The sequence below is a fragment of the Streptomyces sp. NPDC041068 genome, from assembly GCF_040647455.1.
Taxonomy (GTDB): domain Bacteria; phylum Actinomycetota; class Actinomycetes; order Streptomycetales; family Streptomycetaceae; genus Streptomyces.
Map to the genome: position 1 here is coordinate 113,362 of NZ_JBEZCG010000005.1, position 176,636 is coordinate 289,997.

154 protein-coding genes, 1 tRNA gene and 3 pseudogenes (1 of these 158 running past the window's edge) are annotated in these 176,636 nt (G+C 70.5%); 83 read left to right on the top strand and 75 right to left on the bottom strand.

What is annotated here, in order from left to right; all coding sequences use genetic code 11:
• Together AB0B50_RS12945 and AB0B50_RS12950 are read right to left on the bottom strand one after the other, a co-directional pair.
• Positions 1-312 carry the 5' portion of a PH domain-containing protein gene (locus AB0B50_RS12945; RefSeq protein ID WP_362329454.1) on the bottom strand. It extends 54 nt beyond the left edge of the window, so 312 of the gene's 366 nt are visible here — the first part of the coding sequence; its start codon is at positions 310-312; its stop codon lies beyond the left edge, outside the window.
• Positions 313-686: 374 nt separating this feature from the next.
• The gene (locus tag AB0B50_RS12950) at positions 687-3,848 is read right to left on the bottom strand and encodes a BTAD domain-containing putative transcriptional regulator (protein ID WP_362329456.1); all 3,162 of its coding nucleotides are present in this window, start codon (positions 3,846-3,848) and stop codon (positions 687-689) included.
• A 181-nt stretch (positions 3,849-4,029) separates the two neighbouring features.
• Here AB0B50_RS12950 and AB0B50_RS12955 point away from each other — a divergent pair, with 181 nt between their 5' ends.
• The 3 genes from AB0B50_RS12955 (at position 4,030) to AB0B50_RS12965 (ending at position 6,021) form a co-directional block, all read left to right on the top strand.
• Positions 4,030-4,512, top strand: a complete 483-nt coding sequence (locus AB0B50_RS12955) for an SDR family NAD(P)-dependent oxidoreductase (protein ID WP_362329459.1) — start codon at positions 4,030-4,032, stop codon at positions 4,510-4,512.
• Positions 4,513-4,517: 5 nt separating this feature from the next.
• The gene (locus tag AB0B50_RS12960; protein ID WP_362329462.1) at positions 4,518-5,756 is read left to right on the top strand and encodes an MFS transporter; all 1,239 of its coding nucleotides are present in this window, start codon (positions 4,518-4,520) and stop codon (positions 5,754-5,756) included.
• 61 nt (positions 5,757-5,817) lie between these two features.
• Positions 5,818-6,021, top strand: a complete 204-nt coding sequence (locus tag AB0B50_RS12965; protein ID WP_362329465.1) for a hypothetical protein — start codon at positions 5,818-5,820, stop codon at positions 6,019-6,021.
• A 92-nt stretch (positions 6,022-6,113) separates the two neighbouring features.
• Here the strand turns inward: AB0B50_RS12965 and AB0B50_RS12970 are convergent, their stop codons facing one another.
• The 4 genes from AB0B50_RS12970 to AB0B50_RS12985 form a co-directional block, all read right to left on the bottom strand.
• Entirely contained in the window at positions 6,114-6,488 is a 375-nt protein-coding gene (locus AB0B50_RS12970) for a hypothetical protein (protein ID WP_362329468.1), read from the bottom strand.
• A gap of 53 nt (positions 6,489-6,541) precedes the next feature.
• Positions 6,542-6,934 carry a roadblock/LC7 domain-containing protein gene (locus AB0B50_RS12975; RefSeq protein ID WP_362329471.1) on the bottom strand — a complete coding sequence of 131 codons (393 nt, stop codon included), beginning with the start codon at positions 6,932-6,934 and terminating at the stop codon, positions 6,542-6,544.
• Positions 6,935-7,016: 82 nt separating this feature from the next.
• A complete protein-coding gene (locus AB0B50_RS12980; RefSeq protein ID WP_362329474.1) occupies positions 7,017-7,862 on the bottom strand; it encodes a transcriptional regulator in 846 nt (281 codons plus the stop codon).
• Positions 7,859-8,272: a hypothetical protein gene (locus tag AB0B50_RS12985; protein ID WP_362329477.1), complete on the bottom strand. Its 414-nt coding sequence runs from the start codon at positions 8,270-8,272 to the stop codon at positions 7,859-7,861. The genes AB0B50_RS12980 and AB0B50_RS12985 overlap by 4 nt, the downstream gene beginning before the upstream one ends.
• 291 nt (positions 8,273-8,563) lie before the next feature.
• Between AB0B50_RS12985 and AB0B50_RS12990 the strand changes: the two genes are divergently transcribed.
• From AB0B50_RS12990 to AB0B50_RS13005, 4 genes are all read left to right on the top strand, one after another.
• On the top strand, positions 8,564-9,508 hold the full coding sequence (locus AB0B50_RS12990; RefSeq protein ID WP_362329480.1) for a MarR family transcriptional regulator: 945 nt from the start codon (positions 8,564-8,566) through the stop codon (positions 9,506-9,508).
• Positions 9,498-9,872: a roadblock/LC7 domain-containing protein gene (locus AB0B50_RS12995; RefSeq protein ID WP_362329483.1), complete on the top strand. Its 375-nt coding sequence runs from the start codon at positions 9,498-9,500 to the stop codon at positions 9,870-9,872. The genes AB0B50_RS12990 and AB0B50_RS12995 overlap by 11 nt, the downstream gene beginning before the upstream one ends.
• Before the next feature lie 108 nt (positions 9,873-9,980).
• Positions 9,981-10,901 carry a pirin family protein gene (locus AB0B50_RS13000; RefSeq protein WP_362329486.1) on the top strand — a complete coding sequence of 307 codons (921 nt, stop codon included), beginning with the start codon at positions 9,981-9,983 and terminating at the stop codon, positions 10,899-10,901.
• A 211-nt stretch (positions 10,902-11,112) separates the two neighbouring features.
• On the top strand, positions 11,113-18,243 hold the full coding sequence (locus AB0B50_RS13005; protein WP_362329489.1) for a GEVED domain-containing protein: 7,131 nt from the start codon (positions 11,113-11,115) through the stop codon (positions 18,241-18,243).
• Between the two features lie 86 nt (positions 18,244-18,329).
• On the opposite strand, the gene AB0B50_RS13010 is transcribed toward AB0B50_RS13005, so the two are convergent.
• Positions 18,330-19,166, bottom strand: coding sequence for an NAD(P)H-dependent oxidoreductase (locus AB0B50_RS13010; protein WP_362329492.1), 837 nt, complete (start codon positions 19,164-19,166; stop codon positions 18,330-18,332).
• A gap of 113 nt (positions 19,167-19,279) precedes the next feature.
• Here AB0B50_RS13010 and AB0B50_RS13015 point away from each other — a divergent pair, with 113 nt between their 5' ends.
• Positions 19,280-20,134 (top strand): helix-turn-helix transcriptional regulator, encoded by an 855-nt coding sequence (locus AB0B50_RS13015; protein WP_362329495.1) that lies wholly within the window; start codon positions 19,280-19,282, stop codon positions 20,132-20,134.
• A gap of 21 nt (positions 20,135-20,155) precedes the next feature.
• Here the strand turns inward: AB0B50_RS13015 and AB0B50_RS13020 are convergent, their stop codons facing one another.
• Positions 20,156-20,824, bottom strand: coding sequence for a DUF4232 domain-containing protein (locus tag AB0B50_RS13020; RefSeq protein ID WP_362329498.1), 669 nt, complete (start codon positions 20,822-20,824; stop codon positions 20,156-20,158).
• Between the two features lie 129 nt (positions 20,825-20,953).
• Positions 20,954-21,361 carry a MarR family transcriptional regulator gene (locus AB0B50_RS13025; RefSeq protein ID WP_362330391.1) on the bottom strand — a complete coding sequence of 136 codons (408 nt, stop codon included), beginning with the start codon at positions 21,359-21,361 and terminating at the stop codon, positions 20,954-20,956.
• Between the two features lie 186 nt (positions 21,362-21,547).
• Here AB0B50_RS13025 and AB0B50_RS13030 point away from each other — a divergent pair, with 186 nt between their 5' ends.
• Positions 21,548-23,059 carry an MFS transporter gene (locus tag AB0B50_RS13030; RefSeq protein ID WP_362329500.1) on the top strand — a complete coding sequence of 504 codons (1,512 nt, stop codon included), beginning with the start codon at positions 21,548-21,550 and terminating at the stop codon, positions 23,057-23,059.
• Here the strand turns inward: AB0B50_RS13030 and AB0B50_RS13035 are convergent.
• The gene (locus tag AB0B50_RS13035) at positions 23,042-24,061 is read right to left on the bottom strand and encodes a PaaX family transcriptional regulator C-terminal domain-containing protein (protein ID WP_362329503.1); all 1,020 of its coding nucleotides are present in this window, start codon (positions 24,059-24,061) and stop codon (positions 23,042-23,044) included. The genes AB0B50_RS13030 and AB0B50_RS13035 overlap by 18 nt on opposite strands.
• Positions 24,058-24,690, bottom strand: coding sequence for a GNAT family N-acetyltransferase (locus AB0B50_RS13040; protein ID WP_362329506.1), 633 nt, complete (start codon positions 24,688-24,690; stop codon positions 24,058-24,060). The genes AB0B50_RS13035 and AB0B50_RS13040 overlap by 4 nt, the downstream gene beginning before the upstream one ends.
• A 197-nt stretch (positions 24,691-24,887) precedes the next feature.
• On the opposite strand from AB0B50_RS13040, the gene AB0B50_RS13045 reads away from it, so the two are divergent.
• The 4 genes from AB0B50_RS13045 to AB0B50_RS13060 all read left to right on the top strand — a co-directional run bounded on the left by AB0B50_RS13045 (position 24,888) and on the right by AB0B50_RS13060 (position 37,452).
• The gene (locus tag AB0B50_RS13045; RefSeq protein ID WP_362329509.1) at positions 24,888-26,141 is read left to right on the top strand and encodes a DUF418 domain-containing protein; all 1,254 of its coding nucleotides are present in this window, start codon (positions 24,888-24,890) and stop codon (positions 26,139-26,141) included.
• Positions 26,142-26,272: 131 nt separating this feature from the next.
• Positions 26,273-26,887 (top strand): fasciclin domain-containing protein, encoded by a 615-nt coding sequence (locus tag AB0B50_RS13050; RefSeq protein ID WP_362329512.1) that lies wholly within the window; start codon positions 26,273-26,275, stop codon positions 26,885-26,887.
• A gap of 133 nt (positions 26,888-27,020) precedes the next feature.
• Positions 27,021-36,872: a glycine-rich protein gene (locus AB0B50_RS13055; protein ID WP_362329515.1), complete on the top strand. Its 9,852-nt coding sequence runs from the start codon at positions 27,021-27,023 to the stop codon at positions 36,870-36,872.
• Positions 36,873-36,978: 106 nt separating this feature from the next.
• On the top strand, positions 36,979-37,452 hold the full coding sequence (locus AB0B50_RS13060) for a carboxymuconolactone decarboxylase family protein (RefSeq protein ID WP_362329518.1): 474 nt from the start codon (positions 36,979-36,981) through the stop codon (positions 37,450-37,452).
• 120 nt (positions 37,453-37,572) lie between these two features.
• Here AB0B50_RS13060 and AB0B50_RS13065 read toward each other — a convergent pair whose 3' ends face one another.
• From AB0B50_RS13065 to AB0B50_RS13075, 3 genes are all read right to left on the bottom strand, one after another.
• A complete protein-coding gene (locus AB0B50_RS13065) occupies positions 37,573-38,562 on the bottom strand; it encodes a hypothetical protein (protein WP_362329521.1) in 990 nt (329 codons plus the stop codon).
• 103 nt (positions 38,563-38,665) lie between these two features.
• Positions 38,666-39,088: a PIN domain nuclease gene (locus tag AB0B50_RS13070; protein WP_362329524.1), complete on the bottom strand. Its 423-nt coding sequence runs from the start codon at positions 39,086-39,088 to the stop codon at positions 38,666-38,668.
• The gene (locus AB0B50_RS13075) at positions 39,085-39,300 is read right to left on the bottom strand and encodes a type II toxin-antitoxin system VapB family antitoxin (protein WP_362329527.1); all 216 of its coding nucleotides are present in this window, start codon (positions 39,298-39,300) and stop codon (positions 39,085-39,087) included. The genes AB0B50_RS13070 and AB0B50_RS13075 overlap by 4 nt, the downstream gene beginning before the upstream one ends.
• Before the next feature lie 376 nt (positions 39,301-39,676).
• Here AB0B50_RS13075 and AB0B50_RS13080 point away from each other — a divergent pair, with 376 nt between their 5' ends.
• The 6 genes from AB0B50_RS13080 to AB0B50_RS13105 all read left to right on the top strand — a co-directional run bounded on the left by AB0B50_RS13080 (position 39,677) and on the right by AB0B50_RS13105 (position 46,168).
• Positions 39,677-40,894 carry a helix-turn-helix transcriptional regulator gene (locus AB0B50_RS13080; protein ID WP_362330394.1) on the top strand — a complete coding sequence of 406 codons (1,218 nt, stop codon included), beginning with the start codon at positions 39,677-39,679 and terminating at the stop codon, positions 40,892-40,894.
• Positions 40,895-41,049: 155 nt separating this feature from the next.
• Positions 41,050-41,850, top strand: coding sequence for a toll/interleukin-1 receptor domain-containing protein (locus AB0B50_RS13085; protein WP_362329530.1), 801 nt, complete (start codon positions 41,050-41,052; stop codon positions 41,848-41,850).
• A 272-nt stretch (positions 41,851-42,122) separates the two neighbouring features.
• Positions 42,123-43,820 (top strand): hypothetical protein, encoded by a 1,698-nt coding sequence (locus AB0B50_RS13090; RefSeq protein WP_362329533.1) that lies wholly within the window; start codon positions 42,123-42,125, stop codon positions 43,818-43,820.
• Positions 43,817-45,124 (top strand): hypothetical protein, encoded by a 1,308-nt coding sequence (locus AB0B50_RS13095; protein ID WP_362329535.1) that lies wholly within the window; start codon positions 43,817-43,819, stop codon positions 45,122-45,124. The genes AB0B50_RS13090 and AB0B50_RS13095 overlap by 4 nt, the downstream gene beginning before the upstream one ends.
• Positions 45,124-45,906 (top strand): hypothetical protein, encoded by a 783-nt coding sequence (locus tag AB0B50_RS13100; protein WP_362329538.1) that lies wholly within the window; start codon positions 45,124-45,126, stop codon positions 45,904-45,906. Before AB0B50_RS13095 ends, AB0B50_RS13100 begins: the two co-directional genes overlap by 1 nt.
• Positions 45,887-46,168, top strand: a complete 282-nt coding sequence (locus tag AB0B50_RS13105; protein WP_362329541.1) for a hypothetical protein — start codon at positions 45,887-45,889, stop codon at positions 46,166-46,168. The genes AB0B50_RS13100 and AB0B50_RS13105 overlap by 20 nt, the downstream gene beginning before the upstream one ends.
• A 311-nt stretch (positions 46,169-46,479) precedes the next feature.
• Here the strand turns inward: AB0B50_RS13105 and AB0B50_RS13110 are convergent, their stop codons facing one another.
• Complete coding sequence (locus AB0B50_RS13110; RefSeq protein ID WP_362329544.1) at positions 46,480-46,953, bottom strand: Pycsar system effector family protein; 474 nt, start codon at positions 46,951-46,953, stop codon at positions 46,480-46,482.
• A gap of 436 nt (positions 46,954-47,389) precedes the next feature.
• Here AB0B50_RS13110 and AB0B50_RS13115 point away from each other — a divergent pair, with 436 nt between their 5' ends.
• Positions 47,390-47,908 (top strand): hypothetical protein, encoded by a 519-nt coding sequence (locus AB0B50_RS13115; protein ID WP_362329547.1) that lies wholly within the window; start codon positions 47,390-47,392, stop codon positions 47,906-47,908.
• Positions 47,909-48,152: 244 nt separating this feature from the next.
• Here AB0B50_RS13115 and AB0B50_RS13120 read toward each other — a convergent pair whose 3' ends face one another.
• The 5 genes from AB0B50_RS13120 to AB0B50_RS13140 form a co-directional block, all read right to left on the bottom strand.
• Positions 48,153-48,860, bottom strand: coding sequence for an MAE_28990/MAE_18760 family HEPN-like nuclease (locus AB0B50_RS13120; RefSeq protein ID WP_362329549.1), 708 nt, complete (start codon positions 48,858-48,860; stop codon positions 48,153-48,155).
• Entirely contained in the window at positions 48,861-49,985 is a 1,125-nt protein-coding gene (locus tag AB0B50_RS13125) for a DUF262 domain-containing protein (RefSeq protein ID WP_362329552.1), read from the bottom strand.
• Positions 49,986-50,411: 426 nt separating this feature from the next.
• Positions 50,412-50,795 carry a hypothetical protein gene (locus tag AB0B50_RS13130; RefSeq protein ID WP_362329555.1) on the bottom strand — a complete coding sequence of 128 codons (384 nt, stop codon included), beginning with the start codon at positions 50,793-50,795 and terminating at the stop codon, positions 50,412-50,414.
• Positions 50,789-51,217, bottom strand: a complete 429-nt coding sequence (locus AB0B50_RS13135; protein WP_362329558.1) for an ATP-binding protein — start codon at positions 51,215-51,217, stop codon at positions 50,789-50,791. The genes AB0B50_RS13130 and AB0B50_RS13135 overlap by 7 nt, the downstream gene beginning before the upstream one ends.
• Positions 51,218-51,263: 46 nt before the next feature.
• Entirely contained in the window at positions 51,264-51,671 is a 408-nt protein-coding gene (locus AB0B50_RS13140; protein ID WP_362330397.1) for an NUDIX hydrolase, read from the bottom strand.
• 107 nt (positions 51,672-51,778) lie between these two features.
• Here AB0B50_RS13140 and AB0B50_RS13145 point away from each other — a divergent pair, with 107 nt between their 5' ends.
• The 3 genes and pseudogenes from AB0B50_RS13145 to AB0B50_RS13155 all read left to right on the top strand — a co-directional run.
• Positions 51,779-52,564 (top strand): GntR family transcriptional regulator, encoded by a 786-nt coding sequence (locus AB0B50_RS13145; RefSeq protein WP_362329560.1) that lies wholly within the window; start codon positions 51,779-51,781, stop codon positions 52,562-52,564.
• Positions 52,565-52,649: 85 nt separating this feature from the next.
• Positions 52,650-53,005, top strand: a pseudogene (locus AB0B50_RS13150) (hypothetical protein).
• Positions 53,005-54,294 (top strand): annotated as a pseudogene (locus AB0B50_RS13155) (FtsK/SpoIIIE domain-containing protein); the annotation flags it as partial. The pseudogenes AB0B50_RS13150 and AB0B50_RS13155, both read left to right, overlap by 1 nt.
• 475 nt (positions 54,295-54,769) lie before the next feature.
• On the opposite strand, the gene AB0B50_RS13160 reads toward AB0B50_RS13155, so the two are convergent.
• Positions 54,770-54,843 (bottom strand) — tRNA-Gly (locus tag AB0B50_RS13160).
• A 561-nt stretch (positions 54,844-55,404) separates the two neighbouring features.
• On the opposite strand from AB0B50_RS13160, the gene dcd reads away from it, so the two are divergent.
• Entirely contained in the window at positions 55,405-55,980 is a 576-nt protein-coding gene (gene dcd, locus AB0B50_RS13165; RefSeq protein ID WP_362329563.1) for a dCTP deaminase, read from the top strand.
• Positions 55,981-55,988: 8 nt separating this feature from the next.
• Positions 55,989-56,486 carry a phosphoribosyltransferase gene (locus AB0B50_RS13170; RefSeq protein ID WP_362329565.1) on the top strand — a complete coding sequence of 166 codons (498 nt, stop codon included), beginning with the start codon at positions 55,989-55,991 and terminating at the stop codon, positions 56,484-56,486.
• 77 nt (positions 56,487-56,563) lie between these two features.
• On the opposite strand, the gene AB0B50_RS13175 is transcribed toward AB0B50_RS13170, so the two are convergent.
• From AB0B50_RS13175 to AB0B50_RS13265, 19 genes are all read right to left on the bottom strand, one after another.
• On the bottom strand, positions 56,564-57,580 hold the full coding sequence (locus AB0B50_RS13175) for a Yip1 family protein (RefSeq protein WP_362329568.1): 1,017 nt from the start codon (positions 57,578-57,580) through the stop codon (positions 56,564-56,566).
• 157 nt (positions 57,581-57,737) lie between these two features.
• Positions 57,738-59,222 (bottom strand): FG-GAP-like repeat-containing protein, encoded by a 1,485-nt coding sequence (locus tag AB0B50_RS13180; protein ID WP_362329571.1) that lies wholly within the window; start codon positions 59,220-59,222, stop codon positions 57,738-57,740.
• Between the two features lie 104 nt (positions 59,223-59,326).
• Complete coding sequence (locus AB0B50_RS13185) at positions 59,327-60,808, bottom strand: FG-GAP repeat protein (protein WP_362329574.1); 1,482 nt, start codon at positions 60,806-60,808, stop codon at positions 59,327-59,329.
• 103 nt (positions 60,809-60,911) lie between these two features.
• Entirely contained in the window at positions 60,912-62,366 is a 1,455-nt protein-coding gene (locus AB0B50_RS13190; protein ID WP_362329577.1) for an FG-GAP repeat protein, read from the bottom strand.
• 66 nt (positions 62,367-62,432) lie between these two features.
• Positions 62,433-63,818: an FG-GAP-like repeat-containing protein gene (locus tag AB0B50_RS13195; protein WP_362329580.1), complete on the bottom strand. Its 1,386-nt coding sequence runs from the start codon at positions 63,816-63,818 to the stop codon at positions 62,433-62,435.
• 215 nt (positions 63,819-64,033) lie between these two features.
• A complete protein-coding gene (locus tag AB0B50_RS13200; protein ID WP_362329583.1) occupies positions 64,034-64,342 on the bottom strand; it encodes a hypothetical protein in 309 nt (102 codons plus the stop codon).
• The gene (locus AB0B50_RS13205; RefSeq protein ID WP_362329586.1) at positions 64,323-65,804 is read right to left on the bottom strand and encodes a VCBS repeat-containing protein; all 1,482 of its coding nucleotides are present in this window, start codon (positions 65,802-65,804) and stop codon (positions 64,323-64,325) included. Before AB0B50_RS13205 ends, AB0B50_RS13200 begins: the two co-directional genes overlap by 20 nt.
• Before the next feature lie 23 nt (positions 65,805-65,827).
• Complete coding sequence (locus tag AB0B50_RS13210; RefSeq protein ID WP_362329589.1) at positions 65,828-67,168, bottom strand: VCBS repeat-containing protein; 1,341 nt, start codon at positions 67,166-67,168, stop codon at positions 65,828-65,830.
• Positions 67,169-67,377: 209 nt separating this feature from the next.
• Positions 67,378-68,316 carry an aromatase/cyclase gene (locus AB0B50_RS13215; protein WP_362329592.1) on the bottom strand — a complete coding sequence of 313 codons (939 nt, stop codon included), beginning with the start codon at positions 68,314-68,316 and terminating at the stop codon, positions 67,378-67,380.
• A gap of 391 nt (positions 68,317-68,707) precedes the next feature.
• On the bottom strand, positions 68,708-68,974 hold the full coding sequence (locus AB0B50_RS13220; protein ID WP_362329595.1) for an acyl carrier protein: 267 nt from the start codon (positions 68,972-68,974) through the stop codon (positions 68,708-68,710).
• Positions 68,975-69,012: 38 nt separating this feature from the next.
• Complete coding sequence (locus AB0B50_RS13225; RefSeq protein ID WP_362329598.1) at positions 69,013-70,251, bottom strand: ketosynthase chain-length factor; 1,239 nt, start codon at positions 70,249-70,251, stop codon at positions 69,013-69,015.
• Complete coding sequence (locus AB0B50_RS13230) at positions 70,248-71,516, bottom strand: beta-ketoacyl-[acyl-carrier-protein] synthase family protein (RefSeq protein ID WP_362329601.1); 1,269 nt, start codon at positions 71,514-71,516, stop codon at positions 70,248-70,250. The genes AB0B50_RS13225 and AB0B50_RS13230 overlap by 4 nt, the downstream gene beginning before the upstream one ends.
• Before the next feature lie 79 nt (positions 71,517-71,595).
• Complete coding sequence (locus AB0B50_RS13235; RefSeq protein ID WP_362329604.1) at positions 71,596-72,123, bottom strand: nuclear transport factor 2 family protein; 528 nt, start codon at positions 72,121-72,123, stop codon at positions 71,596-71,598.
• A complete protein-coding gene (locus AB0B50_RS13240) occupies positions 72,120-72,623 on the bottom strand; it encodes a hypothetical protein (RefSeq protein WP_362329606.1) in 504 nt (167 codons plus the stop codon). Before AB0B50_RS13240 ends, AB0B50_RS13235 begins: the two co-directional genes overlap by 4 nt.
• A 213-nt stretch (positions 72,624-72,836) precedes the next feature.
• Positions 72,837-73,748, bottom strand: coding sequence for an NmrA family NAD(P)-binding protein (locus AB0B50_RS13245; protein ID WP_362329607.1), 912 nt, complete (start codon positions 73,746-73,748; stop codon positions 72,837-72,839).
• 133 nt (positions 73,749-73,881) lie between these two features.
• Complete coding sequence (locus tag AB0B50_RS13250) at positions 73,882-74,865, bottom strand: zinc-binding dehydrogenase (protein ID WP_362329610.1); 984 nt, start codon at positions 74,863-74,865, stop codon at positions 73,882-73,884.
• Positions 74,866-74,984: 119 nt separating this feature from the next.
• Complete coding sequence (locus tag AB0B50_RS13255) at positions 74,985-76,661, bottom strand: CocE/NonD family hydrolase (RefSeq protein ID WP_362329613.1); 1,677 nt, start codon at positions 76,659-76,661, stop codon at positions 74,985-74,987.
• 106 nt (positions 76,662-76,767) lie between these two features.
• Positions 76,768-78,111: an MFS transporter gene (locus tag AB0B50_RS13260; RefSeq protein ID WP_362329616.1), complete on the bottom strand. Its 1,344-nt coding sequence runs from the start codon at positions 78,109-78,111 to the stop codon at positions 76,768-76,770.
• Between the two features lie 362 nt (positions 78,112-78,473).
• Positions 78,474-78,971 (bottom strand): MarR family transcriptional regulator, encoded by a 498-nt coding sequence (locus AB0B50_RS13265; RefSeq protein ID WP_362329619.1) that lies wholly within the window; start codon positions 78,969-78,971, stop codon positions 78,474-78,476.
• Positions 78,972-79,178: 207 nt separating this feature from the next.
• On the opposite strand from AB0B50_RS13265, the gene AB0B50_RS13270 reads away from it, so the two are divergent.
• From AB0B50_RS13270 to AB0B50_RS13280, 3 genes are read left to right on the top strand one after another with little or no spacing between them, the layout of a single operon-like run.
• A complete protein-coding gene (locus AB0B50_RS13270) occupies positions 79,179-80,234 on the top strand; it encodes an LLM class flavin-dependent oxidoreductase (RefSeq protein WP_362329622.1) in 1,056 nt (351 codons plus the stop codon).
• The gene (locus tag AB0B50_RS13275) at positions 80,231-81,196 is read left to right on the top strand and encodes a 3-hydroxyacyl-CoA dehydrogenase NAD-binding domain-containing protein (RefSeq protein WP_362329625.1); all 966 of its coding nucleotides are present in this window, start codon (positions 80,231-80,233) and stop codon (positions 81,194-81,196) included. The genes AB0B50_RS13270 and AB0B50_RS13275 overlap by 4 nt, the downstream gene beginning before the upstream one ends.
• Positions 81,193-81,726 (top strand): flavin reductase family protein, encoded by a 534-nt coding sequence (locus AB0B50_RS13280; RefSeq protein ID WP_362329627.1) that lies wholly within the window; start codon positions 81,193-81,195, stop codon positions 81,724-81,726. Before AB0B50_RS13275 ends, AB0B50_RS13280 begins: the two co-directional genes overlap by 4 nt.
• A 168-nt stretch (positions 81,727-81,894) precedes the next feature.
• Here AB0B50_RS13280 and AB0B50_RS13285 read toward each other — a convergent pair whose 3' ends face one another.
• On the bottom strand, positions 81,895-82,689 hold the full coding sequence (locus AB0B50_RS13285) for a 3-oxoacyl-ACP reductase (protein WP_362329630.1): 795 nt from the start codon (positions 82,687-82,689) through the stop codon (positions 81,895-81,897).
• Positions 82,690-82,985: 296 nt separating this feature from the next.
• Complete coding sequence (locus AB0B50_RS13290; protein WP_362329632.1) at positions 82,986-83,807, bottom strand: AfsR/SARP family transcriptional regulator; 822 nt, start codon at positions 83,805-83,807, stop codon at positions 82,986-82,988.
• A gap of 335 nt (positions 83,808-84,142) precedes the next feature.
• On the opposite strand from AB0B50_RS13290, the gene AB0B50_RS13295 reads away from it, so the two are divergent.
• A complete protein-coding gene (locus AB0B50_RS13295; protein ID WP_362329635.1) occupies positions 84,143-85,348 on the top strand; it encodes a histidine kinase in 1,206 nt (401 codons plus the stop codon).
• A 54-nt stretch (positions 85,349-85,402) separates the two neighbouring features.
• Here AB0B50_RS13295 and AB0B50_RS13300 read toward each other — a convergent pair whose 3' ends face one another.
• Positions 85,403-86,047: a response regulator transcription factor gene (locus AB0B50_RS13300; protein ID WP_362329638.1), complete on the bottom strand. Its 645-nt coding sequence runs from the start codon at positions 86,045-86,047 to the stop codon at positions 85,403-85,405.
• Between the two features lie 154 nt (positions 86,048-86,201).
• On the opposite strand from AB0B50_RS13300, the gene AB0B50_RS13305 reads away from it, so the two are divergent.
• Complete coding sequence (locus AB0B50_RS13305; protein ID WP_362330400.1) at positions 86,202-87,119, top strand: MBL fold metallo-hydrolase; 918 nt, start codon at positions 86,202-86,204, stop codon at positions 87,117-87,119.
• Between the two features lie 162 nt (positions 87,120-87,281).
• On the opposite strand, the gene AB0B50_RS13310 is transcribed toward AB0B50_RS13305, so the two are convergent.
• The gene (locus AB0B50_RS13310; protein WP_362329641.1) at positions 87,282-88,721 is read right to left on the bottom strand and encodes a VCBS repeat-containing protein; all 1,440 of its coding nucleotides are present in this window, start codon (positions 88,719-88,721) and stop codon (positions 87,282-87,284) included.
• Between the two features lie 102 nt (positions 88,722-88,823).
• The gene (locus tag AB0B50_RS13315; RefSeq protein ID WP_362329644.1) at positions 88,824-91,106 is read right to left on the bottom strand and encodes a (Fe-S)-binding protein; all 2,283 of its coding nucleotides are present in this window, start codon (positions 91,104-91,106) and stop codon (positions 88,824-88,826) included.
• Between the two features lie 355 nt (positions 91,107-91,461).
• Between AB0B50_RS13315 and dnaK the strand changes: the two genes are divergently transcribed.
• The 5 genes from dnaK to AB0B50_RS13340 all read left to right on the top strand — a co-directional run bounded on the left by dnaK (position 91,462) and on the right by AB0B50_RS13340 (position 96,348).
• Positions 91,462-93,333, top strand: coding sequence for a molecular chaperone DnaK (dnaK, locus tag AB0B50_RS13320; protein WP_362329647.1), 1,872 nt, complete (start codon positions 91,462-91,464; stop codon positions 93,331-93,333).
• On the top strand, positions 93,333-94,016 hold the full coding sequence (gene grpE, locus AB0B50_RS13325; protein ID WP_362329650.1) for a nucleotide exchange factor GrpE: 684 nt from the start codon (positions 93,333-93,335) through the stop codon (positions 94,014-94,016). Before dnaK ends, grpE begins: the two co-directional genes overlap by 1 nt.
• Positions 94,017-94,061: 45 nt before the next feature.
• Entirely contained in the window at positions 94,062-95,255 is a 1,194-nt protein-coding gene (dnaJ, locus tag AB0B50_RS13330; RefSeq protein WP_362329653.1) for a molecular chaperone DnaJ, read from the top strand.
• A 1-nt stretch (position 95,256) separates the two neighbouring features.
• Positions 95,257-95,706 carry a helix-turn-helix domain-containing protein gene (locus AB0B50_RS13335; protein WP_362329656.1) on the top strand — a complete coding sequence of 150 codons (450 nt, stop codon included), beginning with the start codon at positions 95,257-95,259 and terminating at the stop codon, positions 95,704-95,706.
• 126 nt (positions 95,707-95,832) lie between these two features.
• The gene (locus AB0B50_RS13340; protein ID WP_362329659.1) at positions 95,833-96,348 is read left to right on the top strand and encodes a hypothetical protein; all 516 of its coding nucleotides are present in this window, start codon (positions 95,833-95,835) and stop codon (positions 96,346-96,348) included.
• Between the two features lie 22 nt (positions 96,349-96,370).
• On the opposite strand, the gene AB0B50_RS13345 is transcribed toward AB0B50_RS13340, so the two are convergent.
• The 3 genes from AB0B50_RS13345 to AB0B50_RS13355 form a co-directional block, all read right to left on the bottom strand.
• Entirely contained in the window at positions 96,371-97,345 is a 975-nt protein-coding gene (locus AB0B50_RS13345; RefSeq protein ID WP_362329662.1) for a helix-turn-helix transcriptional regulator, read from the bottom strand.
• 271 nt (positions 97,346-97,616) lie between these two features.
• Positions 97,617-98,648 (bottom strand): helix-turn-helix transcriptional regulator, encoded by a 1,032-nt coding sequence (locus AB0B50_RS13350; protein ID WP_362329665.1) that lies wholly within the window; start codon positions 98,646-98,648, stop codon positions 97,617-97,619.
• Positions 98,645-99,634 (bottom strand): helix-turn-helix transcriptional regulator, encoded by a 990-nt coding sequence (locus tag AB0B50_RS13355; protein ID WP_362329668.1) that lies wholly within the window; start codon positions 99,632-99,634, stop codon positions 98,645-98,647. Before AB0B50_RS13355 ends, AB0B50_RS13350 begins: the two co-directional genes overlap by 4 nt.
• A 304-nt stretch (positions 99,635-99,938) precedes the next feature.
• Here AB0B50_RS13355 and AB0B50_RS13360 point away from each other — a divergent pair, with 304 nt between their 5' ends.
• Positions 99,939-100,295, top strand: a complete 357-nt coding sequence (locus AB0B50_RS13360) for a hypothetical protein (protein WP_362329670.1) — start codon at positions 99,939-99,941, stop codon at positions 100,293-100,295.
• 103 nt (positions 100,296-100,398) lie between these two features.
• Here the strand turns inward: AB0B50_RS13360 and AB0B50_RS13365 are convergent, their stop codons facing one another.
• Complete coding sequence (locus tag AB0B50_RS13365; protein WP_362329673.1) at positions 100,399-100,797, bottom strand: TIGR03618 family F420-dependent PPOX class oxidoreductase; 399 nt, start codon at positions 100,795-100,797, stop codon at positions 100,399-100,401.
• Positions 100,798-100,967: 170 nt separating this feature from the next.
• Between AB0B50_RS13365 and clpB the strand changes: the two genes are divergently transcribed.
• Together clpB and AB0B50_RS13375 are read left to right on the top strand one after the other, a co-directional pair.
• Positions 100,968-103,574: an ATP-dependent chaperone ClpB gene (gene clpB / locus AB0B50_RS13370; RefSeq protein ID WP_362329676.1), complete on the top strand. Its 2,607-nt coding sequence runs from the start codon at positions 100,968-100,970 to the stop codon at positions 103,572-103,574.
• 161 nt (positions 103,575-103,735) lie between these two features.
• Positions 103,736-104,278: a YbjN domain-containing protein gene (locus AB0B50_RS13375; RefSeq protein ID WP_362329679.1), complete on the top strand. Its 543-nt coding sequence runs from the start codon at positions 103,736-103,738 to the stop codon at positions 104,276-104,278.
• A gap of 28 nt (positions 104,279-104,306) precedes the next feature.
• Here AB0B50_RS13375 and AB0B50_RS13380 read toward each other — a convergent pair whose 3' ends face one another.
• Entirely contained in the window at positions 104,307-105,386 is a 1,080-nt protein-coding gene (locus tag AB0B50_RS13380) for a glycosyltransferase family 39 protein (protein ID WP_362330403.1), read from the bottom strand.
• Positions 105,387-105,568: 182 nt separating this feature from the next.
• On the bottom strand, positions 105,569-106,777 hold the full coding sequence (locus AB0B50_RS13385) for a pyridoxal phosphate-dependent aminotransferase (protein ID WP_362329682.1): 1,209 nt from the start codon (positions 106,775-106,777) through the stop codon (positions 105,569-105,571).
• A 129-nt stretch (positions 106,778-106,906) separates the two neighbouring features.
• On the opposite strand from AB0B50_RS13385, the gene AB0B50_RS13390 reads away from it, so the two are divergent.
• The 8 genes from AB0B50_RS13390 (at position 106,907) to AB0B50_RS13425 (ending at position 113,933) form a co-directional block, all read left to right on the top strand.
• Positions 106,907-107,200 carry a hypothetical protein gene (locus AB0B50_RS13390; RefSeq protein ID WP_362329685.1) on the top strand — a complete coding sequence of 98 codons (294 nt, stop codon included), beginning with the start codon at positions 106,907-106,909 and terminating at the stop codon, positions 107,198-107,200.
• A 386-nt stretch (positions 107,201-107,586) separates the two neighbouring features.
• The gene (locus tag AB0B50_RS13395; protein WP_362329688.1) at positions 107,587-108,111 is read left to right on the top strand and encodes a DUF2617 family protein; all 525 of its coding nucleotides are present in this window, start codon (positions 107,587-107,589) and stop codon (positions 108,109-108,111) included.
• Positions 108,112-108,236: 125 nt separating this feature from the next.
• Entirely contained in the window at positions 108,237-109,805 is a 1,569-nt protein-coding gene (locus tag AB0B50_RS13400) for a polyamine aminopropyltransferase (RefSeq protein ID WP_362329691.1), read from the top strand.
• 60 nt (positions 109,806-109,865) lie between these two features.
• Positions 109,866-110,702, top strand: coding sequence for an SRPBCC domain-containing protein (locus tag AB0B50_RS13405; RefSeq protein WP_362329694.1), 837 nt, complete (start codon positions 109,866-109,868; stop codon positions 110,700-110,702).
• 24 nt (positions 110,703-110,726) lie between these two features.
• A complete protein-coding gene (locus tag AB0B50_RS13410; protein ID WP_362329697.1) occupies positions 110,727-111,518 on the top strand; it encodes an aldose 1-epimerase in 792 nt (263 codons plus the stop codon).
• A gap of 45 nt (positions 111,519-111,563) precedes the next feature.
• Complete coding sequence (gene pyrE / locus AB0B50_RS13415; protein WP_362329699.1) at positions 111,564-112,115, top strand: orotate phosphoribosyltransferase; 552 nt, start codon at positions 111,564-111,566, stop codon at positions 112,113-112,115.
• A gap of 280 nt (positions 112,116-112,395) precedes the next feature.
• Entirely contained in the window at positions 112,396-113,418 is a 1,023-nt protein-coding gene (gene fbaA, locus AB0B50_RS13420; RefSeq protein ID WP_362329702.1) for a class II fructose-bisphosphate aldolase, read from the top strand.
• A gap of 101 nt (positions 113,419-113,519) precedes the next feature.
• Positions 113,520-113,933, top strand: a complete 414-nt coding sequence (locus AB0B50_RS13425; RefSeq protein WP_362329705.1) for a DUF3151 domain-containing protein — start codon at positions 113,520-113,522, stop codon at positions 113,931-113,933.
• A 132-nt stretch (positions 113,934-114,065) separates the two neighbouring features.
• Here AB0B50_RS13425 and AB0B50_RS13430 read toward each other — a convergent pair whose 3' ends face one another.
• Positions 114,066-115,193: an NADH:flavin oxidoreductase gene (locus AB0B50_RS13430; protein ID WP_362329708.1), complete on the bottom strand. Its 1,128-nt coding sequence runs from the start codon at positions 115,191-115,193 to the stop codon at positions 114,066-114,068.
• A gap of 174 nt (positions 115,194-115,367) precedes the next feature.
• Here AB0B50_RS13430 and AB0B50_RS13435 point away from each other — a divergent pair, with 174 nt between their 5' ends.
• From AB0B50_RS13435 to AB0B50_RS13485, 11 genes are all read left to right on the top strand, one after another.
• Positions 115,368-115,964, top strand: coding sequence for a CGNR zinc finger domain-containing protein (locus AB0B50_RS13435; RefSeq protein ID WP_362329711.1), 597 nt, complete (start codon positions 115,368-115,370; stop codon positions 115,962-115,964).
• Positions 115,965-116,114: 150 nt separating this feature from the next.
• Complete coding sequence (locus AB0B50_RS13440) at positions 116,115-116,987, top strand: tryptophan 2,3-dioxygenase family protein (protein WP_362329714.1); 873 nt, start codon at positions 116,115-116,117, stop codon at positions 116,985-116,987.
• Complete coding sequence (gene kynU / locus AB0B50_RS13445; RefSeq protein ID WP_362329716.1) at positions 116,980-118,221, top strand: kynureninase; 1,242 nt, start codon at positions 116,980-116,982, stop codon at positions 118,219-118,221. The genes AB0B50_RS13440 and kynU overlap by 8 nt, the downstream gene beginning before the upstream one ends.
• A gap of 90 nt (positions 118,222-118,311) precedes the next feature.
• Positions 118,312-119,214 (top strand): alpha/beta hydrolase, encoded by a 903-nt coding sequence (locus AB0B50_RS13450; protein ID WP_362329719.1) that lies wholly within the window; start codon positions 118,312-118,314, stop codon positions 119,212-119,214.
• Positions 119,215-119,426: 212 nt separating this feature from the next.
• Positions 119,427-120,380 carry an alpha/beta hydrolase gene (locus AB0B50_RS13455; protein WP_362329722.1) on the top strand — a complete coding sequence of 318 codons (954 nt, stop codon included), beginning with the start codon at positions 119,427-119,429 and terminating at the stop codon, positions 120,378-120,380.
• Positions 120,373-121,569: an acyltransferase gene (locus tag AB0B50_RS13460; protein WP_362329725.1), complete on the top strand. Its 1,197-nt coding sequence runs from the start codon at positions 120,373-120,375 to the stop codon at positions 121,567-121,569. Before AB0B50_RS13455 ends, AB0B50_RS13460 begins: the two co-directional genes overlap by 8 nt.
• 97 nt (positions 121,570-121,666) lie before the next feature.
• On the top strand, positions 121,667-123,193 hold the full coding sequence (locus AB0B50_RS13465; protein ID WP_362329728.1) for a sensor histidine kinase: 1,527 nt from the start codon (positions 121,667-121,669) through the stop codon (positions 123,191-123,193).
• The gene (locus AB0B50_RS13470; protein WP_362329730.1) at positions 123,190-123,858 is read left to right on the top strand and encodes a response regulator transcription factor; all 669 of its coding nucleotides are present in this window, start codon (positions 123,190-123,192) and stop codon (positions 123,856-123,858) included. Before AB0B50_RS13465 ends, AB0B50_RS13470 begins: the two co-directional genes overlap by 4 nt.
• A gap of 192 nt (positions 123,859-124,050) precedes the next feature.
• Positions 124,051-125,379 carry a histidine kinase gene (locus AB0B50_RS13475; RefSeq protein ID WP_362330406.1) on the top strand — a complete coding sequence of 443 codons (1,329 nt, stop codon included), beginning with the start codon at positions 124,051-124,053 and terminating at the stop codon, positions 125,377-125,379.
• Positions 125,376-126,044, top strand: coding sequence for a response regulator transcription factor (locus AB0B50_RS13480; RefSeq protein ID WP_362329733.1), 669 nt, complete (start codon positions 125,376-125,378; stop codon positions 126,042-126,044). Before AB0B50_RS13475 ends, AB0B50_RS13480 begins: the two co-directional genes overlap by 4 nt.
• Positions 126,045-126,161: 117 nt before the next feature.
• Positions 126,162-127,388 (top strand): cytochrome P450, encoded by a 1,227-nt coding sequence (locus AB0B50_RS13485; RefSeq protein WP_362329736.1) that lies wholly within the window; start codon positions 126,162-126,164, stop codon positions 127,386-127,388.
• A 13-nt stretch (positions 127,389-127,401) separates the two neighbouring features.
• On the opposite strand, the gene AB0B50_RS13490 is transcribed toward AB0B50_RS13485, so the two are convergent.
• Both AB0B50_RS13490 and AB0B50_RS13495 read right to left on the bottom strand, forming a co-directional pair.
• On the bottom strand, positions 127,402-129,006 hold the full coding sequence (locus AB0B50_RS13490) for an ABC transporter permease (protein WP_362329739.1): 1,605 nt from the start codon (positions 129,004-129,006) through the stop codon (positions 127,402-127,404).
• A complete protein-coding gene (locus AB0B50_RS13495; protein WP_362329742.1) occupies positions 129,003-129,911 on the bottom strand; it encodes an ABC transporter ATP-binding protein in 909 nt (302 codons plus the stop codon). The genes AB0B50_RS13490 and AB0B50_RS13495 overlap by 4 nt, the downstream gene beginning before the upstream one ends.
• Positions 129,912-130,016: 105 nt before the next feature.
• Here AB0B50_RS13495 and AB0B50_RS13500 point away from each other — a divergent pair, with 105 nt between their 5' ends.
• Complete coding sequence (locus AB0B50_RS13500; protein WP_362329745.1) at positions 130,017-130,535, top strand: MarR family transcriptional regulator; 519 nt, start codon at positions 130,017-130,019, stop codon at positions 130,533-130,535.
• A gap of 91 nt (positions 130,536-130,626) precedes the next feature.
• Here the strand turns inward: AB0B50_RS13500 and AB0B50_RS13505 are convergent, their stop codons facing one another.
• Positions 130,627-131,472, bottom strand: coding sequence for a diacylglycerol kinase family protein (locus tag AB0B50_RS13505; protein WP_362329748.1), 846 nt, complete (start codon positions 131,470-131,472; stop codon positions 130,627-130,629).
• A 175-nt stretch (positions 131,473-131,647) separates the two neighbouring features.
• Between AB0B50_RS13505 and AB0B50_RS13510 the strand changes: the two genes are divergently transcribed.
• A complete protein-coding gene (locus AB0B50_RS13510) occupies positions 131,648-132,931 on the top strand; it encodes an adenylosuccinate synthase (RefSeq protein ID WP_362329750.1) in 1,284 nt (427 codons plus the stop codon).
• A gap of 179 nt (positions 132,932-133,110) precedes the next feature.
• Positions 133,111-135,012: an NAD-binding lipoprotein gene (locus tag AB0B50_RS13515; protein WP_362329752.1), complete on the top strand. Its 1,902-nt coding sequence runs from the start codon at positions 133,111-133,113 to the stop codon at positions 135,010-135,012.
• Positions 135,013-135,302: 290 nt separating this feature from the next.
• Here the strand turns inward: AB0B50_RS13515 and AB0B50_RS13520 are convergent, their stop codons facing one another.
• The 3 genes from AB0B50_RS13520 to AB0B50_RS13530 all read right to left on the bottom strand — a co-directional run bounded on the left by AB0B50_RS13520 (position 135,303) and on the right by AB0B50_RS13530 (position 138,443).
• Positions 135,303-137,168 carry a serine/threonine-protein kinase gene (locus AB0B50_RS13520; RefSeq protein ID WP_362329755.1) on the bottom strand — a complete coding sequence of 622 codons (1,866 nt, stop codon included), beginning with the start codon at positions 137,166-137,168 and terminating at the stop codon, positions 135,303-135,305.
• A 79-nt stretch (positions 137,169-137,247) separates the two neighbouring features.
• Positions 137,248-137,832, bottom strand: coding sequence for a helix-turn-helix domain-containing protein (locus AB0B50_RS13525; RefSeq protein ID WP_362329758.1), 585 nt, complete (start codon positions 137,830-137,832; stop codon positions 137,248-137,250).
• A 14-nt stretch (positions 137,833-137,846) separates the two neighbouring features.
• Entirely contained in the window at positions 137,847-138,443 is a 597-nt protein-coding gene (locus tag AB0B50_RS13530; RefSeq protein ID WP_362329761.1) for a type 1 glutamine amidotransferase family protein, read from the bottom strand.
• A 221-nt stretch (positions 138,444-138,664) separates the two neighbouring features.
• On the opposite strand from AB0B50_RS13530, the gene AB0B50_RS13535 reads away from it, so the two are divergent.
• Positions 138,665-139,312 (top strand): DUF4956 domain-containing protein, encoded by a 648-nt coding sequence (locus AB0B50_RS13535; RefSeq protein WP_362329764.1) that lies wholly within the window; start codon positions 138,665-138,667, stop codon positions 139,310-139,312.
• The gene (locus AB0B50_RS13540; protein ID WP_362329767.1) at positions 139,309-140,103 is read left to right on the top strand and encodes a VTC domain-containing protein; all 795 of its coding nucleotides are present in this window, start codon (positions 139,309-139,311) and stop codon (positions 140,101-140,103) included. Before AB0B50_RS13535 ends, AB0B50_RS13540 begins: the two co-directional genes overlap by 4 nt.
• Here the strand turns inward: AB0B50_RS13540 and AB0B50_RS13545 are convergent.
• Positions 140,054-141,403 carry a HAMP domain-containing sensor histidine kinase gene (locus tag AB0B50_RS13545; RefSeq protein ID WP_362329770.1) on the bottom strand — a complete coding sequence of 450 codons (1,350 nt, stop codon included), beginning with the start codon at positions 141,401-141,403 and terminating at the stop codon, positions 140,054-140,056. The genes AB0B50_RS13540 and AB0B50_RS13545 overlap by 50 nt on opposite strands.
• 296 nt (positions 141,404-141,699) lie before the next feature.
• Positions 141,700-142,374 (bottom strand): annotated as a pseudogene (locus AB0B50_RS13550) (response regulator transcription factor); the annotation flags it as partial.
• An 83-nt stretch (positions 142,375-142,457) separates the two neighbouring features.
• On the opposite strand from AB0B50_RS13550, the gene AB0B50_RS13555 reads away from it, so the two are divergent.
• The 5 genes from AB0B50_RS13555 (at position 142,458) to AB0B50_RS13575 (ending at position 148,597) form a co-directional block, all read left to right on the top strand.
• Positions 142,458-143,015 (top strand): hypothetical protein, encoded by a 558-nt coding sequence (locus AB0B50_RS13555; RefSeq protein ID WP_362329773.1) that lies wholly within the window; start codon positions 142,458-142,460, stop codon positions 143,013-143,015.
• Positions 143,016-143,171: 156 nt separating this feature from the next.
• A complete protein-coding gene (locus AB0B50_RS13560) occupies positions 143,172-144,545 on the top strand; it encodes an aspartate aminotransferase family protein (RefSeq protein ID WP_362330409.1) in 1,374 nt (457 codons plus the stop codon).
• Positions 144,546-144,655: 110 nt separating this feature from the next.
• A complete protein-coding gene (locus AB0B50_RS13565) occupies positions 144,656-145,351 on the top strand; it encodes a GntR family transcriptional regulator (RefSeq protein WP_362329775.1) in 696 nt (231 codons plus the stop codon).
• Positions 145,348-147,807 carry a dolichyl-phosphate beta-glucosyltransferase gene (locus AB0B50_RS13570; RefSeq protein ID WP_362329778.1) on the top strand — a complete coding sequence of 820 codons (2,460 nt, stop codon included), beginning with the start codon at positions 145,348-145,350 and terminating at the stop codon, positions 147,805-147,807. The genes AB0B50_RS13565 and AB0B50_RS13570 overlap by 4 nt, the downstream gene beginning before the upstream one ends.
• A gap of 139 nt (positions 147,808-147,946) precedes the next feature.
• The gene (locus AB0B50_RS13575; protein ID WP_362330412.1) at positions 147,947-148,597 is read left to right on the top strand and encodes a hypothetical protein; all 651 of its coding nucleotides are present in this window, start codon (positions 147,947-147,949) and stop codon (positions 148,595-148,597) included.
• 264 nt (positions 148,598-148,861) lie between these two features.
• Here the strand turns inward: AB0B50_RS13575 and AB0B50_RS13580 are convergent, their stop codons facing one another.
• Positions 148,862-149,608, bottom strand: coding sequence for an SLATT domain-containing protein (locus tag AB0B50_RS13580; RefSeq protein ID WP_362329781.1), 747 nt, complete (start codon positions 149,606-149,608; stop codon positions 148,862-148,864).
• 321 nt (positions 149,609-149,929) lie between these two features.
• On the opposite strand from AB0B50_RS13580, the gene AB0B50_RS13585 reads away from it, so the two are divergent.
• From AB0B50_RS13585 to AB0B50_RS13595, 3 genes are all read left to right on the top strand, one after another.
• Positions 149,930-150,271: a YbaB/EbfC family nucleoid-associated protein gene (locus AB0B50_RS13585; protein WP_362330415.1), complete on the top strand. Its 342-nt coding sequence runs from the start codon at positions 149,930-149,932 to the stop codon at positions 150,269-150,271.
• A 109-nt stretch (positions 150,272-150,380) separates the two neighbouring features.
• On the top strand, positions 150,381-150,980 hold the full coding sequence (gene recR, locus AB0B50_RS13590; protein ID WP_362329784.1) for a recombination mediator RecR: 600 nt from the start codon (positions 150,381-150,383) through the stop codon (positions 150,978-150,980).
• On the top strand, positions 150,973-151,632 hold the full coding sequence (locus AB0B50_RS13595; protein WP_362329787.1) for a DUF5063 domain-containing protein: 660 nt from the start codon (positions 150,973-150,975) through the stop codon (positions 151,630-151,632). The genes recR and AB0B50_RS13595 overlap by 8 nt, the downstream gene beginning before the upstream one ends.
• A 7-nt stretch (positions 151,633-151,639) precedes the next feature.
• On the opposite strand, the gene AB0B50_RS13600 is transcribed toward AB0B50_RS13595, so the two are convergent.
• The gene (locus AB0B50_RS13600; RefSeq protein WP_362329790.1) at positions 151,640-152,152 is read right to left on the bottom strand and encodes a hypothetical protein; all 513 of its coding nucleotides are present in this window, start codon (positions 152,150-152,152) and stop codon (positions 151,640-151,642) included.
• 373 nt (positions 152,153-152,525) lie between these two features.
• On the opposite strand from AB0B50_RS13600, the gene AB0B50_RS13605 reads away from it, so the two are divergent.
• Entirely contained in the window at positions 152,526-152,951 is a 426-nt protein-coding gene (locus AB0B50_RS13605) for a hypothetical protein (protein ID WP_362329793.1), read from the top strand.
• Positions 152,952-153,300: 349 nt separating this feature from the next.
• Here the strand turns inward: AB0B50_RS13605 and AB0B50_RS13610 are convergent, their stop codons facing one another.
• The gene (locus tag AB0B50_RS13610; RefSeq protein WP_362329795.1) at positions 153,301-153,648 is read right to left on the bottom strand and encodes a hypothetical protein; all 348 of its coding nucleotides are present in this window, start codon (positions 153,646-153,648) and stop codon (positions 153,301-153,303) included.
• A gap of 140 nt (positions 153,649-153,788) precedes the next feature.
• Between AB0B50_RS13610 and AB0B50_RS13615 the strand changes: the two genes are divergently transcribed.
• Together AB0B50_RS13615 and AB0B50_RS13620 are read left to right on the top strand one after the other, a co-directional pair.
• Positions 153,789-154,583, top strand: a complete 795-nt coding sequence (locus AB0B50_RS13615; RefSeq protein ID WP_362329798.1) for a helix-turn-helix transcriptional regulator — start codon at positions 153,789-153,791, stop codon at positions 154,581-154,583.
• Positions 154,580-154,825 (top strand): DUF397 domain-containing protein, encoded by a 246-nt coding sequence (locus AB0B50_RS13620; RefSeq protein ID WP_362329801.1) that lies wholly within the window; start codon positions 154,580-154,582, stop codon positions 154,823-154,825. Before AB0B50_RS13615 ends, AB0B50_RS13620 begins: the two co-directional genes overlap by 4 nt.
• A 30-nt stretch (positions 154,826-154,855) precedes the next feature.
• Here AB0B50_RS13620 and AB0B50_RS13625 read toward each other — a convergent pair whose 3' ends face one another.
• Both AB0B50_RS13625 and cspC read right to left on the bottom strand, forming a co-directional pair.
• The gene (locus tag AB0B50_RS13625; protein WP_362329804.1) at positions 154,856-155,344 is read right to left on the bottom strand and encodes a hypothetical protein; all 489 of its coding nucleotides are present in this window, start codon (positions 155,342-155,344) and stop codon (positions 154,856-154,858) included.
• Positions 155,345-155,503: 159 nt separating this feature from the next.
• Complete coding sequence (cspC, locus tag AB0B50_RS13630) at positions 155,504-155,713, bottom strand: cold shock-like protein CspC (RefSeq protein WP_362329807.1); 210 nt, start codon at positions 155,711-155,713, stop codon at positions 155,504-155,506.
• Between the two features lie 373 nt (positions 155,714-156,086).
• Between cspC and AB0B50_RS13635 the strand changes: the two genes are divergently transcribed.
• The 6 genes from AB0B50_RS13635 (at position 156,087) to AB0B50_RS13660 (ending at position 162,391) form a co-directional block, all read left to right on the top strand.
• Positions 156,087-157,046 (top strand): hypothetical protein, encoded by a 960-nt coding sequence (locus AB0B50_RS13635; protein WP_362329810.1) that lies wholly within the window; start codon positions 156,087-156,089, stop codon positions 157,044-157,046.
• 50 nt (positions 157,047-157,096) lie between these two features.
• On the top strand, positions 157,097-157,702 hold the full coding sequence (locus AB0B50_RS13640; protein WP_362329813.1) for a Uma2 family endonuclease: 606 nt from the start codon (positions 157,097-157,099) through the stop codon (positions 157,700-157,702).
• Positions 157,703-157,928: 226 nt separating this feature from the next.
• Complete coding sequence (locus AB0B50_RS13645) at positions 157,929-159,203, top strand: aspartate kinase (RefSeq protein ID WP_362329816.1); 1,275 nt, start codon at positions 157,929-157,931, stop codon at positions 159,201-159,203.
• Positions 159,200-160,258, top strand: a complete 1,059-nt coding sequence (locus AB0B50_RS13650) for an aspartate-semialdehyde dehydrogenase (RefSeq protein WP_362329819.1) — start codon at positions 159,200-159,202, stop codon at positions 160,256-160,258. The genes AB0B50_RS13645 and AB0B50_RS13650 overlap by 4 nt, the downstream gene beginning before the upstream one ends.
• Before the next feature lie 394 nt (positions 160,259-160,652).
• Positions 160,653-161,315, top strand: a complete 663-nt coding sequence (locus AB0B50_RS13655) for a SigE family RNA polymerase sigma factor (protein ID WP_362329822.1) — start codon at positions 160,653-160,655, stop codon at positions 161,313-161,315.
• Positions 161,312-162,391, top strand: a complete 1,080-nt coding sequence (locus tag AB0B50_RS13660; protein ID WP_362329825.1) for a hypothetical protein — start codon at positions 161,312-161,314, stop codon at positions 162,389-162,391. Before AB0B50_RS13655 ends, AB0B50_RS13660 begins: the two co-directional genes overlap by 4 nt.
• 97 nt (positions 162,392-162,488) lie before the next feature.
• On the opposite strand, the gene AB0B50_RS13665 is transcribed toward AB0B50_RS13660, so the two are convergent.
• Together AB0B50_RS13665 and AB0B50_RS13670 are read right to left on the bottom strand one after the other, a co-directional pair.
• Positions 162,489-163,298 carry an SURF1 family protein gene (locus AB0B50_RS13665; protein ID WP_362329828.1) on the bottom strand — a complete coding sequence of 270 codons (810 nt, stop codon included), beginning with the start codon at positions 163,296-163,298 and terminating at the stop codon, positions 162,489-162,491.
• A gap of 104 nt (positions 163,299-163,402) precedes the next feature.
• Complete coding sequence (locus tag AB0B50_RS13670; protein ID WP_362329831.1) at positions 163,403-165,247, bottom strand: prolyl oligopeptidase family serine peptidase; 1,845 nt, start codon at positions 165,245-165,247, stop codon at positions 163,403-163,405.
• A gap of 71 nt (positions 165,248-165,318) precedes the next feature.
• On the opposite strand from AB0B50_RS13670, the gene AB0B50_RS13675 reads away from it, so the two are divergent.
• Together AB0B50_RS13675 and AB0B50_RS13680 are read left to right on the top strand one after the other, a co-directional pair.
• Complete coding sequence (locus tag AB0B50_RS13675) at positions 165,319-166,143, top strand: class I SAM-dependent methyltransferase (RefSeq protein ID WP_362329834.1); 825 nt, start codon at positions 165,319-165,321, stop codon at positions 166,141-166,143.
• 132 nt (positions 166,144-166,275) lie between these two features.
• Positions 166,276-166,437, top strand: coding sequence for a hypothetical protein (locus tag AB0B50_RS13680; protein WP_362329837.1), 162 nt, complete (start codon positions 166,276-166,278; stop codon positions 166,435-166,437).
• A gap of 50 nt (positions 166,438-166,487) precedes the next feature.
• Here AB0B50_RS13680 and AB0B50_RS13685 read toward each other — a convergent pair whose 3' ends face one another.
• The 4 genes from AB0B50_RS13685 to AB0B50_RS13700 all read right to left on the bottom strand — a co-directional run bounded on the left by AB0B50_RS13685 (position 166,488) and on the right by AB0B50_RS13700 (position 169,873).
• Positions 166,488-167,021: a hypothetical protein gene (locus AB0B50_RS13685; RefSeq protein WP_362329840.1), complete on the bottom strand. Its 534-nt coding sequence runs from the start codon at positions 167,019-167,021 to the stop codon at positions 166,488-166,490.
• 109 nt (positions 167,022-167,130) lie between these two features.
• Positions 167,131-167,655: a hypothetical protein gene (locus AB0B50_RS13690; protein WP_362329843.1), complete on the bottom strand. Its 525-nt coding sequence runs from the start codon at positions 167,653-167,655 to the stop codon at positions 167,131-167,133.
• Positions 167,652-169,118 carry an ATP-binding protein gene (locus tag AB0B50_RS13695; RefSeq protein ID WP_362329846.1) on the bottom strand — a complete coding sequence of 489 codons (1,467 nt, stop codon included), beginning with the start codon at positions 169,116-169,118 and terminating at the stop codon, positions 167,652-167,654. Before AB0B50_RS13695 ends, AB0B50_RS13690 begins: the two co-directional genes overlap by 4 nt.
• A gap of 50 nt (positions 169,119-169,168) precedes the next feature.
• Entirely contained in the window at positions 169,169-169,873 is a 705-nt protein-coding gene (locus tag AB0B50_RS13700; protein WP_362329849.1) for a response regulator transcription factor, read from the bottom strand.
• 178 nt (positions 169,874-170,051) lie between these two features.
• Here AB0B50_RS13700 and AB0B50_RS13705 point away from each other — a divergent pair, with 178 nt between their 5' ends.
• On the top strand, positions 170,052-171,371 hold the full coding sequence (locus tag AB0B50_RS13705; protein ID WP_362330417.1) for a glutamate decarboxylase: 1,320 nt from the start codon (positions 170,052-170,054) through the stop codon (positions 171,369-171,371).
• Positions 171,372-171,410: 39 nt separating this feature from the next.
• Here AB0B50_RS13705 and AB0B50_RS13710 read toward each other — a convergent pair whose 3' ends face one another.
• From AB0B50_RS13710 to AB0B50_RS13725, 4 genes are all read right to left on the bottom strand, one after another.
• Entirely contained in the window at positions 171,411-172,157 is a 747-nt protein-coding gene (locus tag AB0B50_RS13710; protein WP_362329852.1) for a GAF and ANTAR domain-containing protein, read from the bottom strand.
• Positions 172,158-172,162: 5 nt separating this feature from the next.
• On the bottom strand, positions 172,163-172,906 hold the full coding sequence (locus tag AB0B50_RS13715) for an ANTAR domain-containing protein (protein WP_362329855.1): 744 nt from the start codon (positions 172,904-172,906) through the stop codon (positions 172,163-172,165).
• 433 nt (positions 172,907-173,339) lie between these two features.
• Positions 173,340-174,314, bottom strand: coding sequence for a 2-oxoglutarate and iron-dependent oxygenase domain-containing protein (locus AB0B50_RS13720; protein ID WP_362329857.1), 975 nt, complete (start codon positions 174,312-174,314; stop codon positions 173,340-173,342).
• Positions 174,311-175,843: an MFS transporter gene (locus AB0B50_RS13725; RefSeq protein ID WP_362329859.1), complete on the bottom strand. Its 1,533-nt coding sequence runs from the start codon at positions 175,841-175,843 to the stop codon at positions 174,311-174,313. The genes AB0B50_RS13720 and AB0B50_RS13725 overlap by 4 nt, the downstream gene beginning before the upstream one ends.
• Positions 175,844-176,012: 169 nt before the next feature.
• Here AB0B50_RS13725 and AB0B50_RS13730 point away from each other — a divergent pair.
• A partial coding sequence (locus AB0B50_RS13730; RefSeq protein ID WP_362329861.1) for an AsnC family transcriptional regulator occupies positions 176,013-176,636 on the top strand: 624 nt, incomplete at its 3' end.

Consider the following 176,636-nt stretch of genomic DNA (forward strand, 5'->3'; position numbering starts at 1 on the left):
CTTGGTGAACGTCTTCTGCAGCGGCGTCGGGTTGCTGGAGATCCAGATCTTCAGTTCCGCGTCCAGGTCGAAGTGGCCCGCGGTCTCCACGGCGAAGTGGGTGATGCTGCGGTAGGGGATCGAGTGGTACTCGACCTTCTTGCCGGTGATGCCCTGCTTGTCGACCATGATCAGCCGACGGTCGGTGAACAGCATGGTGTCGCGTATCAGGGTGTACGCGGCGTGCACCTGCTCGCCGTGGCCGAGCAGGCGGGCGTACTCGTTCTGCGCCTTGCCCGGGTCGACGGTGTGTGCGTTGCCGAACAGTGCCATGTGCGTGGCCTCCCCCATGGAGATTCCGAATTCCTGTACGAACCCTAACCGGGTGCCGGCCGGGCCTGGGCCTCGTGGACGCGAAGGCGCCGGTGGAGCCCCGAAGCAGGCCCGGGGCGCGCCTCGTTCGCGAAGGGGGTCACGCCTTCAGGGAGACGCCGAACTCCGCTTCGACGACCTTGAACAGGACGTCCCAGGTCTTCCACGCGGTGTTGGTCTGGAGGGAGACGGTGTGGGCGCCGTCGGCGGTGCCCACCGTGTGGAACAGGCACCCCCAGTAGCTGCCGCCGACGCCGCGCAGGGCGCAGGGCCGCGCCCCTTCAGGAGTGCGGGACCCTGCGCGACAAGCCCCCGCCAACCCGCGCCCGAATCGCTTACGGCAAGTTCTCGGGAGGCAGGGCCGAGCCCTTCGTGAACGCCTCCGTGAACCCCGCCTCGCCCAACGCGGTCCTTGCCGAGGCAGTGATTCTGTCGACGTCCATGCGCTCGGCTCGTGGCAGCGGAGCCCCCACGCTTCGGCGGGCCGCGTCCGCCGCGCCCAGCAGCAGGGCCGCCTCCTCTGCCTCCCCGGACAACGCCGCCACCCCTGCCAGCCCTTCCAGGGCCAGGGCCAGCGCCCGCGGCTCCGCCAAGGACTTGGCCAGCTCAAGAGCGCGTACGTGATGGGACCTCGCCCCTTCCACGTCACCCCGCAACTCCGCCAGGAAGCCCAGCTCCGCCTGGAGCAGATGGTCACCCGTCGGTGAGGAGACCTCGGCATGGCGGTCGCGGATACGCAGGAGATACCTCTCCGCCGACTCCAGGTCACCCGCCCGCCGTGCCCCCAGCGCGAGGCCCATGTCCGAGTGGATCTCCCCGTACCTGTAGCCCTGCTCCACCGCCAACTCGCGTGCCTGTGTGTGGAGTTCGTCGGCCCTGTCCCACTCGCGCGTGAGCAGGGCCAGCCTTCCGAGCCCGGAGAGCCGTGCCGAGACCTCCGCCGCGAGCCCGAGCTCCCGGGCGATGCGGAGTCCTTCCTCCTGGCGGCGCACGGCCTCTGCGTACTCCCCCTTGATCTCCGCGAGCACGGCAAGCGGCGTGACGGTCTGCAACTCTCCCCAGCCGTCGCCCAGTTCACGGAACAGCTCCGCCCCGCGCCGCCCGTCCCGCCCGATCGTGTCGAGATCCCCCCGGATCAACGCGTGCATGGCCCGCAATGACAGCGCGGCCGCGACAGACCACCGATCGCCGGTTTCCTCGGCGAGGGCGAGGGCTTGTGAGTTCACCTCTTCGCTGGCGACAGGCTCCCCACAGCTGAACAGCGCGTACGCATACATCCAGAGGAAACGCGCCCCTTCAGGGGTGCGGGGAACTGCGCGAGCAACCGCAACGAACCCGCAGTCGTCAGCCGACCGCTCCCCCGTCAGCAACCCGAACGCATCCCGCAACAAACGAAGCTCCCCCGCCCCCGGCGAAGCCTCCTGCACCGCGGACAGCTCACGTCGCCCCTCCGCCAACCGCCCCCGCAGCAACCACCACCAGACCAAGGCGGAGCCGAGCCGCACGCCTTCGTCCGCCCCCCGGCCGAACGCCGACGCCGCCCGGAAGTTGGACGACTCCGCATCCAGCCGACGGAGCCAGTCCCGCTGCTCGCCCCCGCGAAGGAACGGCTCCGCACGCTCGGCCAGGGCCACGTAGTACCGCAGGTGACGTTCCTGGACGCCGCTGAGATCCTCCAACTCCCGCAGGCGTTCCCTCGCGTACGCCGCCACGGACTCAAGGAGGCGATACCGCGGCGCGACCCCCGCGGTCCCCGGCACCATGACGACCAGGGAACGTTCGACGAGGCGCGTCACCAGGTCGAGGACCTCCTCGCGGGCCACGCCGTCCCCCGCGCACACCTCCTCCGCCGCCTCCAGCGTGCAGCCGTCACGGTGCACGGCGAGTCGCCGCAGCACGATCCGCTCCGGCGCGCTGAGCAGCTCCCAGCTCCAGTCGATGACGGCCCGCAGGGTCTGCTGCCGGGCGGGGGCGCCGCGCCGCCCGGAGGTCAGCAGCCGGAATCGGTCGCCGAGCCGATCGGCCAACTCCCGTACCCCCAGGGCCCGTACACGCGTTGCGGCGAGTTCGAGGGCGAGCGGGATGCCGTCGAGGCGGCGGCAGATCTCCGCGACGGCCTCGGCGTCCGCCTCGCCGCCGAAACCGGGGGCCGCGGCGGCGGCGCGGGCGGTGAAGAGGCTGACCGCGTCATCGGGCCGCAGGGGCTCCACCACGAACACGGCCTCGCCCGTGAGGCAGAGCGGCTCCTGGCTGGTGGCGAGGACGCGTACGCCGGGCGCGGCACGCAGCAGGGTCTCCGCGAGCTCGGCGGCTTCGGCGACGACCTGCTCGCAGTTGTCGAGAACCAGCAGCGTGCGGCGGTCCCGCAGGGCGGCGGCGAGGCGGTCGGCGGGGGAGGACGGGGCGAGGCCGGGTACGCCCGCGGGCAGGTCGTCACGGAGCCCGAGGGCGGTGGAAACGGCCTGGGCGAGATCGTCGACCGTGCTCCCGCCCCGCTGCCCGGCGAACTCGACGAGCCGGACACCGTCGGGGAAGGAAGAGGCTTCCGCGGCCGCCTCCAAAGCGAGCCGCGTCTTGCCCACACCGCCGGGCCCCGTCAGCGTCACGAGCCGTGCGGAGACCAGGAGTCGACCGACCTCGGCCACGGCCGCCGCACGCCCGACGAGCGGGGTGAGCTGGGCGGGCAGATTGGTACGGGGGCCCGGTGTTCCGTCAGGGGCTGGAGCGGCAGGGGGAGACGGAGGCAGGGAGGACTCCGACAACTCCGGGTCCTGGCGGAGTATCGCCTCGTGCAGCGCCGTCAGCTCCGGGCCCGGGTCCAGACCCAACTCCTCCGCCAGCCGTTCTCGCAGCGCCCCGTACGAAGCGAGCGCCTCGCTCTGGCGGCCCGCCAGGTACAGCGCACGCAGCTGTACCGCCCGCAGGCGTTCCCGCAGGGGGTGCTGGGCCACCAGGCCCGCCAACTCGCCGGTCAGCAGCGTGTGGTCCCCCGCGGCGAGCCTCGCCTCGGCCCGTTCCTCAAGGACCGCGAGCCGTTGCTCGGCCAGGCGGCCGGCAGCAGTGCGTACGAACTCCTCGTCCGCGAAGTCCGCGTACGCGGGGCCCCGCCACAGATCCAGGGCCGTCGTCAGGAGGTCGGCACGGCGTCGCGGGTCCGCCTCGCGCCGCGCCTCCTCCACCAGAGCGCGGAAGCGGTCCGCGTCCACCTCGTCCCCGGCCGCCACGTCCACCCGCAGCCGGTAGCCCGGCGCCTGGTGCACCACGCGGTCGCGGCCCAGGGCGCGGCGCAGCTGGGAGACCTTGGACTGCAGGGCGTTGGCCGGATTGCCCGGAGGGGCCTCGCCCCAGAGGTCGTCGACGAGCCGGTCGGCGGAGACCGGCTTCCCCTCGTGCACCAGAAGGTCGGCGAGCAACGCCCTGACCTTCGCCTCGGGAACCTTGACGGACTCCCCCTCGCCGTCCCACACCGCCAGTGGACCGAGCACCCCGAACCGCATGCGGATCACCGTACACACCGGCCCGCGCAGGCCTCCCCGCAGACCGGCAGCGGGGCCACCTGCGGGGCCACCTGCGGGGCCATCAGCAGACCATCAGCGGTCCCGAAGCCCTCGCCCGCACAGTCGTCCCTGTCAGCAGCCGCACCACACACGGCGGACGCCGGAAGCAGGGGAGGGCCCGATGCCCAAGTACGCAGGCAGGAAAGCCGTGGTCGTCGGCGGCGCCACCGGCCTCGGCCTCGCCATCGCCAAGCGGCTGGTCGAGGGCGGCGCCGAGGTCCTGGTGACCGGAGGCCCCGGTGCCGACCTCGACGAGGCCGCCGTCGAGGTCGGCTCCCGCGCCCACGTCGTCGGCTCCGACCCGAAGGACCCCGCGGCCGTCGCCGCGCTGGCCCCCGCCGTCCGCGAGCGGCTCGGCGGCATCGACCTCCTCTTCGTCCACGCGGACTGCGGTCTGCCCGCACCGCCCGCGCCCGCCCTGCTCGGCCTCCTGCGCGATGACGGCTCGGTCGTCCTCACCGCCTCGTCCGCCGACCCGGCCGTCAACTCCCTTGCCCCGCTGGTCCGATGTCGCGCCTCCCCCGACGAGACCGCCCGCACCGCACTCCGCCTGGCCGCGGACATCCCCCGTACACAGCCCCGTACACGTACCGAAAGGATCTGACCGGCATGCGCACCGCAGAAGCCACCGAGACCACGGCAGCACACCGCACCGGGAACGGGAAGGCGGCAGCGAACGAGGGCGAGCCGCAGAAGCTTCCCCTTCTCGCCCTCCTCGCCCTCGCCACCGCCGTCTTCATCACCAGCCTCACCGAGACCCTGCCCGCGGGCCTGCTCCCCGCGATGAGCGCCGACCTGGGCGTCAGTGAATCCGCGACCGGCCAGACGGTCACCATCTACGCCATCGGCACCGCCCTCACCGCCATACCGCTCACCGCGGCCACCTCCGGGTGGCGCCGCAAGCGACTGCTCCTCGCGGCGATGGCGGGCTTCGCCGCCGCCAACACCGTCACGGCGGTCTCCGCCGACTACCCGGTCACCATGGTGGCCCGCTTCGTCGCCGGTGTCGCCGCGGGCCTCGCCTGGGCGCTCCTCGCCGGCTACGCCCGCCGCATGGCCCCCGCCCACCTCCAGGGCAAGGCCATCGCCATCGCCATGGCGGGCATCCCCGTCGCGCTGTCGCTCGGCGTCCCCGCGGGCACGTTCCTCGGCAAGGTGCTCAGCTGGCAGATCGCGTTCCTGATCATGACCGGCCTCACGGTGGGACTGCTGGCCTGGATCGCCGCGCTCGTCCCCGACCACCCCGGCCGGCCGCGCGGTGAGAAGATCCCCGTCCTGAGCACCCTGCGCGTACCCGGTGTGAGCCCGGTCCTCTTCGTGACCCTGGTCTTCGTCCTCGCGCACACGGTCCTCTACACGTACATCGCCACCTTCCTCGACGAGCTCGGCATGGGCGGCTCCACGGATCTCGTCCTGCTCGTCTTCGGTGCCGCCTCCCTCGCCGGCATCTGGATCGTGGGCGCCCTGATCCACCGCAGGCTGCGCGCCCTGACCCTGGCGAGCGTGCTCCTGGTGGGCGCGGCGGCGGCCGTCCTCGCCCTGTTCTCCGACAGCCCCGCGCCGGTCTACGCGGCCGTGACCCTGTGGGGCCTTGGCTGGGGCGGTGCGCCGACCCTCCTGCAGACCGCCGCGGGCGAGGCGGGCGGCGACGCGGCGGACGCGGCCCAGGCGATGCTCGTGACCCTGTGGAACGTGGCCATGGCGGGCGGCGGCGTCTTCGGCGGCATCCTCCTCGGCCTGGTCGGCTCCTCGTCCTTCCCGTGGACGATCCTGCTGCTCCTGATCCCGGTGCTGCTGGTGGTGGCCGCGGCCCGCAGGCACGGCTTCCCGGCACGAAGCCGCGTCTGAGAAAATCCCCTTCCGTGCGAAGAGGGCCTGCCGAAGGCTCGTACGAAGAAGGGGGAGGCCGATGATGATCGTGCTGCTCACCATGGGGGTGCTGGTCGCGGCGGCGGGCCTGGGCGCGGTCGTCTGGGCGGCCCGGGGCGGACCGCGCTGGGTCCACGGAGTGGCGAAGGTGACGACCACCTCGGCGGAACTGGTCATGGCCGTGAAGAAGAGCGGCCGGATCTACGGCGGCAACAACAGCAACTCATCGAGCTCGGACGGTTAGTTCACCGCGCCCTGCCCGAACGTCGGGAGGGCGCGGTGTTGTTGGCGCGCGTTGTCGTCGCGCGTTGTTGTCGGGTGTCGTTGTCGGGCGCGTCAGACGTCCAGTTCGGACTCGATCTTCTTGAGCTGATGCCGGGCCATCGCCAGATTCGCCTTGTCCTTGTCGAGGGCCAGATAGAGGAAGAGACCGCTGTTGTTACGGGACTTCAGCAGCCGGATCATGTGGTACTGATCGTTGAGCGTGATCAGGATGTCCTCGATCTCGCTCTTGAGGCCGAGCATCTCCATGGTGCGCACCTTGGCCCGCACCACGTCGGTGTTTCCCGCCGCGGCCACGTTCAGGTCGATTTCCTTGTTCCCTCCCAGGGTGCCGAGGGCCATGCCGCTGCTGTAGTCGACCAGCGCGGCGCCCAGGGTGCCGTCGATCGCGGTCATCGCTTCTTTCAGCGCGCTTTCCGTGTTGTACATGCTCGTACTTCCTTTTCGTCTGTTGGTTGAGCGGGCCGAGGGGGGAGTCATGGTCAGGTGTTCTCCAGTCGTTCGAGCGCACCGTCGAGCAGATCTCGGATACGGGCGCTGGACCGGCGTGCCTCCAGGTGGAGCCGGCCCACGTTGACGCGCGGTTCCGCCAGGAGGGTCAGGACGGCGGAAGGGCCTGCCGCGTAGGCCGCGACGTACCCCTTCTCGCCTTGGATCAGGAGCTCCGACGCCCGGCCCCGGCCGGCTGCGTCCGCCAGCCTCAGGGCGACGTCGAGGGCGCCCGCGGTGAGGCCGGCGATGTACTCGGCCTCGTCGTGCGTGGTGTCTCCGGCCAGCACCTTGCCGTCGGTGTCGGCCGCCAGAGCACCGGTGAGCTGGGGCACACAGGCCCGCAGCCGTCTGAGTTCGCGGAGCAATTCCGGTTCTGCCGCCATCAGTTGCCTCCTCCAGGCGCGGCGCTGCGCGATCCGCCTCATGACGGGGCACCCGCGGACCGGTGGTGGTCGGAACGGGGCTTCACAGGGCCTCCAGAGCGTCACGGACCCGGCGCAGGAGGGCGATGTCCGTCTCGGCGAAGCCGTCCGTACCGACGACGACGGGCGGGGAGGCACGGGTCGTCGGCCGGGCGGGTGCGGGTGGGGGTGGGGGAGCGGGGGGCTTCGGTGGCGGGGCCTGGCGCGGCACGTCGATCAGCCCCGCGACGGCGAGGCGCCGCACCTCGAGGAGGACGTGGAAGGCGGGCCTGCCGAGCAGCCGGGAGAGGTCCGCGGGAGTGCGCCTGCCGTCGGCGAGGTCGAGCAGCGCGCGCTGCCGCCCCGGCACGTACTGCCCGGCCACGGGCGGCAGGCGCACCACCGGGGCCGTGTCCATCTCGGGCCCCGGCCAGAGGCGGTCGAGCAGCTTCCTGCGGCGGCGCGACTCCCCCTCGACCAGCTCGGCGGGGACGGGGCGTGCCGCGCCGAGGCCGTGCGCGACGCCGTGCTGGAACCGGGTCGGGCCGCTGCCCGGGGCCAGGGCGAAGAGCGCGGCGTCGAACAGCGCGGTCAGCAGGCAGATCTCCAGCTCGCCGGGCCTCAAGTGGCCGCCGTCGACCAGGAGTCGGGCCACTCCCCGCTTCGGCCCCGCACGCCCGACGGCCTCGTCCCAGACCGCGCGCGGCAGCCGCCCGCCCGCCGTCAGGAGGACGTCGACGCCGGGCGCCGCCGAGCTCTCGGCGTGGACGACGCGGCCCTCGGCGAGATAGAGCGTCCCCGCGTCGCGCATCAGCGCCCCGGTGGCTCCCTCCATGGCGAGCCGTACGAGCATCGAGCACCGGGTCGGCAGGACGGGGTCCGGTGCGGGAGCGGGCGCGGCGGTCGTCATTCCAGGACCAGACGTCGGGCCACGTCCTGGAGCCGCAGGCGCGCGACGGCGAGGTTGCCCGTGTCGCGGTCGAGCCATATGTGCAGGAAGACGCTGCTGTCGAAGTCGGTCTCCACGAACCTGAGTACGTGGTACTCGGTCCGCGTGGTGACGATGAGGTCCTCGACGTCGGAGCGGCCGCCGGGGACCGCGTCCTCGATGCCGCCGGGCACACCGCCGGGCCGGAAGGCTCCGTACTCCACGGACATGCGGGCCAGATCCGCGGCCTCAGCGGCCGCCGACTCGGCCTCGCCGTGCGGCGGTTCACCGGCCGAGCCGAGCGAGAGACCACACGTCCAGTCCACGAGGGCCGCACCCCGAGCGCCCGGTACGGACATGACTTCCAGCAGGCAGATATCTATACCGGGCACTCGGAACTCCCCTCCCCAAACCGCACGCACACCTGTCTGGGTGCGCTGCGGTGACGCGGAGGTTATGCAGCGGAAAGGCCCGTGCGGAAGGCACTGGCACATTCCCACGGAACATGCTCGGGGCCGACAACTACGTACTTGTGGATGCACGTTCGGTGACGTAATTCGGCAATGTGATCGGTGCTTCCGGGCATCTTCCGTCACCTTGGACGGACCTCTGGGGAATGCCGTCGCCGGTTGGTAGACATGCGCGAAGTCCGGTGCGGTCAGAGCGTGTTTCAGGGGGTGTCGATGCCGGATCCGTGTGAACTCCTCGACCCGGTCGGGTATGCCCTGCTGTCCCGCGCCCTCGCCGACTGCGAGGCCTATGCGGTCACCGGCGGGCTGCGGGTCCTCGGCAGGCCCGGCGGTCTGTTCCGCCTCGCGCGGGGCCGCGTGGTCGCGGTGGAGAGCCCCGGCGCTCCGGGGCCCGAGGTGCTGCTGCGCGCGGGGTGGCCGAGCGATCGGACGGGCGACCGGCCTGGCGACCGGCGGCTCGTCGAGGCGCTCGCGACGCGGGACGCGGTGTTCGCGGTCCTTGCGGGGGAGGTGGGCGACTGCGTGATGGATGCGGGGGGCGGGGCGACGGCGACGGGCGGCGTGACGGTGGCCGTCCCGTCCGGGCGGGGCACGGTGGCCGTCCCGTGCGGCCGGGGCGAGGAACCCGGCCCGCTGCTGCGGGAGGCCGTCGGGAAGCTGACGGCGCTGGCCGCCCTTCCGTACGCCGTGCTGCCGCACCGGGACCGGCCGGTGCGGGCCCCGGCGGGCACCGGCCTCGCGGTGGGCCCCTGCCCTGCCGAGCGCCGGGAGATCCTGCGGCTCGCCGACGGGCGGCGCACCCCGCGCGACATCGCGTTCCTCCTCGGCAGGGGCGTCCACGCGGTGACGGTGGAGACCGCACTGATGCTCGGCGAGGGCCTGCTGCTGCGGGCCGTGGCGAAGCCCCGCGGCTCCGCCGGACCCGGCTCGCGCACGGCCGCCCCGCCCCTGTACCGCCGACAGCCCGGCGGTGAGGCACTCCCCGTGGAGACGGGCCGCTCCCCGGGACTTCCCCGCCGCAGCCCAGGGGCCAGCGGCAGGACCAGGACTCCCGCCGTGGACGATCCCGCGGTGGGCTGGCGAGGGTTCTTCCGAGGAGGGGAGAGACCTCGTGCACCGGTATGCGAGAACAAGGGGGGTCCACTGAATGGACCATGAAGCTCTGACCGCCGAAATGCAGGCGCTGCGCGAGCAGTTGGCGGGTATCACGGACACGGCGGTGGCAGCCATCGACGGCCTGCTCATCGAGGCCGACACGGACGACGGCATCGAGGTGAACGGCCTGGCGGCCCTCGCCGCGGCCACGCTCGGTCTGGCCCAGCGGATGGCACAGGCCACCGGCCGCGGCACACTGCGCGGCACGGTGGCGCACGGCAGCCGGGGCTGCACGGCGGTGTACGCGGTCGGGGACGCGGCGCTGCTGGTGGTCCTCGGCGACGAGGGCCTGGACCTGGACCGGCTGGACGAGGAGTGCCGGCCCGTGCTGCAGCGCGTCGACGCCATCCTGACCGACAAGTCCTGAGACCCGCCCTCACGAGTCCGCCGCTCCGGGTTGGCACGAACCGCGAGCCTGTTCGAAGCTGGTACGTGGAGCACGTGGCTGTACGCAGAGCACGTGGAGGAGACCCCCATGACCTCACCCGGTAGCGGCGGCCCGATGCCCGGCGTCGGCGACCCGATCACCACCCGCACCGTCGACCGCATCGAGCGCCGCCTGGTCGCGGGCCCCGACACCCAGGTCGACAACAAGGCCCTGGTGATCGCCCCCGGCGACTTCCGCCGCACGGACCCCTTCCTGCTGATGGCCGAGGACTGGTTCTCCCAGTCCGGCTTCGACTGGCATCCGCACCGGGGCCTGGAGACCGTGACGGTGGTCCTCGGCGGCGTACTGGAACACGGCGACAGCCTCGGCAACGCCGGCGCCCTGGAGGAGGGCGACACCCAGTGGATGACGGCGGGCCACGGCATCATCCACCGCGAACTCGCCTTCAGGAACGAGTACGTTCACACGCTCCAGCTCTGGCTGAACCTGCCCGCCACCAAGAAGCTGGTCGACACCCACTACCAGGACCTGTACGCGAAGACGTACGCCACGTACGCCGAACCCGGCGTCACGGTGAAGGTCGTCTCGGGCGAGACGGGCGGTGCCCGAGGCCCGGCCCAGAACCAGCACCCGGTCCTCGGCCTGCTCATCACCCTGGACCCGGAGACGGACTACACCCAGCTCATCGCCGCGCACGACCGTGCCTTCGCGTACGTCGTCACGGGCGAGGTCACGGTCTGCGGGCGCCGCACGGCCGAGGGCGAGACGGCCTGGTCGGACCCGGTGGCGGGCGCGAACGGAGGCGTCAGCGCCCTGAGGCTCACCACCGGCCGGAGCGACGTGCCGAGCAAGGTGATGCTCTTCGCGGGCGAGCCGATCCGCGAACCGGTGGTGGCCGGTGGCCCGTTCGTCATGAACAGCGAGGCCGAGATCTACCAGGCCTACCGGGACTACGAACACGGCAAGTTCGGCCCGGTGCCGCGCCTCGGACGGCTTCAGGCGCGCTGACCCACCCCCTGGCGGAACCACAGCACGGCGGGACCGAACGGTCCCGCCGTGCTGCTGTGCGGGCCTACCATCCCTGACCAAGCCGTCTGATGGGTGGTCAGATGCGGCCGCCCGAGTGACAGTTCGAGAGTGCCATAAAGTATTTCCTCGTACTTTTCATCAAATGTGCCTTGACGATTCGGTCGGTCCGAGATGGCGTGAGGTTAGGCACATGGAAGTGACCCGGGCGTTCGTCCAGCGCATGGCGCTGGGCGAGCGGTACAGACGGCGCGTACGCCGCACCATGCGTACGGCGCTCGTCATGGCGGTGGTGAGCGGTCAGCTGGTCGGGCTGGAAGCGGCGTGGTCGGTGGAGGACTCCGGCCCGTCGCCCAGCACCTCGGCGAGCGCACCGGCGACCACGGGTCCTGCCGCGGACCAGGCCTCTCCGAGTGCTTCGGCCTCGGCGTCGGCGTCGCGCGAGGCCGACGCCGAGACCGAGCCCGAAGCCGAGGAGCCGAAGGCCACCAAGGCTGAGCGGGAGCCCGAGGAGAAGCCCGAGTCCAAGTCCAAGTCCAAGGACAAGGCCGGGGCCAAGGGCAAAGGCAAGGACGAGGAGGCCAAGGCCAAGGGCAAGAAGAAGTCCGAGGACGAGAAGGAGTCCGAGGAGGGGAAGGAGTCCGAGGAGGGGAAGAAGCCCGAAGCCGACGAGCTCCCCCTGGACAACGGCACCCCACTGTCCGGCAAGCGCGCCCAGAAGGCGGGCAGTTACAGCGTCTCCGGCACCGGCGGCACCGGCACGCTGCCCAGTGGCACCACGGTCGCCATCACCTCGACCGGCGCGTTGCAGAACGCCTCCGCCAACGCCCTCGACGGCGGCACGGTCACGTCGCCCTCCGGCCTCACCGGCTCCGCGTCCGTCGGCGTCCTGTGGCCCACGGGCGGCAGCACCAGCTACACCGAGCGCGGCACGGTGACGTTCACCTTCAACCGCCCGGTGCGCAACCCGCGGCTGCACATCGCGGGCATGGGGGCCCAGCCCGGCGGCAACATGCGGCTCCGCCTCTCGGACAGCGCTCCCGCATCGGCATCGCCCACGCTGAGCAAGCTGGCGGGGTTCACGGACTGGACGGTCTCCGACACCGAGATCTCCAACACGTACAGCACCGCGAACGCCAGCTGCACCGCGGCCACCACGTCGACCATCGTCGCCTCGGGCTGCGGCACGGTCGGTGTCACCGGTACCGTCAGCAGCCTCACGCTCGCCGTGGACACCCGCAACAACGCGGGCAGCACGACCGGCGACGGCGTCCGCTTCATGGCCACCGTCGACGAGGACTTCTCCAACTCCGCCGATCTGCCCGCGGCCTCGCACACCCTCTCCGACCTGAAGCTCGGCGCCGCGTCCACCGGCGACAGCCCGGACACGGTGATCACCAACCCCGGGATCAAGGCGGACGACGACGCGGACGGCGTCGCCTCCTGGCCCGCTGTCGGCGCGAACAAGGCCGGTTCCTCGTACGCGGTCGACGTCGCGCTCACCTCGCCCTCGGCCTCGACGCTGTCCGGCTGGGTGGACTGGAACGGCAACGGCACCCTGGACGACGGCGAGCGCGCCTCTGCGGCTCCCGCCGCGGGCGCCACCACGGCCAAGCTGACCTGGACGGTGCCGAGCGATGTGAAGTCGGGGACCCACCCGGCCCGCATCCGCCTCGGGTACGACGCCACCGCGACCCAGAAGCCGGGCGGCTGGGCCGACTCCGGTGAGGTCGAGGACTACACGATGACGGTGGCCAAGGCCGCCAACCTGGAGATCTCCAAGACCGTGGACACCACGACGCCCCGCCTGGGCGACGAGGTCCTCTTCACGATCTCCGTGAAGAACACGGGCCCGGACGACACCACGGGAGTCAAGGTCGACGACAAGCTCCCGGACGGTCTGACGTATGTGTCGGACGACTCGGGCGGCACGTACAACTCCTCCACCGGCGTGTGGAGCGCGGGGGACCTGAAGAAGGACGAGACCAAGACCTTCAACCTGGTGGCGAAGACCACCAAGCAGGGTCAGGTCACCAACACGGCCTCGTCGGCGACGTCGGACGAGCTGACCGACGCGGTCACGAGCTCCTCGGTGACCCTGACCGTCGGCCCCGCCAGTGACTGCCCGAAGATCGCCGAGCTGACCAACGGCAGCTTCGAGTCGCCGGTGAACACCTCCAGCGTGCAGTTCTACGGCGACGCCGGCCAGCCCGCACCGAACGTGCCGGGCTGGCGCACCACCGCCACCGACCGCAAGATCGAGATCTGGCAGGGTCCGAACACCCCGGCGGGCAGCATCACCGCGGCCGACGGCCGGCAGTGGGCCGAGCTCAACGCCAACCAGGTCTCCACGCTCTACCAGGACCTGAGCACCACGCCAGGCCTGAAGATGAACTGGCGGATCTTCCACCGGGGCCGCCAGGGCAACGACACCATGCAGGTGAGGATCGGCCCGTCGGACGGCACCCTCGTCGCGCAGGTCCCGACCGGTGCGACCGGCGCCGACATCACCACCGGCACCGGCGCCTGGAAGGAGTACCGCGGCACGTACACGGTGCCCGCGGGCCAGCGCATCACGCGCTTCGCCTTCGCGTCGGTCAGGAGCGTCGGCGGCAACGCCATCGGCAACTTCCTCGACGGCGTCCGCTTCGGTACGCCGGGCTGTCTGACCACGAAGAAGTCGGTGACCAGGAACCCCGACCGGGACCCGTCGCAGCCGACGGACGTCCTGACGTACACCGTCGAGGCGAAGAACGAGGGCGGCGACGACGCGTTCGACGCCTTCCTGCGGGACCCGATCCCGGCCAACTCGGACTACGTCCCCGGTTCCATCAAGGTCGTCAAGCCCGACGGCTCCACGACGGCCGTCTCGGACGCCGACGGCTACGACAGCGCCAACAAGCGGGTCACGGCACCCATCGGCGCGGGCAGCAACCCGAGGAAGGTGGCACCCGGCGAGACCTGGAAGATGACGTACAAGGTCAAGATCGCCAGGGCGGCGGGCGGCAGCAAGGTCATCAACCAGGCCACCGCGGGCTGGAAGGAGACCCCGGACGGCTCGGACACCACCGAGCGCAAGACCAACACCACGACGACCAACATCGGCGAGACGGTCGACATCAAGGTCGACGTCAACGACCTGACCATCGCGCCGGGCTCCAGCGGCGACGTCACCCTGACCACCACCAACGACGGGCCCAACGACGCCAAGGGCGTCAAGACGGTCTACGATATCCCGCCGGGCACGACGGTCGACACGTCCTCGCTGCCGGCGGGCTGCACGGGCGGTGAGACCGGGCCCGTCACCTGCACCATCGGTGACCTGGGCGCGGGGCAGAACAAGAAGCACACCTTCAAGCTCAAGGTCCCGGCGGACGCCGCCCCGGGCACGAAGACCACGGGCACGGCGACCACCAGCACCACCTCGAACGAGCCCGACGAATGGAAGGCCAACAACAAGGACACCAACCAACTGACCGTCAGCGGCCGCAAGATCGCCCTGGAGGCCAAGAAGGAGGCGCGCCCCGACCCGCTCACGGTCGGCCAGCAGGTCACCTACACCGTCACCACCACCAACAAGGGCCCCTCGGACGCGCTCGGCGTCAAGATCGAGGACACCGTCCCCGCCAACTACACGGACGTGACCTGGCAGTGCACGGTCGATGGCACGACGGCCTGCGGCTCGGGCACGGGCAACTCGGTCAGCACGACGGTCGCCACCATCCCCGCGGGCAAGTCCGCGGTGATCACCATCACCGGGACCCTCAAGGCCGACCCGGGCAAGGACCCGGTCAAGAACACGGCCAAGGTCACCGGGCCCAGTGGCTCCGAGGACAGCAACTGCCCTGACAAGAAGGGCCCTTGTGTGCACGAGAGCGAGAACGAGCTCGGCACCAGGAGCCTGCGGATCACCAAGTCCGTCTCCACCACCAAGCCCCTGCCGGGCCAGGAGATCACGTACACGGTGAAGGTGGAGAACACCGGCTCGGTCACGTACACCGGAGCGAAGTTCGAGGACGACCTGACGGACGTCGTGGACGACGCGACGTACGTGGCGAACAGCGAGACGGCGGACATCGGCGCGGCCGCGTACGCGAAGCCGAAGCTGAGCTGGAGCGGTGACGTCCCGGCGGGCAGGACCGCGACCGTCACGTACAAGGTGAAGGTCGATTCGCCGCCGAAGGGCGACAAGAAGCTCAAGAACGTCGTCAGCTCCGATGTGCCGGGCACCAACTGCCCGCCCGGTTCCACGGATCCGAAGTGCTCCACCGGCGGTGGTGACGAGGGCGGCATCCCGAGCCTGAAGTTCAAGAAGGTGATGTCGCCGAAGAATCCGCTGCCGGGTCAGAAGGTCTCGTACACGGTGACGGTCGAGAACGACGGCGAAGCCGCCTATCCGGGTGTGAAGTTCACGGATGACCTGTCGGATGTCGTGGACGACGCGACGTACAACGGGGATGAGAAGGCGGTCTCGGGTGGCAGCGACCACGGCACGGTGAAGTACGCCGAGCCGAAGCTGACCTGGAGCGGTGACCTGGCCAAGGGGCAGGTCGTGACGGTGACGTACTCGGTGACCGTCGATTCGCCGCCGAAGGGCAACAAGTCCCTGAAGAACACGGTGACGTCGGATGTGGAGGGGTCGAACTGTCCGCCGGGTTCGAAGGATCCGGACTGTGGCAGTGGTGGTGAGGAGGGCGGTGGTCTGCCGAACCTCGTCTTCAAGAAGGTGATGTCGCCGAAGAATCCGCTGCCGGGTCAGAAGGTCACCTACACCGTCACCGTCGAGAACGACGGCAAGGGTGCCTATCCGGGTGTGAAGTTCACGGATGACCTGTCGGATGTCGTGGACGACGCGACGTACAACGGGGACGAGAAGGCGGTCTCGGGTGGCAGCGACCACGGCACCGTGGCGTACGCCGAGCCGAAGCTGACCTGGAACGGCGATCTCGCGGCCGGGCAGACCGTCACGGTGACGTACTCGGTGACCGTCGATTCGCCGCCGAAGGGGAACAAGATCCTGAAGAACACGGTGACGTCGGATGTGGAGGGGTCGAACTGTCCGCCGGGTTCGAAGGATCCGGACTGTGGCAGTGGTGGTGAGGAGGGCGGTGGTCTGCCGAACCTCGTCTTCAAGAAGGTGATGTCGCCGAAGAATCCGCTGCCGGGTCAGAAGGTCTCGTACACGGTGACGGTCGAGAACGACGGCGAAGGTGCCTATCCGGGTGTGAAGTTCACGGATGACCTGTCGGATGTCGTGGACGACGCGACGTACAACGGGGATGAGAAGGCGGTCTCGGGTGGCAGCGACCACGGCACGGTGAAGTACGCCGAGCCGAAGCTGACCTGGAGCGGTGACCTGGCCAAGGGGCAGAAGGTGACGCTCACGTACTCGGTGACCGTCGATTCGCCGCCGAAGGGCAACAAGTCCCTGAAGAACACGGTGACGTCGGATGTGGAGGGGTCGAACTGTCCGCCGGGTTCGAAGGATCCGGACTGTGGCAGTGGTGGTGAGGAGGGCGGTGGTCTGCCGAACCTCGTCTTCAAGAAGGTGATGTCGCCGAAGAATCCGCTGCCGGGTCAGAAGGTCACCTACACCGTGACCCTGAAGAACGACGGCAACGCCCCCTACCCCGGGGTGAAGTTCACCGACGACCTCTCGGACCTCATCGACGACGCCACGTACAACCAGGACGAGAAGGCGCTCCTGGAGGGCAGCGACCACGGCACCGTGAAGTACAAGGAGCCCGAACTGGCCTGGACCGGCGATGTGGCCGAGGGGAAGACCGTGACGCTCACCTACTCGGTGACCGTCCACGAGCCTCCGAAGGGCAACAAGTCCCTGAAGAACACGGTGACGTCGGGCGTCGAGGGGTCGAACTGTCCGCCGGGTTCGAAGGACCCGGACTGCACCACCGGCGAGAACGAAGGCGGTCTGCCGAACCTCGTCTACAAGAAGGTGATGTCGCCCAAGAACCCCGCCCCGGGGCAGAAGGTGACGTACACCGTCACCGTCGAGAACGACGGCAAGGGTGCCTACCCGGACGTGAAGTTCACCGACGACCTGACCGACGTGGTGGACGACGCGACGTACAACAACGACGCGGAGGCGGTGTCGGCGGGCAAGCCGCACGGCACGGTCGCGTACGCGGAGCCCAAGCTGACCTGGAGCGGTGATCTGGCCGCCGGGCAGAAGGTGACGGTGACGTACTCGGTGACCGTCGGCGCGCCGCCGAAGGGCAACAAGTCACTGAAGAACACGGTGACTTCGGACGTGCCGGGCTCCAACTGCCCGCCCGGCTCGAAGGACCCGGACTGCACCACCGGCGGCGGTGAGGAGGGCGGCATCCCCGTCATCCGCTTCGTCAAGACGGCCGACCCGAGCGGCGCGGCCACCGCGGGCGGCAAGGTCACCTACACCGTCAAGGTCCTCAACGAGGGCGAGAGCGTCTACCGGGGCGCCACGTTCTCCGACGACCTGAGCGGGGTGCTCGACGACGCCGCCTACAACGGCGACGCCGAGGCCACCTCGGGCGACGTCGGCTACGAACGGCCCACGCTGACGTGGACCGGCGACGTACCGGCGGGCGGGACCGTCACGGTGACCTACTCGATCACCGTCGACAACCCGGTCAAGGGAGACAAGAAGCTGACCAACTCCGTCACGTCGAGCACGCCCGGCACCAACTGCCCGCTGCCGATGCCCGCGAGGGCCGCCAGGGCGCTGCTGCTCGGGCCGATCGACCCGGACTGCTCGACGGGGCCGAGCCCCATCATGCAGCTGACGGTCAAGAAGCAGAGCGACGCCAAGGAAAAGGTCAGGCCGGGCGAGAAGATCACCTACACGGTGACCGTCACCAACACCGGCTCGGCGCCGTACGAGGGGGCCACGTTCAGCGACGACCTGAGCGATGTCCTCGACGACGCGACGTACAACGGCGACGCGGGTGGCAGCGCGGGCTCGACCCGTTTCGAGTCGCCGACGCTGATCTGGACCGGCGACCTGCAGCCCGGTGAGCGGGCGACGGTCACGTACTCGGTGACGGTCAAGCCGAAGGGCTCCGGCGACGGCAGGATCGCCAACCGGGTGATCACGCCGGACGGCACGGGCGGCAACTGCCCGGAGGGCTCGACCGACCCGGACTGCACCGGCGGTCCGGTGCCGCCGGAGGTCATCGACCCGATCAAGCCGCCGCCGGTGCTCCCGGAGACCGGTGACCGCGGCCGCACGCGGACGCTGCTCGCGGGTGGCGCGGCGATCGTCCTGGTGGGCGTGGGCGCGTGGATCGTGGCGGCGATGAGGAGGCGGAGGAACGAAGCCGCCTGATTCTCACGGCAGTTGAGGGGCGCCCTGGGCCTGCGCGGCCCGGGGCGCCCCTTTGTGCGGGAGTCAGCGGCACGGGTGCGCGCGGTTCAGCGGCCGCTCGGGTGGGTGTGCAGCGCGAGGCCGGTCGTGCCCGGCTCCTCGACGTCCGGGAGCAGCCGCATGTCGTGGTCGTAGTCGCCGCCGACGAGCGTGCGGTAGGGGACGGGCTCGTCGGTGAAGAGCCGGTCGAGCCGGGCCGCGTACGCCTGCCGGGCCTCCTCGAACCGCTCCTCGGGCAGGGCGTTGGTCTCGTACATCGCGAAGGGTTCGAGCGGTGCCATGCCGGTGAACCAGAACAGGCCGTGCTGCAACGGGTGGAGCACGTCGGTCAGTTCGCCGTGGATGCCGCGGTCCGAGAAGGCCCCCGCCCGCGCGCCCGCGGTCACCGACACCAGCGCCCGCTTCCCGGCGAGAGGGCCGTTGCTGTACGGCGGCGGGACCGCGGGGCCGTAGGCGAATCCGGCGGTGAACACCCGGTCGATCCAGCCCTTCAGGATCGCGGGGACCGAGAACCACCACAGCGGGAACTGCAGGACGATCGCGTCCGCCCAGCGCACCTTCTCCTGCTCCTCGGCGATGTCAGGGGAGAGCCGGCCGGCGAGCGTGGCGCGCTCTGACGCGGCCATCACGTGCAGGCGCCCCTGGTCGTCGGAGAACTCGGCGGAGGACTTGGCGGGGAAATCGGCGGAGGACTTGTCGGAGAACGCGCCGGGGAACTCGTCGGGGAAGTCATCGGCGTCGACCGTCGCCTTCCACTTCATTGCGTACAGGTCCGAGACCCGCACCTCGTGACCGGCCTCCCGCAGGTGGTCGACGGCGAAGCGGGCAAGGGAGGCGTTGAGGGAGCGGGGCTCGGGGTGGGCGCTGACGACGAGAATCTTCATGCCGTCAGGCTCTCCCGGGCGCGATCCGGCAGCCAGCACTCTGTTCGACCGAGGAAAGCCGTTCCTGGTACTGCGAGGCCCACTCTGGGGCGGGCCCATCCATACTTGATCGCATGGATGACAACGGGCGGGACCTCGGCGGATTCCTGCGTGCCCGGCGGGGCCGCGTCGCACCGGAGAGCGTGGGGCTCAGGACGGGCAATCGCCGCAGGGTGCGCGGCCTTCGGCGCGAAGAGCTGGCCCAGCTCGCCGGGATCAGTGTGGACTACTACGTACGCATCGAACAGGGCCGCGCCACCCAGCCGTCCCCCGAAGTGCTCGACGCCCTCGCCGAGGCGCTCGGTCTCGACACGGCCGAGCGCAGGCACCTCGCCACCCTGGCGGCCGCCGAGCGCGTGCCCACGCCGCGGGCCAGGATCAGCCCGCTGCTGCGCCAACTCCTCGACTCCGTACCGCACTTCCCGGCCTTCGCGACCAACCACCGCCTGGACGTGGTGGCGTGGAACGCACCGGGTGCCGAACTACTGGGTGGCCTGGGCGAGCGGCGCGACCCCAACAACGCGCGGTTCCTCTTCCTCGACCCCGCCGCCCGCGACGTGTACCCCGAGTGGGCGGACCGGGCGGCGGAGGCGGTGGGCCAGCTGCGGGTGGCCGCGGGCCGCTACCCCGACGACACCGAGCTGGCCGCGCTCGTCGCCGAACTCCGCGAGCGGAGCGCCGAGTTCCGTGGCTTCTGGGACAGCGGTGAGATCGTGATGTGCGCCGGGGGCAGCAAGCGGCTGCGGCACCCGGCGACGGGCCCGCTCACCCTCGACTACGAAACGCTCCACGTCCCGGCATCGCCCGGCGAGACGGGCCTGGTCGTGCACGTCTTCGGCGCGGAGGAGGGCACGGAAGAGGCCGCCGCGCTGGCCCGCCTCGCCTGGGGGGCGGCGGAGCGGGCACAGGATGCGGCGGCCTCGGTATAGGAGCCTCGGTGGAGAGGCCGATCAGAAGTCGTCGGCGCCGTTGCGCAGCTCGTACGTCCAGTAGCCGGTCAGCGCCTTCGCCGGGTCGACGGCGATGCCGCCCTTGCCCGGCGCCGTGACGGCTGCCATGCCGCCACCGCCCTGCAGCGTCACGGAGAAGGCGGAGACGGGCTCGTTGTTCTCGTCGACGCCGCCGTCCGACAGCTTGACCAGCGCGTACGCGGGGGCGCCCGCCTTGAGGACCACGGGGGACGCGGGCTTGCTCTTGGCGACGGCCGGGACGTTCTGCTTGTGGCTCTCCAGGAACTGGATCTCCGGGAAGCCGGTCATCGTGCAGGTCTTGCCCGAGGTGTTCTTCGCGGTCAGGACGATGTGGGTGTAGGGCGGGCCGTCCTGGCGGGCGGCGCTGAGGGAGACGTCCTTGGTGGTGCAGGCGGGCGCGGCAGCGGCGGCCTGCTTGCCGTCGGCGGAGGCCTTGGCGGCCTGCGCGCTGTCACCGTTCTTCGCGGTCGAGTCGGTCGAGTCGGAGGAGCCGGCGGCCTTGTCGGAGGAGACCGTGGTCTCGGTCGCCGTCGCCGTCCCCGCGGACTTCGCGCCGGAGTCGTCCCCGCCACAGGCGGTGAGGGACAGAGCCAGCACGGCGGCGCCTGCGGCGGCGAGGACAGTGGTGCGGCTGCGGAACGTACGCATGGGATTTCCCCCGTGAGTGAAGGGCGCGGCAATTGCCTGGTCTGTGACAACTGATCGGTGACGACCGCGCCTGACGTGCTGACACGCATCACTCTGGCGCGTGCCGCTCACGTTCCGCTGCTTTGCCGCTCACGTCCCGCTGACGTGGGCTTTTTCCGTGAAGGCGCGCTCCAGGAGTGCGTACAACGTTTCTTGATCCGCCTCGCTGAGGGAGGCGAGTCCGGCCAGCGTGGTGTGCATGTTGGCGCGGATGGTGTCGATGGCGTGCTCGCCCTCGGGGGTGAGCACGACGTTCTTGACGCGCCGGTCGCCGGGGCTGGGCTCGCGGCGCACGAGGCCGCGCTTCTCCAGGCGGTCGATGATGCCGGTCATGTTGGAGGCGTCACAGGAGAGCGTCTCGGCGAGCACCCGCATCGCGGCCGGGCCGCGGCGCAGCACGGTCAGGGTCTTGCCCTGGCTCGCGGTGAGGTTCTCGCGGGCGGCGGCGGCCGTGAAGTCGCCGTAATAGACGCCGAGCGACACCGAGAGCAGCTCCATGAGCTGGTCCGTGCCGACGCGTGGGGGCCGCCCTGCCATGTGATCCACCTTACGTCCAGAAACTTGACCATCTCAAATATTAGCGCTTAACGTAAAGGACTTACTTGATGTCTTCAAGTATCTACGTACTCAAGTACCGAACTCTTCAAGTACTGACGTTCTCAAGCAGCCGGAAAGAAGCACGACGTGTCCCACGCACAACAGAGAACGGCGCCCTCCGGGCCCTCCGGGCGGACGACGCTCGTCCTGGTCCTCGGCCTCGCCGCGATGGTCGTCTCGATGATGCAGACGCTGGTCGTCCCGATCCTCGGCATCATCCAGAGCGAACTGGACGCCACGACGGCGAACGTCAGCTGGGTGACCACGGCCACGCTGCTGTCCGCCGCGGTGTTCACGCCGCTCCTCGGCCGCTTCGGCGACCAGCACGGCAAGAAGCCGACGCTCGTCGGCGTGCTGCTCGTGATGATCGCGGGCTCGGTCCTCGCCGCCACCACGACCTCGCTGACGTGGCTCATCGTCGGCCGCGTGATGCAGGGCGCGGCGACCGCGATCTTCCCGCTCGCACTGTCCGTGCTGCGCGAGGAGATCAGGCCGGAGAAGCTGCACGGCGCGATGGCGCTGGTCAGCGGCACGCTGGCGTTCGGCAGCGGCCTCGCCCTGGTGGGCGCGGGCCTCCTGACCCAGGGCTCCGACCCGGACTACCACCGGGTGTTCTGGCTCGCGGTCGTCCTCGCCGTGGTGGCGCTGCTCGGTGTGCTGTACGTGGTGCCGAAGTCCCGTACGAAGACGGGCGGGCGGACCGACTGGCTGGGCGCGCTCACGCTGGCCCTGCTCCTCGTACTCCTCCTCCTGCCGATCTCGCAGGGCCACGAGTGGGGCTGGACCTCCGGCCGCACGCTCGGCAGCTTCGCGGGCGCGGTCGTGATGGCGGGGATCTGGGTCCTCACCGAGAGCCGTGTGCGTGAGCCCATGGTGGACATGAAGATGTTCGCGCACCGCCCGGTTCTCTTCACCAACCTGGCGGGCCTGCTGCTCGGCTTCGCGATGTTCGCCCAGTTCATCGGCGTCTCGTACCTGGTGCAGATGCCGGAGGGCCTGGCCGGGTACGGCTTCGGGGCCTCCGTGCTCGACGCCTCGGTGGTCTATCTCCTTCCGGCGACGCTGGTCTCGCTGGTGGGGGCGCCGTTCGGCGGCGTACTCGTACGTCGTGTCGGAGCGCGCGGCACGCTGGCCGCCGGAGCCTGTTTCGGTGTCATCGGCTTCGCCTGGCTGACCCTGGCGCACGACAACACGGCGTCGGTGATCGGCGCGGGCATGGTCATCGGCCTGGCGATCAGCTTCGGCTACGCCTCCATGCCGGCTCTGATCGTGGCGAGCGTCCCGCCGCACCAGACGGGCATAGCCAACGGCATCAACTCGATCTCGCGCTCGGTCGGCAGCGCGGTGGCGAGCGCGATGATCACGTCGCTCCTGGCCTCCAAGACGATCGAACTCCCGGCGGGAATGCCGAAGTTGCCCCAGGAGAGCCAGTTCACGCTGAGCTTCACCATTGCCGGGGCGGCGTTCCTGTTGGTGGTGGCGGTGGCGCTGCTGGGCCTTCGGAGGGCGCAGGGGCCGAGCGCGCCGACGTTGAGGAAGCCGGCGGAGTCGGAGGCACCGGAAGGTGCTGCCGCGGACGCTTCAGTGGCCGCCAGGTGACGTGATCGCACTGTCCGTGATCGCACTGTCCGTGACCGTACTGTCCGTGACCGTACTGTCCGTGATCGCCTCGCCTGTGATCGCATCCTCATAGAGGCGGAACAGGCGAGGCTGGGGCGACGGGGCGCGGGACGAGGGGGCGCCGCCCTGCGCGGGGAGGGCGCGGAGGGCGGCCCAGCACTCCTGGGCGAGCCTGCGGGCGCGGACGCCGGGCCAGGGCCGGGGGAGCAGTTCCGGCGGCAGGAGCGGGTCGGGGTCCATGGCGCGGGCGAACTCGGCGGCGAGCTCCACGGCGAGGGTGAGCCGCTCGACCTCCGGCAGACGTTCCGTGATCCGGTCGGCGCACGCGGCGGCGAACGCGGCGAGGCGCTCGTGCCGTTCGGCGATCTCGTCCAGCGGCCACATGGCGGCCGCAAGGCGGCGGGGCTCGTCGGTGTCGCCGATGCGCAGGTCCGTACTGGTGAGGAACGTGACGGCGTCGAGTACGCCGAGGTGCCGGGCCTGGGCCTCGACCAGCTCGGCGACGGGGTTGGCGCTGACGTAGAGACCGCCCTGGACCGGCGCGGCGCCCAGGTGCAGCAGGGTTTCCCGCAGGGAGTCGCGGGCGGCGCGGCGCGCTTCCGGCACGGCGAACGCGAACAGGTGCCAGGTGCCGTCCCAGGGCGCGAGCCCGTGGTCCTGGCGGTAGGCGTACCGGACGTGGTCGGCGTCGGGCGCGACGGCCCCGGTGGCGTCGGCCACGGCCCGCAGGACGGCCTTGCGCCCCCGCCCCTCCTGCGTGAACCGCCCCTCGGCGACGAGGCGTTTGACGCACAGCCGGACCTGCTGGTCGGTCATGCCGAGGAGTCCGGCGACGGCGTAGAGCTCACCGGCGTCGACGGTCCCGTCCTCGCGGACGAGGGCGTGCACGAGCAGCCGGGTGGGAATCTCCGGCCGCTTCGGCCCGGACTTCGTCGAGGGCTCCGGGCCGGACTTCGTCGAGGGCTCGGTGGGGGGCTTCATCGGGGGCTTCTTTCGTTCGGATCGGTACGGTGCACGCGCCGACGCATGGTCGTCACGGCCCCGAACCCCATCAACGTACGCAGAAACGGGGTCTGTCGAGTCCGCACGGCGATGAAGCCGTGGCGTTCGTACAGGGCCCTGGCGCGCGGGTTGACGTCGATGACGTCGAGCCGGATCCGGGAGCGGCCGTTCTCGGCGGCGACGGCGGCGACCTCGCGCAGCAGCAGACTCCCGATGCCGGAGCCGCGGTGCGCCGCGGCCACGCAGATGCCGTCCATGACGAGCTCGCCCTTGGCGGGGCGGCGCGTGAACAGGGCGAGCAGAGCGAGCCGGGGCAGTCCCTTCAGCGGGCCGTAGCAGGACAGGACGTCAAGCGGCGAGCCGCCGGTGAGCGCGCGCCCGGCGAGGTCGTACCCGGCGACGCCGACGACGCGGCCCTCGCCGTCGAGCGCGGTGACGGCGCGGTCGTGGTGCAGATGGGCCGCGAGGAAGGACCGCCCCTTGTCGGGCGGCCCGAGCGCGGCGCCGAGCTTGCGCCCGAAGGCCTCCCAGTACAGGGCGGCGACCTGCGGCTCGACGCCTTCGGGGATGCCGCGGTGGATGAGTACCTGGGTGAGTTCCTGGGGCATACGTACGCGCCTCCTTCTCGCATCTCCCTGACCAATCTTCGAACAACTATATTACGCTCGTTTTAGGAACGACCGTTTCGAGTTCGCTAGTTTCGGAGGGGGGCGTCATGAGGCTCGGTGTCACGAAGCTTGGTGTCACGAGAAGAGGCGTGGGTGGGGGTGAAGGTAGGGGCGAAGGCGGGGGCGAAGGCCGCCTGGTGCAGGTGGACGCCCTGCGGGGCTTCGCGCTGTTCGGCATCCTGATGGTCAACATCACCTACATGGCTTCGGCGTACCACGGCACGGGCCTGGAGGATCCGGGCCTGGGGGACACGGGGCCGGGAGGCGCGCTGAACGAGGCGGCCCGCGCGCTGGTGGCGGTCTTCTTCGAGGCCAAGTTCTTCCTGCTGTTCTCGTTCCTGTTCGGCTACAGCTTCACGCTGCAGCTCGCCTCGGCCGAGCGACGGGGAGCCCGCTTCGTACCCCGCTTCCTGCGGCGCCTGACGGGCCTGTTCGCGATCGGCGCCGTCCACGCGGTCGTGCTCTTCCCCGGCGACATCCTGACGCTGTACGCGGTCCTGGGCCTGGTCCTGCTCGCCCTGAGGGGGATACGCCCCCGCACGGCGGTGCGCGTGGCGGTCGCGCTGCTGGTGGTGACCGCGGCGGGATACGTACTTCTCGCGTCGGCCGTGGCCCAGGCGGGCGGGGGCGGCACGATCCCCGAGTCCACGGCGTCGGCGGCGGCACAGGCGACGGAGGCGCTGCGAGGCGGCCCGGCATCGGTGATCGGCGCACACGTGAGGGAACTGCCGAGCGTCGCGGTCCTGCTGCTCTTCTTCCAGGCCCCGTCGGCGCTGGCGGCGTTCCTGCTGGGCCTGGCGGCGGGGCGCCGCCAGGCGCTGGCGACGAACACGGACCGCCACCAAAAGCTCCTGCGCAGGCTGCAGTGGGCCGGTTTCACGGTGGGTCTCCTGGGCGGCGTCGTGTACGCGGACGCGAGCCTGAACCACCCCGAATCGGCGTACCAACTGGCGGCGATGGGCCTGGACGTGATCACTGCACCGCTGCTGGCGGCGGCGTACGCGGCAACGCTGCTGCGCCTGCCCCACGGCCACCCGGTGATCACGACCCTCGCCCCGGCGGGCCGTTTGTCGCTGACCGACTACATCGGCCAATCCCTGGTCTGCGCACTGCTGTTCACCGGTTTCGGGGCGGCTCTCATGGGCCGTGTCGAGCCCATCGGCCTCGTGGCGATCGCGCTGACGCTCTTCGCGGTCCAGACGGCGGCGAGCCGCTGGTGGCTGCGGCGCCACACCTACGGCCCGCTGGAGTGGCTGCTGCGCGCGTGGACGACGCTGTCGGTGCCGCGCACCTCCCCGGAGCGCCCGGAGCGCCGGGAGAGCCGGGGGCGCCGGGGGCGCTGGGAGCGCCGAGAACGCCGGGAGCGCCGAGGGTGCCGAGGGCGCAGGTGACGGGCGTCGTGCCGACCCCTGGGCGAGGGCAATCACCCATCCGTCGCACCTGACATACCACCAAAAGCCGGGCAGCGGTGCCATGTTGAGGAGCGGTCCCTGAGTCTCCCCCACGCACAACGGAGCTGCCCATGAACGCATCCATGCGCCGCCTGGCCCCCGCGGGCGCCCTGCTCGCGCTGTTCACCCTCGCCGGCTGTGCCGGGACGGGCGCCCGGTTCCCCGGCGGCGCGTACGAGGAGGGGCCGCGCCGCGACGACAAGGCGTTCGGCGAGTCCTGCCCCCAGGTGGCGCCCGGCACGGCCGACGCGGCGGCACTGGCCGAGTCCCGCGCGCTGGACGCGATCAGGCGCACGCCCCAACTGTCGGACTTCGCCGCCCTGGTGAAGACCGCCAAGGCCGACGACATGTTCGCCTCGATGCAGAACGTCACGGTCTTCGTCCCCACCGACGCCGCCTTCGAGGCGCTCCCCGCCGAGCGCCGCAAGGAGCTGGCCGACCCGAAGGCCGCGGGCGACACCATCCGCTCGCTGATCGTCGCCCAGGACCTGACCAAGGAGGACCTCGGCACCGGGCAGAGCCACCCGACGCTCCAGGAAGGCGTCCAGTTGCACACGCGGGCCGCGGCGGGCGGCGTCACGGTGGACGGCGCCGAGGTGGTGTGCGGAAGCGTCACCACCTCGGACGCCCGGCTCCACCTGCTGGGCGCGCTGCCGGGAGTCGGCGGGCGTGGGCCGGGCGGATGAATTGCCGTACCGGCCTCATGTCGGATTTAAGTGATCAGTTTTTCGTGTGGCTTTCTGTAACCGAACGTGATCAGGGTCGCGCTGAGTAGCCGTCAGTTCTCGGTGTGGCAGTCCGGTACGAAAGCGGGAGCCGATGACCGTCGCCCGACGACTGCCTGTCCTGGGCTTGGTGCTCGCGCTGCTCATGAGCCTCCCGTCGTGGGCCCAGGCGGGCGGTCTCGCGGAAGCGGCACACGGCTCCGCTGCCGTGCCGGGCCAGGGCAAGTACCCGATCGGTGCCGACGGCCTGCCCGTTGGGCGCGTACGGGCGGGCGACGCGGTCCGCTGGGTGGTCAACCTCCCCGACCTGAGGGAGGGGCAGACCGGGCTCACGGTCGCGGACCGGATCGACGAGAGCCTCGCGTACGAGAGCGGATCGCTGGTCACGCCACCGGGTGTCGCAGGTGAAGTGGCCGCGGGGACCGTCCGTCTGACGGGGCGATACCCGGACGGAGTCGAAGGGCCGGGCACGGTGTCCTCGGCCCCCTTCCAAGGCCGTGCGGCGAAGCTTCGGATCACCCCTGGGGACTTCTACGCGGACGGCCGCCCGGCCTGGGCGCACGTGCGCGGCTGGCGTGCGGCGCGGGTGGACGGCGCGGCCGACGGCGTGACGCTCACCGTGCGCGACGCGAACGGCAGGCCGGTCGAGGGGTACGCGGACCGGAAGCCGTCCGACGGCCTCCTCGACCTCACCGGCCTCGGCTATCCGGCGCACGGCAGGCACGACACCTCGCGCCTCACGGTCACGGCGAAGGGCGGCTCGGGCGCGGCCCGCCTGGTCGTCGCCTTCTCGGGAGACGCCCCGCAGGCCGCGTACACGACGAAGGTGGTCGGCGGCACGGACGGCGCCGAGGTCCAGGGGAGCGCGACGGGCGTGCTCGGCGGGGCGGAGCGGGTCGCGCTGCGGGTGGCGAAGGTGCGGGTGGAGGCGGAGCCGGAGAAGCCGAAGCTGCCGGAGCAGTCGAAGCAGTCGAAGCAGTCGAAGCAGTCGAAGCAGCCGGAGCAGCCGGAGCGATCGACGAAGCCAGTGCGTGAGAAGGAGAAGGGTGCCGCGGCCGGGGCGAAGAGTGCCCGGGAGGACTCTCCCGGCGATGGCGTACCGGCGCCGCGCACCGAGCGTGGTCCCACGGGACGTGGTCCCACCGGGCGCGGCCCCGGCGAGCGGGCGGCGACGGCGTGTAACCCGACTACCGGCTTCACCCACTGCACGCGCTACACGTACAGCGGGGCGGATCAGACGTTCACCGTGCCCGAAGGCGTCAGCAGCCTGAAGGTGCGGATGTGGGGCGCGGGGGGCGGCGGCACCAAGAGGGAGTACTACACGGCGCAGCGCGGTGGAGGCGGCGGTGGCTACACCACCGGCAACCTGGCCGTCACGCCCGGCCAGGTCGTCACGCTCGTCGTCGGCCAGGGCGGCGTCATGGACAGCCGGTCCCTCACGTACGGCAACGGCGGCGGCGGTGGCGCGGGCGGGACCAACGCGTCCGGGGCGAGCGGCGGCGGCGAGAGCTCCATCTGGACCGGGCAGACCGGCAGTTGGAACCTGCACATGGTGGCGGGCGGCGGCGGTGGCTCGTCGCCCGGTGCCGACGGCGGCAACCCGAGCGCCGGTGGCGGCGGCGGAGACAGCGGCGCGCAGGACAGCAGGGCGGACCTCTCGGGCCGGGGCGGCACCCAGGCCGCGGGCGGCGCCGCGGCCACCGACACCTCCAACTGCACCGCGACCGCCGGGGCCTACCGCAGGGGCGGCAACGGCGCGGGTACCGGCTCCTTCGAGGGCGGCGGCGGTGGCGGTGGCGGCTACTACGGCGGTGGCGGCGGCCGCTGCCAGGTCTCGGGAGGCAGCTCGCCGAACGGCATGGGCGGCGGCGGCTCCGGCTACATCGGCGGCAGCGGAGTCAGCGGCGCGTCCACCACGCAGGGCGGGACGAGCAGCTCGAACGCGACCGGCGGTACGGCGGCCGGTACCTCCGACCCGCTCTACAGCACCGGCATCGGCGCGGGCGGCGGCACGACCAACGGCGGCAACGGCGAAGCCACCCTGGAGTGGGTCACCAAGACCGGCCTCTCCATCACGAAGACCCCGGCCAGCGGCACGTACACGCCCGGCGGGCAGATCACCTACACCGTCACCGTCTCCAACGCCGGGCCCGCCCCGGCGATCGGCGCGGCCGTCCGCGACACCTTCCCCGCCGGGTACGGGAACGTGAGCTGGACCTGCGCGGCGGGGACAGGACAGCGCGGCGCCAACCGGTGCGGCGCGGCCTCCGGCACCGGCAACATCGACACCACGGTGGACATCGCCGCGGGTGGCAAGGTCACGTACACGATCGAGGGCACGACCAGGAGCGACAGCACGGGCACGGTCGACAACACGGCGACCGTCACGCGCCCCGCCGGCACGGTCGACGACAAATGCGCCCCCAGCTGCTCGGCCAACTCCACCCTGACGGCGGCCCCGCAGGCCGTCCTCGAGATCACCAAGGTCCTCGTGACCTCGCCGGTGGTGCCGGGCCAGGTGGTGGACTGGCGGGTCACGGTGAAGAACAACGGTCCTTCGCGGGCCCGGGACGTGGTCGTGAAGGACAGGATCCCGACCGGGGTCACGGGCGCGACGATGTCGGGAGCGTCGACCTGTACGGCTACGGGCGGCGAATTCACCTGCCCCGCGGTCGAGTTGGCGCCCGGCGCCACGGCGACCTGGACGCTGAGCGGCAGGCTCGGCCAGAGCGCCACGGTCACCCCCGAGAACACGGCCACCGTCACGGGCGGCCCCGACCCGAGCGCGGCCACCCGCACCGCGACCGCACCGGAGACGTCCGCCGCGCCGCAGGCGAATCTCCAGGTGTCCAAGGTGCTCATGACGTCGCCGGTGGTGCCGGGCGAGAAGATCGAGTGGCGGGTGACCGTCTTCAACAGCGGCCCTTCGCGGGCCCGTGACGTGGTGGTCGAGGACCAGGTGCCGACCGGGGTCACCAACCCCTCGATGGGCGGCGGTTCGACCTGCACGCTCACCTCGGGTACGTACACCTGCGAGGCGGTCGAGATCCAGGCGGGCCAGTCGAAGTCCTGGACCCTGTCGGGCACGCTCGACCCCGACGCGACGGTCACGCCCACCAACTCGGTCAAGGTGACGGGCGGCCCCGATCCGTCGGCGTCGGAGCACACGGCGGTGGCCTCACCGTCGTCGTCGCCGGAGTCCCGTGCGGCGCTGGAGGTCACCAAGGTCCTGGTCACCTCGCCGGTGGTGCCGGGCGAGGAGATCGAGTGGCGGGTGACGGTGAAGAACAACGGTCCTTCGCGGGCCCGGAACGTGGTCGTGAAGGACAAGGTCCCGGCCGGGATCACCAGCCCGGCGATGAGCGGTGATTCGGCGTGCACGCTCACGAGCGGCGAGTACTCCTGCGCGACCGTGGAGATCCCCGCGGGCGGCTCGAAGTCGTGGACGCTGTCCGGGACTCTGGACCCGGATGCAACGACCACGCCCACCAACTCGGTGAAGGTGACCGGCGGTCCCGACCCGTCCGCGTCCGAGCGCACGGCGATCGCCTCCCCCAGTGCCAGCCCCGAGGCACGCGCGGGCCTTGAGATCTCCAAGACCCTGCTGACCTCCCCGGTGGTCCCGGGCGAGCAGATCCAGTGGCGGGTGACCGTCAAGAACAACGGCCCGTCCCGCGCCCGGCAGGTCGTCGTGCGGGACCAGGTGCCGGCCTCGGTCACCCGGGCCAGGATGCGGGCCGACACGGACGGCACGGAGTGCCCGATCGCGAGCGCCGTCGCCACGTGCCCGGAGGCCGAACTGGCGCCGGGCGCCTCGAAGTCGTACACCTTGAGCGCGGTGCTCGACCCGGGCGCCACCACGGTCCCGGCGAACACGGCGACCGTGACGGGCGGCCCCGACCCGAGCGCCGCGACGCGCACCGCCACCGCGACGCCGTCCGCGTCGCCCGAGGGCCGGGCCTCCCTGGAGGTCACCAAGGTGCTGCTGACCACGCCCGTCGTGGCGGGCCAGTCCATCAGCTGGCGCATCACGGTGAAGAACAACGGCCCTTCGATCGCCCGTGACGTGGTGGTGCGCGACGCGATCCCTGCGGAGGTGCGCACCCCGGAGAAGTTCGCGGACAGCGACGGGGCTGAGTGCCCGATCGTCGCCCACGAGGCGGTGTGCGCCCCCTTCGACCTGGCGGTCGGTGCGACGAAGACGTACACGTTGACCGGTGTGCTCTCCTCGGACGCCACGACCGTGCCCACGAACTCGGCGCGGGTGACGGGCGGCCCGGATCCGAGTACGAGCGAGCACACGGCGGTCGCGTCACCGAGCGAGCCGATCTCCCACCGCGCCGATCTGACCCTGTCGAAGACGCTGCTGACCTCGCCGGTGGTGCCGGGCGAGAAGATCGAGTGGAGGGTGACGGTCACCAACAACGGCCCCTCGCGGGCCCGTGACGTGGTCGTCGACGACGACGTACCCGACGGCGTCTACGACGCGTCGATGGTGGCGGACAGCGACGGGGCGGAGTGCCCGATCGCGGACGGCGTGGCCATGTGCCCGGCCGTCGAACTGGCCAAGGGCGCCTCGAAGTCGTACACCATGACCGCGACCCTGGACGCGGACGCGACCACGACCCCCGTGAACACGGTGTTCGTGACGGGCGGCCCCGACCCCAGCAAGGGCAACAACACGGCGACCGCGATGCCGAGCGAGAGCCCGGCCGCCCACGCCCGCCTCGAACTGTCCAAGGTGCTGCTGACCGCCCCGGTGGTGCCGGGCGAGAAGGTCGAGTGGCGGGTGACGGTGAAGAACAACGGGCCTTCACGGGCCAGGAACGTGGTCGTCAAGGACAGGATCCCCGCCGGTGTCGTGGGCGCGACGCTGACCGACGACGTCAACGGCGTGCCGTGTCCCATCAGTTCGGGCGTCGCGGAGTGCGCGGCGGTCGAGCTGGCGGTGGGCGCGTCGAGGTCGTACACGCTCAGCGGCAAGCTTGCCCAGGACGCGACACAGGTCCCGTCGAACACGGCGACCGTGACCGGCGGCCCGGACCCGTCCGCGAGCGAGCACACGGCGGTGGCCTCACCGTCGGGCACGCTCGATCCGCGCGCGAACATCACCGTCTCCAAGGCGCTGATCACCTCGCCCGTCGTCCCCGGCGAGACGGTGGTGTGGCAGGTGGTGGTCACCAACAACGGCCCGTCCCGGGCACGGAACCTGGTCGTACGGGAGAAGATCCCGGCCGGGCTGAGCGACGTGGAGTTCCTCACCGAGACGGACGAGCCGTGCGACATCACGGACGGCGAGGCGGTGTGCCCCGCGTTCGACCTCGCGGTCGACGAATCGAAGTCGTTCTTCCTCGACGCGACCCTGGACGCGGACGCGACGGGCGCGCCGGAGAACACCGTGACGGTGACGGGCGGCCCCGACCCGTCGGCGCCGGACGGACGCACGGCGACGGCCGCCCCGTCCTCGGCGTCGTCGAAGGCCACTCTGGTGGTGACGAAGGTGCTCGTCACGTCGCCGGTGGTGCCGGGCGAGAAGGTCGAGTGGCGGGTGACGGTGAAGAACGACGGTCCCTCGCGCGCCCGTGACGTGGTCGTACGCGACAAGGTCCCGGCCGGGGTGACGGGCGCGTCGATGTCCGGAGACTCCAACTGCGCGGTGGCTGCCGGTGAGTTCACCTGTGATCCCGTGGAGATCGCGGTGGGTTCGTCGGCGTCGTGGACTCTGTCCGGGACTTTGGACGCGGACGCGACGAAGGCCCCGGCGAACGCCGTGACGGTGACCGGCGGTCCTGATCCGTCCGGGACCAGGTCGGCGGGAGCGTCGGAGTCCCCGGCGACGCCGCGCGCCGCACTGGTGGTGACGAAGGTCCTCGTGACCTCGCCGGTCGTGCCCGGCGAGGAGATCGAGTGGCGGGTGACGGTCAAGAACAACGGTCCCTCGCGGGCCCGCGACGTCGTCGTACGCGACAAGGTCCCCGCCTACGTCCAGAACCCGACCATGACCGGCGACTCGTCCTGCGCCCTCGCCGACGGCACGTACACCTGTGATCCGGTGGAACTCGCGCCGGGCGCGACGAAGACGTGGACGCTCAAGGGCAAGCTGTACCCGACGGCGACGACGGTCCCGACCAACACCGTGACGGTGACGGGTGGCCCCGATCCCTCCGCCTCCGTGCACACGGCCGTCGCCACCCCGACCGAGTCGGTGGAACCGCGCGCGAACCTGACCGTGACGAAGGTCCTGCTGACCTCTCCGGCGGTACCCGGAAAGAAGATCTCCTGGCGGGTGACCGTGACCAACAACGGTCCTTCCGAGGCGCACGACGTGGTCGTCAAGGACAAGGTCCCGGCGGGCGTGACGGGAGCGGCCATGACCGGCGTCACCGACTGCGCGCTGTCCGCGGGCGAGTTCACCTGCGCACCGGCGTCCATCCCGGTGCGGGGCACCATGGACTGGACCCTGACCGGCACGCTGTCGCCGGACGCGACGGCCGCCCCGGCGAACACCGCCGTGGTGACCGGCGGCCCCGACCCGTCGGCGCCGGACGGGCGTACCGCGGTGGCCTCGGAGTCCCCGGCCGATCCGCGGGCCGCGCTGGTGGTGACGAAGGTGCTCGTCACGTCGCCGGTGGTGCCGGGCGAGAAGGTCGAGTGGCGGGTGACGGTGAAGAACGACGGTCCCTCGCGCGCCCGTGACGTGGTCGTACGCGACAAGGTCCCGGCCGGAGTGGGCGGGGCGTCGATGTCCGGAGCCTCCGACTGCTCGGCTACCGCTGGTGAGTTCGCGTGCGGTGCCGTGGAGCTCGCGGCGGGCGCCTCGGCGTCGTGGACGCTGAGCGGCACGCTGGACGCGGACGCGACGGTCACGCCGAGCAACACGGTGAAGGTGACGGGTGGTCCCGATCCGTCGGCGTCGGAGCGCACGGCGGTGGCCTCGCCGTCGTCGTCGCCGGAGTCCCGTGCGGCGCTGGAGGTCGCCAAGGTCCTGGTCACGTCGCCGGTGGTGCCGGGCGAGAAGATCGAGTGGCGGGTGACGGTCAAGAACAACGGTCCCTCGCGCGCCCGTGAGGTCGTCGTACGCGACAAGATCCCGGCCGAAGTGAACAAGCCGGAGATGTCCGGGGCCTCCGAATGCGCGGTCGGCGGCGGCGAGTTCGTCTGCGCGGCCGTGGAGATCCCGGTCGGCGAGTCGCGGTCCTGGCTCCTCGCGGCGACGCTCGACTCCGACGCGACGGTCACGCCGGACAACACGGTGAAGGTGACGGGCGGCCCCGATCCGTCGGCGTCGGAGCGCACGGCGGTGGCTTCGCCGTCGTCGTCGCCGGAGTCCCGTGCTGCGCTGGAGGTCACCAAGGTCCTGGTCACCTCGCCCGTCGTGCCGGGCGAGCGGGTCCAGTGGAAGGTGACGGTGAAGAACAACGGTCCTTCGCGGGCCCGGAACGTGGTCGTGAAGGACAAGGTCCCGGCCGGGATCAGCGACGTACGTATGACGGGCGCGTCGGCGTGCACGCTGACCGGTGGCGAGTTCACCTGCGCCGGTGTGGAGGTGCGGGCCGGTGACAGCAAGTCCTGGACGCTGAGCGGCCTGCTCGACTCGGGCGCCGCCGACGCCCCCGTCAACACCGTGGTGGTGACCGGCGGCCCCGACCCGAGCGTCTCCGCGCACACCGCGTCCGCGTCGCCGACCGGCAGGCCCGTCCACCGCACGTCGCTGACGGTGTCGAAGGCCCTCGTCACCTCGCCGGTGCTGCCGGGCGGGCGGATCCAGTGGAAGGTGACCGTACGCAACGGCGGGCCTTCCGACGCGGCCTTCGTCAGCCTCCTCGACCCGGTGCCCACAGGGGTGCGGAACCCCACGATGACCGGCCCTTCGGACTGCGAACTCCTCGAGAGCGGCTCGTTCTTCTGCACCGACGGGCCGCTCGAGGCGGGCGGGAGCTTCACCTGGACGCTCACCGGCACCCTCGCCGCGAACGCCAAGGCGGCGCCCGAGAACGTCGTCACCCTGTGGGAAGGGCCCATCCCGCGCAATACGGTCGACGAACCGGGTACGGACGCCACCGCGCCCCCCGTACCCGCCCAGAGGCTGGAGCTCTCCAAGAAGGCCGACCGCACCGCTGTCGGCGCGGGCGACACCGTGAAGTACACGGTGACGATCGCCAACACCGGCGGCAACGACATCACCGGGGCGAAGGTCGAGGACGACCTCACCGACGTCCTGGACGAGGCGGACTACAACGGCGACGCGAAGGCCCCGACGGGCTCCGTGGCGTACACCGCGCCCAAGCTGACCTGGACCGGTGACATCCCGCGCGGCGAGAGCGTCCGGCTCACCTACACCGTCACGCTGCCGGATCGGCTGCGCGTCGGCGCCGACCGGGATTTGGTCAACGAGGTGAGCAGCGAGACCCCGGGGTCGAACTGCCCGGAGGCGGCGGCGGAAGCGGCGTGCACGACCAGGATTCCCGTCGCGAACGCGGCCATCACCAAGAGCGTGTCACCGGCCAATCCCCGGGCGGGCGAGAAGGTCACGTACACCCTCACCGTCCGGAACGGCGGGCAGGCCGACACGAAGGGCTTCGTGCTCCGTGACGACCTCGCCGAGGTCCTGGACGACGCGGCCTGGAACGGGGACGCCGCCGCCGACTCCGGCCCGGCTCCGGTCTTCGACCCGGCGGGCAGACAGCTGACCTGGACCGGGGACGTGGCGGCCGGGGCGACCGTGAAGATCACGTACTCGGTGACGGTCGGCAGCCCCCCGAAGGGCGACGGCCGCCTCGCCAACCGGGTCGTCTCGCCCACGCGGGGCAGCAACTGCCCGCCGAACGCGGCGAAGCCTGACCCGGACTGCTCCACCGGGACCACGGGTTCGGAGGGCGTCATCAAGCGCCTGAGGATCGAGCACGCCGTCGACAAGGCGGAGTCCCGGTCGGGGGAGACGCTGAACTACACGCTCACCGTCTCCAACCCCGGCAGGACGGTGTACGAACGGCCGTCCGCGGAGGTGGGCCTGGACGACGTCCTCGCGGGCGCGACGTACAACGGGGACGTGCGGGCGGACAAGGGCACGGTGTACGTCGGGGGCTTGCCGAGGGGGGCGGACCGGGCGAACCAGGCGGACCGGACGGACCAGGCGGACCAGGCGGACCGGACGGGCAGGGCGGACCGGGCGGACCGGGCGATGACCGCGTCGGTCACGTCCGCGCCCGGCTCCGCCCCGCACCGGACGAACGTCGTATGGCAGGCGGACGAGCTCGCGCCGGGCGAGCGGGCGGTGATCACCTACTCGGTGACGGTGAAGAAGCAGCGGACGTCCGTGGAGCTGACGTCGTACTCCTACACCCCCGGCCAGGCGTCCAACTGCCCGGTGGACGACGGCTCCCGCCCCGAGTGCCTGGCGCGCACCGTCGTCGCAGCCGCCTCGGCGATGAAGTACGTGAAGACGGTCCGGGCACCCAGGCCCTCCAAGCCCGGCGACACCGTCACGTACACAATCAGGGCCACGAACACCGGGGCCGGGCCGGAGAGCGACGCGGGCTTCAGCGACGACCTTTCCGGAGTCCTCGACGACGCCACCTACCTGCGTGACGCCGACGCCACCGGCGGCACGGTGACCTACCGGGAGCCGGTCCTGAGGTGGCGGGGGGAGATGGCGGCAGGGGCGAGCGTGGAGGTCACGTACTCGTTCCGGATCAAGCAGTCCAAGGAACTGGGCGGTAGCGACAAGACCCTGAACAACCGCATCACGTCCACCGGCGACGGCAACTGCGGCCCGTCGTCCACGGACCCGTCCTGCGAGGTCACCGGCATCAAGATCAAGCCGGACCCGGTCCTGCCTCCCACGGGAAACCGCGACCTGATCTACGGCGCGGCAGCGGCCCTGGCGGTGCTCCTCGGCCTCGGGCTCCTTGCGGCGGCGAGGATCCGCCGCCGTACGACGACGTGAGTGGCGTACGCCACACGCACCCGTGTCACATCTCATCGAGCAGCTCCGTCAGAGAGGTGAAGCACCAAGAAAGACACCACCAAGAGACACACCACGAGGAGTCACCATGGAAGCCCGCCTGAACCTCTTCGGCAGCCCGCTCGCGGCGAAGGTCCTGAAGCACGTCAACTCGGCGGGCAAGGTCATCTCGGACTCGCCGCTGCCGGCCGCGACGCAGGAACTGGTGAAGATCCGCGCGAGCCAGATCAACGGCTGCGGCTTCTGCACCGACATGCACACGAAGGACGCGGCCCACGCGGGCGAAACCGCCCAGCGCCTCCACCTGGTCGCGGCCTGGCGCGAGGCCAAGGTCTTCACCGACGCCGAGCGCGCGGCCCTGGAACTGACGGAACAGGGCACCCGCATCGCGGACGCGGCGGGCGGCGTGACGGACGAGGCGTGGGCGAACGCGGCGAAGCACTACGACGAGGAGCAGCTGGTGGCCCTGATCTCGCTGATCGCCCTGATCAACACGTACAACAGGGTCAACGTCATGGTGCAGATGCCGGCGGGGGACTACCAGCCGGGCCAGTTCGGCTGAGCGACGGAGAGCATCAAGGCCCGGGGCCTCAGGGCCCGGGGCCTCAGCCTCCAGCGCGCCCTGCGGCTACATGGTGAGGTCGTGATCGGTCCAGGGGAGAGGTTTGACCGGAACGAGGGGTCACGTCATATCTCTGTTCTCGGTGGGCCTTCGTGCCTCGGCGTCCTGCGCATACCGCGCGTGCCAGCAAACCTGTTCGCGGTGCAGCGCCTGACGGGACAGACGACCCACGGGCGGGAAACAGGAACCGATGACACGTGCGAGTGCCAGTGAGGCTTCAGCGTCGAAAGCTGCATGGCCGGGATGACAGTGCGGGATGCCGTACCACTCGGTGACGGCCTCAAGGGCCCGCCCGCCAGAGCGGAACGGGTCGGCATGGCGGTCAAGGACGAGTGGATCGCAGATCGGGGACAGGCCCTCTGGAACACGATCGCTCAGCGCGATGAGCCCGTGGCGCAGCAGTTCGGCTTCGAGGGTGGTCAGCACGAAGGGGGCGTTCCACACGACCATGGGGTCCTTGGTTATCAAGTGTCGGGCCAGCACGACCGCGATCTCATTCAGGGCATGTGCTGTCGGCACCCCATGGGCACAGGCATGCTCCACGGTGATGCCATGCTTCTTGTACGGCGCCATCATCAAAGGGCCCGGGCCTGGATCGATCAGCCATGACCTGGCTGATCCGTCGGCGGCGTACACCGCAGCGCCGACGATGCGATCGACTCCGTACCGGTTCCCGGTCGTCTCGATGTCCAAGGCTATGAGGCGGCGTTGGTGCCAGCCGGTATGAGGGCCGCGACGTGGTGGCGCCGGCTCGCGCAGGTGCTCGGGGTGGTACACCTGCCACCCGTCGAACCGGCTGCGTACCAGCACTCCGAGCCCCTCAGGTACGACGACATCGCAGACCTGACACGGCTCTTCCCGCTGATTCACTCGCATCGCAGAGGCATCAGACGTCCCCCCTTGCGCGTCCGCTTCCGGGGCATGCGTCGGATGGTAGACGACCGTGTATCCCCACTTGCTCAGCAGAAGCACGCCGGCTTCCGCGGCCACGGTATGGCCGCACCGGGCGCAGCGGCTCTCGTATCTGTTGGTGCGCAAGGAATCGGGCATGGCCCCACTCCCACCCCTACTTCGGCTGCGGCTCTGTCCCCGCATCGTGCGCGCACGGACCACAGCGCGCTACCTCCAGGCTGGAGTTGCTGTTGGTCCGGGCTCACTTGCCGAGGTCGGGTCCGTACCACTGGAGTGCCTGGCCGGTGACAGCGGCGATGCAGTTGAAGTCCCGGTCGCGGTGCAGCAGAGTCAATCCCTGCAGTTCAGCCGTGGCGGCCACCACGAGGTCGATGGCGCCGGCGCTGCGATGCTGTCCGCGTTGGGTGAGGATCTCCTGGACCTGCCAGGCGCGGTCGTAGGCGCGGTCATCGACTGGTACCCAGCCAAAGAGCAGGCGCATGTCCTCGATGCCCTGGGCGCGGTCAGCCGTGGAGCGTGCGCTGTAGAAGAACTCCAGCTCAGTGATGGGGCAGGTGGCGATGAGCCCAGCGGCTGCCGCCTGGTCCCATCCGTACTGCTCGGCATCGCCACGCAGTAGGCGGGCGAGCGCGCTGGTGTCGATCAGGAATTGCGCGGCGTTCACCGGCGGTAGTTCCCCTTGTCCTCGAAGAGGTCCAGGTCGAAGGCGCCGTCTTCCGCTGCGGCGCGCAGACGGGTGAGCGCCAGAGCGCGCCGTCGGTTCTCGAGTACTTCGCGCAGGGCGGTGTTGACCGTTTCCTTCTTGGTGCTGGTGCCGAGGGCCTTGGCTACGTCCGCCACGAGTTGGTCATCTAGGTCGATCACGGTCCGGCTCATGGGGTGCACTCCTCGTATATCAACATTGCTATCAAGTATATATCTACTTGTGCGCCAGCGGTGTGCCTTTCCCCGGTCGCCCAGCTTTGGCGAGGGCAGAACCCGCACTCTCTGCTCCCCCCCAGTCCCCCGGTGGCTGCTGATGCAGCCGCGCAGCAAGGGACGCGGGGGGGCGAGCTCCATCGCCCACGTCAAGCCGCGGCAGCTGGACCAGCTCGGCTTTGCTCGGTAAGAGGGATGTGCTGATGGAAAGAAGAGGAAACAGGAAACTTCTGATCGGCTATACGCGAGGCTGGCCTTGCATGCCACACTCGTTCTGGCCTTTGATCGGTCAAGGCGCACAACTGACGTGCATAGATTGGTTAGAGAGGTGGCGATGGACGTTCCTTTAGGTTTCGGTGCGGAGCTGCGTCGACTGAGGGAAGGCTCCGGCATGACGCTGGAGTACCTTTCCAGGAAGGTGAACTACAGCAAAGGGCACCTGAGCAAGGTCGAACGGGGAGACAAGAGACCTACTGAGGTACTGGCCCGCCGGTGTGACGCCCTCTTCCGTACCGGCGGGCGTCTCAGGCGTCTGCTTGACACTCCGAAGTCCACCGATGCCGGTCGCCTTCAGGGCCGTAGGGAAATGCTCGTGACGGGCGTCGGCTCCCTGGTGGCTGCCACGATGCCGGGTCGTGGCGGGTCACCCTGCGTCGACGATGCGAGACTGCCCCCGATCGCACTCCTCCAGGATCAGTTGCAGCAGATGCGGATGCTGGGCCAAACCAGCCCACCGACCGCACTCCTGGTCCCACTACGGGCACAAGTCGCCACCGTCACGCGCATGGCCGCCCATTCCTCGGGGAGCAACCGGGCCGGCTTGCTTGCACTTGTCGCCCGCTTCGCCGAGTACACCGGGTGGATGGCCCAGGAGGCCGGTGATGTCGCCGGCGCCCTGGGCTGGACAGCACAAGCGGTGGACCTTGCTCAGGCCGGTGGTGATGAGGACTTGGCGGACTACGCCTTGGTCCGGCGAGCCCTCATCGCTCTCTACAGCAATAAGGCACACGAGACGGTCGCGTTGGTCCAGCAGGCGCAGAAAGGCAGCGTGCCGCCCCGGATCCGCGGGTTGGCAACTCAACGGGCCGCGCAGGGGCACGCATTGGCCGGCGCCGAGAGGGCGTGCTTGAACGAGCTGGATCGCGCGCGAGAGCTTCTGGCTCACGACGACGCCCTGAGTCACGGTCCCATCCTCGGCCCCACGAATCTCGTCGATCCCGTTTCCATGGTGACTGGTTGGTGCCTTCATGACTTGGGCCGGCACCGTGAGGCCGCCGAACTCCTGGACCGCGAGTGCCTGCACATCCCGCGTCACGCGGTACGCACCCGAATCCGCTACGGGTTCCGCCGGGCCCTGGCCCACTCCGCCTCGGGAGAGATCGAGCGCTCATGTGAAGTGGCGCGGGAACTGCTGACCTTCGTCGACCTGGCTCCCTCTGCCACGGTCCGAGCAGATGTACGTCAACTCGACCGCGAACTGGGGCGATCCCGCTCCCACTCCGCAGTCCGCGAGCTGCGGCCGGCTCTGGCCCATGCCATGAGCAGCAGCTGAACGCCTTCCCCATTCCGTGACGGGCACGGCTACGACTGGTGCCGTGCTCCTTGACCGGCGGACACCGCGCCGTTACCCGGATGCCTCGCCGGGCGAGGCGGCGCGCCCGCGCCAGCTGCCGGCCCCTGCTGACCTTCACCGGAGGAGACTGCGCTGTGCCTGCAATTTTCGTGAATTACCGGACCGGTGACGAGGAGTTCACCGCCACGCTCGTGGAGAGGGAGCTGTCACGAGTGTTCGGCGACGGAGAGGTCTTCCGAGCCAGCAAGTCAATCAGTCCGGGAAGCAAGTTTCCGCGAGAGGTCGTTAACGCAGTGCGACGCTGCAGCGTTCTGCTCGCAGTGATAGGCCCTAGATGGCTGGTGGCTCAGTCCCCGAACGGGGGCCGAGCTCTTGAGGATCCGGGGGACTGGATCCGCCGGGAAATCCTCGAGGCATTCGAGAGCGGTGCCATCGTCATCCCTGTGCTGGTGGGTAGGAGTGCGAGGCTAGTGCGTGAGGAACTTCCCCCAGAACTTGAGGAGTTGGCTGACTGTCAGTACCGCAGGCTGAATCACCGAAACGCCGAATACGATCTGACGCACTTGATTGACGACCTTGTCCGCATCGTTCCCGAGTTGGGCCCAACTGCATCCTATGAAGGACGCCAGCGCCCTTCCCGAAAGGGGGAACGTCAGAGGGAGGACAAGGAATCTGGCAGGCCGGAGAAGGTGGTCAACCACCGCCAACGGGGCGGCATCGGGAACGTGAGGGGTGATTTCACGGGCACCTTCGTCAGCGAACCGAAGGGCCCAGTCCACACGGGCAGCGGGCACCTCTACCAGGTGGGAGAACAGCATCTGGCCCCGCAGCTGTCCGGTGATGGAATGCAGGTGGGGTACGTCGGGGACAACCACGGCACGGTGAACCAAAATCGGGAGCAGGGCGGCGCACGTCCCTCGGACGGCGAGCGGTGACCGGGGGCAGCACGACAGTCACAGCCCCACAAGCAGGAGTTCACACCGGCAGCGGACCCCAGTTCAATGTGACCTGGCTGTTGAGTGCGAACGAGCACCTCTACAGAGCGGGCACCACTCGACTGACGATCGTCCGCGAGCAGCGGCGCCGACTCGTCGGCTGTTTCGTACGGCCACGGCGATACGGTCAGGCAGCCGAACGGCTGAAGCAGCGCGGAGCAGTGGTACTGCTCGACGGTCCTCCGGGTCTTGGCAGACGCGCCGCTGCGACCATGTTGCTGGAAGAGGTTCCGGTCGCCGGCAAGCGTCTCGAGGAGCTCCCGGCAGTCTGGGAAGAAGGCGCCTTCGAGGTCTCGGCCGATGACCGTTATCTGCTGGATCTGTCGAGCGTCACCGACGCCGACTACCCCGCAGCGGAGCGCAGCCTGATCCACTACCGGTCCGTCGTAGAGCAGGGCGATGCCCGTTTGGTTGTCGTCCTTCCCATCGGCTTGGACTGGATGCTCCACGCGGACTTGTCGCCACTGGTTGTGACGTTGGAACGTCCTCGTGGCCGTGCAGTGTTCAGTCGGCATCTCCGGGTCCGAGGTGTGCCCTTCGAACCCGAGCAATTGGATACCGATGAACTACAGCACTTGTTCACCACTGCGCCCATGCGGGAGCTTGCGCGGCTGGCCGAACTGGTCGCCGAGGCACGAGACACCCGACGGTACGGCACGAACTTTGCCACCTGGCGGGATGAAGCCGTGGACGCAGCGACCAACTGGGCCGGAGAGGTCGCTCGCCAACTGCGCGAGCACCGCCGGGCGCAGGCGCGTGCGCTGCTACTCGCGGCGGCTATGGTCAGCGATGCCCCGGCAGAGGTGGCCCTGAGGAGTGCGCAACTGCTGCTTGAGGTCCTGCGACACGAGGCGGACGACTCAGTGGGACTCGCGCGGGCAGATCTGGGTGAGCAACTGACGGAGCTCGGCATAGAGCGGAGCAGCGACGGACGGGTCGTCTTTCGGCGTCTCGCCTATGACAGTGCTGTCAGACGGCATTTCTGGACCAACTTTCCCGATCTGCGACCTGATTTCCGGGACTGGGTGGAGCGGTGCATTGCCCTGCCGGAACTCAGGGCCGAGAGCCGTATGAACCTGATCGCGAGATTCGCGGAACAGGTCCTGTCCACGGGACGTCCCGATGATCTGTGCTCTCTCGTGGAAGCGTGGACAGATCATCAGAGGGGGCGATTCCGGGCCGAGGCGGCTGCAGCACTCGAACTCGGGCTCAGCCATGAACAGTACGGGTCTTACTTCCGCTCGCGTGTGTACTCCTGGGTGACGAGTCGGATCTCACCGGATCTGGCCCACGTCCTGACGGACGTCTGCCAGCAGGTGATCGCGGCGACCCATCCCGAGCAGGCTGCCGTCAGGCTTCGGTATCTGTCCTTCCGCCAGCAAGGCACGGCGCGTGTAGCAGCCCGTAAGGCCCTGCTGGATGTCGCGCGGGCCAACCGTCGTGTGTTCCGTCAGCTGACCGATCGGATCGCCAGCCTTCCTCTGACGGAAGACTCAGCCGAGTTGCTCCTCGAGTTGCTCGAGCCGGTTCCTCTACGCATTGAACCTCCCCAGCAGGAGTTCACCCTGGCATGGCGGGCGTTGTTGGTGGTGAGGCCGGTGGCGGAGTGGAAACCAGTGCTTCACCGCTGGCTGGACGCATTGGCCCGCCGCCCCCCGGATGACCGCATGGCCAGTGCACTGATCGTCGCCGCCGTGGGCGACTACTCCGTGTTGAACCGTCTCTACGTGGCTGTATGCCAGTGGCAGAACACGCCTTTGCCGTCGGAGTCGCCCGGCGTTGCACTCATCCGACCTGAGGTTCGCCGACGGATCAGTGACCATTTCTGCCGCGAAATCGACGTATTGCTTGGGATGGAATGTGGCGCACACACCGCCGCCAACTCACGTGAGACAGGAGAGTGCGTATGAAGTCCCGTTACACGCCGCGTCCGGTACTCATCAGCCTCATCGCCGGCGTCCTCGCCGTCACCGCGGTACTCGGCTGGCCCGCATGGATGTGGTTCCCTCTGGCGGCGGTAGTGGCCGGTGCACTGCTGCTCGACATGTTCGTACTGAACGTCGGTAGGAGAACGCCCGATACCGGACGGAGCATCGCCGAGGACGGCACGGAGTTCTACATCGAACCGCCCTATCTGGAGATGCCGGTCAATGAAGTCCCGGTCGCCAGTGGCCTTGACGGGTACCCGCTTCTCTTCTCCGCCACTGTCCGGTGGCGTACTGACACGGACCCCCTCAAGACATCGCACGGCAACCCGGGGGCCCTGGCCGTGACTTCGATCCTGCGTCGCGTCGAAGAGTGCACGGCGACCGAGCACCCCAGCCGTGTCGATTTCCTGTGCCACTGGCTGGAGGGGCAGCTCGGGCAACCCGTTCAGGACGAGTCGGGAACAGTGATGGCCTTCGCAACCGATGTACGACTTCACCTGCGCCACGAGGATCGGCGGCACCTGGACGAGCTTGAAGAACTGAGGAAAAGCATCGGTTCCTGGGAGCAGCAACGAGAGCATGAACGCAATCGACGGGAGTATCTCGGCGAAGACGTACTGCAGTCTCCGGGGAGCGCCGTCGTATGGTGGCTTGCCCGCCACGAGGACGAGATCGAGCGCGCGACGGACCTGATAGGTCCTCTGTCCTGTCTGTCAGCTGCCGCCAACGATCTGCAGATTCCGGACGCCTTTCGCCATCTCACCGACAGGCAGGGGGCACGGGCCTGGAGCGAGATGCCGAACGGCCTTGACCACCCAGAGGGCGTCGAGGCACCTGCAGAGCACCAGAACGAGCGGTCTCCGGACGGGCAGCCGGATACGCACAACGAGCCTGTTTCTGCCCTACTGGACAAGATGGGCCTGCCCAACGGGTCCGAGGAACGAGACGCTTTCGTTCACCGTCTCGCCCGCATGATGGAGGCGTCCGGACGTCCTCTGGCTGCAGAAGCCCTGCGGCACGATCTTGTCGACGGGCCCGACAACGCCCGCCACGGTGCCGCCGAGAATCCAGTGGCGGGGGAAGGGCAGTGGGCCGGAGAAGCAGAGCCGTACGAGGCTCAGCCGACCCATGTCGCGGTCGACCAGGTACCTCGGAAGCCGGATACCAAGCACGGCTTGGCTGCGGGTTGGTGGCAGACGGCGGTGCCAGATCCAGGCGTAGACGATCCTACGCAGACCGGACCGCACAAAGAGTCGCAGACGGACTCGGAGGAGAGGGAGCCGTGATGTCCGTCCTGCCCTTCTCCAACGTATTTGCCTGCTTGGCGCACTGGGTTGAGGCATGTTGCTCGGACGAACACCTGTGCCTTCATCACGGACGTTGTGCCGAGGCAACGGCCGGCTCGTGTCTGCCTCTCAGCGCACTGAGAGCCGTGATGCAGCAGGAGGATCTGGACGGTGTCCTGCGAACCGCGTTGTGGCAGGCCCTCGCTCGGAACTTGGAGCGCGAGACAGAACGCGGTCAGGAGCAGCGGTGGACACTCATCGCCCTGTGGCTCCTCACCCCTCGCTTGAAGGGGGCGGCACGGGCGATCGTCGGCCGCACCGGCGCCGAGCTCGGCGATGTCTTTTCGGCGGTACTTGCCGGGGCTGCCGAAGGGGCGGCGACTGCCGGAGCGGTGAATCCTGACCAGATCGAGCAGCATCTGATGGACTCGGCATTCGCCGCCGGCTGGAAGACAGGTCGTCGGGCACCGAACGAAGTGCTGGCGGCAGAAGTCGAGGATGGCCCACCCGTCCCCTTCTTCCCAGAGATTGCTCCGACTTTCATCGACGGTCAGGTAGTGCAGGCCAGCACGATGTCGATGGCGCTAGTGCAACAGGCGCACGGCGAGCGGCTCGGGGCCTTGGCTCAAGGCCTCGGACTGATGAGACATGTTCGTGAGGTTCGTAGGCTCCGGCGAGCCGGACTGGTTTCGAGCGAGAGGCCCGGCACAGGCACGGCCATGCAGCAACAGCAGGCACTGTTCGAGACCGGAGAGGATACAGATGGCACGGCATCGAGATGAATCCGTACCGTTCTCCGTCATCTTCGGTCTACCTGCAGAGGTGGGGATGAGGGTCGCGGCGAAGGCGCTGAATCTGAGTATGGCCACGGCGTACAAACGGGCCAAGCTTGGTGACTTCCCCTGCCGAGTGCGCAAAGAAGGGCGCGTCTATGTGGTGGGTCTCCATGACTTGATGCGTGGCCTAGGCATTCAGGATGTCCGGGTGCGCTACGACGACTTTGAAGCAGGAGCCCGACTTGCCGATGATGGAAGCGGCTTCTAGAGCAGCCGATGAAGGGCGAGGGTAGAGCCCTCCGCCCTGTGGTCGGCCTTCGCCTCACGCTGCCTGCCGGACGAGGCAACAAAGAACCCCCGGGTCCATGACCTGGGGGTTCGAACAAGAGCGGGTGACGAGAATCGAACTCGCACTCTCAGCTTGGGAAGCTGGGGCCCTCTACGGATGATTGCTGCGCTGACCAGCGGCGGAACTGCTATCGAGCCAGACCCGTCGGGAGCGCGCTCCCCTCCATTCCCCGTGGTTCCCCGCACGACCTGGCACGAGTCTGGCGCGGCGTTTCGTCCTCGATCTTGGCTCTACAGGACCAAGCTCAGCACAGTTGCTGCACATAGCAGGCTGACGCCAGTCAGGATGAGGTTGATCCCGAGACGGAGCCGACGGAACTTGATCACGACCATGCGGGAGAGGAATGAAACCCGCTCGGCTCGCAGATCCGCGCGCATGTGGTCCCGCAGCATCTCGGGTTCCAGAGTCGCCCAGCGAGACCAACCTTCGGCGGTCACAGTGTCGATGTGGACCGGTCGGACGGTGATGAGTAGAACCACGATGGCGATCACGAGGCACAGCGCGCCGACCGCGCCGACAGCCAGCACGGTCGCTGCCTGGTGTCCGGAGCTCTGTGTTGCTACGAAGCCAAGGCCCACGCCGGTCATCGCCAGCACGATGCTTGCTTTCGCATCAGCCCGTGCGAGTTCGCTGGTGAGTGTCCTGAGCGCGTCATCCAGGTTGTCGGACGAATGATCCGCACCACTGTTCAATCCCTGTGTCATGAGGCCTCCGTCCCCTGACACGGAGACGTTGACGGGCCGCTGCTGGTTCGTCCGCGAGCAAGGCCGAGGAGCTTGACCCACGGACTGCTTCGTCCCGAAGCAACTTGGTGTGGGCGCTGGCCTTGGGCTGCTGTGCTTGTCACCTGGGCTGATGGTCCGCTGACGTCCACGATTGTTCGCGGTTGTGCGCCGCGGTTGTCACGCAGTTAGACACTCAGTGTGCCTAGTACGTCCCTAGGGGCGGAGCGGGTTGGTGCCGCCCTCACTGTCGGTCGGCCGAGTATGTGTCAGTGGGTCGCTTTCTCACCTCAGCGACTCAGTATCCCGCCGGGTCCACTCCGTCGCGGAGAAAGGGGCCGATCGCCCGACCCAGGTGTTTGAGGTTGCTCCCATCACGGCCTGGGAACGGAGGAGCTAACGATGGGCATTGGGGGACGTGGTGGAGATTGCGGTCTTGGTGGTGTCGGTGATGGCGCTGGGTGTGTCCGGCCTCGTGTCCATGCGGCAGCTGCGGCTGACTGAACACACAAACACGCTGCCAGTCCTGGTGGATCTCTTCCGTGAGCATCGCAGCATGCGTATGGCCCGGGCCAGGGAGGTCGTGTTCGAGCAACTACCCGAATGGGATTTGTCCGCCGGAATGGAGGGACTGCCTGAGGCGGAGCGGAACCTCATACGCGAACTGGCCTGGTTCTACGACAACCTGGGCGCACTGGTCACACATGGGGTGGTCGACATCGAACCCGTCTCCGGCTACCTGGGCGGATCAGTGATCTCGGTGTGGGAACGAATGGAGCCGCTGGTGCGAGTAGAGCGCGCCAAGCGAGCGCACAACGCTCTTCCTGATCCAAGTCGCTGGCAAGAGTACTTCGAGAACCTTTACCACCTGGTGCGCAAGATGCCGCCGCCGCAAGCCCGAGCGCAGTCTCGACTCTGGCGGCTTCCCCGCTCCTGACAGCTACGGCTGGAAAGGGCGGGGACGTTCGGTCCCTCTCGCTGGCCGAGGGCAGTCGCTCCCGAATCCCGACCTTCTGATCCGTAGCTGCATGCGGATCGGTCGACAGCGGTCATCACGGTAATTTGGTAGTGGGGGCGCAGGACGCAACCCATGCTGCGGCTGCGGTACTCCGCTACTGAACGTCCGGCAGGTCACGCATCGAATTATTCACGCTCAACGCGTGACCGTGGGATAACCTGCGTCATCTAAGTGTGCACGCTTCATCAATCGCTTTTGCTACACAATTGGAGAACGCGTCACCAACCGCCATGAAGAACTGAATGTAATCTTCCAAGTCTGTCGAAGTCGGCTTGACCGAATAATCGCCGTGCGCAATCAGGTTTCTCTTGTTCACGATCTCGGCGAGCTTTATGCCAACCCGCACACTGAGCCCTGCGCTCTGAAGGTGTGATGTTGCATCATCGACAATATCGTCAATGCCAATCAACGCAAATGAATCACGCAAAACATCCGGCTTCAAGCTTGTCATTTGGCGCGCCAAGATTGTCGACGAAATCACTTGCGGATCAATGGATCGCTCTTGGTCCCACAGAGCCGAGAATGCCGTAAACAGCCTCCGTGTTCTATTGACTCGGTCAGCCCCTGGCGGCAGTGAGGAAATCTCTTGGATTCTATCCCGAGTAAATAGCTCGAGAAATGCGGGAGGCAGTTTACGCGCAGGGGGGCGTACGGCACAGACTTCGTCGACGTACTCGCTTAGTGCACCCTTTGCGAACCCCTCGAAGTGAGCCACCAAGAGGACGAGGCAAGCGCGGTGCACAGCATTTTCCAGCTGAATTGCCTCATCAGTTCTCTTAATTAGGGGAGAATGTGGGCGGACCGCCAATAGGTGATTGAGTTCGGCGGTGCTGTTGATGAAGTCATCGTATGCGGCGAGCTTGGTTGGCATTTATCGTGCTCTCTCAAGCTCTTCGTGCAGGGAGCAAGGAATTCCCCGCTCGGTCAAGCCGACCGAGAACCTGGAAACTCGATAATGCATGCGGGATCGGTCGGCGGTCGCACGACCGATTGAGAACAGAAAATCCTCGTCCTTCAGCAGCTCTTCCCGTAGTTCCCGGACATGCTGTGGCGCTGCACGAATGGCTGAACGGTCCGCGTGAGCGAAGGAGATCATAACTGCATCAAAGAGCGCCTTATTCATTCCAGGGGCAGGCCTCCCGTTGGGTGCCGGAAGCCTAAAAGCCGAGTCCCCGAAGACTTCAGCGACTGTGCGACAGACGTCCGCAAAAAGATCCATTTCCCCTTGCTTGGGGACGCCTGCTCGATTTTCTCGCATGTAGCCATTGAGTAGCTGACGGAGAGGGGGGCGATAGTCCACAACGGTGTTATGGAGGGCAAAGAATCGTAGGACGAGCTCTTCAAACTCCATTCGCCTATTTCGGATACCGCTGAGAATGCCTGTAAAGTAAGGAAGGTCGGCTGTGCGCCTCAGGAAGTCATTCAGGTCGCCTCTATAAATGCAGTTCCTGAGCTCTTGTGAGCCGAGGCGTGCAGAGCCAGTGTTCAGACGCTCGAATACATCGAACTTGATGTCAGGGTCAGAGTCCTCAGTGATCACGATGCAGCGAATAGTTCTACCGCTGAGACGCCGCTGATCGCGCACCTTTAGATCCGAGAAGAACTTCCCCTCTAGCTCGGACAGGACCGGAATCCCCTTGAGCTCAAATTTGCCCTCAAGGTAGTTGCTGATCGTCGTGATCCGTTGCAGTCCATCAATTACTTCGTATGCGCCGTCTTCATTCTCGGCGAAGTAGCATACGGGGACCGGGATATTGAGGAGTAAGCTTTCGATTAGCCTGCTTGCCTTGGCTCTATCCCATACATATTGGCGCTGGTATTCGATATTTAGAAGCAGACGGTCTTTCTTGATGTCGTCGACCAGGGTCCCGACGGAGAGATCGTATGGTTGCGTGACGAGGCGGCGTTCTCGGTTACCGAGATTCAGTGGTTCCCGTTGATCTCCCGTGACATCCTCTTCGGCGTCATCGTCAAACAAGGTCTGATCCTCGGCCATATCGCTCCTCGTTCCTGATCCGATACTTAGCGTAGCGTGACCTACGTGCCGCATCCATACGTTTGAGCGGGTCAGCTCGAGTGGGGTAGCCCTCTGAGGTCGGCGGAGCGGCTTTGGGCTGGAGCTGCTTTGGGGCGAGTGATCATGGCCCCGTAAGCTCATCGCGAGTCGGGCAGTCTGTGGATCTGCCCGTTAAAGCACGACGTTGGGGCCATGATCTTAGAGGCTCGCCCCAAAGTGGCTGCGTAAAGCCGTGGAGCCGACCGCCCCAGCCACGATGTACGCCTTCTCTGAGTTTCAGCTGGCCGCCAGCTCTTGTCGCGCGGCCTGGTGGAGCGGGGCGGAGGCAGGAGCGGCGGCCCGGGGAGCCGGGCCGCGCGCGGTGAGCGGAGCGAGCCGCCTTGAACCAGTAGAGAAAGTTGTAACTCAGTCGGTTGTGTGGGGCTTGAAGTCCTCTGTACAGGCTGGGGGTTCGGCCTCGTTGCGGTCCGCGAGTGGGAGGAAGAGTACTGGGCGGACCGTCCATGTGATGCGCGTGCCGGTGTAGGTGATGGATGCCGTGCAGGGCTCCGTGCGGAGGAGTGCTCGTCTCGTGGTGATGCGGTTCTCGTAGAGGCCGTCCCAAGTCTCCATAGGTGTCGTCGGGTTGAGTGCTGACCTCATGGTCTGCAGTGCCGTCGAGAGCCAGCTGTCCGCCTGGGCTGCCGAGTGGGCGCCGAAGGATGTCGTGAGCGTTGGCCGGCCTCTGGCGGTGAGGTCTTCCGTCCAGCATTCGCACCAGAAGCCGCGGGTGAGTTCGTCGCTCAGCATGGCGGCTCCCCAGGTGGTGCCTCCACGAAGAGTTCCGCCGTGACCGTGTGGCCACCGAGGGTGTCGTGGACTACCACCCGGTGCGCGATGAAGTCGACGATGCCCAAGCCTCTGCCGTGTGCCACTTCCCCGCTCGGGTGCTCGGTCTTCGGGGCCGTCTCCGTGCCGCCGTCGTCCGTGACCGACAGGGCGACCACCTGCGGTGAGACCGCTACCGCCAGGTGGAAGCTGCCCGACTTCTTGCCGCTCGCCGTGTGCAGGATCGCGTTCGCGCTCAGTTCGCTCACGATCAGTTCCGCGTCCTCGGCCAGCGGCGATCCCGCGAGGATGTCGCGGGTCCAGCGGCGGGCTCTGCTGACCTCTTCCGGGAAACCTGGGCAAGTGAGGCCCCAGACTCGGGCGGTGCTCGTATACTCGTGCATACAAGTTCCTTCGTGCTGGTAGGCCGCCATGTGCAGCGGGTTCGAGCTAGACGAGTTTGACGCCGTCGTGGGCGCGGATGGCCGGCGGGGATGCCGCGTCGAGTGCGTCCAGGACGCGGATCGCGTAGGCCTCGTCGGCGAGTTCGGTGACTTCTTCGCGGGTGGCCCAGCGCAGAGCGCGAGTCTCGGCGCCGGTCGTGGGCGTGCCGTCGGCGGCCTCGCAGCGGAAGACCATGGAGACGATCAAGCCCGTCATGTTCTTGTAGATGCCGGTGAGGGTCGCGGGAAGTGCGATCTTGATGCCGGTTTCTTCGAGAACCTCGCGCTGCAAGGCCTCGGGGATGGTTTCCTCGCGTTCAAGGATGCCGCCCGGAGGTTCCCACTTGCCGTTGTCACGGCGCTTGATCAGGAGGGCCCGGTCCTGGTCGTCGACGATGACTCCGGCAACGCTCACGGAGTGCGGACGGTCAGTGCTCACGGTCCTCGGCCCTCTCGGATGGCTAGGCTCTCCACCGTAGCAACAACACTTGCCCACTCGTCTAGATACCTAAAGGAGTACAGGTGACGTCACTCCCGAGCCTGCTCGGCGATGTCGACCCCACGAGCGATCGTGCGGTCTTTCGACAGATCGCCGATCAGTTGCGCGAGGCCATCGACCGTGGGCGATTCAAGGAGGGCGAGAAGCTGCCTTCCGAGGCTGAACTCGTCGAGCACTACGGGGTTTCCCGGATGACCGTCCGGAACTCCTTCTCCGTACTTCAGGGTGAAGGCCTGGTCCATGCCGAGCATGGCAAGGGCGTCTTCGTCAGGCCGCGGCCTCCTGTGCGGCGGCTCGCCTCCGACCGGTTCGCCCGGCGGCATCGCGAGCAGGGGAAGTCTGTGTTCATCGTCGAGGCCGATGCCGCTGGCAGTCATCCGCAGGTGGACAGCCTGGAGGTCAAGGAGGAGAAAGCCAGCCAGGACATCTCCACCCGGCTCGGCTCCGTGCGGCGGGTGCTCGCCCGACGGCGCCGGTATCTGCTCGACGGCCGCCCGGTCGAGTTCGCCACCTCCTACCTCCCACTCGACATCGCACGCGGTACGCAGATCGCCGAGCCCAACCCCGGACCCGGCGGCATCTACGCCCGCCTCGAAGAACTGGGCCACCACCTCGACCACTTCGAGGAAGAGATCCGCGCGCGGATGCCCTCGCCTGCTGAAGTGCGGACGCTGCGGCTCGCGTCCGGTGTGCCGGTGATCAGCCTGATCCGTACCGCGTACGACACCGAAGGGCGGGCCGTGGAAGTCTGCGACACCGTCATGGCCGCCGACGCCTACGTCCTGTCCTACCAACTCCCGGCCACCTGACCGCTGGTGCGCGAGACCGACTCTTCTTCGGACTCGTATGCCCCAACAGACCTACTTGTATAGACGAGTAGATGGGGAGTCTGTCTTGCGCACCATCCGTGTTGAGACCTCGGCCGCGACGATCCTGCTCACCGAGGCCCCGAGCCCAAGGTCCGCGACCGTCAGACCGGCGAGATCGCCAAGGACGCCAACACCGGCGAAGCCCTGATGACGATCGGCGTCGTCTACATCGAGGACGGAGAATCCTCCCTGGTGAAGGTCACCATCCCCGAGAGCGGTGTCGCCGAGGAACTGGCGCTCGGCTCGCCGGTCTCGCTTCCGGGGCTCCTGGCCCGGCCTTGGGAGAGCGTCTTCAACGGCCAGCAGCGACACGGCATCGCCTACCGCGCCGCCGCCGTCACTCCCGCCGCCTTCCCGAACTCGGCTCAGGCTGCGGCCTGATGAGTGACCTCGCGGCGCTCCTGGAGGTGGGTGGTCCCGTCGCCGCGCTCGGCGGTGGGGCTGCCTACACCCGGGCCCGTCACCCCCGCGTCCACTGGTCCACATTCGGCTTACCCATAACCACGGTCCGGCTGCTCGGCTCGTACGGCTCGGTCATGGAGGCCTGCGGTCTGACCGTGGCCCCGTCCCGGCTGCGGGTGCTGGCGGTTCGGGCCACCAGTAATCGCGAGATCCGTCCCGTGCCGCCGCGTCGGGGCCTCGTCCGGCCCACTTCGACCGGGCTGCGGTTACGTCTGCGGCTCGCTCCCGGGCAGGAGCCTGCCGATGTCGCCGCATCCGTCGAACGGCTGCGCCACGCATGGGGAGTTCACTCCGTGTACGTCAGAGCGGCCAAGCCCGGTGTAGTCGAGCTGCGGCTCGTCGGCTTCGATGTGCTGCGGCGGGTGCGGATGCCGCGCAAGGCCGTGGTGGAGTTCCTCAAGGTGCCCGTGGCGCTGCGAGAGGATGCCACTCCTTTCGTACGCGATTACCGGGCCGTTCCGCATCAACTCACCCTCGGTGCAACGCTGTCGGGTAAGTCCATGTACCTGCGGCACCTCATCGCCGGGCTGGCCCCGCAACCCGTCGCTCTCGTCGGCATCGACTGCAAGCGCGGGGTGGAGCTCGCGCCCTTCGTGTCCCGGCTCTCGGCGCTCGCCACCGATCCGGAGCAGGCCGCCGAACTGCTGCCCGCGCTCATCAAGGAGATGGAGGACCGATACGACCTGATCAAGGCAAGGCAGGGGATCACGCCCGGTACGCCGGACGAAGAGATCACCGCCGACGTCTGGGGGCTCCCGGAGAGTGAACGCCCTGTACCCGTCGTGCTGTTCGTCGACGAGGTGGCCGAACTCTTCCTCGTCGCCACGAAGAAGGATGAGGAACGGCGGGACGAGATGGTCACCCAACTCATCCGGCTCGCCCAGCTCGGCCGTGCCGCTGGGATCTACCTGGAGGTCTGCGGGCAGCGCTTCGGGGCTGAACTGGGCAAGGGAGCGACCATGCTGCGGGCCCAGTTGACCGGCCGCGTCTGCCACCGCGTCAACGACGAAGCCTCCGCGAAGATGGCCCTCGGTGACATCGCTCCCGAAGCGGTCTCCGCCGCTTGCGCCATCGCTCCCGAGATGCCCGGCCTGGCCGTGGCCGGTGACACCTCTGGGGGCTGGTCCCGTATCCGTACGCCGTACCTGTCCCTCAGCGATGCCGCCATGACCTGTGAGGAGTCGGCGGACCTGGTCCCCGACCTCCCTGAGTTCCTCCGTCGTGAGGCCGAGTGGCACCTCGACTGGTACACGGAGAAGGAGAAAGGGCCCGAGGGACTGCTCTTTGTGGGGGAGAAGGGAGCGCCCTTTCGACGTAACAGTTTCGGGCGCAAGTGGCGGCGCGCTCGCGCTGCGGTCGGTCTGCCCGACGACTTCCGGTTCTACGATCTCCGGCACACCGGGCACACCCTGACGACCCGCTCCGGTGCCACCCTCAAGGACACGATGGTCCGTGCCGGGCAGTCCTCCGAGAAGGCCGCCCTCGGCTACCAGCACTCCGATCATGAGCGGCAGCGCGAGGTGGCCAGCAGGCTCGACGAGATGGTGCGCGCCCAGCGTGCGAAGTCCCACAAGGAGACGCCCGAGCAGTCTTAGTGGTGCGGTTGTGGTGCGCGCACCGCCAATCCGCCCGGAGCGTCTGGGCAACAAAGAACCCCCGGGTCGATGACCTGGGGGTTTTCTATGGAGCGGGTGACGAGAATCGAACTCGCACTCTCAGCTTGGGAAGCTGATGTTCTACCACTAAACTACACCCGCGAAAGACCCCGCTGGAAGCGGTGTCGTAACGTCGCACACTCTACCTCATCCCGGGCCCCAGGCGCTCTCGCCATGGGGCCCGAGTGCTGTCCGGGACGTGGATGCGCCGTGCGGGCGGAGGGAGTTGGGGCGTACCGTTGAATGTGGTCGCGCCGCCTGGAGTGGCGTCCCTTTCGTATCGTAATGTGGCTTTCGTCGTCGGCTCGGGAGCGAGTCGGGGGCTGGTCAGTACGGGCACAGCACGGGCGCAGTACGGGCTCGCGTACAGGCTCATGTACGGCTCAATTACGGCTTTGGGGAAGGGACTCAAGGACTTGATGGACCGCACCGTCGTCCGATGTGCCGAAGGGCACGTGTTCAGCACCGCTTCGTTCCCGATGCAGCAGGCCGACCGGCTCGGTCCCGGCCGGCTCATCCGCTGTCCGCGCTGTGCCCGGCTCCGGCACGCCGTGCCGGTGACGATGCACAAGCGGTAGCGGCGCGGGTACGGGCGACAGACACCGAGGCGCGCGGGTTCCGTCCGATTGGGGACGGCCCGCGCGCTCTGCGTATCCTCGGTGCGTGCTTCTCTCAGACAAGGACATCCGGGCCGAGATCGACTCCGGACGGGTGCGGATCGACCCGTACGACGAATCCATGGTGCAGCCCTCGAGCATCGACGTGCGGCTGGACCGCTACTTCCGGGTGTTCGAGAATCACCGGTACCCCCACATCGACCCCTCCGTCGAGCAGGCCGACCTGACGCGGCTCGTGGAGCCCGAGGGCGACGAGCCGTTCATCCTCCACCCCGGGGAGTTCGTGCTCGCCTCCACGTACGAGGTCATCTCCCTGCCCGACGATCTTGCTAGTCGGCTCGAAGGCAAGTCCAGCCTCGGGCGGCTCGGGCTCGTCACCCACTCCACCGCCGGGTTCATCGACCCCGGTTTCTCGGGGCACGTGACGCTCGAGCTGTCGAACCTCGCGACCCTGCCGATCAAGCTCTGGCCGGGGATGAAGATCGGGCAGCTCTGCATGTTCCGGCTCACCTCGCCCGCCGAGTCGCCCTACGGGTCGGAGCGGTACGGGTCTCGTTATCAGGGCCAGCGCGGGCCGACCGCCTCCCGGTCCTTCCTCAACTTCCATCGGACACAGGTGTGAGCAGCGGTATGAGTGGCGTGCGCGAGAATCTTACGTACGAGAAGTTCGGTGGTGCCGTGCGCGAGCTCGCGCAGACCATCGCCGATGACGGGTATCAGCCGGACGTCGTGCTGTCGATCGCTCGCGGCGGTGTCTTCGTCGCCGGCGGGCTCGCCTACGCCCTCGACTGCAAGAACATCCACCTGGTGAACGTCGAGTTCTACACGGGTGTGGGCACCACGCTTGAAATGCCCGTCATGCTTGCGCCCGTCCCGAACGCCATCGACTTCACCGACAAGAAGGTGCTCATCGCTGACGATGTCGCCGACACCGGGAAGACGCTGAAGCTCGTCCACGACTTCTGCCTCGATCACGTGGCCGAGGTGCGGTCCGCCGTGATCTATGAGAAGTCGCACTCCCTCGTGAAGTGCGAGTACGTCTGGAAGCGGACCGACGAGTGGATCAACTTCCCCTGGAGCGTCGAGCCCCCCGTCGTGAAGCGTGACGGTCAGGTTCTCGACGCCTGAGCGAGCGACAGACCGTAGCAGGAAGGGCCCGGCGGACTTGTCCGCCGGGCCCTTCCCGTGTGTGTCGCGGCCGTGCGCTAGAACGTGCCCAGCTTCACGATCGCCAGGATCGCCAGGAGCTGGATCGACGCCGCTCCCAGTGCCTTCGGCCACGGCAGGTCGTGGGACTTGCTCACCATCGTGGTGAGCAGGGCGCCCGCCGCCAGCCACGTCGCCCAGCCGAGCAGCTGTACGAAGGGCTGGCCGCCGCCCAGGAACATCGCGACGATCACGCGGGGCGCGTCCGTCAGCGACATGATCAGCATGGAGAGGCCGACCGTCGGCTGCCAGGCGCCGTCGCCGCCGAGCTGGCGGGCGAGGGTGTGGGTGACCACGCCCAGGATGAAGGCGCTGATCGTGATCGCGACGCCGGTGGTGAGGACGTACGGGACCGCCGAGGAGAGGGTCGCGTTGATCGCGTCCTCGCGGGCGTCGTCGAAGCCGAAGATCGCCAGCAGGCCGTAGAGGAACGTGACGATGAGGGCCGGGGCCCACATGGCGTAGTCCCGCATCTGGAGGAAGGTCGGGGCCGGGCGGAGCACGACGCCGCGCAGCAGGTCCTTCCAGTGCAGACGCGGGCCGATGGGGGCGCTCGTCTGTCCCGCGCGGTAGGTGTCGCCCTGGTTGTAGGGGTCCTCGCCGATGGAGAAGGCCTGGGTGTGTCCGGGGTTGTTGGCCGCGTACGGGTCGTACCCGCCCTGGGGGCCGCGGCCGTGGTCGTCCGGGCCGCCGAAGTACTCCGGCTCGCCGTGGCCGCCCGCCGCCTGCGGCCACTGCTGACCGCCGCCGCCGTGCTGCGGGGCGCCCTGGGGGCCGCCGTGCCCGCCGCCGTGCGGACCGCTGCCGTGCGGACCGCTGCCGTGCGGACCACCGCCTCCGTACTGGGGGCCGCCTCCGCCGTACTGCTGCGGGTTCGGAGGCGCGGGTGGGTAGCCGTACGGCTGTCGGCCGCCCTGCGGGGCCTGCTGTCCGTACGGCTGCTGCCGCGGTTGTTGTTGCGGTTGCGGTTGCGGGGCGCGGTTGTCCCGGCCGCGTCCGATCCTGAATCCAGCCACGAATCGAACGTACCTGGTCTTCGGGGGTGGGGTCGTCCCTCCTCGGGAGGAGACGGCCTTTGCGGCCGACCTGTGACAACCCCTAGGGGAACCCGGACGGGTTTGCCACAGGTACGGCCATCGAATGGCCACAGATGTGGTCAGCAAACGGACAGTTCTAGCGGGCCAGTACCGAGCCGTACGCCAGCGCGTCCGAAGACGCGGGCAGGCCAAGGGAGTTCGGAGTGACGGCTGTGACGGGTGAGTCGTCCGTCGTCACCGAGGGCAGGTTCCACACGCCGCCCGCCGCCTTGTTCTCGCCGGGTGCGCCGACCGAGAGGTCCGGGCGGCCGTCGCCGTTGTGGTCGGCCGTGTCGAGGGCCGTGCCGAAGGCGTCGCCCGCCTCGGCCGTGCCCGGGATGCCGGGGGAGTTCTGCTGGTACGCGACCGCGCTCGCCGCCCCTTCGGCGTTCAGGATGCCCTGCGCGCCGCCCTTGAGGACGGTGACGCTGCCCGCGCGGGCAGCGCTGCCGATGGCCTCGCCGGGGGCTCCCGCGATCAGGTCGTCCTTGCCGTCGCCGTCGATGTCGGCGACCGCGAGGGCGTTGCCGAAGTCGTCACCCTTTTCGGCGACACCCGGGACACCCGGAGTGTCCTGGTTGAGGGTCTGGCCCTTCCATACGGGTTCGTCGCCGCCCCCGTAGTGGATGTGGATGCCGCCACCCTTGGCGATCTCCTCGGGGCCGCACGGGTCGTCGATGTTCTCGTCGGCGATCTCGCGGCAGTTGCCGAGGGCGAGGTCGTCGAGGCCGTCGCCGTTGAAGTCGCCCACGGCCAGCGCGTTCGCGGCGCTGTTGTCGCTGCTCCAGGTCAGGCCGAAGCGGTACTCGTCCTTCATGTAGCGGAAGAGCTGCACGTGGGACTGGGTGTAGGGCTGGTTCTGGGTGTAGTACGCGACGGCCAGCTCGGGCCGGCCGTCGGAGTTGAAGTCGCCGGTCGTCAGGACGGGGGCGCGGCCGCCCATGTGCGTGCCCATGAGGGGCTGGGTGGTGGCGACGAGCGGGTGGGCGTTGTAGACGACCTTGTCCTTGCCGCCGATCGCCAGGTCGACGTCCGTGTCGCCGGTGAAGTCGGCGGCCACCAGGGCATTTCCGTAGGCGGCGCCCGCCGCGTCGCCGCGTGCCGCCGTGTTGGCCGTGGCGAAGCCGTCTCCGGTGCCGTAGAGGACGGTGACCGAGCCCGCGTCCGCCTTGGCGTCGATGTCCTCGCCGGGGGCGCCGATGACGAGGTCCGCGTACCGGTCGTCGTCGATGTACGCGGTGGTGACCGCGGAGCCGAAGCGGTCACCGGTCTCCGGGGTGCCGGGGACCTCGACGGTGGCCTGCGTGATGCGGCGCACGTTGCTGGAGCCGGGGCCGCCCTCGCCGCCGAAGACGACGCTCACGTAGCCGGCCTTCGCCTTGCCGTCGACGGTTCCGCTGGGCACGCCGACGGCGAGGTCCGCATAGCCGTCGCCGTCGAAGTCGCTCTTCACGGGGGCGGGTTCGGTGGGTTCCGAGGCGTTCGCCGTGGCCGCGAGGGGCAGCGTGAGGCCGGTCGCGGCCAGGGCGGTGGCCGCGGCGAGGGCGAGGGTGCGTGAGCGTGTGCGGGTACGTGTGCGCACGGGGGCTCCAACTGGTCAGGGGGACGGGGGTGTTCTGGAAGCGGGTTCAGCGGCTGGGCCTCGGGGATGGTCCAGCCGCTGAAGTGAAGAGGCCGACCGGGGCGTCAGTCCGCGAAGTTCGCTCCGAAGCGGGGCGTGCCCGCGCCGGAGATGCCGACCGTCGACGTGTAGACGCCGGACGAGCCGGAGAGCGTGCCGTTCGCCCGGGAGTCCAGGAGGTACAGCGCGCCGTTGCCCGCGTTCTCGCCGGACGCGCCGATGGCGATGTCCCCGCGGCCGTCGTCGTTCAGGTCGTCGATGTGGACGTCGGAGCCGAAGAAGTCGTTCTTCTCATTGGAGTTGGGGACACCCGGGGTGTCCTGGCTCAGCATCACTGACCCCGCGGTGGACAGGCCCGAGCCGTCCGCGGCGCCGTAGACGACGGTGACCGAGCCCGCGTCGGCGAAGCCGTCCAGGTCCTCGCCGGGGGTGCCGACGACCAGGTCGAGGTTGCCGTCGCCGTTGATGTCGCCGAGGTCCAGCTCCGCGCCGAACGCGTCGCCGTTCTCGCTGCCGCCGGGCACACCTTCGGTGTCCTGGGTGATGACCTGGGTCCTGCCGTACGGGCCGTTGTCGGTGCCCTTGACGACGTAGACGGTGCCGCCCTTGTTCGCGCCGGCGATGCCCTCGTCCCAGGTCAGGCCGATGACGATGTCGTCGTGGCCGTCGCGGTCGGTGTCGGCGACATCGGTGATGTGGCCGGCGGGCAGCCGCTGCACCCCGGTGGTGGTGACGCCGCCCGCGCTGCCGGGCAGCCAGAGGTTGGCGTTGTAACCGTCGCCCGTGGAGAAGCCGTTGACGATCAGGTCGTCCTTGCCGTCGCCGTTGATGTCGCCGGAGTGCAGGTTGAGGGGGCCCTCGCCGGGGCCGTTCGTGATGGGCGGCAGGACGGTGTAGTGGCCGCCCGTGGAGCCCGCGCGGGTGATTCCGCCCTTGTACAGGTCGATGGTGGCCGCGCCCGATGACGAACCGATGGCCAGGTCGTCCTTGCCGTCGCCGTCGAAGTCGCCCGCCTGGACGGGGGCGCCGAAGAAATCGTGCTTGGTGGGGCGCGGGTCCTTGAGCGTCGTGCCGCCGGTCAGACCGTTCGCCGAGCCCCACAGGACCTGCACGGTGCCGCCGTCGATGTCGCTGCCGACGTCCTCGCCCGCGGCGCCGACCACGAGGTCGTCGTAGCCGTCGCGGTCGAAGTCGCCGTACGCGGTGTCGCCTCCGAAGAAGTCGCCCTTCTCCGCGGTGCCGGGTACGCCGGGGCTGTTCTGGCTGTACGTGACGTGGTGCCGCTCGGCGCCGCCGTACGTGACGGTGACCTGGCCCGCCTTGTCCTTGCCGCCCACGTCGGCCTGCGGCGCGGAGGTGGCGAGGTCGGCCGCGCCGTCGCCGTTGAAGTCGGCGTCGTCCGGCTGGGTGGCGGCCGGCGGCTCGGCGGCGGAGGCGGAGGCGACGGAGATGCTGAGAAGACCGCCGGTGAGCGCGGCGGCGGTCGCCGTCGCCGCCGCGAGGCGGGTGCGTCTGGAACTGGTGGTGGTGCGCTTGTGCTTGGCCATGCGGATCTCCTGAGGCGTGTGGGGCGCCCCGCGGGGGCCGCGGGACGCGTTGTGTGTACGAGTTCGGGGGCGCCGGACGGCGGCGAAGCCTCGGGGTGCCGAACTACCGGCCCAGCACAGCCCCGTACGCCTGGGAACCGGAGAGCCCCAACTTGCCCGGCGTCACCGACGTGACCGGCGGGTTCGGGCCGTCCTTCGGCGCCGGGGCGTACCAGACGCCACCCTTGCCGTCCTCGCCCGGCGCGCCCACCGCCAGGTCCGGGTAGGTGTCGCCGTTGTAGTCGCCGGTGGCGACGGCCGCGCCGAAGCGGTCGTCGGCCTCCGCCGTGCCCGCGACGCCCGCGGAGTTCTGGCTGAAGGCGGGGCCGGTGAAGGGCTTGCCCGCGCCGGGGGATGCCAGGACCCAGTAGCTGCCCGCGTTCTTCGCGGTGCCTACCGCCTCGGTGTCCGCGCCGACGACCAGTTCGTCGATGCCGTCGCGGTCGAGGTTGCCGACGGCGAGGTGCGCACCGAAGTTGTCCTCGGTCTCGGCGGTGCCGCCGACCTGCGCGTCGCTCTGGGTGGTGCAGGAGTCGCCGCCGTCGCCGAGCTTGCCGCCCTTCTTGCCGTAGACCGTGAGGATCGCGCCGCCGAGGCGGTCCTCGCAGTACGTGCCGTCGGCCTCGGGGTTGGGCTGGACGTTGCCGACGGCGAGGTCGGTGGTGCCGTCCCCGTCGAAGTCACCGGCGGCGAGGGCGTGGTTGGTGCTGTCGGCGGTGGCCCACACGGACTGCCACCTGCCCGAGGCGCGGCTCATCACGTCCGTGCCGCTGATCTCCATGCCGTCGTACGAGAACGCGAGGTCGTCGCCGCCGTCCCCGTCGAAGTCGCCGCTCTCCAGGACGGCAGGGCCCGCGAAGTGCCAGCCCGCGACCCGGAAGATCTCGTCCGAGGCGCCGGAGTTGAAGGGACCCTGGCGGGTCACCACCGAACTGCTCTCGTCGAAGTGGGAGTTGAAGGCGATGTCGTTGTTGCCGTCCTTGTCGAAGTCGCCGAGGGCGAGCAACGTGCCGTAACTCGCGTCGTCGACCCCTCCGTTGGCGGCCGTGAAGCCGCCCTTGAAGCCGCTCGCCGAACCCCAGACGACCGCGATGGTTCCCGCGCCCAGGCCGACGGAGGTCGCCTCGTCGGGGGCGCCGACGACCAGGTCGCTGTAGCCGTCGCCGTTCATGTCGTCCGACTCGACGGCGTACCCGAACTTGTCGCCCGCCTCGACGGTGCCGGGGACACCGGCGGTGGCCTGGCTGACGGTGGTCGAGCCGTGCTTGCCGAGGCCGTTCGCGCCGCCCCAGACGACGTTGACGTAACCGGCCTTGGCCTTGCCGTTCACGGTCGCGTTCGGCACGCCCACCGCGAGGTCCACATAGCCGTCGCCGTTGTAGTCGGCCCGGAGCTTCGAGGGCTCGGCGGCGGACGCGCCGCCCGCCGTCAGGCCGGTGACGCCGAGGACGGTGGCGGCGCAGAGCGCGCCCGCCGCGAGGAGCTTCCTCCGTGCGGGACTGTGCACGTACTTGGACACGTAGATGTCTCCAACTCGCTGATGGGAGAGAAGGGTTGCTCTCGGAGGGAAGAGGGCGGGACGGCTCTAGCGGAGCGTGCGGCCGAAGTTGGCGTTCTCGCCGCCGACGCCGAAGTCCCCGCCGTTGAAGGAAGCCGCGTACGACGAGGTCAGCCCCGTCGCCGTGCCGCGCAGGACCCACACGGCGCCGACGTCGCGCGTCGTGCCGATGTCCTCGCCGAGCGCGCCGACGGCCAGGTCCGCCCTGCCGTTCTTGTTGATGTCCTTCAGGCGGACCGAGGCGCCGAAGTCGTCGTGCGCCTCCCCGGCGCCGGGCACGCCGGCGGTCTCCTGGTGCCAGGCCTTGCCCGAAGTGAACGTACCGCCGGTGGACTTGAGGAGGGTGACGCTGCCGGCGCCGGGCGTCGCGTCGACCTCCTCGGTGGGTGCGCCGACCGCGAGGTCCGCGAGGCCGTCGCCCGTCACGTCGCCCGCCGCGACGGACCAGCCGAAGCTGTCGCCCTCCTCGTCGGCGCCCGGCACGCCCGCGCTGTCCTGGTCGTACGTCACCGGCGCTCCGAACCTGCCCTCGCCGCCGAGCCGCACGGTGACCGAACCGCCCTTGCCCGCCTCGGGGTTGCCGGTGATGAGGTCGGCGTAGCCGTCGCCGTTGACGTCGCCCGTGGTGGCCGCGTCGGGCGTGACGGTCGGGTCGTCGCCCTCGCCGATGACTTCGGCCTGGTAGCCGTAGTCGCCGACGCCGCCGTTCATGTGGGCGGTGTAGAGGCCGCCGTCGGCACGCCGGCCGTACAGGACGAAGCCGACGCCGTCCTTGCGCTTGAAGTTTCCGGCGATCATGCCGTCCAGGCGGACGCCCTTGGGCAGGAAGTGCTCCTCCAGGCCGAACGCCCGGTCGTCGCCGACGATGCTGGAGTAGAAGTACCAGTTGTCGCCGCTGATCACGGAGAGTTGGGGTGTGCCGTCGTAGTCGAGGTCGTTGAAGACGGCGGCCTCGCCGTAGCGGCCCGCTGTGTCGGAGGGGGCGTTCAGGACCCAGCCGCCGGTGGTGAAGGGCATCTTGCCGCCCCAGATGACGGTCATGGAGCCGGACGGCTTGCCCGTCACCTTCTCGCCGGGGGCGCCGACGACCAGGTCGGCGTAGCCGTCGAAGTTCACGTCGCCGGTGGTGACGTTCTCGCCGAACTCGTCCTCGGCCTCCAGCGCGCCGGGCACCCGGGGGGAGTCCTGCGTGACGGTCACGGCGCGGCCCGCGGAGACGCCCGATGCCGAACCGAACGTCACCGTGACGGAGTTGGTCTTCGGTGATCCGATCGCGAGGTCGCGGTAGCCGTCCCCGTTGAAGTCGTCCTTCGGAGTGGGAGCGGCGCTCGCCGAACCGGCCAGGGGCAGCGTCAGCCCCGCGGCCGCGAGGGCCGCGACGGTGGCGGTGACGGCCAGGTTTCTTACGCGCACGTGGAACTCCCTCTGAGCGGACCTTCGGTACGGCTTCCGGAACCTTCGGCTTGGAATCCTTGAATCCTTGGCTATGGGTTCCGGGTGTGTGACTCGCGGGGCGTACGAAGGGTTGTGCGACAGAGGCGGTGAGGTGGCCGGATGGTGAACGACCGTAAGCGGCCAAATCCCCCTATCTCAGGGCGTCGTGGGAACAATTCCCTGCAGGGCCTGGACTACTTCTTCCAGTCACGCAGCCCCTCCTCGGAGCCGTGGGCGACCGAAAGGGTCTGTGTGGTGCGGCCGTTGGACCGTACGTCGAGGCGTGTGCCCAGGATGGTCACGTAGTCGTCGTAGCCGTCGCCGTTGACGTCGTTCGGCGAGGCGTTCTTCGCGGCCTTGCCCGCGGGCGGCTTGCCGTGCGGCTTCGCGCCGTTGCCGTCTCTGCCCTCCCCGCCGAACACACCGCAGCCGGTGAGCAGTACGGCCGTGCAGCACAGGGTGACGGCGGTGCGCCGACTGACGTCATTCGAGGGTCGGTCCACCGCTCACATCCTCGGAGGTGAAGTACTGCACCTGTGCCGGATCCAGTCCGTCGGCCGTGCCGCGGAAGGCAAGGAACGCGGACATCCGCTCCTTGCTCCGCCTGCCGCTGCCCCGCTCGTGCTCCCGGGGCTCCCACTTGTCGGCGTACACGACGACGTCCTGCCGTCCGTCACCGTTGAGGTCGAGCATGGCGTTCGCGTCGAATCCCGACCACCTGTCGGGGCGGCCCGTTCTGCTGGGCAGGCCTTCGGCCGTCGGGTCGACGGTCTGCCGGTCGGCGATGCGGGGGCCCTCGTCGCCGCCGGGCAGCAGGGTGAGCTGCCCGCCGATCCGCCCGCGCGGGTCGGCATCGCCGACGAGCAGGTCCGGCCTCTCGTCGCCGGTGACGTCACCGACCTGGGGGCCGGAGCCCCACAAGGAGCTTGCGCGCGAGGGGAGTTGCAGCCTCGTCGCGGGCCGCCCTCTGCCGAGCCCGTTCCTCGAACCGTGGATCACGGTGACCTGCCCGGGGCTCTCGGCGCCGCCCGCGTAGCCGTCGTCGTCCACGCCGGAGGCGACCACGTCGCTGATGCCGTCGCCGTCCACGTCGGCGATCGTGCCGCCGCGGACCCCGTCGGCGGTCGCCATGGACTCGTACAGGTCCGGTCGCACCGCGGGCCCCGGCACCAGGCCCTTCGTGCGGTCTCCCCGCAGGTAGGCGATGGAGGTCAGGTCCTCAGGGGCCGTGTCGTCCTGCTCGACGTCGAAGTCGTAGAAGAGGAGCGCGTCGGTGCGCCGGTCGCCGTCGACGTCCCCGGTGACGGCCGTGCGGGGGCTGATGAAGCCGTGCTGCCCGAGGTCCAGGGGGATGCTGCGGGAAGGGCTGCCATCGCGGGTGAAGGGGCCGAGCAGGACGGCTGCCGGGTCCTGCTTCGGCTCCATCGCGGTGATGTCGCCGCTGCCGCCGCGCCCGCCGTCGATCAGGTCGGCGGCGCCGTCGCCGTCGAAGTCGCCGACCGCGAGAACCCGTGTCGCCGGGGACAGTTGGAGCGGCCGAGGCCCGGAGAGGCCGCGCGGGCCGCCGTGCATCACGAAGGTCTGCCAGTCGTCGGACTCCATGCGCGAGCCGATCAGGTCGGTGAATCCGTCGCCGTCCAGGTCGGCGCGGTGCAGCGCGGCGAAGAGCTCGTCGTCGCTGCGGCCCCGCAGGCGGTCGGCGGAGCCCGTGAGGAGCCCCTTCTTCGAGCCGTAGACGACGGTGAGCGTGGCCCTGCCGCGGTCGTCGTGCAGGCCGTCGGCGTCGAGCACGGCGGCGTAGTCGTCGTACCCGTCCCCGTTGAAGTCCCCCGGATCGGGCCGCTCGGCCGCCTTGCCGACGGCGGGGGACCCCTTCAGCGGCGGGTGAGGGCGGCTGCCCTGCTCGGCGCCCCCGTCGTCGGACCCGCATCCGGCCAGCAGCGCCGCCCCGCAGCACAGGGCCACGGCCGCGCGGGCCCGCCTGCTCGTCAGCCCTCGCTCAGAGATAGGAACTCCTCGGTGGAAAAAGTCAGTTGGGGCTTGTGTGAGACCAGCTCCCCGCTCTTGAGGCCCGGGTGGACGCCCACGACGTCCTGGCCGTCGCCGCGGTACGTCCGCAGGACCAGGTCGGCGCGCCTGTCGCCGTCGAAGTCCGCGACCTGGAGGACCTCCGTGGTGCCCTTGGCGGAGGGCACCACGGTCGCCGTGGCGTTGGCGGCGATCCCGGACGTACGTCCCCTGAAGACCCGCACCTCTCCCGCGCCGCCGCCGCTTCCGCTGCCCCCGCCGCTCATGACCAGCTCGCTCAGGCCGTCCCCGTCGAGGTCGCCCGCGTCCACGGCCACGTCCTTGGCCTCCAGGGTGCCGCGCAAGGTGCCCGGCACCTCGTAGCGCAGGGCGACGCCGCGCGGTGAGGCGATCGCCGCGTCCATGCCCTTGCCCTTGCCGAAGCGGCCGAACGCGATGTCCTTGCCCGCGGGGAAGAGCACCCCGGTCTCGTCGGGGCCCTTGGGGCCGCCGAGGACGAGGGCACCGGCGGCGGCGCCCGTGGCGCCCGCGGCCTTGCGCACGAGCACGTCGTCGTAGCCGTCGCCGTCCACGTCGGTGGCCCTGCCCGTGACGAGGGCGTCGCCGGGCGCGACGAGGGGCTTGCCCGCGGCCCGCGGGGCGCCGCCGCGCTTGAACGGGCCGCGCAGGAACGTCATGCGGGCCCCGCTGGCATGCAGCACGAGGTCGTTCGCGCCGTCCCCGTCGAAGTCGCCGCACACCGGCTGGTCCGGCCAGTCGTTGCCGAAACGTGCCTGCGCGGGGACCTTCAGCTGCACGGCCTTGCCGACGAGGCCCTTGGGCGAGCCGAAGAGGATCTGCAGCGGCACGGGCGGCTGGCCCTGGCCGTTGTAGGGCGGGTCGGTGGAGACCAGCAGGTCGGTGAAGCCGTCCTTGTCGAGGTCGCAGGCGGCCTCGGAGTCGAAGGCGGCGGGCAACTGGCCCTTCGTACGCGCTCCGTTGGCGTGGGCGCTCAGCAACTGCCGGGCGCCGGGGCGCAGTCCGGTGCGGGAGCCGTAGACGATGCCGATGCCCGCGTCGTCGCCGTGGTCGCGGTGCACGAGATCGTCGAGTACGAGATCACGGGCGCCGTCACCGTTGAAGTCGTCGTCGACCTTGCTGCCCTCGCCGCGCGGCACGGGCTGCTGTGCCGCGCCCTTGCCCGCCATGCCCACGGGGCGCTCGTCGCCGTTCTTCGCGCCGCCGCTGTCGCCGTCGTGGCTGCCGCAGCCCACGAGGAACAGCGCACAGCCGAGCGTGCCCGCGGCGAGGCGCATCGGCATGCCGCGCCGTCTTTCTCTCCGTATGCCCGTCATAACCCCGACCCGACCCGCCCCATAGACAACAGCCGACAACAGCCGACGACAACCAGCACATGATGCTCCTGCTGTGCGGAGCCGTTAAGTCCGGCGGGATGCCGCTTTGGTCACTTGTCGGTCACGCAGGCCGGACCCGGTCTCTCCGAGTCCGGCCCGACCGGGGCTCGGGCCGCTCAGACCCGTACCGCTGCCGCGTGCTGGAGGGTGGTGGCGCTGTTGCGGCCCAGGGCCTCGCGGATGTAGGTGCGGGCGTCGGCGAGGGTGGCGTCCGGGCCCAGTACGTCGGTGACGGCTTCGGGGGCCAGGGCCACGGTGTGGCGGGCGGTGGCGAGCGGCCCTTCGGGGCCCTCCGCGAAGGTCCACTCGCCGCTGTGCCCGGCGAGCAGGGCCGGGGTCAGGTGCTGCTTGTACGCGATCCAGCCCGGGGCCTCGGTGATGCGGGTGGAGCGGGTGGTGTGCGTGGAGCCGTCGGCGGTGGTGGTGTCCATCTCCAGGTGCTGGATGCCGGGCCGGGGCTCGGTGAGGTCGGCGCGCGCGACGTGCGGCAGGCGCTGGGCCCACAGGTCGGCGCGGTCGACGAAGGCGTAGGCGTCGACGGCGGGGCCGGTGAGCGGGACGGTGTCGGTGAAGGCGAAGACCACGTCGTCCACGGGGTGGCCGCTTTCGGCGACCCGGGCGAGTGCGGCCAGTTCGCGGGTGCTGTTGGCGTCCATGGCGCGGGTCATCGCGTCGAGCGCGGCCGGGTCGTCGTCGACGACCGAGAAGCGGTGCCGCAGCACGATCTCGGTGGTGCCGTCGGGCAGTTCGCGGAACAGCCAGCAGCCGGACATCGCGGTGACCGGGGGCCTGCTGTGCTCCTGGCGGAAGGAGATGTACCGGCGGGCCGGGTCGAGGGTGCGGCGGGAGGTCCAGTGGGCGACCTCTTCGCCCACCGTGGCCCAGATCTCGAAGCGCTCGGTGCGTTCGCCGCGCGCCAGGTGGCGTACGGCGACGGTGGGTTCGAAGACGGCGGGCCACCGGGTGACGTCGGCGACCAGGCCGTACAGGGCGGCGGCGGGGGCGGCGACGGTACGGGTGTGCTCGACCCGGTGCAGGGTGGCGGGACGGGGCATGGTGCTCTCCTGGATGGGCACGGCAGCGGGGCCCGCACGGCGCGGACCCCGCGGTGCGGGATGGTCGGAGGAACGGCGGCGAAGCCCTGCGGGCCGACGGGCGCCGGGGCGGACCGGGGCCGCCGCCCGGCTCCGGTGAGGGCTGGGTCGGGACGGCGGCCTGGTCGCGGCTCCGGTGAGGGCTGGGCCCGGTTGGCTGCCGGGTCCGGCGGTGGCCGGTCGGGGCCGGATGCCGGAACCGGTCCACGGCTGGGCCCGGATGCCGGAGCCGGTCCACGGCTGGGCCCGGACGGCGGCCCGGTTCCGGACGGGGACGGGCGGACGGTGGTCGGGCTCCGGCCGGGTGGAGACGGGCGGCAGTTGGGACCGGGCCGGCCCGTGGTGGTGCGGCTCAGGCGGCCGCGGCCGTGGCGGTGCTGTTGATCAGGGCGAGGAGGGCCCGGGGGGTGTCGGCCTCGGCTACGGCCTCGTCGGAGAGGGAGACGCCGGTCTCGCGCTCGATGGCGGCGGCGCTCTCCATCAGGGCGAGGGAGTCGTAGCCCAGGTCCTCGAAGGACACGTCCAGGATGTCGCCGCCGAGGTCGACGCCGTCGTCCTCGCCCGCGCTGGTGACCAGGACGCGGCGCAGATCGTCGAGGGTGAGGGGAAGCTGTGCCATGGGGTTTCTCCTAGGAGAGGGAAGAAGGGTGGGGCGGGTCAGGCGGCCGGTGCCGTCACCACGACGGCCGAGTTGAAGCCGTGGCGGCCGCGGGCCAGGATCAGGGCGGCGCGCAGGGCGGCCCGGCGGGGCTGGTCGAGGACCAGGTCCAGGCCGTACTCCTCGGGTACGGAGGCGGTGTGCGCGGTGTGCGGGACGACCTGGTCCCGCAGGGCGAGCAGCGCCGCGGCGAGGTCGGCGGGGCCACCACCCGCGGTGAGCCGCCCGGTGAGCGACTTGGGTGCGGTGACGGGGACGCCGTGCGCGCCGAACACCTCGCGCAGGGCCTGGGCCTCCGCCCGGTCCAGGTCGGGCAGCCCGGCGCCGTCGGCGAAGACGACGTCGATGTCAGAGGGGATCAACTCCGCGTCTGCCAGGGCCAGTTCGATGGCGCGGCGCAGCCCGGGAGGCCGTCCGCTGCCGGGAGCCGGGTCGAAGGTGGCGGTGTAGCCCGCGATCTCGCCGTAGATCCGCTCGGCGCCGCGCGCCCGTGCCGATGCGGCGTCCTCGGTGATCAGGACGGCGCCGCCCTCACCCGGTACGTATCCCGCGGCCCGGGAGTCGAAGGGCAGGTAAGCGAGAGCGGGGTCGGTGACGGTGCTGACCCGGCCGCCGGCGAGCTGCGCGGTGTAGCCCCAGGGGTCGAAGGCGGAGTCCACGCCGCCGGTGAGGACCAGGCGGGTGCCGCCGCGTACGGTGCGCCGGGCGTGCCCGATCGCGTCCAGGCCGCCGGCCTGTTCGGCGACCAGGGCGGCACTGGGGCCGCGCAGGCCGTGCCGGATGGAGATCTGGCCGGTGTTGACGGCGTAGAACCACGCGAAGGACTCGTACACGCTCACGAACTCCGGGCCCTTGCTCCAGAGTTTGTGGAACTCGCGGTGGGTGAAGTCGAAGCCGCCCTGGGCGGTGGAGGTGACCACGCCCATGTCGTAGTCGGCCAGCGTCTCGGCGGTGTCGGGGCCGATCCCGGCGTCCGCGAGGGCCCAGTCGGCGGCGGCCAGCGCGTAGCGCGTCGAGGTGTCGGTCTGCGGCAGGAGGCGGGAGGGCAGATGCTCCTTGGGCTCAAAGTCCCGTATCTCTCCCGCCAGTTGGGATGGATAGCCGGAGGCGTCGAAGCGGCTGATGCGGTCGATGCCGTTCTCGCCCGCGAGCAGCGCCTTCCAGTACTCCTCGCGCCCAAGGCCGTTGGGAGCGGCCACACCGATGCCGGTGACGACCGTGCGTGCGGTGCTGCTCATGCGGTGGTCACCTCCGGGCGGTGCAGGACCATGGCGCTCTGGAAGCCGCCGAAGCCACTGCCGACGGTCAGTACGGTGTCGGTGCGCTGTTCCCGGGCGGTGAGCGGGACGTAGTCCAGGTCGCACTCGGGGTCGGGCGTGTGCAGATTGGCCGTCGGGGGCACGGTGTTGTGCTCGATGGCCAGCAGCGAGGCGGCGATCTCCACGGAGCCGATGGCGCCCAGCGAGTGGCCGACCATGGACTTGATGGAGCTGATCGGCACGTCGTAGGCGTGCTCGCCGAGGCTGCGCTTGAAGGCGGCGGTCTCGTGCCGGTCGTTCTGCTTGGTGCCGGAGCCGTGCGCGTTGATGTAGTCGATCGCGGTGGCGTCCAGGCGGGCCTGGCCGAGCGCCGCGCGGATGGCCTCGGCCATCTCCCGGCCGTCCTTCTTCAGGCCGGTCATGTGGTACGCGTTGCAGCGCGTGGCGTACCCGCCGACCTCGGCGTAGATGTGCGCGCCGCGGGCCTTGGCCGCCTCGTACTCCTCGAGGACGAACATCGCCGCGCCCTCGGCGAGGACGAAGCCGTTGCGGCTGCCGTCGAAGGGCCGCGAGGCGTGCGCCGGGTCGTCGTTGCGCGTGGTGGTGGCCTTGATCGCGTCGAAACAGGCGACGACGATCGGCGAGATGGGGGTGTCGGTGGCGCCCGCGAAGACGACGTCCGCGCTGCCCTCGCGGATCAGGGACACCGCGTGGCCCACGGCGTCCAGGCCGGAGGTGCAGCCGTCGGAGACCATGGTGACCGGGCCCTGGGCGCCGACCTCCCAGGCCACCTCGGCGGGCATCACGCCGGGCGAGAGGTAGTCGAACATGTACGGCGAGAGGTGCGCGGGGTCCACCAGCCAGTCGCGGCCGGAGTCCGACATCACCAGATACTCGTTCTCCAGGCTGGTCGCCGAGGCCACCGCGCTGCCGAGGGTGACGGCGGTGCGGTAGGGGTCGAGACGCTCGCGGTCCAGGCCGCTGTCGGCCAGCGCCTCGCGGGTGCAGACCACGGCGAACTGGGTGGCCCGGTCCATCCGGCGGATCTGCTGCGGGCCCAGGCCCTCGGCCGCCGCGTCGAAGTCGACCTCGCCGGCCACCTGTGAGCGGAACGGCGCGGCGTCGAAGAAGCTGATCGAGCGGGTGGCGGTGCGGCCCTCGCTGAGCAGGCTCCAGAACTCCTTGGTCCCGGACCCGCCCGGCGCGCGCACGCCGATTCCGGTGATCACCACGCGTCGGGTCACGATGTGGCTCCTGCGGTGCGGTGCGGGGTGTGTGGGACTTGCACGTGCATGGTGGGGATGCGCTCCTCGTTTCGGGACATCAGTCGTAGGTCACATGCCGGGACTTCAGGTGGATGCCGTCCGGTCCTTCCACCACCACGTCGTTGACGACGCAGCTGGGCCACACCTCGGGGCGTTCGCCGGACCGGGTGCGCACGATCAGCGCGTAGACGGTGGAGCGGTAGGTGCCGTCGTCCTGCGGTTCGAGCAGGACCTGGCTGAAGTAGTGGCGGCGCTGTACGGGGTCGGCCTCGTACTTCTTGTTGAACTCGAGCAGTTCGGCGAGGATCCCGGCCCGGGTGCGGGCGGGCTCGGTGCCGGGGGTGTGCTGGAAGACGCCGTCCTCGGTGAAACTGTCGGCGTACTCCGGAAAGCGGCCGGCGTCCAGTGCCTGCATCTGGCGGGCGTAGAACTGGACGACTCGGGAGTGGAGGCGCTCGTCGACGGGCTGGTGGGCCCGGGTGTCCTGCGCCTGTGCCTGCTGCACGTCCTTGGCCTCCTGGGTGGAATGGCGGATGGCGGCCGTGGCCGTGTCCGGCTGCCCGAACACGGCCACGGGCCCGGTCACTTGGCGATGCGCTTGCCGGTGATGGTCACGTCGAAGGTCTCCAGGACATTGCCGTCCAGGTCGGTGCGGTGGGAGATGCCCGAGGTGGAGAAGGTGTCGCCCTTGAGCGTGCCGGTCTGGTCGGCGACGATCCGGAAGGTCTCCTTGCCGTCCACGTAGATGGGGTGCTCCAGGTGGAAGGTGAAGGTGCCGTCGTCCTTCAGCTGCCAGGTGCCGGTGCCGACGTAGGCGTTGTCCTCGGGGATCATCTTGAAGGTGCCGTCGGCGTAGAAGTAGTACACGGGCTCGACGACGTTGCCGTTGGCGACGCCCTTGACCTGCCAGGTGCCGACCGCCGTCTGGGCGGCGGACTTGGCGGCGGCCGTCGGGGCGGCGCTGTCGGCCGCCGAGGCGGCGGAGACACCGAGGCCGGCCAGGGCGGTCACGGCCACCGCCGCGATCGCGCCGGAGCGCAGGGCCACTCGACGGGTACGGGTCGCGCGGCGCACAGAATTCGTCACGGTAACTGCCTTTCCGAAAAAGGGAAGTCGTGGGAATCGGATGCGGCCGACCCCCGTCGTGACGGAGTCTTCTAAGACGCCCTGGAGTCCGGTTCAAGCCCTCCTGGAGCGGTACCGCGAGAAGCGGAAAAACGACCGGCGGACCCGGTGTGCCGGGCCCGCCGGTCGTGGCGAGTTCTCTTTACGAACGCAAAGGCGTCACCGCGGGAACAATCAGGCGCTGGGCGCCGTCGCGCGGACGAACTCCTCGGTGGAGGTCGGCTTGACCTCCGGGTAGCGGGCGTTGTCGAGGGTGTCGAACTTGGCCTTTCCGTTCACCATGCCCCACTGGTACTGCAGGGCCACGTACTCGAAGGGGTTCTCGGTCTTGGCGGCGCGGCGCTCGATCTCCGCGCGCAGCTCGTCCGCCGTACCCAGGGTCTTGAACTCCAGCTTGCGGCCCGTGGCGCGCTCGACGGCGGCGTGGAACTGACGCATCGAGACGACGTCACCGGCGAACCGCAGCGGGCCCGCGGGCAGCGACGCGTCGAGGGCGGCGGCCACGGTGTAGGCAGCGGTGTCCTTGACGGTGGTCAGGTCCTGCGGCTGGTCGGGGTCGCCCCAGTGGGAGAAGGTGTTCTTCTCCCAGTCCACGATCTGCATGAAGGTGGTCATCACCTCCAGGAAGGCGCCGTTGAGTACGGAGATCACCTTCAGCGAGGTGCCCTCGAAGCGCTGGGCGGCCCGCTTGCGCATGTCGATCATGAAGTTGTCGCCGATGTCGAGCTTGAAGATGTCGATGGCGAAGTCCGAGGGGATGAACCGGGTGGCCCCGGCCTTCTCGGCGGCGCGCAGCAGGTTGACCTGCCCGTCCTCGATGGTCTCCGGGCCGCCCTGGACGGCGGAGATGACGGTCTCGATGCCGTCGAGGCGCTCGGCGAGACGGTCGACGGGGTCGGTGATGTCACCCTCGACGACCTCGAGGCCGCGGGCCTGCAGCGCGCTGATGGCGTCCTTCTTCTCGCCGGTCAGACCGGGGCGCACCAGGGCGCGGACGGCCTCGCCGCGGTCCAGCAGGCCGCTGACGATCTGGCTGCCGAGCAGTCCGGTCGCGCCGACCACGATGATCTTTGCCTGAGGTGCCATGTGCTGTTCTCTCCTCTTGCTTGAGTGGCTGATTGCCACGGGGTTTTGCGCTGTGTTGTGTAGCTTTGCGCGTTGCGGATGGCGCCAAATCCCCGTACGCATACGAGAGTTGACGGTGCCCTGCGGGGTGTGCTCAGGGAATGAGTAGCGTCTTGCCGACCGTCGTACGTTCCTCGACGGCGGCGTGCGCGGCGGCCGCCTCGGCCAGCGGGAAGCGCTGGCCGATCACCGGCCGGATCTTCTTGGCCACCGCGAGGTCCAGGACCTCGCGGACCAGTTCGTGGGCGAGGGCGGGCCGGTTCCAGATCTGGCCCGCGGTGAACCCGGTGAGGGTCAGCCCGCGGCCGAGCAGCTCGCCGGGGGCGAAGTCCACCGGGGTGCCGCTGGAGAAGCCGTAGAAGACGAAGCGTCCCGAGCCGCCGGTGAGCAGTCCGAACGCGGACCGCGAGAGGGGGCCGCCGATGTGGTCGTAGACCACATCGACGGTGCCGCCCGCGGCCGCCCGCACCTGCTCCTCCCAGCCGGGCCTGGAGTAGTCGACGGCGTGGTCCGCGCCCAACTCCTTGACCAGAGCCAGCTTGTGCTCGCCGCGGGCGGTGCCGATCACGGTCCGTACGCCCGCGGCCTTGAGCAGCTGGACGAGCACGGTGCCGACGGCGCCGGCCGCCGCCTGCACGAGCACGGTGTCCAGCGGGTCCACCCGCCCGGAGCGGACCAGGCCCGCCGCGGTGGCGCCGTACCGGTAGAGCGCCAGGGCGTCCTCGGTGTCCAGCGCTTCGGGGATCTCGATGACCGAGTCCGCGGGCACGACGGCCTTCTCGGCGTAGCCGCCGACGCCCGCGGTGGTGGCCAGGACCCGCTTGCCGACCAGCGCCTCGTGCTCGGCCGAACCCGCCGCGCCGACCTGCCCCGCGATCTCCTTGCCGAGCACCACGGGGAAGGGCGCGCCGCCCAGGATCTGGCCCATCTTGCCGGAGCGGACCTGGGTCTCCAGGAACTGGATGCCGATGGCCGCGGTGTCCACCGTGACCTCGCCGGCGCGGGGGACGGGGTCGGCCACCTCGCCGGGCCTGAGGGCCTCGGGCCCGCCGAATTCGTGCAGAAGTACCGCGCGCATGGGTAGTGCACTCCTCTACTCAGGGACGAAACAAAGGAATTGGGAAATCAAGAGGTCGAAGGGCTGGGCTGACCGAGGGGGAGGAGGGGGCCGCTCGCTCGGCGAGGGGCCTCGCTCCCTCACTCGTCGGCGACCACCGGCACCAGCAGGTGCGAGTCGTAGGTGCCCCCGGTGTGGATGATGTGCTCCCCGGCGTTGCGGGTCCGCTCGTGCCCGGGGAGCACGTCGGTCATGAAGTCGCTGCCCTGGACGACGAGTTCGAGGGTCTCCCCCGCCTCGAAGAGGGTCGAGGAGGGCCAGATCTCGATCTCCACCGGGACCGGCACGCCCGGCTCCAGCAGCTCCTCCCGGTCGTGCGTGTGCCACGGCTGCCAGGGCGTGGAGCGGGCCTCGTCCAGGGCGCGGTGGCTGGCCCGCTGCCAGCCCAGGGCGATGGGGCCGTTGTCGTAGAGCGCGAAGAAGGGGAAGACGACCTCGTGGCCCGCGGAGTCGAACTTGCGCAGGACGACGAAGAGGTCCGCGTCCCGGGCGCCGTCCGCCTCGATCCACAGGCGCAGCTTGCTGTGCCCGGTCAGGCGGGTGCGCTCGGTGAACGTGTGGCGGAAGGTGGCCCTGTTGTCCTCGCCCGTGGCGGGGTAGCGGACGCTGGCCTCGGTGACCCGCGGCTTGTCGGCGAGCCTGGCGGACGCCGCGTCCAGATGCAGCGCCGTGTACTCGGTACGGGCGATGGGCCACTCCCGCTCCTGGGCGAAGTAGCCCTCGGAGTGCCGCTCGCGGACCTCGGTGAGGACCTTGGGGCGCTCGGTCCAGCCGCTGTCGAGGCCCTTGAGCGCCCAGTCGAAGAACGTGCGCTGGTTCTCCAGGCTGTCCGGCTCGTAGTAGTACTGCCAGGTCTTGCGGCCGTGCACCTCAAGCCACTTCTCGCGCGAGGAGATCCTCTTGAAGCCCTCCATCGTGCCGCGGCCGTGCAGGCCCTGGTTGGACCAGCTGGCGACGACGTACGCGGGGACCTCGACGGACTCCAGGTCGGCGGCCTTGGTCTGCCAGTACGCGTCGTAGAAGGGGTGCTCGGCGTGCAGCGTCTCCAGGTCCTCCACGCGGGTGGTGGAGTAGCCGAGGCTGCGCCGGGCGAACATCTTCATGAAGCCGGACTCCGGGATGCCGCCGTGGTAGGCGACGTCGCGGTAGAAGTCGGTGAGCCCTTCCCAGGGGTTGATGGCCGCCAGGTGCGGCGGCTTGCTGGCCGCCACCCGCCACTGCGAGATGCTCAGGTACGAGACGCCGGACAGGCCGACCTTGCCGTTGGACCACGGGCGGGTGCCCGCCCACTCGATGGCGTCGTGGTGGTCGCGTATCTCCTGGTCGGAGAAGAGGGTGTAATCGCCCTGGGACCACCAGGTGCCGCGCGGGTCGACGTAGACGACGGCGTAGCCGTGCGGGCACCAGAACGCCGGGTCCGGGGCCTCGATCGCGCAGTACTCCGACAGCCATTCGTGGCGTACGCCGCTGGTGGGGGTGCGGCTGGGGGCGGTGGGGCGGCCGCCGTGCTTGCCGTACGGGCCCCACGACAGGATGACGGGCAGGTCGGCGTCGACGCCCTCGGGCCGGTAGACGTTGGCGTACAGCTCGATGCCGTCGCGCACGCGGATGGCCACGTCGTACTCGATGTGCAGGCCGTTCTCGGTGACCGTGCGGGGCGCAAAGCCCGGGTAGTTGCCGTCGGCGAGGTCGTTGGGCTCGCGGAAGACGAGGGGCAGGTCCGCGGTGAGGTCGGGGGACGGGTTCTCGGTGCTCATGACGCAGTCCTCAAGTTTCGTGTCAGTCAGGGGAGTTCAGTGCCGGTGCCTGGGCGTGACCGGGAGTTCGGTGCCGGTGTCCGTGCCGGGCGTGACCGGGAGTTGCTCAGCGCGGGTGCCGGTGCCGGGGCAGGATCAGCGCCGCGAGAGCGCCGGCCGCGACGAATCCCGCGGCGACCCAGAAGGCCAGGCCGTATCCGGAGACCAGGGCATCGGGCGGGGCGGCCCCGTCGGCGGATTCCGCGTGGATGCGTGCGGTGGACAGCGTGGTCAGGACCGCGAGGCCCAGGGCGCCGCCGATCTGGCGCGAGGTGTTCAGCAGGCCGGAGACCACGCCCGCGTCGGCCGGGGCGACGCCGGAGGTGGCGGCGGTGGCGACCGGGGTGAAGACCAGGCCGACGCCCGCGGCCATCAGGGCGCCGGGCACCACCACCATCAGCACGAAGTCGCTGTGCGGGGTGAGTTGGGCCTGCCAGATGAATCCTGCGAAGGCGCTGAGCGCACCGGCCGCGATCAGTGGCCGGTGGCCGACGCGGTGCACCAGGCGGGAGCTGATCCTGGCGCCGACCACGACCATGACGGTGTGCGGGATGAACGCCAGGCCCGCTTGTACGGGGCTCAGGCCCAGCACGTCCTGGACATACAGCGAGACGAAGTACCACATCGACAGGAAGGCGGCGTTCATCAGCAGGCCGACGAGATTGCCGCCGGTCACCGGGCGGGAGCGGAAGACCCCGAGGCGGATCAGCGGCCGCTTGGCGACGCGGGCCTCGATCCACAGGAACAGGGCGAGCAGGACGACTCCGGCCGCGAGCGGGAGCAGGAACTGCGCCGAGCCCCAGCCGTGCTCAGCGGTCTGCACGATGCCGTAGACCAGCGCCATCAGGGAGAGCGTGACGGTGATCGCGCCGGGCACGTCGAGGCGCCGGGGTCCGCTGTCGCGGCGGTCTTCGAGGGCCCGTGCGGAGCCGATGATCAGGGCGATGCCGATGGGGATGTTGACCAGCAGGACCCAGCGCCAGGACAGATATCCGGTCAGGAGGCCGCCGCTGATGGAGCCCACCGCCCCGGCACCGCCGGCCACCGCGCTCCACAGGCCGAGCGCGGCCGAGCGGCGCGGGCCTTCGGGGAAGGTGGTGGTGAGCAGGGCGAGGGTGGCCGGGGAGAGGGCGGCGGCACCGATGCCCTGCACGGCGCGGGCCGCGATGAGCAGCTCGGGGGTGGTGGCGAGCCCGCCGGCCAGGCTCGCGAGGGTGAACAGGGCGATACCGGCGATGTAGACGCGCCGCCGTCCGAAGAGGTCTCCGGCGCGGCCGCCGAGCAGCAGGAACCCGGCGAAGGTGAGGGTGTACGCGTTGACGACCCATTGCAGGTCGGCGGGGGTGAAGCCGAGGCCGCCCTGGATGGAGGGCAGCGCGACGTTCACGATGGAGACGTCCAGCAGAACCATGAACTGGCCCAGGCACGCGAGGGTGACGATGACCCAGGGGGGTGCGGGCCGGCGGCCTCCGGGGGTGGTGCCGGTGCGCTCAAGTGCGGTGGGGGGCCCACCTGTCGGGGGCAACTGCGAGCCGTCCGCCGGGGCTAACCCCGAGCCGTCCGCGGGGGCTAACCCCGAGCCGTCCGCGGGGGGTGCCTTCGTGCCACCTGTCGGGGCTGACTCCGAGCCGCCTGTCGGGGCTGACTCCGAGCTGCCCGCCGGGAGTACCTTCGCGCCACCCGCCGGGGCTAACTCCGAACCGTCCGCCGGAGGTATCTCCGAGCCCCCCGTCGGGGGTAACTCCGCGCCTTTCAGCGGTCCTTCCGCCACGATCAGTGCTCCCGCTTCTTGATCTCGTCCGCGAGCGACTCCAGGCTGTCCGCCAGGTGTCCGACGTCCTGGCCGTCCCAGCCGGTCATCAGCTCGGCGACCGCCTTGGCGCGGGCCTTCCACAGCTTCCTTATGGCCAGCCGGCCGGTGCGGGTGACCTTCACCAACTGCGCCCGCCCGTCGGTCGGATCGGGCGAGCGCTCGATCAGGTCCTGGGCTTCCAGGCGCTTGGCGGGCGGCGTGAGGGTGGACTTGTCGACCTCCATGACCTCGGCGAGTACGGACAGCCGTACGGGGCCGTTCATGGAGATCTGGGCGAGCAGGGTGTAGTCCCCGAGCGAGAGCCCGAGGCCGGAGTCGGCCATGATGCGGCGCCGGCTCGCGGTGGAGAACATCCAGTTGCCGACGGCGGCGAGCGCCCCGGCGACCCGGTCGGTGTCCCGATCGGTGTCCCGGTCGGCGCCTTGGTCCGGCGTCGGCGGACGGTTGTCTTCCCGCACTGCGTTCCCCCAAGAGGTTGGTTGGGCCAAACCAACTATTAGGCATGACCCGCCTGATGCGCAACAGCATTCGGGGACCGACCTCACCTGGGCAAGCGTGATCCACCATCGCTCGATGCGGCGTCCAGCCCGGCGCGAGCCGCCCCTGTGACCGTCACCGTGACCCCGGCAGATCAGCTCAGCGTGAGGTGCGATGTGGAATTCGGTGTGACGTTCTTCCCGAGCGTGGGCCCCAAGGACAAGGCCGCCCATACCTACTACGACGAGGCTCTGGGTCTGATCGAGCGCGCCGACGAACTCGGCTACGCGCACGTGAAGACCATCGAGCACTACTTCTTCCGCTACGGCGGATACAGCCCGGACCCGGTGACGTTCCTGACCGCCGCGGCGGCACGGACGAGCCGTATCCGCATCACCACGGGCGCGGTCATCCCGGCCTTCACCCACCCCGTCAAGCTCGCGGGCAAGCTCGCGATGCTGGACAACCTCTCCCACGGACGCCTCGACGTCGGCTTCGGACGGGCCTTCCTGCCGGACGAGTTCGAGGCGTTCGGCGTGCCGATCGACGAGAGCCGCGCGCGGTTCGCCGAGGGCCTGGAGGCCTGCCGTCGGCTGTGGACCGAGGAGGACGTGATCTTCGAGGGCGACTTCCACCGGTTCGGCCCGGTCACCCTCCAGCCCCGCCCGTTCCAGCGCCCGCACCCGCCGATCTACGTCGCGACCGCGATGAGCCAGGACTCGGTGGAGGAGGCGGGGCGCAAGGGCTACAACCTGCAGCTGGTGCCCGCCACTTCCAACCGCGAGCGGACCCGCGAACTGATCGACGCCTACCACGCGGCCCGTGCCTCCGGCGGCCACCAGGGCGCGGGCAAGGTGCAGTTGAGCTACCCGTGCTACGTCGCCGAGGACGGCGCGGAGGCGCGCCGGCTCGCCCGGTCCGACGAGGAGCGCTACAACGAGCGGCTCGGTGAGGCGGTCCAGGCGTGGGGACGGGTGGCCAGCAGCGCCTACCCCGGCTACGACAAGATCCTTGCCGCGACGAAGAACTACGACTTCGACACCAAGCTCGGCGACCACAAGCTGCTCGCGGGCTCGCCCGAGGAAGTGCGGGCCCAACTCGCCACGATCCAGGGTTGGTTCGGCGACGACATCACCGTCAGTCTGACCGTGCACTCCGGCCTCCTTCCGGTGGAGAAGTCCCGGCGTACGGTGGATCTGTTCGCCGCCGAGGTGGCGCCCGCGTTCACCGCGAGCACCCGATGAGCTCGGTGGTCCCCGTACGCCGGGCCACCGTCGTCGGCGCCGGGACGATCGGCCTTGCCTGGACCACCCTCTTCCTCGCCCACGGCCTGCACGTCACGGTCAACACCCGGCGGGCGGACGCCGAGCAGGCCGTGCGCGAGGGGGTGGAGCTGTTCGCGGCGACGCTGCCCGAGGGCCCGGCGGATCCGGAACAGCTGCTGCGGTGGCTGACGATCGAGCCGGACGTGGCCAAGGCGGTGGCCGAGGCCGATGTGGTGCAGGAGAACGTCCGGGAGGAACTGGCCTACAAGCAGGAGCTGTTCGCCCTGATCGAGCGGTCCGCGCCCGCGCACACGCTGCTGCTGTCCTCCAGCTCGTCGCTGGGTGCGGACGACATCGGCGCGACGCTCGGGGACCCCTCGACGCTGCTGGTCGGGCACCCCTTCAACCCCGCTCACCTCGTGCCGCTGGTGGAGGTGATCCCAGGCGCCCGCACCGCCCCCGAGACCGTGGCACGCGCGGAGGACTTCTACCGATCGCTGGGCAAGACGCCCGTCGTGCTGCGCGCGCCGGTCACCGGCACGGTGGCCAACCGGCTGCAGTCGGCGCTGCTGCGGGAGGCCGTCCACCTCGTACTGGAGGAGATCGTCACGGTCGACGAGCTGGACGCGGCGGTGACCGGCTCGCTCGGTCTTCGCTGGGCGACCGTCGGGCCGTTCGAGGCGTTCCACCTCGGCGGCGGCCCCGGCGGGCTGCGCCGGATGCTGGCCGCGGTCGGCCCGAAGATCGCCAAGGAGTGGGAGCACCTGGGGAAGCCGCAACTGGACGACGCGGCAGTCGAGTTGCTCGTCCGGCAGGCCGAGAAGGCATTCGGCACCGATTCCTACCCACGGCGCGCCGCCGAACGGGACGCCCGCCAGATCGCCGTGCTCGGCGCGCTGCGTGACCTCGCCGCGCGCCACCGTGAGGAGGGGGCCCCGTGACCCATCTGGCCGAGGCCGCCCCGCAGGCGGCCGCAGCGCTCGACCCCGCGCACTTCCGCGCGACGATGGCACGCTTCGCCAGCGGCGTCGTGGTGGTGACCACCCGGGACGCGCACGGCGTACCGCACGGCTTCACCGCGAGCTCGTTCTGCTCGGTGTCGCTGGACCCGCCGCTGGTGCTGGTGTGCCTGGCCGAGACGTCCCGCTCCTTCGAGGTGTTCCGTACGGCACAGGAGTGCGCGATCAGCGTGCTCGCCGAGGACCAGGGCGAGGTGGCCCGCCGCTTCGCGTCCAAGAGCGCGGACAAGTTCTCCGGCCATCCGTTCGCCGCGGCGGCCAACGGCGCGCTCGCCGTGCCGGGCGCGCTCGCGGTCGTCGAGGGCCGGATACGGCAGCGGCACCCGGCGGGCGACCATGTGATCCTGGTCGCCGAGGCCCGCCGCACGCAGTGGCGCGAGGGCCGGCCGATGGCGTACTTCGGCGGCGACTTCCACCGCCTCGACGACCAACAGGTCGTCGCAGACAAGTAGTTGGCCGTCTCCGGGGGAGGGGCTGTCCCTGGGGTGCCCGGCTCCAGGTCGCCCGCCTCCAGGTCGCCCACCCCCGGCTGACCACCTAGCAGTTGACCAATGCCGAAGCAGCGGCGCGGCACCCCTCTCCGGGATGCCACGCCGCTGCTTTGTGCGTGCGCTGCCCGATCAGTAGTTCCCCAGGCCGCCACAGACGTTGAGGGCCTGCGCGGTCACCGCGGCGGCGTCGTCGCTGACCAGGTACTCGACCATCGCGGCCACCTCGCGGGTCTCCACGTAGCGGCCGAGCGGCACCCGGGCCGTGATGCGGTCGAAGGTCTCCTTCTCGCTGACGCCCCAGATGCCGGAGTAGTGCTCGCGCACCCGCTCGGCCATCGGCGTCTCCACGAAGCCGGGGCACACCGCGTTGACGGTGATGCCGGTGCGCGCAAGCTCCAGGCCCAGTGCCTTGGTGAAGCCCACCACGCCGTGCTTGGAGGCGGAGTAGGGCGCGGCGTGCACCACGCCCTGCTTGCCGCCGGTGGAGGCGATGCTGATGATCCGGCCGCGGCCCTTCTCGCGCATGCCGCCGGCGTTCAGCACCTCCTTGGTCACCAGGAAGACGCTGTTGAGGTTGGTGTTGATGACATCCAGCCACAGCTCGTCGGGGATGTCGGCGGTGGCGCCACCGCCGCTGCGGCCCGCGTTGTTGATCAGGATGTCGACGGGGCCGTAGCGCTCGACGGCCGCCCGCACGAAGCCGCGGATCTGGGCCGTGTCGGCCACGTCGGCCACCGTGCCGTCGACCTCTAGGCCCTCCTCGCGCAGCTCCTTGAGCAGTACGTTCAGCCGCTCCTCGTCGCGGGCGCAGATGAAGGTACGGGCACCGAGCCCGGCCAGCCGCCGGGTGATCTCCAGGCCGATGCCGCTGGTCGCGCCGGTGACCAGGGCTACGGGAGCGGACGGGGTGGATGCGGTGGACATGGGACCTCCAAGGGTCGGGGGCGGCACGAATACGCGGCGAGCGTGCGGCAGCGGGCTCGAGCGGGACTGGAGGAGATATGGACTGGAGGAGATGAGGAGGCATGGGCTGGAGGAGATATGGACAGCCCTGTCGGCGCCGCCGTCAGCCGGGCGCACAGGCCGCTCTCCAGCGGGGATCCAGCGGGGTGCGCCAGGGTGGTCCGGCCGGGCCCGGCACGGTGGCCGCATCCGGCCGCACGGGCGCCGAGCACCCACCGAGGGAGGAGGCCCGCACAGAAGTGCCGGCTGTCGAGGCCCTACCTGCTGAGCACCGCGCCCGGCAGCCCCGCAAGGCCCGCCGAGCGCTGGATGCCGGACACGTCGCCGCCGAGGACCGCCTGGTGCAGCCGCTGCAGCCGCGGCGTCGGCTCCACGCCCAGCTCGCCGGCGAGGGTCTCGCGCAGCCTGCGGAACTCGTCCAGGGCGCGCCACGGGCTGCCCAGGTGGTAGAGCGCGGTCATCAGGTGGGCGCTCAGGTTCTCGTTCAGGGGGTGGCGCACCGTCAGCATGCGCAGTTCGGAGATGAGCGAGGCATAGCGGCCCAGCATCAGATCGGCCCGGATGCGCTGTTCGAGGACCTGCATGCGGTCCTCCTCCATGCCGATGGCCTCCAGTTGCAGCAGCGGACCGTGCGGGATGTCGGCGAGCGCCGGGCCGCGCCACAGGGCGAGCGCGTCGCGCAGCAGCACGGCGGCCTGCCGGGCGTCGCCCGCCTCCATGGCGGCGGTGCCGCCGACGACCAGGTCGCGGAAGCTGTAGAGGTCGTGTGCCGCGGGCTCGACGGCGAGCCGGTAGCCGCCGAACGAGGTGGTCAGCACGTCCTTGGCGCGCAGCGTCGCATCACGGGGCAGCGCCGCCGTGATGCGACGGCGTAACTGGAGAATGTAGGTCTGCAGGGTGGTGGCGGCGCTGCGCGGCGGGGCCGCTCCCCATATCTCCTCCATCAGCGTCTCCTTGGGGACGGTGCGCCCCGCCTGGAGGGTGAGCAGCGCAAGGACCTGACGCGGCTTGCCCGCGGTCGGAACGATCGATTCCTGGTGGTACTGGACGGACAGCGGGCCCAGAACTGCTACCTGCACGGCTGTGACTCCGATCTGTTGGCGACCTCGTGGTCCGACTCTTGGTCCGAACCTTCTGGGGTGACGTGCTGGAGCATCGCACCGGCGGCGAGCGTGCGCCCAGTGAGGCCGCCATGAGCCGCGCCGTGAATTCCCCCGCGCGGTACCTGTGAATTTCGCATATGGCCAAGCGGTTCACTCGGTGCAAACCGGGCAACGGCAATGCGGCCGTGCACGTGTCATCAGGTCGTCAAAAACTTGATAGTTAATGAATTAACTCAGCCGCCATAGTGCGGACACAGTGCTACGTATGCTGTTAAACGAGGAGGGTTTCATGTGCAGCGGAGGGGGATTACATGGAGCGCAATGCCCGATTACGAGACCTGGCCTGGCCGTCCGGGGCCGTAATTCCGGGTCTGCAGTGCGGACTTGGGCTCATCGGTCTCTGCTACGGGGAGTCCCCGGCGCTTTCCGGCTGGCCGGATTCCTGTCGGTGGCTGCTGTGTCTGGCCGGGCTGCTGGCTCTGCAGTGGGTGCACGGCTCGCCCGCGCTGGACGGATTCGTGCGCAAGTGGGGGGCGGCCACGCTCGCACTGCAGGCGGTGCTCACCTTCGTACCGGCACTGGTGTGGCACGTGAGTTGGCCCGGTACGGCCGGGTTCCTGGCGGGCAGTGTGGTGACCCTGCTGGGCCGCCGCTGGCTGGGCTGGGCGGCGTTCGGCACGGTGGCCGCCGGTTCGTGGGCCTCCGAGCAGTCGGCGGTGCCGCGCGGCCCACACCCCTGGATCACCGCGTCGGTCACCGTCGTGATCGGTCTTGTGGTGCACGTCGTGATGGACGGGTTGCGGCGCAGTGCGCAGCGCCGGGCCGAACTCCTCGCGCTGGAGCGCCGGGCCCGGCAGGAGGAGCGCGAGGAGATCGCGCGTGAGCTGCACGACCGGTTCGCCAGCCCGCTGACCGCCGTGACCCTCAAGTGCGAGACGGTGGCCAGGACCTTGTCCCGGGAACCGGAGTGCGCCCGGCGGCAGTTGAGGGACGTGGTGCGCCTGGGCCGCGAGACGCTGGCCGAACTGCGGGCCACCGCGCGCGGCTACCGCGATCTTTCGGTGCGCGACGAACTGGAGTACGCCAGGCTGCTGTTGACGGACGCGGGCGTTGCGGTGGTGCTGAACAACGAAGCCCCGCCGCCCGACAGGGACGCGGCGGAGGTGCTGGCCATCGCCGTCCGCGAGGGAGTGGCCAATCTGCTGCGGCACAGCGACGCCACCTGCTGCCGCATCCAGCTGCGCCAACTGCACGACGGCAGCACGGTGTTGACGATGGGCAACGACGGAGTGCGGCGTGACGGCGCGGGCGATCCGCGCGAAGGGGCCGGGCTGCGCAACCTCTCGCTGCGCACCGCGAGCATAGGCGGCCGGTGCAGGGTGGCGGTCTCGCACACGGGGTGGTTCACCCTCACGGTGATGTGTCCGACGCTGCCGGGCGACCGGCAACGGGCGCTGTGCAACCTGCAGAAGGAGAGCGGCGGCTGCCCCGAGGTCGCCGCGGACGTACGGGTGTGAGACCCACCGGGGCGGCGGCGGGTTCCGGCCGCTGCCCCGTCCCGCCCCGCCCCGTCAGTCGGCCGGCTGCCGGTCCGCGCCCGAGGAGACCGGCAGCAGCCAGCCCGCCTCCTGCGCCAGGCGCACCGCGTCCTGCCGGGTACGGGCCCCGAGCTTGGACACGGCGTTGCTCAGATAGTTGCGTACGGTGCCCAGCGAGAGCCCCACGGCCGCGGCGATGCCCGGCACGGAGTGCCCGGCGGCGGCCAGTTGGAGCACTTCGGTCTCGCGCGGGGTGAGCGGATTGCGCGGGCTGCGCCAGGCGTCCATCAGCAGCGTGGAGTCCACCACCCGGCGCCCCGCCGCCACCGCGTGAATGGCCTGGGCGAACTCGTCGGGCGGGGTGTCCTTGAGCAGATAGCCGTCCACGCTCAGGTCCATGGCCCGCCGGATCACCCCCGGCCGGTCGAGGCTGGTGACCAGCAGGATGCGGCACTGGGGCAGCTGTTCGCGCAGTTGGGCCGCCGCGTCCAGGCCGCTCATGTCCGGCATGTTGACGTCCAGTACGGCCACGTCCGGCCGATGCTTGAGGGCAAGTGGCAACACGGCACGACCCTCGCCCGTCTCCGCGACGATCTCCACCCCGTTCTCGGAGCGCAGCAGCATCATCAAAGCCCCGCGAATGAGACTTTCGTCCTCGGCCAACAGAACTCGTATCACAGCCCCGCATACCCCCCAGATCTGCTGTCGCGAGCATAGTCCAAGGCCATTACACGCAATCGTCGGAGCGGGCGCCGCCGTCGCCCGCTCCAGCCGGGCTCCATCCGCTGAGCCGACCATGAGCGAGATCGACGACATGCTTGAGGAGACCGGTATGGCTGATGTGATGCAGGGGATCGAAGCCCGCCTGGAGGAGGTCGCGGACGGGGTGTTCGGATACGTCCAGCCTGATGGGGGCTGGTGTCTGAACAACGCGGGGATCATCGTCTCCGGTGGCGAGGCGGCGCTGGTGGACACCGCCGCCACCGAGGCCCGCGCCCGCGCGCTGCGCGCGACCGTCCTGAAGGTGGCCCCGGCCGCCCCCCGCACGCTGGTGAGCACCCACTTCCACGGAGACCACACCTTTGGCAACTTCGTCTTCCCCGAGGCGCTGGTCGTCGGTCACGAGCGGACCCGTACGGAGATGACCCAGGCCGGGCTGCACCTGACCGGGCTGTGGCCCGACGTGTGCTGGGGCGACATCGACCTGGTGCCGCCCGCGCTGACCTTCACCGACCGGCTGACCCTGCACGTGGGCGGCGTCCGGGCCGAGCTGATCCACCTCGGTCCCGCGCACACCAGCAACGACACCGTGGTCTGGCTGCCCGAGCAGCGGGTGCTGTTCGCGGGCGACCTGGTGATGAACGGAGTGACGCCCTTCGTGCCCATGGGGTCGGTGCGGGGGTCGCTGGACGCGCTGGCCGCCCTGCGGGAGCTGGGGCCGCGCACCGTCGTCCCCGGGCACGGCCCCGTCGCGGGCCCCGAACTCCTGGACGACGCCGAGCGGTATCTGCGGTACGTGCGCGAACTGGCCCGGCAGGCCATGGCCGCGGACCTGTCCCCCGTCGCCATCGCCCGGGAGACGGACCTCGGGCCGTACGCCGGGTGGCTGGACTCCGAGCGTCTGGTACCAAATCTGCACCGCGCCATCGCCGAGGAGCGCGGCGCCGAGCCCGGGAGCCCGGTCGACATGACGGCGCTCTTCGGCGAGATGATGGACTTCCACGGCGGGCTTCCGGCCTGTCACGCCTGAGCCACCTCCTGCTCTGTCCGCTGGGGGCGGCCGGGCAGGCGCGTCCCGGACGGGGCACGCCAGGTCCCCCCCGGCCGCTTCCCGCCAACCTCGCTCAGCCCACTGGAGCACCTCTGGACCGGGGCTCGGACGCCGGGCCGTCGGTCCGTCCCGGTCGACGACTCAGCTTCCGAAGCCCAGTTCGTCCAGGGAGACATGGCGCGTGGCGCGCGTATCGAGCCCCGAAGGGCTGCCGGGGAACACCCACAGGCCGGTCCTCTTCACGCCGTCCCGGGGTCCCGCGACGACGTCCGCCCGCCCGTCGCCGTCCACGTCGAGCAGGGGTCCAAGGACGCTGAGCCGGTGCCGTACGTAGGTGGTGTCCTCGGGGTTGGGTTCGCGGTTGGCGCCGGGCACCCCGGGGGACTCCAGGTCGACGGTCCGCAGACGGGTGCCGGGGCCCGCGTGGGCGATGTCGGGCAGGAGGACGACCAGGCCGTGGCTGTTGTTGCCCTCGGGCATGCCGAACACCAGGTCCTGCTTGCCGTCGCCGTCGACGTCCCCGACGGTGCGGTTGGTGAGGCCGCTGCCGGTTCGGGGTTCCAGGCCGGGTACGCGGTCGAAGGAGACGCCGCGCGGATCGCTGCCGCCCGGCGCCCGGTTCACCGAGACGCCGAGCTTGCCGGTGTAGGAGTCGTAGCCGGCCGACAGGAGCTCGTCGTCGCCGTCCCCGTCGACGTCGGCCGGGGTGCCCGCGTACAGCTCCCCTGTGCGGTCGCCCGAGCCCCGCACGAACCGCGGCCCGTCCTCGGAGCCCCGGTAATGGTGGGCGCCCCGACCGTAGTTGACGCCGTCGCCCTCCATGTCGGGGTCGGTCCACCGCAGCCACACCGTCAGCTCGCTGCGCCCGTCGCCGTCGTAGTCGGCCGAGGTCGACCGGTACGGCAGGCTGTCCTTCGGGAGCTGCTCGTCGAGTTCCTTCTCGCGCGCGGGCTTCCCGTCCCGCCCGAAAGGACCGAAGTGCACGCGCCCCGCCGTCGCGTCCGGCTCCCCGAGGCGGAAGACGTCCGCGCTGCCGTCGCCGTCGAAGTCGCCGACGCTGCCGAAGTCGACGGAGGACGTGTCCAGATCGCGCACCCGCTGCTTCCCCGTGGCCAGTTCGCGCGGCCCGGTGACACCGCGCGCGCCGCCCCACAGCGCCCACTGCCGCCCGTCGGCCGGCGTCGCCACCAGATCGGTGAACCCGTCGCCGTCGAGGTCGTCGCGGTGCAGCAGCGTCCGCGGATACGTGCCGCCCCTGCCACTCGGCCCCGGCAGCCGCACCACCGTGCGGGTCTCGGGGTCGGCGCCGCGCTTCGATCCGTACACGACGACGAGGCGTCCGGACGTGACGGCGGCGATGTCGTCGTACCCGTCGCCGTTCAGGTCGCCCTCGCGCGGCTTCTCGGCGGCCTTGCCCGCGGCCGGCCGCCGCGCGTCCTCCCGGCCGTCCCCGCCCTTGCCGTCCCCCGGACCTGTGCAGGAGGAGAGCAGCAGTACGGCACACGTGGCGAGGACGCCCCGACGTATCCCCGGACTTGGACTTGGGCTTGGAGTTGGACTTGGACCCGGACCTGGACGCATGAGGTCAACGTACGCACGCGTGGATCACGGACCGGCCGCCTCCACGCAACAGGCCGGTCCCGCCCGAGGGCGGAACCGGCCTGAACTGCTTTCGGCTCGTGTCTACTTGACCGGCTCGGGCTCCGGCGCGTCCGCCGACTCCTCGTCACCGGCCGGGTCGACCGGCGTCTTCACGGAGTCGAGCAGCAGCTGGGCGACGTCGACGACCTGGATGGACTCCTTGGCCTTGCCGTCGTTCTTCTTGCCGTTGACGGAGTCGGTCAGCATCACGAGGCAGAAGGGGCACGCCGTCGACACGATGTCGGGGTTGAGGCTGAGTGCCTCGTCGACCCGCTCCGTGTTGATGCGCTTGCCGATGCGCTCCTCCATCCACATGCGCGCGCCACCGGCGCCGCAGCAGAAGCCGCGCTCCTTGTGCCGGTGCATCTCTTCGTTCCTGAGCCCCGGGACCTTGCCGATGATCTCGCGCGGCGGCGTGTAGATCTTGTTGTGACGGCCCAGGTAGCAGGGGTCGTGGTACGTGATGATGCCCTCGACCGGCGTCACCGGGACCAGCTTGCCCTCGTCCACCAGGTGCTGGAGCAGCTGTGTGTGGTGGATGACCTCGTAGTCGCCGCCGATCTGCGGGTACTCGTTGCCGATCGTGTTGAGGCAGTGCGGGCAGGTGGCGACGATCTTCTTGGCCGTACGAGGCTTCTTGGACTCCTCGGTGACTTTTCCGTCGTCGTCGTACTCCTCGCCGAAGGCCATGTTCAGCGCCATGACGTTCTCCTGGCCGAGCTGCTGGAACAGCGGCTCGTTGCCGAGGCGCCGGGCGGAGTCACCGGTGCACTTCTCGTCGCCGCCCATGATCGCGAACTTGACGCCCGCGATGTTGAGCAGTTCGGCGAAGGCCTTGGTGGTCTTCTTCGCGCGGTCCTCCAGCGCGCCGGCGCAGCCGACCCAGTAGAGGTACTCGACCTCGGTGAGGTCCTCGATGTCCTTGCCGACGACCGGCACCTCGAAGTCGAGCTCCTTGAGCCACTCCAGGCGCTGCTTCTTCGCCAGGCCCCAGGGGTTGCCCTTCTTCTCCAGGTTCTTGAGCATCGTGCCCGCCTCGGACGGGAACGCGGACTCGATCATCACCTGGTAGCGGCGCATGTCGACGATGTGGTCGATGTGCTCGATGTCGACCGGGCACTGCTCGACACAGGCGCCGCAGGTGGTGCAGGACCACAGGACGTCCGGGTCGATGACGCCGTTCTCCTCGTGCGTACCGATCAGCGGCCGCTCGGCCTCGGCGAGGGCGGCCGCGGGAACGTCCTTGAGCTGCTCCTCACTCGCCTTCTCCTCGCCCTCCATGGACTTGCCGCCACCGGCGAGCAGGTACGGGGCCTTGGCGTGCGCGTGGTCGCGCAGCGACATGATCAGGAGCTTCGGCGAGAGCGGCTTGCCGGTGTTCCACGCGGGGCACTGCGACTGGCAGCGGCCGCACTCGGTGCAGGTGGAGAAGTCCAGCAGGCCCTTCCACGAGAACTGCTCGACCTGGGAGACACCGAAGACGGCGTCCTCGGCCGGGTCGTCCCAGTCGATCGGCTGGCCGCCGGAGGTCATCGGCTGCAGCTCGCCGAGAGCGGTCTCGCCCTTCGCGTTCCGCTTGAACCAGATGTTCGGGAAGGCGAGGAAGCGGTGCCAGGCGACACCCATGTTGATGTTGACCGAGACCGTGATCATCCAGATGAAGGAGGTCGCGATCTTCAGCCCGGCGAAGAAGTACGTGAGGTTCTGCAGGGTGGAGGCGTCCATGCCCTCGAACCAGGAGACCACCGGGTACGAGATGAAGAACGAGGCCTCGTAGCCGTCCACGTGGTGCTGGGCGCCTTCGAGGGCGTGCAGCAGGAAGATGCAGACGCCGACGATGAGGATGACGGTCTCGACGAAGTACGCCTGGCCGGTCTTGGACCCCGCGAAACGGGACTTGCGCCCCGGCTTGCCGGGCTTGCTCAGCTGGCGTACGACGATCAGGACCAGGATGCCGAGCACGGTCATGGTGCCCATGAACTCGACGTACATGTTGTACGGCGCCCAGTCACCGATGATCGGCAGGATCCAGTCGGCCTTGAAGAGCTGGCCGATGGCGTTGACGATGGTCAGCAGCAGCGTGAGGAAGCCCACCGCCACGAACCAGTGCGCGAAGCCGACGATGCCCCACCGGTTCATCCTGGTGTGGCCGAGGAACTCCCGGACCACGGTGAGGGTGCGCTGGAGGGGGAGGTCGGTCCTGGTGCCGGCGGGCACCGACTGACCGAGCCGCATGAGCTGGACGATCTGCAGGATGGCACGGCCGAACAGCGCGACGCCGACCGCGATTAGGACCAGCGACACGATGATCGCGGCGAGTTGCATTGGGGGCTCCTCGGGCCTGCGAGGCGGGACTTCGTAGCGGACTACGACTGATTACTAAGCGGTAACTTATGCAGTCCGTCTGAGACTACCCACTTAACTCGCCGCACTGTAGCCAGCAAGGCGGTGATCTGCGTCGCTCAGGCAACCCTTGCCGGTCCGTGCCCCGAAGGGGCGCGGGGAACTGCGCGACAAGCCACGACGCGCCCGCAGGCAAGCATCGATCCTCTCCCGCCCCGACTTGCGCGTAAGCAGCGGATAAGAGTTGAGCCCCCCTGACTCAGCTCTGTTGACTCCAGCGAAGCGCTGAGGCATGGTTGAGCCAGATCCACTCAAGAAGTCATCTGGAGGAATCGAAATGGCACGTGCGGTCGGCATCGACCTGGGCACGACTAACTCCGTCGTCAGCGTTCTCGAAGGCGGCGAGCCCACCGTCATCACCAACGCCGAAGGCGCCAGGACCACGCCGTCCGTCGTCGCCTTCGCGAAGAACGGCGAGGTGCTGGTCGGCGAGGTGGCCAAGCGCCAGGCGGTCACCAACGTCGACAGGACCATCCGGTCGGTCAAGCGCCACATGGGCACCGACTGGAAGGTGGACATCGACGACAAGGGGTTCAACCCCCAGCAGATCTCCGCGTTCATCCTCCAGAAGCTGAAGCGCGACGCCGAGGCCTACCTGGGCGAGAAGGTCGCCGACGCGGTCATCACCGTCCCGGCGTACTTCAACGACTCGGAGCGCCAGGCCACCAAGGAGGCCGGTGAGATCGCGGGTCTGAACGTCCTGCGCATCGTCAACGAGCCCACCGCCGCCGCCCTGGCCTACGGCCTCGACAAGGACGACCAGACCATCCTGGTCTTCGACCTCGGTGGCGGCACCTTCGACGTCTCGCTCCTCGAGATCGGCGACGGCGTCGTCGAGGTGAAGGCCACGAACGGCGACAACCACCTCGGTGGTGACGACTGGGACCAGCGCGTCGTCGACTACCTGGTCAAGCAGTTCAACAACGGCCACGGCGTGGACCTCTCCAAGGACAAGATGGCGCTCCAGCGCCTGCGCGAGGCGGCCGAGAAGGCCAAGATCGAGCTGTCCTCCTCCACGGAGACCACGATCAACCTGCCCTACATCACGGCCTCCGCCGAGGGCCCGCTGCACCTGGACGAGAAGCTCACGCGCGCCCAGTTCCAGCAGCTCACGTCCGACCTCCTGGAGCGCTGCAAGACGCCGTTCCACAACGTCATCAAGGACGCGGGCATCCAGCTCTCCGAGATCGACCACGTCGTTCTCGTCGGTGGCTCCACCCGTATGCCGGCCGTCGCCGACCTGGTCAAGGAACTGACCGGTGGCAACGAGGCCAACAAGGGCGTGAACCCGGACGAGGTCGTCGCCATCGGCGCCGCCCTGCAGGCCGGTGTCCTCAAGGGGGAGGTCAAGGACGTCCTGCTCCTCGACGTGACCCCGCTGTCGCTTGGCATCGAGACCAAGGGCGGCATCATGACCAAGCTCATCGAGCGCAACACGACCATCCCGACCAAGCGGTCGGAGATCTTCACGACGGCCGAGGACAACCAGCCGTCGGTGCAGATCCAGGTCTACCAGGGCGAGCGCGAGATCGCGGCGTACAACAAGAAGCTCGGGATGTTCGAGCTGACCGGTCTGCCGCCGGCCCCGCGCGGTGTCCCGCAGATCGAGGTCGCCTTCGACATCGACGCCAACGGCATCATGCACGTGACCGCGAAGGACCTCGGCACGGGCAAGGAGCAGAAGATGACCGTCACCGGTGGCTCCTCGCTGCCGAAGGACGAGGTCAACCGGATGCGCGAAGAGGCCGAGAAGTACGCGGAGGAGGACCACGCCCGCCGCGAGGCCGCCGAGTCCCGCAACCAGGGCGAGCAGCTCGTCTACCAGACGGAGAAGTTCCTCAGCGACAACGCGGACAAGGTCCCGGGCGATGTGAAGACCGAGGTCGAGGAAGCCGTCACCGAGCTGAAGGAGAAGCTCAAGGGCGAGGACACGGCCGAGATCCGCACCGCCACCGAGAAGGTCGCCGCCGTCTCGCAGAAGCTGGGCCAGGCCATGTACGCCGACGCCCAGGGCGCGCAGGCCGCCGCCGGTCCCGAGGGCGCTGCCCCGGGCGGCGAGGCCCCGAACATGTCCAAGGACGACGACGTCGTCGACGCCGAGATCGTCGACGACGAGAAGCCCGGTGACGCGAAGGGCGGCGCCGCCTGATGACCGAGGAGACCCCGGGCCCCGGCGACAACGCCGAGAACCCCGACGTCCCCTCCGGCGCCACCCCTGATGACGCGGCGCCGAAGGCCGCCGAGCCCTCCACCGAGGAGGGCCCGGCGGCCCCGGCCGGGGACGCAGCGAAGACAGCGGGCCTGACCGCCCAGCTGGACCAGGCACAGAAGGCGCTCAGCGAGCGCACCGCCGACCTCCAGCGGCTGCAGGCCGAGTACCAGAACTACCGCCGCCGGGTGGAGCGGGACAAGGTGACGGTGAAGGAGATCGCCTCGGCGAACCTCCTCTCCGAGCTCCTCCCGACCCTCGACGACATCGGCCGCGCGCGTGAGCACGGCGAGCTGGTGGGCGGCTTCAAGTCGGTGGCCGAGTCCCTTGAGACGGTCGTCGCGAAGCTGGGGCTGCAGCAGTTCGGCAAGGAGGGCGAGCCCTTCGACCCGACGATCCACGAAGCCCTGATGCACAGCTACGCACCGGACGTCACCGAGACGACGTGCGTCGCGATCCTGCAGCCGGGGTATCGCATCGGCGAGCGCACCATCCGCCCCGCGCGGGTGGCCGTGGCCGAGCCGCAGCCGGGCGCGCAGACCGTCAAGGGTGAGACTGCCGAGGGGGCCGACGAGTCGGCCGACGCGGCGGACAAGGACAACGGTGGCCCGGACGAGGGCTGACGTTGCACCTGACGTTGCACTGACGAGAGAGGAGGGACGTCGGGGATGAGCACCAAGGACTTCATCGAGAAGGACTACTACAAGGTCCTCGGCGTCCCCAAGGACGCCACCGAAGCCGAGATCAAGAAGGCGTACCGGAAGCTCGCCCGCGAGAACCACCCGGACGCCAACAAGGGCAATGCCAAGGCGGAAGAGCGCTTCAAGGAGATCTCCGAGGCGAACGACGTCCTCGGCGACCCCAAGAAGCGCAAGGAGTACGACGAGGCGCGTGCTCTCTTCGGCAACGGCGGATTCCGTCAGGGCCCCGGAGGCGCCGGCGGCTCGTTCAACTTCGACCTGGGCGACCTCTTCGGAGGCGGCGGCCCGGGTGGCGGTGGAGCGGGCGCCGGCGGCTTCGGGGGCGGTCTCGGTGACGTCTTCGGGGGCCTGTTCAACCGCGGCGGCGCGGGTGCCGGATCCGGCACGCGTACGCAGCCGAGGCGCGGCCAGGACATCGAGTCCGAGGTCACGCTGAACTTCACGGAGGCGGTGGACGGCGCGACGGTGCCGCTCCGCATGTCCTCCCAGGCGCCCTGCAAGGCGTGTTCCGGCACCGGCGACAAGAACGGCACGCCGCGCGTGTGCCCGACCTGCGTCGGCACGGGCCAGGTCTCGCGGGGCGGCGGCGGAGGGTTCTCCCTCACCGACCCGTGCGTGGACTGCAAGGGCCGTGGGCTCATCGCCCAGGACCCGTGCGAGGTCTGCAAGGGCTCGGGCCGCGCGAAGTCGTCCCGCACGATGCAGGTGCGGATCCCGGCGGGCGTCTCGGACGGCCAGCGGATCCGGCTGCGCGGCAAGGGCGGTCCCGGTGAGCGGGGCGGCCCGGCCGGTGACCTGTACGTGGTCGTGCACGTGGAGTCCCACCCGGTCTTCGGCCGCAAGGGCGACAACCTCACGGTCACGGTGCCGGTCACGTATCCCGAGGCGGCGCTGGGCGGCGAGGTCAAGGTCCCGACGCTCGGTGGACCGGCCGTCACCCTGAAGCTGCCGCCCGGCACGCCGAACGGCCGCACCATGCGGGCGCGCGGCAAGGGCGCGGTCCGCAAGGACGGCACGAGGGGCGACCTGCTGGTGACGGTGGAGGTGTCGGTCCCGACATCGCTCTCCGACTCCGCGAAGGAAGCCCTGGAGTCCTACCGCAAGGCGACTGCGGGCGACGACCCGCGGGCAGAACTGTTCCAGGCCGCGAAGGGAGCATGAGATGGACGGCCGTCGTCGAAATCCGTATCAACTCACCGACGAGACGCCGGTGTACGTCATCTCGGTGGCCGCCCAGCTGAGCGGCCTCCACCCGCAGACCCTGCGGCAGTACGACCGCCTGGGCCTGGTCTCCCCGGACCGCACCGCGGGCCGCGGCCGACGCTATTCCGCCCGCGACATCGAACTGCTCCGCACGGTGCAGCAGTTGTCGCAGGAGGAGGGCATCAACCTCGCCGGCATCAAGCGCATCATCGAGCTGGAGAACCAGGTCGCGGCGCTTCAGTCGCGTGTCGCGGAGCTCTCCGCGGCCGTGGAGGGAGCCGCCGCCGCCATGCAGCAACGTGAAGCGGCGGTGCACGCCTCGTACCGCCGCGATCTCGTCCCCTACCAGGACGTGCAGCAGGCGAGCGCGCTGGTGGTGTGGCGGCCCAAGAGGTCGCAGGACCAGTAGGTTTCCGGGATCGGCAGATCTTGGAGCCTGGGTAATCTGATACAGGGCCGGGAGGTGACAACCTCCCGGCCCTGTATCGGTATGTGGGCGCAGATACGTGCGCGGGTACGGGGAGTTGAGCTGACCATGGCCATGGTGGGGCTGTTCTGGATCGCCGAGGGAGACATCTACCTGGGCGCGAAGCCGTCCGGACTGGCCGCCGGGGTGCGACTGACACCGGAGGGCGTGGTGGCCCTGGGCGACCGGCAGTCCGGCGTCTGGCCGTGGGAGGACGTCCATGGCCTCGCGGTCGACGACGTCCCGGTGAAGTCCCTGAAGCGGCACGTGGGCGCGGCGGTCGACATGGTCCTCACGGTGGGCCTCGGCGGCGGCGACGAGGCCCCGACGATGACGGTCCGTATCACGGGCCCCGAGGGCGAGGACACGGAGCTGACGGCGTACACGGCGGCCGCGGTCGGCTACTCCCAGACGGAGTGCGACCTCTCCCAGGACCTCCTCGCCCGCCTCACGGAAGGCGCGGGCACGCTCCTGACCACCCTCTCCGCGATGTCGACCTGGGGCCGCCGCCACGAGGGCGGTACTCCGCGTACGGCGGAGAGGGAGGCGCTGCTGCGGGAGTGGATCGAGGGGGACGGGGCCTGAGCGCCCTCACTGGCCCGGCTTCTCACTGCCCCCGCTCGACGATGCCGGACTGGCTGATGAGGTAGCCGAGTTGGGCGCGGCTCTCGCTGCCGAGGGTGGCGGCGAGTTTGGCGATGTGGACGCGGGCCGTGCGGATGTTCATGCCGAGCCGTTCGGCTATCTCGGCGTCGGTGAGGCCTTCGACAAGGAGCCCGGCGATGGCGCGCTGGCGTTGCGTGATGCCGCCCTCGGAGAGCTGGGGTGCGGCCAGGGGCCACATGGGCGTCGCCAGGCGCCACAGCCGCCAGAAGGTGGTCGCGAAGTACTCGACGAGGGCCGGGTGGCGCAGCTCCAGGGCGACGCTGCGGTCCTTGCTCGCGGGGATGAAGGCCACCGTCCGGTCGAAGACGAAGAGCCGCTCGGTGACCTCGTCGAGGGTACGGGCCTCGGCGTCGCCGTCCAACTGCTCGAAGTAGGCGAGCACGGGCAGAGAATGGCGCGTTGTGTGCTGGTAGAGGGTCCTCATCCGGCAACCCCGGCTGAGGATCGCCTGGTCCCGGGGAAAAGCTTCGGCCAACGTTTCGGGCGGCCGGGTGCCGCCGGGCTGGATGGCGAGGAACTCCTCCGTGACGTCCTGCATGGCGCGGTCGATGGCCGAGTTGATGCGCTCCAGGCCGTCGAGGACGGTGATCGTCGGGGTGTCCGCGGGGGACGACAGCTGGGCGTCCAGGGCGATGAGCGGCTCGAACGCCGCGGTGAGCCGCTCTTCGCGGCGCCGCTGGTCGGTGATGCGGTCCTCGATGTCGCGGAGCAGGACGGGAAGGGCGGCCGCGGGGGCGGTGGGAAGCAGCCACCGTATGTCGTCGATGTCGGGGTGGAGAAGGCCGAAGTCGATCAGGCAAGGGGCGTGTTCGGCGTCTTCGCTGCGTACGCGGCCTTCGCGGAGGGCGCGTGCGTACAGGTCCGAACCCGCCTCGCAGAGTTCTTCCACTCCATGTGGCGCATGCTCCTTGACCATATGCGCTCCCTCCTGCTCAGTTGAAGCGCGGCGATTCTATGCAGGGGGCATGTACACGGGGGTGTGTGCTCTGATTGAAGTGTCCACTTCTGATGGGCGGGATTTGGCCGCATCTGGCCGAGAATGCCGGACTGGCCGAAGAGGTGTCCGGGCCTGGTGAGCCCTTGCCTGCCGGGGCGAGCGGCAAGTTCCGTGTCCGGCGGTTCCGCCGGCCGTACTTCCCGGCCTTTGGCCGAAGCGCCGCGATCATGTGCCGGGACAAGGCGGGGCCCTACGGCCTCGACGGGTCGAGGATCCCGGACTGACCGATGAGGTAGCCGAGTTGGGCGCGGCTCTCGCTGCCGAGGGTGGCGGCGAGTTTGGCGATGTGGACGCGGGCCGTACGGACGTTCATGCCGAGGCGGTCGGCGACCTCCGTGTCGGTGAGGCCTTCGACGAGGAGTCCCGCGATGGCGTGCTGGCGGGCGGTGATGCCGTTCGCGGACGGGAGTTGCGTGGTGCGCGGGAACATCGGCACCGCGAGGCGCCACAGTCGCTCGAAGGTCGTCACGAAGTAGTCGATGAGGGCGGGGTGACGTATCTCCAGCGCGACGGTGCGGTCCTTGTCGCCCGGGATGACGGCCACGGTGCGGTCGAAGACGAAGAGGCGCCCGGGGACTTCGTCGAGCGTGCGGAGCTCGGCGTTGCCGTCGAGCTGTTCGTAGTGGTCGAGCATGGGCAGCGAGTGGCGTGACGTGTGCTGGCACAGCGTCCGCAGCGTGCCGCCGCGGGCCAGGAAGTCCCGTGCGCCGTCGAGGGACTGGGCGAGCAGCGGGGAGGGCCGGACTCCGCCGGGCTGAATGGAGAGCATCTCCTCACGGGTGTCGGCAAGGGCCCGTCGCAGGGCCTCCTGGATCCGGGGGACGCCGTCCAGCAGGGTGATCGCGGAGAACTCCTCGGCCGACGAGGACGCCGATGCCGAGGCCGATGCCGACGCGGATGCCGGAGCGGGTGCCGGCGCGAGTGCCATCAGCGGCTCGAAGGCCGCGGTGAGCAGGGTCTCGCGGCGCAGTTCGTGCGTGATGTGCTCCTGGATGGCCTCGCGCAGGCGGGGCAGGGCGATCGACGGGGCGACGGGGCGGAGCCAGCGCGGGTCGTCGGCGTCAGGGCGCAACAGCTCGAAGTCGACCAGGCAGGGGGCCTGTTCGGCCTCTTCGCGCGGCACGCGGCTTTCCCGGAGGGCATGGGCGTACAACTCCGCGCCGGCCGCGCACAGTTCGTCGGGCCCGTGGCCTTGGTGGGGGCGGTGGAGTTCCGTGGTCACTTGGGGTGGTCCTGGTCGAGGATCCCGGACTGGGCGATGAGGTAGCCGAGCTGGGCCCGGCTTCCGCTGCCCAGGGCCGCGGCGATCTTGGCGATGTGGGCACGGCAGGTCCGGACGTTCATCCCGAGCCGCCGGGCGATGGCCTCGTCGACGTGGCCCTCGATGAGGAGTTTGGCTATGGAGCGCTGCACGCCGGTTATGCCGTCGGCGGAGGGCGGGTAGGGCACTTCCTCGATCAGTGGGACCGCGCGGCTCCACTGCTCTTCGAAGACCTTGGCGAGGTACTCGACCAGGCCCGGGTGTCTGAGCTCCAGGGCGACCTGCTGGTCGGCTCGCGCGGGGATGAGGGCGGTCGTGCGATCGAAGATCATCAGGCGGTCGATCACCTCCTCCAACGTCCGTATCTCCACGTTCCCCTGAGTCATGTGCGCCGCGTAGGCGAGAGTCCCCTGACTGTGCCGCACGGTGTGTTGGTAGAGGGTGCGCATCGTGATGCCGCGGTCCAGAATCGTCTGCCCGCGCTGCAACGCCACGGTGAGCGTGTTCTCGCTGCGTCCACCTCCGGGCTGGACGGTGAGAACCTCTGACTGGCACTCCGCGGTGGCACGCTCGATGGCCGCGTGGATACGGGCATCGCCCTCCAGCACGGTGACCGCGTGAGTGGTGGGTTCCGTTCGCGCGGTGATCGCCATGAATGGCTCGAAGACGTCGGTCAGTTCAACGGCGATACGCCGTCGCTCCTGGATTTCGCGTTCCAGTGGCTGAAGACGTTGCGCGAGGACGGCGGTGGGGGAGACGGGCCGGAGCCAGTCCGTGTCATCCGGATCCGGATGCAGCAGGCCGAACTCGATCAGGCAGGGAGTGTTCTCGGCCTCGGTGCGCAGCAAACGGCCGTTGCTCAACGCAAGTGCGTAGAGCTTCGCCCCCTCACCGCAAAGTGGGGTTGAGGGGTGAGGATGTGTCGGTTTAGTGCCTGTTGTAAGCAAATCTCCACCCCCCAGGGTCCTGAACGTGCAGGAACATGATGCATCGACCCTGTGGCTTTGACGTGCTCGATTGAGACATCGTCTTGGAGAGCCGGGGGAGACGAACCTACCAAGTGAGGACGAAGCCGATCATGTTTAAGCGCATGCTTCGCTCGGTGCTTGTCACCACCTTCTCCGTCGGACTGGCTTTGGGCACGGTGACCACTCTCGATCTCGGCTGGCAGTCCGAGCCTGCGAGTACGAGCACCCTTTCTGCGCCGCTTCCGGATCTTGGGTGGACCATCGGGCCGAAGGGTGGCCAGGCATGAGCACCCCTCCCGACGACCGCACCTTCCGCCGAGAAATGGCCACCGCCTACCGCTCCGGTTGGCACTTCATCGATCTCGTGACCGCGATCCCCCACCGCGGCGACTCGTTGATGGTGACCCTGCTCGGCGAGCCGATCGTCGTCACGCGTGACGACGAGGAGGAGATCCGGGCCTACCGCTGCCTGCGCAGGCCCCGCGGCGCGCCGCAGCCCGTGCGGTGTGCCATCCGGTACGGGATGGTCTTCGTCAATCTCGACCGGCGCGACCACCAGGTGGTCGGACAGCAGGGACAGCAGGACCCGGGCGCCATGAGCGCCACGGACAACATCACAGCCACCCCCCGCAGTGCCTGACGCGATTCCCCCGTCGTTGTAAATCGCGCAGGTGCTTCCCCCAGCAGCGGCGCCACCGTGGACCTGAACACGGTGGCGCCGCTGTGGTGTGTGGAAGCGAGGGCTACGCCTTGCCCAGCGTCCGCGTCACCGTGATCTCGATCAGGACCCGGTCCGGGTTCGGCGAAGGGCGGCGTTCGTAGCGCTCCTCGTAGCGCCGCTCCGCCTCGTCTATCTCCGCCGGGTCCGTCTTGATCGTCGCCCGGCCCTCGAGCGTCGCCCAGCGCCGGCCCGCGAACTGGCACACCGCCACCCGCGCTCCCGGCCCGTCCACGCCGGTCGCCGCCAGGATGTGCACGACCTTCCTGCTCGTCTTGCGCGCGAGCACGCGGGCGATCCCGGCCTCCGGGTCGTACGTCACGCCGACCGGCACCACGTGCGGGGTGCCGTCCGGGCGCAGGGTCGTCAGGGTGCACAGGTGTCGTTCGCGCCAGAAGCTGAGGTAAGAGGCGTTCGGGGTCATGGACCGGAACATAGCCGCCCGGCCTTCCGAGGTCTCCCTTGAGTGGAATAGACTCAACTTTGTGTACGTTGGTTAAGTCAGGACGTCGTAGTCGAGACGTAGCCGGGACGTAGCCATGGCCAGGTCGTAGCCAGGGCATGGGCAGGACACCGTAGGGAGGACAAGCGCACGTGGATGCCGAGCTGACCAACAGGAGCCGGGACGCGATCAACGCGGCCACCAGCAGGGCCGTGCAGGACGGGCATGCCGATCTGACGCCCGCGCACCTGCTGCTCGCACTGCTCGAGGGGCAGGACAACGAGAACATCACCGACCTGCTCGCCGCGGCCGACGCCGACCAGGCGGCCGTGCGCGCGGACACCGAGCGGGTACTCGCCGCGCTGCCCAGCGTGACCGGGTCCACGGTCGCGCCGCCGCAGCCGGGTCGCGAGCTGCTGGCCGTCATCTCGGACGCCGCCCAGCGCGCGAAGGAGCTGGGGGACGACTACCTCTCCACCGAGCACCTGCTCATCGGCATCGCGGCCAAGGGCGGCCAGGCCGGGGACGTACTCACCAAGCACGGGGCCGGCAGCAGGAAGCTGCTGGACGCATTCGAGAAGGCAAGGGGAGGGCGCCGGGTGACCACACCCGACCCTGAGGGTCAGTACAAGGCCCTGGAGAAGTTCGGCACCGATTTCACCGCCGCCGCCCGCGAGGGCAGGCTCGATCCCGTCATCGGGCGGGACCAGGAGATCCGGCGGGTCGTCCAGGTGCTGTCCCGTCGTACGAAGAACAATCCCGTGCTCATCGGCGAGCCCGGCGTCGGCAAGACCGCCGTCGTGGAGGGCCTCGCCCAGCGCATCGTGAAGGGGGACGTCCCCGAGTCGCTGAAGAACAAGCGGCTCGTCTCCCTCGACCTGGGCGCCATGGTCGCCGGCGCCAAGTACCGCGGTGAGTTCGAGGAGCGGCTCAAGACCGTCCTCTCCGAGATCAAGGAGAGCGACGGCCAGATCATCACCTTCATCGACGAGCTGCACACCGTGGTCGGGGCCGGTGCCGGTGGGGATTCCGCCATGGACGCGGGCAACATGCTCAAGCCCATGCTGGCCCGCGGCGAGCTGCGCATGGTCGGCGCCACCACCCTCGACGAGTACCGCGAGCGGATCGAGAAGGACCCCGCCCTGGAGCGCCGCTTCCAGCAGGTCCTCGTCGCCGAGCCGTCCGTCGAGGACTCGATCGCGATCCTGCGCGGGCTCAAGGGGCGGTACGAGGCGCACCACAAGGTGCAGATCGCGGACAGCGCCCTGGTCGCCGCCGCCACCCTCTCCGACCGGTACATCACCTCGCGCTTCCTGCCCGACAAGGCCATCGACCTCGTCGACGAGGCCGCGTCCCGGCTCCGTATGGAGATCGACTCCTCGCCCGTCGAGATCGACGAACTCCAGCGCGCCGTCGACCGGTTGAGGATGGAGGAGCTGGCGCTCAGCAAGGAGACCGACCCCGCGAGCAAGCAGCGCCTCGACAAGCTGCGGCGCGACCTCGCCGACAAGGAGGAGGAGCTGCGCGGCCTCAACGCCCGCTGGGAGAAGGAGAAGCAGTCCCTCAACCGCGTGGGTGAGCTGAAGGAGAAGCTCGACGAACTGCGCGGCCAGGCCGAACGGGCCCAGCGCGACGGCGACTTCGACACCGCCAGCAAGCTGCTCTACGGCGAGATCCCCACCCTGGAGCGCGACCTCGAAGCCGCCTCGGAGGCCGAGGAGGAGGCCGCCGCCCAGGCCAAGGACACCATGGTGAAGGAGGAGGTCGGCCCCGACGACATCGCCGACGTGGTCGGGTCGTGGACCGGCATCCCCGCCGGGCGGCTCCTGGAGGGCGAGACGCAGAAGCTGCTCCGCATGGAGGACGAGCTGGGCAAGCGGCTCATCGGCCAGACCGAGGCCGTGCGGGCCGTCTCCGACGCGGTGCGGCGCACGCGCGCCGGGATCGCCGACCCCGACCGCCCGACGGGTTCCTTCCTCTTCCTCGGCCCGACCGGTGTCGGCAAGACGGAACTCGCCAAGGCCCTCGCGGACTTCCTCTTCGACGACGAGCGGGCCATGGTCCGCATCGACATGAGCGAGTACGGCGAGAAGCACAGCGTCGCCAGGCTGGTCGGCGCCCCTCCCGGGTACGTGGGGTACGAGGAGGGCGGTCAGCTGACCGAGGCGGTCCGCCGCAGGCCCTACTCCGTGGTCCTGCTCGACGAGGTCGAGAAGGCGCACCCCGAGGTCTTCGACGTACTGCTCCAGGTGCTCGACGACGGACGCCTCACCGACGGACAGGGGCGGACGGTCGACTTCCGCAACACCATCCTGATCCTCACGTCCAACCTGGGCAGCCAGTACCTCGTCGAGCCGCTCACCTCCGAGGAGGAGAAGAAGCAGCAGGTCCTCGAAGTCGTACGGGCCTCGTTCAAGCCGGAGTTCCTGAACCGGCTCGACGACCTGGTCGTCTTCTCCGCGCTCGGCAAGGACGAGCTCGCGCACATCGCCGAGCTGCAGATCAACCGCCTGGCCAAGCGCCTGGCCGAACGCCGCCTGACCCTGGACGTCACGCCCGGGGCGCTGGCCTGGCTGGCGGACGAGGGCAACGACCCCGCGTACGGCGCGCGCCCCCTGCGCCGCCTCATCCAGACCTCCATCGGCGACCGCCTCGCCAAGGAGATCCTGGCGGGCGAGGTCAAGGACGGGGACGTGGTGCGGGTGGACGTGTTCGGGGAGGGCCTCATCGTGGGCCCGGCGTCGGGCAAGTCCCTGTAGCGGCTTCTCCGCGCCCCGCAAGGGGCGCGGAGAACTGCGCGAGGACGGACCACGGTCTGCAGTCGGCCAACGGCGGAAACCGGGCAGACGCGGGGCCGGGGTTGCGATCGGGGCCCCCTCCTGGGAGAGGATGGCGGAATCCGTACGAAGGGAAATACACGGTGAGCATCGACCCGTCCTCGATTCCGAATTTCGGGGGCCAGCCCGAACCGCAGCAGGGCGCAGGACCGGCGGGCCCCGTCGTCCCCGACCAGGACCTGGTCAAGCAGCTTCTGGACCAGATGGAGCTCAAGCACGTCGTCGACGACGAGGGGGACCTCGCGGCGCCGTGGGAGGAGTTCCGTACGTACTTCATGTTCCGCGGTGAAGGAGACCAGCAGGTCTTCTCCGTGCGGACCTTCTACGACCGGCCGCACGAGATCGAGCAGAAGCAGCAGCTCCTGGAGTCGATCGACGACTGGAACCGCCGCACGCTGTGGCCGAAGGTCTACAGCCACACGCACGACGACGGCACGGTCCGCCTCATCGGCGAGGCCCAGATGCTGATCGGCACCGGCGTCTCGCTGGAGCACTTCGTGTCGTCGACGGTCAGCTGGGTGCGCGCCGCGATCGAGTTCGACCGCTGGCTCGTCGAGCAGCTCGGCCTCGAGGCCGAGGTCGACTCCGCGGAGGGCGACGAGAAGCCCGGCGACGACGAGGCCTGAGCCTCCGTCCCGCACAGGGGCATACGCCCTACAAGGGCATGTGGGCGATCGTGAGCAGATACGTCCCATACGTGAGCGAGAGCCCGGCCAGGGCGCCCACCACCAGGTAGGCGCTCCTCGGCCGGGCTCTCGTCATGGCCAGGGCCAGCGGGATGAGCAGCGGGAACGCGGGCAGCAGGAAGCGCGGCTTGGACTCGAAGAAGCCGGAGCCGCCGACCGTGATGAGCATGAGTACGCCGGTGTAGACGAGCACGGGAAACGGCGCGGCCCGGTCCGCCACGAGCAGGGCGAACAGGAGCAGGGCTGCCGCGACGATGACGAGGGTCATCGCGAAGACCAGCTTGTCCCCGTCGCGCAGCAGGTGCTTGACGAAGGCGAGCGAGCCCGCGCCGAAGTCGAAGCGGGACCCCCAGCCGCGCTGCACCGCGAAGTAGCCGTGCAGCGGATCGCCCTTGCGGATGCCGACATAGAGGACGAACGCCGCCCAGCCGAGCGGGGCGAGCGCCGCGCCCGCACAGATTTTCCACAGGCTGTGGGGAACTCGTCGCTCTGGTCCCCGGCTTCTCAGGCGTACGGAGATCTCGTACGCCGCGGCCGCGCAGACCGCCGCGGCCACCGCGAACCCGTTGGGCCGCGCGAGCCCCGCGAGGGCGGCCAGCGCGCCGGCCCACAGCCAGCGCCCGTCGAGCACCGTGTACAGCGACCAGGCGGCGAGCGCGGTGAGCACCGGCTCGGTGTAGGCGAGGGACAGCACCACGGAGTGCGGCATCAGTGCCCAGAGCAGCACGAGGAGCGTGGCGACGCGGCGCCCGTGGAGGCGCTCGCCGATGGCGTAGATCCCCCAGGCGGCGGCCCCGGCCGCGAGCCAGGACAGCAGGAGCCCCGCCGCGCCGTAGCCGACGGGCAGGACGGTGGCGACGGCGCGCACCAGGCCCGGGTAGAGCGGGAAGAAGGCGAGGTCGCTCTGGACCACGCCGGGTTCGAAGTAGAGGGTGCGTCCGTAGCCGTGCGCGGCGATCCCCGTGTACCAGCGGGAGTCCCAGGACATGCCGAGCAGCCGGAAGGTGTCCTGGTGGGTGAGGTGCGCGACGAGGGTGACGCACACCATGCCGGTGAGACGGGCGGCGGCGAAGAGGCCGAGGGCGACGGCGGGGCCGGTCGTGAGGGCGCCGTGCAGGCGGCTCGCACGGCGCAGGACGAGGGTGCTGGACTGGCTCACACCCGAACCCTGCTGGCCGCCCGCCGCGCCCGCGACCGGAGGGGGCCGAGCGGGGTAAACCCGTCAGCCCGTCAGCTACTTCGGCCCGCCGGCGACTTCAGCCGCGTCACGGCCTCTTCCAGGACGGCCGTCCGCTTGCAGAAGGCGAACCGTACGAAGGGGGCGCCCGCGTCGCGGTGGTCGTAGAAGACCGCGTTCGGGATGGCGACCACACCGGCCCGCTCCGGCAGCGAGCGGCAGAAGGCGAAGCCGTCGGACTCGCCGAGGGGGGTGATGTCGGTGGTGATGAAGTACGTGCCCGCCGGTCGGTAGACGTCGAAGCCCGCCGCGGTCAGCCCCTCGCTCAGCAGATCCCGCTTGGCCAGCATGTCCGCGCGGAAGTCGGCGAAGTAGGAGTCCGGCAGGGCCAGCGCCTCCGCGACCGCGTACTGGAACGGGCCCGAGGAGACGTACGTGAGGAACTGCTTCGCCGACCGGACCGCCGTGACCAGCTCCGGCGTGGCCGTCACCCAGCCGACCTTCCAGCCCGTGAACGAGAACGTCTTGCCCGCGGAGCCGATGGTGACCGTGCGCTCACGCATGCCGGGCAGGGAGGCGAGCGGGATGTGCTCGGCGTCGTCGAAGACGAGGTGTTCGTAGACCTCGTCGGTGACGACGAGCAGGTCGCGCTCGACCGCCAGCTTCGCGATCTCGGTGAGCTCGGCGCGGGTGAGGACCGTGCCGGTCGGGTTGTGCGGGGTGTTCAGCAGGATCAGCCGGGTGCGGTCGGTGACCGCGTCGCGCAGCTCGTCCAGATCGAGGACGAAGCGTCCTTCGCGCGGGCGCAGGGTGACCGGGACGCGTGCGCCCCCGGCCAGCGCGATCGAAGCCGCGTACGAGTCGTAATAGGGCTCCAGTGCGATGACCTCGTCGCCCGGCTCTACCAGGGCGAGCAGGGACGCGGCGATCGCCTCGGTCGCGCCCGCCGTCACGAGGACCTCGCGGTCGGGGTCGTACGAGAGGGAGTAGCGCGCCAGTTGGTGCGCGGCGATCGCCGTGCGCAGCTCCGGGATGCCGGGGCCCGGCGGGTACTGGTTGCCGCGGCCGTCGCGCAGCGCGCGCACCGCGGCCTCGCGCACGGACTCGGGGCCGTCCGTGTCGGGGAAACCCTGACCCAGGTTGATCGCGCCCGTTTTCACCGCGAGTGCGGACATCTCGGCGAAAATGGTCGTACCGAACTCGGCGAGGCGGCGGTTGAGCAGCGGGCGTCCGCTCCCGGAGGTGGAGGTCATGGCCGTCATCCTGCGCCGAACCTCTGGACTTCCTCAACTCTGCTTTGCGTCGGCTTGCGCACGGGCATCCCCCTGTCACGCAAGAAGCGAGGCCCACGGGGGGACCCGCTTCGGGGGAACGGAAGGAGCGTGATGGTCATGACCGTGGCCTTCATCTTCGTCGCCTTGTTCGTGTTCGCCCTGGTCGCGGCGATCGCGTTCGGGGGAAGCGGCCGCCGCAACCGGAAGCGCTCGCGGTGGAGCTCCAGCACCGCGTCCGGTACGGCGGGCGGCAGTTGGTGGGCCGGCGCCTACGACAGCGGCTCCGGGCACCACCACGGCGGCGGAGGGCACTCCTGCGGTGGCGGGTCCTCCTGCGGAGGCGGGTCGTCCTCCTGCGGGGGCGGTGGGTCCTCGTGCGGTGGCGGGGGCGGATGCGGCGGAGGCAGCTGACACGGGGCAGCTGGTCCACCGATCCCATTGGAGCGCTCGGCGGGGAACAAATCCCGCCGGGCGCTTTGACGTTGTGCGAGGTAGTGCGGCAGGGGTGTGCTCCGGCGCCGTCCCGTGGAAGCCGGACTGAACAGTTGAACTGTGCAGCCCTCGGGGGGATGGAAACCCTACGAAGTTGGGTAAAAACGCTGTGGCAGTGTCGCCGACCATGATTCCCTCTTAAACGTCAGCACCGCCCTCGGACGCACGGCACAGGTTTCACGGACCGAAGTCTGGATACTCGTCATGTGACGTTCTCGTGGGCACGAGCCGGCATTCCGACCTCCCGGTGCCCTGAATCCGGGTGCGCCGGCCCCACCTCCATTGCGTGTTAGCGGAGCCGACCCATGCTCACGACCCTGAAGACTGTCTATACCGACACGCGCGCCGCGGATCTCGCCTGGGCCCTGGGGCGCGAGCCGCTGCCCGCGCTCGCCACCCTCGAAGTGGAGCTGGCCGACGCGAAGATGCAGCTGAGACTGCTCGGGGCCTCGCACCAGGTGCTCCTGGAGGAGGAGCAGGGCGGTTGTTCCGAGACCGTGGCCTGCATCCCCGGCAGCAGCACGCCCCTTCCGCTCGGCGTCTCCAAGCGCGTGGGCGACTGGGAGTACGAATTCGCCGCGCGCGTCGAGACCCTGTCGCACGGTCAGTTCGCGGGCCGCGCACAGGAGTTGCTCGCCCTGGTCGCCGAGCACCCGCACGGCCTGGCCGGAGTGTTCCCCGGCAGCCCGCACGCCTTCACCGCGATGCTCGCGCAGCGCCACGAGGGTTCGCTCATGTGGCGTACGTGGCACGCGTATCCGCAGGACGGGCAACTGGTGGCGACACGGACGAGGGTGGGCGTGCGGATGCCGCTGCCCGCGGCGCTGTGACGGCCGCGGGGCGGCTGCGCCGCGGCGGAAGCCCCGGGCGCAGACCCGGAAGACCTGGGGCGCAAACCTAGTTGCACCCATGTGGGGGACCCGGTGTGAGGGTGTGGTGACGTAGCGTTCACGGCGTGATCGAGTCGTCGGTGCGGTTGCCGGTCTCGCCCGGGGCAGGACGGTTCTTCGTTCTCGTGGGCGTGTTCGTCTGCGCTGCCTGCGGGCTCGTCTACGAACTCGAACTCGTCGCCCTCGCCGCGTACTTGATCGGGGACTCCGTCACCCAGGCCTCCGTCGTGCTCTCCGTGATGGTCTTCGCCATGGGCATCGGCTCGCTGCTCGCCAAGCGGCTGCGGTGCCGCGCGTCGGCCTGGTTCGGCCTCGTCGAGGCGGCGCTCGCGCTCGTCGGCGGGTGCAGCGCCATGGCGTTGTACGCGGCGTTCGCGTGGACCGGCGACAAGGGCGAGGTGTGGGCGAGCGGATCGCGCTATCTGCTGGTCGCCTTCTCCCTCGCCATCGGCATCCTCATCGGCGCCGAGGTGCCGCTCCTGATGGTGCTCATCCAGCGCATCCGGCGCCAGGACGCGGGCGGTGCCGTCGCCGACCTCTTCGCCGCGGACTACGTGGGCGCGCTGGTCGGCGGCCTCGCCTTCCCCTTCCTGCTGCTTCCGCTGTTCGGACAGCTGACGGGCGCCCTGTTCACCGGCGCGGTCAACGCGCTCGCGGGTGGCGCCCTCGTCTTCGGCCTGTTCCGAAGAGACCTGAGCGTGCGCGGCCGCTGGGTGCTCCTCACCGCGAACGTCGTCGTGCTCTCGCTGCTCGCCACGGCGGCCGTCCTCGTCGACGACTTCGAGCGGGCCGCGCGCCGCGCGGTGTACGGCGGGGACGTACGGGTCGCCGTCCGGACCGACGTGCAGGAGGTCGTCCTCACCGGCGGGAAGCGGCGCTCCCTGCACCTCTTCCTCGACGGCCGCCTGCGCATCAGCGGACGCGACGAACAGCGCTACCACCAAGGCCTTGTGACCCCCGCGATGCGCGGGCCACGTGCGCGCGTGCTGGTCCTCGGCGGCGGCGACGGGCTCGCCGCGCGCGAGGTCCTGCGCCACCGCGGGGTGCGCCGCGTCGACATCGTCGAGCTGGACGCGGGCGTCGTCGAGCTCGCCCGGCACGACCCGGCCCTGAGCGAGCTCAACGGCCATGTGTACCGCGACCCCCGGGTGCGCGTGGTGCACGCCGACGCGTTCCGCTGGCTGCGCTCCACGCGTACGGAGTACGACGTGGTGATCTCCGATCTGCCGGACCCCGGCATCACGGCCAGCACGAAGCTGTACTCCCTGGAGTTCTACGGCCTCGTCACCCGCGTCCTCGCCGACAGCGGCCGCTTCTCCGTGCACGCCGGGCCGATGTCGTCCAGGGCACACGTCTTCTGGACGGTGGAGGCGACGCTGCGCGCGGCGGGCCTGCGGACCGTTCCCTACCGCGTGGACGGCCGGCAGTCCGGGTTCGCCGCGGGGCCCGACCGCACCGCCGAGGGCGGCAAGGCCTCGCGCGACTGGGGCTTCGTGCTCGCCTCGCGGACGCGGCCCGTCCTGGTGCGCGCCGCCGGGTCCGAGGTGGTGCGCGCCGGGGCACGGGCCGCCGAGCTGACCCGCCTCCCGGGGCTCTCGCCGTCGACACTCGTGCATCCGCGTTACGCGAACTGACGTACACGGTCTGGCGAACCGACGTACACAGTGACGAGTGCGTGGGTAGGCTCGGCTGCCATGGAGCATGAGGTGTTCGTTCCGGTCTCCGCAGAGCGGCTCCGGCAGGTCCTGGCAGACCCCGAGAGGGTCGCCGGGGCGGTACCCGGGCTTCAGCGCGACGCGGAGGAGACGGCGGGGCCGCTCTCCGGCCGCCTGCGGGTGCGGGTCGGGGGGCACACCATCACGTACCGCGGCTCGGCCCGGACCGAGGAGCGCCCCGACGGGACGTACGCCGTCGAGGGCGAGGGCACCGAGGCGCGCGGCTCCGGCTCCGTGAAGCTCTCGCTGACCGTGCGGCTCGTGCCGGCCGTCGCGGGGACGACCCTCGTCTTCGCAGGGAGCGCCACCGCCGAGGGGCGGGTCACGGAAAGTTCTCCACAGGCTGTGGAATCCGCTGTGCGAAGGCTCGTCGAACGGTTCGCGGAGGGCCTCGGCGCCGCCGCGCCGCCCGACACCGCGCCCGAGGAGCCCGAGGCCGCGGCGATCCCGACGGTCACCGTCTTCGAGACGGAGGTCCCGCCGCCGTCCCTCGACCCGCTCAGCGACGACCTCGACGACCTCGACGACCTCGACGGAGCGGCCGACGAGGACGACGTGGACGACGCGGACGACGACGTGATGGACGACGCGGACGACCTCGACGTGCCGCCCGCCGAGGCCGCGCACGCCCGCCGCACCATGATCGGCCGCAGCGCCGAGGAGGTCGACCACGCCCCGCCCCGCGGCCGGTACGCCCCCGCGCCCGCCCCCGAGACGCTCTCCACCAGCGCCACGCTCCGCTGGGCCGCGCCCGCCGCCGCCCTCGCGCTCGCCTCGGCCATCGTCGTCGGCAGGGCCCTGCGCCGCCGCCGCTGACGGCCCACGCCGTAGGGTCGCCCCGTGAGTACCGAAGACGTGATCCTGACCGCGGGCGACGCGGAAGCGACCGTGCAGCCGGGCAACGGCTGCCGCATCGGAAGTCTGCGCATCGGCGGCGTCGAGCTGCTCCGGCAGGGGCAGAAGTACGGCTGCTTCCCGATGGTGCCCTGGTGCGGCCGCATCAAGGAGGGGCAGTTCCGCGACGGCGCGACCGTCCACCGGATGCCGCTGAACTCCCCGCCGCACGCCATCCACGGCTTCGCCCGCGACGCCGAATGGCGCACGGCGCGCACCTCCAGGACCGAGGCCGTGTTCACGTACGACCTGACCGACCCCTGGCCCTACCCGGGGCGCGTCACACAGATCGTGGAGCTCACCGAGGAGTCGCTGACGCTGCGCCTCGGCATCGAGACGCACGGCGGCTCCTTCCCCGCGCAGGCCGGCTGGCACCCGTGGTTCAACCGCGTCCTCGACGGCGGTGAACCCGTCCGGGTCGACTTCGCCCCCGCCTGGCAGGAGGAGCGCGGCGACGACCACCTCCCCACCGGCCGCCGCGTCGACGTGAAGCCCGGCCCCTGGGACGACTGCTTCGGCATGCCGGACGGCGTCGACGTGACGCTGACCTGGCCCGAGCGCCTCGAAGTGAACGTCAAGAGCCGCGAGCAGTGGGTCGTCGTCTACGACGAGCAGGAGGCCGCGGTCTGCGTCGAACCGCAGACCGGACCGCCCGACGGGCTCAACACCGACCCGCGCCTGGTCACCCCCATCGAGCCCCTGGAGACGGCGACGACCTGGACCTGGCGGCGGCTCTGAGCGGGGCGGGCGAGGGCCCCGTGCGGCGGCTTTAAGCTCTTAGGCATGACTGACGTACGCGGCGAGCTGCTGCAGCAGATCAAGGACAAGGCCGTCGTGCACGGCAAGGTGACGCTCTCCTCCGGCCTGGAGGCCGACTACTACATCGACCTCCGCCGGATCACCCTCGACGGCGAGGCCGCCCCGCTGGTCGGCCAGGTCCTGCTCGACCTGACCAAGGACCTCGACTTCGACGCCGTGGGCGGTCTGACCATGGGCGCCGACCCCGTCGCGGGCGCGATGCTGCACGCCTCCGCCGCGCGCGGCAAGCGCCTCGACGCCTTCGTCGTCCGCAAGGCCGCCAAGGCGCACGGCATGCAGCGCCGCGTCGAGGGCCCGGACATCAAGGGCCGCCGCGTCCTGGTCGTCGAGGACACCTCCACCACCGGCGGCTCGCCGCTGACCGCCGTCGAGGCCGTCCGCGAGGCGGGCGCCGAGGTCGTCGCCGTCGCCACGATCGTGGACCGTGCGACCGGCGCGGGCGAGAAGATCACCGAGGGCGCGGGCGTGCCGTACCTCTTCGCGTACTCCAAGGACGACCTCGGGCTCGCCGACTGAGGCCTCAGGTCCTCTGAGGACCTGAGTTCCTGAGGACCTGAGGACCTGAGCTCCTGAGGGCCCGGTCCTCAGAGGACCTGAGCTCCTGAGCTCCTGAGGGCCCGGTCCTCAGAGGACCTGAGCTCCTGAGGACCCGGTCCTCTGAGGACCTAGGTCCCCGCAGATCCGGCCGCACTCCGGCTGGAGCTGTCCGGCAAGTCTGGAAAGATGGGGGCGACGATGACGTCGCCCCCATAGGTCAGGGCCCAGCACACACCCGCACATCACAAGGAGCGGACACATGCCCATCGCAACCCCCGAGGTCTACGCCGAGATGCTCGACCGGGCGAAGGCAGGCAAGTTCGCCTACCCGGCGATCAACGTCACCTCCTCGCAGACCCTGCACGCCGCCCTGCGCGGCTTCGCTGAGGCCGAGAGCGACGGCATCATCCAGATCTCCACCGGTGGCGCGGAGTTCCTGGGCGGCCAGCACAACAAGGACATGGTGACCGGCGCCGTCGCCCTCGCCGAGTTCGCGCACATCGTCGCCGCGAAGTACGACATCACGGTCGCGCTGCACACGGACCACTGCCCCAAGGACAAGCTCGACGGCTACGTCCGCCCGCTGCTCGACGTCTCCGCCGAGCGCGTCAAGGCCGGTCGGAACCCGCTGTTCCAGTCCCACATGTGGGACGGCTCCGCCGAGACCCTCGCGGACAACCTGGCCATCGGCCAGGAGCTCCTGGAGAAGGCCCGCGCCGCCAAGATCATCCTTGAGGTCGAGATCACCCCGACCGGCGGCGAGGAGGACGGCGTCAGCCACGAGATCAACGACGAGCTGTACACCACCGTCGACGACGCGCTGCGCACCGCCGAGGCCCTGGGCCTCGGCGAGAAGGGCCGCTACCTCCTGGCCGCGTCCTTCGGCAACGTCCACGGCGTCTACAAGCCGGGCAACGTCGTCCTGCGCCCCGAGCTCCTCAAGGACCTCCAGGAGGGTGTCGGCGCCAAGTACGGCAAGACGTCCCCCTTCGACTTCGTGTTCCACGGCGGCTCCGGCTCCACCGCCGAGGAGATCGCCACCGCGCTGGAGAACGGCGTCGTGAAGATGAACCTCGACACCGACACCCAGTACGCCTTCACGCGTCCGGTCGCCGACCACATGTTCAAGAACTACGACGGCGTCCTGAAGGTCGACGGCGAGGTCGGTTCGAAGAAGACGTACGACCCGCGCACCTGGGGCAAGCTGGCCGAGGCCGGCATGGCCGGGCGCGTCTCCGAGGCCTGCGCCGCGCTGCGCTCCACGGGCACGAAGCTGAAGTAACCGCCACGGTTCGCCGCCGCTCGGCGGCACGGCTCCCGTACGGGCCCGGCACCCCTTCCCTGGGTGCCGGGCCCGTACGCGTATGGAGCAGACTGGAACCCATGGCCATTCACAAGGATCTGCTCGGGGGACCGCCCCCGACCCACCTGCCCGACGACCCGGAGCCGCGCGAGCTGCTCGCGAACGGCACGGCTGCCGCCGATGTCGCCGCCAAGTACCCGACCTCCTCGCTAGCCTGGGCCCGCCTCGCCGACGAGGCGTACGAGGGCGGCCGCGTCGTCGAGTCGTACGCGTACGCCCGTACCGGCTACCACCGCGGCCTGGACGCCCTGCGCCGCAGCGGCTGGAAGGGCCACGGCCCGGTGCCGTGGGAGCACGAGCCCAACCGCGGCTTCCTGCGGGCGCTGCATGCGCTTGCGCGGGCGGCGCAGGCGATCGGCGAGCAGGAGGAGTACGAGCGCTGCGCGGGCTTCCTGCGGGACTCGTCGCAGACGGCGGCGGAGACGCTGGGCTGACGTTGCGCGGGGGCATCGGGGTGCTGTCACCCCGAGGCCCCCGCCACGGGGCTGCGCCCCGGACCCCCATCGCCCTTCGGGCTTGTCCTCAATCGCCGGACGGGCTTGAAATATCCACCCCGCAGGCCCGCGTCAGCTCAGCTCGCGCAGCAGCCCGGCGTGGTACGGCGCCGCCTCCGCGAGGCGGTCCGTCATCGCCTTGTTCGCCCACTCCGGGTCCGCGATCAGGGAACGGCCCACCGCGATCACGTCGAACTCGTCCCGCTCCATGCGGTCGAGGAGCAGGTCGATGCCCGTCGACACCGTCTCCTTGGCGAAGCCCTGCGGGCCCACGAACTCCTTGTCGAGGCCGACCGAGCCGACGGACAGCGTGGCCTTGCCGGTGAGCTTCTTGACCCAGCCCGCGAGGTTCAGGTCGTCGCCGTCGAACTCCGGCAGCCAGTAGCGCCGCGTGGACGCGTGGAAGGCGTCGACGCCCGCGGTCGCCAACGGCGCGAGCAGGGCGTCGAGTTCGGCGGGGGACTCGGCCAGCTTCGCGTCGAATGCGTTCGCCTTCCACTGCGAGAGGCGGAAGATCACGGGGAAGTCCGGCGAGACCGCCCCGCGCACCGCCTCGACGATCTCCCTGGCGAAGCGGGTGCGGGACGCGAGGTCGCCGCCGTAGCCGTCGGTGCGGCGGTTGGTGCGGCCCCAGAAGAACTGGTCGATCAAGTAGCCGTGCGCGCCGTGCAGTTCGACGCCGTCGAAGCCGATCCGCTCGGCGTCGGCCGCGGCGCGGGCGAAGGCCGCGATGACCTCGTCGACGTCGGCGGACGTGAGCGCGTGGCCCTTCGCCGAGCCGTCCAGGTCGAGGCCGGAGGGCCCTGCCGGGGGCGCGTCGGTGAAGGGGCCGTCGCCCTCGTTGCGGGTCGCGCCCACGTGCCACAGCTGCGGGACGATGCGGCCGCCCGCCGCGTGCACGGCCTCGGCGACCTTCTGCCAGCCCGCGAGCGCCGCGTCGCCGTGGAAGTGCGGGACGCGGTGGCTGCTGCCGGCCGACGCGTGGTCGACGTACGTGCCCTCGGTGACGACGAGGCCGACGCCGCCCGCGGCACGGCGTGCGTAGTACTCCGCGACGTCAGCGCCCGGCACGCCGTTCGGGGAGAACTCACGGGTCATGGGGGCCATGGCGATGCGGTTGCGCAGGGTGAGGCCGTTGATGTCGAAGGGGCGGCCGAGGATCCCCGCGGCTCGTGACGTCGTCGTTTCCGTGGCTTCCATGCGCTCTCCTGAGCTCTCGGTGCTTCTCGCGGGGGCATCCGGCGGTGCCTTCAGCGCGCACATCGCCGTGCATTGCCGTGCATCGCCGTGCATTGCCGTACGTTGCTGACAGCACTGTACGACTTTTGGTGATGTCGCTTAAAGGGCGGGTCCCGAGCGGGTACCTTGAACGGCATGAACTGGCCAGCGACCGAGCGCCACCGTCTGACCCCCGCGCCCGGCGGCCTCGCCCTCGTCCAGGACCTCCTGAACACCGCGCCCGCCGACCACTCCGCCTCCGCCGACCTGCCCGACCTGCTGGCCGACGGGGCGCTCGACCGTGCCCAGGAGTGGGCCGACGCGGCCGTGCGCGGCTGGGCGGGCGAGACGGGGCGCGGCGACGTACGCCTTGTCCTGACGGCGGATGACCTGCCCAAGCTGCGCTGCCTCCGTGACCAGCTGCGGCGGGCGCTCGCCGCGGACGACGGGGGTGGTGACGCGGTGCGTTTCACCTCGGCTCCCGTCGTGGTCTCGCTCGGCGGCGACGGCTGCCTGGCCGTGGAGCCGGAGGGCGCGGGCGCGCGCTGGCTGGCCTCCGCGGTCCTCGCCGAGGGCCTGCTCGCCCAGGCCTCCGGGGTCTGGCGCCGCTTGAAGATCTGCCGCAACGGCACCTGCGCCGTCGCCTTCTACGACCGCTCCCGCAACAACAGCGGCGTCTGGCACTCCGTGCGCGGCTGCGGGAACGCCGCCCACCTGCGCGCCTGCAGGGAGCGCCGCCGGGCCAAAGCCTGACAGCACTGTCCGGCTTTAGTCACTGTTCTGGGGCGGTCATGCCTTGCCGTTTCGGGCAAAGTTGCAGAAGATTCCGGTGGGGACCGGGGCCCCCGTGCCGGTACCGGTAGGGGCGGACCGCTACCCGGAGTACGTATCGAGGAGACAGCGATGTCCCCACAAGCGCATGAGGCGTCCACCGACGCGCGCGAGGTGTCCACCGAGTCGCAGCAGGCCGAGAGCCCCAACCTGGACTTCGCCGGCACCACCCCCTACGAGGACTACGTCCAGGCGGACGTCCTCACCCACCTCCAGCACCCCCGCTCGGACGACCCCGGCGAGATGGTCTTCCTGGTCACCACCCAGGTCATGGAGCTGTGGTTCACGGTGATCGTCCACGAGTGGGAGACCGCCGCGCACGCCCTGCGCCGTGACGACATCCCCGTGGCGGTGGCCGCGCTCAAGCGCAGCCTGCGCGAGCTGGAGGCCCTGAACGCCTCCTGGCGCCCGCTCGCCCAGCTCACGCCCGCCCAGTTCAACTCCTACCGGGGCGCGCTCGGCGAGGGCTCCGGCTTCCAGTCGGCGATGTACCGCCGCATGGAGTTCCTGCTCGGTGAGAAGTCCGCGTCCATGCTGGTCCCGCACCGCGGCGCCCCGCGCGTCCATGCGGAGCTGGAGAAGGCCCTGCAGGAGCCGAGCCTGTACGACGAGGTGCTGCGCCTCCTCGCCCGGCGCGGATACGCGGTCCCGGCCGCCGTCCTTGAGCGCGACCTCGCCAAGAAGTACGAGCCTTCGCCCGAGGTCGAGGCCGTCTGGACGGAGCTCTACTCCGGCGACGAGAGCAGCGAACTTGCCCGCCTCGGCGAGACGTTGACGGACGTCGGCGAGCTGGTCTGGCGCTGGCGCAACGACCACCTGGTCGCCACCCGGCGCGCCATGGGCTCCAAGACGGGCACGGGCGGCTCCGCCGGCGTGGCCTGGCTGGAGAAGCGCGCGACGAAGAACGTGTTCCCCGAGCTGTGGACTGCGAGGAGCCATGTCTGACGGACTGCGAGGAGCCGCGTCCGATCTGCGGGCCGAGGCCGATTCCCTGGACGCCAAGGACGAACTGGCCGCCAAGCGCAAGGAGTTCGCCCTCGACGACACCGTCTATCTGGACGGCAACTCCCTGGGCGCCCTGCCCGCGCACGTACCTGCGCGGCTCGCCGAGGTGATGACCCACGAGTGGGGCAAGCTCCGCATCCGCTCCTGGGACGAGAGCGGCTGGTGGACCGCGCCCGAGCGCATCGGCGACCGCATCGCCCCGCTGGTCGGCGCGGCCCCCGGGCAGATCGTGGTCGGCGACTCGACCAGCGTGAACGTCTTCAAGGCGCTGGTCGCTGCGGTACGGATGGCGCGCGGCGGGAACCCCGCGGACCCCGGACACTCGGACGAGGGGCGCGACGAGATCGTCGTTGACGCCACGACCTTCCCCACGGACGGGTACATCGCGCAGTCGGCGGCCCGCCTGACCGGCTGCCGTCTGATCCCGGTGGCCCCCGCCGACGTACCCGGTGTCGTCGGCGCGCGCACCGCCGCCGTGCTCCTCAACCACGCCGACTACCGCACCGGACGCCTGCACGACCTGCCGGGCCTGACGGCGACGATCAAGGCGGCGGGCGCCCTCGCCGTCTGGGACCTGTGCCACACGGCGGGCGCCCTGCCGGTCGGCCTGGACGCGCACGGCGTGGACCTCGCGGTGGGCTGCACCTACAAGTACCTCAACGGCGGCCCGGGTTCGCCCGCCTACATCTACGTACGCGAAGGACTGCAGGACCGCTTCGACTCCCCGCTGCCCGGCTGGAACTCGCACGCCGAACCCTTCGGCATGCGGCCGGAGTTCGAGGCGGCGGACGGCGCGCTGCGCGGTCGCGTCGGCACCCCGGACATCCTGTCGATGCTCGCCCTGGAAGCGGCGCTCGACGTCTGGGACGGCGTCCGTGTCGACACGGTGCGCGCCAAGTCCCTTGCCCTGACGGACTTCTTCCTGCGGTGCGTCGAGACGTACGTACCCGAGGGGCGGGTGGAGTCGCTGACCCCGGCCGCGCACGCCGAGCGCGGCAGCCAGGTCGCGCTGCGCTGCGACGGTGCGGGCGAGGTGATGAAGCGGCTCGTCGAGCAGGGCGTGGTCGGCGACTTCCGCGCGCCGGACGTGCTGCGCTTCGGATTCACACCGCTGTACGTTTCCTTCGCCGACGCCGAGCGTGCGGCCCGTGTCCTCGCACGCACGCTGGCCTGATACCGTCCGGCGGATCTTGCTCCCGCTTTTCCGCACCACGGAAGAGCGGGGGCATCCCCGCCTGACGTACTGCTGTTGAGAGGTTGCCGCATGCCGGACGACGCCGCCGTGGCCCGCGATGCCGCCGAGGCCGACGCCGCCTTCTCGCATCCCGCCGTGAAGCCGGACGCCACCGCCGCGTACGGCGAACACCCCGACCAGGTCGTCGACTTCTACGCCCCCAGGGGTGACGAGTTCTACGCCTCCCGGGGTGACGAGCCGGGACCCGCGCCCCTCGTCGTCGTGCTGCACGGCGGCGCCTGGCGCGCGCCGTACGACCGGCAGCACATCACACCGTTCGCGGACTTCCTCGCGCGCCGGGGCTTCGCGGTGGCCAACGTCGAGTACCGCAGGGGCAGTTCGATTCCCGCGCAGGGCGGCGCGGGGCCCGTGGCCGGGCGCTGGCCGGAGACCTTCGACGACGTGGCCGCCGCGTTCGACGCGCTGCCCGCGCTGGTACGGGAGGCGCTGCCGTCGGCCGACCCGCGCCGCACCGTCGTCACCGGGCACTCCGCGGGCGGCCATCTCGCGCTGTGGGCGGCCGCGCGGCACGTGCTGCCCGCCGACGCGCCCTGGCGCACCGACCGCCCGGCCCCGCTGCGCGGCGTGGTGGCGCTCGCGCCGATCGCGGACTTCCGTGTCGCCGAGGAGATGGAGGTCTGCGGCGGGGCGTCGGCGCAACTCCTGGGCGGCGCGGACCGGTTCGACGAGCGCCTGCCGTACGCCGATCCGGCCGCGCTGCTGCCGACGGGCATCGCCACGACCGTGGTGCAGGGCCGTACCGACATCGTCGTACCGCACGAGGTGGCCGAGGCGTACGCGGACGCCGCGGCGAAGGCGGGAGAAGTGGTCGGCCTCACGCTGCTCGAGGACGTGGGGCACTTCCCGCTGATCGACCCGGCGGCGGACGCGTGCGCGGTGGTCGCCGAGGAGATCGCGCAGCTGGCGTTCTGAGTACGGCCGTCGCGCAGCCGGAGTTCTGAGTACGACCGTGGGTGGTGATGAGCCCCTGGGGGAGGCACCCCAGGGCTACCCGTAATACCTGAGAGCTACCGGTCAGCTGTATACCCCAGTGTGATGTGAGCGACAGAGCCTGATCCATAACTTTCCTTCCGTGGACGCGAGTCGGAGCGCCGGCCCGCGAAGAGACGGAAGGGAAGGCCGCGATGAGGATCCGGGCCGGGCGGCTGCGCCGCACTCTGTTGGCGACGGGCGTCGCCGCCGCTGTGGTGCTGCCGCTGTCGGCCGCCGCGCGCCCCGAGATCCCGGCCCCCGCCCCCGCTTCCCTCGGCCATGTCACGGCATCGACCCTGACCGACGCCTACGCGGCGAACCGTGCGAACGCCCGCGAGGCGGCCACCATGGCCGAGCGGTACGGCGCGGGGGACCGCGCCGCCGCACTGCGCGCCATGGCCTCGCCCGACCGGCGGTTCCTCGCCTTCGACGGGCGGGGCGCGGGCCGCACCGCCGAGGTGTTCGGCGACCTGGCGGCCGCGGAGAGCGTCGCCGTCCTGGTGCCGGGTTCGGACACCTCCCTCGACTCGTACGGCAGACTCCGCTCGGGCGCCCTCGCGCTGCGGGACGAACTGGGCCCGCGCGCGGCCGTCGTGGCCTGGCTCGGCTATGAGACGCCGGGCACGGTCAGCCCCGCCGTGCTGACCACGGGCCGGGCGGACCAGGCGGCGCCCGCGCTGCGCTCCTTCGTGGCCGACCTGCGCGGCGTCAACGCCCACGCGCGCGTGTCCCTGCTCTGCCATTCGTACGGCTCGGTGGTGTGCGCCAGTGCCGCCTCGGGGCCGCGTGGCCTGGCCGTCGCCGACATCGCGTTCTACGGCAGCCCCGGAACGGGCGTCGACAAGGCCGCCGACCTGAACACCCCGGCCCGGATCTGGGCGGGCCGCGGCGCCGACGACTGGATCGCCGACGTGCCGCACACCAGCGCCGACCTCTTCGGCACGACCGTCGGCTTCGGCACCGACCCGGTCTCCCGCGGCTTCGGCGCCCGCCTCTTCGCGGCGGGCGAGGGCGGCCACAGCGACTACCTGAAGCCGGGTTCCGCATCGCTCGACAACCTCGCACGGATCGTGCGCGGCGACGAACCGGAGGTCACTCATGCGTGAGCGCCAGCGTCACCTGTCCGCGCTCGTCAGGCGCGTCGACGCCGCCACTCCGCCCGACAGGGACCGCGCCGTCGACGCCCTGCGGGCCTTCGCGATCCTCGGCGTGGTGGGCGGGCACTGGCTCGTCACCGCCCTGGTGTCGCAGGGCGGCGCGCTGCGCGGGGCGAGCCCGCTGCAGCACATGCCGTGGCTCGCGCCCATCTCCTGGGTCTTCCAGACGCTGGCCGTCTTCTTCCTGGTGGGCGGGCACGTGGCGGCGAAGAGCCACGCATCGGCGCGCGAGCGCGGCATCGGCTACGGCGCGTGGCTGGCGGCCAGGCTCGGCCGTCTCTTCCGGCCGGTCGCCGCCGTGCTCGGCCTGTGGGCCGCCGTCGCCGCGGGCCTGGTCGTCTCGGGCGCGGACCCGGCAACCGTCCACGCGCTGGTCAAACTGGCGCTGTCCCCGCTGTGGTTCCTGCTGGTCTTCGCCGCCCTCACCGCGGCCACCCCGCTGGTGCGGCGGCTCAACCCGCTGTGGCCGCTGGCGGTCGTTCTCCACGTGGACCTCATACGGTTCGGCTTCGGCGGCCCCGCCTGGCTCGGCTGGGTCAACCTCGCGGCGGGCTGGCTCGTGCCGTACACGCTGGGCGCTGCCTGGGCGCGGGGCGAGCTGACGCGGCGCTCCGGAGCGGTGCTGCTGGTCGGCGGTGCGGCGGCCACCGCCGGGCTGATCCTGTGGGCCGGCTATCCCGCCTCGATGGTCGGCGTCCCCGGCGAGGCGGTGTCGAACCTCAACCCGCCCACCCTGGCGGCCGTCGCGTTCGGCCTCGCCCAGTGCGGCCTGGCGCTGCTGCTGCGGGACCCCCTTTCCCGGTGGATGCGCAGGCCTGCGGCGTGGACGGCCGTCGCCCTCGCGAACCTCTCCGCGATGACGGTCTTCCTCTGGCACCAGACGGCACTGATGGCGGTCACCGCGCTCGGCCTGCTCGCCGGATCTCGGCTGCCCGGACTGCACACGGTGCCGGACGGCCTCGGCTGGGTGCTCGCCCGCATCGCCTGGCTGCCGGTGTTCGCGCTGGGGCTCGCGGTGTGCTGGGCGGCCTTTGGGACGTACGAGCAAGGGGGGCGGGGAAAGAGCCGGGGAGGGTCCCTGGTGGTGGGGGCGGCGGGGCGCGGGGGCGCGAAGGCGAAGGCGGTGCGGCGTGCCTAGGAATGATCTTGTGGACGGTGCGGGCCGCGGGCGTGGCGGTGGCGGGGGTTTCGGGTGTGGTGGCGGAAGGGGCTTCGGGCGCGGTGGTGAGAAGGGCTTGGGGCGTGGCGGTGACGAGGGTTCCGGGCGGGGTGGCGGCAAGGGCTTGGGGCGTGGCGGTGACGAGGGTTCCGGGCGGGGTGGCGGCAAGGGCTTCGGGCGCGGTGGCGGGAAGGGCTTCGGGCGCGTCGGTGAGAAGGGCTTCGGGCGCGTCGGTGAGAAGGGCTTCGGTTCCTTCGTGCTGTCCGGACTGAGGGCGGTCCGCGACGACCTGGTGACCTGGCGGGCCATGCCGCTGCCGCCGCTCGCGAAGCCGCGGCTGCTGCGCTGGCTGCCGCACCTCGTGGTCGTGCTGCTCGGCATCGCGACGTTCTTCGGCAACCTCGACCAGTTCCCGCAGCGCTACGGCCTCGGCTTCGGACTCGGCGTGCCGCTCGCCATCGGGCAGAGCGTGGCCTTGGTCCTCGCGCTGTGGCGGCCGGCCCCCGCCTGGTGGCTGTCCCTGGTGTCGACGGTCGTGGCGGCGCTCTGCTCGGCGGGGCGGATCATCGCGGAGGGTCCGCCCGAGGCCTGGCCCCAGGGCTCGCCCGAGTCCTGGCCCTGGGCCGGGCCAGGACTCGTCGCGCACGCCGTGATCACGCTGCTGCTCGCGCTGCGCCTGCCGGCCACGGGCGCGGTGGCCGCCTTCGTGCTCAGCGCCGGACTGCTCCCGCTGCTCCACGGCTGGCGCGCCCCGGACTCGTACGACAACACGATGCCCGTGGCGGTCTTCCTCTTCGGCACCCTCACCCTGATCGGCATCGCCCTGCGCGGGCGCCGCGAGGCCCGCACCCGGCTCGTCGAGCAGGAGACGCTGACCGCCGAGGAGCGGGCCCGTCGCACGCTGCTCGAAGAGCGCAGCCGCATCGCCCGCGAGCTGCACGACGTGGTCGCCCATCACATGTCCGTGATCTCCATCCAGGCGCAGGTCGCCCCGCACCTGGTGAAGGACCCGCCCGAGGAGCTCAAGGAGAATCTCGCGGGTATCCGGGAGAACGCCCTGGAGGCGCTCGCCGAACTGCGCCGCGTCCTCGGCGTCCTGCGCTCGGAGAATCCCGAGGACCCCGAGGCCGCGCCGCGCTCCCCGCTGCCCACCCTGGAGCGCCTCGGCGGCCTCGTCGACAACGCGCGCGCGGCCGGCCTGACCGTCCGCTGCGAGACGGCGGGGGAGGTGCGCCCGCTGCCGCCGGGCGTGGACCTGTCGGCGTACCGCATCGTGCAGGAGGCGCTCAGCAACGCCATCCGGCACGCGCCGGGCTCGACGGTGCGGATCGACCTCGCGCACACGCGCTCCGGGCTGCGCGTCCGCGTCACCAACACGGGCACACACATCAAGGCCCCGCCCTCACCGGGCGCGGGCCACGGCCTGCTCGGCATGCGCGAGCGCACAGCCATGCTCGGCGGCGACCTCGCCACCGGGCCCACACCGGACGGCGGCTATGAGGTGTCCGCCTTCCTGCCGACGAACCAGCCTCCGACGAACCAGCCACCGACGAACCAGCCTCCGACGAACCAGCCACCGACCAACGGGGAGAGCACGCCATGACGATCCGGGTTCTGATCGCCGACGACCAAGTCATGGTCCGCCAGGGCTTCTCGGTCCTGCTGAACGCGGAGCCTGACATCGAGGTCGTCGGCCAGGCGGTCGACGGCGAGGACGCGGTCGCCCAGGTCGCCGAGCTCACGCCCGACGTGGTCCTGATGGACATCCGCATGCCCGAGCTGAGCGGCATCGAGGCCACCCGTCGCGTCACCGCCGAGCGGCCCGAGGTGCGGGTCCTGGTCCTGACCACCTTCGACCTCGACGAGTACGTGTACGAGGCGCTGCGCGCGGGCGCCTCCGGGTTCCTCCTCAAGGACGCCTCGGCGGACCAGCTCGCCGAGGCGGTGCGGGTGGTGGCCGCGGGCGACGCGCTGCTCGCGCCCGGCATCACGCGTCGGCTCATCGCCGAGTTCGCGCGCATGGACGGCGGAGGCCCGCGCGGCCCGCTCAAGTCCCGGGTCGGCGAGCTCACCGAGCGCGAGACGGAGGTCCTCGCGCTGATCGCACAGGGCTTGTCGAACGCGGAGATAGCGGAGTGTCTCGTGGTCGCCGAGCAGACCGTGAAGACGCACGTGGGCCGCATCCTGGTGAAACTGGGCCTGCGCGACCGCACGCAGGCGGCGGTGTTCGCGTACGAGTCGGGGGTGGTGAGGCCTTCGGGGGCTTGAACCCCCGCACCCGAAGGGGCGCGGGGAACTGCGCGCCCAGCCGCACACGAGTAGTACCTGCGACGGACCCCCCAGAACCCCCCTCGCTACGGACGACCGCACCGCCGGCGCCCCCGTACCTTCGTAGACGTGACCGATACGACTGAGCAGCTCAACGCCCGGGGCCGCAAAAGCCCCGAGTACCACCTCGTGATGGATGTCTTCGGGGGCATGCGGCAGGCGCTTTTCCACGACGCCTTCGACTACCGCCCCCTGCCGCCCAGGGAGACGCTCGGCCCGCTGACCAGCCGTCTGCCCGAGCGGATACGCCACTACGCGGTCTGGAGCCGCCACGCCCTGGTGGTGTCCGCCGCCCTGCTCACCCTGCTCGTCGCCATGAGCGTGGGCGGCCTCGGCAACAACGTCATGTACGTCATGACCGGCTTCATCCCTGCGGTCGCCGTCCTGATGACGCTGGCCAGGCCGGTCGGCGCCTTCTGGATCTCGCTGCTCTCCACTCCGGTCACCGGCGTGCTCGGCACCATGTCGGACGGCTGGCCGTGGGCGCCCGCCGCCTTCTTCGCGCACATCGTGGTGATGGTCGTGGCGGCGGCCAGGACGGGACCGGGCACCGCTCTGTGGATGTGGGTCGGCACGGGGGCGTTCTCGGTGGCCGCACAGGTGCTCTTCAGCGGCCCGGGTACGAACGCCCCGCAGATGCTGTTCATCACCGCGCTTGCCCTCCTGGTCACCACCGTCGTGCACGTACGCCGCGAGGCGCAGCGCGAGGTCACCGTGCAGCGCACCGTCACCGCCATCGAGCGCGACAAGCGCACGCTCCTCGAGGAGCGCACGAACATCGCCCGCGAGCTGCACGACGTCGTCGCCCACCACATGTCGGTGGTCGCCATCCAGGCGGAGGCCGCGCCCTACCGCGTGGAGAACCCGCCGCCCGAGCTGGAGCAGGCGTTCGTGACGATCCGCGAGAACGCGGTGTCCGCGCTGACCGAGCTGCGCCGTGTCCTCGGCGTCGTGCGGGCAGAGGACTACGAGGCGCCCGACGCCCCGCAGCCCACCCTCGCCGACCTCGACCGGCTCCTGGACAACGTCCGCGAGGCGGGGCTGACCGTCGACAAGGTGGTCACCGGAGCGGTGCGGGAGCTGCCGCAGGGCGTGGAGCTCTCCGCGTACCGCATCGTGCAGGAAGCGCTCAGCAACAGCCTGCGGCACGCGCCCGGCGCCCCGGCCCGCGTCGAGGTCGGCTACGTACTCGGCGGCCTCGGCCTGCGCATCGTGAACGGCCCGGCGACCGGCCTGGTCAAGCCGCCCTCCCGTCACCCAACCACCACCCCTCAACGAGGGCTCCGCCCGCCCCTTTTGGAGGGGGCGGGCCACGGCATCACCGGCATGCGCGAGCGCGTCACGATGCTGGACGGCGAGATGACGGCGGAGGCCACGGCCGAGGGCGGCTACGAGGTCACGGTGTTCCTGCCGGTCCCGCACGCGGACCGCATCGACCCGGCGGGGGAGGACGGCGCATGACGATCCGCGTCCTGATCGCGGACGACCAGATGATGGTCCGCGAAGGGTTCTCCGTGCTGCTGGGCGCGATGCCCGACATCGAGGTCGTCGGAGAGGCCGTCAACGGCCGCGAGGCGGTCCAGCGGGTCCGCGAACTCGCCCCCGACGTGGTCCTGATGGACATCCGCATGCCCGAGCTGAACGGCATCGAGGCGACCCGCGAGATCGTGGCGTCCGACGGGGACTCGAAGGTGCTCGTCCTGACCACCTTCGACCTCGACGAGTACGTCTACCAGGCGCTGCGTGCGGGAGCCTCGGGCTTCCTCCTCAAGGACGCCTCCGCACGCCAACTGGCCGACGGAGTGAGGGTGGTGGCCTCCGGCGAGGCGCTGCTCGCGCCGACGGTGACGCGCCGCCTGATCACGGAGTTCTCCCGGCTCGCGGAGACGCCGCGGCTCTCGGCGGCCGTCCAGGCACAGCAGTACGGCGAGCTCACCGAGCGCGAGACGGAGGTGCTCGTGCTGATCGCGCAGGGCCTGTCGAACGCGGAGATCGCCTCCCGGCTCGTGGTCGCCGAGTCCACGATCAAGACGCACGTCAGCCGGGTCCTGGTGAAGCTGGGCCTGCGGGACCGCACGCAGGCGGCGGTCTTCGCGTACGAGGCGAGGCTTGTGACGCCGGGCTAGCGTCCCGAAGGGGAGCGGGGCTGCATCCGGTATGCGGCTCCGCCGCGTGGGCGCGACCAGCCACAACGAACCCGCAGCCGTATTCCGCAATCCCCGGCGAGCGCTTAGCGTCGCGCCATGGACGCAGCCTTCGAGGCCCCCGCGGCCTTCGCCCCCACCTCCCCGGAGTTCCTCGCAGACCCCTGCCCCGCGTACGCGCGGCTTCGCGCGGCGGGCCGTGCCCACTACTACCCGCCCAGCAACCAGTGGCTGATCCCCCACCACGCGGACGTCTCGGCCCTGCTGCGCGACCGCCGCCTCGGCCGCACCTATCTGCACCGCTTCACCCACGAGGAGTTCGGGCGGCAGGCCCCGCCGCCCGAGCACGAGCCGTTCCACGTCCTCAACGACAACGGCATGCTCGACCTGGAGCCGCCCACCCACCCCCGCATCCGCCGCCTGGTGTCGAAGGCGTTCACGCCGCGCACGGTCGAGCGACTGCGCCCGTACGTCGAGGAGTTGGCGGACGGCCTCGCGCGCGAGCTGGTGGCGGACGGCGGCGGCGACCTCGCCGCCCGCGTCGCCGAACCGCTGCCGGTGGCGGTGATCGCCGAGATGCTGGGCATCCCGGAGAGCGACCGGGGCCTGCTGCGCCCCTGGTCGGCGGCGATCTGCGGGATGTACGAGCTGAACCCGTCCGAGGAGACGGCCGCGGCCGCGGTCCGCGCCTCGCTCGCATTCTCCTCGTATCTCAGGGAGTTGATCGCGGCCCGCCGCGAGAAGCCCGCAGACGACCTGATCTCGGGACTGATCGCGGCGTACGAGGACGGCGAGTCGCTCAGCGAGCAGGAGATGATCTCGACCTGCGTCCTGCTCCTGAACGCGGGCCACGAGGCGACGGTGAACGCCACGGTCAACGGCTGGTACGCGCTGTTCCGCAACCCCGCCCAACTGGCGGCCCTGCGCGCCGATCCCGCGGGCCTGATCCCCACGGCCGTGGAGGAGCTGATGCGCTACGACACCCCGCTCCAGCTCTTCGAGCGCTGGGTCCTGGACGACATCGAGGTCGGCGGGACGACGATCCCGCGCGGCTCCGAGGTGGCGCTGCTCTTCGGCTCCGCCAACCACGACCCGGCGGTCTTCGCGCGCCCCGCCGAGCTGGACCTCGCCCGCCGCGACAACCCGCACATCTCCTTCAGCGCGGGCATCCACTACTGCATCGGCGCCCCGCTGGCCCGCATCGAACTCGCCGCTTCCCTGGGCGCGTTGCTGCGCAGGGCCCCGCGGCTGAGTCTCGCCGCGGAGCCCGAGCGCAGGCCCAACTTCGTCATCCGGGGCCTGAAGGAGCTGCTCGTCGAGGTGTGAGTGTGAGCGACCCTCAGCTGATCATGTCCCGGCGGCGCAGCCCCGCAAGGCCCGCGCCCACCAGGGCCGCGGCGATCAGCGTGAGCACGAGCAGCGGGGCCCAGGACATCTCGGCACCCGGCAGCTTCGGGAGGTGGCCGAAGGGAGAGAGGTCCATGACCGCCTGGGGCAGATCGAGCGCCGGGCCGATCCAGCCGATCGCCAGGCAGATCCCGACCACGGCCCAGGACGCCACGGCCCCCTTCGGGTACGCGCAGGCGAGCAGGACCGCGAGCCCGCCGAGCGCCCACACCGCCGGCAGCTGCGCGAGGCACGCGCCCACCACGGCGCCCGCGTCCTCGCCGTGCCCGACGGCCATGCCGACCCCCGCGACCGCGAGGAGCAGCACCGCACCGCCGAACGCGATGGCGAGGTGTCCGGCCGCCCAGCGCAGCCGCCCGACCGCGCCCGCGAGGACCGGCTCGGCGCGCTGCGAGGTCTCCTCGCCGTGCAGCCGTAGCACGGACGTCACGATGTAGAGCGCGGCCATCATGCCGAACAGGCCGGCGATCGTGGCGAGGAAGGCGTCGGTCAGGCCGGACTTGCCGCCCATCCGCTCGATGATGTCGCGGGTGTTCTGGTTGTCGCCGACGATGTCGGCCGCGCCGGACGCCATCCCGCCGAACACGATCCCGGCGAGCAGGAATCCGGCCGCCCAGCCGAGCACGCTGCCCCGCTGCAGCCGCCAGGCGAGGGCGCCCGCCGTGGCGAGCCCGCCGCGCGCGGGTCCGGGCCGGGTGGGCAGGAAGCTCATGCCGACGTCGCGCCGCCCCGCCAGTTCGTACGCGACGAAGCCCTGCGCCACGATCGCCGCGGCGAGCAGGAGCAGCACCCACCACCGCTCACCCGCGTAGGCCCGCAGATTCTCCTGCCAGCCGAGCGGCGAGATCCAGGTCAGCGCGGACGAACCCCCGGCCGTCCCCGCGTCCCCGGCGGCCCGCAGCACGAACGCCGCTCCGAGCACCCCGCCGGTGATCCCCTTGGCGAGCCGCGCGCTCTCGGTGAGCTGCGCGGCGATGGCGGCCATGGTGGCGAACAGCATGCCGACGCCCGCGACGCCGAGCCCCAGCGCGAGCGCACCGCCCGCGCCCTGCCCGGCCATGCCGAGGGCGATCAGCAGACCGGCCGCCGCGTTGGCGACGAACGCGGCGGACAGCGCGGCGGTGAGCGGCGCCCGCCGCCCCACCATGGAGGCGGAGAGCATCTCCTGGCGCCCGGTCTCCTCCTCCTCACGGGTGTGCCGTACGACGATGACGAGGCTCATGACGGCGGCGAGCACGCCCGCGTAGCAGCCGACGCGCCAGGCGGTCAGGCCGCCGATGGAGTCCCCGAAGACAGGCCCGTACATGGCGCGCATCGAGGAGTTGGAGTTCATCGACTCCATGGCGTCGGCGCGCTCGGCGGCCGTGCCGTAGATGCCTTCGAGGGAGCCGGGCATGGCGAGGACGATGCCGGAGACGATCAGGATCCAGACGGGCATCATGACCCGGTCGCGCCGCAGGGCGAGCCGCAACAGCTGTCCCGCACCGGCGAGTTGACGCGCGCCGCCCCCGCGCGAGGTGAAGGCGACGGCGGTCATCGGGCCATCGCCGCCTCACGCACGTCGTCCTGGTAGTGCCGCAGGAACAGCTCCTCCAGGGTGGGCGGGGTGCTGGTCAGTGACCGGACGCCGGACTCGGTCAGCGACTTGAGGACGGCGTCCAGCTTGTCGGTGTCGACCTGGAGCTTGACGCGGTGGCCTTGTACGTCGAGGTCGTGGACGCCCGGCAGGCCGGACAACCCGTTGGGCGCGCCCGCGAGTTCGGCGGTGACGCTGGTCCGCGTCAGATGGCGCAGGTCGGCCAGCGAGCCGCTCTCGACGGTCGCGCCCTTCCTGATGATGCTGACGCGGTCGCACAGCGTCTCGACCTCGCTGAGGATGTGGGAGGAGAGCAGCACGGTCCGGCCGCGGTCCCGCTCCTCCTCGACGCAGCTCTGGAAGACCTCCTCCATCAACGGGTCGAGCCCGGAGGTCGGTTCGTCGAGGATCAGCAGGTCGACGTCCGAGGCGAAGGCGGCGACGAGGGCGACCTTCTGCCGGTTGCCCTTGGAGTACGTACGCCCCTTCTTGGTGGGGTCGAGCTCGAACCGCTCGACGAGGTCGGCGCGGCGTGCCTTGTCGAGGCCTCCGCGCAACTTCCCGTAGAGGTCGATGACTTCGCCTCCGGAGAGGTTGCGCCACAGGGTGACGTCGCCCGGCACGTACGCGATGCGGCGGTGCAGCTCGACGGCGTCGTGCCACGGGTCCTTGCCGAGCAGCTGGGCCGCGCCGGCGTCGGCGCGGAGCAGGCCGAGGAGGACCCGGATGGTGGTGGACTTCCCGGCGCCGTTCGGGCCGAGGAAGCCGTGCACCTCACCGGTCTCGACGTCCAGGTCGAGGCCGTCCAGCGCGTGCGTCTTGCCGAACGACTTGTGCAGTCCGGAGACGGTGATTGCCTTCGTCATGTTTCAGAACGTACGCTTCTTTCACAAATTTGTGAAGTTAAGGAAGCGTATAAACTCGCGGGTACCGGGGTGAGCGGGGGAGAGGGCAGGGGAGATGATCGGGAGATGACTACGGACGAGACGGCGCAGGAAGCCGGGGCAGGGCGCGACGGGGAGGCCGTCTCCCGCTTCGTGGAACATTTCGCCTCGCAGCTCGTCGAGGCGGGCATGCCACGGATGCCGTCCCGGATCTTCGCGGCTCTCCTCGCCTCCGACTCCGGCGCGCTCACCTCGGCGGAACTGGGCGAACAGCTGCGGGTCAGCCCGGCCGCGGTGTCCGGGGCGGTGCGTTATCTGACCCAGCAGCACATGGTCGCGCGCGAGCGGGAGCCTGGGACGCGGCGCGACCTCTTCCGGGTGCACAGCAACCAGTGGTACGAGGCGCTCGGCAACCGCGACGGCGTCCTCAAGCGCTGGGAGAACGCGCTGCGGGACGGCGTGGCCAACCTCGGCGCGGACTCCCCGGCGGGCCGCCGCCTCTCGGAGACCCTGGCGTTCTTCGAGTTCGTCGAGATCGAACTGGCCGGAATGATGGACCGCTGGCGAGTGCGCAGAGAAGAGCTGTTCGGCAAGGACGTGACCTGACGGCCGCGAGGTGGCGTGACCTGATGGCCGCGAGGTGGCGTGACCTGACGGCCACGGCGTGACGTGACGGCGGCGAAGCCGGGTCGCACGCTCAGCGCGGCAGCGTGAGCCCCCACGCCCGCGGCCGGACCGTCCAGGTCCGGGTGCGGACCGGGCCCCCGACCACCGCGTCCGCGCGGTAGCGGAAGTCCGCGCCGGATACCGTCACCGTCCGCGCCCGCACCCGCAGCGGCGCCGCCTCCGCCCCCACCGAGGTCGGCCGGACCTCCACCTGTGCCAGGCCGCCCCCGTCCCCGGCGGTCACCCGTACCCCCTGCACCGGCTGGTCCAGGTCGACCAGCGTGACCCCGTCCGCCTCCACCCGCAGCCGCGCGGGCGCGGGCCCCGGCGCCGCGGCCACCCGCGAGGGCCGCGTGGCGAGGGTGCGGACGAAGGACTGGCAGGTGCGGAGCCAGGCGTGGCCGTCACCGCCACCGGCAGCGGACGCCTCGACGCCCGCGTCGCCGCCCGGCACCGGCGGAATCCGCAGATCGCCGAGGACCACCCCGTCGCTGTCGTCCACCAGCAGATCGAGCCGCCGCTCGGCGCCCTCAAGGACCGCCCGCGCCGCCGCGACCGCCCCGGAGGGAACCCCGAGCGCCCGCGCGAGCGACTGGGCCCCGCCCACGGGGACGACCGAGAGCGCGCTGCCGCCGAGGTCGCGCTCGCGGTGCAGCGCGCCCACCGCCCGCAGCAGCGCACGGTCGTCGCCGACCACCACGAGCCGCCGCGCACCCCTCCTGGCCAGCGCTCTCGTGAAGTCCTCCGGCCCCTCGGGCAGGCAGATGCGGACCGCCGCACCCGCGCCGAGCACGTCCTTCGCGATCCGTACCGACTCACCGTCCGCGCGCCGGGCGACCGGGTCGATGACGACTAGGAGCTGGTCGCGAGCCGACAACGTGCGCCCTTTCTTTAGCTGTTCTTTGAGACCTCGGGTAGCATCTTTGTGCAAGAGCCCCTTGCGCTATTGCGCCAGGGGCTTCGTCTATTCCGGGGCAGCATCCAAGGCACACCCATACGGCGGCTACGGCCCCTGACCTTGGACATGCCCCGCCCGGAAGGGGTGTACGCCTGTGCCCGCACTTGTGCTGCTCGGTGCTCAGTGGGGTGACGAAGGCAAGGGAAAGGCCACCGACCTGCTCGGTGGCTCGGTGGACTATGTGGTGCGCTACCAGGGCGGCAACAACGCCGGCCACACGGTTGTCGTAGGCGACCAGAAGTACGCGCTGCATCTCCTCCCTTCCGGGATTCTCTCCCCGGACTGTGTGCCTGTCATCGGCAACGGAGTCGTCGTCGACCCGTCGGTCCTGCTCTCCGAGCTGAGCGGTCTGAACGAGCGCGGCGTCGACACGTCCAAGCTGCTGATCAGCGGCAACGCGCACATCATCACGCCGTACAACGTGACGGTGGACAAGGTCGGCGAGCGCTTCCTCGGCAAGCGGAAGATCGGCACGACCGGCCGCGGCATCGGACCGACCTACGCCGACAAGATCAACCGCACCGGCATCCGCGTGCAGGACCTCTACGACGAGTCGATCCTGCAGCAGAAGGTCGAAGCGGCTCTGGAGCAGAAGAACCAGCTCCTGACGAAGGTGTTCAACCGCCGCGCCATCGAGGCCGAGCAGATCGTCGAGCAGCTCCTGGAGCACGGCGAGAACATCAAGCAGTACGTCGCCGACACCACGCTGATCCTGAACAACGCGCTCGACGACGACAAGGTCGTCCTGTTCGAGGGCGGCCAGGGCACGCTCCTGGACGTGGACCACGGCACGTACCCCTTCGTCACCTCGTCCAACCCGACCGCCGGCGGCGCCTGCACCGGCACCGGCGTGGGCCCGACGAAGATCAGCCGCGTCATCGGCATCCTCAAGGCGTACACGACCCGCGTCGGCGCGGGCCCGTTCCCGACGGAGCTGTTCGACGACGACGGCGAGGCGCTGCGCACCATCGGCGGCGAGCGCGGTGTGACCACCGGCCGTGACCGTCGCTGCGGCTGGTTCGACGCCCCGATCGCCCGCTACGCGACCCGCGTGAACGGCCTGACGGACTTCTTCCTCACCAAGCTCGACGTCCTCACCGGCTGGGAGCAGATCCCGGTCTGTGTCGCGTACGAGATCGACGGCAAGCGCGTCGAGGAACTCCCGTACAACCAGACCGACTTCCACCACGCCAAGCCGATCTACGAAATGCTGCCCGGCTGGTCCGAGGACATCACCAAGGCCCAGACCTTCTCCGACCTGCCGAAGAACGCGCAGGGCTACGTGAAGGCCCTGGAGGAGATGTCCGGCGCCCCGATCTCCGCGATCGGCGTGGGTCCGGGCCGTACCGAGACGATCGAGATCAACTCGTTCATCTAGCGGTTCCCGCAGACGACGAAGGGGCACTCCGGCACCGCCGGGGTGCCCCTTCGCGCTGCCGGTCGGTCGGCCCCCCCCCCACGGGGCCACCCACGTTGCGAACCCCGCCCCCGCATTGGACGATCATGGAAAGTCACCGTCCGTGCCCAGTGCTCACCGACCGTGAGGGGAGGCGTTGTATGACCGAGGTCCGCAAGCCGACCCTCAGACAGCGGCAGCGCTACTGGTTCGACAAGACCATGGCGCGCGGCACCCCCGCGCTCATCGGCTGGCTCACCCTCGTGTGTCTCGTCATCGTCGTGCCCGCGAGCGCGGCCCTCGTCTGGGCGGACAAGAACACCCCGACGACCCTCTCCAACCAGGCCGTCGCCATCTGGAAGAGCATCGGCACCACCTTCAAGATCGGCGGCGGCGCGATCGGGACGCCCGCCTACGTCGCCCTCTCCGTGCTGCTCGCCCTGGTCGCCCTGTTCTTCGCGTCCACCCTCGTCGGCCTCATCACGGCAGGCGTGAACAGAAAGATCATGTCGCTGCGGCTCGGGCGCTCCCAGGTGATCGAGGAGCGGCACACCGTCGTCCTCGGCTGGTCGGACCAGGTCTTCCCCATCGTCAGCGAACTCGTCGAGGCCAACGCCAACCAGCGCAGGGCCGCCGTCGCCATCCTCGCCGACCGGGACAAGGTCGCCATGGAGGGCGAGATCCACACCCAGGTCCCCGACACCGGGACGACGCGGGTGATCTGCCGGACCGGGGACACCAGCGATCCGGCGGTCATCGGGCGCGTGGGGCTGCACACGGCCCGCTCCATCCTCGTCGTCTCACCCGGCGACGAGGACGCCGACTCCCAGGTCATCAAGACCCTGCTCGCCGTCAACAGCGGGGGCGGGCGGCGCGGCGACGCCCATCTCGTCGCCGCCGTGCGCGACGGCAGGCACCACGCGGCCGCCTGCCTCGCCGCCGGTGACGACGGCTGCGTGCTCAACATCGACGACGTCACGGCCCGCCTCATCGTGCAGACCTCGCGCCAGCCCGGACTCTCCCTCGTCTACCAGCAGCTCCTGGACTTCACGGGCGACGAGTTCTACACCGTCCCCGCCCCGCCCGCCCTGGTCGGCCGCACCTTCGGCGACGCACTGCTCGCGTACGACACGTCGTCGGTGGTCGGCCTGGTGCGCCCGGACGGCACGGTCGCCGTCAATCCGCCGTCCGCCACCACGATCGGCGCGGACGACCGGATCGTCGCCGTGGCCGCCGACGACGACGCCGTGGTGCTGGACACCGGCCGGCCGCCGGAGGTGGACGAGGCCGCCGTCGTCGTGCCCGTCCCGCGCGAGGCCGTCCCCGAGCGGATCCTGCTGCTCGGCTGGAACCGCCGCGCCCCGCTGATCATCGAGCAGCTCGACGGGTACGTCGCCCCGGGCTCGGTCCTCGACATCGTCGCGCACGGCGAGCGCGTCGTGGACGAGGCCGCCGCCCTCACGCCGCCCGACCGCCTCAAGACCGGCTTCCGGTGCGGCGCCACCGACCGGCCCGAGGTGCTCTCGGAGCTCGACATCGGCTCGTACGCGAGTGTCGTCGTGCTCGGCTACGAGGACGAGGAGGGCCGGATCGGCGCCGCGTCCGACGTCGGCACCCTCGTCACGCTGCTGCATCTGCGCGCCCTGGGGCGCGCCCTGAACCGGCATCTGCCCGTCGTCACCGAGATGTCCGACGACCGCAACCGCGCGCTCGCCCCGCTCAGCGAGGGCACCGACTTCATCGTCAGCGGCAAGATCGTCAGCCTGCTGATGACGCAGATCGCCGAGAACCACGAACTGGCGGGACTCTTCCGGGAGTTGGGGGACCCCGAGGGCAGCGAGATCTACCTCCGGCCCGCCTGCGACTACGTCGCGCCGGGCCACGAGGTCTCGTACGCCACCGTGGTCGAGTCGGCCCGCCGCCAGGGGCAGTGCGCGATCGGCTACCGACTGGGCGAGGAGGCCGCGCTCGAACCCGCCTTCGGAGTACGGCTCAACCCGGGCAAGCGGGAGCGGCTGAGCCTCGGCGCGGGCGACAGCGTGATCGTGCTGGCCGTGGAGTAAGTGCTCTCACCCCGGGTTTCGATCGGCGGCGGATCGTCGTTCCGCAGCACGATGATCGAGGCGAGCGTCACGACGGAGAGCGTGAGCAGGACCGTCAGGAGCTGGGCGGGGCGGGGCGGGACAGGAGCGGTGGCTTGTCGTCGGGCGTGGTCCATGGGCGGTGACGGTTGGCGGCGCGGGGCCGCCCGGGGCCCGCTTCCCCGTTCCGTCGGCTGTTGTTCGCCGCCGGTTCAGTCGACTGGCTTCGGGCAACCGGCTCAGGTCACCTGACTCAGGTCACCTGGCTTTGCTCAACTGCCCTTGGTGTACGTCAACTCGCCGCTGCCGTCCGTGTTCGCGCGCCGCAGCTTGCCGTTGCCGAGGATCGTGATGACGCTCGGCTCGCCCGGCGTGCAGGACGACATGGGTTCGCCGACGGTGACCTCGGTCGGGCCGATGCGCAGCCGGTCCTCGGAGGCGGAGACCAGCTTGCCCTGGAAGACGCAGCGGTAGGTGCCGCCGCCGTCGGTCGGTCCTTCCGCCGTCACCGAGAGGACCGTGTCGCCCACCTCGCCCTGCTGCAGCGTGAGTTCGCGGGTGCTGTGGCCCGTGTCGGTGTCGAGGCCGCCCGACCAGGTGCCCAGGTACTTGTCCGGGATCGTGTCGTCGGCGGCGTCCGGGGTGGTCGCGTCCTGGCTGGACGGTTCGGGCGACGGCGAGCCGCTGCCCGGGGTCTCGGGGGCGCTGCTCGCGGAGTTCTTGGCGTCGTCGCCCTGCTTCTTGTCGGTGCCCTCGCCGTTCATGACGGCGTAGACCGTGCCGCCCGCTCCGATGGCCACTATCAACGCCACGACGATCAGGGCCGCGGTCGAACGCCCGCTGCGGCGCGGTGGTTCGGGCGCGGCGGCGGGGGCGTAGAGACCGGGGCCGTACGGGGGCGTCGAGCCGTAGCCCGGCTGCTGGGGTTGTTGGGGTTGCTGTTGGGGCTGGTGCGGGTAGCCGTAGGCGGCGGGCTGCGGGTGCTGCTGCGGATAGCCGTACGAAGGGGCGCCGGGCGGCGGCGTGGGCGGCGGGGCCTGGCCGGACACCATGGTGGGCAGGTGGTTGACGGGCGCGGCGCCGGGCTTGCCGGGGGGCGGGGGCGTGGCTTCGCCGTCGCCCTCGGGAGCGGCCGCTGCCGGGGGAGTCACCGGGGGAGTGGCCTTTGGGGCCTCGGTCTCCGAGGACGCGTCCGGCACCGAGGCCGGGCCCGTCTCGTCCGGGTCCTCCGCGTCCAGCAACTGCACGGCATGCCGCCCCAGTTGGGCCACCAGTGCGCCCGGCAGCCACGGGTCCAGGGCACGTCCTTCGCCGAGGGCGTCCGCGGCGCCCGTACGCTCCAGGACCTCGTCGAGGGAGGGCCGGGCCGCCGGGTCCTTGCGCAGGCACACGGAGATCAGCTCGGCGAGGCTCTCGGGGATGCCCTCCAGGTCGGGCTCCTCCTGCGCGATGCGGAACATCAGCGCGTGCACGCCGCTGTTGGCCGTGCCGAAGGGCAGAGCTCCCGACGCGGCGTAGGCGAGGACGGAGCCGAGGCAGAACACGTCGCACGCCGGGGTGATGCGGTCCCCGCGCACCTGCTCGGGCGCCATGAAGCCGGGCGATCCGACCAGCGCGCCGGTGCGGGTGAGTCCGCCGTCGGTGACCGTCTCCAGGGCCCGGGCTATGCCGAAGTCGATGACGCGCGGGCCGTCGATCGTGATCAGGACGTTCGACGGCTTGAGGTCGCGGTGGACGATGCCCGCCGCGTGGATGTCCTTGAGCGCGCCCGCGAGTCCGGCCGCGAGGACGGTCACCGACCGCTCGGGCAGCGGACCGTGGTCGTGCGAGACGACGGTCTGCAGCGAGGGTCCCGCGACGTATCCCGTGGCGACCCACGGGACGTCCGCCTCGGTGTCCGCGTCGAGAACCGGCGCCGTCCACGCGCCGCCGACCTGTCGCGCGGAGCGCACTTCCTGTCGGAAGCGGTTCCTGAACTCCTCCTGTTCGGCGAGCTCTTGGCGGACCAGCTTGACCGCGACCGTACGGCCCCGCCCCGACCGCGCGAGATACACCTGCCCCATGCCGCCGGCGCCGAGCCGCGCCAGCAGCCGATATGCGCCGATCCGCTGCGGATCACCGGGCCCGAGCTTTTCCATCGCCGCACCGACCTCCCCCATTGGTGTGCAACAGAGTGAGGATAGTGCGGCCCTACGACAGGGTGGGACGGGCTGCTCTCTACGGTTCCGTAACGGGTTCCGCGGCGGGTTCCGGATCCGGGGTCGTGATGGTGTCGAGCACGTCGGACAGGCGTTCCAACACCCGTACGGTTTCCTTGAACTCGTCCTCGCCGAGCGCGGCCGAGAGCCATCCGGCGAGCTCCGCGTGGCCTGGGTCGATCCGCGCCACGGCCGCCCGCCCTTCGGCGGTGGGGCGCAGCAGTTTGGCGCGGCGGTGGGCCGGGTTGGGCACGTACTCGGCGAGGTCCTTGCGCACGAGGAGGTCCGCCACGCGCTGCACGCTCTGCCGCGTGATGCCCATCGCGCGGGCGATCCCCGCGACCGGCAGCGGCTCGCGCAGCACCGCGCCGAGCACCTGCCACCAGGCGGCGGTGAGCCCTGCGGGCTTCGTCAACTCCTCGGAGGCTGCCAGGAACTGGCCGTTGAGGCGGAAGACGGTCAGGGCGGTGCGGCTGAGCAGGTCCTGTTGCTCTCGCTGCTCCCGGTGTTCCTGGGGTTCCCGGTGTTCCTGGTGTTCCCTGGGTTCCTGGTGGTCCCTGGGTTCCTGGTGTTCCCTGTGCTCCCGGCGCTCTTCGTCGGTCATCGGCTTTTCCCCGCTCAGGAGTTGAGGGTCTCGAACGCCGCCGGGTCCGAGTCGTGGAAGAGGCGGTACCAGGCGTCGAGCTTCTCGTCGTCGAAGATGCCGCCGAGTCGGCCGAAGACCTCCCGCGCGAACGCGACCGGCTCGGTCGGGCCCGCCGTGATCAGGTCGCCGTCGGTGACCGCGTCCGCCTCGACGTACCGCTCGCCGCCCTTGTAGCCGGTGGCGGCCAGGTACATCGCCGCCGCGCTGGTGTGCGCGCGGTCGTCGAGCAGGCCCTCGCGGGCGAGCCCCGCCGTGGCGCCGCAGATCGCGGCGACCGGCACCCCGGCGTCGAGGAACGCGCGGGCCGTGCGCGCGAACGGCGCCAGGTCCTCGCTCGTGTCCCACAGGTCGGCGCCCGGCAGGATCAGCAGCGCGCTGTCCTCGGGCCGCAGCTCGTCGAGCGACAGATCGGGCTGGACGCGCAGGCCGCCCATCGAGCGGACCGGGGCCGCGGAGGGCGCGACCGTGCGGATCTCGTACCCGGCGCGGGCCAGCCAGGCTGTGGTGTGGCCGGTCTCCCAGTCGGCGGACGTGTCGTAGACGGCCAGGTGTGCGGGCTTGCGGGACATGACGACCTCCGGTGGTGGGCGAGCCGTGCTTATGTAAGCATGCTGTCAAGCTGACAGTGAGCTGTCAATAGGGGGTGGCGGTGCTGGGTGCGGCTTGTTCTGGGCCTGCGGTGTCTGCTCTGGGATTTGTGGTGGTGGGGTGCTGTTCGGTGTGGGCTGCGGGTGCGTTCTTAACTTCCGTGAGGGGCGCCCTTAACCCGCCCGTCCCTAGCGTCCTTGCCATGGACAGCACACTGACTCTCAGTGCCCACCTGGGCCTCGATCTGGCCGCCGTCTCCCTGCTGACCTTCGGCGTCTTCTATCCGCGGCACCGCAGGCGCGAACTCGTCCCCGCCTACCTCGCCCTGAACGTCGCCCTGTTCGCGGTGGTCGCCGGGCTCGGTACCGTCGGCGGGAACGGCGGACTCGCCCTGGGCTTCGGGCTCTTCGGGGTGCTCTCGATCGTGCGGCTGCGCTCGGACGCCCTGCAGCACCAGGAAGTGGCGTACTACTTCATCACCCTGGTCCTCGGCCTGCTCTGCGGGCTGCCCGCCCTGAGCCTGCCCGTCGCGACGCTGCTCGCCGCCGTCCTGCTCGTGGTGATGTACGGCGCGGACCACCCCCGCCTCTTCGCCCGCGACCGCCGCGCGGTCGTCACGCTGGATGCCGTCTACCGCGAGGAGGGGCCGCTCCGCGCCGAGCTGGAGCGGCGCCTCGGGCGGCCTCTGGGGTGGACCGTCCAGGAGGTGGATTACGTACGCGATCTGATGGTCCTGGAAGTCCGCTTCCGCCAGCCGGAACCTTCCGTGCCGCGCCGGGAGTTGACCGTACGACGACGCACGACCCGGTCCAACACGTTTCCCCCCAGTCACCCGAAGGAGACCGTGTGAACCCCGCCGTACGCGCCATCGGCCGCGCCGCCCTCGCCGCGCACCCCATCGCGCTTGACGAGGTGAACGCTCGGGCGGAGCTCCTCGCCCGCTACGACAACAGCTATCTGGTGCCCGTCGAGATCTTCGAGGATCTCGCGGCGCTGCTCACCGACCCGCGCAGGGCGGGCGGCCCCTTCCGGGCCCTCAGCATCGGGGGGAAGCGGTGGTTCCGGTATCACTCGACGTACTACGACACCCCTGAACTGCTCACCTTCCACGACCACCGGCAGGGGCGGCGCCTGCGGTACCGCATCCGCGAGCGCGTCTACCAGGACAGCGGGGAGCGGCAGTTCGAGATCAAGCTGAAGAGCGGGCGCGGCGAGACCGTCAAGCACCGGCAGCGGCTCGCCGGGGACGATCACGCCCTGGACGCGGTGCGGCTCGGGTTCCTGTCCGGTGTGCTGCGCGGGTCGTACGGGATCGACGCCCCGGGCGGGCTCGTCACGTCGCTGGTCACCGACTACCGGCGCGCCACCTTCGTCGCCGACGGGCAGCGCATCACCTGCGACGCCGGGCTCGTCGTGCGCGACACCGTGACCGGGCGCAGCGCCGAGGCCGACAGCGGGCTCGTGCTCGTGGAGACCAAGACCAAGGGCCATCTGACCGACGCCGACCGGGTGTTGCACCGGTTCGGCGTGCGCGCCGCCGACTTCACGAAGTACTGCGGCGGGTACGCGGCGGTGCGGCCCGAACTGGGCATCAACAAGTGGGCCCGCGCGGTGCGGACGGCTTTCCCCCGGGCGGCGTGAGGGGGAACGTCAGCGTGACGCGGGCGCCCTCGGGGGTGCTCCGCGTCTCGAAGGCGCCGTTCGCCTCCTCCGCGGTGCGGCGCGCGATGTCCAGGCCCAGGCCTGTGGAGCCCGCGCCGCTGGTGCCTCGGTCGGGGGACGTGGTGTCGGGGAAGCCGGGGCCCTCGTCGGCGATGGTCAGTTCCGCGTGGTTTCCGTCCCGTGTGCTGCGGGCCGTGACGGTGACCGAGAACGGGGTGCCTTGCGGGGTGTGGTCCAGGACGTTTCCTATCAACGCGTCCAGGGCTGCCGTCAGTTCGTCCTCGGGGACCGGTACGGGGATCTCGTGGGGTGGTGTGGTGGTTTCGGTGCGGCGGTTCTGGTCCTCCGCCAGCGGCTCCCAGAACGCCGCTCGCTCCCGCGCCACCGCCGCCAGGTCCGCGCGCGGCGCCTCGCGCAAGGGGCGCCGTGCCTTGCGGATCACGTCGTCGACGCTGCGCTCCAGGGCCGTGACGTCCGCCGCGATGCGTCGTGCCTCGTCCGTGTCGCGCAGCGTCTCCGCGTCCAGGCGCAGGGCCGCCACCGGGGTGCGCAGGCGGTGGGCCAGGTCGGCGGCGTTCTCCCGCTCGGCGGTCAGGAGCTCGTCGATGCGGGCGGCCAGGCGGTTCAGTTCGCCCGCGATCAGGCGGAGTTCGGGCGGGCCCTCGGGGGTGGCGCGCGCCGTGAGGTCGCCTGCGGCCAGGCGGTCCGCCGTGCGGGCGAGGCGGCGGGTCGCGCCGACCAGGCGTGCGCCGAGGCGGTCGGCGAGGAGGAGACCCAGGAGTACGAGGCCTACGCCGATGCCGGCGAGGACCAGCCAGGAGGCGAGGGTGCCCGCGTACAACTGGGCTTCGGTGAGCGTTACTTGGACCACCGCCGTGCCGTCCTCGGCGCCCTGGACGGGGACGAGGACCAGGCGGCCGCCGGACTCGGGTTCGTAGGTGAACGCGCGGCCCGTGCGGGCCAGGCGGATCGGGTCCGTGACGGCGGGGGTGTGCTGCTGCGGGTGCGGGCCGATGACCTCGTTGTTCGCAAGGATCAGGGAAGTGGCCGGCAGGTCCTTGCCGTTGACGCTCTCCACCGTCTGCTCGGCGGTCTCGCGCTCGTCCGCGGTCGCCAGGGCCGGGCCGATGGCGTGGGCGACCCACTGGGCGCGGGCGGTGGCCTCGGAGGTGGCGCGGTCGGCGGCGTGCGTGCGGGTGAGGAGGGTGAGGGGGACAAGGAGTGCGGTGAGCACCAGGGCCGTTGTCGCCGCCGTCAGGAGGAGGAGGCTTCGGCGCATCAGTCTGCCTGTGGTGCGGGGTTGTTGTCGGGTGCGGGTGCGTTTGGTTTGTTCGTGGAAGTGGGGGGTGGTTCGTCTTTTGGTTTCGGTGCTTTGCCCGGTGCGGGGTGTACGCCTTGTTTCTTTGGGTGCGGGGCCGCGGGGGTATGTCCGTACTCGCCATCTTTGTTGCGGGGTGTTGTTGCTGCGGCTGGGGTCGGCTTTGTGCTCGGTGCTCCGTGCGCACATACCCCCGCGTCCCCTCCCGTCTCGTACGCGGCCTCGGGCCGGTGAGGGGTCGCTGCTCCGGGGCCTTCGGGCGGCGTCAGCTTTACCCCTACCGTGCGGACCGTGTGGAGGTAGCGGGGGTGCTGGGCTGTTTCACCCAGCTTGCGGCGGAGCCAGGAGAGGTGGACGTCGACCGTCTTGTCGGCGCCTCCCAGCGGCTGTTGCCAGACCTCGGCGAGGAGTTCGCGGCGCGAGATCACCTGGCCGGGGCGGCGGGCCAGGTAGGCGAGGAGGTCGAACTCGCGTGGCGTCAGGTCGATGTGGTGGCCGTTCAGGGTCACCTCGCGGGAGGTCGGGTCGATGGAGAGGCCGCCGACGTGGAGGGGCTCCTCTGTCTCCGTCGCGCCCAGGCGGCGCAGGACCGCCTTGACCCGGGCGTCCAGTTGGGCGGCGCCGAAGGGCTTGATGATGTAGTCGTCCGCCCCGGCCTCCAGGACCGTCACCATTTCCGGCTCGTCGTCGCGGGCCGTGGCCACGATCACGGGGACGTCGCTCACCGCGCGGAGCATGCGGAGGACTTGGGCGCCGTCGACGTCCGGCAGCCCCAGGTCGAGGACCACCAGGTCCGGCCTGCTGGTCACCGCCGCGTCCAGGCCCGCCATGCCGCTCGGCGCGGTCGCCACCGCGTGCCCCTTGTCGCGCAGGGCCCGCACCAGCGCGCCACGGAGTTGGGGGTCGTCCTCTACGACAAGAAGATGTGCCATACAACCACCGTAGTCAGGGGCAGGGACGGGGCTTTGTCGGGGGCTTAACCGGACGTTAGGAAACGATGCGGCACAGTGGCGGGATGAGGAAGTGGCGGAGCGCCGTCGTCACGGCCGCGTGGGTGGCCGTGGGCACGGCGGCGGGGGCGCTGGGCGCCTGGCAGTTGGCCAGTTCGGACAGCGCGGGCGAATCTGCTCACAGTCGGCCGTTGGACGAGGCCGCCGTGCAGCGTGCTCTCGCCAGTGCCCGTGCAGGTGACGGTGACAGTGGGGGTGGGGGTGGGGGTGGGGGTGACAGTGCGGGGGCTTCTGGGGGGGCGTCCGGTGTCGGGGCCTCTTCTCCCTCCGCGAAGCCCAGCCGTACGCCCTCCTCCACTCCCACCGCCGAGCGCTCCACCGTCCGCTTCACCGGCGGTTCCGCCACCGTCGAGTGCCGAGCCGACGGCACCGTCTATCTCGTCTCCTGGAGTCCCGCCGACGGGTTCCACATCGACGACGACGTGGAGCGCGGGCCCGCGGCCGTCGTACGGCTCGAGGCCGAGCCGGGGGACGACGACGAGCAGGAGGACCTGCCGTACGAGATCCGGTGCACGGCGGACGGGCCGCGGGCCGAGGTCGTGCCGGACACGGACGACGACTGATCTCTTACGCGTGGCAGCGCCCCGGGAGGGCTCGTCGCGCGACACTCTGTCGCGTTCCGCACCACACGTCAGACAGGACGCCCATGTCGTGTCCACTCTGCGGACATTTACCCTCGCCCCATGACCCCTCAGCCGAATCCCCAGGTCGGAGACAAGATGGGCGGCGCGCAGCGCCCCGTTGGAAGGGTGGTGGCGGGAGACGGGCGGGCCGTGAAGGCCGCGGACCGCGCACACGTCTTCCACTCCTGGTCCGCACAGGAGCTCATCGACCCGCTGGCCGTCGCCGGTGCCGAAGGCTCGTACTTCTGGGACTACGACGGGAACCGTTACCTCGACTTCACCAGCGGCCTCGTCTACACCAACATCGGGTACCAGCACCCGAAGGTCGTCGCCGCGATCCAGGAGCAGGCGGCGACGATGACGACGTTCGCGCCCGCCTTCGCCGTCGAGGCCCGCTCCGAGGCCGCACGCCTCATCGCCGAGCGGACCCCCGGCGACCTGGACAAGATCTTCTTCACCAACGGCGGCGCCGACGCCGTCGAGCACGCCACCCGCATGGCCCGTCTGCACACGGGCCGCCCCAAGGTGCTCTCCGCCTACCGCTCGTACCACGGCGGCACCCATCAGGCGATCAACCTCACCGGCGACCCGCGCCGTTGGGCCTCCGACACCGGCACGGCGGGCGTCGTCCGTTTCTGGGCGCCGTTCCTGTACCGCTCCCGCTTCTACGCCGAGACCGAGCAGCAGGAGTGCGAGCGCGCGCTCCAGCACCTCGAGGACACCATCGTGTACGAGGGTCCCGCGACCGTCGCCGCGATCATCCTGGAGACCGTGCCGGGCACGGCGGGCATCATGGTCCCGCCGCCGGGCTATCTGGCGGGCGTGCGGGAACTGTGCGACAAGTACGGCATCGTCTTTGTGCTGGACGAGGTCATGGCCGGTTTCGGCCGCACCGGTGAGTGGTTCGCCGCCGACCTCTTCGACGTCGTGCCGGACCTGATGACCTTCGCCAAGGGCGTGAACTCCGGCTACGTGCCGCTCGGCGGCGTCGCCATCTCCGGGAAGATCGCGGAGACCTTCGCCAAGCGGCCCTACCCGGGCGGGCTCACCTACTCCGGGCACCCGCTGGCCTGCGCCGCAGCCGTCGCGACGATCGGCGTCATGGCGCAGGAGCGCGTCGTCGAGCACGCCGCGAACCTGGGCGCCCAGGTCATCGAGCCGGGCCTGCGCGCGCTCGCCGAGCGCCACCCGAGCGTGGGAGAGGTGCGCGGTGCCGGCATGTTCTGGGCCCTTGAGCTGGTGAAGAACCGGGAGACCCGCGAGCCTCTGGTCCCCTACAACGCCACCGGCGAGGCGAACGCCCCCATGGCGGCGTTCGGCGCGGCGGCGAAGAAGAACGGCCTGTGGCCCTTCATCAACATGAACCGCACCCACGTCGTCCCGCCGTGCAACATCACGGAGGCGGAGGCGAAGGAGGGACTGGCGGCCCTGGACGTGGCCTTGTCGGTGGCGGACGAGCACACGGTGTAACCGTTCTTGTACCTGGCGATCACGCCCCGGCTCCCCGGAACCCCGACCACGTAGTCTGACGTGCTCATAAGCAAGACGACCACGTACACGGACTCCGCGGGGGAACCCAGATGCCCGGCACCGACGGTCCTGCCGTCATCCGCAGCACTCTGCGCCAGCAGATCGCCGACGCCCTCCGTGACGAGGTCCTGGCCGGCAGGCTCGAGCCGGGCCAGGAGTTCACGGTGAAGGAGATCGCCGAGCAGTACGGCGTCTCCGCGACGCCCGTCCGCGAGGCCCTGGTGAACCTCACCGCCCAGGGCCTCCTGGACGCCGACCAGCACCGCGGGTTCCGCGTCCACGAGCACACCCTGGACGACTACCGCGGCATGCTGGAGGCCCGCGGCCTCGTCGCCGACGGCATCTTCCGCGACCTCGTGGAGCACGGCGCCGAGCGGGGCGACATGGGCGACGCGCTGCTCTCCGTACGCCGCCGCGGCGAGGAGGCCGCCCGCGCCGCCTGCGCGGGCGACCTGACCGTCCTGATCGGCTACGACCTCCGCTTCTGGCGCGAGCTCAGCGCCCTCTTCGGCAACCCCTACCTCTCCGAGTTCCTGCACCGCCTGCGCGTGAAGTCCTGGGTCTGCGCCGTCACCCACCTGCGCCGGTGGAGCGAGAACGGCGGCGACCTCCGCGGCACGCTCTGGTCCCGGCACACCGAACTCGTCGACGCCCTGGTGCACCGCGACCCGGCGGCCGCCCACGCGATCGTCAGGGAGTACAACGCGCACTCCCTGGCCCTCATCGAGCGGCTGGCCGCTGCATGAGCGTCGATCTGTCGGTCGTCGTCCCCGCCTACAACGAGGAGCGGCGCCTCGGGCCCTCGCTGGCCGCGATCTGCGACTACCTCGACGCCACTGAGCGCGGCGAGTGGGAGGTGATCGTCGTCGACGACGGCTCCACCGACCGCACCGCGGAGATCGCCGCCGAGGCGTCCGCCGCAGACCCCCGCGTCCAGCTCGTCAGCGGCGAGCACAACCGCGGCAAGGGCCACGCCCTGCGCCTCGGTGTCCTCGCCTCGTACGGTCGCCGCGTTCTGGTCACCGACGCCGATCTCGCCGCGCCCATCGAGGAGCTCGACGTCCTCGACAAGGCGCTCACCGAGGGGCACGCGGCCGCGATCGGCTCCCGCGCCCGGCCCGGCGCCAGCATCGGCAGGCACCAGCACCGCCTGCGCGAACTCCTGGGACGTACCGGCAACTTCCTCATACGCTCGGTCGCCGTCCCCGGGATCCGCGACACCCAGTGCGGATTCAAGCTCTTCGACGGCGACCGGGCACGCGAGGCGTTCGCCGAGTCCAGGCTGCACGGCTGGGGCATCGACGTCGAGATACTGCAGTACTTCCGGCGGGCGGGCTGGCCCGTCTCCGAGGTGCCCGTGCGCTGGTCCCACCAGGAGGGATCGAAGGTCAGGCCGCTGGACTACGTCAGGGTCCTCGCCGAGCTGACCGTCCTCAAGGCCCGCGCGGTCCGCCGCGCCGACCTCCTGGTCGCGCTCCTCTTCCTGGCCTTCTCGATCACGCTCTACTCGGGCCGCTGGGTCGATCCCGCCGGGCGCTACATCCCCGACTCCATGCAGGACCAGAACCAGTGGGAGTGGTTCTTCGCGGTGACGGCGGACAACGTCCGCCACCTCCAGAACCCCCTGTTCACGACCCTCCAGAACGTGCCCGACGGCGTGAACCTCATGGCCAACACGGTCATGCTCGGCCTCTCCGTCCCCCTCGCCCCGGTGACCTGGCTGCTCGGCCCCGCGGTCGCCCTGAACGTGGCGATGACCGGCGGCGTCGCCCTCACCGCGCTCGCCTGGTACCGGCTGATCCTGAAGCGGCTCGTGTCCCACCGGGGCGCGGCCGCCGTCGGCGCCGCCCTCGCCGCGTTCGCGCCGCCGATGGTCAGCCACGGCAACGCCCACCCGAACTTCGTCGTCCTGTTCATGATCCCGCTGATCATCGACAGGGCCCTGCGGCTGTGCGAGGGCACCCGTGTCGTACGCGACGGAGTCGTCCTCGGGCTCTGCACGACGTACCAGATCTTCCTGGGCGAGGAGCCGCTGCTCCTCGCCGCGCTCGGCATGCTGCTCTTCGCCCTCGCGTACGCGGTCGTACGCCGTGACGTGGCGAGGGAGTCCTGGCGGCCGCTGCTCCGCGGTCTGGGGGTGGCGCTCGCCGTCACCGTTCCCCTGGTCGCCTTCCCGCTGTACTGGCAGTTCTTCGGCCCGCAGAGCTACAAGAGCGTGCTGCACGGCGACAACGCCGGCAACAGCCCGCTGGCCTTCATCTCCTTCGCCGAGCGCTCCCTCGCGGGCAACAGGGAGAGCGCGAGCGCCCTCGCGATGAACCCCACCGAGCAGAACGCCTTCTACGGCTGGCCGCTCGCCGCCCTCGCCTTCGCGATCGTCGTACGCCTCTGGGAGCGCGCGGTGGTCAAGGCGCTGGCGTTCACCGTCGTCGCCGCGGCGCTCCTCTCGCTGGGCCCGAAGTTCCGCATCCCGCTCACGGACATCGTGCTTCCGGGGCCGTGGGCGCTGCTCTCCGACCGACCGCTCTTCGAGTCCGTCATCGAGTCGCGCGTGGCGATGGTGTGCGCCCCGGCGCTCGGCATGCTGCTCGCGCTGGCACTCGCCGGTCTGCTGCGGGCGCCCCGGCGCGCACTCCGGTACGGCGATCCGGTGGCCGGCGGCGGCCTCGGCGCCGCCCGGTACGCGGGCCTGGCGGCCGTCGCCGTCGCGCTGCTGCCGATCGTGCCCGCGCCGCTCAAGGCCGTGGACCGGGTCGACGTGCCGCCGTTCATCGCGCAGGGCACCTGGCGTACGTATCTGGGCGAGGGCGAGACCCTCGTACCGGTGCCGGTCCCCGACCCCGCCAACGCGGAGGGCCTGCACTGGCAGACCACCGCCGACCTGGGCTTCCGCATCCCCGGCGGCTACTTCAACGGGCCCTGGGGCCCGGACCGCGTCGGCATCTACGGCCCCTCGCCCCGCAACACGTCGAACCTGCTGCGCGACGTCCGCACCAGGGGCCGCGTCCCGAAGGTCACGCCCGCCTGGCGCGCCGCGGCCCGCGAGGACCTGGCGTTCTGGAAGGCGGGCCTCCTGGTCCTCGCCCCGCAGCCGAACGACCAAGAACTGCGCCTGACCGTGGAGGCACTTGTCGGCCAACCCGGAAAGTGGGTGGGCGGCGTATGGATATGGGACCTGCACCGGGGCAGCCAGAGGACATGAGGCCCGACTACGCTGCCGTCACGCGAGGCGACGCACAGCGACGTGAGCCCGTTTGCCGCCCCTGCCCTTGTACTTGTCCCTGCCGTCCCTGCCGTCCCTGCCGTCCTTGTCCTTGCCCGACCTGACCGAGGAGTCCTTCTTGGCCTGCGACCTATGGCTGGTCCCGCTCGTCGACGTGCTGTGCCACAGCGCGGACAATCCCTTCGCGGAAGAGCTCGCCGCCTACGACAAGGCGCTCCATGAGGCCGGACTGCCATCCGTCCCCGTCTTCGCCTACATGCCGGGCCTGTCCGGCGACGTCGCCCCGGTCGCGGGCTTCGACTACGACGCCCTGCACTTCCTGCGGCGCGCCTACCTCCTGCGGATCTGCGGCCTGGAGGTCACGCCGGTCGACGAACTGGGCGGCGACTACGAACAGCTCCTGGAGATGTTCGACGCCACGGCCCAGCAGTCGCACCTCGTCTGGCACTACGACCACGCGGGCGCGTACGTCCCCGTGGACTTCCCGGCACCGCTCTCCAACGACGAGCTCCTGGCGGGCGGCGGCCCGCTGGGCTCCTCCCAGGCGCTCCTGCGCGAGCTGGAGTTCGTGGCCCCGTCGATCGGCATAGACCCGTCGAACCCGCCCCTTGCCCCGGCTCCACCCTCGTCCCCCACGTCCTTGGAGGAACCGGCGGCGCCCCCGCCCCCGGACACGAGCCCCTTCGCAAGGGAACGCCACGTCTGGCTGGGCCTGCACGCGGCAACGACCCGGAGCCTGGCGCAAGGCTCAATGATCATCTACAGCTAGCCCACAGCCGCTCTGTTGCTGCCGCTGTGGTCACCCGTTCCGCACGGCGCTGCTGTCCCGCCCGCCCCCGTTGTGGGCACCTGTTCCGCACGGCGCTGCTGTCCCGCCCGCCCCCGTTGTGGGCACCTGTTCCGCACGGCGCTGCTGTCCCGCCCGCCCCCGTTGTGGGCAGGCGTTCCGCACGGCGGAACGGGTGGGCACAACACCGAAGCCCCCGAGCACCGAGAAACCAGGCAGCACCGCACCCACCCGTACCGCAGAGAATCACCGCGGCTCAGGCGGCCTCTGCCGAGGCATGTTCGGCCGTGCCCCCGGCGGCAACGGAAACCGCCCGGGGGCAGCGGGGGCCTCCCCCCGCACACCCCCCGGCACCAACGCCTGCATGGCCAACGGCACGGGCCCGGCCCGAAACTCCACCATCCAGTCCGACGTCTCCGCCCGCACCAACTCCGTCACGTCCTCGGAGAACTTCCGCAGCACCCCGAGGCACCGCTCGGCCGCCTCCCCCGCAGTCCCCTCCGTAGGCCCGAGAACCTCCCGCGCACTCTCCGAGGCCCAGTCGAACTGCAGCACCTGCAACCGCCGCTGCACGGCCTGCGCCGTGGCCACGTTCCGCATCCACCCGGACGTGAGCCCGAAGAACCGGTCGCACCCCACGCACGCCACCCCGGCGAGCAGCGACACGAACCCCCAGGTGGCCACACCCCCCACGGCCCCGGCGAGATCGAGCAGCGGCAGCACGCCCGCGCCCACGGCGCCCAGCGCGGCGCCCACCCGCAGCAGCCGCGCCCCCCGGCGCTTCAGCGCGCGGTCGGCGAGGTACCACTCGGCGGTGTTCAGGGCACCCCGCTCCACCCATCGGTACAGCTCGTCGAGCCTCTCGGCGGGCTCGCCCCAGTCGCCGAGAGGGAAGGCCCGCCCGGTCAGATCGCCGAGCCGCGCACCCGCCCCCGCCCCCGAACCCTGCCCCTCGGGGGGCACCCCCTCGGGCTGCATCTCCGGCTGGCTCACCCGGCACTCCCTCTTGACGAACTACCTCTAGATGACCGACGTACGACGTACGAGCAGGCGCAACGACCGGCTGCCGAGAACGGCTGCTGAAACGATCGCTGCTGATGCGCAGCACAAGTCCTACCGCCCAATGGGTGGCCATGAGCCCTCTTTCACGGCTTTTCCGCCCGGAAGAGGTGCTTGATCAGGTATAGGAAGACGGCCGATCTCACTCGAAAGAGTGCTGGGGCGATGCCGCCCCCGACCACGTAGGCTCGTTCCAGGCGGATACCCCGCCCCTTGCAAACGCTCATCGAACCCGTGAGAGACCAGGAGCTGATCGTGATCCCCGGTGGTGGCCAGCCCAACATGCAGCAGCTGCTCCAGCAGGCCCAGAAGATGCAGCAGGACCTTGCGGCGGCGCAGGAGGAACTGGCGCGCACGGAGGTGGACGGCCAGGCGGGCGGCGGCCTCGTCAAGGCGACCGTCACCGGTTCCGGTGAGCTGCGCGGCCTGGTGATCGACCCGAAGGCGGTCGACCCCGAGGACACGGAGACGCTGGCGGACCTGGTCGTCGCGGCGGTCCAGGCGGCCAACGAGAACGCGCAGGCGCTGCAGCAGCAGAAGCTGGGCCCGCTGGCCCAGGGCCTGGGCGGCGGCGGCATGCCGGGCCTTCCCTTCTAAGAAACCCCCCGGCCAACTACCGTAAGCAGAGACCCGACACCCTCTGCAGAACTCCAGAAGTTCAAGACTCAGAACCTCTCAGAACTTCAGAACTCCAGGAAGGCGTTCCGTGTACGAAGGCGTGGTTCAGGACCTCATCGACGAGCTGGGCAGGCTGCCCGGCGTCGGTCCCAAGAGCGCGCAGCGGATCGCCTTCCACGTCCTCCAGGCCGAGCCCACGGACGTGCGCCGCCTCGCGCACGCTCTCCTGGAGGTCAAGGACAAGGTCCGCTTCTGCGCGACGTGCGGGAACGTCGCGCAGGAAGAGCTCTGCAACATCTGCCGCGACGCGCGCCGCGACCCGTCGGTCATCTGCGTGGTGGAGGAGCCGAAGGACGTCGTCGCCATCGAGCGGACCCGCGAGTTCCGGGGCAAGTACCACGTCCTGGGCGGCGCGATCAGCCCGATCGAGGGCGTCGGGCCGGACGACCTGCGCATACGGGAACTCCTCGCGCGCCTGGCCGACGGCACGGTCACGGAACTGATCCTGGCGACGGACCCGAACCTGGAGGGCGAGGCGACGGCGACGTACCTCGCGCGCATGATCAAGCCCATGGGCCTGAAGGTCACCCGCCTGGCCAGCGGACTCCCTGTCGGGGGAGATCTGGAATACGCGGACGAGGTCACCCTGGGCCGCGCTTTCGAGGGGAGACGACTCCTAGATGTCTGACGCCACGCTGAACGCCGTGACCGATAGCCCGGACGACTTCGCGGTGCAGATCTCCGATCAGGTCGAGAGCTTCATCGTCTCGGTCAAGGAGGTCGCGAAGGGCGACGAGCCGGACTCGGCGGTCCCATTCCTCCTCCTGGAGGTATCCCAACTGCTGCTCGCCGGCGGCAGGTTGGGCGCACACGAGGACATCGTCCCCGAGGAGCGGTACGAACCGGACCTCGGCCCGGAGGCGGACGTGGACGACCTCCGCGAACGCCTCGCGGTGCTCCTGGACCCGGTGGACGTCTACTCCGAGGTCTTCGACCCGTACGAGCCCCGCAAGGCCCCGGTGGCCCACCGCATCTCGGACGACTTCGCGGACGTGGTCGCGGACCTCTCGCACGGCCTGGCCCACTACCGCGCGGGCCGCACGGTCGAGGCCCTGTGGTGGTGGCAGTTCTCGTACTTCTCCAACTGGGGAAGCACGGCGTCGGCGGCCCTGCGCGCCCTGCAGTCCCTGGTGGCGCACGTCCGCCTGAACCAGCCGCTCGAAGACCTCGACGGCCTGGACACGGACGAGGACCTGACGGAGGAACTCCTCGCGGAGGAGGCCGGCAAGGTGATGGCGGAGGAGATCGCGGGCCCGTTGGGTCTGCGGACGGTGAAGTAGGTCCGCCTCAGGCGGCGGGGCAGAGCGCGGCGGTGTCCACTCCCGCCCGCGCGGGAAGCGCGGCGGGCACGGTGGCCGTGGTGACCTGCCCCTGCGACCGCTTCCGCGCGAAGACGACGAGCCGCAGCACCACGAACCGCGCGACCCCGGCGAGCGCGGAGGCGGACAGGTAGACGACCTGTTCGAGCACGGCACCGGGCGCCGCCACGAGCGCCTGCAGCGCGACCATCGCCAGGCAGGTCACCACGTACGCGGCGGCGGCTGACCCGGCCGACTGCATGTGCTGGCGTGCTGTCGCACGCCCGCCCGAGCCGAAGGTGAACCGGGCGTGCAGCTCGGTGGCGAGCACGGTGGACACCACCGTGACCAGTGCATTGGCGACCGCCCAGGGAATCCAGGACCCCAGCCCCGCGACGGCGAAGCTGGAGAGCACCCCCACCCCACCCCCACAGAGCACGAACCGCGCGAAGGCAGAGAAGGCGCCGGGAGCGGTTTGCTGCTGGCTCGGTGCTGTCTCCATGACCCGTCCCCTTTGATGGTCCGTTGCTGTCCGATGGACTCCGCGTGCGTCCGTGGCGCCATCATGGCACACATGTGGCGCCATAGGGAGTCGTCAATGGCGCCGAAGTGCGCCGAGGGTGGTGAATGTGCAGGTGATGGACGTGGTGCCATCTCGGTTCGGATGGCTCACGCGGGAATCTCGGACTGTTTCGGTGCTGAATTTGATGCGCTCTGACCTGCGATTTCGTGGGCGATGGCCCGACGGTGTCGCAGCGTGACGCCATCGCTGGCTCGACATGGCACCAGACGTGTGCCACAGTGGAGCCACGCCAGCACGGCGGACCGAAACGCACAGCCGATCAAGCACAGCCGATCAAGAGGAGCGCGTAACCATGACTGCGACCACTGCTGCCATCGCCTTCGCCGACCAGGACAGGACCACCCTTCGCACCGCCGCGTACGGCGCCGTCTCGCTGCTGGCCGCCGCCGACGCCGCGGGCTCGCCGCACAAGATCGCCACGCACGGCAGCATCGCGCTGGCCTCGGCGACGGGTCTGATCGGTCACGTGCTCACCGACTTCCCCAAGGGCAGTGACCTGAGCGGCAAGTCCGTGGCCGAACTGGCCGACCGCGTCTTGCCGGCCCTCACGGCCGCCATGACCCTGCTCGCCGAGCAGGCCCCGGCGGAGGCGGCCAACTTCCGCGGCACGGTCCTGGTCGCCCTCGAAACGGGCGCCCGCGCCCGCCGCAAGGGCGAGCCGACCCCCGCGATGACGGAGATGACCCGCAAGATCACCGAGGCACTCGACGCCGCGTGACGTGCCGGACGTACTAGATGCACTGCACGTGCATGACCTGCTCGGCAGATGGGGCGCAGCGCTGAGTTGCGCCCCACAACTGCGTTGAGGGGGTTGGTTGAGGGGGCTGCCTGATGGCGGACGGGGAAGGCGGCGCGTTCCAAGGGGACAGTGAACCGACTGAAGGTGACGCTGCAGCCGGTGGATCCGGAGACGGGTGAGGACGCACAGGTCGGTGACGACGGCGTGGGGGAGCGCCCTCGGTAGGGTGGCGGCGGTCACGTCATGGACGTACGACGGGTTGTGGGGATCTGAACCCCGGCTGAACGGCGGGCGGGTACCGGCTACTTGGTCGCGGACGGAATCGTCCTCACGGACTGACCGGCTCGAGTGCGGTGAGCAATTGGGCCGGTTCCACGTACGGTGCCGTAGGCGTCGGCTCCGAATACCATTGCAGCGGCCACGTGTTGCCGTTCAGTGCGGGGACGCCGATGTACGTCACCGTGCGGCACCCCGCCCCGCCGAAGCGTTGTACGCCCAGCGGCCAGGTGTGGTCCTTGGCCGTGCCCGGGGCCAGCAGGAAGTACATCCAGCGGAAGCCGGTCGCCTCGCAGATGACGGGGCCGGCGTCACCGTCCGTCGCCTCGATCAGGTCGGCGGCGACCTGTTCCCCTCGTACGCCTTGAATGCGGACCGCGTCGAAGTGGACGCCGGACACCCGGAGTTGGTGCCCGGCCACCGGGACCCACTCGGGTCAGTGAATTGCGTTCGCCGTGGCTACAGGGTGGGAGTGCGGGGTTACGCCCGGTAGTGACTGAGGGGATGCACGCCGGGGTGTATCGGTCGGAGGTGGGCGCTGTGTCCGTTCAGTACAACCCGACTTGGCGGTACAGCGGGACCCAGATGAAGCGGTGGCGCACCAAGGCGAACGTCACGCGTGAGCAACTGGGCGCCGCCGCCAACTACGCGCCGGACACCATCAAGGCCATGGAGCAGGGTGTTCGCATGCCTACGGCTCGGGTGTTGGACGCGGCGGATGAGTTGTGCCGGGCAGAGGGATTGTTGAGCGCGGCCAAGGAGTACGTGAAGGCGGAGAAGTTTCCGGCGCGGGCTCAGGACTTCATGGTGTACGAGCGTGAAGCAGTCAGCCTGTGGTGGTACGAAGTTGCGCTGGTCCCGGGCTTGTTGCAGACGGAGCCCTATGCGAGGGCGCTGATCGGGAATCACTGCCCGCCGCTCGACGAGGAGACGGTGGAGCAGCGAGTCGCTGCGAGGCTGGAGCGTCAGGAAATCCTCACTCGTACGTCGCCGGTAGCGATCAGCTTCGTCGTGTACGAGGCTGTGCTGCGGGTTCCCCAAGTGGACAAGGGGCAGTTGCTCCGGCTGCTTGATGTGGGGCGCCGGAGCAACATCTCGGTGCAGGTCCTGCCATTCGGCCGAGCTATTTCAGCCGCCCTGCTGGGTCCGATGGTGCTGCTGGAGGCCCGGGACCGTGAGCGGCTGGCATTTACGGAGGGACCGTCGACGAGCGTGCTCACTTCCGAGCCAGAGGTGGTGAGTTCGCACACCGAGCGACTTAGCGTGATCCGTATGGAGGCCCTCGGCACCGAGGAGTCGGCCCTCTTCGTCAAGCGGATGGCGGAGGAACTGTGAGCGAGCACCTGACCTGGTTCAAGTCCAGCTACAGCGACTCCGAAGGCGGCGCTTGCCTGGAACTCGCCCTGGACTGGCGCAAGTCCACGTACAGCGACGCTGAAGGTAGCAATTGTGTAGAGATAGCCCCCTGTACCCCCACCACCCTCCACATCCGCGACTCGAAACTCCCCACGGAGACCGGCCCGCGCCTGACGGTCACGGCCTCCGTCTGGTCCGCCTTCCTCACCGCGGAGTGGTGACTGTTTGGTGGCGTTAAGCCCCTCGGCCCGTCACCGCGTGGGCTTGAGCATCGCCAGGGCGAACTCGGAGAGGGCGTTGAGATGGATCATGTCCACGATCGACTTCGCCCCGAGCCACTGGACGGCCTGGCGGGTCTGCTCGTCCAGCGGCTTGGTCTTCGCGGACTCCTCGATGAACGCGGCGATGACTTTGTTCACATCGGCGGAGCTGAGCTGGGCCTTCTGCCACTGTTCGGCGGCAAGCCGGGTCTTGGCGATCAGCGCTTGGAGGTCAGGGCGCTTGAGCATCGGGTCGGCCGCGGCGTCGATGGCCGCTACGAGCTTCGCGGTCTGGTCCGCGGACAGCTCGGGGGCGTAGCGGGCGAGGAACGTCTTCACCGCCTGGCGGGTGTCATCGTCCGCGGCCACCGCGTTCCGGGCGTGGTGGCTGTCGGTCGCCGCCAGGGCGGGGGCGGCTGCCCCGGTGGCGAGGACGGCGGCGACGAGGGCGGTGGCGGTGGAGCGGGCGGCTCGGGACATGGGGAAGGGTCCTTACGTGGGTGTTGGCTGGAGCGGATGACTGGTTCCCCGAGGCAGCTTCACCCTCGCCCATACCTTTCCCGTCCGCCCGCTCGATGCCGCCGCCCGGGTGAGGCGGACCCTCGCCGAGGCCGCTCAGCCGGCTAGACGGCTAGACGGCTAGACGGCGACGACGTTGACCGCGCTCGGCCCCTTCTGGCCGTCCTGGATCTCGAACTCGACGGTCTGGCCCTCCGCCAGCGTCTTGAACCCGGTGCTGGCGATCCCGGAGAAGTGCACGAAGACGTCCTTGCTGCCGTCTTCCGGGGTGATGAAGCCGAACCCCTTCGACTCGTTGAACCACTTCACTGTGCCCTTGAGTTTGGCCATGGCCTCATCGTGCCCCGCGCGTACCGCGACGCCCAGATGATCTAGGCAACTCGGCCGGTTTTCGCAGGTCGGCCCGGAGCTCAAGCCCCGGGCGCCGGGCCTCGGGACCCGAGCTCTTCCAGGGGTGGGTTGGTCGAAGAAATGAACCCAACCAACCTGCTCAGAGCGGCAGTTGAGGTTCCGTCACCCTCAAGAGTGACGTTCCGTAGTCAGCTTGCGTCGGAACGTAAAGCCGCTCTACGTTCGCGGCATAAGAACGGCCTCGGCCGGTGCGCCAACACCGGGACCGAGGCCTCGCCCTTCGCATCGAATCGAGCCTTCGATGGTGGCTTCCGCCAACCTTAATCCCGCCCTGCTGTCCCCGTCCCACCCCATGGCCAAAACGGGTTACGGAAAACGCCTCGCGGATGACGAAGAACCGTACAGCGAAGCTGACTTCGCACACCTGAGCCCCCGCGACGCCGCAATCGCGACGTTCGTGGACCACCTCCCCGACGGCGCCGCGATGGGCCACAAGGTCATCGCCGCCGCACACCCCCTCTACGGCCAGCAGGCAGTCCGTACGTCCCTCCGCCGCCTGACCGAGGCCGGGCACCTGCGCTGGATCAAGGAACACATCACTGTCGAGGACAACTCGATGCGGTGGGTGACCAGGACGTACTGGTCACGGGAGCCCAAGTCCCCCGAGTGGTGGGCGGAGTTCGTACGCGCCCGGCACGGGCGGGACGTGACCGATGCCTACCTGCCGGGCCTGGCCAGGGCATCCGAACCCGAATCCGAGCCGGAGCCGGAGCGGACGGCACCCGCAGAGCCCGAGCCCAGCGCAGCCCACCGCACCCTCGCCCAACTCCGCACCGCCGACCCCCGCATGGCCCTGTCCGAGGCCGAGTGCAAGCAGCTTGAGCCCAGTGCAGCGGAATGGCTGGCCCGTGGCGCGACCCCGATGGACCTCACGCGCGCCCTCACCCAAGGGCTGCCGCCCACCGTCACCAACCCGGGCGGCCTCGCCCGGAATCGACTGGAGAACAAGATGCCGCCGAAACCCCCTGCCAAGACCCGTGCCCGTGCCCGCGTCACCCGCGCGGTCGTCGTCTGCGGGCTCTGCGAGGAGCCCGAGACCACGACGGAGCTGATCAACGGGATCTGCGCCGACTGCCACGCGGAGTGCGACGCGTACGAAGCGGAGGAGGCCCGCCTGGACGTCCCGATCGGATACATCCCCGACACGTTCCTGCCCCGCCCGCGCGAGGCGTCCCCCGTGGTGGACGTGACCGAGCGGGTCGCGGAGCTGCGGCGCGCCGCCGGACTGCCGACGGGGCGTGGCGCCGTATGAGCGTGCAGGACGTGTCGGTCCGGGCGCCATGGAGTCAAGGAGGCGACGCCATGACCCGCGGGACCGCTGACCGGCCCTTGATGTCCGTCGAGGAGTTCGAGGAGTTCGAGGAGTTCGAGGAGTTCGAGGAGCTTGAGCGCCATGCGCCGGAGACGGTGCGGCTGGAGTTCATCCATGGAAAGGTCGTGGTCAAGCCCGTGCCGGACGGCAATCACAGCGAGATTTACATGTGGCTGCTGGAACGGTGCATGCAGCTGCGCCCTGATCTCAGGCTGTACCCCGGGCGAGGGTTGAAGACCGAGACCTACCGCAAGGGCCGCGCCCGCGCGGACGGCGTGCTCGCCCCCACCGGCAGCTTCAAGGGCCACGGCGAATGGTCGGACACGTCCGCCGTGCTGATGGCGGTGGAGGTCACCTCCTTCGACTCCGACACCAACCGGCGAGGCCGAGTGCAGAAGCCCGACGGCTACGCGGCAGCGGGCATCCCCGTCCACCTCCTCGTCGACCGTGACGACGGCTCGGTCACCGTCTTCACGGACCCGGAGCAAGGCCGTTACCGCAAGTTGGAGAACTACCGGTTCGGGGCCGTGGTCCAGCTCCCCGCCCCCGTGGACATCACCCTCGAAACCGAGGCGCTGAAGGAGTTCGCGGACTGAAGCCCCGGCCGGAGGCCTGTGACCCACCCCACTTTCCGGAGTGCCCCGCTCCGAAGCGGGCATGTGACGGTTCGGAGCGGCCGGAACGTACGTCCCGAGAAGCGCGACGTATGCCCGCGGTGATCAACTCGTGAGCGGGACATCTCACGATGTGATATTGGCGAGGCGAATTTCGGCCGCTCGTTAGACTGAGCCGACCGCACAACGGATTGAGCGAGGAGCGCACGTGAGCCTTGTCGTGCAGAAGTACGGAGGCTCCTCCGTAGCCGATGCCGAGGGCATCAAGCGGGTCGCCAAGAGGATTGTCGACGCCAAGAAGAACGGCCATCAGGTCGTTGTCGTGGTGTCCGCCATGGGTGACACGACGGATGAGTTGATCGATCTTGCCGGGCAGGTTTCCCCGATCCCTGCCGGGCGTGAATTCGACATGCTGCTGACCGCTGGTGAGCGCATCTCCATGGCCCTGCTGGCCATGGCGATCAAAAACCTGGGGCACGAAGCCCAGTCGTTCACGGGCAGCCAGGCCGGCGTCATCACCGACTCCGTCCACAACAAAGCACGGATCATCGACGTGACCCCCGGCCGCATCCGGGCCTCGATCGACGAGGGCAACATCGCCATCGTCGCCGGGTTCCAGGGCGTGAGCCAGGAGGGCAAGAACATCACCACGCTCGGGCGTGGTGGGTCCGACACCACGGCTGTCGCCCTCGCCGCCGCCCTCGATGCGGAAGTCTGCGAGATCTATACGGACGTCGACGGCGTCTTCACCGCCGACCCGCGGGTCGTCAAGAAGGCCCGGAAGATCGACTGGATCTCGTTCGAGGACATGCTGGAGCTCGCCAGCTCCGGTTCCAAGGTGCTGCTCCACCGCTGTGTGGAGTACGCGCGTCGTTACAACATCCCGATTCACGTACGTTCGTCCTTCAGCGGGCTGCAGGGTACGTGGGTCAGCAATGAGCCGAAGCAAGGGGACCGCACGGTGGAGCAGGCCATCATCTCCGGTGTCGCGCACGACACGTCCGAGGCCAAGATCACGGTCGTCGGCGTGCCCGACAAGCCGGGCGAGGCCGCCTCGATCTTCCGCGCCATCGCGGACGCCGAGGTCAACATCGACATGGTCGTCCAGAACGTGTCGGCCGCTTCGACCGGTCTGACGGACATCTCGTTCACGCTGCCCAAGGCCGAGGGCCGCAAGGCCATCGACGCCCTGGAGAAGACCCGGCAGTCCGTCGGCTTCGACTCCCTTCGCTACGACGATCAAATTGCGAAGATCTCGCTCGTCGGGGCCGGGATGAAGACCAACCCCGGTGTCACCGCGACCTTCTTCGAGGCGCTCAGCGACGCCGGCGTGAACATCGAGCTCATCTCGACCTCCGAGATCCGCATCTCCGTCGTCACGCGCGCCGACGACGTGAACGAGGCCGTGCGTGCGGTGCACACCGCCTTCGGCCTGGACTCCGACACGGACGAGGCCGTGGTCTATGGAGGCACCGGCCGATGAACCGTAAGCCGACGCTCGCGGTCGTCGGAGCGACCGGAGCGGTCGGCACGGTCATGCTCCAGATCCTGTCGCAGCACGCCGACATCTGGGGCGAGATCCGACTCGTCGCCTCTCCGCGCTCGGCCGGCAAGAAGCTGGCCGTGCGCGGGGAGGAGAGCGAGGTCCTCGCCTTGAGCGAGGACGTCTTCGACGGCGTCGACGTCGCCATGTTCGATGTGCCTGACGACGTGGCCGCGCAGTGGGCGCCCGTCGCGGCGTCCAAGGGCGTCGTCGTGGTCGACAACTCCGCCGCCTTCCGGATGGACCCGGACGTCCCGCTCGTCGTGCCGGAGGTCAATCCGCACGCCGCGCGCGTGCGGCCGCGCGGCATCGTCGCCAACCCCAACTGCACGACCCTGTCGATGATCGTGGCGATCGGCGCGCTGCACGCCGAGTTCGGACTGCGTGAGCTGATCGTCTCGTCGTACCAGGCCGTGAGCGGGGCCGGGCGCGACGGTGTCGACACGTTGCGGCGGCAGCTGGAGCTCGTGGCCGGGTCCGATCTCGGCACCAGCCCCGGCGACGTGCGCCGCGCCGTCGGCGACGACACCGGGCCCTTCCCTGAGCCCGTGGCGCTGAACGTGGTGCCCTGGGCCGGGTCCCTCAAGGACGACGGATGGTCGTCCGAGGAGATGAAGGTCCGGGACGAGTCGCGGAAGATCCTCGGGCTGCCCGGACTGCGGGTCGCGGCGACCTGCGTACGCGTTCCCGTCGTCACCACGCACTCCCTCACCGTGCACGCGCGGTTCGAGGACGAGGTCACCGTCGACCGCGCGCGCGAGATCCTCGCCACCGCGCCCGGCGTCGTGCTGTTCGACAACCCGGCCGCGGGGGAGTTCCCCACGCCCGCCGATGTGGTGGGGACGGATCCGACCTGGGTCGGGCGGGTGCGGCGCGCGCTCGACGATCCGACCGCCCTGGAGCTCTTCGTCTGCGGTGACAACCTGCGCAAGGGTGCCGCGCTGAACACGGCACAGATCGCGGAGCTGGTGGCCGCGGAGTTCACGGCCGGGTGACAGCGATGACGACACCGCCGCCGGTCGGGCCGGTGGCGGTCCTTCGGCCTGCCGACTGGGCCCACCGATTGGTACGGACCACCCCCGGGCAAAGATCTTTGTGGGATCTGTGTAAGTTCTGTGTCCAACTCGGTGGCTTGCGGCGCTTGAACCGGAGGATCTCCGCGTTCGAAGATTCGCATCCGATCACTGCAACCGACGGCGGGACGGGGGGCGTCTTTAGCGGTCGCCCTTCAGGGGTGGCCCGGACGCCGCTGAAAAAACGGGGCATAGGGGAAGAGCTGGTACGCATGGGGGCATTTGATGCATCGTCACGAGCGATGCCCGCGCAGCATGCCGCAAACGCGATGCCGGATGCGTACAACCCTGATGGGGGGAAGCGTGTCCAACAGGCGTGGCAGAGGTACTCGACTTCACAGCGGTACAGGCGAGAGGCGCAGCGGCCTTGCGTCCTGTCCGGCGTCCCCGCGCGACCGGTGGCATGCCGGTGATCGCACCCATGCCCGCAGCGCGGCCCGCCCGCATCCCGACGCAGCGCGAGGGCGCTGACGACACGATGACCGCGGGCACCACAGTCGACCATCTCACCGAGACCTACCGCGCCCACTACCGGTCGCTGCTCGGCCTCGCAGCGCTGCTCCTGGACGACACGGCCTCCTGCGAGGACGTCGTGCAGGAGGCCTTCATCCGGGTGCACTCGGCGCGCAAGCGGGTGCGGGACCCCGAGAAGACGCTGGCCTATCTGCGTCAGACCGTCGTGAACCTCTCGCGGTCCGCGCTGCGCCGGCGCATCCTCGGGCTCAAGCTGCTCTCCAAGCCGATGCCCGACATGGCGAGCGCGGAGGAGGGGGCGTACGACCAGCTGGAGCGCGACGAGCTGATCAAGGCGATGCGCGGCCTCCAGCGGCGCCAGCGCGAGGTTCTCGTGCTGCGCTACTTCGCCGACATGACCGAGGCGCAGGTCGCCGAGACCTTGGGCATATCCCTGGGTTCGGTGAAGGCGTACGGATCGCGCGGCATCGCGGCCCTCAGGGTCGCCATGGAGGCGCCGGCATGAGTGAGCGCAAGCGTGACGAGCAGGAATTTGAGCGGCATGGCGGGAACGGAAACGTGAATCACGGCCCTGAGGGCGACCTCGGCCCGGACGGTGAATCCGACGAGCTCGCGCTGCGGCGGATGATGCGGCAGGCCGTCCAGGAGATCGAGCCGAGCGAGCGCTCCCTGGAGCATCTGCGCCAGGCGGTCCCCGCGCGCAGGGCCCGCAAGCGGCAGGCCGTCGTCGGTCTCGCCGCCGCGGCGCTCTTCATCGGCACCGCGGTCCCCGCGCTCGTGCACGTCACCAACTCCCGTGGCGACTCGAACGACCGGCCCTCGATCGCGGGCAACAGCCAGGACGCGCAGGGCGGTTCGAGCCAGGGCAAGGATCCCGAGAGCGGCGAGAAGGACCCCGGCAAGAAGCCCGACAAGTCCAAGGAGAAGGACAAGAAGGGCAAGAAGGACAAGGACAAGAAGGACAAGGAGAAGGGCGGCACGGGCGGCGGCGGCACGGGATCGCCCGACCCCGCCAGCTCCGAGGCCGTCTCGTCGCCCGTCTGCGAAGCGGCTCAGCTCAGCGCCACCGGCAGTGCGGGCGCGGCCGAAGCCGACAACAAGGTGTACGGCTCCTTCCGCGTCTCGAACGTCTCCGACACCAGCTGCACCGTCGAGGCCGCGGGCGCCGTCAGCGTGGCCCCGCAGGGCGCGGCCGACCCCGCGAAGGTCGTCGTCGTCGACCACACGGCGGGGGACGCGGCGACCGGCCTTCCCGACCCCTCGCAGGAGGCCAGCCCGCTGGTCCTGCAGCCCGGTGCTGCCTACGAAGTGCGGTTCGCCTGGGTGCCGACGGACACGTGCCCCTCGGAGGGCGGCGAGCCCACGCCCAACCCGACGCCCTCGGAGGGCGGGACCGGGACCACGGAGGGCGGTTCGCCCGAGGGCATGGAGCCCCAGCTGGAGCGCGAGGACGGCGGCGTGGCCGAGGGCAGCGTCGTGGTGTCCCTGACCGCGGAGGCGGGTGCGCCGTCCGCGGGGGCGACGATCACCAACGCGTGCGCCGGGACGGTGTACCGGACGGGGATCCTGCCCGCGTCGTGAGTCTGACGCCGAGGCGATGACCTCATGCCGAGGCGATGACCTTGCTGCCCGCTCCGTGAAGTCGTACGGGGCGGGCAGAGTCTTTGTCGGGGAGAGTTCAGGCCTTGGCGGCCGGGGCCTCGGGCGCCTCCGCGGCGTCCGGCAGCAGGCCGAGCTCCGCATCGCGGGCGAGCTCCCGCTCACGGCGGAACAGGCGGAACCACATGAAGAGCACGAAGGCCGCGAAGACGAACCACTCGCCGGTGTAGCCGAGGTTCTGGAAGGCCTTCAGATCCAGGCCGGTGTCGTTCGGCGTGGTCGCGGGGACCGCCTTCATGCCGGAGTCGGCCTTGTCGAGGGTGATCCACGCGTCGTACAGATCGTCGCGTACGAGATTGACGAGCGAGGCCGAGCTGATCGCCCCCAGCTGGCCCTGGGGCAGGCCGCCGACGGCGCTGACCCCGTTCGAGCCGGGGCTCTCCGGGGCCTGCAGGGCGCCCGTCACCGTGACCTCGCCCGTGGGTGCGGCCGGGGCCTTGGCGGCGCTCGCGTCGCCGGGGAGCCAGCCGCGGACCACGGGCAGTGACTTGCCGTCGTCGGTGCGGAGCAGGGTCATCACGTAGAAGCCGCGCTTGTTGTCCAACTGCCGGTCCGGGACGAGGAACTGCGTGCCGTACCGGCCCGTGGCCGAGGCCTGCTCGCCCGAGGTCTTCTTGTCGACGGGCAGCAGCGAGTCGAGAGGGCGGGCGTCCGACGCGCGGCCCGGCTCGCTCTGCGCCTTGGCCTGCTCCTTCGCGGACTCGTGGTCCTGCACACGGTCCTCGAAGCGGCCGAGCTGCCAGGACCCCATGAAGATGCAGAAGGGGATGGCCAGCACGACGAAGACGTTGATCCCCCACCAGCGGGGCGTCAGCAGAAACCGGTACACGCCCTCCACGGTACGGGGCCCCTGCGGGGGGCTTGGGCGTGGGGTGGACCCCAGTCACCTTTCCCCCCGCCCCCGCCCCCGCCCGCGCCCCGCGAGGAATCTGCTCAGCTCGCCGCAGGCGGCAGGTGCCGCGTCGTGAAGTCCAGCTCCAGGGCGACCTGCTTGATGCGTTCGTCCACCACCAGGGAGCCGTGGCCCGCGTCGTAGCGGTACACCTCGTGGGTGGCGCCGCGGGCGGCCAGGCGGTCCACGTAGTTGTCGATCTGGCGGATCGGGCAGCGCGGGTCGTTCACGCCCGCCGAGATGTAGACCGGGGCCTTGACCTCGTCCACGTACGTCAGCGGGGACGAGGCGTGGAAGCGCTCGGGGACTTCCTCCGGGGTGCCCCCGAAGAGGGTGCGGTCCATGGACTTCAGGGCCTCCATCTCGTCGTGGTACGCCGTCACGTAGTCCGCGACGGGCACCGCGGCCAGGCCGAGCGCCCAGGCGTCGGGCTCGGTGCCGAGGCCGAGCAGGGTGAGATAGCCGCCCCAGGAGCCGCCCGCGAGGACCAGGCGGTCGGGGTCGGCGAGGCCCGACGTCACCGCCCACTCCCGCACCGCCGCGATGTCCTCCAGCTCGATGAGGCCGACGCGGTGCTTGAGGGCGTCGGTCCACTCGCGGCCGTACCCCGTGGAGCCGCGGTAGTTGACCCGGACGACCGCGAAGCCGTGGTCGATCCAGGCCGCGGGGCCCGCCGCGAAGGAGTCGCTGTCGTGCCAGGTCGGCCCGCCGTGCACCTCGAAGACGGTGGGGAGCGGCCCCGATGAGCCCGCAGTGCCCTCCGGCCGCTGGACGAGGGCGTGGATGCGGCCGCCGGGACCCTCCACCCACACGTCCTCCACAGGGACGGACTTCGGTGCCTTCATGCCGGGCGGGTCCAGGACCACGCCGCCGGCCGTCGAACGGACCACCGGCGGCTCGGCCGCCGACGACCACATGTACTCCACGGTGCCGTCCGGCCGGGCCGTCGCACCCGAGACCGAGCCCGCAGGCGTGTCGATGCGGACCAGCTCGCCCGAGGCGAGGTCGTAGCGGAAGAGTTCGCCGCGGGCCTCGAAGCCGTGCGCGACCAGGAGCGCGGAGCCGTCCGGGTACCACTCGGCGCTCACGTCGCCCGGCAGACCGAGCACGAGGTCGTTCTCCTCGCCGGAGGCCACGTCCCACACCATCGGCTCCCAGCGGCCGCGCCGCTGGTGGCCGACGAGCAGGCGCGTGTCCCCCTCGACCGGCGCGAAGCCGAGGACCTCAAGGCCCAGGTCGACCGCGCCGCCCTTGGTGTCGTCGAGCTCGGCGACCGCCGAGCCGTCCGTCCTGATCACGCGGATCGCGGAGTGCATCGCGTCGCCGTGCTCGGTGTGCTCCACGGCGATCAGCGTGCCGTCGTGGCTGAGGTCGCCGACGCCTGCCGACTCCCGGTGGCGGTACACCTCGACGGGGCCCGCGCCGCCCGGACGCACCACGTGGATGGTCGATCCTTCCTCGTCCGTGGAGCGGCCGACGACCGCTGTGCCGCCGTCCCTGCCGAGGGCCAGGCCCGCGGGGTACGAGCCCTCCAGGCCCGGCACCGCGGGCTCGTCCGCGCCGCCGTCGAAGGGCTGGCGCAGCCAGGTGCCGAACTCGTCGCCGTCCGTGTCGCTGAACCACCAGATCCACTGGCCGTCGGGGGAGAGCACGCCGTCCGTCGTGCCGTTCGGACGGTCGGTCACCTGGCGTTGGGCGCCGGTGGTCCTGTCCCATGCGTACAACTCGTACGTCCCCGTCGCGTTCGACACGAACAAGGAGCGCTGCGGGGCGTCCTCCGCCCAGTCCGGCAGCGACACCCGCGGCGCTCTGAACCGCTTCTCCCAGTCCGGCATGGACTCCGACCCTGACCCCGTGGCGTGCTTCTCGGCACCCGTCTCGCTCATGCCCCCATACTGCCTCGCCCCCCGGACAATCCGCTGGCGAGGTTCCCCAGCCTGTGGATAACTTTTCGACCATGTACTCCCCGACGCCCGCCGACTGGCGCGAGACCAACCGAAAACGCTGGGACGAGCGCGTCCCCCTCCACCTCGCCAGCGACTACTACGACCTCGGCGCCTTCCGCGCGGGCAAGGACCCCCTGCGCGACCACGAGCTCACGGAAGTGGGCGACGTCCGGGGCAGGTCCCTGCTGCACCTGCAGTGCCACATCGGCCTCGACACCCTGTCCTGGGCGCGGCACGGAGCGTCCCGCGTGGTCGGGCTCGACTTCTCCGAGCCCGCCGTCGAGGCGGCCCGCGAACTCGCCGCCGAGCTCGGCCTCACCCCGGAGCAGGCCACCTTCGTCGCCGCCGACGTGTACGACGCGGCACAGGCCGTGCCCGACTCCTCGTACGACATCGTCTACACCGGAGTGGGCGCGCTCGGCTGGCTGCCCGACATCCAGCGGTGGGCCGAGACCGCCGCCTCGCTCGTCGCGCCCGGCGGCTTCCTCTACCTCAACGAGTTCCATCCGCTCACCGACGTCCTGGACGACGCCACGGGCTCCCGCGTCGAGCACGACTACTTCACGCGCGACGCCTGGATCGACGAGACCCCCGGCGGATACGCGGACACCACCACGCCCACCGTCCACAACCGCAGCGTCGAGTGGCAGCACCCCATCGGCGACGTCGTCTCCGCGCTCGCCGCCGCGGGCCTGCGCGTCGACTTCCTGCGCGAGCGCGACCAGACTCTCTTCCAGCGGTTCGGCGCGCTCGAACTCCGCGACGGCACCTACCAGTTCCCCGCGGACCGGCCGCGCATCCCGCTCATGTACTCCCTCAGGGCGAGCAAGGCCTGACGCCGGGCCGCGGCCCGGCCCGAAGCCCCTCCGGATGCCGATCCCGGAGGGGCGGAGGAGAGTGGTGGGGTTCGCTCCCACGCGAGATCGCTTTCACACGAGCTCGCTCCCACGCGAGGAGGAGAGCCGACCATGGCCAAGCAGTCCCACAACCCGCGAGAGCAGTCCCAGCAGGCCAGGAACGCCGCGGCCGAGGCCCGCGCCAAGCAGGCCAAGCGCCCTGTGGAGTCCGTCTCAGCGAAGACCAGAGGCATGCAGCAGAAGGCGCAGGCCCGCAGGCAGGGCAACCGCTGAGCCCACCGCGGCCGTGCCCCGGAAGCCCACCGCAGCCGTCGCCCGGAAGCTCACGGCAGCGGTGAAGGCGGGCGCAGCCAGCCCTCCCGGCCCGGCTCGAACTCGCCCAGCTTCGTCCAGTCCCAGGCCCGCAGCACCTCGCGCTTCTGGTCGTCGTCCCGCTTGATGACGGCGACGACGACATCGGAGGTGTGCCGGGTGAGCAGCAGCGTCCGCAGGCGTATGGCGACATCCTTCCCGCGCTCGTCGGGCACCACCATGAGCTCGCTCAGCAGGAACACCCGCCCCGAAGCGGTCTGTTCCTCGATCTCGGCGGGCAGTATGCCGTGGAACCCCTCCCACCACTCGCCGGTGCGCGCGGCGCGGTAGCCGTAGAGACAGCCCACCATGCCGGACGCGTCGGCGACGACCATGTCGAAGTCGGTCTGCTGGACGTCGTGTTCGAAGGCCCGCAGAAAGCCCTGCCGGTCCTGGAACTCGGCGCCCGCCGGGCCGCGATAGGCCTCTACGTAGAGGTCGGCGACGGCCTCGCGCTGCTGCTCGGCCTGCCAGCGGCTCAGCCGCCGCAGGAACACCTCTGTCATGTACGTCTCCCGCCCCGCCCCCACTGAGGGCGACTCCCCGACACCCTGTGCCTCCGCATGGTGACAGCAGCGACCTGCCAGGGGAACGGTGCGTCGAGCCGAGGTCGGATCAGCCCGCCGGGTAGGCGTTGCCGCTCGCGTCGCAGCGCAGGTTCCAGGTGTCGTCGCTGCCCGGCTCATGGACGCGTACGACGACGTCGGCGGGCGCCTTGCCGCCGGGGATCTCCGCGGCGTTGGCCGCCGTGCAGGCCAGCTGGCTGACAGCCGTGTGCTCCAACTGCGGGACGGTGACCGGGATGTGCAGGTCCACCGCCCCGCGCGCGGGCAGGGCCGTCACCCGCCCGCGCAGCGTCTCGGGGACCAGTGTGGCGAGGCCGCGCTCCCGCTCCGCCGTGGTGGGGCCCGCGAGCAGCAGGTCGACGGCCTGCTGCGGGCCGACGGGCGATTCGGACCTGCGGGACACGAACTGCATGCCCCAGGGGCCGAGGAAGTCGAGGCGCGCGTCGTACGCGCGCGTGCCCGGCGGCACCGCTCCGGTCGCCGCCGCCCCCGCCCGCTCGGGTCCCGTGGCGGAGATCCCGCAGCCGGTGAGGGCGAGCAGCAGGAAGGCGAGGGGGAGCAGCGGCCGTCTCACGCGTCCTCCGTGGGCTGGTCCAACGGCACGGAGAGCGTGAACACCGCGCCCTTGTCGGGGGAGTTGGCGGCGGTGAGTGTTCCGTGGTGCAGGCGCACGTTCTCCATGGCGATCGCCAGGCCGAGACCGCTGCCGGGGGAGCGGGGGCGGGCCGTGTCGGCCTTGTAGAAGCGGTCGAAGACGTGGGGCAGGACGTCGGCGGGGATGCCGGGCCCGCGGTCGCTCACCTCGACGACGAGCGCCGCACCGCCGGAGGCGTCATCCGGGTAGGCGCGTACGAGCACCGGATCACCCCCGTGCCGCAGCGCGTTGCCGACGAGATTGGCGACGATCACGTCGAAGCGGCGCGGGTCGAGCGACGCCCGCAGCCCTTCGGTGAGTTCGGCCTCCACGCGTCCCTGCCAGCCGCGCAGCTGGAGTGTTTTTCGGACGGCCTCGGCGACGTCGACGCCGTCGACATGGAGCGCGGCCGCGCCCGCGTCGAAGCGGGAGATCTCCATCAAGTCCTCGACCATGCGGGCGAGTTTGCGGGTCTCGCCGCTGATCAGGCGCACCGCTTCGGCGGTCTCCCTCGGCAGTGCGCCCGATCCCGCGTCCTCGTCGAGTACCTCTGTCACGGCGGTCATCGCGGCCAGTGGGGTGCGCAGTTCGTGCGAGACGTCGGCGGCGAAGCGGCGGGCGTTGGCCTCCATGCGGCGCAGCTCGGCGTCGTCCTTCTCCAGGGCGCCCGCCATGGTGTTGAACGTCCGGCTCAGATCGGCGAGTTCGTCGTGCCCGCGGACGTCGAGCCGGGTGTCGAGGGCGCCGGAGGAGAGCTGTTCGGCGGCGGTGTGCAGCTTGCGGACCGGGCGCAGGACGCGGCGGGCGGCGAAGAGCGCGGGCACGACGGCGAGGGCGAGCGCGGGCACGGCGCCCGCCTCCGCGGCGGTGACCAGGGCGGCGATGTCGGCCTTCTCGTCCTCGAGGGAGAAGGAGACGTACGCGACGAGCCCCGAGGCGCGCGCCGGCTTCCGCTCCCCGCCGTCGAAGTCGAGCGGCACCCCGATCGCGAGCCACGGTTCGCCGTCCCGCTCCAGGCGCTGGTGGACGGCGGCGTTCTCGTCGCCGACGGCCCGGCGCAGTGCCACGGGGATCTCGGCGGTCCCGGCGGTGGCGCCCTTGGCGGTGACCAGCGGCCCGTCCTCGTACGCGACCGAGGCCCGCCAGGCGCGTGAGCCGCCCGCGCGGTCGAGCTGCAGGGCGAGGTCGCGCAGGTTCCGCGTGGTGGGCGGCAACGGCACGTCGGGCGCGAGCGAGTCGAGCTGGGCGCGCAGGTCGTGCACGGCGGAGTCCTGGGTGCGGTCCAGGATGGCGGAGCGGGCCTCGCGGAAGGTGAGCGCGGCGGTGATCAGGGCGCTGATGGCGGAGACCACCAGGAACGCCACGAGCAGCCGGGTGCGCAGCCCGCCCCGCGGCCACGGCACGAGCCGCCGAGCCCCGCCGGGGCGGGCTTCCGACGCCCCGCCGCCCCGCCTCACAGCGGTCCGAAGCGGTAGCCGAAGCCGCGTACCGTCTGGACGTACACGGGATGGCGCGGATCGTCCTCCAGCTTGCCGCGCAGCCGCATCACGCACGCGTCGACCAGGCGGGCGTCGCCGTAGAAGCTGTGCTCCCAGACCTGTTCGAGGAGCTGCTGACGGCTGAAGACGTGGCAGGGGGTCGCGCACAGGAACAGCAGCAGCTTCAACTCGCTGGGCGCGAGGACGACTTCGCGGCCGTCCTTGGTGACCCGCAGCGCCACCCGGTCGACGGTGAGCGCGCCGTGCGCCTCGGGTCCGCCGCCCACGGCGCCCGCGCCCTCGTCAGGACCCTCGCGCGGCACGACGCGCCGCAGCACCGCCTTCATGCGCGCTTCGAGGACCTCGCCGCCGGCGGGCTTGACCACGTAGTCGTCGGCGCCCGCCTCCAGGCCGACGACCATGTCGATGTCGTCCCCGCGCGCGGAGAGGATGATGATCGGGAGCTGCCGGGTCTCGCGGATGCGGCGGCACACCTCCAGGCCGCTCATGCCGGGCAGCATCAGGTCGAGCAGCACGAGGTCGGGCCGGAACCGCTCCAGGGCGAAGAGCCCGGACTCCCCGCTGGCGGCGGCCTCGACCTCGTGGCCGCGGCGGCGCAGGGCCAGGGTGACGCCCTGCTGCACGGCGGGGTCGTCCTCGATGAGCAGTACGCGAGTCACGTACGCGAGGCTACGTCCGGTTTGTGATGGATCGATGACGGCACGGACGGAGACAGGTCCTGGCGTCTCTGAGAAGGTGGTGGTCCGATTGCTTCCGCTTTGAGTCGAAAGGATCGTTGCTGTGGGGCTGCACGAGGTGTCAACCGAGACCCGTCAGGCGTACGAAGACATCTACAGCATGCCGATAAGTACCCGGCAGCTGCCCGCACTCAAGATCCCGGAGCACAGCTCCGACCCGCGCGCGGTGGCCGCGGTGATCAAGGACGAGCTGGCCCTCGACGGCAACTCGTCCCAGAACCTCGCCACGTTCTGCACGACCTGGGCTGAGCCCGAGGTGCACCACCTCATGGACCTGTGCCTGGACAAGAACATGATCGACAAGGACGAGTACCCGCAGACCGCGGAGATCGAGTCCCGCTGCGTGCACATGCTCGCCGACCTGTGGAACTCCCCGGAGCAGGAGACCACCATGGGCTGCTCCACCACAGGATCCAGCGAGGCCGGCATGCTCGGCGGCCTCGCGCTCAAGTGGCGCTGGCGCGCGGCCCGCAGGGCGGCGGGCAAGCCGGCGGACCGGCCCAACCTCGTCTGCGGCCCGGTCCAGATCTGCTGGGAGAAGTTCGCCCGCTACTTCGACGTGGAGCTGCGCCAGGTCCCGCTGGAGCCCGGCGCCACCGGTCTGCGCCCCCACCAGCTGCGCGAGTACGTCGACGAGAACACCATCGGCGTCGTCACCATCCTCGGCGTCACCTTCACCTGTGACTACGAACCCGTCGCCGAGATCGCCGCCGAGCTCGACGCGATCCAGGCGGACACCGGTCTGGACGTGCCGATCCACGTGGACGCCGCCAGCGGGGGCTTCGTCGCGCCCTTCCTCCAGCCGGAGCTGGTCTGGGACTTCAGGGTGAAGCGGGTCGTCTCCATCAACGCTTCGGGCCACAAGTACGGCATGGCCCCGCTCGGCGTCGGCTGGATCGTCTGGCGCTCGGCCGACGACCTCCCCGAGGACCTGGTCTTCCGCGTCGACTACCTCGGCGGCGACATGCCCACCTTCGCCCTGAACTTCTCCCGCCCCGGCGGCGAGATCGTCGCGCAGTACTACACGCTGCTGCGCCTGGGCCGCGAGGGCTACCGCAAGGTGTACGAGGCCTGCGCGGCGAGCGCCCGCGCGCTGGCCGACGAGATCGAGCGGATGGGCCCCTTCACGCTCCTCTACGACGGCCGCGGCGCACTGCCCGCCGTCTCCTGGACCCTCACCGATCCCACGAAGGGCTTCACGCTCTACGACCTCACCGAGCAGCTGCGCACCCGCGGCTGGCAGGTCCCCGCCTACCCGCTGCCGCCCGAGCGCCACGAGACCGTGATCCAGCGGGTCCTGGTCCGGCACGGCATCGGCCACGACAAGATCATGCTGCTCGCCAGGGATCTGCGGGCGGCCGTGGAGCGCCTGTCCGGCGGGTCGACGGGGGCTCCGGAGAGGCCGGGGTTCCACCACTGAGCGGCCATGGCGAGGCCATGCGGTGGCCGCTGAGCGGCGTCAGCGGTGAGTGTGTGGCTTCGGTGCCGTCATCACCGAGGTGTCGAAGCTGCCGTCGATGATGTTTCTGCCCAGCTCCGACAGGCGCAGCTGATGGGCGCGGGCATGGCTCCGGAAGGCGTCGAACGCCTCGTCGGGCGTGGTGCCCCAGCGCTCGGCCAGGATGCCCTTGACCTGCTCGACCACCACGCGGCTGTCCAGCGCGGCCTGGAGCTGGGTGTTCTCCAGGTGGGACTGCTCCAGGACGCGCTGCTGGAGGATCGCGATGGTGGCGATGTCGGCGAGGGCCTGCGCGAGCGCGAGCTCCTCCTCGCCCAGGGAGTGCTCGGTGTTCTGGAAGAGGTTGAGCGCGCCGACGACCCGCTTGTGCAGCCGCAGCGGGATCGCGTGCGTGGTGACGTACCCGGTCTCGCGGGCCCGCGCGGTGAACCGGGGCCAGCTCTCCAGCGCCTCGGGAGTGGTCAGGTCGATGTTGGTCCTGGCCCGGCCGGTGCGGTAGCACTCGACGCAGGGGCCCTGGTCGTGCTGGAGCGCGAGCAGTTCCAGAAGGCGGGCGCGCTCGTCGGAGGCTGCCATGATCTGCAGCTCGTCGTTGACGTCGGCGAGCATGATGCCGGCGGCCGAGACACCGAGCAGCTCGACGCTCCGGGCCGTCAACCGCTGCAGGAGGTCCAGCACGTCGAAGTCGTCGAGCAGTGTGTCCGCCACTTCGACGAAGACCTGGGCCAGACGCTGTTCGCGGGCCATGTCGATCATCCCTTTCCACCGTCTGCGGGGTACGGCCCGTTCATATCGTCGCTGAACCGGAGTCTCCTGGCGACCACGTCCTCCGCCACGGAGCTGAGTGTCTTCTCACTTGCGTAGGCATAGGCGCGCAGCCGCACGAGTGCCTCCGCCAGCGTCACGCCGAGCTGCACGCTGACCATGCCGGTCGCCTGGTGCACCACGGCCCGCCCCAGCTCCTTCGGCTGGCCGATGAGCTTGGTGAGGGCGGTGCCCGAGTCGCCGTTCGGCGAAGGATCCCGGTCGCCTTTGAGGAAGGCGCTGGTGAGCGAGGCGGTCAGCGCCGCGGCGTCGTCGTACTGCTGCCGGGACAGCTCGCGCAGCCCTGAGCAGAGAACGGTCAGCACGCCGAGGCGGATCGCGCCGATCCCCAGCGGGAAGCAGCAGACGCCCGCCACGCCGAGGTCGCGGGCCGCGGGCAGGAAGGCGGGCCAGCGCTCGGCCCGTACCTTCGCCAGGTCCGGCTCCAGGACGGGCACACCGGTGCGGACGGCATCGGGGCCCGGCCCTTCACCCAGGGTGAACTGGAGCTCTTCGACACGGGCGCTCACTTCCGGATGACACCAGATCGGCTCCGCGATGCGGCCGTTGCCGACGAGCAGGGACACCGCGAACCCCGCCGCGTCGAGGGCTCGCGCGGCATCTTCGGCGAGGCGCTCGGCCTCGCCGAGGCGCAGCGACCGAAGGACGCCGGCCATGCCGTCACTGATCACCGCTCTCCTGTCCCACCGTGGCCGTGAAGCCGGACGTGCGGGCACCCCGGTACGGCGAGCACCATGTGGCGCCGACCCGCTTCCTCGGGAGGAAACGAGCCGAACACGGAGGGAGCCGGGGTCAGGGGCGCCTGCCAGGCAGCGTACTCGGCGCCGGACCGTCCGACGAGCGGGAACTCGGCTGGGCTGTCGCCCGAATACCTCCCGGGGACGCAGGACCGACGCCTCCCGCTGAGACACGGAACCTCGGGAGAGCCCATGCGCCTTCGCAGACCCCGCACGACGCGTACGGCACGCATATCGCGTACCTCTTGTGTGCCGGTGGTCGCGCTGGCCCTGCTCGCCGCGGGCTGCGGAGGCGGCGGGGCGCGGCGGAGGGGGCGGCGGAGGGCGGGGGGTGGATGCCCAGCCCTTGCCGTCTTGATCGCCCGTCCTATCCGGTGGCGTAGATGGACCGCATCTTGCTCTGGAGGTAGACGCCCGCGCGTACGGGTGTGTAGGCGCGGCGGCCGATCGGTGCCGGCAGTGACTCCACCGAGGTGTCGGGCGCGCAGGAGTGGAAGTACACCAGCGAGGTGAGCTCCTCGCGCGGGGCGTCGGCGGGCGGGGGCAGGACGCGGTGGCGTCCGGAGCGCCAGCGGTCGCCACTCCAACGGGCCATCAGATCCCCGATGTTGAGGGTGATCGCGCCGGGTTCCCAGGGTGCGTCCCGCCAGCCGCTCTCCTCGTCGTGGACCTGGAGGCCGCCCTTGCCCGTCTGCCGGTCGAGGAGCGTGAGGAGGCCGAAGTCGGTGTGCGGGCCGATGCGGAACTGGCCGGGGGCCGCCGGTCCCGTCTCGTGGGCCGCCGGGTACCGGTTGAGGGTGAAGTCCCACTGCGGGCGGGTGGTGTGGCGGGTGAAGAAGTCGGCGGGTTCACGCAAGGCCGTCGCCATGACCTCCAGGACGGTGTCGGCCAGGTCGCGCATCCGGTCGGTGTACTCGGTCACCAGCGGGTGCAGGGAAGGGACTTCGGCGGGCCAGCGGTGGGGGAGGAGCTCCGTGCGGCCGGGGCGCTCGGCGGAGTCGGCGGCGCAGGCCGACCAGACCTCCAGGAGGTCGGGCGGGGTGGGGGTGCCCTCGGACCGGCCGACGACCACTTGTTCCCTGCCGATCCAGCCGCGGCGGCCGGTCTGCCCGGCATAGCGCTCCTTGACGGCCGGGGGCAGGCGGAAGAAGTCCTGCGCGGCGGCGCGCACGCGGCCGGGCAGGTCGGGGGCGATGCCGTGGCCGGTCACCAGGAGGAACCCGGTGCTCCGGAGGGCCCGGTCGACGTGGTCGGCGAGGCGTTGCCGGGCGGCCTCGTCCGGTGCCGACCAGGGGGAGAGGTCGATGACGGGGATGCGGGCGGAGGGGGTGCGGGGGGTCATGCGGCGGTTCCTTTCGGGGCGGCTTCGGCGAGGGACGGGGTGGTGTCGTGGCAGGCGCGGCGGGTCCGGGTCAGCCACAGGACGAGAGCGGCGCAGGCCAGGGCGGTGGCGCCCGCGGTCAGGGCGAGGGTGTTGTGGCCGGTGGCGAAGGCCGTGCGCAGGGTGTGTTCGAGGGAGGCGCGGTGGCTGCCGTCGGTGGCGGAGAGCAGGGCGTCGGCGCCGCCGCCGGACAGGGTCCGCGCGGTGCCGCCGGGGTCGGTGACCTCGCCGCCGAGGGCCCCGGTCATGGCGGAGACGGCCAGCGTGCCGAAGACCGCGACGCCGAAGGCGTAGCCGAGCTGCTCGAAGGTGCTGTACGCGCCGCTCGCCATGCCCGCGCGCTCACCCGGGACCGAGCCCAGCGCGAGCGAGGCGGCGACCTGGAAGATCAGCCCCATGCCGACTCCGCTCAGGGCCATGCCGCCCACCAGCGCGGGCCAGCCGGACCCGGGGCCGAGGAAGCCCTGGGCGCCCACGCCGAGCCCGGCGAGGAGGAGGCCGAGGCAGGTGCCGAGCCGCGGGGACGGCTTCGGCATCAGCCGCCCGCTGACCAGGGCGACCAGGGCGGCGGCTGCCGCGTGGGGCAGCACGACGAGGCCGGTGCCGATCGGGGAGAGGCCTTGCACGGACTGCAGCCACAGGGAGGTGTAGGGGAGGATTCCGTACACCGCGCCCTCGCCGACCGCGATGGTGAGCATCGCCGCGGTGAACGCGGGCCTGCGGAACAGGGCCAGGTCGAGCAGCGGGTGGCTGCTGAGCCGCTGCGTGCGCACGAACAGGACGAGCGCGGCCGCCGCGATGCCCAGCGGTGCCAGGGTGTGCGGCGACGTCCAGCCCTCGGCGTGCGTCTCGGTCAGCGCGTAGACGATGCCGCCCGCGCCGAGGGCGAAGAGCAGCAGCCCGGGGACGTCCAGGCGCCGCGAGGGGTCCCGCGTCGGCGTGGAGCGCGGGATGTACCGGAAGGTCAGGGCCAGGGCGAGGGCGGTGACGGGGAGGTTGACGTAGAAGATCCAGCGCCAGTCGAGCGCCTGGGTGAGCAGACCGCCGAGGACGGGCCCCAGGGCGGCGGCGCTGGAGGCGACCGCGGCCCAGGCCCCGAAGGCCAGGCCCAGCCTGCGCCCCGAGTACAGCGTGCTGATCAGGGACAGGGTGGTGGTGAACATGGCGGCGGCGCCAAGGCCTTGGACGATGCGGGCGGCGATCAGCAGGCCCATGTCCGGCGCCAGCGCGCAGGCCAGCGACGCGGCGGCGAACACGACCAGACCGGCCACGTACACGCGCCGCCTGCCGTGCAGATCGGCGAGCATGCCCGCGCCGAGGAGCGCGGCGGCCACGGCGAGCGCGTAGCCGTCGGCGACCCACTGGAGCTGGGAGAGCGACGACTCCAGGGAGTCCCCCATGGCGGGCAGCGCGACCAGGACGACGGTGACGTCGATGAGCAGGATGAACGTGCCGAGGCAGACGGCGGCCAACGGCCCCCAGATACGCATGGGTTCAGCTTTCGTCGGGAGGGGCGGGAGAGGGGAGAGAGGGGGGAGAGGCGGGAGGGCCTCCTCCACCGGGTGGGGAAGGACCGCACCACCATCAGGACCCCTCCACTCCGCACCCAAGCCATACGGTTGCCCTTGGCGGAATCAGGCGAAGAGGAGGCAATTGACGGTGGATTCGAGCACCTCGGCAACACTCGACGCCCTGGACCAACGCCTCCTGCAGGCCCTCCAGCTCGACGGCCGCACCCCCTTCAGCCGCGTCGCCCGCGAGCTGGACGTCTCCGAGCGCACCGTCGCCCGCCGCTATCGGCGGCTGCGCGGTCTCGGCCTGCGTGTGGTCGGGCAGCCCGTGGCCGCCCGGCTCGGCATGACCCGGTGGCTGCTGCGGCTGCACTGCACGCCCGATGCCGCAGGGACCATCGCCGACGCGCTGGCCCGCCGCCCGGACACCTACTGGGTCACGCTCGCCTCGGGCGGCACCGAGCTGTACTGCGCCCTCAACGTCCGCACCGCCGACCAGCGCAACTCCCTGCTCCTGGAGAAGCTGCCCCGCACCCCGCAGGTGCTCTCCGTGAGCGCCCACTGCATGCTCCGCACCTTCATCGGCGCCACCAGCACCTGGCACGCCACCCGCTTCCGGAGCGATGGCGCGCCGCCCGCGGTGGATTCCGGCACGGCCACCGACGGCCCGCTCGCCTCCGACGGCCCGCTCGCCTCCGACGGCCCGCTCGCCTCCGACGGCCCGCTCGCCTCCGACGGCCCGCTCGCCTCCGACGGCCCGCTCGCCTCCGAC

Coding starts and splice junctions, on each gene's coding strand:
- AB0B50_RS12950 (WP_362329456.1), bottom strand. CDS start 3,848: ATGCGGTTCGGGGTGCTCGGTCCACTGGCGGTGTGGGACGGCGAGGGG.
- AB0B50_RS12955 (WP_362329459.1), top strand. CDS start 4,030: ATGCCCAAGTACGCAGGCAGGAAAGCCGTGGTCGTCGGCGGCGCCACC.
- AB0B50_RS12960 (WP_362329462.1), top strand. CDS start 4,518: ATGCGCACCGCAGAAGCCACCGAGACCACGGCAGCACACCGCACCGGG.
- AB0B50_RS12965 (WP_362329465.1), top strand. CDS start 5,818: ATGATGATCGTGCTGCTCACCATGGGGGTGCTGGTCGCGGCGGCGGGC.
- AB0B50_RS12970 (WP_362329468.1), bottom strand. CDS start 6,488: ATGTACAACACGGAAAGCGCGCTGAAAGAAGCGATGACCGCGATCGAC.
- AB0B50_RS12975 (WP_362329471.1), bottom strand. CDS start 6,934: ATGGCGGCAGAACCGGAATTGCTCCGCGAACTCAGACGGCTGCGGGCC.
- AB0B50_RS12980 (WP_362329474.1), bottom strand. CDS start 7,862: ATGACGACCGCCGCGCCCGCTCCCGCACCGGACCCCGTCCTGCCGACC.
- AB0B50_RS12990 (WP_362329480.1), top strand. CDS start 8,564: ATGCCGGATCCGTGTGAACTCCTCGACCCGGTCGGGTATGCCCTGCTG.
- AB0B50_RS12995 (WP_362329483.1), top strand. CDS start 9,498: ATGGACCATGAAGCTCTGACCGCCGAAATGCAGGCGCTGCGCGAGCAG.
- AB0B50_RS13000 (WP_362329486.1), top strand. CDS start 9,981: ATGACCTCACCCGGTAGCGGCGGCCCGATGCCCGGCGTCGGCGACCCG.
- AB0B50_RS13005 (WP_362329489.1), top strand. CDS start 11,113: ATGGAAGTGACCCGGGCGTTCGTCCAGCGCATGGCGCTGGGCGAGCGG.
- AB0B50_RS13010 (WP_362329492.1), bottom strand. CDS start 19,166: ATGAAGATTCTCGTCGTCAGCGCCCACCCCGAGCCCCGCTCCCTCAAC.
- AB0B50_RS13015 (WP_362329495.1), top strand. CDS start 19,280: ATGGATGACAACGGGCGGGACCTCGGCGGATTCCTGCGTGCCCGGCGG.
- AB0B50_RS13020 (WP_362329498.1), bottom strand. CDS start 20,824: ATGCGTACGTTCCGCAGCCGCACCACTGTCCTCGCCGCCGCAGGCGCC.
- AB0B50_RS13025 (WP_362330391.1), bottom strand. CDS start 21,361: ATGGAGCTGCTCTCGGTGTCGCTCGGCGTCTATTACGGCGACTTCACG.
- AB0B50_RS13035 (WP_362329503.1), bottom strand. CDS start 24,061: ATGAAGCCCCCCACCGAGCCCTCGACGAAGTCCGGCCCGGAGCCCTCG.
- AB0B50_RS13040 (WP_362329506.1), bottom strand. CDS start 24,690: ATGCCCCAGGAACTCACCCAGGTACTCATCCACCGCGGCATCCCCGAA.
- AB0B50_RS13050 (WP_362329512.1), top strand. CDS start 26,273: ATGAACGCATCCATGCGCCGCCTGGCCCCCGCGGGCGCCCTGCTCGCG.
- AB0B50_RS13055 (WP_362329515.1), top strand. CDS start 27,021: ATGACCGTCGCCCGACGACTGCCTGTCCTGGGCTTGGTGCTCGCGCTG.
- AB0B50_RS13060 (WP_362329518.1), top strand. CDS start 36,979: ATGGAAGCCCGCCTGAACCTCTTCGGCAGCCCGCTCGCGGCGAAGGTC.
- AB0B50_RS13065 (WP_362329521.1), bottom strand. CDS start 38,562: ATGCCCGATTCCTTGCGCACCAACAGATACGAGAGCCGCTGCGCCCGG.
- AB0B50_RS13075 (WP_362329527.1), bottom strand. CDS start 39,300: ATGAGCCGGACCGTGATCGACCTAGATGACCAACTCGTGGCGGACGTA.
- AB0B50_RS13080 (WP_362330394.1), top strand. CDS start 39,677: ATGGACGTTCCTTTAGGTTTCGGTGCGGAGCTGCGTCGACTGAGGGAA.
- AB0B50_RS13090 (WP_362329533.1), top strand. CDS start 42,123: ATGTTGCTGGAAGAGGTTCCGGTCGCCGGCAAGCGTCTCGAGGAGCTC.
- AB0B50_RS13095 (WP_362329535.1), top strand. CDS start 43,817: ATGAAGTCCCGTTACACGCCGCGTCCGGTACTCATCAGCCTCATCGCC.
- AB0B50_RS13100 (WP_362329538.1), top strand. CDS start 45,124: ATGTCCGTCCTGCCCTTCTCCAACGTATTTGCCTGCTTGGCGCACTGG.
- AB0B50_RS13105 (WP_362329541.1), top strand. CDS start 45,887: ATGGCACGGCATCGAGATGAATCCGTACCGTTCTCCGTCATCTTCGGT.
- AB0B50_RS13110 (WP_362329544.1), bottom strand. CDS start 46,953: ATGACACAGGGATTGAACAGTGGTGCGGATCATTCGTCCGACAACCTG.
- AB0B50_RS13120 (WP_362329549.1), bottom strand. CDS start 48,860: ATGCCAACCAAGCTCGCCGCATACGATGACTTCATCAACAGCACCGCC.
- AB0B50_RS13125 (WP_362329552.1), bottom strand. CDS start 49,985: ATGGCCGAGGATCAGACCTTGTTTGACGATGACGCCGAAGAGGATGTC.
- AB0B50_RS13130 (WP_362329555.1), bottom strand. CDS start 50,795: ATGCTGAGCGACGAACTCACCCGCGGCTTCTGGTGCGAATGCTGGACG.
- AB0B50_RS13135 (WP_362329558.1), bottom strand. CDS start 51,217: ATGCACGAGTATACGAGCACCGCCCGAGTCTGGGGCCTCACTTGCCCA.
- AB0B50_RS13170 (WP_362329565.1), top strand. CDS start 55,989: ATGAGTGGCGTGCGCGAGAATCTTACGTACGAGAAGTTCGGTGGTGCC.
- AB0B50_RS13185 (WP_362329574.1), bottom strand. CDS start 60,808: ATGGCCAAGCACAAGCGCACCACCACCAGTTCCAGACGCACCCGCCTC.
- AB0B50_RS13210 (WP_362329589.1), bottom strand. CDS start 67,168: ATGCCGATGCGCCTCGCCGCGGGCACGCTCGGCTGTGCGCTGTTCCTC.
- AB0B50_RS13215 (WP_362329592.1), bottom strand. CDS start 68,316: ATGCCCCGTCCCGCCACCCTGCACCGGGTCGAGCACACCCGTACCGTC.
- AB0B50_RS13220 (WP_362329595.1), bottom strand. CDS start 68,974: ATGGCACAGCTTCCCCTCACCCTCGACGATCTGCGCCGCGTCCTGGTC.
- AB0B50_RS13225 (WP_362329598.1), bottom strand. CDS start 70,251: ATGAGCAGCACCGCACGCACGGTCGTCACCGGCATCGGTGTGGCCGCT.
- AB0B50_RS13245 (WP_362329607.1), bottom strand. CDS start 73,748: ATGGCACCTCAGGCAAAGATCATCGTGGTCGGCGCGACCGGACTGCTC.
- AB0B50_RS13250 (WP_362329610.1), bottom strand. CDS start 74,865: ATGCGCGCGGTACTTCTGCACGAATTCGGCGGGCCCGAGGCCCTCAGG.
- AB0B50_RS13255 (WP_362329613.1), bottom strand. CDS start 76,661: ATGAGCACCGAGAACCCGTCCCCCGACCTCACCGCGGACCTGCCCCTC.
- AB0B50_RS13260 (WP_362329616.1), bottom strand. CDS start 78,111: ATGGTTCTGCTGGACGTCTCCATCGTGAACGTCGCGCTGCCCTCCATC.
- AB0B50_RS13275 (WP_362329625.1), top strand. CDS start 80,231: ATGAGCTCGGTGGTCCCCGTACGCCGGGCCACCGTCGTCGGCGCCGGG.
- AB0B50_RS13285 (WP_362329630.1), bottom strand. CDS start 82,689: ATGTCCACCGCATCCACCCCGTCCGCTCCCGTAGCCCTGGTCACCGGC.
- AB0B50_RS13295 (WP_362329635.1), top strand. CDS start 84,143: ATGGAGCGCAATGCCCGATTACGAGACCTGGCCTGGCCGTCCGGGGCC.
- AB0B50_RS13305 (WP_362330400.1), top strand. CDS start 86,202: ATGGCTGATGTGATGCAGGGGATCGAAGCCCGCCTGGAGGAGGTCGCG.
- AB0B50_RS13310 (WP_362329641.1), bottom strand. CDS start 88,721: ATGCGTCCAGGTCCGGGTCCAAGTCCAACTCCAAGCCCAAGTCCAAGT.
- AB0B50_RS13315 (WP_362329644.1), bottom strand. CDS start 91,106: ATGCAACTCGCCGCGATCATCGTGTCGCTGGTCCTAATCGCGGTCGGC.
- dnaK (WP_362329647.1), top strand. CDS start 91,462: ATGGCACGTGCGGTCGGCATCGACCTGGGCACGACTAACTCCGTCGTC.
- grpE (WP_362329650.1), top strand. CDS start 93,333: ATGACCGAGGAGACCCCGGGCCCCGGCGACAACGCCGAGAACCCCGAC.
- dnaJ (WP_362329653.1), top strand. CDS start 94,062: ATGAGCACCAAGGACTTCATCGAGAAGGACTACTACAAGGTCCTCGGC.
- AB0B50_RS13335 (WP_362329656.1), top strand. CDS start 95,257: ATGGACGGCCGTCGTCGAAATCCGTATCAACTCACCGACGAGACGCCG.
- AB0B50_RS13340 (WP_362329659.1), top strand. CDS start 95,833: ATGGCCATGGTGGGGCTGTTCTGGATCGCCGAGGGAGACATCTACCTG.
- AB0B50_RS13345 (WP_362329662.1), bottom strand. CDS start 97,345: ATGGTCAAGGAGCATGCGCCACATGGAGTGGAAGAACTCTGCGAGGCG.
- AB0B50_RS13360 (WP_362329670.1), top strand. CDS start 99,939: ATGAGCACCCCTCCCGACGACCGCACCTTCCGCCGAGAAATGGCCACC.
- AB0B50_RS13365 (WP_362329673.1), bottom strand. CDS start 100,797: ATGACCCCGAACGCCTCTTACCTCAGCTTCTGGCGCGAACGACACCTG.
- AB0B50_RS13380 (WP_362330403.1), bottom strand. CDS start 105,386: ATGGTGTGCGTCACCCTCGTCGCGCACCTCACCCACCAGGACACCTTC.
- AB0B50_RS13385 (WP_362329682.1), bottom strand. CDS start 106,777: ATGACGGCCATGACCTCCACCTCCGGGAGCGGACGCCCGCTGCTCAAC.
- AB0B50_RS13390 (WP_362329685.1), top strand. CDS start 106,907: ATGACCGTGGCCTTCATCTTCGTCGCCTTGTTCGTGTTCGCCCTGGTC.
- AB0B50_RS13395 (WP_362329688.1), top strand. CDS start 107,587: ATGCTCACGACCCTGAAGACTGTCTATACCGACACGCGCGCCGCGGAT.
- AB0B50_RS13405 (WP_362329694.1), top strand. CDS start 109,866: ATGGAGCATGAGGTGTTCGTTCCGGTCTCCGCAGAGCGGCTCCGGCAG.
- pyrE (WP_362329699.1), top strand. CDS start 111,564: ATGACTGACGTACGCGGCGAGCTGCTGCAGCAGATCAAGGACAAGGCC.
- fbaA (WP_362329702.1), top strand. CDS start 112,396: ATGCCCATCGCAACCCCCGAGGTCTACGCCGAGATGCTCGACCGGGCG.
- AB0B50_RS13425 (WP_362329705.1), top strand. CDS start 113,520: ATGGCCATTCACAAGGATCTGCTCGGGGGACCGCCCCCGACCCACCTG.
- AB0B50_RS13430 (WP_362329708.1), bottom strand. CDS start 115,193: ATGGAAGCCACGGAAACGACGACGTCACGAGCCGCGGGGATCCTCGGC.
- AB0B50_RS13435 (WP_362329711.1), top strand. CDS start 115,368: ATGAACTGGCCAGCGACCGAGCGCCACCGTCTGACCCCCGCGCCCGGC.
- AB0B50_RS13440 (WP_362329714.1), top strand. CDS start 116,115: ATGTCCCCACAAGCGCATGAGGCGTCCACCGACGCGCGCGAGGTGTCC.
- kynU (WP_362329716.1), top strand. CDS start 116,980: ATGTCTGACGGACTGCGAGGAGCCGCGTCCGATCTGCGGGCCGAGGCC.
- AB0B50_RS13450 (WP_362329719.1), top strand. CDS start 118,312: ATGCCGGACGACGCCGCCGTGGCCCGCGATGCCGCCGAGGCCGACGCC.
- AB0B50_RS13455 (WP_362329722.1), top strand. CDS start 119,427: ATGAGGATCCGGGCCGGGCGGCTGCGCCGCACTCTGTTGGCGACGGGC.
- AB0B50_RS13460 (WP_362329725.1), top strand. CDS start 120,373: ATGCGTGAGCGCCAGCGTCACCTGTCCGCGCTCGTCAGGCGCGTCGAC.
- AB0B50_RS13470 (WP_362329730.1), top strand. CDS start 123,190: ATGACGATCCGGGTTCTGATCGCCGACGACCAAGTCATGGTCCGCCAG.
- AB0B50_RS13475 (WP_362330406.1), top strand. CDS start 124,051: ATGGATGTCTTCGGGGGCATGCGGCAGGCGCTTTTCCACGACGCCTTC.
- AB0B50_RS13480 (WP_362329733.1), top strand. CDS start 125,376: ATGACGATCCGCGTCCTGATCGCGGACGACCAGATGATGGTCCGCGAA.
- AB0B50_RS13485 (WP_362329736.1), top strand. CDS start 126,162: ATGGACGCAGCCTTCGAGGCCCCCGCGGCCTTCGCCCCCACCTCCCCG.
- AB0B50_RS13490 (WP_362329739.1), bottom strand. CDS start 129,006: ATGACCGCCGTCGCCTTCACCTCGCGCGGGGGCGGCGCGCGTCAACTC.
- AB0B50_RS13495 (WP_362329742.1), bottom strand. CDS start 129,911: ATGACGAAGGCAATCACCGTCTCCGGACTGCACAAGTCGTTCGGCAAG.
- AB0B50_RS13500 (WP_362329745.1), top strand. CDS start 130,017: ATGACTACGGACGAGACGGCGCAGGAAGCCGGGGCAGGGCGCGACGGG.
- AB0B50_RS13515 (WP_362329752.1), top strand. CDS start 133,111: ATGACCGAGGTCCGCAAGCCGACCCTCAGACAGCGGCAGCGCTACTGG.
- AB0B50_RS13520 (WP_362329755.1), bottom strand. CDS start 137,168: ATGGAAAAGCTCGGGCCCGGTGATCCGCAGCGGATCGGCGCATATCGG.
- AB0B50_RS13525 (WP_362329758.1), bottom strand. CDS start 137,832: ATGACCGACGAAGAGCGCCGGGAGCACAGGGAACACCAGGAACCCAGG.
- AB0B50_RS13530 (WP_362329761.1), bottom strand. CDS start 138,443: ATGTCCCGCAAGCCCGCACACCTGGCCGTCTACGACACGTCCGCCGAC.
- AB0B50_RS13535 (WP_362329764.1), top strand. CDS start 138,665: ATGGACAGCACACTGACTCTCAGTGCCCACCTGGGCCTCGATCTGGCC.
- AB0B50_RS13545 (WP_362329770.1), bottom strand. CDS start 141,403: ATGCGCCGAAGCCTCCTCCTCCTGACGGCGGCGACAACGGCCCTGGTG.
- AB0B50_RS13555 (WP_362329773.1), top strand. CDS start 142,458: ATGAGGAAGTGGCGGAGCGCCGTCGTCACGGCCGCGTGGGTGGCCGTG.
- AB0B50_RS13560 (WP_362330409.1), top strand. CDS start 143,172: ATGGGCGGCGCGCAGCGCCCCGTTGGAAGGGTGGTGGCGGGAGACGGG.
- AB0B50_RS13565 (WP_362329775.1), top strand. CDS start 144,656: ATGCCCGGCACCGACGGTCCTGCCGTCATCCGCAGCACTCTGCGCCAG.
- AB0B50_RS13570 (WP_362329778.1), top strand. CDS start 145,348: ATGAGCGTCGATCTGTCGGTCGTCGTCCCCGCCTACAACGAGGAGCGG.
- AB0B50_RS13595 (WP_362329787.1), top strand. CDS start 150,973: ATGTCTGACGCCACGCTGAACGCCGTGACCGATAGCCCGGACGACTTC.
- AB0B50_RS13600 (WP_362329790.1), bottom strand. CDS start 152,152: ATGGAGACAGCACCGAGCCAGCAGCAAACCGCTCCCGGCGCCTTCTCT.
- AB0B50_RS13605 (WP_362329793.1), top strand. CDS start 152,526: ATGACTGCGACCACTGCTGCCATCGCCTTCGCCGACCAGGACAGGACC.
- AB0B50_RS13625 (WP_362329804.1), bottom strand. CDS start 155,344: ATGTCCCGAGCCGCCCGCTCCACCGCCACCGCCCTCGTCGCCGCCGTC.
- cspC (WP_362329807.1), bottom strand. CDS start 155,713: ATGGCCAAACTCAAGGGCACAGTGAAGTGGTTCAACGAGTCGAAGGGG.
- AB0B50_RS13635 (WP_362329810.1), top strand. CDS start 156,087: ATGGCCAAAACGGGTTACGGAAAACGCCTCGCGGATGACGAAGAACCG.
- AB0B50_RS13640 (WP_362329813.1), top strand. CDS start 157,097: ATGACCCGCGGGACCGCTGACCGGCCCTTGATGTCCGTCGAGGAGTTC.
- AB0B50_RS13650 (WP_362329819.1), top strand. CDS start 159,200: ATGAACCGTAAGCCGACGCTCGCGGTCGTCGGAGCGACCGGAGCGGTC.
- AB0B50_RS13660 (WP_362329825.1), top strand. CDS start 161,312: ATGAGTGAGCGCAAGCGTGACGAGCAGGAATTTGAGCGGCATGGCGGG.
- AB0B50_RS13670 (WP_362329831.1), bottom strand. CDS start 165,247: ATGAGCGAGACGGGTGCCGAGAAGCACGCCACGGGGTCAGGGTCGGAG.
- AB0B50_RS13675 (WP_362329834.1), top strand. CDS start 165,319: ATGTACTCCCCGACGCCCGCCGACTGGCGCGAGACCAACCGAAAACGC.
- AB0B50_RS13680 (WP_362329837.1), top strand. CDS start 166,276: ATGGCCAAGCAGTCCCACAACCCGCGAGAGCAGTCCCAGCAGGCCAGG.
- AB0B50_RS13685 (WP_362329840.1), bottom strand. CDS start 167,021: ATGACAGAGGTGTTCCTGCGGCGGCTGAGCCGCTGGCAGGCCGAGCAG.
- AB0B50_RS13705 (WP_362330417.1), top strand. CDS start 170,052: ATGCCGATAAGTACCCGGCAGCTGCCCGCACTCAAGATCCCGGAGCAC.
- AB0B50_RS13710 (WP_362329852.1), bottom strand. CDS start 172,157: ATGGCCCGCGAACAGCGTCTGGCCCAGGTCTTCGTCGAAGTGGCGGAC.
- AB0B50_RS13720 (WP_362329857.1), bottom strand. CDS start 174,314: ATGACCCCCCGCACCCCCTCCGCCCGCATCCCCGTCATCGACCTCTCC.
- AB0B50_RS13725 (WP_362329859.1), bottom strand. CDS start 175,843: ATGCGTATCTGGGGGCCGTTGGCCGCCGTCTGCCTCGGCACGTTCATC.